This window comes from Salmonella sp. SAL-020, from assembly GCF_017372215.1.
In the GTDB taxonomy this organism is placed as follows: domain Bacteria; phylum Pseudomonadota; class Gammaproteobacteria; order Enterobacterales; family Enterobacteriaceae; genus Salmonella; species Salmonella enterica.
This window is the reverse complement of the sequence record NZ_CP071690.1, coordinates 2,526,939-2,755,331: the sequence shown is the minus strand read 5'-3', so window position 1 is coordinate 2,755,331 and position 228,393 is coordinate 2,526,939. Positions and strand designations below refer to the sequence as shown.

The following is a 228,393-nucleotide window of genomic DNA, read 5'->3' as shown; positions in this document are numbered from 1 at the left end:
ACCTCCAGTAATAGTAGCGCGGTATAACACATCAGCGCCCACAGGCCAATCAACAATCCCAGCGTGACGCTGAAACCAACGCCAGCCGCTGCCAGCGGCATTGCCAGCATCCCGGCGCCGATAGTGGTGCCTGCCACGATAAAAATACTGCCCAGAGTTCTGTTTTTCACGCTTTCTACTACCCCGGTAACAAAGAACGGTGATATCCGCGGCGCAGGGTAAGGCATTACGCTATTTTCGTCAAATGGTCGTTACAATGGGTGTACTGTAAAATTTACAGTTCCGGGCATAAAAGCGAATATGGGAGGAGACGCGGGCAACCGCCGCAAACCTGCGCTAGCGCAAAGTCGCTCGCACACGGACACATTAGGCTACGAGTTTTATTCAGGAGGGGTTATGGATTCCATTCACGGTCACGAAGTACTCAACATGATGATTGAGTCTGGCGAGCAGTACACGCATACCTCGCTGGAGGCGGCAATAAAAGCGCGCTTTGGCGAGCGGGCACGATTTCACACCTGTTCAGCGTCAGATATGACGGCGGCGGAACTGGTCGCGTTTCTGGCGGCGAAAGGAAAGTTTATTGCGGTGGAGGACGGTTTTTCAACGCATGAGAGTAAAATCTGCCGCCATTAATACGCCACGGTGAGAGCGCGTCTCACCGTGTAAGGACGTGCTGGATTAATTTTGCGTATCCAGGGTGGAGAGTTCTTTATCAATGAAATAAAGCCCTTCGCCGCTTTTTCCCGCCAGCGTTAATTTATCAATAATAGATTTGAACAGTTTTTCTTCTTCATGCTGTTCTGCCACATACCACTGCAAGAAATTAAATGTCGGATAATCCTGGCTGGTCATTGCGGCATGAGCCAGTTCATTAATTTTTTGCGTAATAAGCTGCTCATGCTCATAGGTCGCGCGGAACAGCTCATCCAGCGAGGCGTACTCAGCGAAGGGCGAAGAAACGGTATGAATGCGCGGCAGGCTTCCGGTATCGGTAAGGTAGTCAAACAGGCGCTGCATATGCGTCATCTCTTCTTGCGCATGGCGACGAAGAAATGCGGCCGCGCCTTCAAAACTGTGATAGCTACACCACGCGCTCATTTGTTGATAGAGCAGGGAGGAGTACAACTCCAGATTCATTTGCTCATTCAGTTTGTCGATCATTTCTGTTTTCAGCATGGTTCCGCTCCACAAATAGCAAAAGATATACGGTAATGTGGCGCCACTATAATTTGTTATTTTATTATTTGCAAAAGGTAAAATATTAAATTTAATTATTAAAAATACGAATGGGAATAAAACGCATTAACGCCAGTGTATAGCGTATAAAAATAAAGAAAAGCCAGCACCTTCATGCTGGCAATAGCGACCCTGCACTCTCCTCCATTGTACATGGTGTCGGCGTTAAGCCAGCCGCCTTAATAATAAAGCGGCATGATTTGCGGGACGGCAACGCCCCGGCACTGCCAGGAGAGGGTAAATCGGGTGTTCAGACACAACGAGCCCGCATAAATGCTACAGGTTCCTACCGGCTGACCAAACGAAACGGCATCGGCATAGCCCATCTGCTGGCATTCGCGTGTTGCGGTCCCGTGAGATACATAGTCATCTGTCCGTGAAGTAAAAAATAGCGGCTGGTTATACGTCAGGCGCACGATGCCGCTTATCGGGCTGGCTTCGCTGACCTGCGCTTGTCGAGTAATGGTGCATCCCGTCAGGGCTAGCAGTGAAAGAGTAAAAATAAGAGGCTTCATAAAATCGCTCCGACAGTTCGGTATCAGACCATGCTACCTCGTGTCTTGCACCGTCAATGGCTGGAATAACTTACGGATTCGCCTTGATTAAAGGTAACGGCAGGGGATTTACAGCGGGAACAGAAAATGTGTGAGCGTCTTTTCATTTAATGAAACTTCGTTTCATTAAATTTGAATGTGTGTTCGCAAATGTGTAATGTGGGCAAAACGTCATGATTTACGCAGGCGCGACCGTCTGCATTCAGGAGGAACACGATGAAAATTGCACTGATGATGGAAAATAGCCAGGCCAGCAAAAATGCCATCATTTATAACGAACTTAGCGCCGTCGCCAATGAAAAGGGATTTCCCGTTTTTAACGTCGGCATGTGCGACGAAAATGACCATCACCTGACGTACATTCATTTAGGCATCATGGCGAGTATTCTGCTTAATGCAAACGCGGTTGATTTTGTGGTTACTGGCTGTGGCACTGGTCAGGGCGCGCTGATGTCGTTAAATATTCATCCAGGTGTCATTTGTGGCTATTGCATCGATCCGGCAGATGCTTTTCTGTTTGCGCAGATCAACAACGGCAATGCGTTGTCCCTGCCATTTGCGAAAGGCTTTGGCTGGGGCGCTGAGCTGAACGTGCGTTTCATCTTTGAAAAAGCGTTTACCGGGCGTAAAGGTGAGGGGTATCCGCCTGAGCGCAAAGCGCCGCAGGTACGCAATGCGGGCATTTTGAATCAGGTTAAGGCCGCGGTCGTCAAAGAGAATTATCTGGATACACTGCGGGCTATCGATCCTGAACTGGTTAAAACGGCGGTTTCAGGGCCGCGTTTCCAGCAATGTTTGTTTGAAAACGGCCAGAATAAAGAAATAGAAGCGTTTGTACGTGAGATGCTGGGGTAATGCCCGGACAAGACAGAGACGTTTCGCGCCTGTCGGCTGGCATGATGTGCCGATAATACGCCAGTAGCGACAGGCGCCACCTCTGGCAAACAGACCAGAAACGGTGTAGGCCGGATAAGCTGCTTCGCGTTGCTATCCGGCTAATAACGTCTCAATATTGTCGCTCGGGGAGCCGCTATCAGTGATGCTGATAGGTCACGACGTTAAGGAGATGCTGATCGGTTTGCGCCAGACATAACCCTGCTCGTTTAGCGCTGCGAACTTCTTCGAGAATAGTTTGTAAAAGTACGCCATCCTGCTGCTGCTCTTTTTCCAGGGTATGGAGAAAATCGAGCGTTGAGGCATCATTCAGCGCTTTCGCTTCATCTGCCAGACGCGACAGCGTGCTGGCGCGTTGCTGATAATCCTCCAGGGTTTTCTGGAACAATTCTTCCAGAGAGCAGAGCTCTTCACCCGGAACGTCAATGGCTTTAACGATAGGGGTGGCGCCGGCGTTTTTCATAAAATTAAACATGCGCATCATTTGCGTCACGTTGCCTTGCGCCTGGGTACGAAGAAAGGTGGCGGTGCCTGTTAAACTGTGTTCAGAACACCATTCGCTTAGATGGAGGTAAAGATTTGATGCGTAAAACTCAAGGTTCATTGGCGTGTTGAGCTTTTGAACCATTCCTACAGCTGCCATAACAATATCCTTATTTCCAGAAAGTGTTGATGTGCATGACAGACGAGAATGCAACGGGCCGTTGTCACATTCTTACCTCTATGCACAATAAATACTCTTAGCAGAAGAACTCCGTTCCGCCAGTCCCTTATGCGATCTCATTTCCTGTTTATCGATCGGTAATGAGAATAGCGCGTCAATAAAAATAAGAAAATCCTTAAATGCAATTGTTTATCTTTTTTTACATTTTCAGCGGTGTGATTTTTTCAGGTGTAATGATTTTTGGTATGTCATTCTTGTAACTATTTGAAAGATAAAAGATATTCTATTTTTTCTGTTTTATGAAACATTGTTTCAGATCATGGGTTAAGCCTTTTAAGTATGTTAATTTCAATAAAATAAACATTAGTCAGTCTGGATATCACACGCATAAACGGTTGAGAGCAAATATGCCTGTTTTTATAAACTAGCCGATTTTGCGGTAGATCATTTTTAATGTCATTAATCATACGAGCACGTTATTCGGTTAAGCGCAGTTTTGCTGGGTGACTCGTTAACAAGGAGCAGTCAATGAAAAAGGTCGCGGTGCTGTTGGCGCCAGGATTTGAAGAAGCAGAGGCCATTGTTACTCTTGATATTCTGCGACGTTTGCATATCGACGTCGAAACGCTGGCGTGTGCTGAATCACGGGCGGTGGTGAGTTACCATGATATTCCTATGGTTGCGGACAGCACGCTGAGTGAACGCCAGCAGGCGCTTTTTGATGCGGTAGTGCTGCCGGGCGGTCCGCAGGGGAGCGCTAATCTGGCGGCTAATCCGGCGGTGATCGCTTTCGTTGCGCGTCATGATGCGGCAGGCAAATTTATTTGTCCTATCTGTTCCGCGGCGGCAAGGGTGCTGGGTGCTCACGGATTGCTGAAGGGGCGTCGTTATGTCTGTTCCGGCGACCTGTGGAAAGCGGTTCCGGAAGGTGTCTATGTGGATGCGCCCGTTGTTGAAGATGGTAATTTAATTAGCGGCAAAGGCTTGGGTCATGTCTTTGATTTCGCGCTAACCCTTTCCGCCAGACTGCTGGGAGACGATGCGCCGGTTCGCGAACAGGCTGAACATATCTATTATCCCTGGTAATCGTTATTCACCCAGGGCCATAAGGATTAGCTGGCTGATGTTATGGATTAATGGGCTGGCTTTCCTGCCTTTTGGCTGATGAATTCGCTCTGGGTTATGTCATTTTCCGCTAAAACTATTCCCGCCATCAGCATTTATCTAATGAATGAAAGACAGTGCACCGTTTTACGTCTTCTCTAACAAAAATCGTTTGATTTTACCCTACATAAAAAACGCTAAAGCAGGTCAATGACTTCCCTGGGTTATGAGTTAATCGTTATTTCTGCGTGCGTATTAGGGGGCGTTTTCCTGAGAGGCGGCCTCGGAAAAATCTCATATGTGGTGGCGAGCGTACTGATATCAGGAACGGTGGAGAACGCGATGAACCTGCTCAACATTTCACCTTTTGCACAGTACGTGGTTCGCGGCTGAATCCTTCTGGCAGCAGTTATCTTCGACCATTATAAGCAAAAAGCGAAGCGTACGATTTGATGAATTAACACTCAACTAAACAGTATAGCTTCACGTCATCGCCAGCCGCTACCCCGGCTGGCGATGGTCTTTCTAAATGGCGAGCAGCGTCACACTGTCTATACTTACATGACTAATGAGACCGTTTGTGAGTCTCAATATGATGATAAGGAGGAGACCAGGGTGGCAGAACCGTTAACCGTATCCCCCGAACTCACTGCGAACTATGCGTATTTTTTTGACCTTGATGGCACATTGGCAGAGATAAAGCCTCATCCCGATCAGGTAGTGGTACCGCATAAAATCCTTCAGTTGTTAGACCGTCTCGCGGCGCACAACGCAGGGGCACTGGCATTGATTTCAGGGCGTTCAATGACTGAGCTGGATGCTTTGGCGAAGCCTTTTCGCTTTCCGCTCGCTGGCGTTCACGGGGCAGAGCGTCGTGACATCAATGGTAAAACCCATATCGTGCGCCTTCCTGAAGCGGTAGTCCGTGAGGTGGAGGCGTTATTACGTTCGACGCTTGTAGCGCTGCCCGGAACGGAGCTGGAGACGAAGGGGATGGCGTTTGCGCTGCACTACCGTCAGGCTCCGGAACATGAAGCGGCGCTGTTGGCACTTGCGCAACACGTTACGCAGCACTGGCCGCAACTGGCGTTGCAGCCTGGTAAATGTGTTGTGGAAATCAAACCTAAGGGAACCAATAAAGGCGAAGCCATTGCTGCCTTTATGCAGGAGGCGCCCTTTGCGGGACGGATTCCCGTTTTTGTGGGCGACGATTTGACCGATGAGGCTGGCTTTGGCGTGGTGAATCACGCTGGCGGAATTTCCGTAAAAGTGGGCGTCGGGGCAACCCAGGCGGCATGGCGGCTGGAAAGCGTACCCGATGTCTGGCGCTGGCTGGAACAAATCAATTATCCACAACAAGAACAACAAGTAATGAATAACAGGAGAGATGGCTATGAGTCGTTTAGTCGTAGTATCTAATCGAATTGCCCCCCCGGATAATAAAGGCGGCGCCGGCGGCCTCGCCGTTGGCGTGCTTGGCGCGCTAAAAGCGGCTGGCGGGTTGTGGTTCGGCTGGAGTGGCGAGACAGGTAACGAGGATGAGCCATTAAAAAAGGTGACAAAAGGTAATATTACCTGGGCATCGTTTAACCTGAGCGAACAAGATTACGAAGATTATTACTGTCAATTTTCCAATGCGGTTCTCTGGCCTGCGTTCCACTATCGTCTGGACCTGGTACAGTTTCAGCGTCCTGCATGGGAAGGCTATATGCGGGTGAATGCGCTATTAGCGGATAAGTTATTGCCCCTCATTAAAGAGAACGACATCATTTGGGTGCATGACTACCACCTGTTACCGTTTGCCAGCGAGCTGCGTAAACGCGGCGTGAACAACCGAATTGGTTTTTTCCTGCATATTCCATTCCCGACCCCGGAGATTTTTAACGCTTTACCGCCGCATGATGAACTGCTGGAGCAGTTGTGTGACTTTGATCTGCTAGGGTTCCAGACCGAAAATGATCGCCTGGCTTTTCTGGATAGCCTTTCGAGTCAAACGCGAGTCACGACTCGCAGCGGCAAGCAGCATATCGCGTGGGGTAAAGACTTCCAGACAGAAGTGTATCCTATCGGTATTGAGCCCGATGAGATTGCTCTGCAGGCTGCCGGGCCGTTGCCGCCTAAACTGGCGCAGCTCAAGGCGGAACTGAAAAATGTGAAGAATATTTTTTCCGTCGAGCGGCTGGATTATTCGAAAGGGCTGCCGGAACGTTTTCTGGCGTATGAAGCGCTACTGGAAAACTACCCGCAGCATCGGGGAAAAATTCGTTATACCCAAATTGCGCCTACGTCACGCGGCGAAGTACAGGCATATCAGGATATTCGCCACCAGCTTGAGACGGAAGCAGGCCGGATTAATGGGAAATATGGACAATTGGGCTGGACGCCGCTCTATTATCTGAATCAGCATTTCGACCGTAAACTGTTAATGAAGATATTCCGTTATTCAGACGTCGGGCTCGTCACCCCGTTGCGTGACGGGATGAACCTGGTGGCGAAAGAGTTTGTCGCCGCGCAGGACCCCGCTAATCCTGGCGTACTGGTACTGTCACAGTTTGCCGGCGCGGCGAATGAACTGACGTCGGCGTTAATCGTCAATCCTTACGATCGGGATGACGTGGCGGCGGCGCTCAATCGTGCGTTAACGATGCCCCTTGCCGAGCGTATTTCGCGCCATGCGGAAATGCTGGACGTGATCGTTAAAAATGACATTAACCGCTGGCAGGAGCGTTTTATTCATGACCTAAAGGAGGTCACGCCGCGTAGCCCTGAGCGCCAGCAGCAGAACAACGTGGCGACGTTCCCTAAGCTGGCCTGAAATATCGCGAGCGGCGACTAGTCGCCCGCTAACGGTACCAGCAACACATCTACCTGGCTGGCGCTGACGACACTTTTTGCCGAGCAGGATGCGCGCGAAAAGAAACTATGGTTATGGTTGCCGCAAATGACCAGATCAACATGGTGTTTGCGGCACACAGCCAAAATATGCTGGCTTAACTCACCTGATGCGATGAAAGTTTGTTCAATCGGATAATCCGCCTTTTCCCCCAGCATCTTAAGAAAATTCTCGGTCTCCTCATGCATAACCGCGCGTAAATCCTCCATCATGGGCGCGGCGAACTGGTTATACAGTTCAGGATCGGAAGCGAGAGTAATCAGGCTTACTTTCGCCTGGACAGGGCGGGCGATAGAGACAGCTTTAGCCAGTAGCTGGTGACTTTCCGGGGTGACGGCAACGGCGACAAGAATATGGGTGTAGCTCATAACTCGCTCCTTGATTGCAAGAATATGAGATCGTGCTTTAGCTTTACTCTGTTTATCGCATTTCTGCAATGCGCTAATGCCACATTAATGTGAAGGACATCATAATTAATCATTAATTATTCTTATGTAAAGAATCGTGGCATAAGACACTTTTTACACACCACCAGGATGCTTCATTTAAATGGGTGAACAATGAAAGCTAAAAGTTAAATCAAATGAGCTTATTTTTAACAGCGGAGGGCGTATGCTGTGACGAGATTAATTAATAACGTTTAATATTTAAGCTACTGTTTACTAAAGGTAAAATAAAAGCGTTTCTAAAATAGAAATAATAGCCTGTTATCTATTATCCTGGCGTTATTTTAACAGAGAGAAACAAAAAAGAATTTGGTGTTGACGTACCCCTATTCAGCAGTGTGGAATAGAAAAAGTGAACATTAGGTTATTAATTAAACAAAGTAAAAGCCATGCTGATGGTTTTATCGTAAGTATTCCGGTAGATTATGTGATCTACATCACATATTTTCTAAAATCGCCGTCCCGCTCCGTTGTATGTCACGAAGCTGACGAGTAGAGTTGCGTCGAATTAGGAAAAATCTTAGGCGTTTGTAAAAATTGATGTAAACGTGTAAGGCGAATCTCAGTGGGAGGCTGCGTTATACGTCACAATGTCCATAATGTCTGAGCGCTGCTATGCATTTGACCTTTTTGCTTCTTTTACCGGGCCTTCCCGGCGACATCACGGGGTGCGGCTACGTCGCACAAAAATAAAGTTGGTTATTCTGGATGGGAACAATGCATACATCCGAGTTGCTAAAACACATTTATGACATCAATTTGTCATATTTACTCCTTGCACAGCGTTTGATCGTCCAGGACAAAGCATCTGCGATGTTCCGCCTCGGTATCAACGAAGAGATGGCAAACACACTGGGCGCGTTGACCCTGCCGCAGATGGTCAAACTGGCGGAGACGAACCAGTTAGTTTGTCATTTCCGGTTTGACGATCATCAGACGATCACCCGTTTGACTCAGGATTCGCGCGTCGATGATTTACAGCAGATTCACACAGGTATCATGCTTTCAACGCGTTTGCTCAATGAAGTGGACGATACGGCGCGTAAGAAAAGGGCATGATAATGAGTGAAAAAAGCATTGTTCAGGAAGCTCGCGATATCCAGTTGGCGATGGAGTTGATTAATCTTGGCGCTCGTCTACAAATGCTGGAAAGCGAAACACAGCTCAGCCGTGGTCGCCTCATCAGGCTGTACAAAGAATTACGCGGTAGCCCGCCGCCTAAAGGGATGCTGCCATTTTCGACAGACTGGTTTATGACCTGGGAGCAAAATATTCATGCCTCCATGTTCTGCAACGCCTGGCAATTTTTACTGAAAACCGGCTTATGCAGCGGTGTGGATGCGGTGATTAAAGCTTATCGGCTTTATCTTGAGCAGTGTCCGCAACCGCCTGAAGGGCCGTTGTTGGCGCTGACTCGCGCATGGACGTTGGTGCGTTTTGTTGAAAGTGGGTTGCTTGAATTGTCGAGCTGTAACTGCTGCGGTGGGAACTTTATTACCCATGCGCATCAGCCCGTAGGCAGCTTTGCGTGTAGTTTATGCCAGCCGCCATCCCGCGCAGTAAAAAGACGTAAACTTTCCCGAGATGCTGCCGATATTATTCCACAACTGCTGGATGAACAGATCGAACAGGCTGTTTAACCGAAACGGTGTGGACAAACACTCCAGCAGCGGTAAGTCATTACCGCTGCTTTTTTTTGCCTTGCCTTCGCGTTAATCGCCCGACTGCGCATCCTGTCATAGTCAACAGCGGAAGGATGATGTCGTGCTTATCTTATTAGGTTACCTGGTGGTTATCGGTACAGTTTTCGGCGGTTATGTCATGACCGGCGGACACCTTGGGGCACTCTATCAACCTGCTGAACTGGTCATCATTGGCGGCGCGGGGATAGGGGCGTTCATTGTCGGCAACAACGGGAAGGCCATCAAAGGCACGATGAAAGCGATCCCGTTGTTATTTCGTCGTTCGAAATACACAAAATCTATGTACATGGATTTGCTGGCGTTGCTCTATCGCCTGATGGCCAAATCACGTCAGCAGGGGATGTTCTCCCTTGAACGCGATATTGAAAATCCGAAAGAGAGTGAAATCTTCGCCAGTTATCCGCGTATTCTGGCCGATGCGGTAATGCTTGATTTTATTGTCGATTATCTGCGCCTGATCATCAGCGGCAACATGAATACGTTCGAAATTGAAGCGTTGATGGATGAAGAGATTGAAACCCATGAAAGCGAGGCGGAAGTCCCGGCCAACAGCCTGGCGATGGTGGGGGATTCGCTGCCTGCCTTTGGTATTGTCGCGGCGGTAATGGGGGTGGTTCACGCTCTGGCTTCAGCCGATCGTCCGGCAGCGGAGTTGGGGGCGCTGATTGCCCATGCCATGGTAGGTACGTTCCTCGGTATTTTACTGGCTTATGGATTCATTTCACCGTTAGCGACCGTTTTGCGCCAGAAGAGCGCCGAAACCACCAAGATGATGCAGTGCGTAAAAATTACACTGCTGTCTAATCTGAACGGCTATGCGCCGCCGATTGCCGTGGAATTTGGTCGTAAAACGCTTTATTCCAGTGAGCGTCCATCGTTTATTGAGTTGGAAGAACACGTTCGTGCAGTAAGAAACCCAAACCAGCAGCAGACGACTGAGGAAGCATGAAAAATCAGGCTCATCCCATTGTCGTCGTAAAACGCCGCAGGCACAAACCGCACGGCGGCGGGGCGCACGGTTCCTGGAAAATTGCCTACGCCGATTTTATGACGGCGATGATGGCTTTTTTTCTGGTGATGTGGCTGATTTCCATCTCCAGCCCTAAAGAATTAATTCAGATTGCCGAATATTTTCGTACGCCGTTGGCCACCGCGGTAACGGGGGGGAATCGGATTGCCAATAGCGAGAGCCCGATACCAGGCGGCGGCGATGATTACACCCAACAGCAGGGTGAAGTGGAAAAGCAGCCGAATATCGACGAGCTGAAAAAACGGATGGAGCAGAGTCGCTTAAACAAACTGCGCGGCGATCTGGATCAACTGATCGAATCCGATCCCAAACTGCGCGCGTTACGTCCGCATCTGAAAATTGATTTAGTTCAGGAGGGGTTGCGCATCCAGATTATCGACAGCCAGAACCGCCCGATGTTTAAAACCGGCAGCGCCGAAGTTGAGCCGTATATGCGCGATATCCTGCGTGCGATTGCGCCAGTGTTAAACGGTATACCTAATCGCATTAGCCTGGCCGGCCATACCGATGACTTTCCCTACGCGAACGGCGAAAAAGGCTATAGCAACTGGGAATTATCCGCCGATCGCGCCAATGCCTCGCGTCGCGAACTGGTCGCTGGGGGGCTGGATAACGGGAAAGTATTACGGGTGGTTGGCATGGCCGCCACGATGCGGCTGAGCGATCGCGGTCCTGATGACGCCATCAACCGCCGTATAAGCCTGCTGGTGTTAAACAAACAGGCGGAACAGGCCATTTTGCATGAAAACGCTGAAAGCCAGAATGAGCCGGTAAGTGTATTACAACAGCCTGCGGCAGCCCCGCCGGCAAGCGTACCCACATCGCCAAAAGCGGAACCGAGGTGATAGCGTGAGCATGGATATTAGCGATTTTTATCAGACATTTTTTGATGAAGCTGACGAGCTGTTGGCTGATATGGAGCAGCATCTGCTGGATTTGGTGCCGGAATCCCCGGACGCTGAACAACTGAACGCCATTTTTCGCGCGGCGCACTCCATTAAAGGCGGCGCGGGCACATTCGGCTTCACTATTCTGCAGGAAACCACGCATTTAATGGAAAACCTGCTGGATGAAGCCCGACGCGGTGAAATGCAGCTCAATACCGACATTATCAACCTGTTTTTGGAAACGAAAGATATTATGCAGGAACAGCTCGACGCCTATAAAAACTCCGAAGAGCCGGATGCCGCAAGCTTCGAATATATCTGCAATGCGCTACGCCAGTTGGCGCTGGAGGCGAAAGGCGAAACCACGCCGGCGGTCGTAGAAACCGCGGCACTAAGCGCGGCGATCCAGGAAGAGAGCGTAGCCGAAACCGAATCGCCTCGTGACGAGAGTAAACTGCGCATTGTACTTTCACGGTTGAAAGCCAGTGAGGTCGATCTGCTTGAAGAAGAGTTGAGTAATCTGGCTACTCTGACGGATGTCGTTAAGGGGGCAGATTCACTGTCGGCAACTCTGGATGGCAGCGTCGCGGAAGATGACATTGTCGCGGTGCTCTGTTTTGTCATCGAGGCCGATCAGATCGCTTTTGAAAAAGTGGTCGCCGCGCCCGTGGAAAAAGCGCAAGAGAAAACCGAGGTAGCGCCGGTAGCGCCTCCGGCAGTCGTTGCGCCAGCCGCCAAAAGCGCGGCCCATGAACATCATGCGGGGCGTGAAAAACCTGCGCGTGAACGCGAGTCCACCAGCATTCGCGTGGCGGTAGAGAAAGTGGATCAGCTCATAAACCTGGTCGGCGAGTTAGTGATTACCCAGTCAATGTTGGCCCAGCGTTCTAACGAGCTGGACCCGGTAAACCACGGCGATCTCATTACCAGTATGGGGCAGTTACAACGTAACGCCCGCGACTTACAAGAGTCGGTGATGTCGATTCGTATGATGCCTATGGAGTACGTCTTCAGCCGTTTCCCGCGTCTGGTACGCGATTTAGCGGGCAAACTGGGCAAGCAGGTAGAGCTGACGCTGGTGGGGAGCTCCACTGAACTTGATAAAAGCCTGATCGAACGCATTATCGACCCGCTGACGCACCTGGTGCGCAACAGTCTCGACCACGGGATTGAAATGCCGGAAAAACGCCTTGAGGCGGGGAAAAATGTTGTCGGCAATCTGATTCTTTCCGCAGAACATCAGGGCGGGAATATTTGTATTGAAGTGACCGATGACGGCGCGGGGCTTAACCGTGAGCGTATCCTGGCGAAGGCCATGTCGCAGGGGATGGCGGTGAATGAAAACATGACCGACGATGAAGTAGGCATGTTGATCTTCGCGCCGGGATTCTCAACTGCGGAACAGGTCACGGATGTCTCCGGTCGCGGCGTTGGCATGGATGTGGTGAAACGTAACATTCAGGAGATGGGCGGTCACGTTGAGATCCAGTCAAAACAAGGCTCCGGCACCACGATTCGTATTCTGCTGCCGCTGACGCTGGCCATCCTCGATGGGATGTCGGTTCGCGTGGCGGGGGAAGTTTTTATCCTGCCGTTAAATGCGGTGATGGAGTCGCTGCAACCGCGTGAAGAGGATCTTCATCCGCTGGCGGGCGGCGAACGGGTTCTGGAAGTTCGCGGCGAGTATTTGCCGCTGGTCGAATTGTGGAAAGTGTTTGACGTGGACGGGGCGAAAACCGAAGCCACGCAGGGCATTGTTGTGATCCTGCAAAGCGCGGGACGCCGTTACGCGCTGCTGGTCGATCAGCTCATCGGTCAGCACCAGGTGGTGGTCAAAAATCTGGAAAGCAATTATCGCAAGGTACCGGGGATTTCCGCCGCGACGATCCTGGGCGACGGCAGCGTCGCGCTGATTGTTGATGTTACCGCATTGCAGGGTTTAAACCGCGAACAACGTATGGCGATCACAGCCGCCTGATTGAGTGAGAAGGGAATAATATGACCGGTATGAGTAATGTAAGCAAACTGGCCGGCGAGCCGTCAGGTCAGGAATTCCTGGTGTTTACACTGGGAAATGAAGAGTACGGCATCGATATCCTGAAAGTGCAGGAGATCCGTGGCTATGACCAGGTGACGCGCATCGCCAATACACCGGCCTTTATAAAAGGGGTGACTAACCTGCGCGGCGTGATTGTCCCCATTGTCGATCTGCGCGTGAAATTCTGCGAAGGCGACGTTGAGTATGATGACAATACGGTAGTGATCGTACTGAATCTGGGGCAACGTGTCGTCGGGATAGTGGTAGACGGCGTGTCTGACGTACTGTCGTTAACGGCGGAACAGATCCGTCCGGCGCCAGAATTTGCCGTGACCTTGTCAACAGAATATTTGACGGGATTGGGCGCGCTCGGCGAGCGTATGCTGATTCTGGTGAATATCGAAAAACTGCTTAACAGCGAAGAGATGGCGCTGCTGGATATCGCAGCATCACACGTCGCGTAATAACGTTGCCGGATGGCGTCGCGCCATCCGGCAATATTCACCGTTATGCTTCCGCCAGCGGTGAGAGTTCCTCTTCATCGCCCGCGCCCAGCCCCTGCATTTTGTGCCGACATCGCCGCTGCGACGCTGTTATTGTCAATATCGTCTTCCGGAACAACGTATTTCCTTTTTGCAAAAGTAAAGTTATCACCGCAGGTGCCGATAACGTTGATAACTCGTTATCAGGAAGGTGCCTTATGTTTAACCGTATCCGCGTTGTCACAATGCTGATGATGGTGCTGGGGGTTTTCGCACTGCTACAGCTTGTTTCCGGTGGTTTGCTGTTTTCTTCATTGCAGCATAACCAGCAAGGTTTTGTTATTTCTAACGAATTACGCCAGCAACAAAGCGAACTCACGTCGACATGGGACTTAATGCTGCAAACGCGCATTAACCTGAGCCGCTCCGCCGCACGCATGATGATGGACGCTTCTAACCAGCAGAGCAGCGCCAAAACGGATTTACTCCAGAATGCAAAAACGACCCTCGCACAGGCGGCGGCGCACTACGCCAATTTCAAAAACATGACGCCATTGCCAGCGATGGCGGAGGCCAGCGCGAACGTCGATGAAAAATATCAGCGCTATCAGGCCGCATTAGCCGAACTTATTCAGTTTCTGGACAATGGCAATATGGATGCCTACTTCGCCCAGCCAACCCAGGGAATGCAAAACGCGTTGGGCGAGGCGCTGGGCAATTACGCCCGGGTGAGCGAAAACCTGTACCGCCAGACATTTGATCAAAGCGCTCATGACTACCGTTTTGCGCAATGGCAACTGGGGGGGCTTGCGGTCGTGCTGGTGCTGATTTTGATGGTGGTTTGGTTCGGCATTCGTCATGCCCTGCTTAACCCATTAGCGCGAGTGATTACTCATATCCGTGAAATTGCCAGCGGCGATCTGACGAAAACGCTCACCGTCTCAGGACGTAATGAAATTGGCGAACTGGCGGGAACGGTTGAACATATGCAACGCTCGCTGATTGACACCGTGACGCAGGTTCGTGAAGGTTCGGATGCGATTTATTCCGGCACCAGTGAAATTGCCGCCGGTAATACCGACCTCTCTTCCCGTACCGAACAACAAGCCTCCGCTCTGGAGGAGACGGCGGCCAGCATGGAACAACTGACGGCCACCGTGAAGCAAAACGCCGATAACGCCCGTCAGGCTTCGCAACTGGCGCAAAGCGCCTCCGAGACCGCGCGTCATGGCGGCAAAGTGGTCGACGGCGTGGTAAACACCATGCACGAAATTGCCGACAGTTCGAAAAAAATCGCTGACATTATCAGCGTTATCGACGGTATTGCCTTCCAGACTAACATTCTGGCGCTGAACGCGGCGGTAGAAGCGGCGCGCGCGGGAGAGCAGGGGCGCGGTTTTGCGGTCGTGGCAGGCGAGGTGCGTAATCTGGCCAGCCGCAGCGCCCAGGCGGCGAAAGAAATAAAAGCGTTGATTGAAGATTCCGTCTCGCGTGTCGATACCGGTTCTGTGCTGGTGGAAAGCGCCGGGGAAACCATGACTGACATCGTCAATGCCGTTACGCGCGTCACGGATATCATGGGCGAAATCGCCTCCGCCTCGGATGAGCAAAGCCGGGGTATCGATCAGGTCGCTTTGGCCGTTTCCGAAATGGATCGCGTAACGCAACAGAACGCCTCGCTGGTTCAGGAATCCGCAGCGGCCGCCGCCGCGCTGGAAGAGCAGGCCAGCCGTCTGACCCAGGCGGTATCTGCTTTCCGCCTGGCATCGCGACCGCTGGTGGCAAATAAACCTGAGATGCGTTTGTCAGTGGACGCTCAGTCCGGCAATACGCCGCGGTCAGTAGCCGCCGGGGATGATGCGAACTGGGAAACCTTCTGATCGACGTGCGCTGTCGGTTCTCGATTAATTTGCGAACCCGCCGATACATTTCGTCTGGTTCGCATAGATAAAAGCAAAAAATGTGTAATACGGGAAGCATGGCGCTGCCGCAGGGCGCGCCCGTTGTACTTTGAATGTGATTAAGAAGGCGCTATGACATCATCTCTGCCCTCCGGGCAAACGTCAGTATTGTTACAGATGACACAGCGCCTCGCGCTGTCCGACGCGCATTTTCGTCGGATATGTCAATTAATCTACCAGCGCGCAGGGATCGTGCTGGCCGACCATAAGCGGGATATGGTTTATAACCGCCTGGTCCGTCGGCTGCGTGCCCTGGGACTGGATGATTTTGGCCGTTATCTCAGTATGCTGGAGGCTAATCAAAACAGCGCTGAGTGGCAGGCTTTTATCAACGCTCTGACTACCAACCTGACCGCTTTTTTTCGCGAGGCGCACCATTTTCCCATCCTTGCGGAACATGCGCGTCGCCGCCACGGCGAGTACCGCGTCTGGAGTGCGGCGGCATCGACAGGAGAAGAACCTTACAGTATCGCCATTACGCTGGCGGATGCGTTAGGGATGGCCCCCGGTCGCTGGAAAGTATTCGCCAGCGATATTGATACTGAAGTGCTGGAAAAAGCGAGAAGCGGTATTTATCGCCTCAGCGAACTGAAAACGTTATCGCCGCAGCAGCTACAACGTTACTTCATGCGCGGTACGGGGCCGCATGAAGGACTGGTGCGCGTGCGTCAGGAACTGGCCAATTATGTTGAATTTTCCTCCGTTAATTTATTGGAAAAGCAGTACAACGTACCCGGTCCCTTTGACGCGATTTTTTGCCGTAACGTCATGATCTATTTTGATAAAACGACTCAGGAGGACATTCTGCGCCGTTTTGTTCCACTCCTTAAACCTGACGGACTGTTGTTTGCCGGTCACTCAGAAAACTTTAGCAACCTCGTGCGCGAGTTTAGCCTGCGCGGACAGACGGTGTATGCGCTAAGTAAGGATAAAGCATGAGTAAAATCAGGGTATTGTCAGTTGATGATTCCGCGCTAATGCGCCAAATCATGACTGAAATTATTAATAGCCATAGCGATATGGAGATGGTGGCGACTGCGCCGGACCCGTTGGTCGCCAGGGATCTCATCAAAAAATTTAATCCGGACGTATTGACCCTGGACGTTGAGATGCCGCGTATGGACGGCCTCGATTTTCTGGAAAAACTGATGCGCCTGCGACCGATGCCGGTGGTGATGGTCTCTTCGCTGACCGGGAAAGGTTCTGAAGTGACGCTACGGGCGCTGGAGTTGGGGGCCATCGATTTTGTCACCAAACCGCAGCTTGGCATTCGTGAAGGTATGCTGGCGTATAGCGAGATGATCGCCGAAAAAGTGCGTACCGCCGCGCGGGCCCGCATCGCCGCACATAAACCGATGGCGGCCCCGGCAACCTTAAAAGCCGGTCCGCTGCTCAGTTCCGAAAAACTGATTGCTATCGGCGCTTCAACGGGCGGTACTGAAGCTATCCGACATGTGCTGCAACCGCTGCCGCTTTCCAGTCCGGCAGTGATTATTACGCAGCATATGCCGCCTGGCTTTACCCGCTCGTTTGCCGAGCGTCTGAATAAACTCTGTCAAATCAGCGTGAAGGAGGCGGAGGACGGCGAACGCGTATTGCCAGGTCATGCCTACATTGCGCCCGGCGACAAGCATATGGAGCTGGCGCGTAGCGGGGCGAATTATCAAATCAAAATTCATGATGGCCCGCCGGTAAACCGGCATCGGCCTTCCGTGGATGTGCTGTTTCATTCGGTGGCGAAACACGCGGGGCGCAACGCCGTAGGCGTCATTCTTACGGGGATGGGCAACGATGGCGCCGCTGGAATGTTAGCGATGTACCAGGCTGGCGCCTGGACCATTGCGCAAAACGAAGCAAGTTGTGTGGTGTTCGGCATGCCGCGCGAGGCCATCAATATGGGTGGCGTAAGCGAAGTGGTCGATCTTAGCCAGGTAAGCCAGCAGATGCTGGCGAAAATCAGTGCCGGACAGGCGATACGTATTTGAACCAGGAGTAGTATTTTATGGCGGATAAAGAGCTTAAATTTTTGGTTGTGGATGACTTTTCGACCATGCGTCGTATCGTGCGCAACCTCTTAAAAGAGCTTGGATTTAACAATGTGGAAGAGGCCGAAGACGGCGTCGATGCGCTGAACAAGCTCCAGGCGGGCGGCTTTGGTTTTATTATCTCCGACTGGAACATGCCGAACATGGATGGCCTGGAGCTGCTGAAAACCATTCGCGCCGATAGCGCCATGTCGGCGTTACCCGTGTTGATGGTCACGGCGGAAGCCAAAAAAGAGAATATTATCGCCGCCGCACAGGCTGGCGCCAGCGGTTATGTCGTAAAACCGTTCACCGCAGCGACTCTGGAAGAGAAGCTCAACAAAATCTTTGAGAAACTGGGCATGTGAGGATGCGATGATGATGCAACCATCTATCAAGCCTGCTGATGAAGGTTCAGCAGGAGACATCATTGCGCGCATCGGTAGTCTGACCCGAATGCTGCGCGACAGCCTGCGTGAGCTGGGGCTGGACCAGGCGATTGCCGAAGCGGCGGAGGCGATCCCTGATGCGCGCGACCGTCTGGATTACGTCGTCCAGATGACGGCGCAGGCGGCGGAACGCGCGCTAAACAGTGTCGAAGCCTCGCAGCCGCATCAGGATGCGATGGAGAAAGAGGCGAAAGCGCTAACCCAACGTTGGGACGAGTGGTTTGACAATCCGATCGAGCTTGCCGACGCCCGTGAACTGGTGACGGATACGCGCCAGTTTCTCAGGGATGTCCCGGGCCATACCAGCTTTACTAACGCGCAACTGCTGGACATCATGATGGCGCAGGATTTCCAGGATCTGACGGGTCAGGTGATCAAACGCATGATGGACGTGATTCAGGAGATTGAGCGCCAGTTATTAATGGTACTGCTGGAAAACATCCCGGAACAGAGCGCACGACCAAAACGCGAGAACGAAAGCTTACTCAACGGCCCGCAGGTGGATACCTCGAAAGCTGGCGTCGTCGCCAGTCAGGATCAGGTGGACGACCTGCTGGACAGTCTTGGGTTTTAAGCTTTTTTGACCTGATGGCGCTGCGCTTATCGGGTTCGAATCCGTCAACCCGGCCGGATACGAGACTTTCTTATCGTATCCGGCTATCTCTATTAACGCCATAAACCCCGCCTTTTTTACCGCTTACTCTGCCCATTGGCGTAAAGCGGTTCTGGCATCATTCTCGCTTATCAATCTATCCAGGGTTTGCTGCGTGGCAGAAGAGAGCGACGACGACAAAACAGAAGCCCCCACACCCCACCGACTTGAAAAAGCGCGGGAAGAAGGGCAGATCCCCCGTTCCAGAGAACTGACCTCACTGCTGATATTGCTGGTGGGCGTTTGTATTATTTGGTTCGGCGGCGAGTCGTTAGCGCGGCAACTGGCGGGAATGCTCTCAGCAGGCCTGCACTTCGATCACCGTATGGTGAACGATCCTAACCTGATCCTGGGGCAGATAATTTTGCTGATTAAAGCGGCGATGATGGCACTGCTACCGCTCATCGCGGGCGTGGTACTGGTGGCGCTTATCTCGCCGGTTATGCTTGGCGGCCTGATTTTTAGCGGTAAGTCGCTACAGCCAAAATTTTCTAAATTAAACCCGCTGCCGGGAATTAAGCGCATGTTTTCGGCGCAGACCGGCGCGGAACTGCTAAAAGCGGTGTTGAAATCCACGCTGGTCGGCTGCGTTACCGGCTTTTATCTCTGGTATCACTGGCCACAAATGATGCGCCTGATGGCGGAGTCGCCGATCGTCGCAATGGGGAATGCGCTGGATCTGGTTGGACTCTGCGCGTTACTGGTGGTACTGGGCGTGATTCCGATGGTGGGATTTGACGTGTTTTTCCAGATCTTTAGCCACCTGAAAAAATTACGCATGTCGCGGCAGGACATTCGCGACGAATTTAAAGAGAGCGAAGGCGATCCGCATGTTAAGGGCAAAATTCGCCAGATGCAACGCGCCGCCGCGCAGCGCCGCATGATGGAAGATGTGCCGAAAGCGGACGTCATTGTCACTAACCCGACGCACTATTCCGTGGCGCTGCAGTATGACGAAAACAAAATGAGCGCGCCGAAAGTGGTCGCGAAGGGGGCTGGATTAATAGCGCTGCGCATTCGCGAGATCGGCGCTGAACATCGGGTTCCCACTTTAGAAGCGCCGCCGCTGGCGCGGGCATTATATCGCCACGCCGAAATCGGTCAGCAAATTCCCGGGCAGTTATATGCTGCCGTTGCGGAAGTGTTGGCCTGGGTCTGGCAGCTTAAACGCTGGCGGCTTGCGGGCGGGCAACGTCCTCCACAACCTGAGAACCTTCCGGTGCCAGAAGCGCTGGATTTTATGAACGAGAAGAATACTGATGGCTAATCTGGTCGCGATGCTGCGCCTACCCAGCAACCTGAAATCGACGCAATGGCAAATTCTTGCCGGGCCGATCCTCATTCTGCTGATTTTGTCGATGATGGTGCTGCCGCTGCCTGCTTTTATCCTCGACTTATTGTTTACCTTTAATATTGCGCTATCGATCATGGTGCTGCTGGTGGCGATGTTTACCCAGCGTACTCTGGATTTTGCCGCGTTTCCGACCATCCTGCTGTTTACCACGCTACTGCGTCTGGCGCTTAACGTAGCCTCAACGCGCATTATTTTGATGGAAGGGCATACCGGCGCGGCGGCGGCGGGAAAGGTAGTGGAGGCGTTCGGTCATTTCCTGGTCGGCGGTAACTTCGCGATCGGGATTGTGGTTTTTATCATCCTCGTCATTATCAACTTCATGGTCATCACCAAAGGCGCCGGACGTATTGCCGAAGTCGGCGCGCGCTTTGTGCTGGATGGTATGCCCGGTAAGCAAATGGCGATTGACGCCGATCTTAATGCCGGTCTGATTGGTGAAGACGAGGCCAAAAAACGGCGTTCGGAAGTCACTCAGGAAGCCGACTTCTACGGCTCGATGGACGGGGCAAGTAAATTTGTACGCGGCGACGCCATCGCCGGTATTCTCATCATGGTCATTAACGTGGTCGGCGGGCTGCTGGTCGGCGTATTGCAGCACGGAATGAGCATAGGCAGCGCGGCGGAAAGCTACACCCTGCTGACCATTGGCGACGGCCTGGTCGCCCAGATCCCGGCGCTGGTTATCTCCACGGCGGCGGGCGTCATTGTGACCCGCGTTAGTACCGATCAGGATGTTGGCGAGCAGATGGTTGGCCAACTGTTCAGTAATCCAAGGGTGATGCTGCTGGCGGCGGCGGTGCTGGGGCTGCTTGGCATGGTGCCTGGAATGCCTAACATGGTATTTTTACTCTTTACCGCCGCTTTGCTCGGCCTGGCATGGTGGCTGCGCGGGCGCGAAGAAAAAGCGCCGGAGGAGCCGCAGCCGGTAAAAATGCCGGAAAATAACTCGGTGGTCGAAGCTACCTGGAATGACGTACAGCTTGAGGATTCACTGGGAATGGAAGTGGGCTACCGCCTGATCCCGATGGTGGATTTTCAACAGGATGGCGAATTGCTCGGACGTATTCGCAGCATTCGTAAAAAATTCGCGCAGGATATGGGGTTCCTGCCGCCGGTTGTCCACATTCGCGACAATATGGATTTACAGCCTGCGCGCTACCGTATTTTGATGAAAGGGGTAGAGATCGGCAGCGGGGACGCCTATCCGGGACGCTGGCTGGCTATTAACCCCGGCACGGCGGCGGGAACGCTACCGGGCGAGAAAACCGTCGATCCAGCTTTTGGCCTTGATGCCATCTGGATTGAAAGCGCCCTGAAAGAGCAGGCGCAAATTCAGGGCTTTACCGTCGTGGAAGCCAGTACCGTTGTGGCGACGCACCTTAACCACTTGATTGGCCAATTCTCCGCCGAACTGTTTGGCCGCCAGGAAGCGCAGCAACTGTTGGATCGTGTCTCTCAGGAGATGCCTAAACTCACGGAAGATCTGGTCCCCGGCGTCGTGACCCTCACAACTTTACACAAAGTCCTGCAAAACTTACTGGCGGAAAAAGTCCCGATTCGCGATATGCGCACCATTCTGGAAACGCTGGCGGAACATGCGCCGTTACAAAGCGATCCGCATGAATTAACCGCCGTGGTACGCGTGGCATTAGGACGAGCGATTACGCAACAGTGGTTCCCCGGTAATGAAGAAGTGCAGGTGATTGGCCTGGATACCGCGCTGGAGCGTTTGCTGCTTCAGGCATTGCAGGGCGGCGGCGGTCTTGAGCCTGGGTTGGCGGATCGCCTGCTGGCGCAGACGCAAGAGGCGCTTTCTCGCCAGGAAATGCTTGGTGCGCCGCCGGTATTACTGGTTAACCATGCGCTACGTCCATTATTGTCCCGCTTTTTGCGGCGCAGTTTACCGCAGCTGGTGGTGTTGTCGAACCTTGAGCTTTCCGATAACCGTCATATCCGCATGACGGCGACCATTGGAGGAAAATAATGCGTAAATGGCTGGCGTTGTTGCTCTTTCCCCTGACGGTTCAGGCCGCAGGCGAAGGCGCGTGGCAGGATAGCGGTATGGGTGTAACCTTAAATTACCGGGGTGTTTCCGCATCGTCTTCGCCATTGTCGGCGCGCCAGCCGGTTTCCGGTGTGATGACGCTGGTCGCCTGGCGTTATGAACTGAATGGCCCGACTCCCGCGGGCTTACGGGTACGTTTATGTTCCCAGTCCCGTTGCGTAGAACTTGATGGTCAGAGTGGCACGACCCACGGTTTTGCTCATGTTCCCGCAGTCGAGCCGCTCCGCTTTGTCTGGGAAGTCCCCGGCGGCGGCCGACTTATCCCGGCGTTAAAAGTGCGGAGCAATCAGGTGATTGTGAACTACCGCTAACCGCCCCTTTCTTTGCCAGGTAGCAGACCTGACTCTCTTTTTGAATAAATAGAAACGCTGTTTTATAAAATGGTGAGGTAGGTTGCCGGACTCTTTGCGTTTTTGCCATTTACGCTCTGGCAATGGCAGAAACAAAAAGGTTTCCGCCCAGCTTAGCTTTTACTGTAGCGAATCGACTGCGTCGGCGGTAAAACTGCACGCAGCACTGAATTCGACATTACACAGAGGTTAAGCAAATGATGGTTTATCCAGTCAAACACAGTCCGCTATTGCGTCAGCCTGAGCATTTTATCGCCAGAGATGAACTAAAAGCCCTGGTGCAAAAGGTGACGCATAACCTGGTCAATATTAAAGATGAGACAGGCGAATTTTTATTGCGACTGGACGATGGACGCGTGATCGATACTAAAGGCTGGGCCGGATGGGAGTGGACGCACGGCGTGGGCCTGTACGGAATGTATCACTATTACCAACAGACCGGCGACCAGACGATGCGTAAGATCATTGATGACTGGTTTGCCGATCGTTTTGCGGAAGGCGCGACGACGAAAAACGTTAATACGATGGCGCCATTTTTAACGCTGGCGTATCGCTATGAAGAGACGCGTAATCCAGCGTATTTACCGTGGCTGGAAACGTGGGCCGAATGGGCGATGAATGAAATGCCCCGTACCGATCACGGCGGAATGCAGCACATCACGCTGGCGGAGGAAAATCATCAGCAGATGTGGGACGACACGCTAATGATGACGGTGCTGCCGCTGGCGAAAATCGGTAAACTGTTGAACCGGCCGGAATATGTGGAAGAGGCAACCTATCAGTTCCTGCTGCACGTGCAGAATTTGATGGATAAAGAGACGGGGCTGTGGTTCCACGGCTGGAGCTATGACGGTCATCATAACTTCGCTAACGCTCGCTGGGCGCGCGGCAACAGTTGGCTGACCATTGTGATCCCGGATTTTCTTGAACTGCTGGACTTGCCGGAAAATAATGCCGTGCGCCGTTACCTGGTCCAGGTACTGAATGCGCAGATCGCCGCGCTGGCGAAATGTCAGGATGAAAGTGGTTTGTGGCATACGCTGCTTGACGATCCGCACTCTTATCTTGAGGCGTCGGCGACGGCGGGTTTTGCCTACGGTATTCTTAAAGCGGTGCGCAAACGCTATGTCGGGCGGCACTATGCGCAGGTGGCGGAAAAAGCCATTCGGGGGATAGTGAAACATATCTCGCCGGAAGGCGAACTGCTGCAAACGTCATTTGGCACTGGCATGGGCCACGATCTCGATTTTTACCGTCATATTCCGTTGACCTCTATGCCTTACGGGCAGGCGATGGCAATGCTGTGTTTGACGGAATATCTGCGTAACTATTTCTGATGTATGCAGATATTCCGGCCGTATCCTTGTCTGATGGCGCTTTGCTTATTTGACTATGGCGCCTGACCCGACTGTGTGGTATCAGCCTGTGGATCAAACAGGTGGTCAAGGATTTTTCGCATGATGGGCGCGGCGGTAACGCCGTCGCTTCCGCCGTTTTCCAGAATCAAGGCAATAGCGACCTTAGGGTTTTTATACGGTGCAAAAGCGGTATAAAACACATGATCGCGCAGGCGAATGGGGATCATTTTCGCGTTGTAGGTCTGATTTTCTTTCAGGCTAAACACCTGCGACGTGCCGCTTTTGGCCGCAATGCCGTAGGGCGCTGTGTGAAAGAACTTATAGCCCGTTCCGTTGGGTGCATTCGCCATGCCATACATCGCCTGACGCACCAGTCCCCAGTATGGCGACGCCGGATCGGCTATCTGTGCCGGTGTTCCTGAAGGGCGATACGGAACCACCGTTTTGCCGCTCTCTTCATTGAGTAACAGGTGAGGGGCAATCACCTTACCGTTGTTGATGAGCGCCACCATCGCTTTTACCATCTGGATGGGGGTGGCAATCCAGTAACCCTGGCCGATGCCGACAGAAATGGTATCGCCCTGATACCAGGCTTTTTTATGGACCCGCTGTTTCCATGCGCGGCTGGGAAGCAGCCCGTCATACTCTTCATTAAGGTCGATGCCCGTCGGTTTGCCATAGCCGAACTGAGACAACATCGTGTCGATACGGTCAATACCCATCATATAAGCGACCTGATAGAAAAAGGTATCCGCAGATTCCTCAATCGCTTTAGTGACATCCAGCATACCGTGTCCGGTTTTTTTCCAGTCCCGGTAATGCCGCTGCGTGCCGGGAAGCGTCCAGGTTGGCGCGCCAAAGAAGGTGGTTTGCGGCGTAATAATCCCGCATAACAGCGCGGACATTGCCATATAGGGTTTAACCGTTGACGCCGGAGGATAAAGCCCTTGCGTCACGCGGTTGATCAGCGGCAGATTTTTATCGTGCAGCAGTTTGCCGTAATCCTGATAGCTAATGCCTTTTACAAAGGGGTTCGGGTCGTAGCTGGGCATAGATACCATCGCCAGCACTGAACCATCGTGCGGATCTTCAACCAGTACGGCAGCACGCTGCCCGGCCAGCAAACTTTCAATGTACTCTTGTAAATGGAGATCCAGCGTCAGGTGAATGTTCTTACCCGCGATGGGAGGAACGTCTTTCAGCAGGCGGACAATACGCCCGTGATTATCCACCTCGACCTCCTGATAACCGGTTTTGCCATGAAGATCGTTTTCGTAGTAACGCTCAATCCCCTGTTTACCGATGTTATGGTCCGCCGCGTAATTCTCTGCCAGCCCTTTTTTATCCAGCGCTTTAAGGTCGTTATCGTTTATCTTTGACACGTAACCGAGAACATGCGCCAGCTCCGCGCCGTAAGGATACTGCCGATCCTGATAGCTATTGATCGTGACGCCGTTGAAATGAAACTGATTGACCGCAAAGCGTGCGATTTCAACATCCGTTAGCGCGTTTTTGAGCACCACCGGACGATAGCGGCTACTGGATTTTAGCGCGCGGCGAAAGTCGGCGATATCATCGGGGGAGAGATCAACAATAGGGGTGAGCTGTTTTAGCAGCGCATCCATATCGGCAATTTTATAGGGCGTAACCGCGATATCATACCAGGTTACGTTACGCACCAGCGGAATGCCGTTGCGATCGTAAATGATGCCGCGCGTGGGCGCGACGGGTAGCATCTTGATATCGTTCTCATTCGAACGGGTGGTGTAGTAGTGGTGCTGACGGATTTGCAAGTTATAGAGGTTGAAGATCAGGATACCAAAGCAGACAACCACTACACCAAACGCCACAATCACACGTCTCAGGAAGAGTTTCTCTTCCGCATCAAAGTCTTTAAAAGTCATTACCTGTACCTGAACAATCCGCCGCCTAATGATACGGGGCGGTCAGCGCCAGCACAGGTAAAAGATGTTCCATCTCTCTATAGAAATGTGTCATTCCTTGTGATTTGTTACAGATATACCGCTGTGGCAATAAAAAGGCCTGAGTCCGTTATCCGGAGTCAGGCCTGATGATGTTAACGACGGCGCGTTTACATGCGTTCTACGGTTTCGATACCCAACGTATCCAGACCCAGTTTCAGCGTCTTCGCCGTCAGTTGCGCCAGTTTTAGGCGGCTATTGCGAACCGCGTCATTCTCGGCGCTGAGAATAGGGCAGTGCTCGTAGAAGCCGGAGAACAGCCCGGCGACGTCATACAGATACGCGCACATGACGTGCGGCGTACCTTCACGCGCGACCACCGTCAGGGTTTCTTCAAACTGCAGCAGACGGGCAGCGAGTTGCGCTTCGCGATCTTCGCTAATGATAACCGGCGCGCTCGCCAGCGCCTGCTCGTCGATGTCCGCTTTACGGAAAACAGACAGCACACGCGTATAGGCATACTGCATATAAGGAGCGGTATTGCCTTCGAAAGCCAACATATTATCCCAGTCGAAGATATAGTCAGTGGTGCGGTTTTTTGACAGATCGGCGTATTTCACCGCGCCAATACCGACGGCGTTAGCCAGTTTTTCCAGCTCGTCAGCCGACATATCCGGGTTCTTCTCCGCCACCAGACGACGCGCGCGCTCCAGCGCCTCATCCAGCAGGTCCGCCAGTTTCACCGTACCGCCCGCGCGAGTTTTAAACGGTTTACCGTCTTTACCCAACATCATGCCGAACATGTGGTGTTCCAGCGGAACGGAATCCGGCACATAACCGGCTTTACGCACAATGGTCCAGGCCTGCATCAGGTGCTGGTGCTGACGGGAGTCAATGTAGTAGAGCACGCGGTCGGCGTGCAGCGTTTCGTAACGGTATTTGGCGCAGGCGATATCGGTAGTGGTATACAGATAACCGCCATCTTTCTTCTGAATAATGACGCCCATCGGGTCGCCTTCCTTGTTTTTAAACTCATCAAGGAAAACCACCGTTGCGCCTTCGCTTTCAACCGCCAGGCCTTTGGCTTTCAGATCGGCGACGATGCCCGGCAGCATCGGATTATACAGACTTTCGCCCATCACATCGTCACGCGTCAGAGTGACGTTCAGACGATCATAGGTGATCTGGTTTTGCGTCATCGTGATATCAACCAGCTTACGCCACATCTCACGGAAATAGGTATCACCGCTCTGCAATTTGACGACGTAGTTACGCGCGCGCTCGGCAAACGCTTCATCTTCGTCATAATGCTTTTTCGCATCGCGGTAGAATCCTTCGAGATCCGCCAGCGCCATGTCGCCCGCGTTTTCCTGCTGCTGTTTTTCCAGCCAGGCGATAAGCATACCGAACTGGGTGCCCCAGTCGCCGACGTGGTTAGCGCGAATAACATGATGGCCCAGAAACTCCAGCGTGCGCACTGCCGCATCGCCGATAATCGTGGAGCGTAGATGACCGACGTGCATCTCTTTCGCGACGTTGGGCGCGGAGTAGTCGACGACAATCGTCTGACGAGTCGGCTGAGAAACGCCCAGACGATCGGAGGTCAGCGCCTGTTGCACCTGTTCAGCGAGAAAAGCCGGTTCGAGGAAAATATTGATAAAGCCAGGGCCGGCGATTTCAACCTTGCTGGCGATGCCGCTGAGATCCAGATGAGTCAGCACCTGCTCTGCAAGTTGTCGGGGGGCCATACCCAGTTTTTTCGCAACTGCCATCATGCCGTTGGCCTGATAGTCGCCGAACTGAACTTTGGCTGACTGACGAACCTGGGGCTCGCAATCTGCAGGCGCGCCTGCAGCAATCATGGCCTGACTAACTTTTTCTGAGAGAAGAGCCTGAATATTCACCGGAATACCTTACGTTTATGAAGCGGACTGTATTGCCCGCGCCAGTTTAAGAATTAGGGCGGGAGTATACTGCAAATGCCCGTTGGCGTCAGCATTGCGCGCGCGGCGCGTCGCCTGAAATATACGCAACAATAATCTGCATAAGCATTCAATAAACGCCCAATCAAATCAAAGGTTGGTTGCCGGGGCGCAACAGCGTAAATTAGCGGTTTTCACAGCAAGAAGAGCGTCCTGATATGGCGAACTGGCAACACATTGATGAACTGCATGATATTTCCGCAGATTTACCGCGATTCACTCTGGCGTTCAGAGAACTTTCCACTCGCCTTGGTCTGCAGATTAGCGCCCTTGAGGCCGATCACATTTCATTGCGCTGTCACCAGAATACGACGGCGGAGCGTTGGCGTCGCGGTTTTGAACAATGCGGTGAGCTACTGTCGGAAAATATCATCAACGGCAGGCCGATTTGTCTGTTTAAACTGCATGAACCGGTATGTGTGGAACACTGGCGGTTTTCTGTTATCGAATTACCGTGGCCGGGAGAAAAACGCTATCCACACGAGGGGTGGGAGCATATTGAAATCGTGCTGCCCGGCGAGCCGGAGACCTTGAACGCGAGGGCGCTGGCGTTGTTGTCGGATGAGGGGCTTAGTCAGCCGGGGATAGTGGTTAAAACCAGTTCGCCACAGGGCGAGCATGAACGTTTGCCAAACCCTACGCTGGCCGTGACCGATGGCCGCATCACGGTAAAATTTCATCCATGGTCGATTGAAGCGATTGTCGCCAGCGAACAGGCGGCCCATTAACCTGCCGAGCGGAGTGAATATGGCGTTACTTGAGATCTGTTGTTACAGCATGGAATGCGCGCTCACCGCGCAGCGAAACGGCGCGGATCGTATCGAACTGTGCGCCGCGCCGAAAGAAGGCGGGCTTACGCCTTCGCTGGGCGTCTTACGCAGCGTGCGCGAGCATATTACGATTCCCGTACATCCGATTATTCGTCCTCGCGGCGGGGATTTTTACTACACTGACGGCGAATTTGCCGCCATGCTGGAAGATATTCGCCTCGTCAGAGAGTTGGGTTTTCCCGGGCTGGTGACTGGCGTGTTGACCGTTGATGGGGATGTCGATATGTCGCGAATGGAAAAAATAATGGCGGCGGCCGGACCGCTGGCGGTGACATTCCACCGCGCCTTCGATATGTGTGCTAATCCCTTCAATGCGCTAAAGAATCTGGCTGACGCAGGCGTAGCAAGAGTACTGACTTCCGGACAAAAAGCCGATGCGGCGCAAGGTTTATCAATAATTATGGAACTTATTGCCCAGGGGGATGCTCCAACCATTATGGCTGGTGCGGGGGTTCGTGCAAATAACCTGCAGAATTTCCTCGATGCCGGAGTACGGGAAGTACACAGTTCCGCCGGAGTCTTACTGCCTTCGCCGATGCGCTATCGCAATCAGGGGTTATCGATGTCTGCCGATATACAGGCGGACGAGTATTCTCGCTATAGGGTAGAGGGTGCGGCGGTCGCTGAAATGAAAGGAATCATTGTTCGCCATCAGGCCAAATGATTTTTACCGTTGCATCATGTCGCCCAATATGATGCTTGCTCGTACCAGGCCCCTGCCAATTCAACAGGGGCCTTTTTTTCTCCTTCATATTTCAAGCCGCAGCAGCGTTGGCCGCCTCGCGCACCCCGGTCACGTAGCTACCTACGTTCCCGGGGATTTGCTGCGTTGCCGCCTTGCTGCAACTTGAACTATTTTGGAGAAACGGTGCTATACGTAACGGTCATTCGGCAATCCATCACGGTTTACGCGCAATCAGCACCGCGCGCTGCGGGGCGGGGTAGCCTTCCACCGTCTTGCTGCGATCGTTCGGGTCAAGAAAATCGGCCAGCGACTCGGTAACCATCCATTCGGTACGGCGCTGCTCTTCGGTGGTGGTGACGCAAACGTCAGCGATACGCACATCAATAAAGCCGCATTTTTCCAGCCATTTTTTTAATGCCGGCGCGGAAGGAATAAAATAGACGTTACGCATCTGCGCGTAGCGGTCACCCGGCACCAGTACGGTATTTTCGTCGCCGTCGACGACCAGCGTTTCCAGTACCAGTTCACCCTCGTTGACCAACTGATCTTTTAACTGCCACAGATGCTCCAGCGGCGAGCGACGGTGATAAAGCACCCCCATCGAGAAGACGGTATCAAATGCTTTCAGCGCCGGGAGTTGTTCAATGCCCAACGGCAGCAGATGCGCGCGCTGATCGTTACCCAACAGTTTACGCACCGCCTCAAACTGGCAGAGGAAAAGCTGTGTAGGATCGATGCCGACCGCCAGATGTGCGCCCGCGCCAATCATCCGCCACAGGTGATAGCCGCTGCCGCAGCCGACATCAAGGATCGTCCGGCCGGTTAAATCTGACAGATGCGGCAGTACGCGATCCCACTTCCAGTCGGAGCGCCATTCGGTATCAATATCTACGCCATAAAGCGAGAACGGGCCTTTACGCCACGGCATCAGATTACGCAGCAATGTATCAATACGCTTTAGCTGACCTTCGCTGAGCGGCGTTTCGCTTTCAGCCGTGACGCTGTGCAGTAAATCCAGCCGCCAGGGCGTCATTTCCGGTAAAAATTCTACCGCGTTCGACCACTGTTTAAACAAGCCATGCTGCTGCTCGCGTTGCCAGGCGGCAATCTGCGCGGGCAATGTTTCCAGCCAGTGGGAGAGATGATTTTTAGCAATGAGCTGATAAAAGTTACCAAACTCGATCATGCGGCAACTCCGGCTTTTAACGCGACAAGCGACCCGAAGTTAAAGCACTGGAACCACAGTTCACTATGTTCGAAACCCGCCTTACGCAGGCGCGCTTTATGTGTTTCCACCGAGTCGGTGAGCATCACGTTTTCCAGCATACTGCGCTTCTGGCTGATCTCCAGTTCGCTGTACCCATTCGCGCGTTTAAAATCGTGGTGCATGTTGAATAACAGCTCACCCACTTTCGCGTCTTCAAAGCTAAATTTTTCCGACAGTACCAGCGCGCCGCCGGGATTCAACCCCAGGTAAATCTTATCCAGCAATGCCTGGCGTTCGGCAGGTTCAAGGAATTGCAGGGTAAAATTCAGCACCACCATCGAGGCGTTTTCAATAGTGATATCGCGGATATCGCCTTCAACGACTTCAACCGGCGTAGGCGCTTTATACGCATCAATATGGCGGCGGCAGCGTTCAATCATGGCCGGGGAGTTATCGACGGCGATAATGCGACAATGCTCATGGCGGATATTACGCCGAACAGACAGCGTCGCGGCGCCCAGCGAGCAGCCCAGATCGTAGACCTGCGTGTTCGGCTGCACAAAGCGTTCAGCTAACATGCCGATCATGGAGATGATGTTGGAGTAGCCTGGTACCGAACGCTGAATCATGTCGGGGAAAACTTCGGCTACTCGTTCATCAAAAGTCCAGTCGCCGAGACGGGCGATAGGCGCAGAAAAAAGCGTGTCGCGGTGAGACATAACGTATACATCCGGGAAAAATAAAGGCGCATATTGTGCGCTAATACAGGGAGAAAACCAACTCCCAGGGCATATACCACAGGTTTGCCAGCACCATCAGCAACAATGCGCACCAGGTAGCGCTCATCCCCGCCCGCCGCCAGCGGAACAGGCGGTGGTGAAAACCGTAATAATGCATCAGCCGACCGGCGATTAAAATGATGCCGCAGATATGCACCATCCACGTTTCGGCGCCGTTCATTTCCATAAACAGCAGCAGCACCAGCGCGACAGGAATATATTCCACCGCGTTGCCATGAATACGGATGGCGCTTTGTAATTCGCTAAAACCGCCGTCGCCATAGGCGACACGGTACTGCATTCGCAAGCGAACGACATTAAAAGAGAACTTCATTAATAATAACGCACCCAAAACGGCATACAGCGCGCTTACCATACAAACTCCCTTTTAAAATGGCTGATGGCACTGTCTATGATAGGGGGCATTTTCAGAAAAGAGAAGATTGCTGTGGAATGGACGGAGCAGTGCCGATTTCCGGTAAGACGCTGCGTAAATCATGCCAAAGTGTATTCACCAGTTCCGGCGCCTGCGCGATATCCGGAGTATGTAAAAACAGAAAAGGCGTGGTGGTCTGCCGCCACTGCGGGAGTTTCTGCAACCAGGCGGCGAAAAACTCACGGTTTTGCGCCATATTATCGCTACCGATAAAACGCACCATCGGATGGCTAGCCGTCACGACAGCATGTACCGGAACTTTGGGTTTTTTTCGCTGCGCGTCGCGGACGGCCTCGCTGTGGGGATGGGCGGCATGTACCGGACGACTATCCAGGATCACGCGGTTTACGCCGCGCGCGTGTAACCCGCGATTGAGCCGCTGTTCATCCTCACCTTTGTCAAAAAAACACGGATGACGAACTTCTACGCCATAGGTAAACGTGGCGGGGAGCGCATCAAGAAACTGCCATAAGGCGGGGAGATCGCGCGGTCCAAAGGCGGCGGGCAACTGCAGCCAGTATTGGCCAATACGCGTTTCCAGCGGCGCCAGGCGGGTAAAAAACGCCTGTACCAGATCGTCGCAATGGCGCAGCGCGGCCTGGTGAGAAATGGTCGCGGGAAATTTAAAGCAAAAACGGAAATCGTCCGTAGTTTGCGCATACCAGCGATCGACAATTTCCGCTTTCGGCAGCGCGTAAAGCGTGGTGTTGCCCTCCACGCAGTTAAAGTGGCGGGCATACTCTTCCAGACTGGTGATGCCGAGCCGCGCCCATTTCGGGTGCGACCATTGCGGCAAGCCAATGTAGATCATAAGGCGTTTAAAATATCCTCTACGCTGCGTACCCGGCCAATGCGCGGGAAAATATGCGTCATACTGCTCTGATGCTGCTCACTGCTGGCGGCGCTACAGGCATCTTCGGCAATAATAAGGTTAAATCCCAACTCCCAGGCGTTACGCGCTGTGGATTCGACGCCGATATTGGTTGAGATCCCGCACAATATGATGGTGTCGATACCCCGGCGGCGAAGCTGTAATTCCAGATCGGTGCCGTAAAACGCGCCCCACTGGCGTTTAGTCACTTCCAGATCGCTGTCCTTTTTACCCAATGCCGTAGGCCAGGTCCACCAGTTTTCCGGCAACGCGTGCGCAGGCGTTGCGGCATCCACGGGTTGTTTTAACGCTTCGGCATAATCATCAGACCATCCGACGCGTACCATAACCACGGGCGAGCCGTTGGCACGACACTTTTCCGCCAGCCGCGCGGCGCGGGCGACCACCTCATTTGCCGTATACGGGCCGCCGGCAAACGGAAGAATTCCTTCCTGTAAATCAATAACCACCAGGGCGGTTGTGGTCGCGTTGAGTTTCAGCATGATAATCACTCTCCTAAAAATAGCGTATTTCACTACACCTTAAGCGCGATTAAAGAGGAAAGCGGTGACAAATATTGTTAATTTTTGTGAGCATACGCAATACCCGCGTGAAAAACCCGGGTACAGTCAGTATGAACCAAGTGTCGATACCGCATGAAACGGGCAAGTTATCGCTCCCATGCTGGATTGACTCTTATCGTGCGGCAGAATTTCCAGTATAATAGCCGCCTTTTTTCATCCAGTTGTGACATACAGCTAAAGCTGCGACTTCGTCGCCTGCATGGCAGGCAACAATCCGCCTGCGGCTAAGTTAAGGGATATCTCATGCGTACAGAATATTGCGGACAGCTACGTCTGTCCCACGTGGGGCAGCAGGTGACTCTGTGTGGTTGGGTCAACCGTCGTCGTGATCTTGGCAGCCTGATCTTTATCGATATGCGCGACCGCGAAGGTATTGTGCAGGTGTTCTTCGATCCGGATCGTGCGGACGCGTTAAAGCTGGCCTCTGAACTGCGTAATGAGTTCTGCATTCAAGTTACGGGCACCGTGCGTGCGCGTGACGCGAAAAACGTCAATGCGGATATGGCGACCGGCGAAATTGAAGTGCTGGCGTCCTCTCTCACTATCATCAACCGCGCAGACTCACTGCCGCTTGACGCTAACCACGTTAATACCGAAGAGGCGCGTCTCAAGTACCGCTATCTGGATTTGCGTCGTCCGGAAATGGCGCAGCGCCTGAAAACTCGCGCCAAAATTACCAGCCTGGTGCGTCGTTTTATGGACGATCACGGTTTCCTTGATATTGAAACGCCGATGCTGACCAAAGCCACGCCGGAAGGCGCGCGCGACTATCTGGTGCCTTCGCGCGTGCACAAAGGTAAATTCTACGCGCTGCCGCAGTCGCCGCAGCTGTTCAAACAGCTCCTGATGATGTCCGGTTTCGACCGTTACTATCAGATAGTCAAATGCTTCCGTGATGAAGACTTACGTGCTGACCGTCAGCCGGAGTTTACTCAGATCGACGTCGAGACCTCCTTCATGACCGCGCCACAGGTGCGCGAAGTGATGGAAGCGCTGGTGCGCCATTTATGGCTGGAAGTGAAAGGCGTGGATCTGGGGGATTTCCCGGTCATGACGTTTGCCGAAGCGGAACGTCGTTACGGTTCCGACAAACCAGACCTGCGTAACCCGATGGAACTGGTAGATGTCGCTGACCTGCTGAAATCGGTAGAGTTCGCGGTCTTCGCGGGCCCGGCTAACGATCCGAAAGGCCGCGTGGCAGCGCTGCGTGTGCCTGGCGGGGCGCAGCTTAGCCGTAAGCAGATCGACGATTACGGTAACTTTGTTAAGATCTACGGCGCGAAAGGCCTGGCGTATATCAAAGTTAACGAGCGCGCGAAAGGTCTGGACGGGATTAACAGTCCGGTGGCCAAGTTCCTGACCGCCGACATCGTCGACGCTATCCTTGAACGTACCGGCGCGCAGGACGGCGACATGATCTTCTTCGGCGCAGATAACAAAAAAGTGGTTGCCGATGCGCTGGGCGCGCTGCGTCTGAAACTGGGCAAAGACCTGAGCCTGACCGACGAAGACAAATGGGCGCCGCTGTGGGTGATTGACTTCCCGATGTTTGAAGACGACGGCGAAGGCGGTCTGACCGCGATGCACCATCCGTTCACCGCCCCGCGTGACATGACGGCGTCTGAACTGAAAACTGCGCCGGAAGAAGCCGTCGCTAACGCTTACGATATGGTGATTAACGGCTATGAAGTGGGCGGCGGTTCGGTGCGTATTCACAACGGTGAAATGCAGCAAACCGTATTTGGTATTCTCGGTATCAATGAGCAGGAGCAGCGCGAGAAGTTCGGCTTCCTGTTGGATGCGTTGAAATACGGTACGCCGCCGCATGCGGGCCTGGCGTTTGGTCTGGACCGTCTGACCATGCTGTTGACCGGCACCGACAATATTCGTGATGTTATCGCCTTCCCGAAAACGACCGCCGCCGCGTGTCTGATGACCGAAGCGCCGAGTTTCGCCAACCAGGCAGCGTTGACGGAGTTGGGGATTCAGGTTGTGAAGAAAGCCGAGAATAACTGATATGAACAATGTACACGACATCATTCGCGTGATATCGCGGCGGCCCGCAAGGGCGAGTCTCATCAATGCACGGCGTCACTCAACAGCCAACAACGAGGTCGCGTGAAGGATAAAGTGTACAAGCGCCCCGTTTCGGTCCTGGTGGTTATTTTCGCGCAGGATACGAAACGGGTGCTAATGTTGCAGCGACGCGACGACCCGGATTTTTGGCAGTCAGTGACTGGCAGCATAGAAGAAGGGGAGACCGCGTTGCAGGCCGCCGTGCGTGAAGTCAAAGAGGAGGTCACGATTGATGTTGCGGCAGAGCAACTGACCTTAATCGACTGCCAACGTACGGTGGAGTTTGAAATTTTTTCACATTTACGTCATCGCTATGCGCCGGGCGTTATGCACAATACAGAATTCTGGTTCTGCCTTGCGTTACCGCATGAGCGGCAGGTGATATTCACTGAACATCTGACGTACCAGTGGCTTGATGCGCCTGACGCGGCGGCGCTTACCAAGTCCTGGAGTAACCGGCAAGCGATTGAAGAGTTTGTCATTAACGTCGCCTGAAAAGGCGCGCTTTTTTTGAGGAAATATTTATGGCAGGTCATAGTAAATGGGCCAACACCAGACATCGTAAAGCTGCGCAGGATGCCAAGCGCGGTAAAATCTTCACTAAAATTATTCGTGAACTGGTAACGGCAGCTAAATTGGGCGGCGGCGATCCGGATGCCAACCCGCGTCTGCGCGCGGCCGTAGATAAAGCGCTGGCCAACAACATGACCCGCGACACTCTGAACCGTGCCATCGCTCGCGGTGTGGGTGGTGATGAAGACTCGAACATGGAAACCATCATCTATGAAGGTTATGGTCCTGGCGGCACGGCCATTATGATTGAGTGTCTGAGTGACAACCGTAACCGTACCGTAGCGGAAGTGCGTCATGCTTTCAGCAAGTGCGGCGGTAATCTGGGTACCGATGGCTCAGTGGCGTACCTGTTCAGTAAGAAAGGGGTCATCTCCTTTGAGAAAGGCGATGAAGACACCATCATGGAAGCCGCTCTGGAAGCTGGCGCGGAAGATGTTGTGACCTATGATGATGGCGCGATTGATGTTTACACTGCCTGGGAAGAGATGGGCAAAGTGCGTGACGCGCTGGAAGCGGCGGGTCTGAAAGCGGACAGCGCCGAAGTGTCCATGATCCCGTCAACCAAAGCGGATATGGATGCGGAAACCGCGCCGAAACTGCTACGTCTGATCGATATGCTGGAAGACTGTGACGATGTCCAGGAAGTCTACCATAACGGTGAGATCTCTGATGAGGTGGCGGCGACCCTGTAATGGTGCTGTTAAACGCCGGCGGGCAGGGGGGATAGCGTGTCGATTATTCTCGGTATTGACCCCGGCTCGCGCATTACCGGTTATGGCGTTATCCGCCAGGTAGGCAGACAACTGACCTATCTGGGCAGCGGATGTATTCGCACCAAAGTCGATGATTTGCCGTCTCGTTTGAAGCTCATATACGCAGGCGTGACGGAAATCATCACGCAGTTCCAGCCGGACTATTTTGCTATCGAACAGGTGTTTATGGCGAAGAACGCCGATTCAGCCCTCAAGCTGGGACAGGCGCGCGGCGTCGCGATTGTCGCCGCGGTCAATCAGGAACTGCCCGTGTTTGAATACGCGGCGCGTCAGGTGAAGCAAACCGTCGTCGGTATTGGTAGCGCGGAAAAAAGCCAGGTACAGCATATGGTGCGCACGTTGCTCAAACTGCCCGCTAACCCGCAGGCAGACGCCGCAGATGCGCTGGCTATCGCCATTACGCATTGCCATGTTAGCCAGAACGCGATGCAAATGAGCGAGAGCCGACTCAATCTGGCGCGGGGAAGGTTGCGCTAAATCATTCTCCCTCAGCCTCGCGTTGAGGGGTTTCAATTCCACAGGCGCTAATTAATTCTAAATTGGGATGATGCCACAGGCTGGCGGGCGTCACCGTCTTACGATCCCACGGGATTGAACCTAAAAACCAGAATTTCCAGAAGGTGAGTTTCGCATCAGGATTGCTGTGAAGTAATTCTTCGAATGTCTCAATATCGCCTACCGGAATACACAATGCTTCTTTATAGATATCAAACACAAATTTCGAGCAGAACTGGCGCGATGACTCGTATTTAAACCCCGTGTGATAAAACTTATTCAGCCGGGCGGGAACCTGCTCCATGATGGCGAGTTTCTGCTCGACCGTCAGGCCGCCGCGCAGACGGCGAACGGCGTAACGTTGTCCGGCTGAACGTTGTATAAACAGTGACAGCGTGGTGACGGTTGAGAGGGGGACGCGACTTTCCGCCACCAGATAGTCATCACCATTATGACCAATAATAATCCCAACATGGTTGCTCCAGCACTGTGAAGCGGTGGATATCTGGCCGAAAAGCGCGGCACCTATACAGGTAAAGACGGTATCCCCGGTTTCATATTGGACAGAATAATGTTTTTTCATCTCTGCATTCCATTATTTGAAATAAATTCCTTTTATTTATTCTACAGGGTAGTTAGCATTATACCAGATAAATGACAAGCCTTAGTGTCATCGAAATATGTATGGTGAATATTTCATTTATTGGAATTAATGTCGCAAATATATTTGGGGGGGATTAAGGTGGTAAATTTCTCATCATCTGATCTCTCATATTGACAGGGAGTATGACGTGGTTGATGATAAACCAATGAGAATAGGTTGGGTATTTTATTTTTCTTATATTTTTGTTGCTATTATCTTTCATCTGTTTATTAGTTTTTGTTATTGTTTGAGTATTGATATGGCAGAGGCTAATACTGTTGTTTTTTTATTAAAGCCAGGGACGATTTCATTATTATTTTTGCTTCTCCCTGCCAGGCGGTTCAGGACCAGACTGTTGGCAACATTGAGTTCAGTTTTCATTACCTTAGTATTTAACCAGTGGCATTTGGTTGCCGGGAATAAAGAACTGGTTTTGTGCCTGCAGGCAGCGTGCTTTATGGCTTTCCTGGCTATGACATCGGTAAAAAAATCCGGGTGGATGATTAGCGCATCATTATTTTTGGTTTGTGCGGCCGGAACGATTCGCCAGTGCTGGCTGGAACAGCTGTTTAACGCTGCCGATATATATATTGTTGATGATGGGCGGAGCAGTGGCGCCAGCGGCCACTGCTTCCAGTATATTGCAGCAAAAGGCCGTGGGTTAGCAGCAAAACGACAGGCACTTTTTAGTAGCGAAGAGTATGTGAATATTTATTATAGTTATTCAGAAGGGATGCCAGCCGTGAATTTCGATGGCATGAAAAATGAGTTTGTACAATATTTATTGTGTCATGGCGAATTAAAATCTGTTGCGCGCGACGATAAAACAACATGCGATTAAATTCAGCGCTAGTGGTTAATATTATTAAATCTATTCTCGGGTCTGTTTTTTTGGAGGCCCGATGTTCCGCTGTTGGCATTCGTACTGGATACATTATTAGTGTTATCAGGATACTCATTATTGAAGACTACCGAACGTGCGCCACGGCATGTTGGCAAAAAGTTGTTCGCGTAGGACGCAAAAAGTTGTCAATGAGTGTACGACTTATTTTGTACGCAGCGGGGAGCGTACCCGTCGTTAACCATCGCGGGTTGTCGGAGTAGAGAAATATCGGGATACGTGTTTTTCATCTGGATAAACATCCAGTCTTTTTTTATGATAGTGCATTATCTTTTCAGCCCTTTACGCAGGAGCGTCATGTGATAGGCAGACTCAGAGGCATTATTCTCGAAAAACAACCCCCGATCGTGCTGCTGGAGACAGGGGGAGTAGGCTATGAAGTACATATGCCTATGACCTGCTTTTACGAGCTGCCGGAGGCCGGGCAGGAGGCAATCGTCTTCACCCACTTCGTGGTGCGTGAAGATGCGCAGTTGCTGTACGGATTTAACAATAAGCAAGAGCGCACGCTATTTAAAGAGCTAATTAAAACGAATGGCGTCGGGCCTAAGCTGGCGCTGGCGATCCTCTCCGGCATGTCGGCGCAACAGTTCGTCAATGCGGTTGAGCGCGAAGAGCTGGGTGCGCTGGTGAAGCTGCCGGGTATCGGCAAGAAAACCGCCGAAAGGCTGATTGTCGAAATGAAAGACCGCTTTAAAGGGCTACATGGCGATCTCTTTACGCCAGCGGTCGATCTGGTATTGACGTCGCCGGCCAGCCCAACCTCGGAAGATGCAGAACAAGAAGCAGTTGCTGCGCTGGTGGCGCTGGGTTATAAACCGCAAGAAGCCAGTCGGATGGTAAGCAAGATCGCCCGTCCGGATGCAAGCAGTGAAACACTGATTCGCGACGCGTTACGCGCCGCGTTATGAGGTAAAGGATGATAGAAGCAGATCGCCTGATTTCAGCAGGCGCCACGATCGCAGAAGACGTCGCCGATCGCGCCATTCGCCCGAAGTTATTGGCGGAATATGTCGGCCAACCGCAGGTGCGCTCCCAGATGGAGATCTTTATTCAGGCGGCAAAACGGCGTGGCGACGCATTAGATCACTTGCTGATTTTCGGCCCGCCAGGGTTAGGTAAGACGACTCTGGCGAATATCGTTGCCAATGAAATGGGCGTCAATCTCCGAACCACGTCCGGCCCGGTGCTGGAAAAAGCAGGCGATCTGGCGGCTATGCTCACCAATCTTGAACCGCATGATGTGCTGTTTATTGATGAGATTCACCGGCTTTCACCGGTGGTGGAAGAGGTACTCTATCCGGCGATGGAAGATTACCAGTTGGATATTATGATTGGCGAAGGGCCTGCCGCACGTTCAATTAAGATCGATCTGCCGCCGTTTACGCTCATTGGCGCGACGACGCGCGCCGGGTCGTTAACGTCCCCGCTACGTGACCGTTTTGGTATTGTGCAGCGCCTGGAGTTTTACCAGGTGCCTGATCTGCAGCACATCGTCGGGCGCAGCGCAAGGCACATGGGGCTTGAGATGAGCGATGACGGCGCGCTGGAAGTGGCGCGTCGGGCGCGCGGTACGCCGCGTATAGCCAACCGTCTGCTCAGACGTGTGCGTGATTTCGCCGAGGTGAAGCATGACGGGGCTATTTCAGCGGAAATTGCCGCGCAGGCGCTGGATATGCTGAACGTCGATGCGGAAGGGTTTGATTATATGGATCGCAAGCTACTGCTGGCGGTTATTGATAAATTCTTCGGTGGTCCGGTGGGACTGGATAACCTGGCGGCGGCGATTGGCGAAGAGCGTGAAACCATTGAGGATGTGCTGGAGCCGTATCTGATTCAGCAAGGCTTTTTGCAGCGCACGCCGCGTGGGCGTATGGCAACGGTGCGCGCCTGGAACCATTTCGGGATCACGCCGCCAGAGATGCCTTAGCGCCTGAAGTCGCTGCGCTCATCAGACCTGGGCGATTTTGTAGGCCCGGTAAGCGCAGCGCCACCGGGCAACACACGCTTAGCTTGCCTGCTTTTTCATCATACTGAAGATAAACAGCAGCGCGGCACACAGCACTACGGATGGCCCTGCCGGGGTATCATAAAAGGCTGAGAAGGTCAGTCCACCTGTAACCGCTATCATACCTACACCAACGGCGACGCCCGCCATCTGCTCCGGCGTACGGGCAAAGCGACGCGCGGTTGCGGCGGGGATAATCAGCAGCGACGTAATGATCAGCGCTCCGACAAACTTCATCGCCACGCCAATAGTTAACGCCGTTACCAGCATCAATAGCAGCTTCACGCGCTGTAACTTCACGCCATCGACAAAGGCAAGATCCGGACTGATAGTCATTGACAGCAAGTTGCGCCACTGCCAGAAGAGAATGGCCAGCACAATAACGACCCCAATAGCGATCGAGATAAGATCTTCCGGCGTGACGGCCAGCAAATCGCCAAACAGATAAGCCATTAAATCAACGCGGACGTTGGACATCAGGCTGACCACGACCAGTCCTAAAGATAAGGCGCTGTGCGCCATAATGCCCAGTAAGGTATCAATCGCGAGGTGAGGGCGTTTCTCCAGCCATACCAGACCGGCGGCCAGCAGCAGCGTAACGGCGATTACCGCATAAAAGGGGTTAACGTCCAGCAACAGGCCAAACGCCACGCCCAGAAGCGACGCGTGAGCCAGCGTATCGCCAAAATAGGACATCCGACGCCAGACCACAAATGAGCCCAATGGACCAGCGGCGCAGGCCAGCATCATCCCGGCCAGCCAGCCGGGCAGTAATAATTCAATCATGAGTGACCATTTCCCCGGCGCAGTACAATACGGCCCTGTAAATCGTGGCGATGATTATGATGATGGCGATAAATCCCTAATTGCTCCGCGCCTCGCGGGCCAAACATAGAGATAAATTCCGGATGCATAGACACCACTTCCGGCGCGCCGGAACAGCAAATATGATGGTTCAGGCATAACACTTCATCCGTCTTTGCCATGACCAGATGTAGATCATGCGACACCATCAGCACGGCGCAATCGAGTTCACGGCGCAGCTGATCGATAAGGTCGTATAACGCGACCTGGCCGTTGACATCCACGCCTTGCGTCGGCTCATCAAGTACCAGCAACTGAGGCCTGTTAAGCAGAGCACGCGCCAGCAGTACACGCTGTGTCTCACCGCCAGAGAGTTTTTGCATGGGCGCGTCAATCAAATGTCCGGCCTGAACGCGTTTAAGCGCCGGGAGAATATCCGTTTTTTGTGTGCCGGGACGTAAACGTAAAAATCGGTTTACCGTCAGCGGAAGCGTGGTATCGAGATAGAGCTTTTGCGGGACATAGCCGATACGGAGTTGCCCGTTGCGCTTGATCACCCCTTCATCAGGGGCTACCAGTCCTAAAACCACGCGTACAAGCGTTGACTTCCCCGCGCCGTTAGGGCCGAGAAGCGTTAAAATTTTTCCGGGGCTCAATTCAAGCGACACGTCAGAGAGGACGCGGCGTTGACCAAATGAGACCGAGACGTTTTCCAGTGAAACTAAACTTGTCATGTTAATTTTAGGCTTGCAGAAGTGATAGAATGTTATAATATCACATTTCACACATTCATTACGATGATTAGTCGCATTATGTTACAGAAAAATACGCTTCTTTTCGCAGCATTATCCGCCGCGCTTTGGGGGAGTGCAACCCAGGCTGCCGACGCCGCCGTTGTCGCTTCGCTTAAACCGCTTGGGTTTATCGCTTCCGCCATTGCTGATGGCGTTACGGATACACAAGTATTACTTCCGGATGGGGCTTCCGAGCATGATTATTCATTGCGTCCATCAGACGTAAAACGCTTACAGGGCGCGGACTTAGTCGTCTGGGTTGGCCCGGAAATGGAAGCCTTTATGGAGAAGTCGGTCAGGAATATTCCTGATAATAAGCAGGTTACCATTGCGCAACTTGCCGATGTAAAACCGTTACTCATGAAGGGCGCGGATGATGATGAGGATGAACATGCGCATACGGGCGCCGATGAGGAAAAAGGTGACGTACATCACCATCACGGCGAATATAACATGCATCTTTGGCTCTCCCCAGAGATAGCGCGGGCTACAGCGGTTGCAATCCATGAAAAATTAGTGGAACTTATGCCGCAAAGTCGAGCCAAACTCGACGCCAACCTGAAGGATTTTGAGGCACAATTAGCCGCAACCGATAAACAGGTCGGTAACGAGCTCGCGCCGCTCAAGGGGAAAGGGTATTTCGTTTTTCATGACGCCTACGGTTACTACGAAAAACACTACGGACTCACCCCGCTCGGTCACTTTACCGTGAACCCTGAGATACAACCTGGCGCGCAGCGTTTACATGAAATAAGAACACAGTTGGTTGAGCAAAAAGCAACCTGCGTTTTTGCTGAGCCACAATTCAGGCCAGCGGTCGTGGAAGCCGTGGCGAGAGGGACATCCGTTCGAATGGGAACACTGGACCCCCTCGGGACGAACATTAAACTGGGTAAAACAAGCTATTCAGCGTTTTTAAGCCAATTAGCCAACCAGTATGCGAGCTGCCTGAAAGGAGATTAACGAGGAAGTGAATACGTGCAACAGATAGCCCGCTCTGTCGCCCTGGCATTTAATAATCTGCCCCGACCCCACCGCGTTATGCTGGGGTCACTTACCGTTCTGACACTGGCCGTCGCCGTATGGCGGCCCTATGTTTACCACCCAGAATCCGCACCAATCGTTAAAACTATTGAACTGGAGAAAAGCGAGATTCGTTCCCTCTTACCGGAGGCCAGCGAACCCATCGATCAGGCCGCGCAGGAAGATGAAGCTATTCCTCAGGATGAGCTGGACGATAAAACCGCAGGCGAAGTCGGCGTCCATGAATACGTCGTCTCCACAGGCGATACGTTAAGCAGCATTCTGAATCAGTACGGCATCGATATGAGCGATATTAGCCGACTTGCCGCTTCTGATAAGGAGCTGCGCAATCTGAAAATTGGCCAACAGCTTTCCTGGACACTGACTGCCGATGGCGATTTACAGCGTCTGACATGGGAAGTCTCCCGCCGTGAAACGCGTACCTACGATCGCACTGCCAACGGTTTTAAAATGAGCAGTGAAATGCAGCAGGGGGACTGGGTTAACAGTCTGCTGAAAGGCACGGTAGGGGGGAGCTTTGTCGCCAGCGCGAAAGAGGCAGGTTTAACCAGCAGCGAAATCAGCGCAGTGATAAAAGCCATGCAGTGGCAGATGGATTTTCGCAAGCTGAAAAAGGGCGATGAATTTTCGGTTCTGATGTCGCGCGAGATGCTGGATGGCAAGCGTGAACAGAGTCAGTTGTTGGGCGTGCGGATGCGTTCCGATGGTAAAGATTACTACGCCATTCGCGCCGCTGACGGTAAATTCTATGACCGTAACGGTGTTGGCCTGGCGAAAGGCTTTTTACGCTTCCCGACCGCCAAACAGTTCCGCATCTCCTCCAATTTCAATCCGCGCCGTCTGAACCCGGTTACTGGACGCGTTGCGCCGCATCGTGGCGTTGACTTTGCGATGCCGCAGGGTACGCCGGTGCTGTCGGTGGGGGATGGCGAGGTCGTGGTCGCTAAACGTAGCGGCGCTGCCGGTTACTACATTGCGATTCGTCATGGACGCACCTACACCACACGTTATATGCACTTGCGTAAGCTGCTGGTGAAACCGGGGCAAAAAGTGAAACGTGGCGATCGTATTGCGCTTTCTGGTAACACCGGGCGCTCCACAGGGCCGCATCTGCATTATGAGGTATGGATCAACCAGCAAGCCGTTAACCCTCTAACAGCAAAATTGCCGCGCACGGAAGGTCTGACGGGGTCAGATCGTCGTGAATACCTGGCACAGGTGAAAGAGGTTCTGCCACAACTGCGCTTCGATTAACAAATGCGCTGACAGAGCCGGTACGCGATGTGTGCCGGCTTTTTTGTTTTGTGTGCGGCGCAGACGTCGCTACACTATTCACAATTCCTTTTCGCGTCAGCAGACCCTGGAAAAGCATGGAAACCAAAAAAAATAATAGTGAGTATATCCCTGAATTCGAAAAATCCTTTCGCTATCCGCAGTATTGGGGCGCCTGGTTGGGCGCGGCGGCAATGGCGGGGATTGCATTAACACCGGCATCATTCCGTGACCCTTTGCTGGCGACGCTGGGGCGCTTTGCCGGACGGCTGGGGAAGAGTTCTCGTCGCCGGGCGCTAATTAATCTGTCTTTGTGCTTTCCGCAGCGTAGCGAAGCTGAGCGCGAAGCGATTGTCGATGAGATGTTCGCCACCGCGCCACAGGCAATGGCGATGATGGCTGAGTTGGCGATGCGCGGTCCGAAAAAAATTCAACAGCGTGTTGACTGGGAAGGTCTGGAAATCATTGAGGAGATGCGTCGTAACGACGAAAAAGTCATTTTTCTCGTACCGCATGGCTGGGGCGTCGACATTCCAGCTATGCTGATGGCCTCTCAGGGGCAAAAAATGGCGGCGATGTTTCATAATCAGGGTAATCCGGTTTTTGACTATATCTGGAACACCGTGCGTCGGCGTTTTGGCGGACGTTTGCATGCGCGCAATGACGGGATTAAACCCTTTATTCAGTCTGTTCGTCAGGGCTACTGGGGTTACTACCTGCCGGACCAGGATCATGGCCCGGAGCATAGTGAATTCGTTGATTTCTTTGCGACATACAAAGCGACGCTGCCCGCGATTGGTCGGCTGATGAAAGTGTGCCGCGCACGCGTGATACCGCTTTTCCCGGTGTATAATGGTAAAACGCATCGCCTGACTATCCAGATTCGCCCGCCAATGGACGATCTGCTCACGGCTGACGACCACACTATCGCCAGACGGATGAACGAAGAGGTCGAAATTTTTGTCGGCCCGCATCCGGAACAGTACACCTGGATCCTGAAGCTGCTCAAAACCCGCAAGCCAGGCGAGATTCAGCCGTATAAGCGTAAAGATCTTTATCCCATCAAATAAATAAAGCCTCTCGTAAGAGAGGCTTTATGCTGACAAACCCTGTACTACCTGATGAACAGGCGTGGGGGAGTTTTACTCCACGGTCAAGATACGCGTGGTATTGGTTGAACCGACGGTGCTCATGACATCGCCCTGGGTCACGATAACCAGGTCGCCGGAAACCAGATACCCTTTATCGCGCAGCAGATTAACAGCTTCATGTGCCGCGACAACGCCATCAGCCGCGCTGTCAAAATGCACCGGCGTTACTCCGCGGTAGAGCGCGGTCAGGTTCAGCGTGCGTTCATGGCGCGACATGGCGAAAATCGGCAGGCCGGAGCTGATACGGGAAGTCATTAGCGCGGTACGACCGGATTCCGTCATGGTGATGATCGCGGTAACGCCTTTCAGATGGTTTGCCGCATACATCGCAGACATGGCAATAGCTTCTTCAACGTTGTCGAACTGCACGTCGAGACGGTGTTTAGACACATTGATGCTGGGGATTTTTTCTGCGCCCAGGCAGACGCGCGCCATTGCGGCAACGGTTTCAGAAGGATACTGACCGGCTGCGGTTTCGGCAGACAGCATAACTGCATCCGTGCCATCCAGGACGGCGTTCGCCACGTCCATCACTTCCGCGCGGGTCGGCATCGGGTTGGTGATCATCGACTCCATCATCTGCGTTGCGGTGATGACTGCACGGTTTAGCTGACGCGCACGGCGAATCAGCGCCTTCTGGATACCAACCAGCTCCGGATCGCCGATTTCAACGCCCAGGTCGCCACGTGCGACCATCACAACGTCAGAGGCCAGAATGATATCGTCCATGGCGTTTTGGTCGCATACCGCTTCGGCGCGTTCGACTTTAGCCACAATTTTCGCGTCGCAGCCGGCGTCGCGTGCCAGGCGGCGTGCGTAGTTCAGATCTTCGCCGCAGCGCGGGAAGGAGACGGCCAGATAGTCAACGCCTATCAGCGCAGCGGTTTGAATATCGGCTTTGTCTTTTTCGGTCAGCGCTTCAGCAGAAAGCCCGCCGCCGAGCTTGTTAATGCCTTTATTGTTAGACAGCGGGCCGCCGACGGTGACCTCGGTAAAGACTTTCATGCCCTGGACTTCAAGCACTTTCAACTGCACTCGACCATCGTCAAGCAGCAGGATATCGCCAGGAACGACGTCTGCCGGCAACCCTTTGTAATCAATGCCGACTTTTTCTTTGTCGCCTTCGCCTTTACCCAGGTTAGCGTCTAACAGAAATTTGTCCCCGATGTTGAGGAACACTTTGCCTTCTTTAAAAGTGGAAACGCGAATTTTTGGCCCTTGCAGGTCGCCTAAAATAGCCACATGACGCCCCAGTTTGGCGGCAATCTCACGGACTTTATCAGCACGCATTTTATGATCTTCCGGCGAGCCGTGAGAGAAGTTCATACGTACTACGTTTGCGCCCGCGGCGATAACCTTCTCAAGGTTGTTATCGCGGTCAGTTGCCGGGCCTAACGTGGTAACGATTTTGGTTCTGCGAAGCCTTCTGGACATGTAATACTCCGTTGACTAAAACAACTTGGTGTTGCGTGAACATTGATCCGGTCGTTCTGAAACCTTAACGGTATAAAATGAACGTCCCCGGATGACGAAAAGGGTAGAACATTGTTATTGCTTTTAGCGGTCATCACTCTTGATGAGTAATTCTTTATCAAAACGCGATTCCTTGAGCGCTTCCTTGACACGCTTCAAGTTATCTCTGAATTTTGCCCCGCGACGCAAAGTAAATCCCGTTGCCAGCACATCTATCACGGTCAGCTGAGCAAGTCGAGAGACCATGGGCATATAAATGTCTGTATCTTCCGGTACGTCGAGGGTAATGGCCAGCGTGGCTTCGCGCGCCAGCGGCGTTCCAGCGGAGGTCAGGGCGATCACCATCGCATCGTTTTCCCGCGCCAACTGCGCCAGTTCCACCAGGCTCTTGGTTCTGCCAGTATGCGAAATGAGCACGACGACGTCATCATCGCTACAATTCATACAGCTCATCCGTTGCAGCACGATATCGTCGGAGTAAATCACCGGCACATTGAAGCGAAAAAACTTATTCATGGCGTCATGCGCGACCGCGGCGGAGGAACCAAGACCAAAAAAGGCGATTTTTTTTGCCTGGGTCAGTAAATCGACCGCGCGGTTGACGGCCGATTTATCCAGCGACTGGCGAACATGGTCGAGACTGGCCATAGCGGACTCGAAGATTTTTCCTGTATAGGCCTCGACGCTGTCATCTTCATCCACATTGCGATTAACATAGGGGGTGCCATTTGCCAGACTTTGCGCCAGATGCAGTTTAAAATCAGGAAAGCCGCGGGTATTCATGCTGCGACAGAAACGGTTCACCGTTGGCTCGCTAACGTTAGCTTCCTGGGCCAGCATGGCAATGCTTAAGTGAATCGATCTGCCTGGGGCGGCCAGAATAACATCGGCGACTTTTCGTTCAGATTTGCTTAAATGTTCCAGTTGAGACTGGACTTTTTCCAGCATATTCATGATTAGCAAGGCTCATGGGTATTAGCGATTTCAATGATGCGCGAAACCGAGCGCGTTTTGTTAGATATTACTCCTGGCGGCTGTCAAAGGGGGCAAAATGGCTAAAAAAGGTGTCGTTTTTTTTCATTACATGACCGACGTCGGATTTTAAGTTCCAGCTTGTGTGGAAAAGCGACAATTTTATTAGGCGTTTTGCCGATTATATTGCCAATCAAACGCCGGTTCACCCATGAAAAGGCGTTTACGGTTTCCGTAATCTCGTAAAAGCAGTACAGTGCTGTGTAATAAAATTACAACGATATCCTGGCTAAAGTACCAGGAGATTAACTGAGGAGAATGACATGGCGGTAACGCAAACAGCCCAGGCATGTGACCTGGTCATTTTCGGCGCGAAAGGCGACCTGGCGCGCCGGAAACTGCTGCCTTCCCTGTATCAGCTTGAGAAAGCCGGCCAGATCCATCCGGATACCCGTATCATTGGGGTGGGGCGCGCGGACTGGGATAAAGAAGCTTATACCCACGTCGTGCGTGAGGCGCTGGAAACCTTCATGAAGGAAAAAATTGATGAAGGCTTGTGGGATACGCTGAGCGGCCGTCTGGATTTTTGTAATCTTGACGTTAACGATACGCCTGCGTTTAGTCGCCTGGGCGATATGCTGGATCAAAAAAACCGCACCACCATTAACTATTTTGCGATGCCGCCCAGCACCTTTGGCGCTATTTGCAAAGGGTTAGGAGAGGCTAAACTCAACGCCAAACCGGCGCGCGTCGTGATGGAAAAACCGTTGGGTACTTCGCTGGCGACCTCGCGTGAGATTAACGATCGGGTCGGCGAATACTTTGAAGAGTGCCAGGTGTATCGTATCGACCACTATCTGGGCAAAGAAACGGTTCTCAACCTGCTGGCGCTGCGTTTTGCCAACTCGTTATTCGTTAATAACTGGGATAACCGCACTATCGATCACGTTGAGATTACCGTAGCGGAAGAGGTGGGGATTGAAGGGCGCTGGGGATATTTTGACCAGGCCGGTCAGATGCGCGATATGATCCAGAACCACTTGCTGCAAATTCTCTGCATGATTGCCATGTCACCGCCGTCTGACCTGAGCGCCGACAGTATTCGCGATGAAAAAGTCAAAGTGTTGAAATCGTTGCGCCGTATTGATCGCTCCAACGTGCGTGAAAAAACGGTTCGTGGTCAATACACCGCGGGCTTTGCGCAGGGTCAAAAGGTGCCGGGCTATCTGGAAGAAGAGGGCGCGAATAAAAGCAGCAACACCGAAACTTTCGTCGCGATCCGCGTCGACATCGATAACTGGCGTTGGGCGGGCGTGCCATTCTATCTGCGCACCGGCAAGCGTCTGCCAACCAAGTGCTCTGAAGTCGTGGTTTATTTCAAGACGCCTGAACTGAATCTCTTTAAAGAGTCCTGGCAAGACCTGCCGCAGAACAAATTGACGATTCGCCTGCAGCCGGATGAAGGCGTAGATATTCAGGTGCTTAACAAAGTACCGGGGCTGGATCATAAGCATAATCTGCAGATCACGAAGCTTGATCTGAGCTACTCCGAGACCTTTAATCAGACGCACCTGGCGGATGCATATGAGCGCCTGCTGCTGGAAACGATGCGTGGCATTCAGGCGCTGTTTGTCCGCCGTGACGAAGTGGAAGAAGCCTGGAAGTGGGTGGACTCCATTACCGAAGCATGGGCGATGGACAACGACGCGCCGAAGCCGTATCAGGCGGGCACCTGGGGACCGGTAGCGTCCGTGGCGATGATTACCCGTGACGGTCGTTCGTGGAATGAGTTTGAGTAAATTTGCCACTCACTCTTAGGTGGTATTTTACCGGTAACATGATCTAACACAGATTGTAGAATCATTTTTGCACTTTTAAGCCTCGTGTGGATTCACCTGCGAGGCTTTTTTTATTACACTGCCTGAAACGATTTTGCCCCATTATCCCCGGACATCATGTATTTCACTGTCTTTCCACATTGATGAAACGCATGGTAAACCCGGTAGCCGGACAGATAAATTTCAGGAGCCTCTATGAATCCTAATTTGTTACGCGTAACACAGCGTATTGTCGAACGCTCGCAGCAGACCCGAGAAGCCTATCTTGCCCGCATTGAGCAGGCGAAAACCGCCACGGTCCACCGATCTCAACTGGCCTGCGGCAACCTGGCGCATGGCTTCGCCGCCTGTCAGCCAGAGGACAAAGCCTCGCTGAAAAGTATGTTGCGCAATAATATCGCCATTATTACCTCCTACAATGACATGCTCTCTGCGCATCAACCGTATGAACATTATCCGCAGATTATTCGTCAGGCCCTGCATTCCGTGAATGCGGTAGGTCAGGTCGCAGGCGGCGTACCGGCAATGTGCGATGGCGTTACGCAAGGGCAGGATGGCATGGAGTTGTCATTACTCAGCCGCGAAGTGATAGCGATGTCGGCAGCAGTAGGCCTCTCTCACAATATGTTTGACGGCGCGTTATTCCTCGGCGTATGCGACAAAATCGTTCCGGGGCTGGCGATGGCCGCGCTCTCTTTTGGTCATTTACCCGCGATTTTTGTTCCGTCAGGCCCGATGGCGAGCGGCCTGCCGAATAAAGAAAAAGTCCGTATTCGTCAGCTATATGCGGAAGGAAAAGTAGACAGAATGGCGCTGCTGGAGTCGGAAGCCGCCTCTTACCATGCGCCGGGCACCTGTACATTTTACGGCACCGCCAACACCAACCAGATGGTGGTGGAGTTTATGGGAATGCAGTTGCCGGGTTCTTCGTTTGTGCATCCGGATGCGCCGCTGCGCGAGGCATTGACTGCCGCTGCCGCACGTCAGGTAACACGTCTTACCGGCAACGGCAATACGTGGATGCCGCTCGGTAAAATGATCGACGAAAAAGTCGTGGTGAACGGCATTGTCGCGCTGCTGGCTACCGGCGGCTCCACCAACCACACCATGCATCTGGTTGCAATGGCGCGCGCGGCGGGCATTCTGATCAACTGGGATGACTTCTCGGATTTGTCGGAAGTGGTTCCGTTGATGGCGCGTCTGTACCCGAACGGTCCGGCGGACATTAACCACTTCCAGGCGGCGGGCGGCGTACCGGTATTGATGCGTGAGCTGCTCAATGCCGGATTGCTGCACGAAGACGTTAACACTGTCGCAGGCTTCGGCCTGAAACGCTATACGCTGGAGCCCTGGCTCAACAACGGCGAGCTGGACTGGCGTGAAGGCGCGGAAAGGTCACTGGATAACGATGTCATTGCCTCTTTTGATAAGCCGTTCTCTCCTCACGGCGGCACTAAGGTGCTAAGCGGTAATCTGGGGCGCGCAGTAATGAAGACGTCTGCGGTACCGGTTGAAAACCAGATCATTGAAGCGCCTGCCATGGTATTTGAAAGTCAGCATGATGTGCTGCCTGCGTTTGACGCGGGTCTGCTTGATCGGGATTGTGTCGTTGTCGTGCGTCATCAGGGACCAAAAGCGAATGGAATGCCAGAATTACATAAACTCATGCCGCCACTTGGTGTATTATTGGACCGCCGTTTCAAAATCGCGTTAGTTACTGATGGACGACTTTCAGGCGCTTCGGGTAAAGTGCCTTCAGCTATCCACGTAACGCCGGAAGCCTACGATGGCGGCTTACTGGCAAAAGTGCGCGATGGCGACATCATTCGCGTGAATGGGCAGACAGGTGAGTTAACTCTGCTGGTCGACGAGGCGGAACTTGCCGCTCGTCAGCCTCATATTCCGGACCTGAGCGCGTCGCGCGTCGGAACGGGGCGTGAGTTGTTTGGCGCGCTGCGCGAAAAGCTGTCGGGTGCGGAGCAGGGCGCAACCTGTATCACTTTTTAAGATGACACACTAGTAATCAGGCGAGAGAAGAATTCCGATGAAAAACTGGAAAACAAGTGCAGAAGCAATCCTGACCACCGGCCCGGTTGTCCCGGTCATTGTAGTCAATAAACTGGAGCACGCGGTGCCGATGGCTAAAGCGCTGGTGGCCGGGGGCGTTCGCGTTCTGGAAGTGACTTTACGTACGGCCTGCGCGATGGATGCTATTCGCGCTATCGCTAAAGACGTGCCGGAAGCGATTGTCGGCGCCGGAACCGTTCTCAATCCGCAGCAGTTGGCGGAGGTGACGGAAGCGGGCGCGCAGTTTGCGATTAGCCCGGGACTGACTGAGCCACTGCTGAAAGCCGCGACGGCAGGCACTATCCCATTGATTCCCGGTATTAGCACCGTTTCTGAACTGATGTTGGGCATGGACTATGGTCTGAAAGAGTTCAAATTCTTCCCGGCGGAAGCGAATGGCGGCACTAAAGCGTTGCAGGCGATTGCCGGTCCGTTCTCTCAGGTACGTTTCTGCCCAACCGGCGGCATCTCTCCGGCAAACTATCGTGACTATCTGGCGCTGAAAAGCGTGTTGTGCATCGGCGGTTCCTGGCTGGTGCCGGCCGACGCGCTGGAAGCGGGTGATTACGATCGCATCACCAAACTGGCGCGCGAAGCGGTAGAAGGCGCGAAACAGTAAGCCGTTAAATGCCCGATGGCGCTTGCTTATCGGGCTTACGAGTGGCGATCAGGCAGGTCTGATAAAAATGCGCTAACGTCGCCATCAGGCGATGGCGCATTAGCCTTTTACCGTCACGCGGCTGGCGGCCTTTTTCGCTCTTATCACCGCTTCTTCAACGTTTTCACCTGTCGCTAACGCTACACCAAGACGACGGCTGCCGTCGATCTCAGGCTTACCAAACAGCCGTACCTGCACTCCGGCCCCTACCGCCGTGTGTACATTATCAAACGTCACATTTTGACTGGTAAGCTGCGGCAGAATCACGGCCGAGGCAGCGGGACCATACTGGCGAATAGCGCCTATGGGCATTCCCAGAAAGGCGCGCACATGCAGCGCAAACTCAGAAAGATCCTGAGAAATCAACGTCACCATTCCGGTATCGTGCGGGCGAGGGGAGACTTCGCTGAAAATGACTTCATCGCCACAGACGAAGAGTTCAACGCCGAACAGGCCATGCCCGCCTAACGCCAGTACCACATGACGCGCAATCTCTTGCGCCCGCTTCAGCGCCAGTTCGCTCATCTGCTGTGGCTGCCAGGATTCGCGATAGTCGCCATCTTGCTGACGATGACCGACTGGCGCGCAGAAATGCACGCCATCGACGGCGCTAACGGTGAGCAGCGTAATTTCAAAATCAAATTTAACCACGCCTTCCACAATCACGCGACCCGCGCCAGCGCGTCCGCCCTGTTGAGCATACTCCCATGCCTGCGCGAGCTGTTCGGCCGAGCGGATAAAGCTCTGGCCTTTGCCGGAAGAGCTCATGACCGGTTTGACGATGCAAGGAAAACCCACTGCGGCTACCGCATCATGAAAACTGGCCTCACTGTCGGCAAAGCGATACGTCGATGTCGGCAGACCTAATTCTTCTGCGGCCAGGCGACGGATCCCTTCGCGGTTCATCGTGAGCTGCGTTGCACGGGCGCAAGGCACGACATTCAGCCCTTCGTCCTCCAGCTCACGCAGCGTATCGGTGGCGATCGCTTCTATTTCCGGCACGATATAATGCGGTTTTTCCTCTGTAATCACATGACGTAGCGCCTCGCCGTCCAGCATATTAATGACGTGTGAACGGTGAGCCACATGCATGGCGGGAGCATCAGGATAGCGATCGACGGCGATAACCTCGATCCCCAGGCGTTGGCATTCAATCGCCACTTCTTTTCCCAATTCACCTGCCCCTAATAACATCACCCGCGTTGCTGCCGGACGCAGCGCAGTGCCTAATAGCGTCATATTTCTGTCCCCTTATTTACCTGCGCGCAGTATATACGAAAACGTTTGCGTATGTCTTTTCGAATAGATTGCTTTTCTTGCTGTCTTGCAATATACTGTATATAAACACAGGTAAATAAGGGGCTGCAAAATGGCGGTTGAAGTTAAATACGTAGTCATTCGCGAGGGTGAGGAGAAGATGTCATTTACCAGTAAAAAGGAAGCCGACGCCTGGGACAAAATGCTCGATACTGCCGATCTTCTTGATACCTGGCTTGAGCAGTCGCCAGTCGTGCTGGAAGATGGGCAGCGCGAAGCGTTGTCGCTGTGGCTGGCGGAACATAAAGAGGTGTTAAGCACTATCCTCAAAACCGGTAAGTTGCCTTCTCCGCAGGCGGTTGAAAAGGACGCCGCGAGTAAAACGAAAAAGCAAGCCGCCTGAACCCGTACTTGCGCTCCCGGCGTTTTGTACCATGCTTTTCCTGAATCATTGTGCTAAGGAGAAAAGTATGAATAAAAGAGGAGCGTTGTTGAGCCTGCTGCTGTTATCCGCCAGCGTATCGGCATTTGCGGCATCCACCGAGAGTAAATCGGTTAAGTTTCCGCAGTGTGAAGGGCTGGATGCCGCCGGGATTGCGGCAAGCGTGAAGCGCGACTACCAGCAAAATCGTATCGTGCGGTGGGCCGACGACCAAAAAAAGGTCGGGCAGGCTGACCCGGTCGCGTGGGTTAATGTGCAGGACGTTGTAGGTCAAAATGATAAATGGACAGTTCCGCTAACTGTTCGCGGTAAAAGTGCCGATATTCATTATCAGGTCATCGTTGATTGCAAAGCCGGCAAGGCGGAATATAAGCCCCGCTAGCAGCGTAATTTGCGCTTCTTTTGCCGGAACAGACAATTCCTGACATCCCCTCAGGTACGCTTGACCATTATTGGTCTGTATTTGAGGGGTACTATGGCTAACTGGTTGAACCAATTACAATCACTTCTTGGGCAAAAAGGCGCTTCCGCATCGTCTTCCGGTGAACAGGGGTTAAATAAACTGCTGGTTCCCGGCGCGCTGGGCGGTCTGGCTGGACTGTTGGTCGCCAATAAGTCTTCGCGCAAATTATTAACTAAATACGGTACTGGCGCTTTGCTGGTGGGCGGCGGCGCGGTGGCGGGTTCCGTATTGTGGAATAAGTACAAAGATAAAGTACGCGCTGCGCATCAGGGGGAGCCGCAATTCGGCAGCCAAAGTACGCCGCTGGATGTTCGCACTGAGCGACTGATCCTGGCGCTGGTTTTTGCTGCAAAAAGCGATGGGCATATTGATGCCAAAGAACGCGCGGCGATTGAGCACCAACTGCGAGAATCAGGTGTGGAAGAGCAAGGGCGTGTGTTTATCGAGAAAGCTATTGAGCAGCCGCTTGATCCACAACGTCTGGCACAGGGCGTTCGTAATGAAGAAGAAGCCCTGGAAATCTACTTCCTGAGCTGCGCCGCCATTGATATTGACCACTTTATGGAACGTAGCTATCTGAATGCGTTAGGAGACGCACTAAAAATTCCTCAGGAGGTTCGGGACGGTATCGAGCAGGACTTGCAGCAGCAAAAACAGGCGCTACCAGGCTGATAACCTGCCATTAAGTAACATGTTTCGCTTGCATCATGCGTGTCTTTTGCCACCCTTATAGGATGGATAGTTTACGTCATTCATGTTGCAAGATAGCGGCGAAGCAGTGACATCTCAGGCGCTTACCGAGGTGAGCGACCGGGACTACCATGCTACGCCGCTGTGTTTGCCGCGTGATATATAACAAATATTAACGCAAAAGAAAAAACGACATGTTGCCAAAAGCCAATCGAATTCCCTATGCCATGACCGTACATGGCGATACGCGCATTGATAATTATTACTGGCTGCGAGATGACACTCGCTCGCAGCCGGAAGTCCTTGATTACCTGCATCAGGAAAATGAGTATGGCCGGAAGGTCATGTCCTCTCAGCAGGCGTTACAGGACCGCATTCTAAAAGAAATTATCGATCGCATCCCGCCCAGAGAAGTTTCCGCTCCGTATGTGAAAAATGGCTATCGCTACCGTTATATCTATGAACCCGGCTGCGAATATGCCATCTATCAACGACAATCGGCGTTAAGCGAAGAGTGGGATGTGTGGGAAACCTTGCTCGATGCGAACCAGCGGGCCGCGCACAGCGAATTTTATACGCTCGGCGGGCTTGCCATTACGCCGGATAATACCATCATGGCGCTGGCAGAAGATTATTTATCCCGTCGTCAGTATGGGTTGCGTTTTCGTAACCTCGAAAGCGGTAACTGGTATCCGGAACTGCTGGATAACGTTGCGCCTGAGTTTGTCTGGGCCAATGATTCCCTGACCCTTTACTATGTGCGTAAGCATAAGAAGACGCTGCTGCCCTATCAGGTTTGGCGGCACACGATTGGCACTCCGTCATCGCAAGATGAACTGGTATATGAAGAAAAAGACGATACCTTTTATGTCAGCCTGCATAAAACCACTTCGCAGCATTATGTGGTGATTCATCTTGCCAGCGCCACCACTAGCGAAGTGCTATTACTTGACGCGGAACTGGCCGATGCCGAGCCGTTTTCATTCTTACCGCGTCGCAAAGACCATGAATATAGTCTCGATCACTATCAACATAAGTTTTACCTGCGTTCTAACCGGAACGGTAAAAACTTTGGGTTGTACCGTACCCGCGTGCGCAATGAAAACGCCTGGGAAGAGCTGATCCCTCCGCGCGAGCATATTATGCTGGAAGGGTTTACCCTGTTTACCGACTGGTTAGTGGTCGAAGAGCGTCAACGGGGGCTTACCAGCCTGCGGCAAATTAACCGTAAAACCCGTGAAGTGATAGGCATCGCCTTTGACGATCCGGCTTACGTGACGTGGCTTGCCTATAATCCCGAACCTGAGACCTCCCGGCTGCGTTACGGCTATTCTTCAATGACGACGCCAGATACCTTGTTTGAACTGGATATGGATACCGGAGAACGACGGGTACTTAAACAGACGGAAGTGCCTGGGTTTGATTCTGGCTGTTATCAGAGCGAACACCTGTGGATCACCGCGCGCGACGGCGTCGAAGTGCCGGTATCGCTGGTTTATCATCAGAAGTATTTTCGTAAAGGGCAAAATCCGCTTCTGGTTTACGGCTACGGATCTTACGGTTCCAGTATTGACGCCGACTTCAGCAGCAGCCGACTGAGCTTGCTGGATCGTGGCTTTGTTTACGCAATCGTACACGTTCGCGGCGGCGGTGAGCTGGGGCAGCAGTGGTATGAAGATGGCAAATTCCTCAAAAAGCGGAATACTTTTAATGACTATCTTGATGCCTGCGATGCCTTATTAAAACTGGGTTACGGTTCGCCGTCGCTGTGTTACGGGATGGGCGGGAGCGCGGGCGGAATGCTAATGGGCGTCGCTATCAACGAACGCCCCGAGCTTTTCCACGGCGTTATTGCCCAGGTACCCTTTGTTGATGTATTAACCACGATGCTGGATGAGTCGATCCCACTAACGACAGGAGAGTTTGAAGAGTGGGGGAACCCGCAGGATATTGAGTATTATGACTATATGAAAAGCTATAGTCCTTATGACAATGTCAAAGCGCAGGACTATCCGCACCTGCTGGTGACGACAGGATTGCACGATTCCCAGGTGCAATACTGGGAACCGGCGAAGTGGGTGGCAAAATTACGCGAGCTAAAAACGGACCAACGTCTGCTGCTGCTATGTACGGATATGGACTCCGGGCACGGTGGTAAGTCGGGGCGGTTTAAATCCTACGAAGGCGTCGCGCTGGAGTTCGCCTTTTTAATCGGCCTGGCGCAGGGAACCTTACATAGCGCATAGACGCGCGCGCCCGCAACGGCTTGTGAGCGTCGCGGGTTATTGTGGTGTTCCATTGCTGCGTTGCTCGCCAGCCTGAACATCTTCCAGGTAGTGTTTAAGCGTCAGGCGAAGTTCCGGGCTCATATTATCAAGGTTATTAAAAAGCCAGCGTAAATAGCCCGGATCGCGTTTTGCGACTTCAGATACCGCCTTACCGCGGTATTTACCGAACGGGAAAGTGGTTAACAGCGCAGGACGGCCCGTGATATTGACCATTTCTTCCGCGGTCCAGCCGGTGGTTCGCATAATATCAATCAGCAAGGCGGCGGTGATATAGCAATCATAAAGCGCCCGGTGATGATGCAGCCCCGGTGGCGTTTGTACGCTTAGTTTGCGCGATTTATAGAGCGACATATTGCTGTATTTTATTCCCGGCCACAGGCGTCGCGACAACTTCATGGTACAGATCCACTCACCCGGCAATTCAGGTAATACGCGTCTGTCGAAACTGGCATTGTGAGCGACATACCACTCACTACCGTAATAAAGCGGTATGACATCTTCAATCCACGGCTTATCGGCGACCATGGCTTCGGTAATACGGTGTATCGCCATCGCCTGCGGCGTAATAGGGCGATCGGGGCGTATCAGGTGACTCATGGGATTGACAATGTTGCCATCAATGACATCAACAGAGGCTATCTCTACGATCCCGCCCTGCAGCCCGCAGGTTTCCGTGTCTATAATCCGCAACATGATTCATTCCTCACCGAAAGACCTTAGCGTAATGGAATGATATCGCCTTGCCAACCCTCCGTTGTGCGCAGGCCCGTCAGTAATAGCGAACCGCAATCGGCACGAACAATAAGTTGCCCGCTTTCATCCCACAGCGCGCTACTTCCACAGGCATTGGCCATCAGTACGGCCAGCGCATATTTATGCGAAAAACGTTGTAAGCGTGAGGTAGAAGCATGGAGTTCAGGTTCGTTAAGACATTGACTGGTTGTGAATAACGTAAATGAGGGATCTATATCACCACCTTCTGGCTGCTCATCCACCACGTTGATAGCGCTTCGCTGCCTGGCAATACAGGCGCCATGACTTTTGTGAAACATGAGCGGCGACGTTAGCCATGGGGCAAAAATAGCGATGCCTTTTACGAAGCGGCAGTTATGCTCAACAGGCATACCCACAATGATAGTCATATGGTGGGTATCGGCCGCATGAGTGAGCGGCTGTAAAAGCGCCTCGTCAGGCGGGGCGGGCAACGATTTATTCCTTTCGTCGCAGCCTAATAGCGACAGTGACGGAAAGACCAGCAGTTCGCACTGTTGACGAGCCGCAAGCTCAATATATTCCAGATGATGGGCGACATGCTCCGCCGGCGAGGCGTTCAGGGGCGCATACTGCGCAGCAGCAATTTTCCAGGAGGACATAATGACTTCCTTTTCATAGTCTCTACAGCCATTCTAAAAAGCATAGGTTAAGAATCACCTTATAATGTAGTCGTCTGCATGTAAGGAAGTGTAACGTTATATAATTTTTATTTAACTTTGGGTTCGTAAGGGAGTCGGGATAGTGATACGGAAGCCAGACGATGGGCAATCAGCCGCTCGCGAAACCAGGCGCGTAGGTGCTCTGGCTGCTCACGTTCGACCGCCTCCGCGACAACTGGCATATTGTAGCGCTCTTTAAATGCCACCCCGGCTGCCGCCAGGTCCACATTGACTTTATCCATTTCCGCTTGTTCAAGCTGAGCCAGATTCGTTTTCATACGCGTCTCCTTTTTTGTTGCCGCCAGAAGGTACTAAGAGTCCGCGGTAATGGCAAGATGGAAATGATGATCCTCGACTCATTGATTGTTGAAGGTTATTCTTTGTAACGTAGGTATAACAAAAAGGAATAGTGAATATGGCTTCTTCTGCACCATCGCGACGTTTAGCTTTACTGCTGCTGGCATCGACATTTGCGACGCCAGCGGCCTGGGCACATGCGCACCTGACGCATCAGTATCCAGCGGCGAATGCTGCCGTTACGGCCTCGCCACAGGCGCTGACCCTGAACTTTTCTGAAGGGATTGAGCCAGGGTTCAGCGGCGCAACCATTACTGGCCCTCAGCAAGAGCTCATCAAAACGCGCCCGGCAAAGCGAAATGAACAGGATAAAACGCAGTTGATTATCCCGCTTGAGCAGCCGTTAAAATCTGGCGCTTACACGGTAGACTGGCACGTTGTGTCGGTGGATGGACATAAAACAAAAGGGAAATACACCTTCAGCGTGAAATAAATGATGCTGACATTCGTCTGGATAACTCTCCGATTTATTCATTTTGCTAGTTTGATGCTGGTCTACGGCTGCGCGCTTTACGGCGCCTGGCTGGCACCCGCATCAATTCGTCGTTTAATGACGCGTCGATTTTTACATCTGCAACGACATGCCGCCGCCTGGAGCGTTATCAGCGCGGCTTTTATGCTGGCGATTCAGGGCGGACTGATGGGCGGCGGCTGGCCCGATGTTTTTTCCGTCTCGGTGTGGGGCGCGGTACTGCAAACCCGCTTTGGCGCGGTCTGGATATGGCAAATTATCCTCGCGCTGGTCACGCTGGCGGTGGTAGTCATTGCGCCGGTAAAAATGCAACGACGGCTTCTTATTCTCACCGTTGCTCAGTTTATCCTGCTGGCAGGCGTTGGACATGCGACGATGCGCGACGGTGTAGTGGGAACATTACAGCAGATTAACCATGCTCTGCATTTACTCTGTGCCGCAGCCTGGTTTGGTGGGCTGTTGCCAGTGGTTTATTGTATGCGCATGGCTCAGGGACGCTGGCGTCAACATGCTATTAGCGCCATGATGCGTTTTTCTCGTTATGGTCACTTTTTTGTGGCGGGCGTATTGCTCACAGGCATTGGCAACACGCTATTTATCACGGGATTTACCGCTATCTGGCAGACCACCTATGGACAGTTGCTTTTGTTAAAATGTGCGCTGGTCGTGCTTATGGTAGCAATTGCGCTGACGAATCGGTATGTTCTCGTACCACGTATGCGACAGGAAAATCCCCGGACTGACCTATGGTTTGTCAGGATGACGCAAATTGAATGGGGAGTTGGAGGCATAGTTCTGGCGATCGTCAGCCTGTTTGCAACCCTCGAACCTTTTTGATGGACTGGCATAACGAATGAAAAAAATACTCCTTCCGGCGCTTCTGCTGGCCACTTCGGGCGTAGCGTTGGCGGCGCCGCAGGTGATTACCGTAAGTCGTTTTGAAGTAGGAAAAGACAAGTGGGCGTTTAATCGGGAAGAGGTCATGTTGACCTGTCGGCCTGGCCAGGCGCTCTATGTGATCAACCCCAGTACGCTGGTGCAGTATCCCTTGAATGCCATTGCCGAACAGCAAGTAGCGGAGGGTAAAACGCGTGCTCAGCCTATTGCCGTCATTCGAATCGATAACCCGGCGAAGCCCGGTGAGAAAATGAGTCTGGCGCCGTTTATCGAACGTGCGCAAAAGCTTTGTGATCCATCCAATAGCTGACTGATTTTTAATAAAAAACCGTAAACCTTCACGAAAAGGCTTACGGTTTTTTTATCTCTGATAACAGACAAAACGCCAGGTTTTTTCAATCACCTTCGTCGCAAACTGGAAAACCTGGCGTCGTCATCTATTCTTAAAGGGCAAGGCGATTTAGCCTGCATTAATGCCAACTTTTAGCGCACGGCTCTCTCCCAAGAGCCATTTCCCTGGACCGAATACAGGAATCGTATTCGGTCTCTTTTTATTTTTCTTATAAAACAGTTACTTATGATCAATGATCCGAAATTTTCCGAAATTTTTCCGAATTTCTGTATTCCGGTCTTTTTGGTTATATCACAATCAAATTAAATTTAACATTTATTTCACAACGAAAATTGGAGTATTAGAGCATCATATAAGCTTTATCATCACGCTCATCGAGATAGAGTTTCGTGGTGTTCGCTGATGTGTGGCCCAGGAGTTTTTGGGCGAACACCTCGCCGTGCTCGTTTTTGTACAGCCGCCCGGCCAGACTTCGGATCTCGTGAAATGTCGGTGGATTATTGCTGAAGTTAACACCGGAGGCTTTTCTTGCTTTTACAAATGTCTTTGTCAATCCATCCGGATGAATATTCCCGGTTGGGCTATTTTTCCTGATTCCGGCACTGATCATGAAATCAGTGCGGCTTACCAGTCGGCAGCGATCGATTACCGTTCCCAGACGTAACCCCGTCGCCCGAAGTGTCAGGGAGAGGGGAATGGCTATTTTCATTCCGGTTTTAATCTGAGTTACGTATAAGCGGTTGTCAAAAACATCACTAAATTTCATATTTACGATATCCTCCCTACGTTGACCAGTAACGAGCGCTAAATCCATCGCGAGAGGGAACCATGCAGGCATATGCTCTGCTGCCGCTCGTGTGGCGTTATACGTTTCCAGTTGCAGGCGTTCCCTGGCCACCTTAATCTCTGGTATCCGGGTTGCTTCCACCGGGTTTTTCACAATATGCCCTTCGACAATAGCCTCTCTGAACATGTCAGATAGAACTGATCTCATTGCTCCCGCCATAGTGTTTTTTCCCTCGGTTATCCACGACTCAAGAAACTTGGCAATGTGCCTGGTTGTTACTTCTGCCAGTATTATTTCCCCCATTTTTTCGCGTACGGTCGCTAATTGATTACCGCGAATCTTGTAGGTATTAACCGACAGACTCCGGCGCTGTAATAAAACCTCATAGCGATCAATCCATGCGGACACAGTGAATGAGTCAGTTCCTTTTAGCTTTTCAATAAGCGCCACTGGTGTGTGGTTTTGCGCTATGAAGTTGTTTGCCTCTATGGCCTGTGTGATAGCGTCCCTGCGGGCGATCTGACCGAGCGGAAATTCCTTGTCAGTTAGCGGGTTACGCCAGAAAAAAGATTTACTGGCCTTACGGTAGGTGAGGTTCCTCGGAAGGTTAGCATCGTACTTTTTTCGACTCACTGATCAACTTCTCCAGCAATGCACTCGGTTTTCCGGTGCGCCCGTTTGGGTGGTGCTGTTCAAGCACAAGTCCCACTTTATTCGGCTTGATATAAAACGCGTCCGGATCAACCCGATACGTCCTGCCATGTAATACTGGAGTCGGGTAAATATTTCCGTTTCGCGCCCATCGTCTTAGTGTTGTGAGAGGTGGTGGATCATCGGGATAATTTAATTCACCCCAGGTTTCAAGTCTCACAAAGCTCATAGTCATGTCTCTTTACTTCATGACCGCCGCCAACTATACGGTGTGGCGGTCGGTCAGGGTTGAACATCAATGATCAGGGTAAAATTTAAAGGACTGCTGACCGCCGCCCGGTAAAACTTTTACATCTCCGGCGCGCCGTCCTGTAAATCCTGCCCAATGCGCGGCGCGTATCCTGTCAGCCTGCTCTTCAGTCAGGCAGGGTCCCGGAAACGGGAAGCGAGCTTACCCCACTTACTAAAAGAGGATGGAACTGGCTGACGTAAAACACGATTTATTTGTATCCATAAATAGCGAAATGTAACGTTTTGGTTATATTTAAAAGAGAGAAAATGGTCAGCAATAACTTTAATTGTTTGAATTAACAGATAATTAATCTACCAGACTGAGTGATACAGAATATTTTTACATGAGGGGTACAAATGAGACTTAAGTTGATCGTTAAAAGTTTTGCGCTGGCGGGGCTACTCTCTTCCACTGCGCTGACACCTTTATTTGCACAGGAAGCCCCAAAAGGTGCCACTGCTTCAACCAAGCAAGCTAACGATGCGCTTTATAACCAACTTCCTTTCTCTGATAACACCGATTTCACGAATGCCCATAAAGGCTTTATCGCTGGTTTACCTGAAGAGGTGATTAAGGGAGAGCAAGGGAATGTCATCTGGAATCCACAGCAGTACGCTTTCATAAAAGAAGGGGAAAAATCTCCTGACACTGTTAACCCTAGTCTGTGGCGTCAGTCCCAGCTAATCAATATCAGTGGCTTGTTTGAAGTCACAGACGGCGTCTACCAGATTCGTAACCTTGATTTATCCAACATGACGATTATCGAAGGTAAAGAGGGGATTACGGTTGTCGATCCGCTGGTTTCTGCGGAAACAGCCAAAGCCGGTATGGATTTGTATTTCAAAAACCGTGGCAATAAGCCTGTTGTCGCCATCATTTATACTCATAGCCATGTTGACCACTATGGCGGTGTGCGTGGCGTTGTCGATGAAGCGGACGTGAAATCCGGCAAGGTGAAAGTGTATGCGCCTGCTGGCTTTATGGAGGCAGCAGTAGCCGAGAATATTATGGCCGGCAACGTGATGAGCCGCCGTGCCAGCTATATGTATGGCAACCTCCTGAAACCAGATGCCTCCGGCCAGGTTGGCGCCGGACTGGGGACGACCACCTCTGCGGGGACGGTGACACTGATTGCGCCCACTAATATCATCGATAAAGACGGCCAGAAAGAAGTGATTGATGGCCTGACTTACGACTTTATGCTGGCCCCTGGTTCGGAAGCCCCTTCGGAAATGCTGTGGTTCATCGAAGAGAAGAAACTCATCGAAGCCGCAGAGGACGTCACTCACACCCTGCATAACACTTACTCGCTACGTGGCGCAAAAATTCGTGAGCCGTTGCCGTGGTCGAAATATATCAACGAAGCTATAGTGCGTTGGGGTGACAAAGCTGAAATTATTATGGCCCAGCACCACTGGCCGACCTGGGGTAACGAGAATGTTGTTGGTCTGCTGAAAAGCCAGCGAGACCTGTATCGTTATATCAATGACCAGACTCTGCGCATGGCCAATGAAGGTCTGACTCGCGACGAAATAGCGGCCAACTTTAAACTACCGGATAGCCTGGCAAAAACCTGGGCCAACCGCGGCTATTACGGCTCCATCAGCCATGACGTAAAAGCAACGTATGTGCTGTATCTCGGTTGGTTCGATGGCAATCCGGCAACCCTTGATGAGCTGCCACCCGAAGAAGCGGCCAAGAAATTTGTTGAATACATGGGCGGTGCCGATGCGATTCTTCAGAAAGCTAAAGCAGACTTTGACCAGGGGAACTACCGTTGGGTTGCTCAGGTGGTGAGTAAGGTCGTGTTTGCCGATCCAAATAACCAGAATGCACGTAACCTTGAAGCCGATGCGCTGGAGCAATTGGGGTATCAGGCTGAATCTGGTCCATGGCGTAACTTCTACCTGACCGGTGCGCAGGAGCTGCGTAACGGTGTGGTTAAAGGTCCGACGCCAAATACAGCAAGTCCGGATACCGTTCGGGCGATGACCCCTGAAATGTTCTTCGACTTTCTGGCTGTACATATCAACGGTGAAAAAGCGGGTAATGCCCGGGCGGTATTTAATATTGACCTTGGCAGCGACGGCGGAAAGTACAAGCTTGAGCTGGAAAATGGCGTGCTGAACCACACGGCTAATGCTGAAGCGAAAGATGCTGATGCCACGATTACTCTGAACCGTGACACGCTGAATAAAATTATCCTGAAGGAAGAAACTCTGAAGCAGGCTCAAGATAAAGGAGAAGTCAACGTTACCGGTAATGCTGCGAAACTGGATGAGATGCTGGGCTATATGGACAAGTTTGAGTTCTGGTTCAATATAGTTACACCATAAATAGATTCCCTGCGGCGTCAATGCTGCAGGGAAGTTACTTCAGACAATTCTGTACGTTTTTTATACTCTATTTTCCCTTCATTCTTTATATCTTGCTTCATCTTATGTATTTGCTGCTGAAGAACATGGCCCTGATACCAGTCAGTTCTGATTCTGTTATGCACAGCCTTTTTCATCAGATGACAGTAACTGGTTGTTGCGTGATTCAATGGCCTGCGAGTCTGGCCAACATGCTTTTCGATGCCGGTTGGCCATGATGCCAGTATGGTTAACTGGCATCATGGCAGCATAATTTTGCCGGATAAGTCAACCGCAGCGATGTTAATCGTCCTGATTATCATCTGCATCACTGTCACAGTGACTGCACCAGTAACGAGGAGAGACTGCGATCGAACCGGCCAGACAGAGAGGAGGTAGTTGTCTTCATTGCTAAGTAAGAGACCTTGGGGGATGAATCTCCATCACCTGTGATGTGTCAGACAACCTCAATGTACCCGCACTTAATACCTGCGCCGGCGGTTTTTTTAATGTCCGGGAAATGAGCATGTCAAAAAATAACCAGTTATAAGATTATAAATAGAACACAGAGAAAATGTCATTGCATATGGTCAAAAAATAGATATATTTATTGATGATGATAATTAATAGTCTCCTATATATTCATGTTGAGAATGAAGATGCTTTAAAAATGCTCAAGTTCGTTATCTATGGAGACACCGTGAAAAATTTAAATAAAACATTCACTTGTAAATATGCTGTTATTCGCCGTGATGACATGACAGTAATTGCTGAAATGGATTTTTTTCCTGACTGCAACAGGTCATTGATGTATCGGGATGGCCGCTATGTCCGGTTTCTGCCGTTGTTGCAAAATGACATCATGGGGAGCGATACCCTGATTAATGAGCTGACTATCAGGGCCGGTTATCATGAATAATCATCCTTTGTTATACTCGTCTGCGGGCTGAACTCCCAATCTACTGCGCCAACGGAGAGAACGATGGCGCATTTACAACTGGTCAAGCAAACCTCATCAGGGCTTCTGCTCCCGGCGACGCCGGAGAGTGGGGATTTCCTGCGCTCAGTAAAAATCGGTGAGTGGATACACGCCGATTTTAAACGTGTCCGCAACTACGCCTTTCATAAACGATTTTTTAAACTCCTTCAGCTTGGTTTCGACTACTGGATGCCAACGGGCGGCACGGTCACATCGCGGGAACAGAAACTTATCTCCGGGTTCGTTAATTTTCTTTGCGACTCCGCAGGCCAGGAATATACCCCGGCCCTTAACGAGGCGGCGGAACAGTACCTCCATAACGTAGCTACCCTGCGAACCGGGGACGTCGCCCTTCTTAAGTCTTTCGATGCCTTCCGGGAATGGGTAACCGTTCAGGCCGGGTTTTATACCGAGCATTTTTATCCGGATGGCAGTCGCGGGCGCCGGGCGAAATCCATAGCATTCGCCAGTATGGACGAAACCGAGTTTCAACAGGTCTATAAAGCTGTGCTGAACGTCCTGTGGAACTGGATTCTGTTTCGTAAATTTTCCTCTCTGGAAGAAGTTGAAAATGTGGCCGCGCATCTGCTGGAGTTCGCATGAAAATGACATGGTTTCAGCATCCGGTGTGTACCACCGAAGAGGCGGATGAGCTGGTGGCGGGATACCGGCGCCGTGGCGTGAAGGTTGAGCGTTACGGTGAGGCGGAGGTGCTGGAACTTGAGAGCAATAATACTCCGCAACGTTGGACGGTTGAGGAGCTGAAAGAAATCAGGATCGCTGCACTGGCGGATCTGCGTGCGCTAAAAAAGCTGGAGGCGGCATGACATTCGAATCCTACTTTGCCGATCATCTCCGTGCTCGCTGGTAGCAGTTGTGCTTATACCATTTCCGGGTTCCATCCTGATCGATTACCGGATTTTGAAAAACTACGTGAAGATAACGGGCGGTACCGTATGAATACACAATATCTGGAATATGTGCGACAGCAGCTCATCGTGGCGACTGCAGATCTGAGTGGCGCCACGAAAGGTCAGTTGCAGGCATGGCTGGAGAACGCCCAGCTCTATACGAAAAACTATCCCCGAAAAAAACAGCGTATCAGGGATGAAGTGACCGGAAAAATGATAACGCTGAATAATCCACCGATTGCTGGTAAGCAATCACTGGCGAAAGGAAGCGCAATTCCGCTTGTGCAGCCCGTAGAATACTCCACTTCCTCATGGCGCCGTGCGCTTTTGTCACTCGAAGAACATAATAAGGCCTGGCTATTGTGGAATTACAGTGAAAACACCTGCTGGGAATATCAGGTCACTGTAACTCGATGGGCTTGGGAAAAATTCAGCCAGCAGTTGGAAGGGAAGCGAGTTGCGAAGAAGACTTTAGCACGGTTGCGCCAGCTCATCTGGCTTGCTGCGCAGGATGTGAAGGCGGAACTGGCCAGACGTGAGACGTATGAGTACCAAACGTTGGCGGAACTGATGGGCGTGGCAAAATCTACCTGGACAGAGACGTACATGTCTCATTGGTTAGTAATGCGTAACAGCTTTAAACGGCTTGATAGTGATGCGCTTATCTCCGTAACACGATCGCGTTCACAACAAAAGGCGACAAATTTGGATATAAGTCTTGCAAAACCGAACTGAAATACATATATTTCATGTAAATTTGATATCATGCCTAAAATATGCAAGCCTGCTGAGGAACGGGATTTTTGTATTAATCAGCAATAGGAATTGATGATGTTTTATCGTGATTTATTTCAAGTTTTTGGTCCCGACCCGTTGTATAAGGAAGAAGAAGGAATTGCCATCCTTCGTGAGCAATATGGGATCGAAGCTCCAGAACAAATTTTTAAGCAAATTTATTGTGGGTTATCTAATAATTCTGAATTTCAAACCTTGTATGGGCATCTAAATCTTAAATCACTGAAGTGGGATTTGGTCAGATTGAAAACAGCAGAGTTTACAAAGTTTGGCAGAAATGCCACATATCCTGATTACATGCTCGAGATTTCAGAAGACTTTAATGCCTGCGGCAGCAAGTTTTGCATTGATGCCCGTGAAGAGGTTGCAAACCATTGGCTTAAATTCGGTACATGGGCTGAACCACCGATGTTTATTGAGCGTTCGCTTATTATTCCTGGAGAGAGCGGCTTACACCTTATGGAGGGTCATACAAGATTAGGTACTTTATTGGGGGCTATTAAGTACAAATTTGTGCAGTTAGCTGATACTCATGAACTTTATATAGCCTCGCAGAAATAGTTTAGAGAGGATTGCTCAACACCCTCGGTAAGAATTGCCACACATCAAACTAATGTTAGGGTATCTTCGTCCACAGAGTCGAAATGGCCTTATTTACATCTTCCTGGCTTTTCGCCGGTTTTTTTATTCAGCCCTCGGAAATCATCATCTACACGCTTCGTTGTTAAAACCCCGCCCGAGGGCCTCTCACCCTTACAAATACAGCGCCATCCAAGCTATCGGGGGCGAGGCTTATGAAAATGCACAACGATCCCCATTCAATGGACTCACAATCTATTTTTGCGCTGATTGCGAGTCTGACTTTTTTCGATTGTGAGTCGTTACAGATAGCCGCCGGGCCAGACACCACAACGGTACCAGGTGGCGTTATGTGCTAGAAACCGAAATTCTTGAACATCTCATTACTACTCATATCGTTGGCTGGCGCACGGTTCATCGACTCCATCTGCTTGATCAACCCTATGCTAGCACCAACAGGCCCCCCGACGCTGAAACCGACGCTGCTGGAGCGGGTTTTGCTGGTGCTACTGCTGTGGGTTTGACTACGGGTGTTACAGTTGCTTTGGTGTGTCCGTGTGAGACTATTTTCGCTGAGCTGGCTATCTTCACTTTGGGTGCAGTTTCCCTGTGACTGGCTGTGACTGTCTCCTGTGGTGTGGTTGCGGCTATCCGTGTGCCACTCGCTATAGCCTCCCGCTGGCGCAATGATTCCGACCGATGTACCGTGGGTGGCATAGGGAGGCATGACCATGCCACTACAGCCACCGAGCAGTAACGCGGTGCCGACGATAAAAATGAACTTACCCAGAGCGGTGTTTTTCATTAGTTCCTACCTATTTCTTCTCGTTGGTTATTTCTATGCCCTGCCTTGGCAGGGCTCGCTATTATTCATTCTTCAACTGTGAGATCAAGTTATTTTAATTAAATCGGTATTATTCTTAATTGTGTTCTTTATGAATAAATATCCTCCGGCTATGCCGGAGGATATTTATTATTTCCCCTCATAACTGAGAGGCCCCACACAACCAGAGGGGGATGAATGTCCGAATCGATTTCTGGTACTGGGTTAGCAGGTGGCATCCTGACAGGAGCCAGTGTCTATGGACTGCTGACCTGTATTAGCTCAGACCTGAACTGGTTACTGTGTTGTAGCATCGTGGGATTTTGCATTTTTTGATGAGTGTCAATTACTAAATTCGTAGGCGATTCTTGGTGGTGATGTGTGACCCATCTCTTTTAAAATGATATTGGTATACTCGACTACCGGGCCTCTTGGATTACTGTCTTCTTTGTCCTGAAGGTGAGTCAACGCGTGTACAACTTCGTGAATAAATGAGCGTGTTGTATCAAATTGTTGTGGGCCATCATTACTTTCATAGTACTCTGGTATTGAATCATCGTCTGTATCATCCAGGTTGAGGGCAATCACTTTTCTGCCTTCTGAACTCTCCAGGTCCTCATCAGTTACGGTAGTACCAAAGTTTTCTCCGGCTCCCAGCAACCAGCGTTGTTCTACATCACGCAATTCCTGATCGTAGGCATAATTCATCAGTCTGCGGAATGTCCCGCTTTGAGTGTATGCATCTTCAAGTATGCGTGATAGCACCTCACGGCATTCATCATAGGTATCATCATCAATTTCGATATCAGGATCCATTCCTCCTGGTCCAGAGATAAGGTATTCAGCAAGACACATTGGTTCCAGCCTGGCTTTATCATCGGTAGCAAGACCATCATGTTGGAGGCGTAATTGCGAAGGATTATCTTGGTGTTCTGGAAGGTCTGGAAATACCTTGCTGTCATGAGGATGGGATAATCCATATGTTGACATCATATTATTGATAAATATTGGTTTAATTCCCGTTGGCATGATGAGTTACACATCCTTTTTATTACATGGAATTAACATTCTATAAATAGCATGTTTTTGTCAAACAGAATTCACTCAGCACGCAATCAATTAAACTAAAAGCTAAATTTGCAGTATTTGTGCCTCACCTCCATTAAAATTGTACTCTGCGTGATTTTACTTTCAGATTCTGCAACCACAGGCAATCCTGTTTTACAAGATATTAAACCCTGCAACCCAACCATTTCACTCACTCTAGTTACCATCCGAAATCATCGGAGGTGAGGCTTATGAAAATGAATGACAAGACTCCTGAATTCTGGGCTGCGGTTTTGACCGGACTCAAAAATGCGTGGCCCCAGATACTTGGGGCGTTAATGGCCGGACTCATTGCCTACGGCCGACTGATATACGACGGCGCCACCCGTAAAAATAAATGGCTTGAGGGCGTCCTGTGTGGCGCTCTTTCCTTATGTGTCACCAGTGCGCTTGATGTGGTAGGCCTGCCGGTTTCCATTTCGCCTTTCGTTGGCGGAATTATTGGCTTTGTCGGTGTGGACAAGCTGCGCGAAATCGCAATTAGCGCACTCAAAAAACGTGCAGGGGTTAATGATGAGAATCAGTGAAAAAGGCATTACCCTAATCAAAGAGTTTGAAGGTTGTAGCCTGACAGCTTATCCGGACCCGGGAACGGGGGGAGATCCCTGGACGATTGGTTATGGCTGGACCCACTCTGTTGACGGTAAGCCAGTTAAGCCCGGAATGATGATTGACGAGGCTACTGCCGAGCGCTTGCTTAACACTGGTTTAGTCGGTTATGAAAATGATGTGTCCAGACTGGTTAAGGTCAAGTTGACGCAAGGCCAGTTTGATGCGCTGGTGTCGTTCGCGTACAACCTCGGCGCCCGGACATTATCCTCATCAACTCTGCTGCGGAAGCTAAACGCTGGTGATTACGCTGGCGCCGCTGATGAGTTCCTGCGCTGGAATAAGGCTGGTGGCAAAGTACTGAACGGGCTTACCCGTCGGCGTGAGGCGGAGCGTGCTCTGTTCCTGTCATGATGTTCAACTGGAAAACGATGTTTGTTGGCCTGTTGCTTGTCTCGCTAATTGTTGCCGGTCGGCTGGCAAATCACTACCGAAATAACGCCATCACCTACAAAGAGCAGCGCGATACCGTTACTCATAGGCTGACGCTGGCGAACGCGACAATTACCGACATGACTAAGCGCCAGCGTGACGTTGCCGCCCTCGATGAAAAATACACGAAGGAATTAGCCGATGCGAAAGCTGAGAATGATGCTTTGCGCGATGATGTTGCCGCTGGCCGCCGTCGCCTGTACGTCAACGCAACATGCCCCGCAGTGCCGACAGGTAAATCCACCTCCACCGCCCGCATGGATAATGCAGCCAGCCCCAGACTGGCAGACTCCGCTCAACGGGATTATTTCGCCCTCAAAGAGCGAGTGAAGACGATGCAAAAGCAACTGGAAGGGGCGCAGGCGTACATTCGCACCCAATGCCACGGTAATGCAGGAAAAACTAGTAACCAATGGTGACTGTATTAAAAAGGTACTCCCGGGCAGGGGGCGCCACGGGTGGCTTCGGGCTCGCGGGAATCGGCTGATTTTTGATTTTTTAGTCTCTGTCAGCACTGAAAAATAACCTTAAAAATCAATACATTTACTGTTTTCAGTGTCGAGGTGGTACGTTTTTTGTTCGACACTGAACGCCATTTTCACCGTATACAGGAAAAGAGCACGACTGTGGATCAGGAAATTAAAAGCCTCGAATTAAACATCACACAGCTTTCGGCCATCACTGGTGCACACCGACAGACCATCGCCAGCAGGCTGAAGGGCGTAAAAACCTCAGGTGGGAACGGTAGTAACCTGAAAATCTACCGGCTGGTGGATATTCTGACCGCCATGATGACGATGCCGGCTGTTACCGGGGAGAATGACCCCAATAAGATGAAACCCTCAGATCGACGGGCATGGTTTCAGTCGGAAATGACGCGTATTGAGCTGGAAAAGGAGATGAGAACTCTGATCCCGGCCAGCGAGGTGCTGAGCGTTTAAGGTAGGTGATGCTGATTATACCTCCCTTCTTGTTGGTCCTTCATACCGTTTTAACGACTATCTGAATGCTTACGTGATGATTGGTGCAGCAAACGGACATATTAAGGATAACTGGGGAAATTCTGACAATAAAACCGCCTTTGCTTATGGGGCAGGTATTCAGCTTAACCCGGTTGAAAATATTGCCGTTAATGCGTCTTATGAGCATACAAGTTTTTCCACTGATGCTGACAGTGACGTCAAAGCTGGAACCTAGGTGCTTGGCGTAGGTTACAGCTTCTGACCTTTAACATCGATACAGATTTAATGCCCTCCAGTGAGAGGGCTTTTTTATGGGTAAAACGAAATTATGACGATATGGCTATGTTGCTGTTATTTCTCAATGACACCACAGGCAAAACGTGCACCGCCACCACCCAGTGGAGCAGGTTTATCGGAGTAATTGTCACCGCCTTTATGGATCATCAATGAGTGACCTTTCAGTTCTGACAGTGATTTAAGGCGTGGTGCCAGTAACGGATACGTGGCTGTACCATCTGCATTGACAACCAGTCCAGGCAGATCCCCCAAATGCCCTTTGTCATTATATGGGCCAAGATGTTTCCCGGTTTTTTCGGGGTCAAGATGTCCTCCGGCCATGAGCGCCGGAACCTCTTTACCGTCTTTCATTCCCGGCATACAACTTGGGTTTGTGTGGACATGGAAGCCGTGAATTCCTGGCGTAAGACCATTTAGGTGAGGAGTGAAAAGCAGACCGTAAGGTGTCTCTGAAACTGTGATTTCACCTATGTTTTCTCCTGTTCCGCTGGACAGGGCATCGTTCATCTTTACAGTCAGGGTATTCTCTGCCATTGCTGAACAACTGATGAGCGCACCAGCTACCAGCGACAATATTGTGTATTTCATTAGTTACCTCGTTTTTTGGTTGTATCGTAAATACCATTAATAAAAGCAGGTATATTTTTGCAAGATAAATAATAAAGGATCTCTCATATATGCAGGATATACCACAGGAAACCTTGAGCGAGACCACCAAAGCGGAGCAGTCCGCGAAGGTGGATTTGTGGGAATTTGATTTAACCGCGATTGGCGGTGAGCGCTTTTTCTTCTGTAACGAACCGAACGAAAAAGGCGAGCCGTTAACCTGGCAGGGGAGGCAGTACGAACCGTACCCGATACAGGTACAGGATTTTGAGATGAACGGGAAAGGCGCATCTCCCCGCCCGAACCTCGTTGTTGCCAATCTCTTTGGTCTGGTCACGGGGATGGCGGAGGATTTGCAAAGTCTCGTCGGCGCGTCAGTGGTAAGGCATCAGGTTTACAGCAAGTTTCTTGATGCGGTGAATTTCAGTAACGGCAATCCGGGCGCTGACCCGGAGCAGGAGGCGGTAGCGCGCTATAACGTGGAGCAGTTGTCAGAACTGGATTCATCAACTGCTACCATTATTCTGGCATCACCGGCAGAAACCGACGGTTCTGTGGTGCCGGGGCGTACCATGCTGGCGGACTCCTGTCCGTGGGATTACCGGGATGAAAACTGCGGATACGACGGCCCGCCCGTGGCCGATGAGTTCGATAAGCCCACCTCAGACCCGAAAAAGGATAAATGCAGCCACTGCATGAAAGGCTGTGAAATGCGTAACAATCTGGTGAATGCCGGATTTTTCGCTTCCATCAACAAACTGTCTTAACAGGTTCCCATGATTAACGATGACATTCTGGCACATGCCCGACAGTGTGCGCCTGCGGAATCGTGCGGTTATGTGGTCAGAACAGCACAGGGAGAGCGGTATTTTCCGTGTGAAAATCTGTCTGCTGAACCCACGATGTATTTTCGTATATCCCCGGAGGATTACCTGAATGCCCGGAACCGCGGCGACATCGTGGCGCTGGTACACAGCCATCCTGACGGTAAGCCCTGTCTCAGCAGTGCGGATCGTACCCTCCAGATACAAAGCGGAACGGTCTGCAGAGCGTGCTGATTAATAACACGCCGGTGGTGGACGCGGACGGTAACAGTAATATTCACGGCGTGACCGTGGTATATCAGGTGGGGGAGACACCACAGGCACCGCTGGAAGGTTTTGAGGCTTCCGGCGCGGAAACGGTGCTGGGTGTGGAAGTGAAACACGATAATCCCGTTACCCGTACTGTTGTCTCAGAGAATGTCGACCGGCTACGCTTCACCTTTGGTGTACAGATGCTGCAGGAGACCATGGACAAGGGGGACCGTAACCCGTCCTCCGTGAATCTGCTGATACAGTTTCAGCGTAGCGGGATCTGGAACACAGAATTTGATATCACTATTAACGGCAAGATCACAACACAATATCTGGCATCGGTAGTGGCTGATAATTTACCGCCGCGCCCGTTCAGTGTCCGCATGGTCAGGGTGACACCGGACAGCACCACCGACAGGCTTCAGAACAAAACGCTGTGGTCGTCGTATACGGAAATCATCGATATCCGGCAGGGTTATCCTGGCACAGCGGTTGCCGGTCTGCTGGTGGATGCGGAACAGTTCGGCAGCCAGCAGGTCACGCGTAACTACCACCTGCGCGGACGTATTTTTCAGGTCCCCTCAAACTATGACCCGGATACCCGCACATATACCGGCCTGTGGGACGGGGCGTTTAAACCGGCGTACACGAATAACCCGGCGTGGTGCACGATGGATAAACTGACCCACCCCCGTTACGGGCTGGGCAGGCGTATCGGGGGGGCGGATGTGGATAAATGGGCGCTGTACGCCATCGCGCAGTACTGCGATCAACCGGTGCCGGACGGATTTGGCGGCACGGAACCCCGCATGACGCTTAATGCGTATATTACCACCCAGCGTAAGGCGTATGACGTTCTGGCGGATTTCTGCTCGGTGATGCGTTGTATGCCGGTATGGAATGGCCGCAAAATGACCTTCATCCAGGACCGCCCCTCCGATAAAGCATGGACCTACACCAACGGTAACGTGGTGGGCGGGCGCTTTAAATACAGCTTCAGTGCCCTGAAAGACCGCCATAACGCGATAGAAGTGAGATACACCGATCCGCTGAATGGCTGGCAAACCTCCACGGAGCTGGTGGAAGACCATGCCTCACAGGCCCGTTATGGACGCAATCTGCTGAAAATGGACGCGTTCGGCTGTACCTCACGTGGACAGGCGCACCGGACGGGGTTGTGGGTGATGATGACGGAGCTGCTGGAAACGCAGACCGTGGATTTTTCTGTCGGTGCGGAAGGTCTGCGTCATACACCGGGCGATATTATTGAGGTCTGCGACAACGATTACGCCGGGGCGTCGGTCGGTGGGCGTATCACTGACCTGGATATTTCCACCCGCACGCTGACGCTTGACCGGGAAATAACACTACCGGAAAGCGGCGCCACCACGCTGAATATTGTCGGGCCTGACGGTAAGCCGTTCAGTACGGAGATTCAGTCGCAGCCCGCACCGGATCGGGTGGTAACGAAAGTCCTGCCGGAAACCGTGCAGCCATACAGTATCTGGGGGCTGAAACTGCCCTCCCTGAAGCGCCGCCTTTTCCGTTGCGTGCGTATTAAGGAGAATGACGACGGCACATACGCCATCACTGCCTTGCAGCACGTTCCGGAAAAAGAGTCCATCGTGGACAACGGGGCGCACTTTGACCCGTTACCGGGGACCACCAACAGCATTATTCCGCCCGCTGTGCAGCATCTGACAGTCAGCACGGATAACGACAGTACCCTGTATCAGGCCAAAGCGAAGTGGGGCACGCCGCGGGTGGTAAAAGATGTGCGTTTTGTGGTGAGGCTGACCACAGGCAGTGGGAACGAGGGCGATCCGGTTCGTCTGGTGACAACGGCGACGACCAGCGAAACGGAGTACGCCTTCCACGAACTGCCACTGGGTGACTACACGCTGACAGTCAGGGCAATAAACGGTTACGGGCAGCAGGGTGAACCGGCGTCCGTGGCATTCAGTATTCAGGCACCGGAAGCGCCATCCACGATTGAGATGACGCCGGGTTATTTTCAGATAACGGTGACGCCGCACCAGACTGTCTACGATGCCAGTGTGCAGTATGAGTTCTGGTACTCCGCCACGCAACTGGCGACTGCCGCCGATATTCAGTCAAAAGCACAGTATCTGGGCGTCGGGTCATTCTGGATAAAGGATGGACTGAAACCACTGCATGATGCCTGGTTTTACGTGCGCAGTGTAAATCTGGCTGGAAAATCAGTATTTGCGGAAGCATCCGGACGTCCGGGGGATGACGCGAAAGGGTATCTGGATTTTTTTAAGGGACTGATTACGGAGACGTATCTTGGTACGGAGTTGCTGAAAAAAAATTGACCTGACGGAGGATAACGCCAGCAAACTGCAACAATTTTCGAAGGAGTGGCAGGACGCTAACGATAAATGGAGCGCCACGTGGGGCGTCAAAATAGAGCAGACCAAAGACGGCAAATATTATGTGGCCGGACTTGGACTGAGCATGGAAGACACGCCTGACGGGAAGATAAGCCAGTTCCTGGTGGCGGCGGATCGCATTGCTTATATTAACCCGGCAAACGGAAACGAGACGCCCGGATTCGTCATGCAGGGCGACCAGATAATCATGAATGAGGCGTTCCTGAAATACCTGAGCGCGCCGACCATTACCAGTGGCGGGAATCCTCCGGCATTTTCCCTGACGCCGGATGGAAAGCTGACTGCGAAAAATGCGGATATCAGCGGCCATATCAACGCTGTATCTGGCTCGTTTACGGGAGAAATCAATGCCACCTCCGGTAAGTTTTCTGGCGTGATAGAAGCAAGAGAGTTTGTCGGTGATATCTGCGGCTCAAAAGTCATGCAGGGCGTGAGCATCAGGGCGACGAACGACGAACGCAGCACCTCAACACGGTATACCGACAGCGCCACCTATCAGATAGGGAAAACCATCACGGTGATGGCTAACTGTGAGCGTAACGGTGGCACCGGTGCCATCACCGTCACGATAAATATTAACGGCCAGGTGAAAACGGCGGAGGTTATGCCGTATACCGCAGGGATTCCGGCCATGTATCAGACCGTCGTCTTTTCGGTCTACACCACTTCACCTGTCGTGGATATCAGCGTCTCTCTGAGGGTCCGTGGGCAGTACACCACGTCTGCTTCCGTCTGGCCGCTGGTGATGGTTTCCCGGTCGGGGAGCAACTTCACAAACTGACCGGATTTACGACACAACAACCGGCAATCAGGTTTATATCTCCGAACTCGGCCCGTTGCCCGAAAACGTCACATCAGTTTCACCAGACGGTGAATACCAGAAATGGGATGGTAAGGCGTGGGTGAAGGATGAAGCGGCTGAAAAAGCAGCGCAGCTTCGTCAGGCGGAAGAAACCAAAAGCAGGCTCCTGCAAATGGCATCTGAAAAAATCGCGCCGCTTCAGGATGCGGTTGATCTTGGACTCGCAACAGATGATGAGAAAGCGCAGCTCGACGAATGGAAAAAATACAGGGTGCTGGTAAACCGGGTGGATACCTTAAATCCTGACTGGCCGGAGAAACCATCTTAGTTATAAAAATATAGCTATGTAGTAGAGATTGCTGCTATATGTTATATAGCAGCAATGGCTATTATTTTGATGGTTGAGTGTATAATTTTAGCACTGGTAAATGACGGTTTAGCTCCAGAGTTAGTTCCTGGGAAAAATTATGGATACTATTGGTTCATATTAATCAGGAAGAGGCTCGCATATTTTTTGGTGTTTCTGTGTTCAGGGAGTGTTTTGGATATATTTATTAGCAATGTTTTCTAGTATTTGTTGGAATTGCTGTGGAGTCGGCATAGCACACTCATTAAACAGCGGTACAACTTCTGTCATAATGATCTTCTCCGCATAGATGTTAAAGGATGCCTTCTGATGTTGACTGGTAAACATATGTGGATACTTACTGTATGCTGATGTAATCAACGGAGTTATAAAAGGATTGGCTCCTGCGCCGCTTGGCGTAAAAACGTCATTCTTGGTTGCTCCGGGCAGACCTGCATTTTGCGCAGCCTCGCCAATTTCCTTAAGAAAAGGCGCTATGTCGATTCCTTTGCTGATGAGCAAGTTACAATACTGATCTTTATACTTGCTGTAAACTGCCGATAGTATAGCTTCACGGGTCTGGCTGGCGTATGCGGGGTCTTTACTCGCGCTACCTCTAATATCTATATCATGGAGCGTTTGAAGCATAAAGTTTTTAACGACTTTATTTGTCAACACTGCCCGGCCCTCAGATGCGCTTCCTCGGTGAAAGTGTGTTGCAGAAGATTCAGTGTTCTTATGCGAAATAAAACGTTCCGATAATTTTGAATTTAATTTGATGAAGTGATTTTTTACTGCGAGAATACTTTTTGCTAAAGAATTTTTCTCGGTTGATTTTTCTTTTAGTGGTGTGGTTTCCTGTTTTTGGATTCTAAAGTTATGGGGAAATAAAGTTATTTTTGTCACGGTAATGCTCCTTTTATATGTACATAACTCATTTATATATAGATAGCAGGAATACTTTTATTTTTTATAGCAAATGCTATGTCCATCTGATTGATGAATTAGAAAAAATCGGCTGATTAGATTAATGCTCAAATAGTACTATTTTTATTTTCCAGAAACTTTCAAAAAATGTCCTTTTCGCTCAGGAGGAGCCTTGCTGTTCTGGCATTGAAATGGAGCGTGAGCTGATCGTTGAGCGTACCAGCGCCGGGCTGGCAGCGGCAAGGGAGCAGGGGCAAATTGGTGGCCGACGACCGAAACTAACAACGGAACAATGGGCGCAGCCGGGCGCCTCATTAGGGCCGGAGTACCGTGACAGCAGGTAGCGATTATTTATGATGTTGGCGTTTCGACGTTGTACAGAAAATTTCCGGCGAGTAACATGCCTTTGATGCCATTCATGGGAAAATAACACTCCTTTAATCAGCCATAAGAGTTAATTATATAAACTTAAATGGATTTGTTAATTGAATTTCATCAAGATTAACTCTATATAAAAGATTTATTGTCTTTGTTATGGCGTCTATATATTCTGCGCTATTCATTATAGCAGTGTATTTATCGTATGCTTCGAAGCAATGATTTTCATTGATATATTCACTGCTATTGTTTTTATAAATTTCATATGACTCTTCCTTTTTGAAAATGCGCGCATCCAGCCAAGGGTCAAGTATATATTCCGATATTCCTTTTGAATCAGTAAAAGTCAAAAAAACGACCACATGATTCCCTCCTGACGCGCTATTATACATAAGGGATGTGCTTATTCTGGCATCAAATACATTATTTTTCGAAAATCCTATTCCGGTTAGTCTTTGTGGTATATATTTTGCAATAATCGCACCTAAAATTAGCGACATATCAGCACAGTTCCCTGTGTTATATTTTATTGAATCAATGGAAGAATATATTAGACTCAGAGATATTGGGTTTTCTGGTCTTTCAGCCATAGCTCTGTCAAAAGAGTTTGCTTTTATAGTTTGCAGAAATTTCTTGTGATGTTCTCTTTGTAAATTAAGAGCGTCGTATTTTTCCTGCGTATCAATTTTAAGCCTGTCAATTTGCATAGCATCATAACTGTCCGATTTCTTTATTATTGTTCTGACAAAAACGGTACATTCTGAAGCAGCATTAATAATACAGGAGGATAAATCAACTGAAGTACTCTGTTGGTTGTTACAGGCGCTCACTCCAGTTGTGTCGAATTTTTCTGTAGCTACATGTCCAACATTTATAATCAATTACATTTCCCTGTATTCAAAATTAAGCGATATTCTTATGTCACGACAACCTAACAGGGACTGACTACAAAGATCTTTAAAGAAACGTTCATTATTGTATCTATTGATGAACTCCCTTCAGATTTAGAGGTTGTGCCCATGGTCGAAAAGCTCCTCTACGCTCATATACTTAACTTATCGGGGACATGGTAGGTTAGGATGTGAAAACACAGGGACAGTTACTGTCACTGCGAAGGCAGCAATAAGGAGGCCTATCCTGTACGAACTGTGGAAAACTATATCTTGTTCACGATCACCTGCATCGTTGACGATGCGCGATCCTGGAGGTTTGACGACTGCCCGGTATGATCGGTGCCGCAGCCACGTCGTATGCAGGAACGGCCTGCGGCAAACTGGCGATCGTTCGATAGTGCGAATATTGAATGGTTGCCAGTCGCGGCGGATTCTACTGGTTAAGAATGGCTAATCAATGTGTTTAATCTGAAACCAGGCATCTGTTCAACTTTTCGTGATCGCTTTTGTTGGCATCACTATTAAGCCTTCGTCTACATGGGCATTTGGCATCGGGAGGCCACCAGTGGAAGAGGTCGAGTGATATATTGGGCAGTGAGTTTGATTGGTCGGGGGATTTATACGCAAAATGGTTCGAAATATGTCAGAATTAAAACGTAAAAAGTGATAACTAATTGAATCTATTAGAATCAAAAATAACGTATTCTAATCGTTAAAATCACTTAATTAATATGTAACATTGTGAATTTAAAGAGAAAGATCAATTGTTGCCGTAAACAGGAATCGTATTCGGTCTCTTTTTATTTGGATTATAAATCAATGGGTTATGTGTTTCCCCTCGAAATTCCTCGAAATTTCCTCGAATTTCTGTATTCCGGTCTTTTTGGTTATATCACATCCAAATCCAGTTTAACATTTCTTTTACAACAAAATCAGAGCATCACGTAAGCTTTATTATCGCGTTCATCGAGATAGAGTTTCGTGGTGTTCTCTGAGGTGTGGCCCAGGAGTTTTTGAGCGAATTCCTCGCCGCGTTCGTCTTTGTACAACCGCCCGAGCAGGCTACGGATCTCGTGAAATGTCGGTGGGTTATCACTACATTTAACGTCTGAAATTTTTCTGGCTTTTACAAATTTCTTTGTCAGCCCATCCGGGTGAATATTCCCGGTCGGGCTATTTTTCCTGATTCCGGCACTGATCATGAAATCGGTTCTGCTTACCAGTCGGCAGCGATCGATAACCGTCCCGGACGTAACCCTGGCGCCTGAAGGGTCAGGGATAGGGGGAATGCTATCTTCATTCCTGTCTTTATCTGGGTTACGTGTAGGCGACCATCAACGATATCACTAAACTTCATGTTAACTATATCCTCACGGCGTTGGCCAGTAACCAGCGCGAGATCCATCGCAAGAGGAAACCACACAGGCAGATATTCTGCCGCCGTCCGCGTGGCGTTATATGTTTCCAGTTGCAGGCGTTCCCTGGCAACCTTAATTTCAGGTGCTCGGGTTGGCTCAACCGGATTCGTTGTTATTCTTCCTTCCACAATTGCCTCACGAAACATGTCAGATAGTACAGACCTCATCGCCCCCGCCATCGTGTTTTTACCTTCCGCGATCCATGACTCCAGAAACTCAGCAATATGCCGCGTGGTCACCTCTGCCAGTATCATTTCCCCCATTTTTTCGCGTACGGTCGCTAATTGATTACTGCGAATCTTGTAGGTATTAACCGACAGACTCCGGCGCTGTAATAAAACCTCATAGCGATCAATCCATGCGGACACAGTGAATGAGTCCGTTCCTTTTAGTTTTTCAATAAGCGCCACTGGCGTGTGGTTTTGCGCTATGAAGTTGTACCTGATCCACCGTCCGTTGTAATTTCCTGTCCTGTATCGCCAGCCGTTTCCTGCTGGTTGCTCTCTTTCGGCGTTTCTCCATCTCTTTCTGTTCTGGCTTCCGTTTTTTCGGTCTGGTTTGAGGGGGGCGGGAATAGCGCTGATACATCGAAAGTCCCGTCCGCGTTTCTGGTGACAGCCTCCGGCTCTGCTGCTGGTTGTTTTTCCTCCTGCACCACTTCTTCTTTTTCACCCTGATTTGAGGCGCTGTAATTGTTATGAACCCACTTCGGATCGTTCGGGTCGCTGATGCCTTCGACATATTCACCGCGCGCGGCTGCCAGTTGTTTACCAACATCAACCGGGTTTTTGGGTGGAATGTTTTTACGTGCTTCGTGCAGTTCTGCCCGTATTTTCTGGTAGCCTGCTTCTGTCTGGCTTACAGGTGGTTCATTCTCCAGCGGCTGTGGGGCCGGATGATGTTCAGTTGTGTCCTGTTCCACTGCTTCAGGCGTTGCTGGTTCATCTGCCAGTTCGCCTGTCGGTTGCGGTTTTTCTTCATCACACTGAAATCTCCCTGCCTCAATATCCCGCAGACATTTGCCCGCCTGACTAAGCCTTGCTGCATTTTCTTCATGGGTTGTTGGGGTGTTATCAGGCACATATTCGTACCAGTCCGGATCGCGAACGCCATGAACGGCAAGAAAGCTTTCGCACCACGTTCGGCGAAGATCAGGATTACCGGGCTGGAGAATTACACCAGATGTGGCGTTGCACTGAAACTGGATCTAGTGGCGAATCCAGGACAGCTTGAGCTAGAACGTCATGCCGCCCGATCCGCAGCGTGGCTTTTTGTGACTAAAGGGTGTCTGAAATATTCCGGCGACCTGGTACGTGTTACGCAGATCATCAACGGAGGGTAGAACGGCATCGGTGATCGGCGGGAGCGCTTTGAGAAAGCAAAATCGGTGCTGGTATGAATCTGTTATCTGCTCTTCTGAAAAGATACTGGTTGCAGCTGGTGTTTATTTTGCTGATGGCTGGTGCGTTTATCGCCGGTAATGTCTGGAGTGACAGGGGCTGGCAAAAAAAATGGGCAGATCGCGACAGCGCTGAATCCTCTCAGGAAGTCAACGCCCAGACCGCCGCCCGTATTATTGAACAGGGCCGCGTTATTGCCCGTGATGAGGCTGTGAAAGATGCACAAGCGCAAGCCGCTAAATCTGCTGCCACTGCTGCTGGCCTGTCTGCCACTGTTAGCCAGCTGCGTACCGAAGCAAAAAAACTTGCCACCCGCCTGGACGCCGCAAAGCACACCGCAAATCTTGCCGCTGCCGTCAGAAGCAAAACAACCAACGCCGACGCCAGAATGCTTGCCAACATGCTCGGAGATATTGCAGAAGAAGCTAAACATTATGCTGGAATCGCTGACGAGCGCTACCGGGCAGGAATGACGTGTGAACGAGTATATGATTCGGTGAGAGAGTCAAATAATTACAGGAGGCATTGAAACTCCCCCTGTAATATTGCTGTAAAAAAGTGACTACATATCATCAGATGGAACCAGATGAATAAGAACAGGTTTTTCACCAGATGAAACTGATAAGTACTCACTCAGTTTTGATATAGCTGAAATCTGTCTGAATAACCTGTCGGGGTGCTGGAATAACAACTTTCCGGAAATTCTTCTGCAATGGATTTTACTTTTAGTGACCATTCGCCTCCTTATCTGTAGAGGTGGGTAACGAATTTAAAAAGCATTCTGCTTACTTAGGGGGAACATCCTGATGACTGCCTGCAATATTGCAAATTCCATTTTCATTGTATGAACCACCTGAATCAAGGCACTCATCTTCCATCAGGAATTTCTGCGACCACATACCTGCATAAAAAACGATAATAATGGCTACGATAATAGTGATGATGTTTTTCATTTATGTTCTCTGTGTGTTGTTATTGAAAATGATAATCAATATCGCAAAATGAAATAAATAATCATTAAGTGGTAGTTGTTGATAATTGTTCGTATTTTAAAAAGGTACTCCCGGCGGGGCGGTCTGCCACGGGGCGGCAGCGGCGCGGGATTTGGCGCATTTTTGATTTTTCATGCATCATCATCATGTTGTAACTCTCTGTTTTAATGTCATTTATTTTTAAAAGATGATGGTTTGTATGTTTTTTGTTCATTATATTTTGTTTTTCCGGGGGAAGGCGCGCTAAGAAACAGCCCCAGAGGTAAAAATGGACGGCGAACTGAAGAACCTCAAATGCAATATCTGTCAGCTTGCCGCTATTACAGGGTTACATCGACAGACGGTTGTCAGTCGCCTCTCGGGCGTTCCCCTGGCACCGGGAAGCAATGAAAAAAACAAGCTGTATCTCCTGACGGATGTGATCCGCGTACTGATGGAAACGCCCGTTTCCCAGGCTGCTGAACATCAGGACCCGAATAAAATGACTCCAAAAGAGCGTAAGAACTGGTTTGACTCCGAAAAGGGGCGTTTCTGGCTGGAAAAAGAGATGAAGCAGGTCGTCCCGTTGCCGGAAGTCCGTCAACAAATGGCGGCGATAGTCAAGGCCATTACGCAGGTACTTGAAGTCTGGTCGGATAAACTGGAAAGGGATAAGGGATGGTCTGCGGATCAGCTAAACGAGGCCCAGGATGTGGTGGATGAGGCCAGAATACTGTTAGTTAAGGCAATACAGGAGACCGCAGACGATGACGGGGAATAAATATGGCTCCGCAGCGGCAGTACGCCGGGAGGTTGCTGAATATCTCAGGCCTCCACGCAGAATGCCGGTAGCGGAAGGAATAAAACAATTTATGTTTGTTCCCCGCGGTGCCAATACGGCGGTTCCTTGGGATGACACGTTAGCGTCTCAGTCCTTCCCGAAATGACAACAACGTCCACGATAAAATGTTTCGTGATGGTTCATTCCTGCAAATTGGCTGGCCGTCCATAACCGTTTTTTCTTCGTCGGATTACAAGCGGGTGGCGCTGACCGACTATGACCGTTTCCCTGAAGATATCGATGGCGAGGGAGATGGTTTTTCCCTGGCATCCAAACGTACCACCACCTTTATGTCTGCGGGGATGACACCGGCAGAGAGTTCGCCTGGTCGGGAAATCACCGATGTGAAATGGCGGCGTTCTTCGCCGCACGAGGCCCCACCCACGACAGGCATTCTTTCTCTTTATAACCGGGGCGATCGCCGTCGGTGGTACTGGCCCTGTCCACACTGCGGCGACTGGTTCCAGTCCGCGATGGAAAACATGGTGGGGTATGGGTGAGGTACAGACCAAAGCCCCGCTGGACAGTCTGGCACTGACCGGTACGCCAACGGCACCAATGCCGGAAACCACAGCTGCAGGTATTGAAATTGCCACGGCAGCGTTTGTGGCTGCGAAAGTGGCGCAGTTGGTTGGTTCTGCGCCGGAAGCGCTGGACACCCTGCAGGAACTGGCTGACGCGTTGGGAAACGATCCGAACTTTGCCATCACGGTACTGAATAAACTGGCGGGCAAGCAGCCGCTGGACGAAACCCTGACGGCGCTGTCAGGAAAAAGCGCTGATGGTTTTATCGAATACGTTGGTTTACGGGAAACGATAAATCATGCCGCCGATGCGTTACATAAATCACAGAACGGTGGCGATATTCCGGAAAAGCCGCTGTTTGTACAAAATATCGGAGCGCTCCCTGCATCAGGTACGGCTGTTGCAGCGAACAGACTGGCATCACGCGGCGGGCTTCCGGCACTGACTGGTACGACAAGAGGCAGTGATAGCGGCCTGATAATGGGCGAGGTTTACAATAACGGTTACCCAACGCAATACGGAAATATTTTGCGTCTGACCGGAACCGGTGATGGAGAGTATTAATCGGATGGAGTGGGGTTAATGGTGCTCCTGCACCTGCATATATTCGCAGCCATCGAGATACCGCCGACGCTGAGTGGTCAGAATGGGCGATGTTCTACACCTCACTAAATCCGCCACCGGATTCGTATCCAGTAGGTGCGGCGATAGCATGGCCGTCTGATGCTACTCCGGCAGGTTACGCTCTGATGCAGGGGCAATCGTTTGATAAATCTGCTTACCCGTTACTGGCTATAGCGTATCCGTCCGGCATTATCCCTGACATGTGAGGCTGGACAATCAAAGGTAAACCCGCCAGTGGGCGAGCTGTACTTTCTCAGGAGATGGACGGCAACAAATCGCACTCGTACACCGCGCGGGCGCAGGATATCGACTTAGGGACAAAAACTACCTCATCCTTTGATTACGGCACGAAATCGACCAATACCACGGGCAATCATACTAACCAGTTCGGCGGTTATATCAACTCATACTGGGGAGATTCCAATCACACTTCATTTCAGCTAGGAGGTGGTGCGTGGACACAGGCCGCTGGCGACCATGCGCATACAGTTTATATCGGAGGACACGAGCACACCATGTATATCGGTCCACACGGACACGTCGTTATTGTGGTCGCAGACGGTAATGCGGAAACCTTTGGTCTTATGGACGGCGGTGTGGATGCTGCTATTACGGCATATTTCGGGTCGCAATTACAGGAACGGGTACAGCAAAATATCATCCGTGAATACCTGGGGGAACAGCCCGTCGGCACCGCCTTTGTTATTGAAACGGGTAACAGTAAACATCCGTGGCTGGTTCACGCCCCGACGATGCGCGTTCCGCTGATTATTGACGGCACCGACGCGGTTTATAATGCAACACGGGCTGCGTTACTGGCAATTTTTCAGCACAATAAAAGCGCCGGAGAAGACCGGAAAATTACATCTGTTGCATTACCTGCAATGGGGGCCGGATGTGGTCAGGTCCCCCCGGACAGCGTCGCCCGGCAAATTGTACTGATATAGCCCCTCCTGATATTCCCTCCAGTCATATTGCTGTTTTTGACGCTGAAACCCAAACGTGGAGTCTGCAGGAGGATCACCGCGGCGAGACGGTTTACGACACAACAACCGGCAATCAGGTTTATATCTCCGATCTTGGTCCGCTACCTGAAAACGTCACATCAGTTTCACCAGGTGGTGGATACAAAAAATGGGATAGTAAGGCTCAGGTCTGGATGAATGATGAAGCTGCGGAGGCCGCAGCCAGACTTCGTGAAGCTGAAGGAACGAAAAACAGACTCCTGCAAATAACGTCTGAAAAAATCGCGCCGTTACAGGATGCAGTGGATCTGGACGAAGCAACCAATAAAGAAAAAGCTTCTCTTCTGGCATGGAGAAAGTACCGGGTACAGGTAAACCGTGTTGATACTTTAAAGCCTGTCTGGCCGGAGAAACCAGCCAGTAGTTTATAATTTGTCAGGAAAGCTCAGGCCTTATTTATAGCAAATATGAAGAAGGCCTGTCTGTCATAACTGATATGGTTACTGGTTAGTATATTAAATTTATACTCAATAACCTCTACACATTTTAAACCAATCTTCAGGGAAGGGTATGCCAGCAGGCCAAAGAGTACACCACTTTTGAGGAATTGGCTTAATTGTTTCTTCTTTTTTATGATCTTGAGAGTCTGCCGCTATTGTAAGAGCAGAATATAGTGAAGATGGTAATATTAAAACCATTGCTAAAAATACGCTCTTAACGTGTTTCATAATATGTTACCTGTTAAATTGTGGCACACTATCCTTACGGTTACAGCATCCTTTACTATAGATATTAAACGTTATTCATTACCATCAGGTGAGTAAATAAAAACCATTTATAAAATATTTAACTTAAATAAAAATGATAAGCACTATTATATTTTATTTCCAATGTAAATTAATTCATGTGAAAGTGATTTCATGTGCTTTTCAAATCATGGCTGGCTCGCCCCCCCGGAGGAACAGGCCAGTTAACATTATCAGGAGTGTTTGTTATATCAATCAACTTCACTTCATTCTTGTAAGCCAGCCACACTAACAGTTTTGATCCTGTCCGCGTATTGTGGATACAGCCTTAAGCGAGGTTCTGGTTTTCAAATTGTTCCGGACTGAGATCGCCGCAGACCCTGACGGCGCAGGCTGGACGCTATCGTTTTTACATTGTACCTCAGGCCCCAGGTTCACTTCCTCAGCAAGCCGGGGAGCACCGTAGCGCTGTTTTGCCTGGCTGAAGGCCTCTCTTACGACATTGTCGCAGTCCTGCCGGAACTGCTGGTGGGTATTAACGACTGTGCGCCTTGTTTGCCAATGCCGATTCCGAACTCATTCTGACGCCGATCATCATTGCCGTGTTGCTCGCGCCTGGTTTCAGCAAAAGCACCACGCTGGCTATACTGCATTTCTTTTTCCGCAGGGAGAAGTGAGTAAATGAGTATGGAAATGGAGCTTTCCCTATAATGGCGGCTGAAGCTAATCATGTGTCATGTATTGCAAATGTCAAAGTGATAAATAAAGTTTCAACAGTCTGTGTTTTTTGTGAAAACGACTCGCTATGGTGCTAACCCTATATGAGGGACTGATTGAACATCAGATATATCCCGGCTTATTTAATACTGCTTACTATGAGGGTAATAATATGTTTTCTCTTATTAAATCACGTAAAGTTTTATTCATAACAACTCTTCTGCTGCCCAGCCAGCGTTCGCTCTGGGGTGCTTAGGGGACGGTGGTAGCACTAAAGAATGTGCAGAGGTTTGTTCCCTGGCGGCAGGTTTAGGCCCCCTTGGTTTTCTCATTTGCTTTTAATGTCTGAGAAGTGGTTATCCTGAGCCTTTCCTGTTCATGTAGTGAAGGCCCATCCAGAACATCATATTTAAACTATCGTAATGGAACAAAGAGTTACTTTAAAGAGCTCTTTGTTCCTTTAACCTTGATGAAGATGGTCAACGTCTGGTTTTACAAATCCGATACAGACAGGATAGCTGCTATGTTTGTTATCCATCTGGAAGGTTATCTGGCTGATAGCATCAAGCGCCAGTTGTGGCCATTGCTTCAGTACCCAGTGTGCCACTACAGTGCCACTACATTGGTGGCCGTAGGCCAAAACTGACGCCGGAGCAATGGGCGCAGGCAGGGTGCCTTATTAGGGCAGGAGTACCGCGACAGCAGGTAGCGATTATTTATGATGCGGGGCTGTCGACGCTGTACAGAAAATTCCCTGTGTTAGGGTAATGCAGTATTTCCACGGTGCGTGCCACCCAAATATGTGCTGTGGATGCTTTATAGGGTGTGCCATTTTTGTGTCAAACATGGTGAAGCATCATTCTATTTCTAACATCATGTGCCATTGAGTTGAGCAATGTGAATGCGGAAATGTGTATTTGAAACAGTTAGTTAAATGTGATTCTACTAATTCGTAATGCGAAGGTTGTAAGTTTGATTCCTGTTATTGCAACATTTCAATGTTACTGTAACTTCCGTGTTAGCCCATAACCATTCCAATTTCTACAAGACAGGTGCTTGCTATATATTTACCAATCAGTCATTTTAAAAGTGCGTCATAACCGGAGAACTGCCCTCGTCAGGAGGCCTGTTTTCAGAAAGGCAATATCCTGTTTCGACAGTAGCTTATATGTGACCGGGTTAGCAGCACATTCCCCTCCGCCACATTCCAGTACAGTTGAAATAAGGTTGGCAGTAATCAGTAACAGAAATACCCAACCGACAATACTGAACAGGTCCGGATTAATATTCAATGAACGAAATGCAACATTCATGCTACTGATTGCCAGAACCACCGCAACAGCAATAATAATCAGAATTGACGTAATCAGAGTCCAGGTATAAAAGTGTAATCCAAAAAATGCAGAACCATATCCTGTGTCACCGGGCATGATATGCAAACATATTTGCCGGGATGCCATAACTCCGGTCAGGATACTGCCAATAATTACCATCCCGTAATGTATACCTCGTAGACCAAAGCAGAGGTTAAATAAAAAGCCAAAACCGGCGATGATGAGGCCAGCCCGCTGTAATAAGCAAATTGGACAAGGCAGCTCATGCCTGACGAGTTGATAATAAAAGGCTACAACCAGAGCAACGCATATCCCAAGGAGTCCCACCTGATTAATCAGATGAACAAGTGTTGTTGGATGATGATGCGTTTTCATACACACTCCTTAAAATGACAAAGTCAGCGAATTGGTCATATGATGAATGAATGATAAAATAGTGACGATGAGTAAAACGGCCCACAGAATGTAGCTGACTTTATCCTTTCTGTTTATGGCCCCCATTGCCACGCTCAGTGCAAGCAAGAATGGCAGAAACATGAACATAAAAAACTCCTTTATTACATTGCTTGTTAATATAATCGCTGTGTATTACCGGGTCTGTATTCCAGCTTATCCACCCCGCATTAGCCGGAGCTCAGTAAGGCATCAGGAATTATTTGCGTTACTATAAATCGATTATTTCTGTGATGAGTTATCCCGGCATCTGCTGGTTACAGGGATATTTCTGGCGACAAGAGTAAGAAATATCCCGATAACTAATGGTATAATAAGCAGCATTGAGTGTGTTGAAATAGCATATCCATAAATATAGTCTTCCAGACTTACCGCAATCAGCGGAAAGATAAGAAATACAAGCGAAGCCTGGAAGGCATTAGCCTTTTGCTGAAGCGCAAAGTAGCACAGGATACCAAAAACTCCGGCAAAAGCCCCGAGATACAGGGTAGCTAATATTGAGTGTACTGAGAAGGTTGATACTTGTGGTCTTTCAAAAAACCATCCTGTCGCAGAAAGTATCAACCCAGCTAAAAGGCACGGGAGCGCATTAAATGTGATAACAGAGACAGTACAACTTCTTTTCTTACATTGTGTATATATTATGGCATGGATTAACACAGCAGAAATAAGCGCAGTGATACCCTGCCAGTGACTCTCTGTACTTGTATTCGTTTCTTCAAGAAGTATCCCCGTCAATGCAGTGATTGCGATAGTTAAGCCCGCGATCTGCATTAGTTTCGCTTTTTCATTTAGAAACAAAACCGATGCTATCAAAACGGCCACAGGCATATTCGCAAAGATAATGGCGGCAAGCCCAGAGTTGACATAGGTTTCACCATAAATCATTAGTGAGAAAGGAATGCAAAAATAAAAGATGCATATCACAAACTGGAATAATCGTTGTCCGGGAGGAAACAACAGTGTTTTTTTTCTTAACCATGCAATGATGATTAAAAAAGGTGCTGCAAACATAAACCTCATTCCGGTTGCAAACACTGGAGGGATAGTTTCAACGGCAATTCGCATGGCCAACCATGTAGTCCCCCAAGTCAGTGAAACTAGCATGAATAATATAGATATCGACACCTTGCGCATAAGATCCTCTCCGTAAAAAAATTAATTTAGCTTTTTAGCTAGAAAAAAGTAGCGTTTTCTTCACTGTGTTTTTTATATGTTTAGATAAAAATTTCTCTATCAGAAGACGCAGTTATGCTGAATGAGAAAAATAATAAATGACTCAGGCTGTTACCACACGATTGTCCACTGCGCCTGTAAGACCTGGCAGCAGTTGTCGATTTAATGTCTATTCTTGCTGGAAGGCATAAAACGCCTTGAAGATGAAGAGCTCATCATTAGTCGGGTCCCTTGTTGAGCCAGGACAAGTTTAACTTATCGCTTTCAACCCTTACGATGATAAATGATCTTATCCACCCATAATGGACATACGGCTAAATGAGTAAATTCTCAAGTAAGAGGCAGGATCTGTATCAACCAGTAAGAAGCCCCGGAAACAGCACCGGCGGAATTCCGTCAGGAAGCTCTGAAACTCGCTGAATGTACGTTGCCCGCCAACGATTGTTAATCAGCGCCATAGCAAGAATAATTGTTTGTTTCACAAGGAGATAGAAAAAACTATAGCTTTGCGCCGGGGCGGAGGCAGGAGGAGATAACTCGTTGTAATAGAATGTTTTTATATGGCGACCTTAAGAGAAATGCTTTCGCCTCGGTATACCACCCGCTATGAAGACCTGCTTCAGGTTAAGTGGCAGGTTTATCCCGATTTTCACATTCCTGATGTGATGGAACCGCAGCCACATCGTATGCAAGAACGGGCTGCGGCAAGCTGGCGATCGTTCGATAGTGCGAGTATTGAATGGTTGCCAGTTGCGGCGGATTTTACTTGTTCAGGATGACTAACCAATGTGTTTAATCTGAAACTAGCCACCTGTTCAACTTTTCGCGATCGCTTTTGTTGGCATCACTATTAAGCCTTCGTCTACATGGGTATTTGGCATCGGGAGTCCCCCAATGGAAGAGGGGAGTGATGTATTGGGCAGTTAATTTGTTTGGTCGGGGGATTTATACGCAAAATGGCCCGAAATATGTCCGAATTAAAACGTAAAAAGTGATAACTAATTGAATCTATTAGAATCAAAAATAACGTGTTCTAATCGTTAAAATCACTTAATTAATATGTAACATTATGAATTTAAAGAGAAAGATCAATTGTTGCCGTAAACAGGAATCGTATTCTGTCCCTTTTTTTCTTATAAATCAGTTGCTTATGATCAATAATCCAAAGTTTCCGAAATTTTCCAGAATTTCTGTATTCCGGGCTTTTTCGTTATATCAGATCCAAATCCAGTTTAACATTTCTTTTACAGCAAAAGCAGAGCATCACGTAAGCTTTATTATCGCGTTCATCGAGATAGAGTTTCGTGGTGTTCTCGGAAGTATGTCCCAGGAGTTTCTGAGCAAACCCTTCCCCGTAAGCATCTTTATATAGTCGTCCGGATAAGCTGCGGATCTCGTGAAATGTCGGTGGGTTATCACTAAATTTATTCCGGTAAATTTTCGTGCCGCAACAAATTTTTTAGTCAGGCTGTCAGGATGAATACTCCCATTCGGGCGGTTTTTGCGTATGCCAGCGCTGATAAGGTATTCGCTACGGCTTACCAGGCGGCAACGATCAATCACCGTACTGAGGCGTAAACCCATGGAAGGAGGGGTGAGCGAAAGTGGCAGAGCGATTTTCATCTCGGTCTTGATTTGCTTAACGTACAGTCGCTCATCAATAATGTGGCTGAACTGAGACTGTAATTAAAATTGTGTAATTGCCTGTTTTTGATATGTTCACTCCAGTAACGGAGACAGGCAATTATGGACGAAAAGAAACTCAAAGCCCTTGCGGTTGAACTGGCTAAAGGCCTTAATACCGAAGCCGACCTCAATCCGTTTTCCCGTATGCTGACGAAATTAACCGTCGAAACGGCGCTCAATGCGGAGCTGGCTGACCACCCCGGGTATGAGAAAAATGCGCCCAAAACAGGCTCAAACACCCGCAATGGCTACTCGTCCAAAACGGTGTTGTGCGATGACGGCGAGATAGAACTGAACACGCCGCGTGACCGTGAAAATACCTTCGAACCGCAGCTGATTAAGAAGCACCAGACGCGCATTACGCAGATGGACAGCCAAATTTTATCCCTCTACGCCAAAGGCATGACTACCCGCGAAATCGTCGCCACCTTCAAAGAGATGTACGACGCCAATGTGTCACCCTCGCTGATATCTAAAGTCACCGACGCCGTAAAAGAGCAGGTCACTGAGAGGCAAAACCGGCAACCGGATGCGCTGTACCCCATTGTTTATATGGACTGCATTGTCGTCAAAGTCCGTCAGAATGGCAGCGTAATCAACAAAGCCGTCTTCCTGGCACTGGGTATCAACACCGAAGGCCAGAAAGAGTTACTGGGTATATGGCTGGCCGAAAATGAAGGCGAAAAGTTCTGGCTAAGCGTGCTGACGGAGCTGAAAACCCGGGGCGTTCAGGACATCCTGATTGCCTGTGTGGATGGTCTGAAGGGCTTCCCGGATGCGATAAACAGCGTCTTCCCGCAAACCCATATCCAGCTGTGCATTATCCATATGGTGCGTAACAGCCTGAAATACGTAGCCTGGAAAGACTACAAAGCCGTCACCAGCGGCCGGAAGATGGTCTATCAGGCCCCGACCGAAGAGGCGGCACTGATGGCGATGGATGCGTTCGCGAAAGCCCGGGACGATAAATATCCGCAAATCAGCAAAAGCTGGCGTGCGCACTGGGAAAACCTCAATACGCTCTTCAGTTATCCGCCGGATATCCGCAAGGCCATCTACACGACAAACACAATCGAATCCTTGAACAGCGTGATCCGTGCCGCGATTAAGAAACGCAAGGTGTTCCCGACGGATGACTCAGTACGAAAAGTTATTTATCTGGCAATCAAGGATGCGTCAAAAAATGGAGTATGCCGATCCAGAACTGGTGGCTGGCGATGAGCCGTTTTATTATCGAGTTCGGTGACCGCCTGAGCGATCACCTTTAATAACTGGGCAGTTACACAGAATTACTGACAGGCTCATTCTTTTGTGTTGCGCATCTCTGTTTCTATTGTTTTAGATAGCCATGAGAGCTCTGTTGCTGAGAGTTTTAGTCGTGGGGTTCTTTCTTCTGTACCGGGTGGTCGCATTTCAAAACTGCAGGAACATCTGCTGAATACTGTATACTCCTGTATTTTGCATGTTGTTGAGATCAGTGTGCAATTCCTCGGTACTGGCTTGTTCTGTATAGGTCTGGAGATTTCTGGGTAGTGTCCTTGTGGACCTGAACATATGTTTTTGATTGAAAATGGCATCGTGTTTTATCCTTTACGCTGTGAAATGTTGTTTTGTGCTCTTCTGTTGTGATTGGTGATGTGACGGGATCGTCCATGCACCCTTCCTTTTATTGACGGCGTATCAGTCCATTGATGCCATGCTCGCTTAATTTGTCCAGCATCAGCAAGCCGTCGTTTTCTTTCTGCTGCAATTCAAGCAACTTAAACCGTATTTCGTTAAGTAAAGGTTTAATAACTCCGCGCTTGCGAACCACCTTTCTGATAACGTCTTTTTCGAAGTATAAACGGCAGAAGTGATTTTCATAATTCGCCTACACTCTTCACCCTGCGCTGGCAAATCTTCAACGCTGAAAGGCTGGGGAGAAGGGCGTCCAGTTGCTGAACGGAGAGCGAACCATACGCCCTGATTCCACGTGTTATCAAACTTCATACCGTGGTTATCATCCAGACAAGGCGCTTGAGGTTGCTCATGTCTTTTGGGGAAAGAGGTTCGGTGGTGGGTACTGGATATCCTGGATCGGGAAGTGGGTTCCACTGGTGCCAAATACAGGGGGCTGGTAAACCGGGTGGATACCTCAAATCCTGACAGGCCAGAGCACCAGCCTGATAAAATCGTATTACTGATTTCTAACCAGTGGCACATTAATTGTACCGGCTCAGACTCCAGCTGACAGTCTGCTTTAAGCTGTGAGTAGCGGACGTGGCCTGCCCCCAGGAGTAAAAACAAACTTTCTATTGATACATTTAATTAACTTATTTATAACGTTATATTCCAAATGCAAACTTGTTCAATTGGATATGTATGAACATTCAAATCACACATCAAGTTACTGAATTTGATAAAGAAGAACTATTAGCCGGATTAAGAAGCTACAATGCTCAGTTCGTCGATTTTAGTAAAAATGGGCAGCTTGGGGTCTACTGCAGAAACGAAAGCGGCGAAATGGTAGGCGGATTAATTGCTGACAGAAAAGGTCCGTGGCTCTGCATCGACTATCTTTGGGTAAGTGAATCTGCAAGGAACTGCGGTCTGGGGAGCAAACTTATGGCGATGGCCGAAAAAGAAGGTTTGCGGAAAGGCTGTGTTCATGGACTTGTAGATACCTTTAGCTTCCAGGCTCTCCCTTTTTATGAAAAACAGGGTTATATACTTCAAATGTCGCTACCGGACTTTCCTAAAGTAGGTTCGCAAAGGCATTATTTAATTAAGCTCGGTTTATAGCTTTGCTGCATTTGAATACCCATAGCTTTATGAAAGCTGTAATCAGGTAGCTTTAAAATATATCGTACCGTTGGCCTGTACACACCATGATCAGCGTCCGCTTCTGGCACAGGGCGGACAGTCAGATTAGGTTTGGCTGTCAGCTCACATTTGAGCTAATACCCCCTGGCACGGCTAGAGATACTCAGACAGCCGCTTGTAGGCGGCATGGTACGGATACAAAAACATATTGCGCTGTTATATAAACTGTAAACTGGGCTGTGCGTATAATACGAATCTTTCACTCAGAGAAACCTGCTGACAGCGTTAGTACTCCATTAATTAATTTTGTACTAAATCTCTGTGGTATGGCACAGGCGTTTAGAAGACAGGTCAATTGCGATCTGCTAGCTGGGATTTCGTCGCGCCGCTCAAAAATGCACAGAGTTTTTCACCCGCCGTCAATGGCTCAATGGGCGTTTTTCCGAGGGCGGTCTCAGTCATGACGATGGCAGGACCAATAAGCATGGACCATACTTCACTCGCGTCTTGCTCAAGCGATGTGAAGGCAAGGAACAGTGTTTTATCTGAAGGAAAGCGGTGCTGAGTATTAAAAAGTTTCAGCCAGGCGCGGGACTGCCGGTCGGCCTGTGCTGATCGCGTGCCGAAGCGGAGTACTCTTTTTAGTATGGCGATACCCACAATGCCTGGCCCCAGAATAAAGGGACTCCCGACGTTTATGGTGACGCCGACCCCGAGAAAAACGAGGGCGAATGACAGCACGTTATCTACTCTTCTGGCAAGAGTACTGTATAGCTTTTCCAGAGAGTACCGGTAAAGAATTTGATAACTGATTTCATCCTTGCTCATACATCTCCAGATGTTTTTTCGATTACGCTCCGGTATGCTCCCGGAATCCTGACAGATTCTGCAATTATGCCACACTTCCTGGAGGGTATTAATTAGATAGAATATAAATAGAAGGCAAATATTTTGAGCTTTTAGTCGATATCGCTTTGAATATCATTTCTCCTGCACCAGGAGATGCTGTTGTCGAGAATCGTGTCAAACGTTGCTGCGTCGGTCGGACTGCACAGGGTAACTCTCGCAGTCAGACTCTCATTATGGTCTCTAAATTGGATAACCCGCAGTCGTAACACGCCGGATGTCACGACTGACGCTATTATTACCCTGGCTTGTTAAAGCGGCATGACCACATTTTCTATATATAATAATTGGTTGTCTTTCGACCAGTATTGTCGAGTTTTTTGGTTTAATTCAACAATCCATTTAAAAACGCCTGCCGTTGCCAGATCAGTACAGTATTTTTCATAGGAATGCTCCCCCGAAAAGTGTTTAGCTGAAATCAATTTTATTAATTGCGTATTCGGTGTTGAATTGACTTTAATCAGCTTTCTATTGCTTTTAATAGAAATGAAGTGGCCTGCATGAGTGATAATTTTCACATTGCCGGTAGCAACAAAATAGATGTAATAAGCGATATTATTATATTCCAGATCGATTAGAAATGCGTTGAAATTTGCATCCTTTCTGACGCGCTCGAAAAAGTGGTTAAGCATAAGCTGTAATTCCATTTGTTAACCTATTGTAAGTTATAATGTTATATGTTGTGTTAGAGTATTGTTGCTTAAAAGCAGCCATACAGATATGTTACCTAAAAGCAATAATAATCACCTGGTATCATATAGTTTACGTTATGATTGGAATAGTGTTGCAATTGTTACTGATTATTTCTCGTAGCGCGTTTTTTTGACCACTAATAGATGCGTCAATCCATTTCATTTGTAGTTTTTCTGAACGTCATGAAAAGTCATAATATATAAAAATCAGTTAATTAATTGATGTTTAGATAAGGATTACAGTGACGGAGAGATTTGGCGTGGCGACTTTATAGGTTTTGAAAAAGCGGCTAACTCGCTGGCAGGATAATTGGTAGCCAGCCTGCGAATGGGGGCAAAATCGTAACAACATCAGCATAAATAATAATATTCATGAATGTTTTATGTGACGCAGTAGTTGAATTGAAGTGATGTTTTACCTGTTCAGGATTGTCCCGATAAAAATGTTCCTCGATAAAAGTCGATCACCTTGCGCCGAAAAAAAACAGGCTAAGTGACAGAAGAACAAAATCCATCAGGAAAATAAAATTTATAAATATCAATGAGTAAAAATGGTTGTGGAGAAGGTGGCTATTTTTTGAAAGCAAGAAATATAAACAAAGTGTAGCTATGCATAGTTATCTAAAAGGAGAACTACCGTGACTAACATAACACTATCCACCCAGCACTACAGAATCCATAGAAGTGACGTTGAACCAGTAAAAGAAAAAACAACGGAGAAGGACATTTTTGCAAAAAGTATTACTGCCGTTAGAAATAGCTTTATCAGCCTGTCGACGAGTCTGTCAGATCGTTTTAGCCTGCATCAACAAACAGACATACCGACTACCCATTTTCATCGTGGGAACGCTTCTGAGGGTAGGGCGGTATTAACCAGTAAAACTGTTAAAGATTTTATGCTGCAAAAGCTCAATAGTCTGGATATCAAAGGTAATGCGAGTAAAGATCCGGCCTATGCTCGTCAGACATGCGAAGCCATATTATCAGCCGTGTACAGTAATAATAAAGATCAATGTTGTAAATTACTCATCAGTAAAGGGGTCAGTATTACCCCCTTTTTGAAAGAGATAGGAGAGGCTGCGCAGAATGCGGAGCTACCTGGGGAGATAAAAAATGGCGTATTTACTCCAGGTGGGGCAGGGGCGAATCCTTTTGTCGTCCCCCTCATTGCTTCCGCGAGTATTAAATATCCGCATATGTTTATAAATCATAATCAGCAGGTATCTTTTAAAGCGTATGCTGAGAAAATCGTTATGAAAGAGGTTACGCCGCTGTTTAATAAGGGGACGATGCCAACGCCACAACAATTTCAGTTAACTATAGAAAATATTGCGAATAAGTATCTTCAGAATGCCTCCTGATGGTAGTAAATACAATACTGCTATTAACCATATGAATTAATAGCAGATTTTCTGAAACTATATATTCGTTTTTATGGCGACGCTTTTAACAAAACGTCGTCATCTTTATTTTAATATAAAAATCAAATGGATAACCTTAAAACTTAAAATAATTGTTATTACTCTAAATACCTGCACAACCAGACAGCTTTTTTTGTAACGCTGCGTGTTGTTAAGTCTATGATACCCGCGCACGGATGATGTCTCGATAAGGATTAATGGTCTGTTAACTGTCAGGAGAGGTTATGCCGCCTTTAAAAAAAATTGTGCTGCGCCTGTTTGTGGGGGCGATGGTCGCCACGGTAACGACACCTGCATTGGCGCTGGTTTGCCTTGAGGATCACTCCGCTAAAGAGTGTGCTATATCGTGTGCTGAGGCGATGTGGTTTATGTTTCCGATATGTTTTTAAGGAGGAAGAGTATTGAAGGTGAACAGGCGATAGTGAGTAGCTCGCTGCGCCAGGGGATAACCCTCCCCTGGCGCAGCCAGTTATATTTTATTGCGATGATAACAAAGCATTTACTCGCTAATGGTGAAATTCGCTATTTACAACAGCGCACGCTTACTAAGCAAAAAAATCTGCACACGCTATCTTTTTATATCTGTCCTGGATAATGAACGACAGGAAAAACATGATGCGGCCTGAAGAGATTTATCAGCGAATAGAGGCAAAGAATTGGCGGCATGTCTGGGTGGTTGGCGATATTCACGGCTGTTTTTCAATGTTAATGAAAAGGTTACGTGAGTGTCGATTTGATCCGCAACAAGACTTGTTAGTTTCTGTGGGCGATCTCATTGATAGAGGCCCGGACAGCTTGGGTTGCCTGGCTTTACTGCGTGAGTCCTGGATGATGGCGGTTCGCGGCAATCATGAACAAATGGCGCTGGATGCGCGGGCCTCATTGCAGTCGACGCTGTGGTTGATGAATGGTGGCGACTGGTTTACCCGCCTGACCGCTGAACACGCTGCGCAAGCTGAAGCGCTTTTTATCCTTTGTCAGCGGCTGCCCTGGATACTGGAAGTTCGCTGCCGCCATAGCACGCATGTGATCGCTCATGCTGATTACCCCGCGTCAACCTATCAATGGCAAAGAAAAGTCGATTTACATCAGGTTCTCTGGAGTCGCGAACGGCTCATAAATAAGCGCGGCGGGATTAGCGGAGCCGATCATTTTTGGTTTGGCCATACGCCGTTGCGCCGGCGCATGGATTTTGCCAACGTACACTATATTGATACGGGCGCGGTATTTGGCGGGCAATTGACGTTAGCGCGGATACAATAGCGGTATCAGCGCCCAGGGTTAAAAATCGCTATATTGCTGCGCAGGCCGCCAGAAGCCATCGATAAAATCCTCTACCGGAAAACAGCCGCCATGGCGAATCCGTTGATCGTCCATCGAATAAAGACATTGCTGCTCGGTATCGTAGATGTCCACGACAATATCCTCGCATCCTCCATCCAGGTAACATACAAAAAGTACCAGCGCGAACATTACATCCTCAATGTTAACTACTTTACACGATAGTGTAGGAGAGGTTAGCGCAGGGGGGAAATGAGAAAAGGAAGAATAAATAACCCGCCTGGCGACGGGTTCTTTTTGAGTCAGGCAAGACGCATGACCCAGGCATCAGATTTAGGATCGTAATGAGTACGGAACAAAACGGAATGTTCCCCGTTGAGAATGGCGGGAACGCTGGTTTCGGCATCCCAGGCGTCCAGTTGCATACATAAATCCGGATCGGATTTACAGGGGATTGTTAACGTTCGCTCCCCCGGCGATTCGCCATGTAATTCGGCATCGTCGATTTCAAAAGCGCCAATGCGCACACTGGTTTTCATCATCGTGCTCTCCGTTAATACGCTAATTGTGGTACGACCAGTTTAGCCGTCCATTTTTCAGCGTAGTCAACGTACGCAAAAGCGCCAGTCAAAAAGTGCGGTTTTTTTGTGCGCCTTTTAACTATTACCAGTAAAGAGTTTGCCATCACGTACCAGTTCACGCGGGTAACTGTTCTTTATTCTGGCGCCGATACGTTTTGCCAGACCAAGTGGCTGATGCTGGAACGTCACCAGGACATCATCAGCGGCAGGGGGTGTTTGCGGATAAATATCCCGACCGCGATACCACTCCTCCGCCTCTTGCACAGAAAGTTCGAACGCGTGAGCATGAGTCGGGCAGGCAAGGGCTATCGTCGCCTCATGTTGCCAGCGATAGCCTTTATTATGACTTTCGGCCAGCTTAATGCCGAGCCGGGAAAAACGGACTTTTCCGATCAGTGATTCAATTTCTGCCGGGAACAGCCAGACCTCTTTTTCACGCTGCCAAAGATGGAGATTTTCATCCCATAACAGTCCGACGGCGTTGGCCGCCTGGGTAACGTGTAATGCTTCGCGGCCTTTGAGGGGGGTAAAAGGAAACGCCCCCACTTTATACCCCGGCGCGGGCATGGCTGGAAGGGATGACATTTTACGCAGACGTGCGACGAAGAATCCTTCGCAGTCGTAAATTTGCGGGAAGACGTGCAGGAAGCCTTCCGGGGTGAGGGCACGGTCAGCGTCAGGAAACAGATCACCCAGCGGCAAAAATTCAACGGCGTCGGCGTAGGTCTCTTTCAGCCAGAGGCAGACCTCTTCGTTTTCCTGGCGATTTAACGTGCAGGTGGAGTAGACCAGCGTGCCGCCGGGTCGTAAAGCATGAAAAGCGCTGTTGAGCAGTTCCCGCTGTGTCGCCGCGATATCCAGATTGCTTTCTGGCGACCAGTTTTTTAGCGCATCAGGATCTTTACGTACTACGCCTTCGCCAGAGCAGGGCGCATCCAGCAGGATAGCGTCAAACATCTCCGGTAACGCAGCGCCAAATACGCGGCCATCGAAATGCGTCAGTGCGGTATTGGCGATTCCACATCGGCTGATATTAGCGTGCAGAACTTTGACGCGGCTGGCCGAAAATTCGTTGGCCAGAATGGCGCCGCGGTTCCCCATGCGGGCAGCGATCTGCGTGGTTTTGGAGCCAGGCGCCGCTGCCATATCCATGACCCGCTGCGGATGATTATCATCGGCGAACAGGGCCGCGACCGGCAGCATCGAACTGGCCTCCTGAATGTAAAACAGGCCGCTTAAATGCTCAGCGGTACTGCCAAGCGGCAATGCCTCTTCATCATCGCGCTCGATCCAGAATCCTTCATGACACCACGGAATTGGCGTGAGCGACCAGCCGTAGGGCGCGATTAGGGCAAGGAAATCAGCCACGGATATTTTAAGCGTATTGATGCGTATACTGCGGCGCAACGGGCGTTGGCAGGCCGAAATAAATTCATCAAAAGAGAGCGTGGAAGGCATTGCTTCACGCATTTGCGTCAGAAAAGCGTCAGGAAAATAGACAGCGTGTTGAGCCACAGGTGTATCGCCGGCAAAAAAACAGGCGCGCAGTGTAGCATAAAACGCTCCGGCGCGAGTACGCCGGAGCCGGGTGTTTAACGTGGCAGAGCGGTACCCCATTCACGCCACTCTTTCGGTTCGCTCTCTTGTAACAGGAAATGCTTACCGGCTTGCGCTTTTGGCGCCAGCGGCGTACCTGGTGGAGTAGCGAAGGCGATACCGCCACGGATGAACTGATTAAATGTCCCCGTTTTCACCACGCCGCCTGTCAGACCAAAGTCGAGACTATAGCCGGAGGCAAGCCAGAATACGGAGTTATTACGCACCAGATATTGGTAACGCTTACTGATGCGCAAGGTGATCATCACGCGATCGGAGAGCGACCCCAGGGACATTCCGGTGACGGTTCCCACTTCGATACCGCGAAACAGGACGGGGGTACCAATATTAAGCGAGCCTGCTTCTGGCGCCTCCACGACGATGCTTAACCCATCCAGATAGCGTGAGTCGGTAATCGTGGCTTCCTGCAGTTCAAAGTCGCGCCGTGCCGCGCCGCGTCCTGGCTCAACGTTAATATAGGGCTGGAGAATCGTATCCAGATGCTCGACGCCCGCCGCGGAAATTTGTGGCGTGATAACGGAAAAACGTGTCCCGGCGCGGGCAAATGTCTGTACATACTCCGGATAAAGTACGGCTTTTGCCTGCACTTCATTACGTGCGGTGATCAATTCCAGCGTCTGGATCTGGCCGATATCAATACCGAGGTAACGAATGGGCATCCCTTCCGCCAATTTTCCAGCGTCGAACGCGTGCAGCGTAATTTGTCCGCCTACCGCGCGGGCGGAAGTTTCTGAAGCATAAAGAATGCGTTTATCGCCTTTGCGCCGACTGGCGCTGGCGCCGCTCAGGTTATCAAAACTAATGGCCCCTTTCAGCGCGCGGGAGAGTGGCGAGGCCTGTACCGTTAGGCCGCTGCCGTTAAGTTGCACCTTCGCGCCGCCTTCCGCCCAGAACACGCTATTGCTGGTTAACAGGTGGCGATATTCCGGCTTAATATGCAGGTCGATGTCAAAGGTATTGGCGCGTGGGCGAACGGTGATGACTTCGCCTACTTCAAATTTTCGATACAGCACGACGGAACCTGCCTGGACATCCGGCAACGTTTCGGCTGTCAGCGTCAGGGTGGTAGTCGGTAAGTCACTGAGACTATTTTCCAGCGCTTTTTCCAGGTTAGCATAGAGCGGGTAGGTGGATTTCATCTTCCCGCTCGTACCGGGTAAAATACGAATTCCGCCGTCAATCCACTCGCTGGCGCTGGCGCCGAGGAACTCTACGCCGTCAAGGCCGACTTTGACATCCACCCGGCTGTTGACCACGAATTTACTGTCGCCCTGTACCAAATCCCGGTGCTGCGGTTCAATCGCGACGGTGAATGACACGCCTTTACTGGATAAGTTGCGCTCAATGACCTGGCCAATTTTTACGCCATGTAAAATTAACGGCTGGCCCGGTTCGATGCCGTAACTTTCCGGGGCCGTCAGCGTCAGGGTTAAGGCATTCGCCTCATGCAGCAGGGCCTTTTCACCCGGCACCACCACAAATTCACTGCGCGGTTCGCCGTCGCCCGGCACCAGCTCGAAGGTTTTTCCGGTTAACAACGAACTGATATTCGCGTCGCTCAGCGACAGTTTGGGATTGCGTAACTCAATACGCGTATTTTCCCGCATCAGCGGAACAACGCTGGGATCGACGGTCATCTCTCCGGTGACTTTACCGCCAGGGTTGAGCGTCAGTTTAGAAAGCTCACCCACCTCCAGTCCCTGGTACATGAGCGGCGTAGATTCCGCTTTCAGACCGTCTCCGCTGGGCAGCTCAAGTTTAACGATTACCCCTCGTTGGCTGTGGGCTAAATCTTTATATAAGCCGAACGTGTCATCCTGGGCGGCGGGTTTGGAATTGTCCGGTGAGTCAAACGCAATCGCGCCATTGACCAGGGCCGCGAGGCTCTCCAGTTTCACCTTCGCGCCGCTCAGGCTTAGATCGGCGTCAATGCCGGAGACATTCCAAAAACGGCTGCCTTTTTTCACCAGATCGGTAAACCGTCGCTCAATCAGAACGTCAATCGTCACGCCCTGTTTGTTAGGGTTAATCGAATAGTCATACACCCGTCCGACAGGGATTTTACGGAAATAGACCAGTGAACCGCTATTAAGCGAACCGAGATCCGGCGCATTGAGATGAATCATCAGATCGCCGTTGCTAAGCCGGTATTTAGGCTGTGTATCCAGGGCGACGAAATGATCTCTGGGCTTGCCTTTACCTGGCATCATACCGATGTAATTCCCGCCGACCAACGCATCCAGGCCGGAAACGCCCGCCAGCGAGGCTTTGGGCGTCACCAGCCAGAATTGCGTCTCTTCGCGCAACGCATCTTCCATATCTGATTTGATACTGACGCGAACTTCAATTTTGCGCAGATCTTTGCTCAGACTGACATCTTCCACGGTGCCGACTTCTACTCCCTGATAACGCACGGGAGTACGGCCCGGTACGATACCGTCCGCCGACATAAAATCGATAGTCACGCTATTGCCGCGATCCTGGTAGCTATCCCATACCAGCCACCCCGCGATCATTAGCGCGATAAGCGGTAGCAGCCAGAAAGGTGAAATACGGCGTTTGGTTTTAATTTGCGCTTCAGTCTTCGAAGCGGGCGTTTCCTGACTCATGTGCATCCCAAAGTAAGCGGCTATCCAGCCATTCCACTGCAAGAATAGTCAAAATTACCGCTGCGCCGAAATAAAACGCAGCCGGTCCCATAGTAAAAGCCAGAATCTGATCGCGATTAATCAGAGACATGGTTAACGAGATAACGAAAAGATCCAGCATCGACCAACGGCCTATCCATGTCACCAGACGCAGCAACAGAATTCGCGTCCGCAGTCCCTGTTGGCATTTAAAATGGATACTCAACAGTAGCGTAAACATCACGATGACTTTGGTAAACGGCACCAAAATACTGGCGATAAAAACGACGGCGGCGACGGCGATATTGCTGCTGGCAAGCGACATAATGCCCGACAGGATAGTATCTTCCTGACGCCCGCCATTAATGTAGATTACCGAGATAGGCAGCAGGTTTGCCGGCAGCAAAAAGACAATAGACGCCAGCAAGGCCGCCCAACACTTCTGTATGCTCTGTTTTCTGCGTAACCGTAGCGGAATATGACAACGCGGGCAGCGTCCTTTCGCATCCGGATAGCCGCTAAAGTGGCAGCCAAGACAGACGCGCAATCTTTCGTCCGCACGTTGAGCAGGGCGCTGCGGATAAAATCGTTCCCATAGTTGCTCCACATTCAGATGAATCATAGTCAGAATGCTAAGAACCACCAACGAGACGAACGCTAAAAGCCCGATGCCCGGCTGCAGAAAGGCATAGTCCTGCACTTTGATAGAGGCAACGCCAATACCGACCAGATAGATGTCCAGCATCACCCACTCTTTCAGTTTTTCCAGCATCAGCAGGACTGGACGCAGATTCATGCCGAGGAGGCTGCCAAACCACAGGTAAGCAATTGAAAAAACCAGAATAAGCGGCGCGCCCACCACGCAAAAGAGCACCATTGCGGCGGTTAACGGATCGCCCTGCTGCGTCATTTGCCAGATGCCGTGCATCACATTGGCATCAATGCGTACGCCCAACAGGTAGATATGGAGTAACGGTTCGCTCCAGGCAAACGGCATCAATAGCAGCATGGTTACCGCCATCGCGGTCAGCCGCGTCAGCGACCAGTCGCGCCCATCGCGAATTTTGGCCTGGCAACGAGGACAATAAGCGCTTTGATGAGCGCTCATCTCCGGCAAGCTGAACAGCATGTCGCATTCAGGGCAGCGCTGGTAGTGGCTGCGCGGCAGCGCTTCGCTAATTGACCTGATCGTTAGCTTTTTTGTTGGCGTGACGTGTGAGGTGTTCAGAGCCATGTATCGTGAATCAAAGTGTTAGAATAATGTAATCTTAACTCATGACAGGAATAATCTTGAGCAAGAACGCATTTAATGCTTATTTTAATAGCCTGTGTTTAGGAGTAAGACCACGAAGTGATTATATAATGAGCAAAACAGAACTATACGCGGCGTTAAACCGCGATTTTCAGTCGTTAATGGCAGGTGAAACCAGCTTTCTGGCCACGCTGGCGAATACCAGCGCGCTACTGTTCGAACGCCTTACCGAGGTGAACTGGGCGGGATTTTATCTCCTCGAAGGCGATACGCTGGTGTTGGGGCCGTTTCAGGGGCGAATCGCCTGTGTGCGGATTCCGGTTGGTCGCGGCGTGTGTGGCGCAGCGGTAGCGCAGAATAAGGTTCAACGTATTGATGATGTTCATGCGTTTGACGGCCATATTGCCTGTGATGCCGCCAGCAACGCCGAAATTGTGCTGCCTGTCACGGTTGGCGAACGGATTATCGGCGTGCTGGATATAGATAGCACAGCGTTTGGCCGTTTTACCGAAGAAGATGAACACGGCCTGCGTACGCTGGTCGCACAGCTTGAAACCGTGCTTGCAACGACGGATTACAAAAAATTCTTTGCGAGCGTTGCAGGATAATCAACGGATAACGTAGCAATTACTGATGGCGTCATTATAATGACGCCTGTTCATGCCTGCTGCTTGTTGGCTACGTCCGTTGTAATCAGGAAATTTCATGGAAAATCAACCTAAGTTGAATAGCAGTAAAGAAGTTATCGCGTTTCTGGCCGAGCGTTTTCCTCACTGTTTTAGTGCGGAAGGCGAAGCTCGCCCGCTGAAAATTGGTATTTTTCAGGATCTGGTAGAGCGAGTTGGGGGCGAAATGAACCTCAGCAAAACGCAACTTCGTTCCGCTTTACGTCTTTATACTTCAAGCTGGCGTTACCTGTACGGCGTTAAGCCGGGCGCAACGCGCGTCGACCTTGATGGCAATCCGTGCGGCGAGCTGGAAGAACAGCATGTCGAACATGCGCGTAAGCAGCTTGAAGAAGCCAAAGCCCGTGTTCAGGCGCAGCGCGCAGAGCAGCAAGCGAAAAAACGCGAAGCTGCCGCGGCGGCTGGCGAAAAAGAAGACGCGCCGCGACGCGAGCGTAAACCTCGCCCGGTAGCGCGTCGTAAAGAAGGCGCTGAACGTAAACCTCGCGCTGATAAACCGACGACGAAAGCGCCGCGTGCGCCTCGCGAAGAGAAGCACACGCCGGTTTCTGATATTTCAGTATTGACCGTAGGGCAGTCCCTCAAGGTGAAAGCGGGTAATAATGCGATGGATGCCACCGTATTAGAAATCACCAAAGATGGTGTCCGTGTACAGCTGAATTCGGGTATGTCTTTGATTGTACGCGCAGAACACCTGGTGTTCTGAAACGGAGGCCAGGCCTGGCATGAACACTTTTTTTAGGCTTACCGCGTTAGCTGGCCTGCTTGCATTAGCAGGCCAGTCCTTCGCCGTGGAAGATATTACGCGTGCCGATCAAATTCCCGTACTAAAGGAAGAGACGCAACATGCGACGGTGAGCGAGCGCGTAACGTCGCGTTTTACCCGCTCCCACTATCGCCAGTTCGATCTGGATGAGGCATTTTCGGCAAAGATCTTTGATCGCTATCTGAATCTTCTCGACTATAGCCACAACGTTTTGTTGGCGAGCGATGTCGAGCAGTTTGCGAAAAAGAAAACCGTGTTGGGCGATGAGCTGCGCACGGGTAAGCTGGATGTTTTTTACGATCTTTATAACCTGGCGCAAAAGCGCCGGTTTGAACGTTACCAGTACGCGCTAAAAGTGCTGGAACGGCCAATGGATTTCACCGGAAACGATACGTTTAACCTGGACCGCAGTAAAGCGCCCTGGCCGAAAGATGAGGCTGAGCTAAATGCGCTGTGGGATGGTAAAGTGAAATTCGATGAGCTCAGTCTGAAACTCACCGGCAAGAGCGACAAAGAAATTCGCGAAACGCTGACGCGTCGCTACAAATTCGCTATTCGCCGCCTGGCGCAGACCAACAGTGAAGATGTGTTCTCGCTGGCGATGACCGCTTTTGCGCGTGAAATCGACCCGCATACGAATTATCTTTCTCCCCGCAATACCGAGCAGTTTAATACCGAAATGAGCCTGTCTCTGGAAGGTATCGGCGCGGTGCTGCAAATGGATGACGATTACACTGTCATTAACTCATTGGTCGCCGGCGGCCCAGCAGCGAAGAGCAAGTCGATTAGCGTCGGCGATCGTATCGTCGGCGTAGGGCAGGCCGGAAAACCGATGGTCGACGTCATTGGCTGGCGTCTTGACGATGTGGTGGCGCTGATCAAAGGGCCAAAAGGCAGCAAGGTCCGACTGGAAATACTGCCGGCTGGTAAAGGGACGAAAACGCGTATCATCACGCTGACGCGTGAACGGATTCGTCTTGAAGATCGCGCGGTTAAAATGTCGGTGAAAACCGTCGGCAAGGAAAAAGTTGGCGTACTGGATATTCCAGGCTTCTATGTTGGCTTGACCGATGATGTCAAAGTTCAGCTTCAGAAGCTGGAAAAACAGAATGTTAACAGCATCGTTATCGATCTGCGTTCAAACGGCGGTGGGGCGCTGACGGAAGCCGTTTCGCTTTCCGGTCTGTTTATCCCTTCTGGTCCGATAGTTCAGGTGCGCGACAATAACGGCAAAGTGCGTGAGGATAGCGACACCGACGGCGTGGTCTACTACAAAGGCCCGCTGGTGGTGCTGGTCGATCGTTTCAGTGCCTCGGCATCGGAAATCTTCGCTGCCGCGATGCAGGATTATGGTCGCGCGCTGATTGTCGGTGAGCCGACCTTCGGTAAAGGGACGGTACAGCAATATCGTTCGCTAAACCGAATTTACGATCAGATGCTTCGCCCGGAATGGCCTGCGCTGGGTTCGGTGCAGTACACCATTCAGAAGTTTTACCGTGTCAACGGCGGTAGTACGCAGCGTAAAGGGGTCACGCCGGATATCATCATGCCGACTGGCAATGAAGAGACGGAAACCGGAGAAAAATTTGAAGATAACGCCTTGCCGTGGGATAGCATTGATGCGGCGAAATACGTGAAATCGGACGATTTGGCCCCGTTTGGCCCGGAATTATTGAAAGAACACAACGCGCGTATCGCCAAAGATCCTGAGTTTCAGTACATCATGAAGGATATTGCACGTTTCAATGCCATGAAGGATAAGCGCAACATCGTCTCTCTGAATTATGCGCAGCGTGAGAAAGAGAACAATGAAGAAGACGCTCTGCGTCTGGCGCGTATTAACGATCGGTTTAAACGTGAGGGTAAACCGTTGCTGAAGAAACTGGACGATCTGCCAAAGGATTACCAGGAGCCGGACCCGTACCTTGATGAAACGGTGAAGATTGCTCTGGACCTGGCGCATCTTGAAAAAGAAAAACCAGCGGAGCAGGCGGCAGCCAATAAGTAACGCTAAACAGGCACAAAAAATTGTGCCTGTTTTTTTTTAACAAGCGCAGAAGTCGTCAGGATAATGCTACAAAATGTAAAGTTGTGTTTTTCTCGTGACTTACCGCCTGGTGATGCTTGAAAATAGCCATAAGACCCATACGATGTGGGTAATCGCATAGTGCGCTTTGTTAAATTGAGGTTAAAAGAAAATTATGATGCGAATCGCGCTCTTCCTGCTGACGAACCTGGCCGTGATGGTCGTTTTCGGGCTGGTTCTGAGCCTGACAGGGATACAGTCGAGCAGCGTGCAAGGCTTGCTGATCATGGCGCTGCTGTTTGGTTTTGGCGGTTCTTTTATTTCATTGCTGATGTCCAAATGGATGGCGTTAAAATCCGTAGGAGGGGAAGTTATTGAACAGCCTCGCAATGAAAGAGAACGCTGGTTGATGAACACCGTAGCAACGCAAGCGCGCCAGGCCGGTATCGCCATGCCGCAGGTTGCTATCTACCATGCGCCGGACATTAACGCGTTTGCGACGGGCGCACGCCGTGACGCCTCATTGGTCGCTGTGAGCACCGGTTTGTTGCAAAACATGAGCCCTGACGAAGCGGAAGCCGTCATTGCGCATGAAATCAGCCATATTGCCAATGGCGATATGGTGACGATGACGTTGATTCAGGGGGTGGTTAACACCTTCGTTATCTTTATTTCGCGCATTATCGCGCAAATTGCTGCTGGTTTTCTGGGCGGCAACCGCGATGAAGGCGAAGGAAGTAACGGTAATCCGCTAATCTATTTCGCCGTTGCGACGGTGCTGGAACTGGTCTTCGGTATTCTGGCGAGCATCATCACCATGTGGTTCTCCCGTTACCGTGAGTTTCATGCCGATGCGGGATCGGCGAAGCTGGTTGGCCGTGAAAAAATGATTGCCGCGTTGCAGCGCCTGAAAACCAGCTACGAGCCGCAAGAAGCGACCAGCATGATGGCGTTTTGTATTAACGGTAAATCGAAATCGTTAAGCGAGCTGTTTATGACGCACCCACCGCTGGATAAACGCATTGAAGCGCTGCGTAGCGGTGAGTACCTGAAATAATAAGCCCACTGGCAAGTATGAAAAGCGCGTCGAATGACGCGCTTTTTTTACGCCTGAACGCGTGGTTGCGTAATACGTAAACCGCTCACCACCGCCGCGAGAGTCGCCAGGATCGCCGCTGCGAGCAGAGAAAGATGCGTACCGCTATCGCCAAACTGGTTCAACATCAGCGCTACCAGCGCGGCGCCAGTACTTTGGCCTAACAGTCGCGCCGTGCCCAGCATCCCGCTGGCGCCACCGCTGCGCTCACGCGGCGCGGAAGTGATAATGGTGTGATTATTCGGCGACTGGAACAGGCCAAACCCTGCGCCACAAAGGATCATCGGCCAGATAATATTCAGATCGGAGGGGGAGGCTGGCAACATGACCAGCGCAAACAACCCGGCTGCCATTATCACCATTCCCAGCGCCCCCAGCAAACCGGCATGAAGACGTTCTATCAGGTATCCCGCCAGCGGCGCCATTACCATCGTTGCCAGCGGCCAGGGCGTCAATAACAGGCCGGTTTCTACTTCGCTACGGCCCAGCACGGTTTGCAGATAAAAAGGTAGCGAGACCATGGCTAACATTTGCGCGCAGAACGAGCAAATTGACGTGCCGATCGAGAGTGAAAAAAGCGGAATGCGTAACAAGTCGATGGGTAACAAAGGGACGGGCAAAGAAAGCTGGCGGCGCACGAAGAAAAACCCGACCACGACCAGAACGAGCAGCTCTGCGCCAATCAACGTTAGCGACTGTCCCTGGGCAAATCCGCTCAATGCGGTAATCAGCAGGCCAAATGTGAGCGCATTCATTACCGCGCTCGGTAAGTCAAAGCGCGGCTTAGTGTCATGGGCGATGTTTGCTGGTAAAAAGCGTATGGCCAGAATTAACGCGATGATACCTAACGGGACATTAATCAGAAACAGCCATTTCCATGATGAGATGGACAAAATCGCTGCGGCGATCGTCGGACCCGCGGCGGAAGAGACTGCGACGATAAAAGAGTTAATTCCCATGCCTCGTCCCAGATGACGCTGGGGGTAGATAAGACGAATCAGCGCCGTGTTTACGCTCATTAGCGCCGCGCCGCCAAATCCCTGCGCGATGCGCGCCAGCGTCAGCATCTGCAGCGAGTCTGAAAGCGCGCAAAACAATGATGAAAGCAGAAATACCACTAAACCACATTTGTAGATCCGGCGATAACCAAACATGTCGCCTAAAAAAGACAGGGAAAGCAGTGAGACGACAATGGCGATTTGGTATGCATTGACAATCCAGATAGAGCTGGCAGGGGAGGCATGTAAATCAGTCGCAATGGTTGGCAGCGCGACATTAGCGATTGCGCCATCCAGAACCGCCATCGAAATACCGATAATAATCGTCAGGATAGCGCCGTATCTCTGCGGGAGGGGCAGGCCATCGGCCCGTGTTTTTTCCATAAGTATTTTGTAATAAGGGGAGTTATGAGCTGAATAATAATGTTAGCATTAATACTGAGTTGTTATGTCGCAGATTTGTAACGAAGTAAGCAAAGATGGATTGCGGGCGACCTGGCGTGAAATTATAATAAAAACTCGTTCTGAATTTTATAAAACGCTCGTAATGAGGTGATAAATGGCAAACGCAGATCTGGATAAGCAGCCTGATTCTGTATCTTCTGTGCTGAAAGTTTTCGGCATTCTGCAGGCGCTGGGTGAAGAGCGTGAAATAGGGATTACCGAGCTATCGCAGCGCGTCATGATGTCGAAAAGCACCGTTTATCGCTTTTTGCAAACCATGAAAACTCTGGGCTACGTGGCTCAGGAGGGGGAGTCTGAAAAATACTCTCTGACGCTAAAGCTGTTTGAGCTGGGCGCGCGAGCTTTGCAAAATGTTGATCTCATCCGCAGTGCGGACATTCAGATGCGCGAACTGTCTCGTCTGACAAAAGAAACTATCCATCTTGGCGCGCTGGATGAAGACAGCATTGTCTATATCCATAAAATTGACTCTATGTACAATCTGCGGATGTACTCACGTATTGGGCGTCGTAATCCGCTGTACAGTACGGCCATCGGTAAAGTGCTTCTGGCCTGGCGCGACCGTGATGAGGTTAAGCAGATTCTCGACGGCGTAGAGTATAAGCAAAGCACGGGACGCACGATTACCAGCACTGAAGCGTTGCTGCCGCTGTTGGATGAAGTGCGTGCGCAAGGATACGGTGAAGATAACGAAGAACAGGAAGAAGGATTACGTTGTATCGGCGTACCGGTATTTGACCGTTTTGGCGTAGTCATCGCAGGGTTAAGCATTTCGTTCCCGACGCTGCGTTTTTCAGAAGAACGCCTACAGGAATATGTGGCTATGTTACACGCCGCCGCGCGTAAAATTTCTGAACAAATGGGTTACAACGATTATCCCTTCTAAGCAACGTTATTAGCATGACGTTAAAAAAAAGCAGCTACGAAAAATGTAGCTGCTTTTTTTATAACATCGGGTGGGATGAAATCGTAAAAGTAGATAATATCTGTCGGCTTATTTAACGGTTATTAAAATATTATTTAACAGTACTTATGAACAACAGCCAATATAGGGGAATTATTGGTGATAGTTTCACTGTGAAATTATTTATTGCCGCTTAGCCATTATCCACCACGGTGGCGATTTTTCTGAAAATGGGACAGTCGGAAAAGCCAATAATGCCGCTGTTGGTATGGAGATATTGCGCCGTGCTGGTGCCGCGTGCGGTCAGGTAATGGCACTGTAAACCCAGCCCCGCAGCGTTCACTTTACTTCCCACCAGGATGCCATAGCCGCTCATCAGCAGGCCTATCCACACCAGGGCAAACAATACAATTGCGCGAATGATCAAACGCATTACTACCTCTTTTCTTTTTTAGTTAGAATAAGAGTAGCGTGTACATTGATTGAAACAAGTGAATCATTCCTAAAAACATATAATGCCGCTACAGTTACTCCTGGTTTTAGTAACTCATGATAATTTAGCGACATAAGATGTAAGATCGGAGAGTGGAGTGAAAAAATTTCGATGGGTCGTTCTCGGCATCGTGGTGGTAGTATGCCTGTTGCTGTGGGCGCAGGTGTTTAATATCATGTGCGATCAGGATGTACAATTTTTCAGCGGTATTTGCGCCATCAATAAATTTATTCCCTGGTAAACGTTTTACACCAGAGATTTCCTTCCCGTGTAGCAGTGGTAGAATGACGTCTCTACATTGAGGTGGTGAAATGAACGACGTTTTAAACTCTGGTGCGTTTTCTCTTGCATCTTTAATAGTATCAATGGTGGTTCTGGTGGTGGGGCTGGCGCTCTGGTTCTTTGTCAACCGGGCAAGTTCCCGTGCCAACGAGCAGATAGAACTGCTCGAAGCGTTGTTGGATCAACAGAAGCGGCAAAACGCGTTGTTACGCCGCCTTTGCGAAGCAAACGAACCAGAAAAAGAAGCGGAACCCGCAACAGCGGCAAGCGAACCGAAAGAGGATGAGGACATCATTCGTCTGGTTGCTGAACGATAATGCTTACCGGGGCGCAAATGGCGCCAGTGCCATACGCCCCATTTCCCCGTCGGATCTCTCCGCGTTGCCGTTTGCAACTGATACTACAGCATCAACACCTTACCTAATATATGGCTTTATATGCAACATAGTTTTATATGTATAACAAATGGGCATATGGCATTTTTGTGATACCGCTCATTCTCTATTAAAAGCGAAACGTTTCTCTCTCTTTATGGATTGTCATTGTTTGTTCATTATTTTAAGGCATTCTGTAAAGACGCAGAACATCACAAAAAGCGGTGTCGAAAATCGCTTTTCTTTTCTATTATTTTGATTAAAAGGTGTTTTTTATCATTGTGACAATTTATGCATAACTCAGCATAAAAAGTGATATGAAAAATACAGCTTTTAAATGTGATTTGATGCACTGGAAGAAGCGAAGTTATTGAGCTATGGTAGAAAAATGGCTTTTCAGCAGTGACGTTGTCAGGAGTCCGTCAGCGCGTGAGGATATATCTTTCGCAATTTTGTTGCATAAACGTGCTGTCAATTTGTGAAGGTTCTCGTAATTTGTGCGACGGATCGAGACACGTTTAAAAATGGCTTGCCATAATTAACGTTGTATGTGATAACAGGCTTTGGGTTAAACGAGGTACAGTTCTGTTTATGTGTGGCATTTTCAGTAAAGAAGTCCTGAGTAAACACGTTGACGTTGAATACCGCTTCTCTGCCGAACCTTATATTAGTGCCTCAAGCAGTAATGTCTCAGTTTTATCTATGTTATGCCTACGGGCAAAGAAAACACTCTAAGGAATTTTGCAAATGGCAAAGATTAAAGGTCAAGTTAAGTGGTTCAACGAATCCAAAGGTTTTGGCTTCATTACTCCGGCTGACGGCAGCAAAGATGTGTTCGTACACTTCTCCGCTATCCAGGGCAATGGTTTCAAAACTCTGGCTGAAGGCCAGAACGTTGAGTTCGAAATTCAGGACGGCCAGAAAGGTCCGGCTGCTGTTAACGTAACAGCTATCTGATCGACACCACTGATTTGATGCGTTTGTCGCGTCAGCCTCAGATATAAAGCCTCGCTAAAAGCGGGGCTTTTTAATTCAATATCCTTCAAAATGTGTCTGGATGCGCTCTCGTTAGCGATTTGTTGCAAAGGCGCGATGTTATTAGCATTGTTTTTTCTGGTTTTTCCGGCCGTTTCCCGTTAAATCAATCACCTGAAAAATGATTCGGCTGGAGATCAGGTGAAAAAGAAAAGCGACGGCGATACCCGTAATTTTACGCCCATACGTTTTGCACTACTTTGCACTGCCATTCTGCTCAGTATGGCATTGTTGTTAGGGCGGGTGGCATGGCTGCAAATTGTTACGCCGTCGAAACTGGTGAAACAAGAAGATATGCGCTCGCTTCGTGAAGTGACCACGGCCTCTCCACGCGGCATGATCACCGACAGAGAAGGGCGGCCCTTAGCGGTGAGCGTTCCGGTTAATGCTGTCTGGGCCGATCCGAAGACTATCATAAGCAAAGGCGGCGTTGGCTACAATGAGCGCTGGCAGGCGCTGGCCAGCGCCCTGCATCTGTCGCTCAGTACGCTTGCGGAACGGGTAAACAGTAACCCGGCAGGTCGTTTTATCTACCTCGCGCGCCAGGTTTCACCCCAGCAAGCCGAATGGATAGATAAACTGAATCTACCGGGTATTAACCTGCGGGAAGAGTCGCGCCGTTTTTACCCTGCCGGACACGTAGCGGCCAATTTGATCGGCTTTACCAATATCGACGGGCAGGGAATAGAAGGTATTGAAAAGAGCTTTAACGCGCAACTGACGGGAAAACCGGGCTCCCGACTGGTGCGTAAAGATAAATTTGGTCACGTTATTGAGAACATTACGGAAGTGAATCCGGTTCCTGCTCATGAACTTCAGCTTAGCATTGATGAACGTCTGCAAACGGTTACCGAAGATGCGCTGGATAACGCCGTCATCTGGAACAAAGCGGAATCCGGCGCTGCCGTATTGATTAACATCCCAACGGGTGAAATTCTCTCGATGGCGAGCTACCCGGATTTCAACCCGAACAACCGTGAAGGCGCGCAGTTGGACGATTTTCGTAACCGCGCGATTAGCGATACTTTCGAACCCGGTTCTACTGTGAAGCCATTGGTCATTATGACTGCGTTACAGCAGGGCATCGTGCAGCCGGACAGCGTTATCGATACCCATCCTTTTACTCTCGATGGACACCGTATCCGCGACGTCGGTTACTATCCGGAACTGACATTAACCGGCATTTTGCAAAAATCCAGCGATACCGGCGTTTCTCACCTTTCTCTGGCGATGCCGGTGCAGAAATTAATGGATACTTATAAAAGCTTTGGTTTCGGCGTGCCTACCGGACTGGGTCTCACCGGAGAGAGCAGCGGGTTATTACCGAAACGCCGTTACTGGAGTGATTTAGATCGCGCTACCTTCGCTTTTGGCTATGGATTAATGGTGACGCCGCTGCAACTGGCGCATGTTTATGCCACGATTGGCAGCTTTGGTATCTACCGTCCGTTATCGATCACCAAAGTTGATCCGCCCGTGATCGGCACGCGGGTAATGCCGGAAGAACTGGTGCACGAGGTGGAACATATGATGGAGAGCGTCGCGTTGCCTGGCGGCGGCGGAACAAAAGCCGCAGTAAGAGACTACCGTATTGCGGTCAAAACCGGGACGGCGAAAAAAATTGGCGATGATGGTAAATACGTCGATAAATATGTGGCATATACCGCAGGCGTCGCGCCGGCAAGTAACCCCAGATTTGCGCTGGTGGTGGTGATTAATAATCCGCAAAACGGGGCTTATTATGGCGGCGCGGTATCTGCGCCCGTATTCAGCCAGATCATGGGCGATGTGCTGCGGCTGGAAAATGTTGAGCCAGACGGTATGCCAGCCGATTCAGATCACCTTCTGGTGATGCATGGCAGCCACGTTGCGGTTCCGGGCTCGTAAAGGATTTTCCCGGGGCGCAATTCGCGTTACACTTGCGCCCTTTAGCGCCCCAGTCCGGAGTTGTCATGTCGTTTACCTGTCCGCTTTGCCATCAGCCGCTTACGCAGATTAATAACAGCGTTATATGTCCACAGCGCCATCAGTTTGATGTGGCGAAAGAGGGCTACATCAATCTGCTGCCGGTACAGCATAAACGTTCGCGCGATCCGGGCGACAGCGCCGAAATGATGCAGGCGAGGAGAGCGTTTCTTGATGCGGGCCATTATCAGCCGCTGCGCGATGCGGTGATTAACCTGTTGCGCGAGCGGCTGGATCAGTCGGCCACGGCGATTCTGGATATCGGCTGCGGCGAGGGGTATTACACTCATGCTTTTGCCGAGGCGTTGCCGGGAGTCACCACGTTTGGACTGGACGTTGCTAAAACGGCGATCAAAGCGGCGGCGAAGCGCTATTCGCAGGTGAAGTTTTGTGTGGCGTCAAGCCATCGACTGCCCTTTGCCGATGCGTCAATGGATGCGGTGATCAGAATCTACGCCCCGTGTAAGGCGCAGGAATTGGCGCGTGTGGTGAAACCTGGTGGTTGGGTCGTTACCGCCACGCCAGGGCCGCATCATCTGATGGAACTAAAAGGGCTCATTTATGATGAGGTGCGTTTACATGCGCCGTATACCGAGCAGCTCGACGGATTCACATTGCAGCAGAGTACCCGCCTTGCTTATCACATGCAGCTCACCGCCGAAGCGGCTGTAGCACTGTTGCAAATGACGCCATTTGCCTGGCGCGCCAGGCCAGACGTGTGGGAACAACTGGCCGCCAGCGCCGGACTTAGCTGCCAGACGGATTTCAACCTTCATCTCTGGCAGCGTAACCGTTAACCGTGAAAATGCGTCCAGAGGATCTGGACGCCAATTCCTATCAGTACGACCCCGCCGAGAATTTCAGCACGCTTACCCAGCATTGGGCCGATAAAGCGACCGATCATCATTCCGAGGGTGGACATGATAAGCGTGGCGCAACCGATAGCTAATGCGGTAGCGATGATGTTTACCTGCAAAAACGCCAGACCGACGCCAACCGCCATCGCATCGAGGCTGGTCGCGATAGCCGTCGTGACTAATAGCCAAAAGCTGTGGCGGCGTAACGGTGTTTCATCTTCATCACTACCGCCGCGGATACCTTCGATGATCATGCGTCCGCCCAGAAAGATCAGCAGAACAAAGGCTATCCAGTGGTTCCATTCCAGAACGAATTTACTCGCCAATATCCCCAGCCCCCAGCCGATTAACGGGGTCAGCGTTTCAACCGCGCCAAAGATAAGGCCGGTACGCAACGCTTCTGAGAATTTGGGTTTATGTAGGGTGGCGCCTTTGCCAATTGATGCCGCGAAAGCATCCATCGACATACCGAAAGCGAGAAGAACAGTAGCAGTAAAGTGCATGACAACGTCCTGACCGGGGTATCCATTAAACACATCACTGCCCCCAGCAAACATGCATGTCGCCATTCTGTGACGAAATACACAGCAGTTGATGCGCCTATGGTCTCGCCTGACCAGCGGCGGCTGGTCCGTACGCGCCACGTTTTGCAACGAGTATGTTGACGCGTACATTTCCGGAGTCTGGAAATCGGCTACTCCCCAATTGACGGCGCAACATTAACATATTTTTAGAATATAAAACAACAGCGATAAAATATTATTTGCCTTCTAATTGAAAACGATTTTCATTTAGATTTATTCATCAATAAAACGTTAAATTAAATAACAATTGGTCAATAGAAAATATAGCCTTAGCTATATTATGATTCGAAATAAAATTCGAAAAACATAGTTGAGGCTATATCTTAAGCTATTGATTTTCAATAAGAAGTTTATATATTTTTTCCAGATTGTCGATATTGCGTACACGGATAAGCAAGCGTCGTTGTTCTAATTGCATCACCAGTACGCCGTCTTCCGATAAATTCATCTCTTTAATACGGTTATATTCTATCCAGACATTGGCGAAGAAAAAGCCACGTTGTTTAAAGATGATCCGTGGCGTGCGGATCCAGAATATATAAAACCCCATTAACGCCAGCGCGCTTAATAACCATGTGGTCATCTGCGCTCCGTGGCTGGTTACGTTGTTATAAATAAGGATGGCGACCAGCCCAACGAAGATAACGCTGTCTACGCGACCGCGGCGGAGCAGGGCTATAGAAAGCAGAGTGGGGCCATTGCGACGGGGCATGATGAACTGATCGTAGAGAGCGTAAGCCAATAATGCGGCAATAAAGAGAATCAGCACCAGGTCCGTGATAGTCATTTATCCTCCAGAGAAATAAAAAAACGGGGCCGTTTGGCCCCGGTAGTGTACAACAGCCTTACTGACCCAGCAGTCCTACGGAGTAGCCGGCGATACCGATGACGAAGAAGCCCACGATAATCCACAGCGGGTTAACTTTCTTACGCAGCAGCCACATACAGGCAAAGGTCAACAGTAGCGGAACCAGACCCGGCATCAGCTGGTCGAGAATGGTTTGCACGGTGGTAACGCGTGTCTGACCATCCTGACCGGTGATGGTGGAGACCACCAGCGGGATATTCACATGCGTCCACTTGTTAACCAATGCCCCCATGACAAACAGGCCGAGGATTGACGCCCCCTCAGTCAGTTTTTGCAGGAAGCCGCCGCCCATATCTTTAACGATATCGACGCCTTTGCGGTAGCCATAAGCCACGCCATAATAACGGGTCGCCAGACGCACCAGGTTAAACAGGATGAAAAACAGCAGCGGACCAAGCAGGCTGCCGCTCATTGCAATACCTGCGCCCAGCGCCGCGAATACTGGACGGACGGTACCCCAGAAGATAGGGTCGCCGACGCCTGCCAGCGGTCCCATCAGACCGACTTTGATACCGTTGATAGCGCCATCGTCAATCTCTGCGCCATTCGCACGCTTTTCTTCCATTGCCAGCGTTACGCCCAGTACCGGCGCCGCAACGTAAGGATGGGTGTTAAAGAACTCCAGGTGACGTTTAATCGCCTGTTTACGCGCGTCATTATTCTCCGGATACAGGCGACGAATCGCTGGCACCATAGAGAAGCAGAAGCCCAGCGCTTGCATACGTTCGAAGTTCCATGACCCCTGGAACAGGTTAGAACGAAGAAATACGCCGCGAATATCGCTCGGAGTGAGTTTTTTCTCGGTGGTAGTTTTAGTCATATCAACCATTTCGCTCACCTGTTAGTCCAGTTCGTTGTCGAGATCGTTATTGCCAGCAGCCGTTGCAGGCGCGCCCGCTACACGGTTGTATTTCGGGCTCAGCTGGATGTAAAGAATAGCCATCACTGCGCCGATGACACCCAGTGCGACCAGGTTGAAGTTTGTGAAAGCCGCGGTGACGAAACCGAGGTAGAAGAACGGCATCAGGTAGCCTGCGCGCATCATGTTGATAACCATCGCATAACCAACCACGACGATCATGCCGCCGGCGATGTTCAGACCGCCCGTGACGACTTCAGGAATCGCATTCAGCATTCCCTGTACTTCGCTGGTGCCTACGGAGATGGCAACGATAACCGCCGGGATAGCGATACGCATTGCCTGCAGGAACAGAGAAGAAACGTGCAGCCAGGAGAGCGCCGTCAGGTTGCCGTTTTCAGCCGCCTTGTCCGCCGCGTGCTGGAATGCCACGGTGATGGTACGAACGATAATGGTCAGTACCTGGCCTGCCGCCGCCAGCGGAATCGCCAGCGCGATACCGGCGCCAATGCTTTGATGCCCGGCGATGACCAGAACGGTAGAGATGATGGACGCCAGTGCGGCATCAGGCGCAACGGCAGCACCGATGTTCATCCAGCCCAGAGCGATCATTTCCAGAGTACCGCCGATGATAATACCGGTTTTCATGTCCCCCAGAACGGCGCCGATTAAGGTACAGGCGATCAGCGGACGGTGGAACTGAAATTCATCAAGTACCGACTCCATACCCGCGATACATGCGACGATGAACACCAGCACAATCTGAAGAGTGGTAATCTCCATTGTACTTCTCCTATTGCTATCTTAAGTGTGAAAGCTAATTAAATGCCGGCGGTTATTTCGCCACTTTGGCAATTAAATCCATCATTTTCAGTTTCGGATCGGTGGAAACTTTACGCACCTCAAGCTCGATGCCGCGCTCGTTGAGCTTTTTAAAGGCTTCGATATCCTTTTCATCGACGGAAACGGCGTTGTTCACCTGCGTTTTACCTTGACGATAGGCCATACCGCCAATGTTCACGGAGGTGACTTTCACGCCGCCCTCAACGATGCGCTCGACGTCGGTAGGATTGGTAAACAGAAGCATCACGCGTTCGCCGGCGTATTTCGGGTTATTGTAGACGCGAATCATCTTCGCGACGTCAACCACATGCGCCGTAACGCCCGGCGGCGCAACTTGCGTCAGCAGCGTTTTACGTACGGTATCCGCCGCGACTTCATCGCTCACAACAATAATACGGCTGACATTGGTCTCTTTGGTCCAGCGGGTAGCGACCTGACCGTGAATGAGACGGTCATCAATACGGGCAAGCCCGATAACCATATAATCATTCGGGCCCATCGGTTTTGCCGGCGTGGCCGCTTTTGGCGCGGCGGCGACTGGCGCTGGCGCGGCTTTTTCTACCGGTTTCGCTTTCAGCGCTTTTACGCCTTCACGACCGGTTTCTACCGCCAGTGCGACCAGCTCGTCAAAGCTTGGATCGTCGTCACGAGCCATAAACGTTTCGACCAGCATCGGGATGTTGACGCCGGCAATAACTTCATAGCGCTCTTTATCGACGACAATGCGGCTGGCAGCATTAAACGGACTGCCTCCCCATGTATCAACGAGAAATAGCACGCCTTTACTGGTATCGAGTTTAGCCAACTGAGCGTTGTACTTTTCGATCAGCGTTTCGGCATTTTCGCCTGGAACGAAATCGATCCAGCCGACGTTTTCCTGCTCGCCTAACAGCATTTCGGCTGTTTTAAGTAACTGCTCTGCAGCCCAACCATGTGTGCCTATAACAATAGCAATGGTCACTTGCTACCTCCTTTATTATTGTCAACACATCAACTTGACAGATGTATTTTTTGAATCGCCGTCCGCAAGCGAATCGATTCAGATGAGGGTTACAACGAAAAACGCATGATTTTCGTGAATTATTTTAGATATCGAAAAAAATATTTTGTGTGATGGAGATCCGTAATTTTGTTTTCGATAATGAGAAATTTCGAAGTGTAAAATATCCCGGTTACATCTCTTTGCAAAGGAAGGTAAATCTTTGCCAAAAACCAGTTGTCTCTGTTATGTTTAGCTTCCGTTTAATTAGAATGGGGTATAGGGCAGCAGCCCGTTGTATGGATCGTCACCGACGTCATTTCACTCTTTGGCCGTTTTGCGCCTGTCAATCTGGCATATCTTGCCATAGCCTTACTTTGTTTATTGCGTTACCGCCTGCATCCTTTGAGATGTTGTGGGCGCCGTTTAGTCATTCCTTAAGCAGGAGCTTGTCATGGAATTATTAATGGATCCCTCAATTTGGGTGGGTTTACTCACGCTCGTCGTCCTGGAAATTGTTCTGGGTATCGATAACCTGGTCTTTATCGCGATCCTCGCCGATAAATTGCCGCCAAAGCAGCGTGACAAAGCGCGTCTTATCGGGCTCTCGCTGGCGCTGATTATGCGTCTGGCGCTGCTGTCCATTATTTCGTGGCTGGTGACCTTAACAAAGCCGCTCTTTACCGTCTGGGATTTTACCTTCTCCGGCCGCGATTTAATTATGCTGCTGGGCGGTATATTCCTGCTGTTTAAAGCGACCACCGAGCTGCATGAACGTCTGGAAAACCGCGAGCATGACACCGGACACGGTAAAGGCTATGCGAGCTTCTGGGTGGTAGTCACGCAGATTGTCATCCTGGATGCGGTCTTCTCGCTGGACGCCGTGATTACGGCGGTAGGTATGGTAAACCATCTGCCGGTTATGATGGCGGCGGTGGTGATTGCGATGGCGGTGATGCTACTGGCGTCAAAACCGCTGACCCGTTTTGTCAACCAGCATCCGACGGTGGTGGTGCTCTGTCTGAGTTTCCTGCTGATGATCGGCTTGAGCCTGGTGGCGGAAGGGTTCGGTTTCCATATTCCGAAAGGCTACCTGTACGCGGCAATTGGTTTCTCGATCGTTATCGAGGTGTTTAACCAGATTGCGCGCCGCAACTTTATTCGTCATCAGTCCACGTTGCCGCTGCGCGCGCGTACTGCGGACGCTATCCTGCGTCTGATGGGCGGTAAACGCCAGGCGAGTACGCAACATGAAACGGATAGCCCGGCCGCGATATCGGTGTCGGAAGGCGCCTTCGCCGAAGAAGAACGCTACATGATTAACGGCGTACTGACTCTGGCGTCGCGCTCCCTGCGCGGCATTATGACGCCGCGAGGCGAAATTAGTTGGGTGGATGCGAATCTCAGCGTAGCTGAAATCCGTCAGCAGTTACTCTCTTCTCCGCATAGCCTGTTCCCGGTATGTCGGGGCGAGCTGGATGAAATTATCGGTATCGTTCGGGCGAAAGAGTTGCTGGTGGCGCTGGAAGAGGGCGCGGACGTTGCGGCTATCGCCGCGTCTTCCCCGGCGATAGTGGTGCCGGAAACGCTTGATCCTATCAATCTGTTAGGCGTTTTGCGCCGCGCGCGCGGCAGTTTCGTTATCGTCACTAACGAGTTCGGCGTGGTGCAGGGGCTGGTTACGCCGCTGGATGTGCTGGAAGCGATTGCCGGTGAGTTCCCGGATGCCGATGAAACGCTGGAAATCGTTGCCGATGCCGAGGGCTGGATAGTGAAGGGCGGCACCGATCTCCATGCGCTACAGCAGGCGCTGGAAGTTGATCATCTGGTGAACGAAGAGGGCGATATTGCGACGGTCGCGGGGTTAGTGATCGCCGCTAATGGCCATATTCCTCGTGTAGGCGATGTCATTGATGTTCCGCCCCTGCGGATCACCATTGTCGAGGCCAACGACTATCGTGTCGATCTGGTTCGAATTGTTAAAGAACAGCCTGCCCACGACGAAGAGGAATGACGTCACACGCAGGAATCAAGTCTATAGATGCGGCATCGCGGACATAATCTGTCCGTTATGCCGGGCGGGCGGCGGCGCGCTGCCCGCCAGCCACTGTGGAAATTCGCTAATGGGCATCGGCTTCGCATAGAGATAGCCCTGTAACATTTGCACGCCATGCTGGCGCAAATGCTGTGCCTGCGTCTGGTTTTCGACCCCTTCCGCCACCAGTTCAATATTCAGTCTTTGCCCCAGAGCGATAATAATATCGGTCACCGTTGAATTGACCGCATCGGTACCGATGGCGGCGGTGAAGGATTTATCGATTTTCAAAATATCCGGCCGCAGTTTTTCCAGCCAGGAGAGCGAGCTGTTTCCTGTGCCAAAATCATCGATGGCTAACTTCACGCCTTTACGATGCAGCTCGCGCATCAGGCGGTAATCAACGTCAAGCAACGCGTCGCGTTCCGTGAGCTCCAGCACCAGTTGCTGAACAGGTTCCGCACTAAACCAGTACTGATTAAGATCCTTGAGAAGCACGCCGTGTCGGAAATGGCTTGCCGCCACATTGATGCCGATATGAAACTGATGGTTGATGGGGAAGTAGTGCCGCTGCCGAATGGTTTCCGCAATCACATAGCGGGTCAGCGGCGCTATCAGGTTATGTTCCTCGGCGATAGGAATAAAAACATCCGGTGAGATCCAGCCCTGGCGCGGGTTGTTCCAGCGTAACAGGATCTCAACGCCGGTACACTGCTGCGTGCGGGCATTAAGCAACGGCTGACAAAATAGCTCAAACTCCCGTTCGGCAAGGGCCAGATTAATTTCCCAGGAAAAGCTCATTCTGCTGGCCGTTGCCAGCCAGGCGATATAACCGATCAACAGGCTAAGCAATACGGCCAGCGGTAACTGCGTCGGGAGATGTTTGAACGCCAGTACGCCTGCCGACGGCCCGCTGACGCTGATAGTAAAAGGGAAATGTCGCGATGAAAGCTGGTAACGCTCTTCATCTTTTTTTAATTCCGGAAGAGTATCGACCACGCCCCGACCATATAACAGGTGCCGTTTGCCGACCGTCAGGCTGGCGCTGGTAATTTGCGGCTGCTGCGGCTCAAGTAGCATAGTCGTCAGCAAGTCAATATTCACAATTTCCATCACGCCATCCTGGCCATCGGCAGAGGCGGGATACCACTGAATGAGGATCGGGCTTCCCTTGAGTAACGATTGGTCTGTGGAAAGTAGCAGCAGATCGCCGACTGCGGGAAGATCGGGCTGAAGCTGGCGTATGGGAGTATTACGGGCGCCAAAAATGCTTGAGCAATAGAGAATTCCCTCTTTCACCAGCCCGATAGAACGAACGGTTTGCAGACGGGCGGCTTGCTTACGCAACGGCAGATGCGCGGTCGCGCACGGAAGCTCAAGCAAGGGGAGCAGTACGTTTCGTCCGACCTGGAGAGGATGCAAAACATTATCCAGCGCATCAACGGCATGATTCGCGAATGCAACCGTGCGATGGTGATTTAAGTTCCGCTCCGAAATAAATCGGATGCTCAGCGTAAGAATGAGCGTGACCAGTGCACAAATCGTGCAAACAATGAAACGATTACGGCGATAATGATTGATGATCCGTTGTGCTGTTTGCATGCGGGCCGCCCAATAAGCGTTGGCGACAAAAGCCAACCGCGACACAGCAAGTGTAGTGGGGAAACGTGGAGTCGACGAGGAAGAGATAAAAATTTCGCCCATCCGTAGCAGATGGGCGAAGGGAGGGGAAACGGCGTTTAATCACACTGGACTTTAATAGCCAGCCCGCCGCGCGACGTTTCGCGGTATTTTGCGTTCATGTCTTTTCCGGTCTCGTACATCGTTTCGATGACTTTATCCAACGAGACGCGCGGCGCGCTGGTTCGACGCATGGCCATACGCGCAGCGTTGATCGCTTTAACCGAAGCAATGGCGTTACGCTCGATACACGGCACCTGCACCTGACCGGCAACCGGGTCGCAGGTCAGCCCCAGGTTATGCTCCATGCCGATTTCAGCGGCAACGCAAACCTGCTCCGGGCTGGCGCCCAACAGTTCAGCAAGGCCTGCCGCCGCCATCGAACAGGCGACCCCGACTTCGCCCTGACAGCCGACTTCCGCGCCGGAAATAGACGCGTTCATCTTATACAGCGCGCCAATAGCGCCTGCCGCCAGGAAGTAGCGGGTGTAAATATCCGGGCTGACTGATTCAATAAAATGGTCGTAGTAAGCCAGTACCGCAGGAACGATACCGCACGCGCCGTTGGTTGGCGCCGTCACGACGCGGCCGCCTGCGGCGTTCTCTTCGTTCACCGCCAGAGCAAACATGTTCACCCAGTCAATGACGTTCATCGGATCGTTGGAAAGCTTATCGCTGGAAACCAGCATACGACGCAGCGCAGAGGCGCGACGCGGTACGCGCAGCGGCCCCGGCAGCACGCCTTCGGTATTCATACCACGATCAATACAGGCCTGCATGGTCTGCCAGACGTGACCGAAATACTCTTCAATCTCTTTCTTGCTATGCAGCGCCAGTTCGTTTTGCATCACCATGCCGGAGAGTGAAAGGCCGGTACTGTTGCAATACTCCAGCATTTCTTTCGCCGATTTAAACGGATAAGGTACAGTAACCTCATTCGTCGCTTCCTGGCCGAAATGCGCTTCATCAACGATAAAGCCGCCGCCGATGGAATAGTACGTCTTGCTATAAATGACCGTGTCGTCATGCCAGGCGTGGATCTGCATCCCGTTTTCATGCAGCGGCAAATTGCCGTTGTGAAAACGCATTCCGTCATCTTTCGGGAAGTCGACTTCGTGACGTCCCTGGGCCAGTAACAGACGCTCGCGCGTTTCGACGTCGCGAATAAAACCGGGGATACTATCAATATCCACGGTAGCGGGTTCATTACCCGCCAGACCCATAATAATGGCGATATCGGTATGGTGACCTTTCCCCGTCAGCGACAGCGAGCCGTAGACATCGACAGCGACGCGGGTAACGTTATCCAGTAATCCTTTTTCGACCAGGTCATCGACGAACTGTTTACCGGCCTTCATCGGGCCAACAGTGTGGGAAGAGGAGGGACCAATCCCTACCTTAAACATGTCGAATAGGCTAATCACGATAATACTCCTGACAGGGCAACCGGGGCTTCCGGTTACGATGTTATAACTGCGCATAGTGTAAGAGGGAACGCTGGCATCAGCTTAACTATTCACATGAATTAAACTAATGAATAACCGCGTTTTTACTAATATTGCGACAGTAATCTCAAGTCGTGTCTTGCGCGCGTAAAGTTAAGTATATACACGTTGCCCTTCAGGCTGCCTCTTTGGGGGAGGCGATTGTTACCACCTTGAGGCAACGTGAATGGCGTTGTGTACAGTCAGGGCTTTACGCCGATTTGCAGCGCCAGCTCACGAAGAATGTTTGCGGTCATGCCCCAGACGAAATAATGCTCATACCAGGAGAGCCATACGCGGTGCGAATTGCCGCGACGGTAAACATCAAGCGGGTGATATCGACCCAGTTGCAACGCTTGCGCCAGCGGCATTTCAAACACCGCAGACACTTCATCTTCACTGGCGCGCCAGGGGAGATTTGGCGGAATAATGCCGACCACCGGGGTGACCTGAAAACCGGTCACGCTGTCTACCGGCGGTAAAACGCCAATCACTTCCACGGCTTGCGGCGGGATGGCGACTTCCTCCTGCGCTTCGCGAAGCGCTGCGGCGATAAGCGAAGCATCGGTACTGTCCACGGCCCCGCCGGGAAAGGCGACCTGTCCGGCGTGTTTGCGCAAATGAATAGCCCGCTGGGTCAACAGCAGCCCCGGCTGGGGGCGGCGAACCACAGGGATCAGTACGGCGGCCTGACGTTGATTTAACGTTTCATGAGTCATCTGCGGGCGCAAAAGCTGAAAGCGCGATAAGAAATGATCGAGCGTCAGACGGCTGGTATCCACGTATTAGTTCTCCAGTGGGTGCAGGATACGATTAACTTTATCAAAAGTTTCCTGATATTCCGCTTCTTCCTTGCTATCGGCCACGATACCGCCGCCGGCTGAGCAATAGAGTTGGCCCTGCGTTGCCGTGACGGTGCGGATAGTAATACTGGTATCCATCTTGCCGCAGAAACTCAGATAACCGATGCTACCGCACCAGGCGTTGCGTCGCTGCGGCTCCAGTTCGTCGATAATTTCCATCGCCCGCACTTTAGGCGCGCCGGTAATGGAGCCGCCGGGGAAAGCCGCGCGCAGCAGGTCGGTAGCATGAAGCGAGTCCGGTAAACGGGCGGTAATGGTGCTAACCAGATGGTGAACGGCAGGAAATGGTTCGACGACGAACAGTTCCGGCACTTTCACCGAACCCGGCACGGCGACCCGGCCAATGTCGTTACGCATCAAATCGACGATCATCAAATTTTCAGCGCGATCTTTCATTGAGTTGGCCAGTTTCTGCGCCTGCTGACGATCCGCCTGCGGATCGTTAAGCCGTGGGAGCGTACCTTTGATCGGGCGCGTCTGAATATGACCATTCTCCAGTTGGATAAAACGCTCGGGAGAAAGGCTCAATATGGCGCCGTCATGTAAACGAAGAAAGGCGCTGAACGGGGCGCGATTGGCGCGGTTAAGGTGTTCGAAAGCCTGCCACTCATCACCCTCGTAGCTCGCCTGAAAACGCTGGGAAAGATTGACCTGATAGCAGTCCCCGCTGTGCAGCCAGGCCTGCACCTGACGAAACTTTTCGCCATACTCGCAACGCGTCATATTGGATTGCCAGGCCGAGGTAAGCCTGAAGGGCGTGCGGGTCGGCGCGTGCTGGCTGGTGAGCCAGCGATATCGGGCGTCTGCATCGTGATAGCTTATCAGCGACACCACCTGTTTTTGGTGATCGACAATCAGCGCCCAGTCGTAAAGGCCAATCGCCATATCGGGTAAAGCGATATCGCGCGCAGCAGTATCGGGCAGAATTTCGAAACGCCGCCCTAAATCATAACCAAACAGACCCAGCGCGCCGCCCTGAAAGGGTAAGTCAGGGTCAGGCTGAGGATGAAAAGGCAGCGCCTCCAGTTGAGTCTGCAAAACGTGTAACGGATCGTCGAAAGTGACGGTAGTCGTGCGCGCAGTACATACCGTGGTTTCCTGCGCGCGCGTGGTCAGTGTGGTGACAGGATCGGCGACCAGAATATCAAAACGGTTATAGGGATGAATAGCATCACCTGAATGCAGCAGCATCGCCCAGGGCAAATGATTTACGGGCGCAAAATAGTGTTCAGCGGCGTCCGGACGCCAGGGTAAGGTGATAACAGTGGGAGATAACGTCTTCATCATTCCTGACTCGTTACAACACTACTGGCTTACCGCCGGGTAGCGTGAAATAATTAGCGCTAACAATTTAGCAGGAGTTAATCATGTTTGCAGGTTTACCTTCACTCAGTCATGAACAACAGCAAAAAGCCGTAGAACGTATCCAGGAATTGATGTCGCAAGGTATGAGCAGCGGAGAAGCGATTGCCCAGGTGGCGGGCGAACTTCGCGCCAACCATACCGGCGAACGGATAGTGGCGCGTTTTGAGGATGAAGACGAATAACCGGCTTATACCGCCGCGACAATCTTAATCTCAACTTTATATTTCGGGTTCATCAACCCGGCCTGTACGGTACAGCGTACCGGCGCATGGCCTGCGACGACCCACGCATCCCACGCCTTATTCATGGCGGCAAAATCCGCTTTATCGCTCAGGAAAATAGTGGCATCCAGAATACGTGACTTACTGGAGCCCTGTTTTTCCAGCACCGCATCAATTTGCGCCAGAGTATTCGCCGTTTGCTCAAAAGCATCGGCGTCCAGGTTTTCCGGCACGCCGGTATACCACAGCGTATTATTGTAGATCACCACGTCTGACCAACGATCTTCGGCATCAATACGCACGATAGACATTACTTATTCCTCATTTGCTTTTCATTTGAATGGTTCAAGACTGCCACAATGTGGCGTCGCCGTCACCTCTGTAACTGGCGTAAGCCTTTCTACCCTGACATAATCCCTGTGCAAATTAACAGGGGGCAGTGTGACGGACGATTTTGCAGCAGATGGCCAACTGGCCAAAGCGATAACCGGCTTTAAACCGCGCGAACCACAGCGACAAATGGCGGTTGCCGTAACACAAGCGATTGAAAATGCGCAGCCTTTGGTTGTTGAAGCCGGCACCGGAACCGGGAAGACCTATGCTTACCTCGCTCCGGCGTTGCGCGCCGGGAAAAAAGTCATTATTTCGACCGGGTCGAAAGCGTTGCAGGATCAACTCTACAGCCGCGATCTGCCGACGGTAGCAAAAGCGTTGGCGTTTACCGGTAAGACGGCCCTGTTGAAAGGACGTTCAAACTACCTCTGCCTGGAGCGTCTGGAACAACAAGCGCTGGCGGGCGGCGATTTACCGGTACAAACGTTAAGCGACGTGATATTGCTGCGCTCCTGGTCAAATCAGACGCGGGATGGCGATATCAGCACCTGCGTCAGCGTGGCGGAGGATTCCCAGGCCTGGCCGCTGGTCACCAGTACCAACGACAACTGCCTTGGCAGCGATTGCCCGCTCTACAAAGAGTGCTTTGTGGTGAAAGCGCGTAAAAAGGCGATGGACGCGGATGTGGTGATTGTAAACCACCACCTTTTTCTTGCGGATATGGTGGTTAAAGAGAGCGGGTTTGGCGAACTTATCCCTCAGGCTGAAGTAATGATCTTCGATGAAGCCCACCAACTGCCTGACATCGCCAGCCAGTATTTCGGACAATCGCTCTCCAGCCGTCAGTTACTGGATTTAGCAAAAGACATCACCATCGCCTACCGGACGGAACTGAAAGACACTCAACAGTTGCAAAAATGCGCCGATCGCCTTGCCCAGAGCGCCCAGGATTTTCGTCTGCAACTGGGGGAGCCCGGCTACCGGGGAAATTTGCGTGAACTGTTAGCCGACTCGCGTATCCAACGGGCATTTTTACTGCTGGATGATACGCTGGAGCTTTGTTACGACGTGGCGAAGCTGTCGCTGGGCCGTTCGGCGCTGCTGGATGCGGCTTTTGAACGCGCCACGCTATACCGTTCACGGCTGAAACGCTTAAAAGAGATCAATCAGCCGGGATACAGCTACTGGTATGAGTGCACCTCGCGCCATTTCACCCTGGCGCTGACGCCGCTCACAGTGGCGGACAAATTCAAAGAGGTGATGGAACAGAAACCCGGTAGCTGGATTTTTACCTCAGCCACGTTATCGGTAAATGATGATCTTCACCACTTTACCGCCCGTCTGGGAATTGAACAGGCAGAATCCATGCTGCTGCCCAGCCCATTCGACTATACGCGCCAGGCGTTACTCTGCGTACCGCGTAACCTACCGCAAACCAACCAGCCCGGCGCGGCGCGACAGTTGGCGGCTATGCTCAGGCCGATTATTGAAGCCAATAACGGGCGATGTTTTATGCTGTGCACCTCACACGCCATGATGCGCGATCTGGCGGAGCAGTTTCGCGCCACCATGACGCTGCCGGTATTGTTGCAAGGGGAAACCAGTAAAGGCCAACTGTTACAGCAATTTGTTAGCGCCGGCAACGCGCTGCTCGTCGCCACCAGCAGCTTCTGGGAAGGGGTGGACGTGCGCGGCGATACGTTATCTTTGGTGATTATCGACAAATTGCCGTTTACTTCCCCGGACGACCCGTTGTTAAAAGCGCGAATGGAAGACTGTCGTTTGCGCGGTGGCGATCCGTTTGATGAGGTTCAACTGCCCGATGCGGTGATTACGCTGAAGCAGGGGGTGGGGCGGCTAATTCGCGATGCGGACGATCGCGGGGTGTTAGTGATTTGTGATAACCGGCTGGTGATGCGGCCCTATGGCGCCACGTTTCTCGCCAGCCTGCCTCCTGCGCCGCGCACGCGTGATATCGCCCGTGCCGTTCGCTTTCTTGCGATTCCATCCGCCGAGTAATTTGTTACGGAGTATGGTAAGATGCGCGCTATTTTATTGATCTAAGCACGAAACCTCATGCGAATTCTGGCTATCGATACCGCCACAGAGGCCTGTTCTGTCGCCCTGTGGAACAACGGTACTATCAATGCTCACTTTGAGCTTTGTCCACGAGAACACACTCAACGTATCCTGCCCATGGTGCAGGAGATTCTGGCCGCCAGCGGCGTCTCGCTCAATGAGATAGATGCGCTGGCGTTTGGGCGCGGTCCGGGCAGCTTTACCGGCGTGCGTATCGGCATTGGGATTGCGCAAGGGCTGGCGTTAGGGGCAAATCTGCCGATGATCGGTGTTTCGACGCTTGCCACGATGGCGCAGGGCGCGTGGCGTAAAACCGGCGCGACCCGCGTACTCGCCGCGATTGACGCGCGGATGGGCGAAGTGTACTGGGCGGAATACCAGCGTGATGCGCAGGGCGTCTGGCAGGGCGAAGAGACGGAAGCGGTGCTGAAACCGGAACGGGTCGGTGAGCGGTTGAAACAGCTTTCCGGCGAGTGGGCGACGGTAGGAACGGGTTGGTCCGCATGGCCCGATCTGGCGAAGGAGTGCGGCCTGACGCTTCATGATGGGGAGGTGTCGCTCCCGGCAGCGGAAGATATGTTGCCCATCGCCAGTCAAAAGCTGGCGGCAGGAGAGACCGTTGCCGTGGAACATGCCGAGCCGGTTTATTTGCGTAACGAAGTGGCGTGGAAGAAACTTCCCGGCAAAGAATGACTCTCACTACTATTACCCCCCATACTTTATGCTGTGGGGTGGAATAGAGGTCGAGAAAAAGGAGTCGCATCATGGCGGTTCAAAAACGGTTAATAAAAGGGGCGCTGGCGTGCGCTTTTGCGCTTATGCTGAGCGGTTGCGTGACTATCCCGGATGCCATTAAAGGTTCGAGTCCGACGCCGCAGCAGGATTTGGTGCGGGTGATGAATGCGCCGCAGCTCTATATCGGGCAAGAGGCGCGTTTTGGCGGCAAAGTTGTGGCGGTACAAAATCAGCAGGGAAAAACCCGGCTTGAAATCGCGACCGTACCGCTCGACAGCGGCGCGCGTCCTGTTCTGGGCGAAGCCTCGCGCGGCAGAATTTTTGCCGATGTGAACGGTTTTCTGGACCCGGTGGACTTCCGTGGCCAGTTAGTTACCGTTGTCGGCCCGATAACCGGCACGGTTGACGGTAAAATCGGCAATACGCCGTATAAATTTATGCTGATGCAGGCTACCGGCTATAAACGCTGGCATCTTGTTCAGCAGGTCGTCATGCCTCCACAGCCGATCGATCCGTGGTTTTACGGCGGACGCGCCTGGCCTTATGGCTATGGCGGTTGGGGATGGTATAACCCTGGACCCGCAGAGGTTCAGACGATAGTAACAGAGTAACCCTTTGTTTTATCAATAAAAGAAACAGCGGCTGGTCCGCTGTTTCTGCATTCATAGAGACATAATAAAAATAAATAGTGACGCGCTTCGCAACCTTTCAGTTGCGTAATTAATAAACTGGTACGCTGAGTTAATATAATGTTAACGACTTGTTTATTAACTGGGGTTGTGATGACGACGAACACTCATTTTAGAGGTGATGCATTGAAGAAGGTTTGGCTTAACCGTTATCCTGCTGATGTTCCGGCGGAGATCAACCCTGACCGTTATCAATCCCTGGTTGAACTGTTTGAACATGCGGCGACGCGCTATGCCGATCAGCCTGCGTTCGTCAATATGGGGGAGGTAATGACCTTCCGTAAATTAGAAGAACGTAGTCGGGCATTTGCGGCTTATTTACAACAAGGGCTGGGACTCAAAAAAGGCGACCGTGTGGCGCTGATGATGCCAAACCTGTTGCAGTATCCTGTCGCGCTATTTGGTATTTTACGCGCTGGCATGATTGTGGTGAACGTTAACCCGCTGTACACGCCGCGCGAACTTGAGCATCAGCTTAACGATAGCGGCGCGGCGGCAATCATTATTGTTTCTAACTTTGCCCATACGCTGGAAAAAGTAGTCGAGAAAACGTCGGTACAGCACGTTATTCTGACGCGGATGGGCGACCAGCTTTCTACCGCCAAAGGTACGGTTGTTAACTTTGTCGTGAAATACATCAAGCGTCTGGTGCCAAAATACCACTTGCCAGATGCGATCTCGTTTCGCAGCGCGCTACAGCATGGCTACCGTATGCAGTATGTCAAACCCGAGGTTGTCGCTGAAGATCTGGCTTTCCTGCAATATACCGGCGGTACGACGGGCGTGGCGAAAGGCGCGATGTTGACCCACCGCAATATGCTGGCGAATCTGGAGCAGGTGAAAGCGACCTATGGGCCGCTGCTGCACCCGGGGAAAGAGCTGGTAGTGACCGCGCTGCCGCTGTATCACATTTTTGCCTTAACCATGAACTGTCTGCTTTTTATCGAGCTGGGTGGGCAAAACCTGCTGATTACCAATCCGCGTGATATCCCCGGCCTGGTCAAGGAGCTGGCGAAATATCCATTTACGGCGATGACTGGCGTTAATACGCTATTCAACGCCCTGCTCAATAATAAAGAGTTTCAACAGCTGGATTTTTCTTCGCTGCATCTGTCAGCCGGCGGCGGGATGCCGGTGCAAAACGTCGTTGCGGAACGTTGGGTAAAGCTGACCGGGCAATACCTGCTGGAAGGCTACGGGCTGACCGAGTGCGCCCCGCTGGTGAGCGTCAACCCGCATGATATTGATTATCACAGCGGCAGTATCGGCCTGCCTGTACCGTCAACAGAAGCCAAACTGGTGGATGACGATGATAACGAAGTCGCGCCGGGTGAGGCCGGAGAGCTTTGCGTGAAAGGCCCTCAGGTTATGCTGGGATACTGGCAGCGTCCTGACGCGACGGATGAAATCATTAAAGATGGTTGGCTGCATACGGGCGATATTGCGGTTATGGATGAAGATGGCTTTCTGCGGATTGTCGATCGTAAGAAAGATATGATTCTGGTTTCTGGTTTCAACGTTTATCCAAACGAAATTGAAGATGTGGTGATGCAGCATTCTGGCGTGCAGGAAGTCGCGGCGGTTGGCGTGCCTTCCGGTAGTAGCGGCGAAGCGGTGAAGCTTTTTGTGGTTAAGAAAGATCCGGCATTGACTGACGATGCGTTGATCACCTTCTGCCGTCGCCATCTGACCGGATATAAGGTGCCCAAACAGGTAGAGTTTCGCGAGGAATTACCAAAATCTAACGTTGGGAAAATTTTACGACGAGAACTGCGTGACGAAGCCCGTGGCAAAGTAGACAATAAAGCCTGAGCGTTAAGTCAGCTAACGAGAGACGCCGGTTAAGCCGGCGTTTTTTTTGGCGCGAACCAAAGAGAACACGATTTGAATTACCAAATGATTGAAACGGACGATGCGCTGGCGAGCCTGTGTGAGGCTGTCCGCGCATGTCCGGCTATTGCTTTAGATACGGAATTTGTCCGTACCCGCACCTATTACCCGCAGTTAGGATTGATCCAGTTATTTGACGGGGCAAATGTCGCCCTGATCGATCCGCTCGGCATCAGCGACTGGTCGCCGTTAAAAGCGGTGTTGCGCGATACGGGAATCACCAAATTTCTGCACGCGGGTAGCGAAGATCTGGAAGTATTTCTGAATGCGTTTGGCGAACTGCCGGAGCCCCTGATTGATACGCAAATTCTGGCGGCGTTTTGCGGGCGTCCGCTGTCGTGGGGGTTTGCGGCGATGGTAGAAGAGTATACGGGCGTGGCGCTGGATAAAAGCGAGTCTCGTACCGACTGGTTAGCCCGGCCTTTAAGCGAACGTCAGTGTGAATACGCGGCGGCGGATGTCTGGTATCTGTTACCGATCGCCAAAAAGCTGATGATTGAAACTGAAGCCGCAGGATGGCTGCCTGCCGCGCTTGATGAATGCCGATTGATGCAGCAGCGTCGTCAGGAGATTCAGGCGCCGGAAGAAGCATGGCGGGATATCACCAATGCCTGGCAACTGCGTACTCGCCAGTTAGCCTGTCTGCAACTTTTAGCTGACTGGCGGATACGTAAGGCGCGTGAGCGCGATATGGCGGTGAACTTTGTTGTGCGTGAAGAAAACCTGTGGGCGGTCGCGCGTTATATGCCGGGCAGTCTCGGTGAGCTGGATAGCCTGGGGCTTTCCGGCAGCGAGATTCGTTTTCACGGCAAGACGTTGATATCGCTGGTGGCGAAAGCACAGGCGTTACCGGAAGAGGCATTGCCGGAACCCCTGTTGAATCTGATGGACATGCCGGGCTATCGCAAAGCGTTTAAGGCCATCAAAGCGCTGGTGGCGGAGGTGAGCGCGTCGCATCACGTCAGCGGCGAGCTACTGGCATCGCGTCGGCAGATTAATCAGTTGCTTAACTGGCACTGGAAATTAAAACCGCAAAATGGGCAACCGGAATTGATTTCCGGCTGGCGCGCCGAACTGATGGCGGAGAAGTTAACTCTTCTGTTGCAGGAGTATCCGCGTTAACGGCGGTAATTGCCGGGAAAACGGCCAGTGAAATAAATGTCCGTATTCGGAATAATGTAAAAAAATAAAAAAGGCAGATTCTTCTGCCTTTTTTAATCCAGGAATTTTCCCATAAAAGAGCTTATTTTGACTCTTCGGCTTCCGGCAGCGTTACGTTAAGTTCAAGGATGGAGATATCACCATCTTTTTGCTCAAGCTGGACGGTAACCATTTCCGGATCGATTTGTACGTATTTACAAATGACCTCAAGAATATCTTTACGTAACTGCGGTAAATAATGCGGTTCGGCATCGCTACGGCGACGTTCCGCGACAATGATTTGCAACCGCTCTTTTGCAATATTAGCGGTACTCTTTTTCCGCGAGAGAAAAAAATCCAGTAATGCCATAATTTATCCTCCGAACAGGCGTTTGAGGAAACCTTTCTTCTCTTCTTCAATGAAGCGGAAAGGACGTTCTTCTCCCAACAGACGATCTACGGTATCTGCATAGGCTTTACCCGCATCCGCAGTGGCGTCAAGAATCACCGGTTCACCCTGGTTAGATGCGCGCAGTACGGATTGATCTTCCGGGATCACCCCGACGAGTTTAATACGCAGAATCTCCAGTACATCTTCCATGCTGAGCATGTCGCCTTTATTGACGCGGCCTGGATTGTAGCGCGTCAACAGGAGATGTTCTTTAATCGGTTCTTCGCCATTTTCTGCGCGACGAGATTTCGATGCCAGAATACCCAGAATACGGTCCGAGTCACGGACAGAAGAGACTTCCGGGTTAGTCGTGATGATCGCTTCATCGGCAAAATAGAGCGCCATCAGCGCCCCGGTTTCGATACCCGCCGGCGAGTCGCAAACGATGAACTCAAAGTCCATCGCTTTCAGTGAGTCCAGTACCTTAGCGACGCCTTCGCGCGTTAGCGCGTCTTTATCCCGGGTCTGCGACGCCGGAAGAATGAAGAGATTTTCAGTACGCTTATCTTTGATCAGCGCCTGATTCAGTGTCGCATCGCCCTGAATGACGTTTACAAAATCGTAAACGACACGACGTTCGCACCCCATAATCAGATCGAGGTTACGCAGTCCGATATCAAAATCAATGACGACAGTTTTCTTTCCCTTCTGGGCCAAACCTGTAGCGATGGCCGCGCTGGAGGTGGTCTTGCCAACGCCCCCTTTACCCGAAGTAACAACAATAATGCGTGCCATAAAAATTCCTTGTTAAAAAGGGATCAATTCAACGGTTGAACTGTCAAAGCGTTGTCTGCTAAACGCAGGCGCGCCGCTTTGCCATAAAATTCTGCCGGGATTTTATCACTCAGCCAGTAAACACCTGCGATAGAGACCAGTTCTGCCGTCAGATGGGTACAAAAAATTTGCGCTTCCCGATCGCCGCTCGCTCCTGCCAGCGCGCGACCTCTCATCATGCCATAGACATGGATATTGCCGTCAGCGATAAGCTCTGCGCCAGCGCTGACGTGACTTGTAACAATCAGATCACATTGTGGAGCATAAATGCGCTGACCGGAACGAACCGGAACATCAATTAATCGCGTTTTTGTGATGGGATTGGCGTTTTGCGGCGGTTCGCTGGGCGTTGCCGGCTCAACGGGCGCAGGCCGAACCGCTTTCTCTTTACCTTCAGTCAGTAAAGGAAGACCCATCCGATCGATTTCTACTTTCAGGCTGGTGTCTTTACAGCCGCTCACGCCGATAATGCGTAAGCCGGTTGAGGTCACGATCTTATGCAGTTCCGGCCAGTTTACCGGGCTTTCAAGACCGCTAACGTTAATAACGACAGGGGCGTGTTTTAAAAACGCAGGAGCCTGCGCTATTTTGTCTTCTAACGCCTGACGAATAACCTCTGGTTCCGCTTCATGCAAATGAACCACTGATAAGGTGAAGCTACTGCCTTTAAGCTCGATTGGCGTGTTTGACATCCTGGCCTTACTCAATTTGCTATTTATCATCTCCGATACGGAGTGATATTCCGAAGTCCAGAAGGCATGTTATAGTCAGTATTATATTGAGGCAAGTCACCATCCCGTTAATTCAGAGTAAAAGTATGTTTTGTGTGATCTATAGAAGTAGCAAGCGCGATCAAACCTATTTGTATGTCGAAAAAAAAGACGATTTTTCGCGGGTGCCTGAAGCATTGATGAAAGGATTCGGTCAGCCGCAGTTAGCGATGATGCTGCCGCTTGATGGACGTAAAAAATTAGTCAATGCCGAGCTCGAAAAAGTAAAACAGGCGTTAAGCGAGCAGGGCTATTATTTACAATTGCCGCCGCTGCCGGAAGATTTGCTGAAACAACATCTTTCTTCGGTAGGACAAAATACGTCGCCCGCTGACCGTTAAACGGTATTCGGCGCCGCGCCTGAATTCCATCATGATCTTAGGGGAAAATATGTATCAACATCGTAACTGGCAAGGCGCCTTGCTTGATTACCCGGTAAGTAAAGTGGTCTGCGTGGGCAGTAATTACGCAAATCACATCAAGGAGATGGGCAGCGCGACGCCGGAAGAACCCGTGCTTTTTATCAAGCCGGAAACCGCATTGTGTGATATTCGCCAGCCGCTGGCGATTCCGGCGGATATGGGGGCTGTTCATCATGAAGTTGAGCTTGCTGTGCTGATTGGCGCAACGCTCCGCCAGGCGACCGAAGATCATGTACGTAAAGCGATAGCCGGTTATGGCGTGGCGCTTGATTTAACCCTGCGCGATATTCAAGGGAAAATGAAAAAGGCCGGACAGCCCTGGGAAAAAGCCAAAGGTTTTGATAACGCATGTCCGATTTCAGGCTTCATCCCTGTCGCGGCCTTCTGCGGCGATCCGCAAAATACGGTTATCGGACTTAACGTTAATGGCGAGGTTCGCCAGCAAGGGTCGACCGCGGATATGATTCATCCTATTGTGCCCCTTATCGCCTATATGAGCCGCTATTTTACGCTCAAAGCCGGGGACGTGGTGCTAACCGGCACGCCGGCAGGCGTGGGGCCATTATTAAGCGGCGATGAGCTGGACATTCGTTTTAATGGCGAAACGTTGTCTACCCGCGTTCTGTAAAATCTGCTTGCCGCCTTCAGCGGCGGTAAAACTTGCATCTGCAGGCCAGACTGGTTATAAGGTGCAGCTTTAGTGCAATGGCGGATACTTTAATGAGCGATACACCTTTCTGGCAACGTAAAACCCTGGATGAAATGACCGATGCCGAGTGGGAGTCGCTGTGCGATGGCTGCGGTCAATGCTGCCTGCATAAGCTGATGGATGAAGATACAGATGAAATCTACTTCACCAACGTGGCGTGCAGGCAATTAAATATCAAAACGTGCCAGTGCCGTCATTATGAGCGCCGTTTTGAATTTGAACCCGACTGTATCAAACTCACTCGCGAAAACTTGCCAGACTTTGAATGGTTGCCGATGACCTGCGCCTACCGTTTGTTGGCGGAAGGTAAGCCCTTGCCGACGTGGCATCCGCTGCTGACTGGATCGAAAGCTGCTATGCATGGCGAGCGAATTTCTGTCCGTCATATCGCGGTTAAAGAATCTGAAGTACGGGACTGGCAGGATCATATTTTAAATAAACCGTCGTGGGCAGAATAAGTCTTCGGCAAAACGGCTGATTGTTTACAATTCTTTAATTTACGCTGGGCGGCCCCTGAAGCCAGGAATTGCGTGCAAATTCCGTCACCTGGCGTTATCACTGCCTTCTCTTCTTCCCTGACGCGCCTTGTCGCTGCGCTCGCGCACGTATGGCGGCGACTCTATACTTTCAAAGCAGTATATCGCTGCCTATCCTGAGGAGTTACCCCATGAATAACCAACCGTTGCGCGTTTCAAAGGATCAGCCCAGGAAGCCTGATAAGACACCCGAAGACGAAGGAAAAAATCCAAAGAAAAACCAAAAGTAGTGCTGTAGGGTATCTTTAATAACTATGGTTCGTTGGAGGCTTTATGTCTGAACGTCCTGATTTAGTCGATCCATTACCAGAGGATGAGCCGCTTCCTGGTGAAAATATTCCGGATACACCAGAGGGAGACGATCCTCTCGACCCGGATACCCAGAATGAGGTTGAAGATCCTCGTAGATAGCGTCTTGTGCTATTAACCAACCGCCTGATGCACCGTCTGTGCCAGGCGGTTTTTTACATCTTCTAAAGCGAAACATCCTGATAATCCTCAGAAAGATAGCCTATAATTTTTTGTACGTTAAAATAGTAGCGCGTCCATGACGACACTGTCTTATTGCGCTTAGCCGTTTGCGAGTTCAAAGGAGGAAATCAATGAACAGCGAAGAGTTGACACATAAAGCAGAAGAGGAAATCGCGGCACTCATTAGCAAAAAGGTCGCCGAACTACGGAAGAAAACCGGGCAAGAGGTTTCCGAAATAGAGTTCGCGCCGCGAGAAACGATGAAAGGGCTTGAGGGATACCACGTTAAAATTAAACTACTCTAGCGTTTAATTAGCGCCATTAATCACCTGGCTACTGGGCGGGACGCCGCCCAGTGGTGACTGGTTTACCGATGTCAGGCTTTTTTCTGTTGATACATTTCCTCGCCCTGATGGTCTTCCTCTACCCAAAAATGAATGTTGAACCGCGCATCATCGCTCAGCTCTACCCGATGCCAGTATTGCGGCGGACTGGTGGCGAATTGCCCGGCATTAATCACCACTTTCACTTCGGGTTCTGTCGCGGTTTCATTCGCAAAGCCATAGTAGGTCACGGTGCCTTCCATCACGCAGAGTTGTCCGAAAACGCCTGCCGCTGTGTTGTGATGAGAGAGCAGTGCCGCCGGAACATTCTCTTTGGTGAAAAAGGGGGTAGAGCGTTTAACTTTCCAGTTTGCCGGGATGCGTAAGTGGGACATAAGACATCTCCCTGATGTGGTAATTAAAAGATGTATTTAATATACACCTTTTAATTACTGGCAAACAACGCTTCGGGCAAAAAAAACGCTCCCGAAGGAGCGTGTGTATCAACGACCGAACAGGTCGCGTTTTTTAGGCTTAAATGCCTGGGCTATGACGACGGCTATCGCCACCACAAGGTAAGCGGCAAAGATCCCCAACAGCCATTGCGGCATCTCCAGCGTTAAAAACGACCACTGGCGTTCGGCGCAATCACCGGATGCCACAAACACCTGCGGCAGCCATTTACCCAACGGCAACCAGTCTGGAAAGCGCGCCATAAAGTCACAGGTCATGAACGGCGAGGGATGCAACTGAATCATCGTATGTTCATACGCCAGTTGTAGACCCCGCCATGCGCTGTAAATCCAGATAACCATGGCCACGTATCGCAGCGGTGTTTTCGGCGCTATAGCGCCGACCAGACCCGCGCCCATCACGCCAAACAGGGCGCAACGTTCGTAAATACATAGCACGCAAGGTTTAAGTAACATGACGTGCTGGAACCACAGCGCCACCATTTCCAGCGCCAGGGCGGTAAACGCCATCAGTAACCATGCGCCCCGACCCCGTGAGCACTGGTTTAAAAATCGCAACATAATAATTTCCCTGCAACATGCGTAGAGACCGCAGTGTAAACCAATTCAATTCGTGCGCCACTAGCGGGAAATGAAATAATGTGTAATTGGATAATTATCAGGCAAAAATCGGAGCCGGGCGGTGTATTGCCCGGCCAAACGTTACGAAAGCGTTGCTAACCATCCTGCCTGAGTCATCCATTCGGTGGCCGGCGCAAGAGTGAATTCGACGCACAGTAGCCCTATCAGGGTCAGTACGATAGTGTACGGTAACGCCATCCAGACCATACGGCCATAGGAGAGACGGATTAACGGCGCCAGCGCGGAGGTCAGCAGGAATAAGAATGCCGCCTGACCATTTGGCGTCGCTACCGATGGCAGGTTAGTACCGGTATTGATGGCCACGGCTAGCAGCTCAAACTGTTTTAAGCTGATTGCGCCGTTTTCCATTGCCGCCTTCGCTTCGTTGATATAAATGGTGCCGACAAAGACGTTATCTGAGATGGAAGACAACAGGCCGTTAAAGAGATAGAACAGCGTTAGCTGCGCGTGTTCAGAGGCTTGCAAGACGAACTGAATAATCGGCGCGAAAAGATGTTGATCGATAATAACCGCCACAATGGAGAAGAAAACGGTTAACAGCGCAGTAAACGGCAGCGACTCGGTAAACGCTTTGCCGATGGCGTGTTCATCGGTTACACCCGTTAACGCGGTGGCCAGAATAATGACCGACAGACCAATCAGTCCCACCTCCGCGAGATGGAGGGCGAGGGCGGTAACCAGCCAGACGCCAATAACCGCCTGGACTATTAGTTTAATTTTATCCTGGCGGGTGCGCTTCTTACGGCTTTGATCGTCGAATTGCTGTAAAACATCGCGGACTTTTTCGGGCAACGTTTCGCCATAGCCAAACCAGCGCATTTTCTCGACCAGCATACAGGTTAACAGTCCACATACCAGTACCGGGACGGTGACAGGCGACATCCGCAAAAAGAAGTCGCCGAAATGCCAGCCAGCCGCTTTAGCGATGATCAGGTTTTGCGGCTCCCCGACCATGGTCATGACGCCGCCCAGCGCCGTCCCCACGCCTGCATGCATCATCAGACTACGCAAGAATCCGCGGAATTGCTCCAGCACCGTTTTGTAATGCGGATCGATATGGCTGTCGTCCAGCATATCGTTCTCTTCGCCGCGCGATGAGGCCACACGATGGTAAATCCCGTAAAAACCGACGGCGACGCTGATCACCACCGCAACGACGGTAAGCGCGTCAAGGAAAGCCGACAAGAACGCGGCGGCGACGCAAAAGGCCAGCGACAGAACCATCTTCGAGCGGATACTGAGTAACAGACGGGTAAAAATAAACAGCAATAACTGCTTCATAAAGTAGATGCCTGCCACCATAAACATCAGCAGCAGCAAGACTTCCAGGTTGGCGGCAACCTCTTCACGTACATGGGCGGCGCTGGTCATACCGATGATAACGGCTTCAATGGCCAGTAACCCGCCGGGCAGCAGGGGGTAACACTTTAACGCCATCGCCAGAGTGAAGATAAACTCTGCCACCAGCAGCCAACCGGCAATAAAGGGATTAGCTAAGAAAATGAATGGGTTAACAATTAAAAAGACAAGTAGTGCCAGTTTGTACCAGTCGGGCGACTGGCCTAAAAAGTTGCGCCACATGGCGCGACCCCATGAGATCTCCATGAAATTTTTCCTTACCTAGAAAAATGAAATAGCGTTTTTATGTTTAAACACAGAGAGTAGCGAGCGCGACGAATGCAAGCAAGTCCTTAACGATATTGGCAGGCGATATCAGAAATGGTGCCTTGATCCCCTTTTTCTTCATTGCGTCCGCTATCAGGTGTTACGCCCGTCTGGTATGATGAGTGCAACTATGTTTTGCTGTGTAATGGAAATCTCACTATGGTCATTAAGGCGCAGAGCCCGGCGGGTTTCGCGGAAGAGTATATTATTGAAAGTATCTGGAATAACCGCTTTCCTCCTGGCACGATCTTACCGGCAGAACGAGAACTCTCCGAACTGATCGGCGTGACGCGCACGACATTACGCGAGGTGTTACAGCGGCTGGCGCGAGATGGCTGGCTGACCATTCAGCATGGCAAACCGACAAAGGTTAATAATTTTTGGGAAACGTCAGGGCTGAATATCCTTGAAACGCTGGCCCGCCTTGATCATGAAAGCGTTCCGCAACTGATCGACAATTTGTTGTCGGTGCGTACCAATATTTCTACTATCTTTATTCGTACCGCGTTGCGTCAACACCCGGATAAGGCGCAGGAAGTGCTGGCCACTGCCCACGAAGTGGCCGACCATGCCGATGCATTCGCCGATCTGGACTATAACATCTTTCGTGGTCTGGCATTCGCCTCCGGCAATCCTATTTACGGCTTGATCCTGAACGGCATGAAAGGGTTATACACCCGCATTGGTCGCCACTATTTCGCCAATCCGGAAGCGCGCAGTCTGGCACTGGGTTTCTATCATAAATTATCGTCGTTATGCGAGCAGGGCGCGCACGACCAGGTGTATGAAACGGTGCGACGTTACGGGCATGACAGCGGCGAGATTTGGCATCGGATGCAGAAAAATCTGCCCGGCGATTTAGCGATTCAGGGACGATAATCCCGCGATGCCCGGTAGGCGCAAACACTACCGGGCAGCATCTCGATTACAGCGTGTTCATGCGCGGCGGACAACGCTCCAGCAGTTCTACGCTGCCATCCTCATTTTGTTGCTCCAGCATCACATCAAAGCCCCATAACCGATGCACATGTTTCAGCACCTCTTTGCGGCCTTTATCCAGCGGTGCGCGGTTATGCGGGATATAACGCAACGTCAGCGATCTGTCGCCGCGTAAATCCACATTCCAGACCTGAATATTCGGCTCCAGGTTGCTCAGGTTATACTGTGACGACAGTTTTGATCGAATCTCCCGATAACCTTCTTCGTTATGAATGGCGGAGATCTCCAGATAATTATGCCTGTCATCATCAAGTACCGTGAAGAAACGGAAATCACGCATCACTTTTGGCGACAGGAACTGGCTGATAAAGCTTTCATCTTTAAAATCGCGCATGGCGAAGTGCAGCGTTTCCAGCCAGTCGGAACCGGCAATATCCGGAAACCAGTATTTATCTTCATCCGTGGGCGACTGACAAATACGTTTGATATCCTGGAACATGGCAAAGCCGAGCGCATAGGGGTTAATTCCGCTATACCAGGGGCTATTATAGGGCGGCTGAAATACGACATTGGTATGGCTGTGTAAAAACTCCAGCATAAAGCGTTCCGTCACTTTGCCTTCATCATACAGATGGTTCAGGATGGTGTAGTGCCAGAAGGTCGCCCAGCCCTCGTTCATGACCTGCGTCTGTTTCTGCGGATAAAAATACTGGCTGACTTTACGCACGATGCGCAGAATTTCGCGCTGCCACGGCTCGAGCAACGGGGCGTTTTTCTCCATAAAATAGAGCAGGTTTTCCTGCGGTTCAGCGGGAAAGCGGCGTGCTTCGGCGACAGTTTTTTCTTCCTCGCGTTTTGGCAGCGTGCGCCACAGCATATTCACCTGGCTTTGTAGATACTCTTCCCGGCTTTTTTGTCGCGCTTTCTCTTCCTGCAACGAGATTTTCTGCGGGCGCTTATAGCGATCGACGCCGTAATTCATCAGCGCGTGGCAGGAGTCGAGCAGTTTTTCTACTTCATCCACTCCGTAGCGTTCTTCACAGCGGGTAATGTAATTCCGGGCGAAAATCAGGTAGTCGACGATAGAGCTGGCATCCGTCCAGCTCCGGAAGAGATAATTATTTTTAAAAAAGGAGTTGTGGCCGTAACAGGCGTGCGCCATGACCAGCGCTTGCATGGTGATGGTGTTCTCTTCCATCAGGTAGGCAATGCAGGGATTAGAGTTGATCACAATTTCATAAGCCAGTCCTTGTTGACCATGCTTATACAGACGTTCCGTCTCAATGAACTTTTTGCCAAACGACCAGTGCGGATAGTTGATCGGCATCCCGACGCTGGAGTAGGCGTCCATCATCTGTTCGGAAGTGATGACTTCAATTTGGTGCGGGTAAGTATCCAGTTGGTAGAGCTTCGCCACGCGGTCTATCTCTGCCAGATAGACATCCAGCAGATCAAATGTCCAGTCGGGTCCATCGCTCAAACGTGTGGTGTCCTTGTTCATGGAATCAATCATTGCCATTCGCGCACCCTCATTGTTGGCGACGCTCTCTGTATGGAGCGCCTCCTTTCAAGCATAGAACACCATGTTAAAAAACGACTTGATCGTGAAAACTTTTCTTTGCGATTTCCTCCACATTGAACGGCAAAAAATCGGGTATTGGCATCATTTTATGCTGTATAGCCATGCCGCGTAGCAGGAGATCCCAAACCAGTGGGATCGCTTGTCTTTAGGGTATATGTGAAGCACGTCACCATAAAAAAGTCATATGTTGAATAATATTTTCATCTGGGTTATCAAGATGTAATCAGAAGATTGTTCTTTTACTATTAACGGAGTGGCTATGCGAGTTGTCATCCTGGGGAGTGGCGTAGTTGGCGTGACCAGCGCCTGGTACTTGAGTCAGGCGGGGCATGATGTCACCGTCATCGATCGCGAATCCGGCCCGGCGCAAGAAACCAGCGCGGCGAATGCCGGACAAATTTCACCGGGATATGCGGCGCCCTGGGCGGCCCCTGGCGTACCGCTGAAGGCGATAAAATGGATGTTCCAGCGCCATGCGCCGCTGGCGGTGCGTCTGGATGGCACCCCATTTCAACTGAAGTGGATGTGGCAAATGCTGCGTAACTGCGATACCCGGCATTATATGGAAAATAAAGGCCGCATGGTGCGCCTGGCGGAATATAGTCGCGACTGTCTGAAAACGCTACGCGCCGCGACCGGTATCGAATATGAAGGCCGCCAGGGGGGAACGCTACAACTCTTCCGCACCGCGCAACAGTATGAGAACGCCACCCGTGATATCGCCGTGCTGGAAGATGCCGGGGTGCCGTATCAGCTCCTGGAATCCAGCCGACTGGCGGAAGTTGAACCCGCTCTGGCTGAGGTTGCGCATAAATTAACCGGCGGACTGCGCTTACCGAATGATGAAACCGGGGACTGTCAGCTCTTTACCCAGCGTCTGGCGCGCATGGCGGAGCAGGCGGGCGTAACCTTTCGCTTTAATACTCCCGTGGAAAAATTACTGTACGAAAATGATCAGATTTACGGCGTGAAATGCGCCGATGAGATCATTAAAGCAGATGCGTATGTTATGGCGTTTGGATCGTATTCGACGGCGATGCTTAAAGGCATTGTTGATATCCCGGTGTATCCGCTGAAAGGCTATTCATTAACCATCCCAATCGTCGAGCCAGACGGCGCGCCGGTATCGACGATTCTTGATGAAACCTACAAAATCGCTATTACGCGTTTTGATAAGCGTATTCGCGTGGGGGGAATGGCGGAAATCGTGGGCTTTAATACCGACTTACTGCAACCGCGCCGCGAGACGCTGGAGATGGTTGTGCGCGATCTCTTTCCGCGCGGCGGTCATATTGAGCAGGCCACATTCTGGACCGGCCTGCGCCCCATGACGCCGGACGGCACGCCGGTAGTAGGACGCACCCGTTATAAAAATCTGTGGCTTAATACTGGACACGGCACCTTAGGCTGGACGATGGCCTGCGGTTCAGGCCAGTTGTTAAGCGATATCTTGTCGGGTCGCACGCCAGCGATACCCTACGACGATCTGAGCGTGGCGCGATACCGTTCCGATTTTACGCCCACCCCCCCGCAACGTTTGCATAGCGCGCATAACTGATAAAGGAAGTGAAATGACCCGCCCTATACAGGCCAGCCTTGATTTACAGGTAATGAAACAAAATTTGGCTATTGTGCGCCGGGCGGCCCCAGAGGCGCGCGTCTGGTCGGTAGTGAAAGCCAACGCCTACGGCCACGGTATTGAACGCGTCTGGAGCGCGCTGGGCGCCACAGATGGTTTCGCTATGCTCAACCTTGAAGAGGCGATTACCCTGCGTGAGCGCGGGTGGAAAGGGCCGATATTGATGCTGGAGGGGTTTTTCCATGCGCAAGACCTGGAGGCGTATGACACTTATCGGCTGACCACCTGCATCCACAGTAACTGGCAGTTGAAAGCGCTGCAAAATGCGCGGCTTAACGCGCCGCTGGATATCTATGTCAAAGTCAACAGCGGCATGAACCGACTCGGTTTTCAGCCTGAGCGGGCGCAGACCGTCTGGCAGCAATTGCGGGCAATGCGCAATGTCGGTGAAATGACCCTGATGTCACATTTTGCTCAGGCCGATCATCCGGAAGGTATCGGGGAGGCGATGAGGCGTATTGCGCTGGCGACAGAAGGCCTTCAATGTTCATACTCGTTATCAAATTCGGCAGCGACGCTGTGGCATCCCCAGGCGCATTATGACTGGGTCAGGCCGGGCATTATTTTGTACGGCGCGTCGCCGTCAGGACAGTGGCGGGATATTGCCGATACCGGACTAAAACCCGTGATGACGCTGAGTAGCGAAATTATTGGCGTGCAGACGCTGAACGCGGGTGAAAGGGTAGGCTATGGCGGAGGGTATTCTGTGACTCAGGAACAACGCATTGGCATCGTCGCGGCGGGTTATGCCGATGGCTATCCACGCCATGCACCGACCGGGACGCCTGTGCTGGTGGACGGTATCCGTACCAGAACAGTAGGCACCGTTTCAATGGATATGCTGGCGGTGGATTTGACGCCGTGTCCGCAGGCGGGAATCGGCACGCCGGTTGAATTATGGGGCAAAGAAATTAAGGTCGATGATGTCGCCTCTGCGGCAGGCACGCTGGGCTATGAGCTACTGTGCGCCGTAGCGCCGCGCGTGCCATTTGTGACAACGTAACCTAACTCAGACTAAGGCGTCGACCGGTCCACCTGGGGGCGGGTCGACGTTGCCAGGCGACCTTATTCTGCTTCGTCTTCGGCGACGCGTACCCCAATCTTGCGTACCACGTTATCTTCTTTTTCAGCTACCGTCCAAATCATGCCGCCAAACTCCACCTGATCGCCGACGACCGGCGCAGCGCCCAGCAGCTGCTGTATGATTTCACCCAGAGTTTGTTGTTTATCCCGGTATTCCGTTCCTTCTTCCAGCCCGTAGATAAGCGCCACGTCGGCGAATTTCGCATTCGCTTCGAGGATAAAATCGCCAAAGAAACGCTGATCTAACGAAACCGGCGGCGACTGGCTAAACAATTTGCCCAGCGCTGGCAGATCGCGCTCCCGGCCAATCACGCAGAGTACGTCGCCTTCCTGCAGGCGAGTGCTACCCGTGGGGTGAAACAGTTCATTATTGCGAAATAGCGCGGCAATGCGGGTTTCGTTCGGCATATGCAGGTCGCGCAACGCCGCGCCGACGCACCATTTGTCGGCGCTCAACTGATAAATGAATTGCTCCCACGGATTATCAGGATGGATGTCAAGCCCCACGCGCGATACTGGCCAGCCAACCGGAGGCACGACCACTTTAGCTCTCTTCGCCGCCCATGACAGCGATGTTCCCTGCAGGAGCAGCGACACCAGTACCACAAAGAAAGCGACATTAAAGAACAGGCGAGCGTTTTCAAGCCCGGCCATCATCGGGAAAACGGCGAGAATAATCGGCACCGCGCCGCGCAGTCCAACCCAACTGATGAAAATGCGCTCCCGAAGATTGAAGCCGCGAAATGGCAGCAGGCCGGTAAACACCGACAGTGGGCGGGCGAAGAAAATCATCCAGATGGAGAGAATAAGCGCAGGGACGGCAATCGGCCACAGATCGGAAGGCGTCACCAACAGCCCCAGGACCAGGAACATCGCGATCTGCGCCAGCCAGGCCAGTCCGTCAAAGTTTTGCAGGATGCCGTAACGGTTGCGAATCGGGCGGTTTCCTAACAGGAATCCGCACAAATAGACCGCGAGAATGCCGCTGCCTTCAAGCGCGGTCGTCAAAGCAAAAATCAGAATACCGCCGCTGAGCGCCAGCATCGGATACAAGCCGCTGGGCAGAGAAATACGGTTGATCATCTGCTGTAGCAGGTAACCGCCGCCCAGGCCAAAAACAATACCGAGACCGAACTGTTGGATAATATGGACGGCAAACATCCAGTCCAGGCCGGTTTCATGCTTCTGGATCATCTCAATTAATGTAATGGTCAGAAAAACGGCCATCGGGTCGTTACTTCCCGATTCGATCTCCAGCGTGGAGCCTACACGTTCGTTTAGCCCTTTGCCGCCAAGCAGAGAAAAGACCGCTGCGGCGTCAGTGGAACCGACTATCGCGCCGATAAGCAGACCTTCGATAAGATCCAGATGAAACAGCCAGGCGGCCATCATACCTGTTAACCCCGACGTGATTAGTACGCCGAGCGTCGCCAGCGACAGCGCGGGGCCCAGCGCTACCCGGAAAGAGCTGGCCTGGGTGCGCATGCCGCCATCGAGTAAAATAATCGCCAGCGCCAGGTTACTGACCATATAAGCGAAAGGATAATTATCGAAAGGAATACCGCCAATGCCATCCACACCCGCTAACATCCCAATGGCGAGAAAAATGACCAGAATCGGGATACCCAGTCGCGATGAGAATGAACTTAACAGGATACTGCTGGTTACAAGGATGGAACCTAAAATAAATAGACTAATAATTGTTGCAGCATCCAACGTTTTATATCTCCTGACTCACACGACTTCGTATTATTTAACATTAACATAATAACGGCCAGGGCAGCGTTTTACTTAGCCTGTCGGGGACTTTTTTTACAATTGCAGCGTAGGATGACCAGATAAAGTGAGTTGAGTCCCCTGGCGCGTATTTTTAAGCGTCGCGTTTGCCCCGATAGGGAGCGTTACCGTACGCTGTTCATGCCCGAAGTCGAGACCGGTAATCAGCGGAACGGACAGACGGGAACGTAAAAACGCGTAGACGCTCTCCAGAGAATAGCCGGCGTCATACTCGTTGGGCGCCGCGCCGCTAAAGCTGCCGAGAACGATGGCGCTCTGGCGGTTTAAAATTCCGGCGTACTCCAGTTGCAAAAGCATACGCTCCACCCGGAAAGGATGCTCATTGACATCTTCCAGCACTAAAATTCCTTTATCGATAGTCGGCATCCAGGGCGTACCGATAAGGGAAATCAACATCGCCAGATTTCCGCCCCATAAGGTGCCCTGTACGTCGCACTGAGGGCCGTCGCCTTGCCACTCTACGGTAAATTGCGCCTTGCGTAGCGCCAGCCAGAAATGTTGCTCGGTGAACGTATTCAGCGTTTCGGCGCCAAAATTTGCCGCCAGCATAGGACCGCTAAAGGTGATGACATTGGCCTGCGCCAGGAGTCCAGCCTGAATCGCCGTAAAATCGCTATGACCGCAAATCAGTAAGGGATCGCGCTGTTGCCGGGAGGCGAGCGCCTGCCAGTCGATACGATCCAACAAGCGGCTGGCGCCATAGCCGCCGCGAACCGGCATGACGATTGTATCCGGCGACGTTAGCGAGGCCAGCGAATTAACATCGGCCAGCCGTTCCGCGTCCGTACCGGCAAAACGCTGAAAGCGGCGACGAATCACCTCGTCATTCTCCACCTGATGACCCGCGTCAGTCAGGCGCTGAACGCCGCGTAACGCGGCCTGTTGGTTAATACAGTAGCCCGACGGGGCGATTAAATGAAACAGAGACATGGTAATTCCTTGCTGACAATAGAATGCAAATGTATATCATGCCGCATATATTAGGCGATGTCCCTCGTTGTGCGACGTTTCTGGATGCGCACCAGGGAGGCAACCTAAGTGCCTGGCCGGGGCGGTATGACCTCTTCGGCAGATAAGTTACGGCTATAAGGATAGATGACGTGAAATTAAGATGGTTTGCTTTTTTGGTAGTAATACTCGCTGGCTGTAGCTCAAAACAGGATTACAGGAATCCGCCGTGGAATGCCGAAGTGCCTGTAAAGCGTGCGATGCAGTGGATGCCCATCAGTGAAAAAGCCGGGGCGGCATGGGGGGTTGATCCGCATTTAATCACCGCGATTATCGCCATTGAATCCGGCGGCAACCCTAACGCGGTTAGTAAGTCCAATGCGATTGGCCTGATGCAGTTAAAGGCGTCGACCTCCGGGCGCGACGTTTACCGTCGTATGGGCTGGCGTGGCGAACCGACCACCAGCGAGCTGAAAAACCCTGAGCGTAACATCTCAATGGGCGCGGCGTATTTGAGCATTCTGGAAAATGGGCCGCTGGCCGGCATCAAAGATCCGCAGGTGATGCAATATGCGCTGGTCGTCTCTTATGCTAACGGCGCAGGCGCGTTATTGCGTACTTTTTCATCCGACAGGAAGAAGGCGATAGAAAAAATTAACGATCTGGATGCGGACGAGTTTTTTGAACATGTTGTTGATAATCATCCCGCGCCGCAGGCGCCGCGCTATATCTGGAAGCTTCAGCAGGCGCTGGACGCCATGTAGTTTAGCGTGAAGATTATTCTCGCACTTTATTCGCTCTTTCTCGGGCCTCGCGCTCAAGCGAAAAAATAATCCGCTGCAACTCCCGCTCTACCGCCGGGCTGACGTTAAGGAAACGAAAGCTCAGGCGGGGAGTGGTGATCGTTTCATTTTTCCCATCAATCACCTTACGCTCGCTGATGGCGATAAGCTGGGCGTCAACGTGAAAAATACCCCATGGCCCCATGTTCAGTTCAACCTGCGAAAAGCGCGCGCCTTCGATTAGTCCGTCGGGGATGGCGGATTCCAGTAGCGCGCCCATGCCGCCCAGGGAAAGATCAAACAGGCGAAAACGTAACGTACGGGTGTCCGGTAGCGTGGTGACGCCGTAATAAGGCGGATACAGCGGCGCGCCAATACGAAAATACTCCCGGCGCTGGACAAACCACAGTGACGACGGCAGGGGCGTGATAAAGGCCGGCAGCCGCTGATATTCGCCTGTAACGAGTTGCGGCAACGTGAACTCGACTTTTGCGCCCTGTGTTTCTGCGATAATGGCTACCTGCCCGGCACGTAATACGGCGCTATTTTCATATTCCTGGCTGCCGTAATCCACGATGAGTTTTTCCGGGTCTACCGCCAAAATTTTACTAATGAATTGACCATGCGCCCATGAAATACGCAGTGGAACCTGATTTTTATTTAAATCCCGTAGCACGCCTAATATCGCTAATGGATTTTTTTTCAGGAACTGCTCATTGTAACCACTCACACGAAATAACCCCTGATACGCAGACTATCGTTGGGTTATCGGCATCGGTAGAAAGAACTTAATAGCGATAAATAAATTTTTATGTCCGCGAGATAAATCAGTGTTCAGAAATGCGACGCTCGACTTTGCCTATACTTAAAACGTTTTTACTGGAAAGAGGGTTCGCAAATGGGAATTATCGCCTGGATTGTTTTTGGTTTGATTGCCGGCGTTATCGCCAAATTGCTTATGCCGGGGCGCGATGGCGGGGGATTTATCCTGACCTGTATTCTCGGTATTGTCGGGGCGGTCGTTGGCGGATGGCTGGCGACGATGTTTGGTATTGGCGGCAGTATCAGCGGCTTTAATCTGCACAGTTTCCTGGTCGCCGTGGTGGGCGCGATTATGGTGCTGGTGATTTTCCGCCTTCTGCGACGCGGCTAACCGCTGCAGAACGTGTAAGCGTTGACCCGGTCAGCGCCGGGTCAACCTACTATAAACACGCGTTACTGCGTCGCTGCAGACGGCGTTTTTGTCGGCGTTGCGCTTAACGATGCCGGACGAGTAGACGGTACGCTATCGCACGGTTTTTCCTGCGGACAAATCAGATCGAGCATTTTCAGCGTCACGCCGTTGGTCCAGCCAAAGCCGTCCTGAAGTGGATATTCGCCGCCGCCACCGCCGGTTCCGGTGCTGCTGACGTCATATTTTTCGACCAGTTTTTTCTCGCGATCGTAGGTGTGCTGCACATTGGTTAAAAAGCGCCAGGTGACTTCCATTGCCACGTCATCCTGCCCATAATTTTGCAATCCTTCGGCAGCGACCCATTGTAACGGCGCCCAGCCGTTTGGCGCATCCCATTGCTGTCCGCTTTTAACCGAGGTGGTAGCCAGCCCGCCAGGCTGTAGCAGATGCGCCTGGGCCGCCGCCGCCACTTTCGCGGCGCGATCTTTCGCGGCGGCGTTTACATAGAGCGGGAACAGCGCGGCAGCGGTGAGTTGGTCACGGATTTTATTGTTCTTCAGATCGTAGTCGGCATACCAACCCTCTTTGTTATTCCACAGATGCATTTCAATGGCTTTTTGCCGCGCGTTGGCCAGCGCGTCATAGTGCGAGGCTTTGGCCCGATCGCCCGCCGCAGCGCTGGCGCGGGCGAGGGTTTTCTCCAGCTGATACAGCAGAGCGTTAAGATCGACAGGGACAATAGTGGTGGTACGAATGGTACTGAGCTGCTGCGGATTATCCATCCAGCGGGAGCTGAAATCCCAGCCGGAGGCGGCAGCAGAACGGAGGTCCCGATAGATCTCCGTTGCCGGGCGGTTGGGGTTGCTTTTGACGGTAGCGATATCTTCAACCCAGGATTCAGGGCGGGGCGTATCCCGATCGTCCCAGTAGCGGTTGAGAACGCTACCGTCTTCCAGTTTGACGACGCGTTGGTTTTGTTGCCCTGGCTGCAATGTCTCAACGCCCTCCATCCAGTAGGCGTACTCTTTTTGCAGTTGCGGCAGGTATTCTTTCAGCGCATCGTCACCTTCATGTTGCGCCAGTAACTCAACCATAAACGCAAAGAAAGGCGGCTGCGAACGACTCAGGTAGTAGGTACGGTTGCCGTTAGGAATATGCCCCCAGGCGTCAATTTCGTAACCAAAGTTCGCTACCATATCCGCCACCTTATCCCAGTGCCCGCTTTCCGCCAGCCCCAGCATCGTAAAATAGCTGTCCCAGTAGTAAATCTCTCTGAATCGCCCACCCGGTACGACATAGGATTCAGGCAACGGCAAGAGCGAGTCCCACTTTTCGACGTTTTTAGTTGAACGGGTCAGCACCGGCCACAGGCCATCAATATGTTCACGCAATGACTGCCCGGCAGGCGGGACATATTTTTCACCCGCTTTCGGCAGGGTGAAGTTAACATCAACAAAATGACGCAAATCGAAGCCGGACTGGTTCCGCTGCATACGATAATCCGCAAGAATCATGAGCGGATCGCTATTAGGTATGGCGTCAGCAAAGGTTTTCTGATCGGGGAAGAGTTTTGCATTCTGGACATCATTAAAGAGCGGGCCAAGCAAAATATCCGGCGGCTGCGGAGTTTCAGTGTCGGAAGACGGGTCTGCGGCAGTCGCCGAAAACGATGCAAACGTCAGCAGCGTCCCTGCCAGCGCCAGTTTTATGGCTTTCTGTAGTAGAACAGAACGGCGAATCTCTGGGGGTATCATCAAGTTATCTCCTTAGCGGTGAGCCAAAGCCAACGGCATTTACCATGACAAAACCTTAGTCTACGATGACCAGATACGCGTGATTGAACCGCTATTTTGCGAACAAACAGACATTTTATTGAGACAGAATTTATCGGCGCGCGCGTGGAAAACGGGGGATACAGACAAAAAATCCACGCCGGGACGTGGATTTTAGCGCAATAACTTGTAGCCTTAACCCGGATAGATACCGCGATCTTTACGGGCCAACAGAATGCGCTCACAGGCGACAATATAGGCTGCGGTGCGCAGAGAACAGGATTTCTCAGCCGCTTTCTCCCAGACATGGACGATCGCGTCGGTCATGATTTTGTCCATGCGCGCGTTGATCTCTTCTTCGCTCCAGAAGAAGCTGGCCATATCTTGTACCCATTCGAAGTAGCTGACGGTTACGCCGCCTGCGTTACAGACCACGTCAGGCACCACAAGGATACCACGGCTGGCCAGAACATCATCAGCATCCGGATAGGTCGGGCCGTTAGCCCCTTCCAGCACCAGCTTACACGTCAGGGCTTCCGCGCGCTGACGAGTTATCTGACCTTCAAGCGCCGCCGGGATCAGAATATCCATCTCCAGACGCCAGAACGCATCGCTGGCGATAGTTTCCGCGCCCGGGAAACCGGCTATCTGTTTGTGTTCTGTCTGCCATGCCGTGAGCGCCTTCATGTCAATACCGGTGGCGTTAAACAGGGTCGCGGTATGATCCTGAATCGCCACGACACGGGCGCCAGCGCCTGCAAACAGACGCGCGGCTTCGCTGCCGACGTTACCAAAACCCTGAACCGCAACGCGAGCGCCTTCAACAGCAATATTCGCCCGACGTGCGGCTTCCAGCCCGCTGACAAAAACGCCGCGCCCCGTCGCTTTTTCACGGCCCAGCGAACCGCCAAGATGGATAGGCTTACCGGTGACGACGCCAGTGACCGTCGTGCCATGATTCATGGAATACGTATCCATCATCCAGGCCATCACTTTACCGTTGGTGCCGACATCCGGCGCAGGAATATCTTTCTGCGGCCCGATGATAATGCCGATCTCGCTGGTATAGCGGCGGGTCAAACGCTCCAGTTCACCTTCCGACAGCGAGAACGGATCGACGCGGATACCGCCTTTAGCGCCGCCGTATGGCAGGTTCAGCGCGGCACATTTGATGGTCATCCATGCTGACAGGGCCATCACTTCATTGAGATCAACGTCAGGATGGTAGCGAACACCGCCTTTACCCGGACCTCGGGAGAGGTTGTGCTGCACGCGATATCCTTCGAAATGACGAATAGTGCCATCATCCATTTGTACCGGAATATCGACGATCAGAGCGCGTTTTGGGTGGCGCAGAGTATCCACCCAGGGGGATAACTCGCCCAGATAAGGGGCCACACGCTCGATTTGTTGCAGGTAGGTATTCCAGGCAGATGTGCTGCTATCTGAAGCGTAAGATAACTTATCCATGATAAACCTTAGTGATAAAAGTAATATGTTCTTTAATTGACCGTGGTACATAGTAGATCACACCATGTAGCGATAAATTTAACACTTTTTTAAACAATTAACTCAGATCAAAAATGGCAGGCAGTTGGATTTTCGTTATGATTTTGGATGGGAAGTGGTTAACTATCCGCTATAAGAGGTGATATATTGCTAATTATGCAATTAATTGCTTAAATATGCGAAATATGTGCAAGGTGGCTATTTGTCATAATTATGACGCACCTCTAAAAGTAAACATTATGATAACGACATGTATCAATGTTATGTCGTCCTGTCGGCGGGGAAACGTCTTCGCCAGGCGCGTATAAAGATAAAAATAACCGGAGTCAGACGGCGCTGGCCCCGGTTTACCTCTTTATTGTTGACGCGACTCAAGCCATACCAGCGCCAGTGTCGACAGTGAGCACATCAGCAGAATGCCGACAAACCACAGTAAATACCACATCGCTCCCGCTCCCTAATAAAGTTCATGATCGTTGCGGCGGAGGGTCTCCAGGTTGATACGCCCCAACATTTTGTAATAGCTCCACAGCGTATAGAGCAGTACGATTGGCAGAAAAATCAGCACAATCACCAGCATGATTTCGAGCGTCATCTGGCTGGAGGTGCTGTCCCACACCGTCAGGCTGGAGAGAGGACTAACACTCGACGGCATCACAAAAGGAAATAGCGTTATGCCGGCGGTAAAGATGACGCAGGCCTGGGTCAGGGAAGCGAACAGAAATCCACGAATAGTCTGACCGCGAAGGCAGGCATAGAAAGCCAGAATCGGCAGGATCATACCGAGCAACGGGATGATGAGCAGTAGCGGCGAGCGTATAAAGTGGTTCATCCATGCGCCAGGGAGTATCGCCACGCCTTTTAAGAGCGGATTGGAAGGGCCGTTGGCATCCTGCGTGAGCAAGACAAAGCCATCAACGCCGGCCCACAGCCAGTAACCGGCCAGCAGGAAGCAGATCACGATCAGCAGCGCGCTGTGGCGGGTGGCCGACAGAGCCCGTTGACGAATAACGCCCTCCGTTTTCAACTGTAACCAGACGCCTCCTTGCATAATCACCAACGACAGGCTCAATAATCCACACAGTAGGGCAAAGGGCGAGAGTAACTGCCAGAAGGTGCCAAAATAGTCAACATGAAGCTGCGGCGTGAAGGCAAACGGCACGCCTAAAAACAGGTTGCCGAACGCGATGCCGAATACGACTGGGGGAACCAGGCTGCCGATAACCAGACCGGTATCCCACAGCGCGCGCCAGCGGGCATTGGCGATTTTACCCCGATAATCAAAGGCCAGCGGGCGAAAGAAGAGGGCACACAGCACCAGGATCATCGCCACATAAAAACCGGAAAACGCGGCGGCATAGACCCGTGGCCAGGCGGCGAATAATGCCCCGCCCGCGAGAATCAACCATACCTGGTTTCCTTCCCAGTGGGCGCCCACGCTATTGATCAATACCCGGCGTTCGTCATCGTTGCGCGCTATCAGCGGGAGCAGGCAACCGACACCCATATCAAACCCGTCAGTTACCATAAATGCCACCAGGATGACGCCGATCAGCAGCCACCAAATGAACCGCAACGTTTCATAATCCAACATGATTGTCTCCTTTATCCCTGTTGTTGCGCTTGTTGTTGATGTTGCATGGCGCTCGGCCCAAGACGCGCGTACTTCTGCATCAGATAGACTTCCGCGATTAAAAACAGGGTGTAAAGTCCGAGGATAAGCCCCATTGAGAAGGCCAACTGGCCCGGCGTCAGCGCGGAGTGAGCGTACCAGGTCGGCAGAATGTCCTGAATCGCCCAGGGCTGACGGCCAAACTCCGTCATAAACCAACCGGCTTCAATGGCAATCCACGGTAACGGCAGGCTCCACAGCGTCATACGCAATACCCAGCGATGCTGGTCGATACGCATTCGCAGCGTCTGTATCAACGCAATCAACATCACCACTAACAGCAGCGAACCGCAGCCGACCATAATACGGAAACTCCAGAACACCGGCGCCACCTGAGGAATAGCGCCACGCTGGGCCGCACGATACTGCTCCGGCGTCACATGGTTCATATCCGGGGCATATTTCGCCAGCAGAATGCCGTACCCCAGATCGCCCTCAACGGCGTGAAACGCATTCAGTACCTGTGGCGAGCGATTGCCTTGCGCTATCTCCTGCATGAGCAGCCAGGCCTCCCGGCCACGCTTCAGGCGCGGCAGAGCGTCGTCCATCAGGTTTTTTAACCCCGGAACTGGCGTATCCAGCGAATGGGTGGCCAGAATACCCAGCAGAGCAGGGATCTTCACGGCAAATGCATTACGCTCCTGTTCCTGCTGCGGCCAGGCAATCAGATGAAACGGCGCGGGCGCGGGTTCGGTTTGCCATTCGCCTTCCATCGCCGCCAGTTTCACCGGCTGAATTTGGGCGACCTCGTAGGCCGAACTGTCGCCCAGTTGCAGGGTTCCCAGAATGGCCAGGGTGCCGAATACTGAGCCGATAGCAAACGAGCGCAAGGCCACCTCACGCTCGCGGCCACGTAGCAGATACCAGGCGCTGATAGACATAATAAACATGGCGCCGGTGACATAACCGGACATGACGGTATGGACGAATTTCACCTGGCTCACCGGGTTAAAGACCAGATCGCTGAAGCTGCTCATTTCCATCCGTAACGTATCGATGTTGAAATGAGCGCCGGTAGGATACTGCATCCAGCCATTGGCATTCAGAATCCATAATGCTGAAATATTGGAGCCGAAGGCCACCAGCCAGGTGACCAGCAGGTGTTGGTATTTATTCAGCCGCTGCCAGCCGAAAAAGAACAGGCCGACAAAAGTGGATTCGAGAAAGAAGGCCAGTAACGCTTCCATCGCCAGCGGCGCGCCGAAAATATCGCCCACATAGTTCGAATAGAGCGACCAGTTAGTCCCGAACTGAAACTCCATGGTCAGGCCGGTAGCCACACCGAGAGCAAAATTGATCCCGAAGAGCTTGCCCCAGAAACGCGTCATATCGCGGTAGACGGTTTTCCCCGTCACCACATAGATCGTCTCCATGACGGCCAGCAAAAAAATCAGCCCAAGCGTAAGAGGAACAAATAAAAAGTGATACAGCGCGGTCAGCGCAAACTGCCAGCGCGATAAGTCAATGACATCCCACATGCTAACTCCTGTAGGCAGAAAGAGAGTAAAAAGCTAATCAGTACCGGACACCGGTGACGTTCCTGTTGAGAGCGTTAGCGCGTCTCCAGCCATCGGCAGACTTCATCCAGGCGCTGGCGCGAATCGGCCAGATCTTCCGGGGCCGCCAGTACCAGCTCCGGCAAAAGACAAATCTCATAGCTATCGAGCAATGGCCCTTTAAGGGCGTCCAGACAGCGCACATGCCAGAGATGGCGCAATGCTGTGGCGTTGATTTGGCTTTCGCCATACCCGGAGATGCGAATCTGGATGTTCCCGTGTCCGCATAAACGCGCCAGAAAAAGGCGATCGGCCTCGCTGAGCGGCAGTTGGGTCAAATTGATGCTGTGAGGTTGCAACGCCGGATCGCGTACGTGCGCCAATAATTCATGGGCCAGCGGCAGTCCATTCATCAGGCCAGCGACAGGCGGAGGCAGTAGAGAGTCGTCAGGCAGCGTATCGGCGGTAGCCGCTTGCCATAATGTCAGGGGCGCGCTACCCGCTTCCAGACGATCCGTCAGCAGACGTCGGTTATGCAGATGGCGTACCCGCCACAGGCCGCAGAAGATGGTCTCCTGGATCTCGCTTTCACTCCCGTCCGGATGCTGAATGCGTACCGAGACTTCGCCTTCGCCCAATAGCGTATTGAGGAATGAGAGATCATCGGCATTCAGGGGAGATAACTCCCATCCCAGCACGTCGCCGACTTCCGGGATGCGCCGGGCAAGCTGACCTCGCAGATCGGTCAACAATGCCATCACCGCCGGGCTGTGAGCGCAGCGCTCCAGCGCCGCCATACTTGGGTCGCCATTGACCTGACAGGTGAGCGGTAAGGGATTCATCGAGAAACTAGCGTCATCAGGCTGCGTACCTGGCCCCAGCAGATGAAAAAAGGCGTTGCTCATTGTACTGTCTCCTGCGCTGCGGGAGTGTCAACCATCGAACGCATCAGCGTGAGCAGTTCAGCCCAGGGATGAATGCCGCTGAGCGCGCCGCGTAGCTCGCCGTCTGTAAAAACCAACGTCGCCGGAAACCGACGTACATTAAAGCGATCGCCGATAGCTTCGCTTTGTTCAAGGTCGGCCACCGCCACCTGCCAGTCAAACTGCGGGAACTCACGCAGGAGTTCGGCAATCATCACCGGGTTATCGCTGACTTCCGGCGTACGCCGCGGATCGCTACTTAACAGGATGACGCCATCTCCAACCCGTTTGATCCAGTCGTCTACCGTAGAAGCCTCTACCGGTTGCCATCCACGGGTTAACAGGCGTTGCCATAGCGCAGAGAACGGGGTGTCATTCGCCACTTCTTTTGCCCTCCAGACGTGTCTGATACTGACGTATGCGCACTCCCTCATAATTTTCCATCGACAGGCATTTATAGTTCAGGCAGCGTGCGACCTCGTTTGCCTGCGGTACGATCCCCCAGGCGGCCAGTTGCGCCAGGGCGGCCTGTTCCGCCGCCGGTAGCTGGCCGCGAGCTATTTCGCTCAGGCTACCGCCGTAGTCGTCCAGGTGCGCCGGTTGCAGACCGACCAGCGCAATGTGACAGGGCAGATGCCCGCGGATGTCGGCCAGCGCCAGAACTTCGGAAAAACTGTTTTGATGCAGGCTCATTTTTTTGGCGCTGAGATACGCGGGGATTTTCTCGCCGGCATAGGTTCGCAGGCTGCCCGGCGCCAGGCCGTAATCGATCGCGTCAAGGAGCAGGAGATGGCTGGCTTGCTCAACATAACCTAACAGGTTTAGCCCTTGCGTACCGCCGTCCACAATTTCTACCTCTTCAGGCCAGTGATATCGGGCATACAAACGCTCCGCGACCCGGATACCGAATCCTTCATCGGCCCACAGCAGGTTTCCTAACCCCATCACCACTACGCGTTGCGCATTCATGAGGGCTCCTTGTCGTGCGGTTTGGGGAATTTGTGGCTGCGATAGCCATTGATCATGGTGGAGATCACCGTATCGTCGGACATAATGTCTTCCCGGATAGCGAGGTAAACGTGCCCGACGATGAAGGCGGCGATCAGCCACATACCCAGTCGGTGCCAGCTGTGAATATCGATGGAGTTGCCGCCGGTCCAGTAGAAAAATTCAACCACATAGCGGAACGGCGCAAAGATGGCGTACTGGCTATGCTCGCCAAACAGAGCGAAACCGGTGAGGATCATAAATACCGACAACAGGAAATAGCCGAACATCGCGGCCTGCGCGACAGGGTTATGTCCGATGTCGCTTCCCGGTTTTTTCTCCAGAAACAGATACCAGCGGACCACGGAGAAAGCGCCTTGCCACCAACTGCGACGCCAGACCGGGACGATAAACAGCTCTCGCGAATAGCGGTTGCCGACACAGGCCCAATAAATTCGCCCCAGCAGTAACACGGTAAAGATCATCGCGGCGGCAAAGTGGATCAGCCGGATATAGCCCATGTAAAACAGATAGGTCGCCTCGCCACTCACCGACGGCAAGGGCCGGCCAATGAAGTAGCCTGTTACCATCAGTACCAACATGCAGGCCACCGTTAGCCAGTGCCACAGGCGTACCGGCGCTTCAAACACATAGTGGTTGACGGCAGTATCACGCGCCTCCCCGACGCGTGGAGATAGCTTTCCAGTCATCGTTCTTTTCCTTAACGCTTAGCGTACCTGGACGGCAATCAGTTCGCTGCCGTCGTCGCCGAGCACGTGGGTTGAACAGGCGAGGCAGGGGTCGAAGCTGTGCAGCGTCCTCAGGATTTCTAACGGTTGGTCGGGAATCGCCATTTGCGTTCCCATCAATGCCGCTTCATAGGCGCCGATCTGTTTTTTAGGATCGCGCGGGCTGGCGTTCCAGGTGGTGGGGACCACGCACTGATAGAGTTCAATCTTCTGATCGCGTATTGACGCCCAGTGTCCCAACGCTCCACGAGGCGCTTCGGTAAAACCGATGCCGCGGCAGTGCTGCGGCCAACTGGCCGGTTCCCATTTCTCGGTATTGGCGGTGGCCAGGTCGCCGTTTTTCAGGTTGGTCATAAGCCTGTCGAAAAAATACTGCAGCTTACCGACGGCCCATTGCGCTTCGTGCGCGCGGCATAAAATACGGCCAAGCGTAGACTGGATACCGGAGAGCGGCAGTTTAAGGGCAGACATCATGCGATCTACCGACTCTATGGTGGCGGCATCCCCTTTGTGGTACGCGATAAGCGTTCGGGCAAGCGGGCCGACTTCCATGGCATGACCCCGCCAGCGCGGCGCTTTAATCCAGGAGTAACGTTCCTGCTCGTTGAGCTGCTGGATATGCGTATCGCTGCCTTTGACATCACCCGGGTTGTACCAGGGATCGGTAATGCCGTCAAAAGGATGACGCCCCAGCCGATCGTCCGGATAGCGGTACCAGGCGTGATCCACAAACTCCTGTATCTGCTGCGGATCGGCCAAATCTACCGGCATGACATTTTTAAAATCGCCATTGACCACCGCGCCGCCCGGCATTAACAGGCTTTGCTGGCTGAAGTCGTTGGCAATGTCCGGAAATGCGCCGTAGCTCAGCACGCATTTATCCGACAGACCGGTGCCAATTTGACTCCATGCTTTATTGAACTGGCCGATAGCCAGCGCGTCCGGAACCATCACGTTGTTAATGAAGTCGGCGGTGCGGGTGATGATCGACTGCACCAGGTTGAGGCGCTCCATATTGATAGCCCCGACCGCGCCGCTTTGATCGAGATTGATCGCGCACGGCATTCCGCCGACGATCCAGTTAGGATGGGGGTTCTTACCGCCAAATATGGTATGGATTTTGACGATCTCGCGCTGGAAGTCGAGGGCTTCAAGATAGTGGGCAAAGCCCATCAGATTAGCCTCTGGCGACAGTTTGTACTGTGGATGTCCCCAATAGCCGTTACGGAATATCCCAAGCTGGCCGCCATCGACAAATTTCTTTAATCGATTTTGTACGTCAAAGAAGTAGCCCGGCGATGACATCGGCCAGGCGGAAAGGCTTTGCGCCAACTGCGAGGTGGCGCGCGGATCGGCTTTCAGCGCATTCAGAACATCAATCCAGTCCATACCGGCTAACTGATAAAAATGGACCAGATGATCGTGACACCACAACGTAGCCAGCATGATGTTACGTATAATATTGGCGTTATCCGGCACCTGGATACCAATCGCATCTTCGATAGCGTACACCGATGCCAGAGCATGTACCCCGGTACATACACCACAAATACGTTCAACAAACGCCCAGGCGTCACGCGGGTCACGGCCTTGCAGAATGATCTCCAGCCCGCGGAACATTGTGCCGCAGGAAACGGCATTGGTAATGACGTTTTGCTCATCAATGTTCACTTCGCAGCGCATATGCCCTTCGATGCGGGTAATCGGGTCCACGATCAGACGACGGCCGGCGTCGTTAACGGTATAACCCTGGGTTTGATACTGGTTACTCATGCCTGTTTATCCTCATTGTCCGGCTGTTGTTCGGCTTGCGCTAACTGTTGTTTGTGGCGTTTACGTTGGTTGAGCGCGCTGGCGACAGCGTGACCGCCAACGCCCGCCGCGACCACGCCCAGCGCGGTCAGCCCCACCGTATCGGCGGTTGAATGGGTACCCATCTGGGGAATATCCACCACGCGGCTATAAAACGAGCCGCGATCCCAGAAACCATTTTCTGAACATCCCAGACATCCGTGACCGGACTGGATAGGAAAGGAGACGCCGTCATTCCAGCGTGTGGAGGAGCAGGCGTTATAGGTGGTTGGCCCTTTACAGCCCATCTTGTACAGACAGTATCCCTTGCGGGCGGCGGCGTCATCCCAGCTCTCGACAAATTCACCGGCGTCAAAATGGGCGCGGCGGTAGCATTTATCGTGGATACGCTGACCGTAGAACATCAGTGGACGGCCCATGCGATCGAGTTCCGGCAGACGATCAAACGTCACCATATAGGTGATAATGGCGCTCATGACATCCGGGATTGGCGGACATCCAGGGACTTTCACGATCGGCTTGTCGGTGATCACTTTATCGATAGGCGTTGCCTGGGTCGGATTGGGGCGGGCGGCCTGGACGCAACCCCAGGAGGCGCAGTTTCCCCAGGCGATAATAGCGCTGGCGCCCGCGGCGGCTTTCTTCAGTTTTTCAATAAACGGGCGGCCGCCGCTGATACAGAACATTCCTTGCTCTCCTAACGGCGGATTGCCTTCCACCGCCAGAATGTATTTCCCGGCGTAGCGAGTGGTAATATCGTCAAAGACTTCTTCGGCCTGTGCGCCGGCGGCGGCCATCAGGGTGTCGTCATAATCGAGGGAAATCAGCGAGAGGATCACATCTTTGGCTAGCGGGTGCGAGGAACGGATAAAGGATTCGGTACAGCAGGTGCATTCCAGTCCATGAATCCAGACCACCGGAATCCGCGGTTTATTCTCCAGCGCCCAGGCGATCTTTGGCGTCATTCCGGCGCCCAGCCCCAGCGATGTGGCAGCAAGGCTACAGAATTTGAGAAAGCTGCGTCGGGTCACTCCCTTACGACGCATGGCTTGATAAAAGGTCTCCTCGTTATTCATAACGCGTATTTTTTCTCCTTTTTGCACCACGCTCCGCCAGGGGCATAAGGCGCTTTTGCGGGTCCGTTGACGTTCCGCCAGCAAGGTAAATCATTGGGTTACGCGCGAGCGCGGAAACGAGCCCGATTCACTTTGCACCGGCGTATATCGCCAGAAATAATGTAAAAAAAGCGTATCGGATTAACGATAAGAAACAATGTGAAGTGTGTGGGTATAGCTTATAGCGGTATATTTATACCCATTATCGGTTTTTCGGCGAAAGGGCCGCGGCGGGGAAGGACGGTTGAGCTTGTTCCGGGATGAGGTTTTTAGCGAGTGACCCTGGCCTAATATCAGAGCCAGGCTTAAGAGTTTGCGGGTATGTTGCGTGATCACGATGCAGTCACGCATCCCCCGGATCTTGACGGGCGTAAAGTGAATAAACCTGGCCTGTTGTCAGTTTTACGTTCTTCGTGGTGTGCTCTGACGATAATGTAGTCCACCGACCATATAAATTCTCCTCGCTCACCGCCTGGCCCGATCTCTGACGAAAACTCTGAATCTTCGATGTTTCCAATTATGAATTTCTACACCAGTCTTTAAGCATCAATGCATTGTACCTGGTGCGCTGCTATAACTGTGTAAGAGGGATTGACGCTTAGAGCCTATCCCATTAGGGCTATTTTACTTGCCATTTTGGTCCTGGGCAGTGCTCGCCAAAACGCGTTAGCGTTTTGAACGCCGCTTGCGGCGGCCCGAAGGGCGAGCGTAGCGAGTCAAACCTCACGTACAACGTGTACGCTCCGGTTTTTGCGCGCTGTCCGTGTCCAAACAGGCTGCGCCAATAACGCCTGGTGGGATAGGCTCTTAGTGTTAATGTACACCAAAGGTCGATGTGTTTACCGCACTTGTGGCTTGGTATGCAGTATGTATAATTATTGCGTGAATGTTTTCATAAATTGATTTGTCTCTTCTTTGGCCTTTTCTATTGATTTATGTTTATATATTTTTGATTGGTATGTGTATTTTTCTAACGCAGGTAAGTACTTAGAGACGTCGTTACCTTTTTTGAAATCTATAGGCATATGAATACTCGCATATAATATATTTATCCTCTGCGATGGCGTTAGCTCAGAATAATTTATACCTTGTTCATAATAAGAAAGCATCACATCATTGCAGATCCTGTCTTTATACGACTGCCCTATGTATGCGATGATAAGTCCATATATAAGTAGCAATCCAAAAGCGACACCTGCTTTGTGGCTATGAAGAAAATTATATTGTAGCCCAACAAAAAACACTTTTCTAATTAAAACAAGAATAAATGGTAAGGAAAATAAAAAACAACCGAAGTACATAATCACTTCGCCTGAATTCTGAAACATTTTATACCTTCCTGATAAATACTGGGTTAATTATCTGGTTAATATTCGTTGTCTATTATTTCTTTTATAAAAATAGACGATTCATTGAAATTTTTTTTGAAACTGGAGTAATTGCTAAGTGTTTTCGGTATGCAAAAGATGACTCGCCCATTTTTTACTATGGCATAATATCTTGGATACATTAGTGCTTCTTCTTTTGTGTTTGGAACACCGTCATAGTCTATTTTTTCATCAATAGAGTCAAGTTGGCTAAATAAAAAGACTCTTTTCCTTAGCAAAGTATTATGAACAATAGCATTTTCATATATATCAAGTGACATTGTAAGACTCAATGCAGCAAATGAAAGTAATGCTATGATGGAAATTGTTAATATTGCTAATGACAAGCCTTCCTGGCAATATAAAACAAGAAAAAAGAGTGGGATTGCAGGGAGGTAAGTGACCAACGGGTAAAAACGATCGATTTTTAAATGTGATATGATATTCTGAGGAGATGTGACATGGTCCTGAACGCCCTTGTTAAAGATAATGCTGTAAAGCGTCAAACTATTGTCAATTTTATCTATTGCTTTAGCTTTTATCCTTTGTGTGAATATAAAAAACGTTATCAAAAAGGCAATAAATAAGAAAATGATTAAATTATAAATAAAACTATCCACGGCATCATCCTGTATATTTACCGAAATTTCTATGGTCACTATTCTACTATTATTAATGAATGTCAATCTAAAATTGATGATGGTGCGTCCAGCCGGTTGGATTTGATCTAAAATAAAACTTTCGGTATTTCTCTATAGTCACAGAGCAAACAGGGTTGATTCTTTGTTAAAAAAACATCTCAATATTTTAATATGAATTCCTTCACGCGATTCTGGAGTATTACAGTCTACGATTTTAATGATTTTTTATTCATTCATTATGCGTATTAAATTAATGGCAGTGCAATCGCAAATTATAATTAGTTTCAGAATTGCAAAATGATTATAATTTTGTAGTTCATGCCGTTGCCCTAAGAGCCCCGGTGGTGAGTGTAGGGGGGAACACCTGAACAAGATCTGAGGCTATGTACGATACTGTGATATGAGTTAACCCAAACAGGCTATACGGTATCTATACCTTTCTAAAAAGCTTTTCGCTGGTATAGAGTCAAAACCTTAGACGAAACAACATTCACACTATAGCCCTGGCAGTGCGGCATTGCGTATCGGTGAGCATAACGGGGCCTTGTTTATTTATTATACCGTTCTTGTACTTACTTAAAATGAAGATGGAAGAATGTTGTACTCATTTTTGACAGCATTGTTACGAGATGAGTTGAGACATTATGAAATGAAAAATCCACGCCATTGCGTGGATTTTATAGAGTTTTACCGCTGTCATGAGGTTCAATGAAACCTCATAAGACAACAAATGTTATTTAGACGTTGAACAGGAAGTTCATTATATCGCCATCTTTAACGATGTAATCTTTGCCTTCCGCTCGCATCTTACCGGCTTCTTTCGCGCCTTGTTCACCTTTATAGGTAATAAAGTCGTCAAAGGCGATAGTTTGGGCGCGGATAAAGCCTTTTTCGAAGTCGGTATGGATTTTACCTGCTGCCTGCGGCGCGGTTGCGCCAACCGGAATGGTCCATGCGCGAACTTCTTTCACTCCGGCGGTAAAGTAGGTCTGGAGGTTCAGCAGGCGATAACCTGCGCGAATAACGCGGTTCAGCCCCGGCTCTTCCAGACCCAGTTCAGCCATAAATTCGTCGCGCTCGTCATCATCCAGCTCAGCAATATCAGCTTCGACGGCGGCACACACCGGAACCACGACCGAACCTTCTTTCGCGGCGATTTCGCGAACCTGGTCCAGATACGGGTTATTTTCAAAACCGTCTTCATTGACGTTAGCGATATACATTGTCGGCTTCAGCGTCAGGAAGCTTAAATAACGGATAGCCGCTTTATCTTCGTCCGTCAGGTCCAGCGAACGCAGCATCCCCGCTTCGGCCAGGTGCGGCAGGCATTTTTCCAGCGCGGCCAGTTCCGCTTTGGCGTCTTTATCGCCGCCTTTGGCTTTCTTCTGTACGCGATGGATAGCGCGCTCGCAGGTATCGAGGTCAGCCAGCGCCAGTTCGGTATTGATAACATCAATATCTTCTGCCGGGTTTACTTTACCCGCCACATGGATGATATTGTCGTTCTCAAAGCAGCGAACCACGTGACCGATAGCTTCAGTTTCACGGATATTGGTCAGGAACTGGTTACCCAACCCTTCGCCTTTGGACGCGCCTTTTACCAGACCGGCGATATCCACGAACTCCATCGTGGTTGGTAGAATGCGTTGCGGTTTAACAATCTCAGCCAACTGGTCCAGACGCGGATCGGGCATCGGCACGACACCGGTATTCGGTTCGATAGTGCAGAACGGAAAGTTTGCCGCTTCAATACCGGCTTTTGTCAGCGCGTTGAACAGGGTGGATTTCCCGACGTTGGGCAGACCGACGATACCGCATTTGAATCCCATGATTTAACTCACCTTAATATCTTAATAATCAACCTGTTATAGAAAACAGATTGCAGAAATGGAAATAACTTCGCCTATTATACACGGCGTGCGGCAAAAATGCCGCACATCACTGGTTATTGCGCCTTAAAGGTATGCAAACGGCTTGTTGCTTTGGCCAGACCCTCTTTGAACCACAATTCCGTACAGCGTGCCGCTTCGTCAATGGCCTCATCAATTAATTTTTGTTCAGAAACAGGGGGTTTACCCAGCACGAAACCAACAACTTTATTTTTATCGCCTGGATGACCAATTCCAACGCGTAAGCGGTGAAAGTTGGGATTATTGCCCAGCTTGCTGATGATGTCTTTCAGACCATTGTGGCCGCCGTGGCCGCCGCCAAGTTTAAATTTCGCGACGCCCGGCGGGAGATCCAGCTCGTCGTGAGCGACCAGAATTTCGTCCGGCTGAATACGGTAAAAACTGGCCATTGCGCCAACTGCTTTACCACTGAGGTTCATGAACGTGGTGGGTACCAGCAGGCGAACATCTTCCCCTTCCAGCGTGATGCGTGAGGTATAGCCAAAGAATTTAGGCTCTTCACGCAACGGCGCGCGCAGGCGCTCCGCCAGTAAATCGACGTACCATGCGCCTGCATTGTGTCGCGTCGCGGCATATTCCGCGCCGGGATTCGCCAGACCAACAATCAATTTAATTGCCACGTTTTTTGTCCTGAGTAGATCCATAACTGGCGCGTAGTTTACTGTCTGTCTGCCCGCTTGACAAAACACAGCGGCACTCTGAAGTAAATTAAATAATTGCCAGCATTGATTATTAAAAATGTAAACTGTTCAGAGTGTTATTTGTAAAGTTTTGTTAAATGAAACTTTACATTTGTGATCGCACCCGCACTTACAAACGAAAGTGTTGTCTATACTTTACACATAAAGTTTAGGGGGATTTCCTAAAAACAACCCAAAAGTTCCGGAGGTGACATATGAAACGCAAAAACGCTTCGTTATTCGGTAACGTGCTGATGGGGTTGGGGCTGGTCGTGATGGTTGTCGGCGTGGGTTACTCTATTTTAAACCAACTGCCGCAGTTTAATTTGCCGCAATTTTTTGCGCATGGCGCAATACTGAGTATTTTTGTCGGGGCGGTTCTTTGGCTGGCAGGGGCTCGTGTAGGGGGGCATGAGCAGGTGAGCGACAAATATTGGTGGGTACGTCACTATGACAAACGTTGCCGCCGTAACGACAATCGTCGTCATAGCTAACCGGTTCAGGCCCGGTAAGCGTTATCGCCACCGGGCATTGTCCATTAACTTAGTAAATCCGCTAACGCCTCCGTCCTGTTTGGGAAGAAGGTCAGACGCCCAGGAATAGGTTTGATACCGGCACGCGCCATTGTGCGCAGCGGTTGGAACTCCAGATTACTGATACGCAATTCGCAACCCTCCGGCAGACGCTTCACAAAACGCTGAAAAGCATCAAGCCCGCCTGCATCCAGCACTGGTACTGCGTCCCATTTCAGAACGACGATACGTTTGCCCTTAATACGTGACTCAAGGTCGGTAAACAGCCCTTCCGCCGCGGCGAAAAAGAGCGGACCGATAACACGCAGCACCAGCACATCTTCAGGTACATCAACATTGACCGGCGCAAGTCGAGTCATTCGCGCAATACGGCGCATAAACAGCAGGGAAGCAAGGACAATCCCCACGCTGATGGCGATGACCATATCAAACAGAACCGTTAATGACATGCACAGCAGCATAACGATAATGTCGTCTTTCGGCGCATGGCGTAACAGATCCACCACTTTATGGGCTTCACTCATATTCCATGCCACCATCAGCAGTAGCGCCGCCATCGCGGAAAGCGGCAGCCAGGAGAGTAGCGGGGCCAAGACCAGTAGAGCCAGAATGACCAGGATAGCGTGAATTACCGCCGAGATGGGAGAGGTCGCGCCAGCGCGGACGTTGGCGGCAGAGCGGGCAATCGCGGCGGTGGCGGTGATGCCGCCAAAGAACGGCGCGACCATATTCCCCAGCCCCTGGCCGATAAGTTCGCTGTTAGCTTTATGTTTGGTGCCGGTCATGCCGTCCAGCACGACGGCGCAGAGCAATGATTCGATTGCCCCCAGCATTGCCATCGAGAAGGCCGCTGGCAGCAGCGCGCGCAGTGAATCCCAGCTTAGCGTGAAATCGGAGCCAGGAAGACTCCACGGCAGCATCAGTTGCGGCAGGAGCTGCGGGATGCCGTTGCCCTGAGTGCCGTCAGCCAGAACGTAATGGAACTGTGAGCCGATAGTCGCCACATTGCCGCCCAGCAGATTAACAATCCCCATTACGGCGCAACCGGCCAGCAGCGCGGGAAGATGTCCTGGCAGACGAATACCGAGACGCGGCCAGAAAATCAACGTTCCCAGCGTTACCACGCCAATGGCGGCATCGCCAATATTGACGGTGGGCAACGCCATAAACAGCGCGCCGACTTTCTGCAAATAGTGCTCTGGCACATGGGCCATCTGCAGACCAAGAAAATCTTTAATCTGCATGGTACCGATGGTAATACCAATCCCTGAGGTAAAACCCAACGTGACCGACACCGGGATATATTCAATCAATCGCCCCAGTCTCGCCAGGCCGAAAAGGATCAGGAAGAAGCCCGACATCAGCGTGGCGACCAGTAGGCCCGCCAGACCAAACTGTTGCGATACCGGATACAAAATCACCACAAACGCGGCGGTAGGGCCGGAAACGCTAAAGCGCGAGCCGCCGGTTAGCGCGATCACGATCCCGGCGACAGCGGAGGTATAGAGGCCATACTGCGGCGCAACGCCACTGCCAATTGCCAGCGCCATCGCCAGCGGGATAGCAATAATCCCGACGGTGATCCCGGCTATCACATCGCGGGTGAACCGGGAGGCGGTATATTTTTCTTTCCAGCAAGCATCGATGAGAGCGCGGAAAGGCATCACATGTGAGGAAAATAATTTGTTCACAATAATGTTTCATCCATGAGCGCATCATCTGTCAACTAAATGGCAGGTGAAGGAGGCATAAGTCATACAAAAGGGTGTTACAGACAAAAAAACCCGCCGCAGCGGGTTTCAGATCCGGGTTCGATCAATGCTCGAACATGGCGGAAATCGATTCTTCGTTGCTGATACGGCGAATCGCTTCGGCCAGCATACCTGACAGGGTCAAGGTACGCACGTTCGGCAGCGCTTTGATTTCGTCGGTCAGCGGAATGGTGTCGCAGACAACGACTTCATCAATGACGGAGTTGCGCAGGTTGTTTGCCGCATTGCCTGAGAAGATCGGGTGCGTCGCGTAGGCAAACACGCGTTTAGCGCCACGTTCTTTCAATGCTTCTGCTGCTTTGCACAGAGTACCGCCGGTATCGATCATATCATCAACCAGCACGCAGTCACGGCCAGCGACGTCGCCGATGATGTGCATCACCTGAGAAACGTTCGCGCGCGGACGACGTTTATCAATGATAGCCATATCGGTATCGTTCAGCAGCTTAGCGATAGCGCGGGCACGAACCACGCCGCCAATATCCGGGGAAACCACGATCGGGTTATCCAGATTCAGTTGCAGCATATCTTCGAGCAGGATTGGGCTACCGAACACGTTATCAACCGGAACGTCAAAGAAGCCCTGGATCTGTTCAGCATGCAGATCTACGGTGAGAACGCGGTCAACGCCGACGCTGGACAGGAAGTCAGCGACAACTTTTGCGGTAATCGGCACACGGGCGGAACGTACGCGACGGTCCTGACGTGCATAGCCAAAGTAGGGGATAACGGCGGTGATACGACCTGCGGAAGCACGACGCAGGGCATCAACCATAACGACCAATTCCATCAGGTTGTCGTTGGTTGGGGCACAAGTGGACTGGATGATGAAAATATCACCACCGCGTACATTTTCGTTGATTTGTACGCTGACTTCGCCGTCGCTAAAGCGACCTACGGCGGCGTCGCCGAGAGAAGTGTACAGGCGGTTGGCAATACGTTGTGCTAGTTCCGGGGTGGCGTTACCAGCAAAAAGCTTCATATCAGGCACGAGAAGAACCTCAGGCATGCGTCCATTGGTGGAAAGAATCTGCCGAAAACTGTGCGGGCCAGGCAAAATCCTATCCAGGCGGTGTATTAAAGAGCGCGATGCAACGTCTGGAACAAGGTGACGTTGTCACCGAAGCTCAGCTTGCCCGGCTTACTCGTCTTCATTCACGTTTCATGTGCGCTGGTATCAATGCCTCACACCGGTCAAATACGGCATATATGACCGGCGACTCGTCATTTCGCCATCTTCCTGAAACCCGAATGCGTTAGAGTAACTCTCGATGCAATGGGGAAAGGTTGACACCCTTCGCCACAAAAGCATTGAGCCATTCCGGGGCTTGCTCAAGCACCTGGCGAGCACAAGACTCTGTATCGAATTCAGCAAAGACACAGGCCCCTGTCCCAGTCAGGCGCGACGGCGCGTATTCTAACAGCCAGGAAAGCGCCGCATCAACCTCGCGAAAACGTTTTCTTGCGATAACCTCGCAATCATTGCTGAATTCACATTTTAGTAACGTATCTATTGACCTTTTTGGCGTATTACGCGGCAATTGAGGATCTTTAAAGATAACCGGCGTCGGAATGCTTACGCCAGGGTGCGCGACCAGATACCATTTTTCCGGCGGATTCACCGGCGTTAATATTTCGCCTACGCCTTCGGCAAACGCGGCGTGGCCACGAACAAAGACCGGGACGTCGGCGCCGAGCGTCAGGCCGAGCGTCGCCAGTTCATCAATGGAAAGCCCGCATTGCCAAAGATGATTGAGCGCCACCAGAACGGTCGCGGCGTTAGACGAGCCGCCGCCCAGACCGCCGCCCATGGGAAGGCGCTTCTCAATGCTGATATCCGCGCCGCTTCCGGCGGGCAGGCGTCCACTCTCCGAGGCGACTTTCATCAACAGCCGCGCGGCGCGGACGATCAGGTTGTCTTCATTTTCAACGCCGGTTACCGGCGTTAATAAATGGATTTCGCCATCGCGACGCGGTTCGATGTGGAGTGTGTCGCCATAATCCAGAAACTGAAACAGCGTCTGCAGCGTGTGGTAGCCGTCTGCACGCTGTCCGGTGATATATAAAAACAGATTTAATTTTGCCGGAGAAGGCCAATGGGTCATCATTTCACAATCCAGTTATCCATTTTCAGCTTAATGCGCTGACTGCCGTCGGAAAGCTCCATATTGGCAGGCATGGCAGGCTGCGTTTTGCTGTCATAGCCACCGTAAACCACTTTCCAGTTTTTACCATCCTGGCGATAGTTCACTTCGCTCAGGCGGTACTGGTCGTCCAGTTTGTAGTCAGTGGCATCGCCAGGCAGACCGAGGATCCACTGCCGCAGGCTGTTTAACGGAATCGGCATCCCGGTGAGTTTGCCGATCATCTCTTCGGCGTCATCGGCGGTATAACGCTGGCCTTTGTTATCCACCAACTGGACGTTGCCCGGCTGGGCGTTAAGCTCCAGCTCGGTGCTGCCCAGCGGGTTGGTAAGCAGCAGGCGGTAGCGATCCTGTCCGGTCTGTTGCCAGAAGAAGCGCGCATAGACTTTCTGATCATCTGAGATGTAAGCAAAGGCGCCGCGCGTCTGGTATTGATTCAGATGACGCACCTCTTGCTGATGCTGGCGCCACTGAGGGGAATCCGGGCTCTTGCCCGGGCCTTTATGCCCAGGAAGCGTACAGGCGGTGAGAACCAGGCTTGCTAACGGCAGTAGACGAATCAGGCGAAAATCGGGCAGGGTCATAGTGATGACGAATCCTTGTGATACGGTGCAATAATTGCCTGATGGCGTTACGCTTATCAGGCCTGAAAACTGAACCTGCAGGCTGTAAAAACGTTCGCGCCGCGATTCGGCAAATTTTTGCTATCGGTTACAGTTATAGCCTTTAATGCTAGCGCCGCCTGGTGACATCGTCTACTTTCAAGTTGTCTTAAATCATCAAATTAGCGAGCGCTGCCAATTACTCCAAAAGGGGGCTCTCTCTTTTATTGACCACGCGCATCCTGTATGATGCAAGCAGACTAACCATATCAACGCTGGTACTACTCCCGCAGACATGACCCTTTTAGCGCTCGGTATTAACCATAAAACGGCACCTGTATCGCTGCGAGAACGCGTAACGTTTTCGCCGGACACGCTTGATCAGGCGCTGGACAGCCTGCTTGCGCAGCCAATGGTGCAGGGCGGGGTCGTGCTGTCAACCTGTAACCGTACAGAGCTGTATCTGAGCGTGGAAGAGCAGGATAACCTGCAAGAAGCGCTGATCCGCTGGTTATGCGATTACCATAACCTGAACGAGGACGATCTGCGCAACAGTCTGTACTGGCATCAGGACAATGACGCCGTCAGCCACCTGATGCGCGTCGCCAGCGGTCTGGATTCACTGGTGCTGGGCGAACCGCAAATCCTCGGTCAGGTGAAAAAAGCGTTTGCGGATTCGCAAAAAGGCCACCTTAACGCCAGCGCGCTGGAGCGAATGTTTCAGAAGTCTTTTTCCGTCGCCAAGCGAGTGCGGACTGAAACCGATATCGGCGCCAGCGCCGTCTCCGTCGCGTTTGCCGCCTGTACGCTCGCCCGCCAAATCTTTGAATCGCTGTCGACGGTCACCGTACTGTTAGTTGGCGCGGGCGAAACCATTGAACTGGTGGCGCGTCACCTGCGCGAGCATAAAGTACAAAAGATGATTATCGCCAACCGAACCCGCGAGCGCGCGCAAGCCCTGGCGGATGAGGTAGGCGCTGAGGTTATCTCGCTCAGCGATATCGACGCCCGCTTGCAGGATGCCGATATTATCATCAGTTCGACCGCCAGCCCGCTGCCGATTATCGGTAAAGGCATGGTGGAGCGCGCATTAAAAAGCCGTCGCAACCAGCCGATGCTGCTGGTGGATATCGCCGTACCGCGCGACGTTGAGCCGGAAGTCGGCAAACTGGCGAACGCTTATCTTTATAGCGTCGATGATTTACAGAGCATCATTTCGCATAATCTGGCGCAGCGTCAGGCTGCGGCGGTGGAAGCGGAAACGATTGTTGAGCAGGAAGCCAGCGAGTTTATGGCCTGGCTACGCGCCCAAGGGGCCAGCGAGACCATTCGGGAATACCGTAGTCAGTCGGAGCAGATTCGTGACGAACTGACTACCAAAGCGCTGTCGGCCCTTCAACAGGGCGGTGATGCGCAAGCCATCTTGCAGGATCTGGCATGGAAACTGACCAACCGCCTGATTCATGCGCCAACGAAATCACTTCAACAGGCTGCCCGTGACGGGGATGACGAACGCCTGAATATTCTGCGCGACAGCCTCGGGCTGGAGTAGCAGCACACACCACACTTTTTTACAGGGTGAATTTACGCCTATGAAGCCTTCTATCGTTGCCAAACTGGAAGCCCTGCACGAACGCCATGAGGAAGTTCAGGCGTTGCTGGGCGATGCGGGAATTATTGCCGACCAGGACCGCTTTCGCGCATTGTCGCGCGAATATGCGCAATTAAGCGACGTTTCTCGCTGTTTTACGGACTGGCAACAGGTTCAGGACGATATCGAGACGGCTCAGATGATGCTCGACGATCCTGAAATGCGAGAAATGGCGCAGGAAGAACTGCGCGAAGCGAAAGAAAAAAGCGAACAACTGGAGCAACAGTTACAGGTACTGCTGCTGCCGAAAGATCCGGACGATGAACGAAACGCGTTCCTTGAGGTTCGCGCCGGTACCGGCGGCGACGAAGCCGCGCTGTTTGCCGGCGATCTGTTCCGCATGTACAGCCGTTATGCCGAAGCGCGCCGCTGGCGCGTGGAGATCATGAGCATGAGCGAAGGCGAGCATGGCGGTTATAAAGAGATCATCGCCAAAATCAGCGGCGACGGGGTGTATGGCCGACTGAAGTTTGAGTCCGGCGGACACCGCGTACAGCGTGTTCCGGCGACCGAGTCGCAGGGGCGTATCCATACCTCCGCCTGTACCGTCGCCGTGATGCCGGAGCTGCCGGAAGCCGAGCTGCCGGATATTAACCCGGCGGATCTGCGCATTGATACGTTTCGTTCTTCCGGCGCGGGCGGTCAGCACGTTAACACCACCGACTCCGCTATCCGTATTACCCACTTGCCGACCGGCATCGTGGTGGAATGCCAGGACGAGCGTTCGCAGCATAAAAACAAAGCGAAAGCGCTCTCGGTGCTCGGGGCGCGCATTCACGCCGCCGAAACGGCAAAACGCCAGCAGGCCGAGGCGTCAACGCGCCGCAACCTGCTTGGCAGCGGCGATCGCAGCGATCGTAACCGGACCTATAATTTCCCGCAGGGGCGCGTGACCGATCATCGTATTAATCTGACGTTATATCGCCTTGATGAAACGATGGAAGGTAAGCTGGATATGCTGATTGAGCCGATTGTTCAGGAACACCAGGCTGACCTGTTAGCCGCCTTATCCGAGCAGGAATAATGGATTTTCAGCACTGGCTGCATGAGGCGGTAAACCAGCTCCGGGACAGCGACAGCCCCCGGCGCGACGCCGAGATCCTGCTAGAGTACGTTACGGGCAAGGGGCGGACGTATATCATGGCCTTTGGCGAAACGCCGCTTACCGACGTCCAGCAACAACAGCTCGCGGACCTGCTGCAGCGGCGTAAACAGGGCGAACCTATTGCGTACCTGACGGGCTTACGCGAATTCTGGTCGCTGCCGCTCTTCGTTTCTCCCGCCACGCTAATCCCGCGCCCGGATACCGAATGTCTGGTTGAACAGGCGTTGGCGCGATTGCCGGTAAAAACCTGTCGTATTCTGGATTTAGGCACCGGAACCGGCGCGATTGCGCTGGCGCTGGCCTGCGAGCGACCGGATTGCGAGGTGACTGCGGTCGATCGTATGCCTGATGCGGTTGCGCTGGCGATACGCAACGCGGAACATTTGGCTATCCGGAATGTGCGTATACTGCAAAGTTGTTGGTTCAGCGCGCTATCGGGGCAGCAGTTCGACATGATTGTCAGCAATCCGCCCTACATTGACGCGCAGGACCCGCACCTTAGCGAAGGCGATGTACGCTTTGAACCGCGCTCGGCGTTGGTGGCGGACGAAAACGGTATGGCGGATCTTACGCATATTATCGATAACGCCCGCCAGATGTTAACGCCCGGCGGCTTCCTGCTGCTGGAACACGGTTGGCAGCAGGGCGAAGCGGTAAGAGCGGTTTTCAGGCGGTCTGGTTACTCGGATGTAGAAACGTGTCGTGATTATGGCGGTAATGAACGCGTGACCTGCGGACGTTTTACGCCATGACAATTGCAATGTTGCTCACGCTTCATCTTATCTGTGTTGCGCTCTCCGTCAGTTTGTTTGTCGCTCGTTACTGGTGGCGCTATTGCGGCCATGCGTTGGCCGCCGCGCGCTGGACACGAATCGTGCCTCCCGTCATAGATACCCTGTTACTGCTTAGCGGTATTGGGTTAATCGTTAAAACGCACATCCTGCCATTCACGGAGTCGGGCTCATGGCTGACTGGAAAACTGTTTGGCGTTATCATCTACATCGTTTTGGGTTTTATTGCGCTTGATTATCGTCAGGCGCGCAGCCAGCAGGCGCGTTTTATCGCTTTCCCGCTGGCGCTGGTGGTGCTGTACATCATCATTAAACTCGCCACCACAAAAATACCGTTACTGGGGTAAGTCATGAGGTCGTTAGCTGATTTCGAATTTAACAATGCGCCGCTGTGTGATGGCATGATCCTGGCATCAGAGATGATTCGCCTGGATTTTCCCACGCAGTTTGTCTACGACGAACTGGAACGTCTGGTCAGTCTGGCGCAGGAAGAAATTAGCCAGCTCCTGTCTCAGGATGAGCAACTGGAAAAATTGCTGGCACTTTTTTACGGCGAGTGGGGGTTCACGGACTCCCGCGGCGTCTACCGTCTTTCTGATGCTTTATGGCTCGATAAAGTCCTGAAAAAACGCCAGGGTAGCGCGGTATCGTTGGGCGCTATTTTATTATGGATAGCAAACCGTCTTGATTTGCCGTTGGTGCCCGTTATCTTCCCAACGCAGTTGATTTTGCGTATTGAATCGCTGGAAGGGGAAATGTGGCTGATTAACCCGTTCAACGGTGAAACGCTTGATGAACATACCCTCGAAGTCTGGTTAAAAGGCAATATTAGTCCGGTCGCCGAGTTGTTTAACGAAGATTTGGACGAGGCGGATAACGCCGAAGTGATTCGTAAGCTACTGGATACGCTGAAATCCTCGCTGATGGAGGAACGGCAAATGGAGCTGGCGCTACGCGTTAGCGAAGCATTGTTGCAATTTAACCCGGAAGATCCTTACGAAATCCGTGACCGCGGGTTGATCTACGCGCAGCTTGAGTGTGAACACGTTGCGCTGACTGATTTAAGCTACTTCGTTGAACAGTGTCCGGAAGACCCGATCAGCGAAATGATTCGTGCGCAGATCAACACCATTGCGCACAAGCAAATTGTTCTACATTAATTAACCGACATTTTACCTATAAGTGTAAGGCGATCCTATGAAACAAAAAGTGGTTAACATTGGTGACATTAAGGTGGCAAATGACCTGCCGTTTGTGCTGTTTGGCGGTATGAACGTGCTGGAGTCACGCGATCTGGCAATGCGCATTTGTGAGCACTACGTAACCGTTACCCAGAAGCTGGGTATTCCTTACGTGTTCAAGGCCTCTTTTGATAAAGCCAACCGTTCCTCTATTCACTCTTACCGTGGGCCGGGCCTGGAAGAAGGGATGAAAATCTTCCAGGAACTCAAACAGACATTTGGCGTAAAAGTGATCACTGACGTCCATGAAGCCAGCCAGGCGCAGCCTGTGGCTGATGTGGTTGACGTGATTCAGCTCCCGGCGTTTCTGGCGCGCCAGACCGACCTGGTGGAAGCGATGGCGAAAACCGGCGCTGTGATTAACGTGAAAAAGCCGCAGTTCGTAAGCCCGGGTCAGATGGGCAATATCGTGGATAAGTTCCATGAGGGCGGTAACGATAAGGTGATTCTGTGCGACCGCGGCGCGAACTTCGGTTATGACAACCTGGTGGTGGATATGCTGGGCTTTAGCGTGATGAAAAAGGTCTCCGGCAACTCGCCGGTGATTTTCGACGTTACCCATGCGCTGCAATGCCGCGACCCATTTGGCGCTGCCTCGGGCGGTCGTCGTGGTCAGGTGACCGAGCTGGCGCGCGCCGGTATGGCTGTCGGTCTGGCGGGCCTGTTCCTGGAGTCGCATCCGGACCCGGCTAACGCGAAGTGCGACGGTCCTTCCGCGCTGCCGCTGGCGAAACTGGAGCAGTTCCTGACCCAGATAAAAGCGATTGATGATTTGGTGAAAAGCTTCGACGAGCTGGATACCGAGAACTGATTGCGGTTTTTAGCTTGTGTAGGCCGGATAAGATACTATCCGGCTTTTTTATATCAGGCAAAAATCGTCATCAGATAGGCGGCAAATAAAGCCAGATGCGCCGCGCCGTTTAGCACGTTGGTGCGTCCGGTAGAGAACGAAATATGGCACAGCACTAACGAGGCCACCATCACTACCATTTCCGGCGCGCCTAAACCAAACACCAGATCATTACCTGTCGCCCAGGCGATGAGCGTGACGACCGGCACGGTTAATGAAATCGTCGCCAACACCGATCCGAAGAACAGATTCATTGCCCGCTGAACCTGATTATTCAGTACCGCCTTCAGCGCGCCCAGTCCTTCCGGCGAGAGAATTAACAGCGCGACCAGGAAACCGGTAAAGGCGACCGGGGCGTTCATGCTGGTCAGCAACGCCTCCAGCGGGCTGGCATTCATTTTGGTAACGGCAATGACCGCAATTAAATGAATGAGTAACCAGACCGTATGCCAGCCGCTACTGTGCGCGGAGGGTTTACCGTGGTGTGGATTGTCATCATCGCCTTCATCTTCATGTTCATAGATAAATAAGCTCTGGTGCGTTTTGGTTTGAATCAACAAAAATACGCCGTACATCGCGGCGGAAATTAACGCGACCAATAATGCCTGACTGGTAGAGAAATTGGCTTGCGGCAATGCCATGGGAAAAACCAGCACAATAATCGCCAGCGGAAATAGCGCAATAAGATACTGCTTAATCCCAAATAAATTCATATATTGCGTTGCGAATTTACGCCCGCCCAACAACAACGAGAAACCGACCAGTCCCCCGGTGACAATCATAATAATAGAGTAGAGCGTATCGCGCATAAGCGTTGGCGCAGCATCGCCGGTAGCCATCAGCGCGGAAATTAAACTCACCTCAAGAATAACGACGGACAAGCTTAAAATAAGCGATCCATAGGGTTCGCCGAGTCGGTGCGCTAATACATCGGCATGACGGACCACGCTAAATGCGCTGCTTAAAATACCAATAAGTGCAAGGATATTGATGCCAATAACCACTGGTAGTGACTGGCTGCTTCCCCAAAGGAACAGCACTACCAGCGCAAGAACCGGGAAAATAAGCGAAGTCTCCTTATGGCGGGTTTTCACCGCCTCACAGGCATGTGTCATGAGGGTCTCCCTTGTGCAGGTGTTAATATTTTGGAAAGAGTAAAGAAGGTAAAAATAGCAGAAATTTGTATTTTTTTAGTGGTTTTTTACGTAGTTTTACGGCGTAGACGATTTTTTTCTTTCAAGGTCAGTAAAACAACGATCTTGTTTTAACAGTGTTTAAATAACAAAAAGTTAATTTCCGTAAAAAGCAAAAATCCTCCTCGACTGGCGTAATAACGCATTGTTTACCACACTTAATGTTTTCCCTGAAGACGGAGGCGCTGATGCCGTATAAAGCCAAAAGTGATTTACCCGATAATGTGCGGAATGTTCTTCCAACCCATGCCCAGGACATTTACAAAGAAGCCTTTAATAGCGCCTGGGAGCAATATAAAGATAAAGCCGATCGTCGTGATGACGCCAGCCGCGAGGAAACCGCACACAAAGTCGCCTGGGCGGCGGTTAAAAACGATTATGAAAAAGGCGAGAATGATAAATGGCATAAGAAAAAATAAACGCGGTATTACTCACGTGTTAGCCTGATTTTCTTGCCGGAAGTCTATCCTGACGCGGGAGCTTTTCCCGCGTACAGATTCAAAATGTCAGCACTTTGTCCGCCGCCAGCGTCCATTGCGCCAGCTCGACCAGCGTTCCGATTTCCACACCGTCAATCAGCGGCAGGGGAGTGATACCACGTCCGTCCGCACAGGTTTTGCATAATTTTACCGGTACGTTTTGCGCGGTCAGAATTTCCAGCATTTGCTGAATATTGTAGCCTTCGGCTGGTTTTTGACCGCGTAACCCTGCGGTTACGGCATCTGACATCAAAAACAGGCGTAAATCGAGATGGCTTTCCTGCTCGCGCAGCGCAATGGCCAGACGCAGGCTATTAAATAATGATTCGCTGCCGTAGGCGGCGCCGTTAGCGATAATGACGATATTTTGCATGGATAACCCTTCTCCTTGAGAAATTTTGTCGGCAATGGCGTTATGTTACCTCGGGAACCGGGTACCGCCAAATGCGTGGATAAAATCCCGGGACGCTCTGCGGAAAAAATAAGGATATTCCTGGAAGCACGAGAAAAGGCTGCAAAACCTGTCCGGACACGTTATGGTTTACTCTGATGCCATTCCTCTTATCTTTTGTTGTAGAAGTTGCCGACACGTTGAGCCGTATTGTTTTTCGTTCATTCTCACTCTCGCTTCTCTTGCTGGCTGCCAGCGGTACGATCCGTGCGCAGGCGCAAGACCCTTTCACGCAAAACCGTCTGCCGGATTTAGGCATGATGCCGGAATCCCACGAAGGGGAAAAGCATTTTGCCGAGATGGCCAAAGCGTTTGGCGAAGCCAGCATGAAAAATAACGATCTGGATACTGGTGAACAGGCGCGGCAATTCGCTTTCGGACAGGTACGCGATGTGGTCAGCGAGCAGGTTAACCAGCAGCTTGAAAGCTGGCTATCAGCCTGGGGCAGCGCCAGCGTGGATATTAACGTCGATAACGAAGGTCATTTTAACGGCAGTCACGGAAGCTGGTTTATCCCTTTACAGGATAAACAGCGCTATCTGACCTGGAGCCAGCTTGGTCTTACGCAACAGACTGATGGACTGGTAAGCAACGTTGGCATAGGACAGCGCTGGGCGCAGGATGGCTGGCTTCTTGGCTATAATACCTTTTACGATAATCTGCTGGATGAAAATCTGCAGCGCGCCGGCTTTGGCGCGGAGGCGTGGGGAGAATATTTGCGTTTATCCGCCAACTATTATCAGCCTTTTGCCGACTGGCAGACGCATACGGCGACCTTAGAACAGCGAATGGCGCGCGGGTATGATATCAACGCGCAAATGCGGCTGCCGTTTTACCAGCATATCAATACCAGCGTTAGTCTGGAGCAGTACTTTGGCGATAGCGTGGATCTGTTTGACTCCGGAACGGGGTATCACAATCCTGTCGCGTTAAAACTGGGTCTCAACTATACGCCAGTACCTTTGCTTACCATGACCGCCCAGCACAAACAGGGCGAGAGCGGGGTCAGTCAAAATAACCTGGGGCTGACGCTTAACTACCGCTTCGGCGTGCCGCTCAAAAAGCAGCTTGCCGCCAGTGAAGTGGCGCAAAGCCAGTCATTACGCGGTAGCCGCTATGATACGCCGCAACGTAACTCGCTGCCGACAATGGAGTATCGGCAGCGTAAAACGTTAACGGTTTTTCTGGCGACGCCGCCCTGGGATCTTACGCCTGGTGAGACGGTTGCGTTAAAATTGCAGGTGCGCAGCGTGCACGGTATTCGTCATTTGAGCTGGCAGGGCGATACACAGGCATTAAGTTTGACGGCAGGAACGGACACCCGCAGTACCGAGGGCTGGACAATCATTATGCCGGCCTGGGATCACCGCGAAGGCGCGGCAAATCGCTGGCGTTTATCGGTGGTGGTTGAGGATGAAAAAGATCAGCGTGTCTCTTCCAATGAGATCACGCTCGCGCTGACTGAACCGTTTATCACGATGCCGGACGATAATCCGCATTGGCAACCGTTCCAGGAGCAATAATTAAAAGATGCGTTCCTGATGTACCCAGACGGCGGCCTCCACGCGCGATTTCAGCTTCATTTTCTTGAGCATATGTTTCACGTGCACTTTGACCGTACTTTCGGTGATATCCAGACGCCGGGCAATCATCTTATTCGGCAATCCCTGCGCGATGAGCTTCAGAATATCGCGCTCACGCGGGGTGAGTTGCGTTACATCGCGATCGGTGGTGGCGCGGTTGGCCCGCAGGCTGGCCGCCAGTACCGGCGTTAACGCTTCACTTAATACCATTTCGCCGGCGGCGGCCTGTTGTAACGCTTTGAGCAAGTCCTCCGGCTCCATGTCTTTCAACAGGTAACCGTCCGCGCCGCGCTTTAGCGCCGTGACGACATCTTCTTCATGGTTGGATACGCTGAAAACGACAATACGTCCTGACAGCGCTTTTTCGCGTAATTTATCCAGCGTTTCGAGGCCATTCATTCCCGGCATATTCAAATCAAGGAGGATCAGATCGGGATCGAGCGATTCCGCCAGGTCAATACCCTGCTCACCGTTGCTGGCTTCTCCGACCACGCTGATATCGGGCGCCATACTCACAAGCTGCTTTACACCCGTGCGTAGCATCGGATGGTCGTCGATTAACAGGATGGTTGCCGGTTCCTGATTATTCATGGGTATCTCCCTGGGTTTCTGTGAAGTTTGTTTCTGGAATAAAAGTAACAGTGACCTCTGTTCCGCCAGTCTCGCGTCGGCGTACCTGGCAATCGCCGCGCAAACTTTGCGCCCGATCGCGCATGATAATCATGCCGTAGTGATTACTGCGTTCGGCGTTTTCCGGGACGCCGCAGCCATTATCCTGTACTTTTAGTTTGACCTGTTTGCCACATTGCGTCACTGTCACCACCACATCGTCGGCATGAGAGTGTTTAAGGGCGTTGCTGAGGGCTTCCCTGGCAATTTGCAACAGGTGTATCGCCTGGTGTGAAGGCACCAGGCGGGGGGGAAGCTGATAATCCAGTTTTACCGTAAAGCCAAACCGGGCGCTGAACTCCTGGCAGCTTGCTTCCAGCGCCGGACGTAGCCCGGGTTCCGTCAACTGTAAGCGGAAAGTGGTTAACAGTTCGCGCAGTTGCGCCCAGGAGCAGTTCAGCTCATTGCGAATTTGGCTGAGTAACTCACGGCTGCTTTCCGGTAACACGTCGCCCTGCATTTGCAGGCAGCTCACCTGCATCTTCATACAAGAGAGCGACTGGGCAATAGAATCATGCAGTTCGCGGGCAATGGTGGCACGCTCTTCCATGACAATCAACTGCTGCTGGCGCTCCTGATGCCTGTCGAGCGCCAGAGTCGCGGTAAGCTGTTCAACCAGCGTGTCCACCAACTGTTGCTGATCGTGGCTGAGATGGCGTCCATAGGGCAGCGTCGCCAGCAAAATACCGTATTGGGTGTGAGAGTCGGTGAGCCGCCATTTTAAGGTGGTGCCGCCGTTAATCATCGGCAGGGCGCTACGTGGGCAAAGGTGGCAGCCTTTATCATCGCAACTGATGTCCGACTGACAGGTAAATTCCTGGTGATTATCTTCATCTTCCAGGTCATAGACTCGCAGCTCAATATCATGCAACTGGGTTAAATTTTGCAGGCCATTCAGTACCGGAGAAAGACGCTCACATAGCGGAGCCTGTGAATGCAGTCGGCGGTTGGCTTGCCACAAAAACGAGAGAATCTGGTTTTTATGTTCCAGACCGGCTGTTTTTTCCTGTACGCGCTGTTCCAGTACCGCATAACTTTCGGCCAGTTCTTCAGACATATTATTGAGCGCAGAACCCAACGCGGCCATCTCATTGCGTCCACTGATATTGGCACGTTGGGTAAAGTCGCGCTGACTGACGGCGCGCGCCATTGATAACAACTGTTTCCAGGGCTGCAAAAGGCGAACACGTAGCCAGATAATCGTAAATACCAGCAATAGCGCCATAAAGATCGCCATTACCCGGTGAACTAATACCACGCGTTCGATACGCAATTCAGTAGTATGGTCGAACGACGTCACCAGGCGATCCAGGCCCGCCACAAAGCGCGTGACATCTTCTGCGACCGCGTGCGCGTTTTGCGCGTGCTGTAGCCCTGGCGAGAGTTCGTTATGCCAGTAATCCTGCAACGCTTTAAGCTGCTTTTGCTGCCCGTCTCGCTCAGCGGCGCGGGTCAGTTCCGGGCTGAATGCCGTTTGCTCCATCTCATCCAGCAGCTTTTGATCTTTAGCATCCAGCGGGACAGCGGCCAGTAGTCGATAGCTTTGCATACGCAATGAGCCCGCTTTATTAATCGCATGAGCGCTACCCTGCACGCCCTGAACCAGCCAGCCGGAAACCGCCATCCCCGCCACGCCGATAGCGGTAGAGAGCATGACAATCAGCGCCAGTTGGTTAACCAGCGTAAGAGGAGAGAAACACCGTTTAAACATGTTACCTTCTTTCTTCGGGGTAATGTCGCCGAAAAAACGTAGCAAAAAAGAGGGGCGTCAATCGGCTGTGCCGCTATTCTCAACGATACAGCGGAGTATACCCATACCTATAACGAGTTACTCCTTAATTGCCGCCGTAGAGAGGTATCTGCGACGGGAAGGAGTAGACAGACACAGCATGGTGAAAAACCACAGCTTTTTTACCAAAATAGCCTACTCATTAAGGGTAATAACGCTTTTTAGTCGCCGGTGATGACGACTTTTCCTTTGATTTATATCAACTTACCTTCGGCAGTAAACCCTAATGTGGCAGACATCAAATCAAGAATCAGAGGTGTCTATGAGTCACTCATCCGCCCCGGAAAGGGCAACTGGCGCTGTTATCACGGAATGGCGTCCGGAAGATCCGGCATTCTGGCAGCAGCACGGCCATCGTGTCGCCAGCCGTAATTTGTGGATTTCTGTCCCGTGTTTACTGCTGGCGTTTTGCGTCTGGATGCTATTCAGCGCAGTGGCGGTGAACCTGCCGAAAGTGGGATTTAATTTTACGACCGATCAGCTCTTTATGTTGACTGCGCTGCCATCTGTTTCCGGCGCGCTGCTACGGGTGCCTTACTCCTTTATGGTGCCGCTATTTGGCGGACGTCGCTGGACAGCGTTCAGTACCGGTATCCTCATCGTGCCCTGCGTATGGTTAGGCTTTGCCGTTCAGGATACCAGTACGCCATTTAGCACTTTCATTATTATTTCCTTGCTGTGTGGTTTTGCCGGCGCGAACTTTGCCTCCAGTATGGCGAACATCAGCTTTTTCTTTCCTAAACAAAAGCAGGGCGGCGCGCTGGGTCTGAACGGTGGTCTGGGCAATATGGGCGTGAGTGTGATGCAGCTGGTTGCGCCGCTGGTGGTTTCGCTCTCTATCTTTGCCGCCTTTGGCAGCCACGGTGTAGAGCAGCCGGACGGTTCTCAGCTCTATCTGGCGAACGCAGCCTGGATTTGGGTGCCTTTCCTGGCCATTTTTACGCTGGCGGCGTGGTTCGGCATGAACGAACTGGCGACGTCTAAGGCCTCGCTAAAAGAGCAACTGCCGGTGCTCAAACGTGGTCATCTGTGGATCATGAGTCTGCTGTATCTGGCGACCTTCGGATCGTTTATCGGTTTCTCCGCGGGGTTCGCTATGCTGTCTAAAACACAATTCCCGGATGTGCAGATCCTGCATTATGCGTTTTTCGGTCCGTTTATCGGCGCGCTGGCGCGTTCGGCAGGCGGCGCAATTTCTGACCGTCTGGGGGGGACTCGCGTCACGCTTATCAACTTTGTCCTGATGGCGATTTTCAGCGGTCTGCTGTTCCTGACATTACCTACTGGCGGCGTTGGAGGTAGCTTTATCGCGTTCTACGGGGTATTTCTGGCGCTATTTCTGACGGCGGGGTTGGGGAGTGGTTCTACCTTCCAGATGATCTCCGTTATCTTCCGTAAACTGACGATGGACCGGGTTAAAGCGGAAGGCGGGTCGGACGAAAGAGCCATGCGTGAAGCGGCGACCGATACGGCGGCGGCGCTGGGCTTTATTTCCGCGATTGGCGCGATTGGCGGCTTTTTTATTCCGAAAGCGTTTGGTTCATCTTTAGCATTAACTGGTTCTCCAGTCGGCGCGATGAAAGTCTTTCTTATTTTCTATATCGCCTGCGTCGTTATTACCTGGGCGGTATATGGACGTCATTCTAAAAATAAAAAGTAATTTTTGATTATCCTTTGCGCGGCGTTAGACCGCGCTTTTTTTTACCTGTATTTAGTTACAACATACTTATAGTCAAGAAGAGAGGCGCGACAGGGCTGACCACGCACATTTTTATCGGTCATCCAGGGGGATACCCCTTAATACCCACTTGTTGAAAATTTAACATTCAATTTGTGCGTAAATTTAATTTTATGTAATTAAATCAGTAATATATATAAATAAAACTCCTCCTCCAAAAGGAGTATGCAGGAGGTTTGCGCGCCATTTGCATCCCTGTCCGCCTTGATCGTTATCAATTCTCACGCCCATTCAGCGCGTTACCTTCGCCCTTAGTTAAGCAATGTCGATTTATCAGAGAGCCGTAAGGTTCCACACAGGAGAAACCCGATGAGTAAATTCCTGGACCGGTTTCGCTACTTCAAGCAGAAGGGCGAAACCTTTGCCGATGGGCACGGCCAGCTTCTCGAAACAAACCGGGACTGGGAGGACGGATACCGCCAACGTTGGCAGCATGACAAAATTGTGCGCTCAACCCATGGGGTGAACTGCACCGGTTCTTGTAGCTGGAAAATTTATGTCAAAAATGGTCTGGTGACCTGGGAAACACAGCAAACCGATTACCCACGCACCCGTCCCGATATGCCAAACCATGAACCTCGCGGCTGCCCGCGCGGCGCAAGCTACTCCTGGTATCTCTACAGCGCTAACCGACTGAAATATCCGCTGATGCGCAAACGTCTGATGAAGATGTGGCGCGAGGCGAAAAAACTGCATCGCGATCCGGTAGAGGCATGGGCCTCCATCATTGAAGATGCCGATAAAGCCAAAAGCTTCAAACAGGCGCGTGGTCGTGGCGGCTTTGTTCGCTCCTCATGGCAGGAAGTGAACGAACTGATCGCCGCTTCCAACGTGTACACCGTGAAAACCTATGGCCCTGACCGCGTCGCGGGCTTCTCACCCATCCCGGCGATGTCGATGGTTTCCTACGCTTCCGGCGCACGTTATCTTTCACTGATTGGCGGTACCTGCCTGAGCTTCTACGACTGGTACTGCGATCTGCCGCCAGCCTCCCCGCAAACCTGGGGCGAGCAGACCGACGTGCCGGAATCCGCTGACTGGTACAACTCCAGCTATATTATCGCCTGGGGCTCTAACGTGCCGCAAACCCGTACGCCGGATGCCCACTTCTTTACCGAAGTACGTTACAAAGGCACTAAAACCGTCGCGGTGACGCCGGACTATGCTGAAATCGCCAAACTGTGCGATCTGTGGCTGGCGCCGAAGCAGGGGACCGATGCGGCGATGGCGCTGGCGATGGGCCACGTCATGCTGCGCGAGTTCCACCTCGACAACCCGCGCCAGTACTTCACCGATTATGTCCGTCGCTATACCGACATGCCAATGCTGGTGATGCTTGAAGAGCGTGATGGTTATTATGCCGCAGGTCGTATGCTGCGCGCTGCCGATCTCGTTGATTCGCTGGGGCAGGAAAATAACCCGGAATGGAAAACCGTCGCTATCAACAGCAACGGTGAAATGGTGGCGCCAAACGGTTCAATTGGTTTCCGCTGGGGCGAAAAAGGCAAATGGAACCTCGAACAGCGCGACGGGACTACCGGTGCAGAAACTGAATTGCAGCTCAGCTTGCTGGGCAGCCAGGATGAGATTGCTGACGTGGGCTTCCCGTATTTCGGCGGCGAGGGTTCAGAGTACTTTAATCATGTGGCGCTGGATAACGTCCTGCTGCATAAACTGCCGGCAAAACGTCTGCAACTGGCCGATGGTTCTTCAGCGTTAGTCACCACCGTGTATGACCTGACCATGGCGAACTATGGTCTGGAACGCGGCCTGAACGATGAAAATTGTGCCGCCAGTTATGATGATACCAAAGCGTATACGCCAGCATGGGCCGAGCAGATCACCGGCGTGCCGCGGGCGCAGATCATCCGTATCGCACGGGAGTTCGCCGATAACGCGGACAAAACGCACGGGCGTTCAATGATTATCGTTGGCGCCGGTCTGAACCACTGGTATCACCTCGATATGAACTATCGCGGGCTGATCAATATGTTGGTGTTCTGTGGTTGCGTTGGTCAGAGCGGCGGCGGTTGGGCGCACTACGTCGGCCAGGAAAAACTGCGTCCGCAGACCGGCTGGCAGCCGCTGGCGTTTGCCCTTGACTGGCAGCGTCCGGCGCGTCACATGAATAGCACCTCTTACTTCTATAACCACTCCAGCCAGTGGCGCTACGAGACGGTGACCGCCGAGGAATTACTGTCGCCGATGGCGGACAAATCCCGCTATAGCGGCCATCTGATTGACTTCAATGTGCGCGCCGAGCGTATGGGCTGGTTGCCGTCGGCACCGCAGTTAGGTACCAACCCGCTGTATATTGCGCGTGAAGCGGAAAAAGCCGGTATGACGCCGGTAGATTATACCGTCAAATCCCTGAAAGAGGGTTCGATTCGCTTTGCCGCCGAGCAGCCGGAAAACGGTAAAAACCACCCGCGTAACCTGTTCATCTGGCGTTCAAACCTGCTTGGGTCTTCCGGTAAAGGTCACGAGTATATGCTGAAATATCTGCTGGGTACTGAGCATGGTATTCAGGGGCTGGATCTGGGTAAACAGGGCGGTGTGAAGCCGGAAGAAGTGGAGTGGCGTGACAATGGCCTGGACGGCAAACTGGATCTGGTGGTGACGCTGGACTTCCGCCTGTCGAGCACCTGCCTGTACTCCGATATCGTACTGCCGACCGCCACCTGGTATGAAAAAGACGATATGAATACCTCGGATATGCATCCGTTTATTCATCCGCTGTCTGCCGCCGTAGATCCGGCCTGGGAATCGAAAAGCGACTGGGAAATCTACAAAGGCATTGCGAAGAAATTCTCCGAAGTCTGTGTAGGTCACCTGGGTAAAGAGACTGACGTCGTGACGCTGCCGATCCAGCACGATTCTGCCGCTGAACTGGCGCAGCCGCTGGACGTGAAAGACTGGAAAAAAGGCGAATGCGATCTGATTCCAGGGAAAACCGCGCCGCACATCATGACCGTTGAGCGCGATTACCCGGCGACTTACGAACGCTTTACCTCTATCGGCCCGCTGATGGAGAAAATCGGCAACGGCGGGAAAGGGATTGCCTGGAACACGCAGAGCGAAATGGACTTGCTGCGTAAGCTCAATTACACCAAAGCGGACGGTCCGGCGAAAGGCCAGCCGATGCTCAACACGGCGATTGACGCGGCAGAGATGATCCTGACGTTAGCGCCGGAAACCAACGGTCAGGTGGCGGTGAAAGCCTGGGCGGCGCTGAGCGAGTTTACCGGTCGCGACCATACGCATCTGGCAACCAATAAAGAAGAAGAGAAAATCCGCTTCCGCGATATTCAGGCCCAGCCGCGCAAAATTATCTCCAGCCCGACCTGGTCTGGTCTGGAAGATGAGCATGTTTCTTATAACGCCGGTTATACCAACGTTCACGAGCTGATCCCGTGGCGTACGCTGTCTGGTCGTCAACAGTTGTATCAGGATCACCAGTGGATGCGCGACTTCGGCGAAAGTCTGCTGGTGTATCGCCCACCGATCGACACCCGCTCGGTGAAAGCGGTGATGGGGCGTAAATCCAACGGTAATCCGGAGAAGGCGCTCAACTTCCTGACGCCGCACCAGAAATGGGGTATCCACTCGACCTACAGCGATAACCTGTTGATGCTGACCTTGTCGCGTGGCGGCCCGATTGTATGGATGAGCGAAACCGACGCCAAAGATCTGGGCATTGAAGATAACGACTGGATCGAAGTCTTCAACAGCAACGGCGCATTGACCGCACGCGCAGTGGTCAGCCAGCGTGTACCGACGGGCATGACCATGATGTACCACGCGCAGGAACGTATCGTAAACCTGCCGGGGTCGGAAATTACCCAGCAGCGCGGCGGTATTCATAACTCGGTGACGCGCATTACGCCGAAACCGACCCATATGATCGGCGGCTATGCGCAGTTAGCCTACGGCTTTAACTACTACGGTACCGTCGGCTCCAACCGCGATGAGTTTGTGGTGGTACGTAAGATGAAGAACATTAACTGGTTGGATGGCGAAGGCAATGACCAGGTACAGGAGAGCGTAAAATGAAAATTCGTTCACAAGTCGGCATGGTGCTGAATCTCGATAAGTGCATCGGCTGTCATACCTGTTCAGTCACCTGTAAAAACGTCTGGACCAGTCGCGAAGGTATGGAATACGCGTGGTTCAACAACGTAGAAAGTAAGCCTGGCGTTGGTTTTCCGAATGACTGGGAAAATCAGGAAAAATGGAAAGGCGGCTGGATCCGCAAAATCAACGGCAAACTACAGCCGCGCATGGGCAACCGGGCGCTGCTGCTGGGTAAAATCTTCGCTAACCCGCATCTGCCGGGCATCGACGACTACTACGAGCCGTTTGATTACGACTACCAGAACCTGCATACCGCGCCGGAAGGCAGCAAACATCAGCCGATCGCGCGTCCGCGCTCGCTGATTACCGGCCAGCGGATGGACAAAATTACTAGCGGGCCAAACTGGGAAGAGATTCTGGGCGGCGAGTTCGAAAAACGCGCCAAAGACCAGAACTTCGAAAACATGCAGAAGGCGATGTACGGCCAGTTCGAAAACACCTTCATGATGTACTTGCCGCGCCTGTGCGAGCACTGCCTCAATCCGGCGTGCGTGGCGACCTGCCCAAGCGGTGCCATCTACAAGCGTGAAGAAGACGGCATTGTGCTGATCGACCAGGACAAGTGCCGCGGCTGGCGGATGTGTATTACCGGCTGCCCGTACAAGAAGATCTACTTCAACTGGAAGAGCGGCAAATCTGAAAAATGCATCTTCTGCTATCCGCGTATTGAAGCGGGTCAGCCGACTGTTTGCTCGGAAACCTGCGTGGGCCGTATCCGTTATCTTGGCGTACTGCTGTATGACGCCGATGCCATTGAAAGCGCCGCCAGTACGGAAAACGAAAAAGATCTGTACCAGCGTCAACTGGACGTGTTCCTCGATCCGAACGATCCGGCTGTCATTGAGCAGGCGTTGAAGGACGGCGTGCCGCAGAGCGTGATCGATGCGGCGCAGCAATCGCCAGTATACAAAATGGCGATGGACTGGAAGCTGGCGCTGCCGCTGCATCCGGAATACCGCACGCTGCCGATGGTCTGGTACGTGCCGCCTTTGTCACCGATTCAGTCTGCCGCCGACGCGGGTGAACTGGGCAGCAACGGTATTCTGCCGGATGTAGACAGTCTGCGTATCCCGGTGCAGTACCTGGCGAATTTGTTGACCGCTGGCGACACTCAGCCGGTACTGTTGGCGCTGAAACGGATGCTGGCGATGCGTCACTACAAACGTGCGGAAACCGTAGACGGTAAAGTGGATACCCGCGCGCTGGAAGAGGTGGGTTTAAGCGAAGCCCAGGCGCAGGAAATGTATCGTTACCTGGCAATTGCTAATTATGAAGATCGCTTTGTGGTGCCGAGCAGCCATCGTGAACTGGCGCGTGACGCATTCCCGGAGAAAAGCGGTTGTGGCTTTACCTTCGGCGATGGTTGCCACGGGTCTGATACCAAATTCAATCTGTTCAACAGCCGCCGCATCGACGCTGTTGATGTGACCAGCAAAACGGAGCCGCACGCATGATTGAACTCGTCATTGTTTCGCGTCTGCTCGAGTACCCGGATGCTGCCCTGTGGCAGCATCAGCAGGAGTTGTTCGATGCGCTCGCGTCATCTGAGAACCTGGAGAAAGAGGATGCCCAGACTCTGGGCGTTTTCCTGCGCGATTTAACCGCGCAGGACCTGCTGGATGTACAGGCCGCTTATAGCGAACTGTTTGACCGTGGTCGCGCCACATCGCTGCTGCTGTTTGAACATGTACACGGGGAATCCCGCGATCGCGGTCAGGCGATGGTTGACCTGATGGCACAGTATGAGCAGCACGGTTTGCAGCTCGACAGTCGCGAACTTCCCGATCATCTGCCGCTGTATCTGGAATACCTTGCGCAATTGCCGAAAAGCGAAGCGTTAGGGGGTTTACAGGATATCGCGCCGATTCTGGCGCTGCTCAGCGCACGTTTGCAACAGCGTGACAGCCGTTATGCGGTGCTGTTCGATCTGCTGTTAAAACTGGCGAATACCGTTATCGACAGCGATAAAGTGGCTGAAAAAATTGCGAATGAAGCACGTGATGATACCCCGCAGGCGTTGGATGCGGTCTGGGAAGAAGAGCAGGTGAAATTCTTCGCCGATCAAGGGTGTGGTGAGTCGGAAATCTCCGCTCACCAGCGTCGTTTTGCCGGGGCCGTGGCACCGCAATATCTGAATATCACCACCGGAGGACAGCACTAATGCACTTCCTGAATATGTTCTTCTTTGATATCTACCCGTACATTGCCGGATCGGTATTTCTGATCGGTAGCTGGTTACGTTACGACTACGGCCAGTACACCTGGCGGGCGGCTTCCAGTCAGATGCTGGATCGCAAAGGAATGAACCTGGCGTCAAACCTGTTCCACATTGGGATTCTGGGTATTTTCGCCGGTCACTTCCTGGGCATGTTAACGCCGCACTGGATGTATGAAGCTTTTCTGCCGGTCGACGTGAAGCAGAAGATGGCGATGATTGCCGGCGGCGCCTGCGGCGTGCTGACACTGGTTGGCGGTATTTTACTGCTCAAGCGTCGTCTGTTTAGCCCACGTGTCCGCGCCACCACTACCGGCGCAGATATTTTGATTCTCTCGCTGCTGGTGATTCAGTGCGCGCTGGGCCTGCTGACCATTCCGTTTTCCGCCCAGCATATGGACGGGAGTGAAATGATGAAGCTGGTCGGGTGGGCGCAGTCAGTTGTGACCTTCCACGGTGGCGCATCCGCACATCTGGACGGTGTGGCCTTTATCTTCCGTATGCACCTGGTACTGGGGATGACGCTGTTCCTGTTATTCCCATTCTCGCGCCTGGTGCATATCTGGAGCGTGCCGGTCGAGTACCTGACCCGCAAATACCAGATTGTTCGTGCACGTCACTGATTTTCTCTCGATGCCCTAAACTCCGCTTCGGCGGAGTTTTTTTATGGCTGTTTGCCGGAGTGCGGCATAAATGCCTTATCGACCGCCGCCTTGTTTCGTTTACAGCGGATCTGCCATGTCTGGCATCTGAATCCGGACTCTTTGTTTCTGAGTTTATTCAGCATCTGTGCGAGTTTTTTGTAAGCAGAAAAAGGATGATGCAGCATATAATCACGCCATAAACGACAATAAGGATAGTTGTATGCGTTTTTCATCAATTTTCAAAATAATAATATTAAATATATTTATTTCAAAAATGGCTCACTCTGCTGTCTGCGAGGAGCGCTATCCCCCCGACTCAGAAGAATGCCAGTACGTTCAGGAATTAGAGCAAAAAGCGGAACAAGGAGATGAAAGCGCGCAGTTCGCGCTTGGAAGCTGGTATGCGGAGGGGCGATATGTTAAGCCTGATTATAAACTAGCCATAAAATGGCTGGAGAAAGCGGGTAAACAAGGTTCTGATTTTTCCTATTTCATCCTTGGCTATCATTACAACTATGGTGAAAATTTTCCACTTAGTCGACAAAAAGCGCTGGAGTGGTATCGCAAGGCGGCAGAGCTAGGGGATAGTAGTACGCAAGAAATCCTCGGTGACGCCTATATGTATGGCGATGGGTTTCCCCAAAATACCCAGCTAGCGCTGGAGTGGTATCGAAAAGCCGCCTCTCCAACCAATGATGCGGGCGTTGTCCGCGGCCAGGGTTCAGCTTCGTCAGCACAATTTAAGCTTGGAGTAATGTACGCCCACGGTCAGGGCGTCCCTCAGGATTATCAGCAAACGGCGATCTTGATGCGTAAAGCGGCGGAAAATATGTACTACCCCGCGCAACTTTATCTCGGTGTTGCCTATTTTTATGGTGAAGGCGTGCCTCAGGATTATCGTCAGGCAGTTTACTGGCTTAATGAAGGTATACCAAGCAGCTATACGCCAGGCCACATTCCGCTGAATGCGCTCTATGATAAAGCGCATCCCGCTGACCAGGTTCACTCTCAGACGTGGTATCGAAAAACAGCGCAACGCGTGATGGCAAAGGTACAGTACAATTTTGGCGTATGGTATTACAACGGTTATCACTTATTGAAAGATCACAACCTGGCGCTGGAGTGGTATCGCAGAGCCGCAGCGCAAGGATTGGCCGAGGCGCAGGATGCGATCGGCGTGATGTTTATGCAGGGTGAGGGCGTATCTCAGGACTACCAACAGGCGCTGGCGTGGTATCGCAAAGCCGCACGCCAGGGACTGCCTGCTGCGCAAACGCATCTGGGCATCATGTCTGCTTTTGGTCGCGGCGTCGCGCAAAGCGACAGACAGGCTATCGCATGGTATCGAAAAGCAGCAAAACAGGATTTTGCGAAAGCGCAATATCAGCTTGGCGTAGCATATAGCACGGGAAGAGGCGTGCCTGAAAATAGCCGGAATGCGCTGAAGTGGTACCTTAAAGCGGCAGAGCAGGGGTTTACTCCGGCACAATTAGCGCTTGGGGAAATTTATGCTCATGGGCGCCAGGGGGTGCCTAAAGATAATAAGCAGGCCTATATTTGGTATTACATGGCAAGTATATATACGGAAAAATCTAAGGATGATTGTTCAGCGCTCATTGCCGAAAGAAACCGACTCAAGGGAACGCTTACCCCAGATCAACTTAGCGAGACATATGCCGCCTTTGATCTCATCAGGCGAAAAATCAACCAGTCAAAGGAGGCGAAAAAGATTGCCAGGAAGAAGTATTGATAAGATAGCCAATAAGCTATGGCGCCATGGTGTGAAGTCTGCCTGTGGGGTAAGGATACGGGGCAGTGCTGATTGATTTGAAATTGGTGCCTTATGAAGTCATGGTGGTGGGGGAAGGATGACTCAGCGCTGCGCGTTTCGCCCTTCGGGTCGTTGCCTGCGGCAACGCTTTCTCGCTTTCGCTCGAATCGAACCTTAGTCGAAGCTTCTCATCCTTCCCGTACAGAGAGATATGAGACACTATGCTTAACGGGGATAAGATACGCGACGGGAGTGATGGTGGTGGGGGAAGGATGACTCAGCGCTGCGCGCTTCGCCCTTCGGGTCGTTGCCTGCGGCAACGCTTTCTCGCTGCGCTCGAATCGAACCTTAATCGAAGCTTCTCATCCTTCCCGTACGGAGAGATATGAGACACTGTGCTTAACGGGGATAAGATACGCGACGGAAGTGATGGTGGTGGGGGAAGGATGACTCAGCGCTGCGCGCTTCGCCCTTCGGGTCGTTGCCTGCGGCAACGCTTTCTCGCTGACGCTCGAATCGAACCTTAGTCGAAGCTTCTCATCCTTCCCGTACAGAGAGATATAAGGCACTGTGCTTAGCGGGGATAAGATACGCGACGGGAGTGATGGTGGTGGGGGAAGGATTCGAACCTTCGAAGTCGATGACGGCAGATTTACAGTCTGCTCCCTTTGGCCGCTCGGGAACCCCACCAGGGGTAATTCAAATTGTAGGTAAAGCTTGAAGATGGTGGTGGGGGAAGGATTATTCGTCGCTTCGCTCCTCACCCTACGGGCCGTTGCCGTTGGCAACGTTCTCTCGCTTTCGCTCGAGTCGAACCTTAATCGAGGGTTCTCACCCTTCCCCGACAAGTGCAGACTTCTGCATTGCTCATCGAGTTAACTACATCGCTGTAGTGAATAATGGTGGTGGGGGAAGGATTCGAACCTTCGAAGTCGATGACGGCAGATTTACAGTCTGCTCCCTTTGGCCGCTCGGGAACCCCACCACGGGATAAATTCATTATGCTGCTTGCATTCTATAGCGGGAAGGATTATTCGGAGCTAAAGCTCCTCACCCTTCGGGCCGTTGCCTGCGGCAACGTTCTCTCACTATTGCTCGAGTCGAACCTTGAAGTCGATGACGGCAGATTTGCAGTCAGCTCCCTTATGATCGCTCGGGAACCCCACCACGGGGTAATGCTTAATACTGGCCCGCTTCCTTTTGGGAAGCGGGGCGCATCATATCAAATGACACGCCGCTGTAAAGCATTCCTTTGCCTGAAATGAACTGTTTGCGTACTTTTCATCCGTAACGGATTAAAGCTAATCAATTCATATTACTGACGATTAAAGAATAATCGTCCGATTGCCGTAAACAAAGACTCGCTGTGCCAGAACCTGATACAGCGCGCGGCTTAATACGTTTTTCTCAACGTCGCGCCCGGCACGCATCATATCTTCTGCGGTGTAGGTGTGATCGACGTGAATCACGTCCTGCATAATGATTGGGCCTTCATCCAGATTATCATTCACATAGTGCGCGGTAGCGCCGATGATTTTCACGCCGCGCTCATAGGCCTGATGATAAGGACGCGCGCCGATAAACGCCGGCAGGAATGAGTGGTGGATATTGATAATTTTGTTCGGGAAGCGCGCCACAAAACCTGGCGTCAAAACACGCATATACTTGGCCAGCACTACATAGTCCGGTTGATGGGCATCAATGGCGTCCGCCATCTTCGTGTCATGCTCTTCACGCGTTAATCCCTCATGGCTGACCAGTTCGAAAGGGATCTCAAAACGTTCAACCAGCGAGCGTAACGTTTCATGGTTGCCAATGACCGCGGCGATTTCAACATCCAGCCCGCCATAGTTGGCTTTCATCAGCAGGTCGCCCAGACAATGCGCCTCTTTGGTAACCAGAATCACTACCCGACGGCGTCCGGCGGGATTGAGTTCACGAACAGAGCCTTCCGGTAAGGCGCTATCCAGATCGGCCAGGAGAGTGGAATCATTGAAGATGCCTTCCAGCTCGGTCCGCATAAAAAAGCGTCCGGTGCGATGGTCCACAAATTCATTGTTTTGCACAATATTAAGCTCGTGCTTATAGCAAATGTTGGTAATCCGCGCGATAAGGCCTTTTTGATCGGGACAAATAGTACGCAGAACTTTACGTTGTAGTGATTGCATTGCCGGAAAAATCCTGTTGAGAGTGTTTGCTGTATCGATACTGTCAGGCGTCACTGGCCGCAGCACTTTTTAAATTTTTTGCCTGAACCGCACGGGCAGGGATCATTTCGACCCAACTGCGGGCGGGTACCGTCAATATAATACCACTGACCGTTTTCTTTGATAAAACGAGAACGTTCGATAATCGCCCCGGTTTTCCCTTGTTCGGAAAAACGCGCGATAAAACTAACATACCCTGTATTTTCTGCTTCTGACCAGGTATGTTCAAAAATAGTCAGGCCGAGCCACCTGGTATTGGCAAATCCGGCGATGATATCATCACGAAACGCGGCCGCATTGCAGGTTGGATGCCAGCTCTTAATTAAGTAATCTGCGTCTTTCATCACAAAAGCGCAGTAACGAGAGCGCATGAGATGTGACGGATCGGGTGCTACTCGTTCTCCGGACACAATACGACCACAACATAGGCTATACTCGTCAGCGCTACCACAGGGACAAGGCTGAGACACAATAATCTCCCTGAATATAAAAAACGGCGTTGAACGCCAGGGTGGCATTATGTTAACTGAGCAGTGGCGATGTTGCTACGTCTTGAAGCCAGGGGAAGTCGTTAAGTACGATGAGAAAAATGAAAATAGGGCTGGCGCTGGGATCTGGCGCAGCGAGAGGATGGTCTCATATTGGGGTCATCAAAGCCCTCAAGCAAACAGGCATTGATATTGATATCGTTGCAGGATGCTCAATAGGTTCGCTGGTCGGCGCCGCGTATGCCTGTAATAAATTATCGGCGCTTGAACAGTGGGTATGTTCATTCCGCTACTGGGATGTTTTACGCCTGATGGATGTATCCTGGGGCAGAGGAGGGTTGCTTCGCGGCGAACGCGTATTTAATCACTATCGGGATATTATGCCCGTCACGGATTTTGACCACTGTTCAAGACGTTTTGGCGCGGTCGCGACGAATCTTAGCACGGGACGAGAGCTATGGTTTACTGAAGGCGATCTACACCTTGCTGTACGCGCGTCGTGCAGTATGCCAGGGCTGATGTCTCCGGTTGAGCATAACGGTTACTGGCTGGTAGATGGCGCAGTCGTTAATCCGGTACCTGTTTCGTTAACCAGGGCGCTGGGGGCTGATATCGTTATTGCGGTAGACCTGCAACATGATGCCCACCTCATGCAGCAAGATTTGCTCTCTGTAAATGTCGGGAATATCAATGAAGAGAGCGATGATGCGCTGCCCTGGCATAAGCGTTTAAAAGAACGTTTCAGTAGCCTGACTTCACGCCGTGGCGTGAGTTCGCCTGGGGCAATGGAAATCATGACAACCTCCATCCAGGTGTTGGAAAATCGTCTTAAACGTAACCGTATGGCTGGCGATCCGCCTGATATTCTCATTCAACCATTCTGTCCGCAAATCTCAACGCTGGATTTTCATCGCGCCCATGCCGCTATTGCGGCGGGTCAGTTAGCCGTAGAGAAAAAGATGGACGAACTTATACCCTTGGTGCGTACCGACGTTTAATGTACCTTTTACGATCACTTAAGCAAATTCTGACAGGCGCAAGCGGCAATACCATGCCACTATTGATTAAAGCCAGTCAGGGGAGAGAACATGACGCAGCCATTGGTCGGAAAACAGATTCTTATTGTTGAAGACGAGCCTGTATTTCGCTCGCTTCTGGATTCGTGGTTTTCCTCTTTGGGAGCGACAACGGCATTGGCAGGCGACGGGGTAGATGCCCTGGAGTTGATGGGGCGTTTTACCCCTGATCTCATGATATGTGATATCGCTATGCCGAGAATGAACGGTCTCAAACTGGTAGAAAACTTACGTAATCGCGGAGACCAGACGCCTATTCTGGTTATTTCCGCAACAGAAAATATGGCGGATATCGCCAAAGCGTTACGCCTTGGGGTTGAAGATGTCTTGCTGAAGCCGGTAAAAGATCTCAACCGCTTGCGGGAAACCGTATTCGCTTGCTTGTACCCTAATATGTTTAACTCGCGGGTTGAAGAAGAAGAACGCCTGTTTCGTGACTGGGATGCAATGGTGAGTAATCCGACCGCCGCAGCGCAATTGTTGCAGGAATTGCAGCCCCCGGTACAGCAGGTGATTTCTCATTGCCGCATTAATTACCGGCAGCTCGTCTCCGCCGATCAGCCTGGACTGGTGCTGGATATTGCGCCGCTATCTGATAACGAACTGGCATTTTATTGCCTGGATGTCACCCGGGCGGGCGATAACGGCGTGTTAGCCGCATTGTTGCTGCGGGCGCTATTTAACGGCTTATTGCAGGATCAGCTCGGCCAACAAAAGCACCGTTTACCGGAGTTAGGCGCGCTATTAAAACAGGTAAATCATCTGCTCAGACAAGCCAATTTACCTGGGCAATTCCCGCTATTTGTCGGCTACTATCACAGTGAGCTCAAAAATTTGATTCTCGTCTCCGCCGGATTGAACGCCACCTTAAATACGGGCGCTCATCAGGTTCAAATTAGCAGCGGCGTGCCGCTAGGAACATTGGGTAACGCCTACCTTAACCAATTAAGCCAGCGTTGCGACTCGTGGCAGTGTCAAATATGGGGCGCAGGAGGGCGTCTGCGATTGATGTTGTCTGCGGAATGACCAAACGGAAGAGTGAGCGGAAATTGCTTTACCGGCCTTTCCCGACGAGTGTTACTATCTGCGGCAGATTTATAAGTATTTGTCTTAATTATACCAATATAAGTCCTTTTTGGACCTGAGGCTTGTTCTGGTACTGATATACTGGAACACGATACAGATTAATGAACACGTTCAATACATGAACAGTCCAGGAGAATTTTAAATGGCTGCCCTTAATTCGAAAGTCAAAAAAGCCGTTATCCCGGTCGCGGGATTGGGAACCAGGATGCTGCCAGCGACCAAAGCTATCCCGAAAGAGATGCTGCCGCTGGTTGATAAGCCATTAATTCAGTACGTCGTGAACGAATGTATCGCTGCTGGCATTACTGAAATCGTGCTTGTTACGCACTCGTCTAAAAACTCTATTGAAAACCACTTTGATACCAGTTTTGAGCTGGAAGCGATGCTGGAAAAACGCGTTAAGCGTCAGCTTCTGGAGGAGGTTCAGTCTATTTGCCCTCCGCATGTCACTATTATGCAGGTACGTCAAGGGCTGGCAAAAGGCCTGGGCCATGCCGTATTGTGCGCGCATCCCGTTGTCGGAAACGAACCTGTCGCTGTTATTCTGCCAGACGTTATTCTTGACGAATATGAGTCCGACCTGTCTCAGGATAACCTGGCTGAAATGATCCGCCGTTTCGATGAAACCGGCAATAGCCAGATTATGGTTGAGCCAGTAGAAGATGTGACTGCATACGGCGTGGTCGATTGTAAAGGCGTTGAGCTGGCACCGGGCGAAAGTGTGCCGATGGTTGGCGTGGTTGAAAAACCAAAAGCGGATGTCGCGCCGTCTAACCTTGCGATTGTCGGGCGTTATGTGTTGAGCGCGGATATCTGGGCGTTGCTGGCGAAAACCCCTCCGGGCGCCGGGGATGAAATTCAGTTGACCGATGCTATCGATATGCTGATCGAAAAAGAAACGGTTGAAGCCTACCACATGAAGGGTAAAAGCCATGACTGTGGTAATAAGTTAGGATATATGCAGGCATTCGTTGAATATGGCATCCGTCATAATTCGCTGGGTGCTGAATTTAAAGCCTGGCTTGAAGAAGAAATGGGTATTAAGAAGTAACGATACGTTATAAATTTTTTAACAGAAGCGCTGGTAAATCCGGCGCTTTTTTTATGCCTGGGGTCGTCAGCGGAGAACTCAGGCAAAAAAAATCCCGCCAGCGGCGGGATTTTAAGCATCCAGGAAGTAAATTATTCCTTGATCAGGAAATCTTCCAGTTGCTTACCTTGTTCTTCCATTGCTTTTTTGATTACAGCCGGTGTACGACCCTGGCCAGTCCAGGTTTTAGTTTCACCGTTTTCGTCAACATAGCTATATTTAGCCGGACGAGCTGCGCGTTTAGCTTTGGTACCGGATTTAGCGGCAGCCATGCTATTCAGCAGTTCATTCGGGTCAATGCCGTCGGCAATTAACATTTCACGATACTGTTGCAGTTTACGAGTGCGTTCTTCCACTTCAGCAGCAGCAGCGCTTTCTTCTTCACGACGCTCATTAACGACAACTTCTAATTTTTCCAGCATTTCTTCAAGCGTTTCCAGAGTACATTCTCTTGCCTGCGCACGAAGAGTACGGATGTTGTTCAGAATTTTAAGTGCTTCGCTCATTGTAGTAATCTCAAACTTATATTGGGGTGGTTTGTTGAGCTAATAATAGAGCGATAAATTCAGTTGTGCAATAGCCAGGAATGTAAGGAATTCAAAATTACGCTTTATTAAGCACACGTTTTAATTATCTCAACTTAAATTTTCCTTGAGGCGCCGCACAAAAAAGAGCTTATTGGCAGGGGGGATACTCACCGTCTGTCGCTAAAAATTTAGGAGTCAGGTCACATTTTATCATGATGAAATACGATCTCATTGCTGAGATATCAATCTCTTGTATTAGATTTCCTTACAAGAAAACCCTATTACTTTGCACCGGGTATGAGTAACGGTAACAATAAGTACAAGGTTTTCATATTGGCGGGTGATGATAAGCATTGTTGATGAATTTTAACGGCATAATTTGTGAAGGAATGTGTATATACCCTTCATACTTCAAGTTGCTTATGCGTTGGCTACGCTCGCTCACTCCAGTCACATAGTTATCTATGCTCCTAGGGACTCACTCCCTTGCCGCCTTTAAGCAACGCGAATTATTTTGGGTATAGTGAGCGATGTTTGTACAATTCTTAATACTCACCGGAGCGCGAGCCGCGCCGTCGCGTCGGTAAATTATGGTACAATCCCGCCAATCTTTATTTCACTCAGGTGAGGTCCTGCGACCAATGGCACAGCTATATTTCTACTATTCGGCAATGAATGCGGGTAAGTCGACTGCACTGCTGCAATCTTCATACAATTATCAGGAACGCGGGATGCGTACCGTCGTATATACGGCGGAAATCGACGATCGTTTCGGCGCAGGCAAAGTCAGCTCTCGTATCGGTTTGTCGTCGCCGGCAAAATTGTTTAACCAAAATACATCCTTGTTTGAAGAGATTCGTGCCGAGAGCGCGCGGCAGACAATACATTGCGTGTTAGTCGACGAAAGCCAGTTTTTGACTCGCCAGCAGGTTTATCAATTATCCGAGGTTGTCGACAAATTAGATATTCCAGTACTTTGCTATGGGCTACGAACAGACTTTCGTGGGGAGCTCTTTGTCGGCAGCCAATACTTGCTGGCATGGTCAGATAAGCTGGTGGAATTAAAAACTATCTGTTTCTGCGGTCGTAAAGCCAGTATGGTTCTGCGCCTTGATCAGGACGGCAGGCCTTATAACGAAGGCGAACAGGTGGTTATTGGCGGGAATGAACGCTACGTTTCAGTTTGCCGTAAGCATTATAAGGACGCGCTGGAGGAGGACTCACTGACGGCGATTCAGGAGCGTCATCGGCACATATGATACCTGAGGTAAAGATCGGCTTATAAAACGCCCTGTAGCGCTTTGGAGGTCATTATTCAGGCCTCCTGACGAAGGGCGTGCCGTGAGCACGTAGGCCAGATGATCAGCATAGCGCCTTCAGGCATCAGATAAACAGGTAAAACAAAAAAACGGCCTCAATTGAGGCCGTTATTGTCATGCTAAAACAGATAACGAATTAAGCGGATTTTTTCGCTTTTTTCTCTGCTTTCGGTGCGGCAACGACGTCTTTCTTCGCTGCAACTTCACCTTCGGTGAAATCACGACCGTAGTAGGTATCCAGCAGAATCTGTTTCAGTTCGGAGATCAGTGGATAACGCGGGTTAGCGCCGGTGCACTGGTCATCGAAGGCATCTTCAGACAGTTTGTCAACGTGTGCCAGGAAGTCAGCTTCCTGCACGCCTGCTTCACGGATAGACTTAGGAATACCCAGCTCAGCTTTAATGCTTTCCAGCCATGCCAGCAGTTTTTCAATCTTAGCGGCGGTACGGTCGCCCGGCGCGCTCAGGCCCAGGTGGTCAGCAATTTCAGCGTAACGACGGCGTGCCTGCGGACGATCGTACTGGCTGAAAGCGGTCTGCTTGGTCGGGTTGTCATTCGCGTTGTAGCGGATAACGTTACAAATCAGCAGGGCGTTCGCCAGACCGTGCGGAATGTGGAACTGAGAGCCCAGTTTGTGCGCCATGGAGTGACATACACCGAGGAAGGCGTTGGCAAACGCGATACCGGCGATAGTCGCTGCACTGTGAACACGTTCACGCGCAACCGGGTTTTTAGACCCTTCGTGGTAAGACGCCGGCAGGTTTTCTTTCAGCAGTTTCAGAGCCTGAAGAGCCTGACCGTCAGAGAACTCAGAAGCCAGTACGGAAACGTAAGCTTCCAGGGCGTGAGTTACCGCATCCAGACCACCGAACGCACACAGGGACTTCGGCATATCCATCACCAGGTTGGCGTCGACAATCGCCATATCCGGGGTCAGGGCGTAGTCAGCCAGCGGATATTTCTGACCGGTTGCATCGTCGGTCACAACCGCAAACGGTGTGACTTCAGAACCGGTACCGGAAGTGGTGGTGACGGCGATCATTTTCGCTTTCACGCCCATTTTCGGGAACTTGTAGATACGTTTACGGATGTCCATAAAGCGCAGCGCCAGCTCTTCGAAGTGAGTTTCCGGATGTTCGTACATGACCCACATGATTTTCGCGGCGTCCATCGGGGAACCGCCGCCCAGCGCGATGATCACGTCTGGTTTGAAGGAGTTCGCCAGCTCAGCGCCTTTGCGCACAACGCTCAGAGTCGGGTCGGCTTCAACTTCGAAGAAGACTTCGGTTTCAACGCCAGCCGCTTTCAGCACAGAGGTGATCTGGTCTGCATAGCCGTTGTTGAACAGGAAGCGGTCAGTCACGATGAGCGCACGTTTGTGGCCATCAGTAATCACTTCATCCAGCGCGATGGGCAGAGAGCCACGGCGGAAGTAGATAGATTTCGGAAGTTTGTGCCACAACATGTTTTCAGCTCGCTTAGCAACGGTTTTCTTGTTGATCAGGTGTTTCGGACCAACGTTTTCAGAGATGGAGTTACCACCCCAGGAACCACAACCCAACGTCAGGGAAGGTGCGAGTTTGAAGTTGTACAGGTCACCGATACCACCCTGAGAGGCCGGGGTGTTGATCAGGATACGCGCGGTTTTCATCATCTGACCGAAGTAAGCAACGCGTTCTGGCTGGTTATCCTGGTCAGTGTACAGGCAGGAGGTGTGACCGATACCGCCCATAGCGACCAGTTTTTCTGCTTTTTCTACCGCTTCTTCGAAATCTTTCGCACGGTACATCGCCAGAGTCGGAGACAGTTTTTCGTGTGCGAACGGTTCGCTTTCATCAACGACCGTAACTTCACCGATCAGAATCTTGGTGGTTTCTGGTACGGAGAAGCCTGCCAGTTCAGCAATTTTGTAGGCTGGCTGACCGACGATAGCGGCGTTCAGAGCGCCATTTTTCAGGATAACGTTTTGAACCGCTTTCAGCTCCTGGCCCTGCAGCATGTAGCCGCCGTGGCTGGCGAAACGTTCGCGAACGGCATCATAGACGGAATCAACAACGACAACAGACTGTTCAGAAGCACAGATTACGCCGTTATCAAAGGTTTTAGACATCAGAACAGACGCCACAGCGCGTTTGATATCCGCAGTTTCATCAATGACAACCGGAGTGTTGCCTGCGCCTACGCCGATAGCCGGTTTACCGGAGCTGTATGCAGCTTTAACCATGCCTGGACCGCCAGTGGCGAGGATCAGGTTAATATCCGGGTGGTGCATCAACGCGTTAGACAGTTCTACGGAAGGTTGATCGATCCAGCCAATCAGATCTTTCGGCGCGCCGGCAGCGATAGCCGCTTGCAGAACGATGTCTGCCGCTTTGTTGGTTGCTTCTTTAGCACGCGGATGCGGAGAAAAGATGATGGCGTTACGGGTCTTCAGGCTAATCAGCGATTTGAAGATCGCGGTAGAGGTCGGGTTAGTGGTTGGAACGATACCGCAAATAATGCCGATAGGTTCGGCAATGGTGATGGTCCCGAAGGTGTCGTCTTCAGACAGCACACCGCAGGTTTTTTCATCTTTATAAGCATTGTAAATATATTCAGAAGCGAAGTGGTTTTTAATCACTTTGTCTTCCACGATGCCCATACCGGATTCGGCGACGGCCATTTTGGCCAGCGGAATGCGGGCATCAGCGGCTGCCAGAGCGGCGGCGCGGAAGATTTTGTCGACCTGTTCTTGAGTGAAACTGGCATATTCACGCTGGGCTTTTTTTACACGCTCTACGAGTGCGTTAAGTTCAGCGACATTAGTAACAGCCATAATGCTCTCCTGATAATGTTAAACTTTTTTAGTAAATCATCTGCGCGATACGTGAGTATAGACAGATCGACGATACTTTGTATAAATGCCTGAAATTCAGGTGGTTACTTAACGTCCGTTTCGCTCTGATTTACTAAAAGAGCTTCTGCGTTAGTATCATTTAACTCTAACGCGTTACGTCCAGGTGGCGTAAGCAAGATTACTCACTTCTGAGTAGCGATTGTGTGATCTAAATCAAGATTACGCAAAGCTGACACCTTTCAGCAGGCCATTTTAGCCTTTTATGTAAATTGTTAAGAAATCGTTGTCATGAAGAGTAAGTGGATTAGCATAACGAGTACATATAAATAACAGCGATGAATGGATGAAATTAGGTGTAGATAAGAGGTGAACTATGCGAATAAAAGGCGTATCTTCTGCGCGTTTTGATCATTAACGAACATTGACTTCATCCGGCTAACGCTTCGGAGCTAACCGTGATTCAACCGCTTTTTGATTTTCCTGTTTACTTTAAGTTCTTTATCGGGCTCTTTGCGCTGGTTAACCCGGTGGGGATTATCCCCGTTTTCATCAGCATGACCAGCTACCAGACGGCCACGGCGCGTAATAAAACTAACCTCACCGCGAATCTGTCGGTTGCGATTATCTTGTGGAGTTCCTTATTCCTCGGCGATGGCATCCTGCAGCTGTTTGGTATTTCTATTGACTCGTTCAGAATTGCGGGCGGTATCCTGGTTGTCACCATTGCAATGTCGATGATCAGCGGGAAGCTGGGGGAAGATAAACAAAACAAGCAAGAAAAGTCAGAGACGGCCATACGCGAGAGCATTGGCGTTGTGCCGTTAGCGCTGCCGTTAATGGCGGGGCCAGGGGCGATCAGCTCCACTATCGTCTGGGGGACGCGTTATCACAGCATCGCGCATTTGCTTGGTTTTTCAGTTGCCATTGCGCTTTTTGCGCTTTGCTGCTGGGGCGTGTTCCGTATGGCGCCGTGGCTGGTTCGTTTGCTGGGGCAAACCGGTATCAACGTTATTACCCGAATCATGGGGTTGTTGTTAATGGCGCTCGGCATCGAATTTATTGTCACAGGAATAAAAGGCATTTTCCCCGGCTTGCTCAACTAAACTCCCACCTGCTGATTTACAGGCGGCGCCCTAAGGGGCCGCCTTGTGACATTCCCACGTAACACTTCTTACTTTGATAAGCATTCAGCGTTTAAATGATAAAAATACTAATATAATCTAACGCTATTTATTTTTATTAATCAAACTATTATCAACATTACTGAGACCGTGAGAAGCGGTAGGTCTGTTATTTTATTCACACCATACTCTGGGGCTTGATGAAGGATTATTGAAATGTTATTAGTTGTTTCAGCTCCATCGTAGATGAATGTGCTAAATAATGAGCATTTGTTAAATTTGTGTGTGTTTTCTGGCGCAGGCATAACCTACGATGCGACAGAGAGATATTTTTCTTTCAACTTATTGATTATAAAGAATAAATCAAAGATTTTTAACATTGTTTAACTGTTTTTTTGGGCAGGGATTTTTCCATAAAAGAGAATTGGTTAACAAAATTGTAAAATGAATTGGCGGTTCAGAAACGCATTTGATACTTTTCGGCCAAACATTTTTGTAGAAGATTTCACATTGTTGATAACTATTTTCATTTAGATGGTTGTCAGAAATAACGTGCGACGTGGGCAGGTACGTCGTATACCGAATCGACGAAAGGCGATCGAACGAATCGTCAGAATAAATAAAGTCGGTGATAGCAAAAGCAGTGACAGACCTGGCAGTACACCACCAGTGCTGTACAGGAACCCTGACGGGATTAAACAGGCTGGTAAAAACCAGTAATTATAATGAGTGGAGTACAAACACAATGTCTAACATCACGAAAAAAAGTTTAATTGCAGTGGGAATACTCACTGCGCTCATCGCCGCCAGCGCCGCGACTGCGGCAGACGTGCCCGCCGGTGTTCAGTTAGCCGACAAGCAAACGTTGGTACGTAATAATGGATCAGAAGTGCAGTCTCTCGACCCGCATAAAATTGAAGGCGTGCCGGAATCGAACGTTAGCCGTGATCTCTTTGAAGGCTTATTAATTAGTGATGTCGAGGGGCATCCTTCACCGGGCGTCGCGGAAAAATGGGAGAATAAAGATTTTAAAGTCTGGACATTCCATCTACGTGAAAATGCGAAATGGTCAGATGGTACGCCCGTCACTGCCCATGATTTCGTTTATAGCTGGCAACGCCTGGCCGATCCTAATACGGCATCGCCGTACGCCAGCTATCTGCAATACGGTCATATCGCTAATATCGATGACATTATCGCCGGTAAAAAACCCGCCACCGATCTGGGGGTAAAAGCGCTTGATGATCACACCTTTGAAGTGACCTTAAGTGAGCCGGTGCCTTATTTCTACAAATTGTTGGTCCACCCTTCAGTGTCTCCTGTACCGAAATCAGCGGTCGAAAAATTTGGCGATAAGTGGACACAACCGGCCAATATTGTCACTAACGGCGCTTATAAGTTAAAAAACTGGGTGGTGAACGAACGTATCGTGCTGGAGCGTAACCCGCAATACTGGGATAACGACAAAACCGTCATCAATCAGGTAACTTATTTGCCTATCTCTTCGGAGGTGACGGATGTCAACCGCTACCGCAGCGGCGAGATCGATATGACTTATAACAATATGCCGATCGAATTATTCCAGAAACTGAAAAAAGAGATCCCGAATGAAGTCCGCGTAGACCCTTATTTGTGTACCTATTATTACGAAATTAATAATCAAAAAGCGCCGTTTAACGATGTCCGCGTGCGTACCGCGCTGAAACTGGCGTTAGATCGCGACATTATTGTTAATAAGGTTAAAAATCAGGGCGATTTACCCGCTTATAGCTACACGCCGCCGTATACCGATGGCGCAAAACTGGTAGAGCCTGAGTGGTTCAAATGGTCCCAGCAAAAGCGTAATGAAGAAGCGAAGAAATTGTTGGCTGAAGCCGGCTTTACGGCGGATAAGCCCTTAACATTCGACCTGCTGTATAACACCTCCGATCTGCATAAAAAACTGGCCATTGCCGTGGCGTCTATCTGGAAGAAAAATCTGGGCGTCAATGTGAATCTGGAGAATCAGGAATGGAAAACCTTCCTGGATACCCGTCATCAGGGCACCTTTGATGTTGCCAGAGCCGGGTGGTGCGCAGATTATAATGAACCGACCTCATTCCTGAATACTATGTTGTCCGACAGTTCAAATAACACCGCGCATTATAATAGCCCGGCGTTTGATAAGCTGATTGCTGACACGCTGAAAGTGGCGGACGATACGCAGCGCAGCGAACTCTACGCTAAAGCGGAGCAGCAGTTAGATAAAGACTCGGCTATTGTGCCGGTGTATTACTACGTTAACGCGCGCCTGGTGAAACCTTGGGTGGGCGGGTATACCGGTAAAGACCCGCTGGATAATATTTATGTGAAAAACTTATATATTATCAAACATTAATGGCAAGACATGGGACAACTGCGGTTGTCCCATGGTGTCTTTTTTCATCGCACTATAACTTTCCCTGGCGGATCTTTTGTCACGTCCGGGAAGTAAAGGCACAGGCCAGAAGGTACGGGCAATGTTGAAATTTATTTTACGCCGCTGTCTGGAAGCGATTCCGACGCTGTTTATTCTTATTACCATCTCTTTCTTTATGATGCGCCTCGCGCCGGGTAGCCCTTTTACTGGCGAGCGCGCATTGCCGCCGGAAGTGCTGGCCAATATTGAAGCAAAATATCATCTGAACGATCCCATCATGACGCAGTACTTCAGCTACCTGAAGCAGCTGGCGCATGGCGATTTTGGACCATCGTTTAAATACAAAGATTACACGGTCAACGATCTGGTTGCCGCCAGCTTCCCCGTTTCGGCGAAACTTGGCGCTGCCGCTTTTTTGCTGGCGGTCATTATTGGTGTCAGTGCTGGCGTGATTGCCGCGCTAAAGCAAAATACGCGATGGGATTATACGGTGATGGGATTTGCCATGACCGGCGTCGTTATCCCCAGTTTTGTGGTAGCGCCGCTACTGGTGATGGTCTTTGCAATAACCTTGCAATGGCTGCCTGGCGGCGGCTGGAACGGCGGGGCGTTAAAATTTATGATCCTGCCGATGGTCGCGCTTTCACTGGCCTATATTGCCAGCATCGCTCGTATTACGCGCGGCTCAATGATTGAAGTTCTGCATTCGAACTTTATTCGTACCGCGCGGGCAAAAGGATTACCGATGCGCAGAATCATCTTCCGCCATGCGTTAAAACCTGCGCTGCTGCCGGTTTTATCCTATATGGGGCCAGCCTTTGTCGGCATTATTACCGGCTCAATGGTGATTGAAACTATTTATGGCTTACCGGGCATTGGGCAGCTTTTCGTTAATGGCGCGCTCAACCGCGATTACTCGCTGGTGTTAAGTTTGACCATTCTGGTCGGGGCGCTGACCATATTATTTAACGCCATTGTCGATGTGCTCTATGCCGTTATCGACCCGAAAATTCGCTATTGATACTGGAGCTCGCGATGATGTTAAGTAAGAAAAACAGCGAGACGCTGGAAAATTTCAGTGAAAAGCTGGAGGTGGAAGGTCGCAGCCTTTGGCAAGATGCCCGTCGGCGCTTTATGCATAACCGTGCGGCGGTGGCCAGTCTTATTGTCCTGTTTCTGATAGCCCTGTTCGTGACAGTGGCGCCTATGCTGTCGCAATTTACCTATTTCGATACCGACTGGGGCATGATGTCCAGTGCGCCGGATATGGCGTCCGGTCACTATTTCGGCACTGACTCTTCCGGGCGCGATCTGTTGGTGCGCGTTGCCATCGGCGGGCGTATCTCATTAATGGTCGGGATTGCCGCCGCGCTGGTGGCGGTCATTGTCGGAACGCTGTATGGCTCGCTGTCCGGCTATCTGGGCGGCAAAATTGATTCTGTGATGATGCGTTTGTTGGAGATCCTCAACTCGTTCCCGTTTATGTTCTTTGTGATTTTGCTGGTGACGTTTTTTGGGCAGAACATTCTGTTGATTTTCGTCGCCATCGGCATGGTCTCCTGGCTTGATATGGCGCGTATCGTGCGTGGCCAAACCCTAAGTCTTAAACGTAAAGAATTCATCGAAGCCGCGCAGGTGGGTGGTGTGTCGACTGCCAGCATTGTGATCCGCCATATTGTGCCTAACGTCCTGGGCGTAGTGGTAGTGTATGCATCGTTGCTGGTGCCCAGCATGATTCTGTTTGAGTCTTTCCTCAGTTTCCTGGGGCTTGGGACGCAGGAACCGTTAAGCAGTTGGGGAGCGTTATTGAGCGATGGCGCAAATTCAATGGAAGTCTCACCGTGGCTGCTGCTGTTTCCGGCTGGCTTTCTCGTGGTGACGTTATTCTGTTTTAACTTTATTGGCGATGGCCTGCGTGATGCCCTCGACCCGAAAGATCGTTAAGGAGTACAGCCATGAGCTTATCAGAAACCGCAACTCAGGCGCCGCAACCGGCGAATGTACTGCTGGAGGTAAACGATCTTCGTGTTACGTTCGCTACGCCTGATGGCGATGTGACGGCGGTCAACGATCTGAACTTTACGCTTCGCGCTGGAGAAACGTTAGGTATTGTTGGCGAGTCTGGATCGGGGAAATCGCAAACGGCGTTCGCATTAATGGGACTGCTGGCGACGAATGGTCGAATCGGCGGTTCTGCGACCTTCAACGGACGTGAAATTCTTAATCTACCTGAGCGCGAACTGAATACGCTGCGCGCAGAACAGATTTCGATGATTTTTCAGGACCCGATGACCTCGCTAAATCCTTATATGCGCGTTGGGGAGCAGTTAATGGAAGTCCTGATGCTGCATAAAGGGATGAGCAAAGCGGAAGCTTTTGAAGAGTCCGTCAGAATGCTGGATGCCGTAAAAATGCCGGAAGCGCGCAAACGGATGAAAATGTACCCGCACGAATTTTCCGGCGGAATGCGTCAACGTGTGATGATTGCGATGGCGCTGTTGTGCAGGCCGAAACTGCTTATTGCCGATGAGCCTACCACCGCGCTTGATGTTACCGTGCAGGCGCAGATTATGACCTTGCTTAATGAGCTAAAGCGCGAATTTAATACCGCCATTATCATGATTACCCACGATCTGGGCGTGGTCGCGGGTATTTGCGATAAGGTCCTGGTAATGTATGCCGGGCGTACCATGGAATACGGTAAGGCGCGCGATGTCTTTTATCAGCCCGTTCATCCGTATTCGATAGGCTTGCTTAATGCGGTGCCGCGTCTGGATAGCGAGGGGGCGGAAATGTTGACGATTCCGGGCAATCCTCCCAATTTATTGCGTTTGCCTAAAGGTTGTCCGTTCCAGCCGCGTTGTCCTCATGCGATGGAGATCTGCAATAATGCGCCGCCACTTGAAGCGTTTAGTCCTGGTCGCTTGCGCGCCTGTTTTAAACCGGTGGAGGAACTGCTATGAATGCTGTGATTGAACAACGTAAAGTTCTCCTCGAAATCGCCGATCTGAAAGTACATTTTGATATCAAAGAAGGGAAGCAGTGGTTCTGGCAACCGCCGAAAACTCTGAAAGCGGTGGACGGCGTTACGCTACGCCTGTATGAAGGCGAAACGCTTGGCGTGGTGGGTGAATCCGGCTGCGGCAAGTCGACGTTTGCGCGCGCCATTATTGGTCTGGTGAAGGCGACAGACGGTAAAGTCGCCTGGCTGGGAAAAGATCTGTTGGGCATGAAAGCGGATGAGTGGCGCGAAGTGCGCAGCGATATCCAGATGATTTTCCAGGACCCGCTGGCGTCACTCAACCCGCGAATGACGATTGGCGAAATTATCGCGGAACCGCTGCGCACTTATCATCCTAAACTTTCGCGCCAGGACGTGCGTGACCGCGTGAAAGCCATGATGCTGAAAGTGGGGCTGCTGCCGAATCTCATCAACCGTTATCCTCATGAATTTTCCGGGGGGCAGTGCCAGCGCATCGGTATCGCCCGGGCGTTGATCCTGGAACCTAAGCTCATTATTTGCGATGAGCCGGTGTCGGCGCTGGACGTTTCTATTCAGGCGCAGGTGGTGAATTTGCTCCAGCAGTTACAGCGAGAGATGGGGCTGTCGTTGATTTTTATTGCGCACGACCTGGCGGTCGTAAAGCACATATCCGATCGTGTCCTGGTGATGTATCTCGGTCATGCAGTAGAATTGGGCACCTATGATGAGGTGTACCATAATCCACTGCATCCTTATACCAAAGCGCTGATGTCGGCGGTACCGATTCCCGATCCCGATCTGGAGCGAAATAAGAAGATACAATTGCTGGAGGGCGAATTACCTTCGCCCATTAACCCGCCTTCCGGCTGCGTGTTCCGTACACGCTGTCCGCTAGCCGGGCCAGAATGCGCGCAAACGCGACCGGTGCTGGAAGGAAGTTTTCGCCATGCCGTTTCCTGCCTTAAAGTAGACCCGTTATAATCGCAAGGGCTGACAATTTGTCAGCCCTTCTTTTAGGTGAGGTTACCGTGTCACTTTCTTTGTCGTCGGTTCGCCGTCGTCTTTATCATAATCTGTTCGATTTGACTACGCGCTCAGGTCGCCGTTTTGAAGGGTTATGCGCGCTGTTTGCGCTGCTTAGCGTACTGGTCATTTTTGTTGAATCAGGCGTGGGAACGGAATATCACCTGACATTTGATGAATGGCATATTTTTGTCTGGCTGGAGCTCTGCGTTACCCTGATATTTACCGGTGAATACTTGCTCAGACTGTTTAGCTGGCCCGAACCGGCAAAATACGTTTTTAGTTTCTGGGGATTTATTGATCTGGTGACGATTTTGCCGCTGTACGTCATGTGGCTGTGGCCGGAAATTAGCCTGAACTATATGTTTGCCTGGCGTGCTATGCGAGCGATTCGCGTGCTGCGTATTCTTAAACTGCTACGCTTTATGCCATCCCTGCGCGTATTCTGGAGCGCCATTATTAGCGCGCGTCATCAGCTTATTCTGTTCTATTCATTTATTGCGATCGTGATGATTATTTTCGGTGCCCTGATGTATCTTATTGAAGGACCGAAATATGGCTTCACGACGCTTAATGCCTCGGTGTATTGGGCGATAGTGACAGTCACAACCGTGGGGTATGGTGATATTACGCCGCATACGCCGCTGGGACGTATTGTCGCGTCGGTGCTTATTTTGATTGGTTATTCGGTGATTGCGATTCCTACAGGACTGATTACCACGCACATGAGCAGCGCGTTTCAAAAACGTCACTGGCAGCGAAAATGTCCGCAGTGCCAGCAAAGCCAGCATGAACATAGCGCGCAATATTGTAACCGATGCGGCAGTAAGCTACCGGATTAAACAGGCTTGCCGGAGGGCGCAATCAGACGCCATCCGGCCTGAACCGCTTATTCGCGCCAGAGAATATGGCACAGCTTGTGGTCCTTTTCCCGGCACAGCAGAACGCGGGCGAAAATGTCGTTAATTTCGCCGTCTTCGGTATCCGCTAGGCCAATCACTACCTCGGCAAAAAAGTCTGGATTCAGGTCAAAATCGACGTGCTCTTGCCAGTCTTCAGCGGGATCAAACAACTCCGCGCCGCCGCGCTCCTCGAATTGCAAATTGAACAGAATGATATCAGCCGGATCAAGATTATCCGCCGCCAGCTCAAGAAAAATATCGTAAGCCTGCTCAAGCGTTTCGTCTTCAGTCAGGCGATTGTTCAGATCCATTTCCATAGTGACTACCTGTTTACTCATGTTGGTCACGTTTTACAGCAATGGACTAAAGAAGTAAAACAATCGCTCGGTAATACGCTGCCATAACGGACGTTTTACCCACAAACGCGCATCTAAGAGACGGGAGCGCGAAATATAATCGTCCTGTACCGCAGCCAGATCGGCGCCGAAACCCGTATCATCAATGACCAGCGTAATCTCGAAATTAAGCCACAGGCTACGCATGTCGAGATTCACGGTACCGACCAGGCTCAGTTCGCCATCGACCAGCACGCTTTTAGTATGCAACAGCCCGCCTTCGAACTGATAGATTTTCACGCCCGCCGCCAGTAACTCGCTGAAAAAGGCGCGACTGGCCCAGCCGACGAGCAGTGAATCATTTTTACGGGGCAGGATAATACTGACATCCACGCCGCGCTGCGCAGCGGTACAAATGGCGTGCAGCAGATCGTCGCTGGGGACGAAATATGGCGTGGTCATAATTAAATATTCGCGCGCAGCATAGGTGGCGGTTAATAGTGCCTGGTGAATGAGATCTTCCGGAAAACCAGGACCGGAAGCAATGGTATGAATGGTATGCCCGCTGGCCTGCTCAAACGGCATAATATTCACATCCGGCGGGGGAGGCAGAATGCGTTTACCCGTCTCGATTTCCCAATCGCAGGAGTAAACAATCCCCATTGCTGTCGCCACGGGGCCTTCCATCCGCGCCATCAAATCGACCCATTGTCCAACGCCGGCATCCTGTTTGAAAAAACGCGGGTCCACCATATTCATACTGCCGGTATAGGCGATGTAATTGTCAATCATCACCATTTTACGGTGCTGGCGAAGATCCATACGGCGTAAAAAGACGCGCATCAGATTCACCTTCAGCGCCTCTACGACTTCAATGCCAGCGTTACGCATCATGGCCGCCCAGGGGCTGCGGAAGAAAGCGACGCTACCCGCGGAATCCAGCATAAGCCGGCAATGGATGCCGCGGCGGGCGGCGGCCATTAGCGATTCAGCGACCTGATCCGCCATGCCGCCTGGCTGCCAGATGTAAAACACCATTTCGATATTATGCCGCGCCAGTTGGATATCGCGAATAAGCGCCTGCATGACATCATCGGAGTCGGTAAGTAATTGCAACTGGTTGCCTTTGACGCCCGCAATCCCCTGACGTCGTTCGCACAGCTTAAACAAGGACGATGCGACGCTACTGTTTTCTTGCGCGAAAATGTGTTTGCAGGCTTTGAGGTCATTCAACCATTTGGCAGTAGATGGCCACATGGCGCGGGCACGCTCGGCGCGACGTTTGCCTAAATGCAATTCGCCCACGGACAAATAGGCGATGATCCCGACCAGCGGAAGGATATAGATGATTAACAACCAGGCCATTGCGGAGGGAACTGCGCGCCGTTTCATTAGAATACGTAATGTGACGCCGGCAATGAGAACCCAGTATCCCAAAATGACCAGCCAACTCACCACGGTGTAGAAGGTTGTCATAACTTTAAAAATCCTTTAGAAAGCGTGTTGTTAAGAGTTTACGCGTCAGGATTCACATGGCAAATAAAAACACGGGAAAAGCGCTGGTCTGCATCCGGCGAGGGGGTATAATGGCGCTTCTGTTACAGTGAGAGTCGTAAACATGAAGCGTAGTAGAACGGAAGTGGGGCGCTGGCGAATGCTACGTCAGGCGAGCCGCCGTAAAGCGCGTTGGCTTGAAGGGCAATCACGCCGTAATATGCGTATCCATACTATCAGGAAATGCATCTTTAATCGTCAGCGTAATTCATTACTCTTTGCGATTCACGGTGTGTGAGCCAGAAAGGGCACCGTATGCGGTGCCCAACAGGCCATCCTTTTCAAAAGATCTTCTTATACGGTTTGACCGAAACCTGCGCATAGACGCCCGCTGCGACGTAGGGATCCGCATCAGCCCAGGATTGCGCTGCTTCTAAAGATTCAAATTCAGCAATCACCGTTGACCCGGTAAATCCGGCTACCCCAGGATCGTTACTGTCCACTGCGGGCATCGGCCCGGCAGTTAATAATCGCCCTTCATCATGCAGAAGTTGCAGGCGCGCCAGATGCGCGGGCCGTACCGAGAGGCGTTTTTCAAGCGAGTTGGCATTATCCTGAGCGTAAATAACATACAGCACGGGTAGAGCTCCTTAATCGGTAAAAGTTGCTGATTACGTTATTGGAAAGGGCATTTAACTGCAATGTAAAGATACCGACTTTGTTAAACATGCACATTTTGTGTGGTGTTTTTGCGCGATATCATCTTTTAAATGCCGCTATCGGCAATGCCTTATTGAATATGATTGCTATTTGCATTTAAAATTCAGCTCTGGTTTTTCAACTGAAACGATTATGACTTCAATGACCCTTGATTTACCTCGTCGCTTTCCCTGGCCGACACTCCTTTCCGTAGGCATTCATGGTGCTGTAGTGGCAGGTTTGCTCTATACCTCGGTACATCAGGTTATTGAATTGCCTGCGCCAGCGCAGCCTATCACGGTGACAATGGTTTCACCCGCTGACCTGGAGCCGCCCCAGGCGGTTCAGCCGCCGCCGGAGCCAGTGGTTGAACCCGAACCGGAGCCAGAGCCGATCCCTGAACCGCCTAAAGAAGCGCCCGTGGTGATTGAGAAACCCAAACCTAAGCCAAAACCCAAGCCAAAACCGAAACCGGAACCGGTGAAAAAGGTTGAAGAGCAGCCGAAGCGCGAAGTCAAACCAGCCGCGCCTCGTCCTGCCTCACCGTTTGAAAATAGCGCCCCGGCGCGGCCAACAAGCAGCACCGCCTCGGCGACCAGCAAGCCGGCGGTGAGCGTACCCACTGGACCTCGCGCTCTGAGCCGTAACCAGCCGCAGTATCCGGCGCGAGCACAGGCGTTACGTATTGAAGGCCGCGTAAAGGTTAAGTTTGATGTGACCTCTGCTGGGCGAGTGGAAAATGTACAGATTCTGTCCGCGCAGCCAGCCAATATGTTTGAGCGTGAAGTTAAGAATGCGATGCGTAAATGGCGCTATGAAGCAGGCAAGCCGGGTTCCGGGCTGGTGGTCAATATTATCTTCCGTCTGAACGGTACGGCGCAGATTGAGTAATCTCTGGCGCCGCCAGTAGGAATATACCATCACCTGCTGGCGGCGTAAGCGGGCATACTTAACCCTGAACCGGGAGCGGGCGAGGTTTACCGTCCGGATCGACGGCAACATAAATAAACAGCGCCTCGGTGGCCTTGTAGCGCTGTCCAATCGGTTCTGACGCGACTTTTTTCACCCAGACTTCAATATTGATGCTAATAGACGTCGTACCGCGTTTAACGCAGCGCGCGTAGCAGCATACGACATCGCCAACCGCGACGGGGCGCAGAAATGTCATTCCTTCCACGCGTACGGTTACAACCCGACCGTGCGCGATCTCTTTGGCCAGTATCGCGCCGCCAATATCCATTTGCGACATCAGCCAGCCGCCAAAAATATCGCCGTTCGCATTGGTATCGGCAGGCATGGCCAATGTACGTAAAACCAGCTCGCCCTGAGGAGTATTATCCATTGTTGTCATTGTAAAACCGACTATCAGAAAAAATTACAGCCGCGATGCTACTATGAATTTTGTGTGGAGAATAGTGGGAATAAAGGTACTGACGGGAAAGCGCAGGGCGTAAAGGCGAAGAAAATATCGCCAGGCGTTCGCAGTCTGGCGATGATAAGTCACGGGAGGGTTATGATTTATCTTCCTGTGGCAGATGCCGGTAGATATAGACGCCGCTCAGCAGGGTAAAAATGAGCGTCAGCGCCGTGAGTCCAAAGACCTTAAAGTTGACCCAGATATTTTGCGGCAACCAGAAGGCGATATAAATGTTAGCCAGACCGCACGCAATAAAAAACAGCGCCCACGCCAGGTTCAGCTTTGACCAGACCTGCTGCGGCAACGCCAGTTCTTTACCTAACATACGTTGGATTAACGGTTTTTTCATCACCCACTGGCTTATTAACAGCGCGCCGGCGAACAGCGCATAAATAACCGTCACCTTCCATTTAATAAATTCATCGTTATGGAAGAAGAGCGTCAGACCGCCGAAGACGGCAACCAGAACAAAGGTAATCAGCGCCATCTTCTCTATTTTCCGATAGCGCACCCAGCTATAAATCAGCACGATTGCCGTCGCGACAATCAGTGCGGAGGTCGCCGCATAGATGTCATAAAGTTTATAAAACGCAAAAAAGACAACCAGCGGTAAAAAATCCAGAAACTGCTTCATTCTTCGATTCCATCATCAACGAGCGTCGAATGCGCCGCGTAACGGCGCATTGCGGATTATTGGCGAATCAACATATACAGGCGGAATAAGTAGATAAGCAATACTGCGGAAATCAGATTGCTCAACGTATTCGCCAGTACAGCGCCTACATTTGGGGTCAGTACAGCGAAGCTGGGCGCGAACAGCAATAGCAATGTTTTAGCCAGTAACCAGCCTATCACCGCAGGCGCGACCAGTCTCATGTTAGCCCAGGCTAAACGCATACTGCTGCGCATTGCGGCAAACACGCCCATTTTCTCTTCAACCAACATCACTGGCGCAAGCGCCAGCACAATGGCCATAATAATCCCCGGAACGACAATCAGCATTATACCGATTTGCACTAACAGGGTAGTCAGAAAAATGAGAATAAACAGTTTAGGCAATGCAGGGGCGCTGGCGCCGATAGCGCGCAGCGCGCTAACCCGATGTCCCGCTGAAACTAACTGAATCATCAGGATGATACCGCCGGCCAGAATAGCGTTGCCGATAAGCCCGGAAAACGTCGAGGCGGCAGAGGCGCGCAACAGGATCTGCTGCTGCTCCGGCGTCATATTTTGTACCAGCTCAAACAGGCCAGCGCTGCCTGCCAGATGTTCTCCTTCACTGAGTTGCGCGATTTGCGCATCGCTGGGTGAAAAGGCATGACCTAAGACCACCGTGATAAATGCGCACAGCAACGAAACCAGCAAGATAGTAATAAATTGATTTCGGAAAAAATTTCCGGCGTCACGGTAAACGGACTTCGCCGTGATAGACATGCACTCTCCTTGAGTTTTGCAGGTGTTAATTTGCGGGCAATTGTACCCTGGATAACTCTACAGTGGCAGCATCAGCAGTTGTATGGAAAAGCATATCTTTGTAAAGCGGCGGTAATCCGTATCGCGCGCGGGCGCGATTACACGCCTCATTCACTTCGCCTCCTTCGCCCGATATCGAAAATTCGCGACAGGTTGAAGGGCGGTTTTCATAAATAGCGCAACTGACGTTTTCACCCGGCGTGCCAATTAGCGCTTTACAGTGCGGCTGTTTTTGGTTGGTACCGGCCATACAACGTAAAAAAGGGGTAACAGGCTCGGTTAATGACGCCGGAACGCGTCCGCTGGCATCGTCGCCTTCAGCCCAATAAAAGGAGACACGAAAATAGGCACAACAGGCACCGCATGTCATGCATGGGTTAAGAACGCTCATGATTCACCTGCAAAAAACTCACGTATCAATAGATTACAACGGAAATTAATCTGTCCCGCAGTGTTCGCGAATCTTACCGCCACGCGCCATTGCGGGACATTGATTACCTTAGCCAGCCTTTATCGCCAGGGCAACAGGAGCAGACAAATATTTGCATAGCGTGAATATGTCAAAATTGATCTGAACTCCTATAACCAGGATTTTCAATACAAGTTCTAAATTAATCTGGATCAATAAATGTTAAATTATAAGAACAAATGTGATCTGTGTTAGATCACTTATTACTTCATTGTGGGTATATTCATCACGCTTTTATAACCATAACGATGGAGCGGGTATGAAAAAATTTACAGTGGCGGCACTGGCGTTAACAACTCTTCTCTCAGGCAGCGCTTTCGCGCACGAAGCCGGAGAATTCTTTATGCGTGCAGGTCCGGCAACCGTCAGACCTACAGAAGGGGCGGGTGGTACGCTGGGGCATTTAAACGGGTTTGATGTGAGTAATAACACGCAACTCGGCCTGACATTCACTTACATGGCGACGGACAATATCGGGGTTGAATTGCTGGCGGCCACGCCGTTCCGCCATAAGGTGGGTACGGGCGCGACGGGAGATATCGCCACGGTTCACCTGTTACCGCCAACGTTAATGGCGCAGTGGTACTTCGGCGATTCCAGCAGCAAAGTGCGTCCTTATGTCGGCGTGGGGGTGAACTACACCACCTTCTTCGATAACGACTTTAACGATAATGGTAAAAATGCCGGGCTGTCCGATCTGAGCTTTAAGGATTCCTGGGGCGCGGCAGGGCAAGTTGGGGTAGATTACCTGATTAACCGCGACTGGTTAATTGGCGCCTCTGTCTGGTACATGGATATTGATACTACCGCCAATTATAAAATGGGCGGCGTTCAGCATCATGACAGCGTGCGTCTGGACCCATGGGTATTTATGTTCTCGGCAGGCTATCGTTTCTAATCGCGTGATGTTGTGACGAAAAAAGACCCCGCCAGGCGGGGTCAAAAAAGGACATGACACACGGATTTTACTTGTCGGAACTCACTTGTCTTCTTTCGGTTCGCCGCAGCCTAGTTCTGCGCCAGTGAGAGGATCAACGGTGGGGTCCGATTTCGTTCTTTCTGCCATCGCTTTGAGCAGCGCCATCTGCTCGCGCGGCAATTTCACTGTCGCCAGGCCATCGCCGCCATCAACAGCAGGCATCGGTTCTGCGACATAGTTGAAGTTCTCATCGCTATTCCAGCTACCTCGCGGATCGTCGCCTTGCGACATGTTGTAGTACACGTCGGTATACTGTTCTACCGGCGGTAATTTACCCGGCGGGAAGTTGTTACGAATCGAATACAGCGCCTTTTCAAAAGAGAGCTGGTGCGCGACTTCACGGGTCATTAAGAAACTGAGCGTGTCTTTTACGCCGGGATCGTCGGTCAGATTAATCAGGCGTTCATAAATGATCTTCGCTCGCGCCTCTGCCGCGATGTTTGAGCGTAGATCGGCTGTGACTTCGCCGATAGTATCAATATAAGCCGCGGTCCACGGTACGCCGCCGGAGTTCGTCAACGCCGGGCCGCCGCCATACAGCAGAGAGGTGATATGGCTGTCATTACCATTCTGCGTCAGCGAGCGATAAAGTTCCGCTTCGTTTTCGGTACCTTCCGCCAGCTCGCCTTTAGCGCCTTTATTAAGCATTCCTACCAGTGAGCCGATAATTTCCAGATGACTCAGCTCCTCGGTGGCGATGTCCATTAACATTTCTCTACGACCGGCATCATCATCGCTTAAACCTTGCGTGAAGTAGCGGCAGGCGGCCGCCAGTTCGCCCTGCGGGCCGCCAAACTGTTCCAGCAGCAGGTTCGCTAATCCAGGATTAGGTTCGCTCACTCGCACAGTATATTGAAGTTGTTTTACGTGTCGAAACATATTGCCTCCTGCTTATTATTTATTTTTTGGCTTCAACGCCATCTGCTTCAGATCGCAGTAAAAATTGTTCCGTTGTCTGCGGAATATGTTTGATCAGCCAGTCAGCCATTTGCATTTCTTCTTTCAGAATGGCTTCAATCGTCGGAATTGAGGCAGTGTCGCCAGCTTTTTTTGCCGCCGCCAGCAGGGAGGTATAACAAGCAATTTCGAACTGCTCGAAAACATAACCGCTAATTGAGCCTTTGACAATTTCATCGGAAGGGAACATGCCACCGATAGATTGCCCCATTGCTGCCATTTTACTCATGGAGTCTTTCAACACCGAACGAGAAATGCCATTACGGTCCAATACTTCTTCGAGCATGGTAATTTGATGTTTGGTTTCACTAATATGTTGTTCAATTCTGGCTTTTATATCAGGATAATTTTCAATACGGCTGGCCATAGATTCAAGCATCGATTCTGCCTGTTTTTCCATGGCATGGGCGTCACGAAGCCAGTCATGATAATGTTCAGTATAATTCATTTTACATTCCTCAATGCGTGATAATCTGCTCCGATAATAAAATCGGAATCATGCAAGCTGATAATTAAAAATATTATTTCGATTTGCGTTCAGCACTTTTATTAACATTGCTGACTGCTAAATCGGTAAGTTTTAAATCAGTTTGTTTTTCCTCGTCGAGGGTTTCTTTGAGCAGTTTTAATGCCTTGCTATAGCCGAGCTGCTCGGCCAGGGTGGCTAGCGTGCCGTAGCTGGCGATTTCGTAATGCTCGACTTTTTGCGCCGCGGCGATAAGCGCTGCATCGCGTACTTCGTTTTTCTCCGTACTTTCGATGACTTCATTGGCTTCTTCGATCAGCCCTTCCATAGCGACGCATTTCATTCTTTTCAGTTTAATGCCAGATTCAGATTCGACGATCTGATCAATACGTTCAATCTGACCCTGGGTTTCTTCAAGATGAGATTGAAAGGCCTGGCTTAATTTTTCATTGGACGTGGCTCTGGCTAGTTTAGAAAGAGCCTTGGTTAATTGTTTTTCTGCACTATAGGTATCTGAAAGTAGATGGATAAAAAGGTCTTCAACGGTTTTGATATTCATAAATCTAATTCTCCTGGGCAAAATACTGCGAGCCAGAAGACTCGCAGATTGCTTGATAAAAGCATGTGTTGTATTTACATTACAGTAAATCAGGAATTATCGGATTTACGTCCGCCGTGACTATTCTGACCACCTTTTTTACCGGCTTCAGAAGCTCGTTGCGGATCGTTTTTGAAATTCCCGCCGCTATGCTGACCGCCTTTGCGGCCCGCTTCAGATGCTTTTTCACGATTCTCGGCGAAATTTCCTGAACCACCACGATGTTCGGCCATATTATTTCTCCTGTCTCGTTGCTTGCTGAAAAAATCGGTTTTAACCGTGTCGACACCCTATTAAAATTAGTTGGTTAAACCGATTAGTCAAATTGACGGAAATAGTTGTGATTTACCGCGTAAATAACGCACAAAAAATGGTTTAGAGATAATATATTCTATATTTTCTTTTAGAATAAGCGATTTAACAGAAAATGCTTTGCATTGTTATTAATAACAAGCGTCACTATCTGCAGCCATAGAAACGTTAATGCATTGTTTGTTGACATTTCTTTACATAAAGGCGGGGGAAATTGACGTGAAAACGCTAAATTTTTCGGCGTGATTAGGAGTTTTCTTAGCAAAAATTGACTTCAGACTTTTTGAAAGCTGGACGGGGAATAACACCAAAAAGATTGATGATGTACATCTGAATCGTGATTCTGGTTCGGCGCCAGCCACTCATTAAGCCGCCAGCGTTATGCTGACGGCTTAACTCGTTATGCGCGGCTGGCGGCTTTCATGGCTGAGACAAAGGACCTGAGCTCCGCCAACATCTGTTCGGGAGACGCGAGGTTTTTCTCGATAATCTTGACAATGGCTGAGCCGGAGATAGCGCCAGCCGCCCCGGCACGCACGGCCGCAGACACCTGTTCCGGCGAGGAGATACCGAAGCCCTGTAACGCAGGCGCGGCATGGTACTCTTTAAGCTTCTCAATGAGATGATGCAACGGCAATGCGCCACGGTTTTCCGCGCCGGTGACGCCCGAACGCGAAAGCAGGTAGGTGTAACCGCGGCCGTAAGATGCGACCTGGCGCAGAAGATCGTCATCCGCATTTGGCGGGCAGATGAAGATCGGCGCGATATTATGCCGTAACGCCGCCTGGCGGAAGGGGGCCGACTCTTCAACCGGGACATCTGCGACCAGCACGGAATCTACGCCAACCTGTTCACAACGGGCATAGAACGCATCTATGCCGTTATTGAACACCAGATTCGCGTACATTAGCAGGCCAATCGGAATGGTCGGGTGTTTTTCACGAATCAGCGCCAGCATTTCAAAACACTGAGCCGGCGTGACGCCAGCGGCGAAGGCGCGTAAGTTCGCATTCTGGATGGTAGGGCCATCGGCCAGCGGATCGGAGAAGGGAACCCCCAGTTCCAGAGCGTCGGCGCCAGCGTCAATCAGTGTGTCGATAATTTTCAGTGACTGTTCAATGCCAGGGTCGCCCAGGGTCACGAAGGGGACAAAAGCGCCTTCCCGGCGATCGTTGAGCTGTGCAAATAAATTTTCGTAGCGTTCCATCAGATTTCCCCTCGCGCTTTCAGGATATCGTGTACGGTAAAGATGTCTTTATCTCCGCGGCCAGAGAGATTGACCACCAGCAGTTGCTCTTTTTCCGGCTGCTCGCGCATCATTTTCAGAGCGTGCGCCAACGCGTGGGAGGATTCCAGCGCCGGGATAATTCCCTCATGGCGGCACAACGTTTTGAAGGCTTCCAGCGCCTCATCATCGGTAATGGAGACATAATCCGCGCGTCCGATGCTGTTCAGGTACGCATGTTGCGGCCCAACGGATGGGAAATCGAGCCCGGCGGAAATGGAATAGGACTCTTCAATTTGCCCGTCCGCTGTTTGCATCATCGGCGCTTTCATCCCGAAATAGATGCCAACGCGACCATGTTTAAGCGGCGCGCCATGCTCGCCGGTTTCAATACCGTGACCGCCAGGTTCAACGCCTATTAGCCCGACGCTGGTATCATTAATAAAATCCGCAAACATCC

At 51.3% G+C, this 228,393-nt stretch carries 225 protein-coding genes, 2 tRNA genes, 5 other RNA genes, 19 pseudogenes and 1 riboswitch (2 of these 252 running past the window's edge); of the genes and pseudogenes, 134 read left to right on the top strand and 117 right to left on the bottom strand.

Annotated elements, in window-relative coordinates:
* Positions 1-170 carry the 5' end (the start) of a tyrosine transporter TyrP gene (gene tyrP, locus J1G48_RS13490; RefSeq protein WP_001680383.1) on the bottom strand. It extends 1,042 nt beyond the left edge of the window, so 170 of the gene's 1,212 nt are visible here — the first part of the coding sequence; the start codon lies at positions 168-170; its stop codon lies beyond the left edge, outside the window.
* A gap of 226 nt (positions 171-396) precedes the next feature.
* On the opposite strand from tyrP, the gene J1G48_RS13485 reads away from it, so the two are divergent.
* The gene (locus tag J1G48_RS13485) at positions 397-636 is read left to right on the top strand and encodes a YecH family metal-binding protein (RefSeq protein WP_000377238.1); all 240 of its coding nucleotides are present in this window, start codon (positions 397-399) and stop codon (positions 634-636) included.
* Positions 637-681: 45 nt separating this feature from the next.
* Here J1G48_RS13485 and ftnA read toward each other — a convergent pair whose 3' ends face one another.
* Both ftnA and J1G48_RS13475 read right to left on the bottom strand, forming a co-directional pair.
* Entirely contained in the window at positions 682-1,179 is a 498-nt protein-coding gene (gene ftnA / locus J1G48_RS13480) for a non-heme ferritin (RefSeq protein WP_000920611.1), read from the bottom strand.
* Positions 1,180-1,418: 239 nt separating this feature from the next.
* Positions 1,419-1,754 (bottom strand): YecR-like lipofamily protein, encoded by a 336-nt coding sequence (locus J1G48_RS13475; protein WP_000803229.1) that lies wholly within the window; start codon positions 1,752-1,754, stop codon positions 1,419-1,421.
* A gap of 255 nt (positions 1,755-2,009) precedes the next feature.
* Between J1G48_RS13475 and J1G48_RS13470 the strand changes: the two genes are divergently transcribed.
* Positions 2,010-2,648 (top strand): RpiB/LacA/LacB family sugar-phosphate isomerase, encoded by a 639-nt coding sequence (locus tag J1G48_RS13470; protein ID WP_000684804.1) that lies wholly within the window; start codon positions 2,010-2,012, stop codon positions 2,646-2,648.
* Positions 2,649-2,826: 178 nt separating this feature from the next.
* Here the strand turns inward: J1G48_RS13470 and J1G48_RS13465 are convergent, their stop codons facing one another.
* The gene (locus J1G48_RS13465) at positions 2,827-3,330 is read right to left on the bottom strand and encodes a non-heme ferritin-like protein (protein WP_000741707.1); all 504 of its coding nucleotides are present in this window, start codon (positions 3,328-3,330) and stop codon (positions 2,827-2,829) included.
* A 549-nt stretch (positions 3,331-3,879) separates the two neighbouring features.
* On the opposite strand from J1G48_RS13465, the gene J1G48_RS13460 reads away from it, so the two are divergent.
* The 4 genes and pseudogenes from J1G48_RS13460 to otsA all read left to right on the top strand — a co-directional run bounded on the left by J1G48_RS13460 (position 3,880) and on the right by otsA (position 7,270).
* Positions 3,880-4,437 carry a DJ-1/PfpI family protein gene (locus J1G48_RS13460; protein ID WP_000754796.1) on the top strand — a complete coding sequence of 186 codons (558 nt, stop codon included), beginning with the start codon at positions 3,880-3,882 and terminating at the stop codon, positions 4,435-4,437.
* Positions 4,438-4,665: 228 nt separating this feature from the next.
* Positions 4,666-4,848, top strand: a pseudogene (gene araH / locus J1G48_RS13455) (L-arabinose ABC transporter permease AraH); the annotation flags it as partial.
* 222 nt (positions 4,849-5,070) lie between these two features.
* On the top strand, positions 5,071-5,874 hold the full coding sequence (otsB, locus tag J1G48_RS13450; RefSeq protein WP_000840114.1) for a trehalose-phosphatase: 804 nt from the start codon (positions 5,071-5,073) through the stop codon (positions 5,872-5,874).
* Positions 5,849-7,270: an alpha,alpha-trehalose-phosphate synthase gene (gene otsA, locus J1G48_RS13445; protein WP_000089042.1), complete on the top strand. Its 1,422-nt coding sequence runs from the start codon at positions 5,849-5,851 to the stop codon at positions 7,268-7,270. Before otsB ends, otsA begins: the two co-directional genes overlap by 26 nt.
* A gap of 17 nt (positions 7,271-7,287) precedes the next feature.
* Here the strand turns inward: otsA and uspC are convergent, their stop codons facing one another.
* Both uspC and J1G48_RS13435 read right to left on the bottom strand, forming a co-directional pair.
* Positions 7,288-7,716, bottom strand: coding sequence for a universal stress protein UspC (gene uspC / locus J1G48_RS13440; protein WP_000122606.1), 429 nt, complete (start codon positions 7,714-7,716; stop codon positions 7,288-7,290).
* A complete protein-coding gene (locus J1G48_RS13435) occupies positions 7,713-7,829 on the bottom strand; it encodes a hypothetical protein (RefSeq protein WP_001597434.1) in 117 nt (38 codons plus the stop codon). The genes uspC and J1G48_RS13435 overlap by 4 nt, the downstream gene beginning before the upstream one ends.
* Before the next feature lie 682 nt (positions 7,830-8,511).
* On the opposite strand from J1G48_RS13435, the gene flhD reads away from it, so the two are divergent.
* The 15 genes from flhD (at position 8,512) to J1G48_RS13360 (ending at position 24,126) form a co-directional block, all read left to right on the top strand.
* Positions 8,512-8,853, top strand: a complete 342-nt coding sequence (gene flhD, locus J1G48_RS13430) for a flagellar transcriptional regulator FlhD (RefSeq protein WP_001518146.1) — start codon at positions 8,512-8,514, stop codon at positions 8,851-8,853.
* Complete coding sequence (gene flhC, locus J1G48_RS13425; RefSeq protein WP_000605987.1) at positions 8,850-9,434, top strand: flagellar transcriptional regulator FlhC; 585 nt, start codon at positions 8,850-8,852, stop codon at positions 9,432-9,434. The genes flhD and flhC overlap by 4 nt, the downstream gene beginning before the upstream one ends.
* A gap of 124 nt (positions 9,435-9,558) precedes the next feature.
* A complete protein-coding gene (gene motA / locus J1G48_RS13420; RefSeq protein WP_000906312.1) occupies positions 9,559-10,446 on the top strand; it encodes a flagellar motor stator protein MotA in 888 nt (295 codons plus the stop codon).
* A complete protein-coding gene (motB, locus tag J1G48_RS13415) occupies positions 10,443-11,372 on the top strand; it encodes a flagellar motor protein MotB (RefSeq protein ID WP_000795653.1) in 930 nt (309 codons plus the stop codon). Before motA ends, motB begins: the two co-directional genes overlap by 4 nt.
* A gap of 4 nt (positions 11,373-11,376) precedes the next feature.
* On the top strand, positions 11,377-13,392 hold the full coding sequence (gene cheA, locus J1G48_RS13410) for a chemotaxis protein CheA (protein WP_000061323.1): 2,016 nt from the start codon (positions 11,377-11,379) through the stop codon (positions 13,390-13,392).
* 20 nt (positions 13,393-13,412) lie between these two features.
* Positions 13,413-13,916, top strand: a complete 504-nt coding sequence (gene cheW / locus J1G48_RS13405; RefSeq protein WP_000147295.1) for a chemotaxis protein CheW — start codon at positions 13,413-13,415, stop codon at positions 13,914-13,916.
* A gap of 236 nt (positions 13,917-14,152) precedes the next feature.
* Entirely contained in the window at positions 14,153-15,814 is a 1,662-nt protein-coding gene (tar, locus tag J1G48_RS13400; protein ID WP_000483267.1) for a methyl-accepting chemotaxis protein II, read from the top strand.
* Positions 15,815-15,967: 153 nt separating this feature from the next.
* On the top strand, positions 15,968-16,834 hold the full coding sequence (cheR, locus tag J1G48_RS13395; RefSeq protein ID WP_000204362.1) for a protein-glutamate O-methyltransferase CheR: 867 nt from the start codon (positions 15,968-15,970) through the stop codon (positions 16,832-16,834).
* Entirely contained in the window at positions 16,831-17,880 is a 1,050-nt protein-coding gene (gene cheB, locus J1G48_RS13390) for a protein-glutamate methylesterase/protein glutamine deamidase (protein WP_000036389.1), read from the top strand. The genes cheR and cheB overlap by 4 nt, the downstream gene beginning before the upstream one ends.
* Before the next feature lie 17 nt (positions 17,881-17,897).
* Complete coding sequence (gene cheY / locus J1G48_RS13385) at positions 17,898-18,287, top strand: chemotaxis response regulator CheY (RefSeq protein ID WP_000763861.1); 390 nt, start codon at positions 17,898-17,900, stop codon at positions 18,285-18,287.
* Positions 18,288-18,297: 10 nt separating this feature from the next.
* Positions 18,298-18,942: a protein phosphatase CheZ gene (gene cheZ / locus J1G48_RS13380; RefSeq protein WP_000983585.1), complete on the top strand. Its 645-nt coding sequence runs from the start codon at positions 18,298-18,300 to the stop codon at positions 18,940-18,942.
* Positions 18,943-19,135: 193 nt separating this feature from the next.
* The gene (flhB, locus tag J1G48_RS13375) at positions 19,136-20,287 is read left to right on the top strand and encodes a flagellar biosynthesis protein FlhB (RefSeq protein WP_000797089.1); all 1,152 of its coding nucleotides are present in this window, start codon (positions 19,136-19,138) and stop codon (positions 20,285-20,287) included.
* Entirely contained in the window at positions 20,280-22,358 is a 2,079-nt protein-coding gene (gene flhA / locus J1G48_RS13370; protein ID WP_000002388.1) for a flagellar biosynthesis protein FlhA, read from the top strand. Before flhB ends, flhA begins: the two co-directional genes overlap by 8 nt.
* The gene (flhe, locus tag J1G48_RS13365; protein WP_001233619.1) at positions 22,358-22,750 is read left to right on the top strand and encodes a flagellar protein FlhE; all 393 of its coding nucleotides are present in this window, start codon (positions 22,358-22,360) and stop codon (positions 22,748-22,750) included. The genes flhA and flhe overlap by 1 nt, the downstream gene beginning before the upstream one ends.
* A gap of 236 nt (positions 22,751-22,986) precedes the next feature.
* On the top strand, positions 22,987-24,126 hold the full coding sequence (locus tag J1G48_RS13360; RefSeq protein WP_000989909.1) for a glycoside hydrolase family 105 protein: 1,140 nt from the start codon (positions 22,987-22,989) through the stop codon (positions 24,124-24,126).
* Between the two features lie 53 nt (positions 24,127-24,179).
* Here the strand turns inward: J1G48_RS13360 and mrdA are convergent, their stop codons facing one another.
* Both mrdA and argS read right to left on the bottom strand, forming a co-directional pair.
* Positions 24,180-26,051 carry a penicillin-binding protein 2 gene (gene mrdA, locus J1G48_RS13355; RefSeq protein ID WP_000142868.1) on the bottom strand — a complete coding sequence of 624 codons (1,872 nt, stop codon included), beginning with the start codon at positions 26,049-26,051 and terminating at the stop codon, positions 24,180-24,182.
* 188 nt (positions 26,052-26,239) lie between these two features.
* Positions 26,240-27,973 carry an arginine--tRNA ligase gene (gene argS, locus J1G48_RS13350; protein WP_001025369.1) on the bottom strand — a complete coding sequence of 578 codons (1,734 nt, stop codon included), beginning with the start codon at positions 27,971-27,973 and terminating at the stop codon, positions 26,240-26,242.
* A gap of 236 nt (positions 27,974-28,209) precedes the next feature.
* On the opposite strand from argS, the gene J1G48_RS13345 reads away from it, so the two are divergent.
* Positions 28,210-28,779: a VOC family protein gene (locus J1G48_RS13345; RefSeq protein WP_000024794.1), complete on the top strand. Its 570-nt coding sequence runs from the start codon at positions 28,210-28,212 to the stop codon at positions 28,777-28,779.
* A gap of 19 nt (positions 28,780-28,798) precedes the next feature.
* The gene (gene cutC / locus J1G48_RS13340) at positions 28,799-29,545 is read left to right on the top strand and encodes a copper homeostasis protein CutC (RefSeq protein WP_001185780.1); all 747 of its coding nucleotides are present in this window, start codon (positions 28,799-28,801) and stop codon (positions 29,543-29,545) included.
* Positions 29,546-29,780: 235 nt separating this feature from the next.
* On the opposite strand, the gene cmoB is transcribed toward cutC, so the two are convergent.
* The 5 genes from cmoB to J1G48_RS13315 are packed head-to-tail and all read right to left on the bottom strand — an operon-like array spanning position 29,781 to position 33,362.
* Positions 29,781-30,752, bottom strand: a complete 972-nt coding sequence (gene cmoB / locus J1G48_RS13335; protein WP_000569035.1) for a tRNA 5-methoxyuridine(34)/uridine 5-oxyacetic acid(34) synthase CmoB — start codon at positions 30,750-30,752, stop codon at positions 29,781-29,783.
* A complete protein-coding gene (cmoA, locus tag J1G48_RS13330; protein ID WP_000019607.1) occupies positions 30,749-31,492 on the bottom strand; it encodes a carboxy-S-adenosyl-L-methionine synthase CmoA in 744 nt (247 codons plus the stop codon). Before cmoA ends, cmoB begins: the two co-directional genes overlap by 4 nt.
* Positions 31,493-31,532: 40 nt before the next feature.
* On the bottom strand, positions 31,533-31,928 hold the full coding sequence (locus J1G48_RS13325) for an MAPEG family protein (RefSeq protein ID WP_000252975.1): 396 nt from the start codon (positions 31,926-31,928) through the stop codon (positions 31,533-31,535).
* 52 nt (positions 31,929-31,980) lie between these two features.
* Entirely contained in the window at positions 31,981-32,799 is an 819-nt protein-coding gene (locus J1G48_RS13320) for a DUF72 domain-containing protein (RefSeq protein ID WP_000639226.1), read from the bottom strand.
* Positions 32,796-33,362, bottom strand: a complete 567-nt coding sequence (locus J1G48_RS13315) for a hydrolase (RefSeq protein WP_000916144.1) — start codon at positions 33,360-33,362, stop codon at positions 32,796-32,798. The genes J1G48_RS13320 and J1G48_RS13315 overlap by 4 nt, the downstream gene beginning before the upstream one ends.
* 324 nt (positions 33,363-33,686) lie before the next feature.
* On the opposite strand from J1G48_RS13315, the gene aspS reads away from it, so the two are divergent.
* From aspS to ruvC, 4 genes are all read left to right on the top strand, one after another.
* Entirely contained in the window at positions 33,687-35,459 is a 1,773-nt protein-coding gene (aspS, locus tag J1G48_RS13310; protein ID WP_001258629.1) for an aspartate--tRNA ligase, read from the top strand.
* Between the two features lie 102 nt (positions 35,460-35,561).
* Positions 35,562-36,014, top strand: a complete 453-nt coding sequence (gene nudB, locus J1G48_RS13305) for a dihydroneopterin triphosphate diphosphatase (protein WP_000653693.1) — start codon at positions 35,562-35,564, stop codon at positions 36,012-36,014.
* 29 nt (positions 36,015-36,043) lie between these two features.
* Positions 36,044-36,784: a YebC/PmpR family DNA-binding transcriptional regulator gene (locus J1G48_RS13300; protein WP_000907242.1), complete on the top strand. Its 741-nt coding sequence runs from the start codon at positions 36,044-36,046 to the stop codon at positions 36,782-36,784.
* 36 nt (positions 36,785-36,820) lie between these two features.
* Positions 36,821-37,342, top strand: a complete 522-nt coding sequence (ruvC, locus tag J1G48_RS13295) for a crossover junction endodeoxyribonuclease RuvC (RefSeq protein WP_000022509.1) — start codon at positions 36,821-36,823, stop codon at positions 37,340-37,342.
* Between the two features lies 1 nt (position 37,343).
* Here ruvC and J1G48_RS13290 read toward each other — a convergent pair whose 3' ends face one another.
* Complete coding sequence (locus tag J1G48_RS13290; RefSeq protein WP_000716756.1) at positions 37,344-37,943, bottom strand: YebB family permuted papain-like enzyme; 600 nt, start codon at positions 37,941-37,943, stop codon at positions 37,344-37,346.
* Between the two features lie 208 nt (positions 37,944-38,151).
* On the opposite strand from J1G48_RS13290, the gene J1G48_RS13285 reads away from it, so the two are divergent.
* From J1G48_RS13285 to ruvB, 3 genes are all read left to right on the top strand, one after another.
* Positions 38,152-38,844 (top strand): hypothetical protein, encoded by a 693-nt coding sequence (locus tag J1G48_RS13285; protein WP_001680382.1) that lies wholly within the window; start codon positions 38,152-38,154, stop codon positions 38,842-38,844.
* Positions 38,845-39,203: 359 nt separating this feature from the next.
* The gene (ruvA, locus tag J1G48_RS13280) at positions 39,204-39,815 is read left to right on the top strand and encodes a Holliday junction branch migration protein RuvA (RefSeq protein WP_000580335.1); all 612 of its coding nucleotides are present in this window, start codon (positions 39,204-39,206) and stop codon (positions 39,813-39,815) included.
* A gap of 8 nt (positions 39,816-39,823) precedes the next feature.
* Positions 39,824-40,834: a Holliday junction branch migration DNA helicase RuvB gene (gene ruvB, locus J1G48_RS13275; protein ID WP_000568508.1), complete on the top strand. Its 1,011-nt coding sequence runs from the start codon at positions 39,824-39,826 to the stop codon at positions 40,832-40,834.
* Between the two features lie 78 nt (positions 40,835-40,912).
* Here ruvB and znuB read toward each other — a convergent pair whose 3' ends face one another.
* Positions 40,913-41,698 carry a zinc ABC transporter permease subunit ZnuB gene (znuB, locus tag J1G48_RS13270; protein WP_000571508.1) on the bottom strand — a complete coding sequence of 262 codons (786 nt, stop codon included), beginning with the start codon at positions 41,696-41,698 and terminating at the stop codon, positions 40,913-40,915.
* Positions 41,695-42,450, bottom strand: coding sequence for a zinc ABC transporter ATP-binding protein ZnuC (znuC, locus tag J1G48_RS13265; protein WP_000203023.1), 756 nt, complete (start codon positions 42,448-42,450; stop codon positions 41,695-41,697). Before znuC ends, znuB begins: the two co-directional genes overlap by 4 nt.
* Positions 42,451-42,528: 78 nt before the next feature.
* On the opposite strand from znuC, the gene znuA reads away from it, so the two are divergent.
* The 3 genes from znuA (at position 42,529) to lpxM (ending at position 45,896) form a co-directional block, all read left to right on the top strand.
* Complete coding sequence (znuA, locus tag J1G48_RS13260) at positions 42,529-43,473, top strand: zinc ABC transporter substrate-binding protein ZnuA (RefSeq protein ID WP_000939597.1); 945 nt, start codon at positions 42,529-42,531, stop codon at positions 43,471-43,473.
* A 15-nt stretch (positions 43,474-43,488) separates the two neighbouring features.
* Positions 43,489-44,808 (top strand): murein DD-endopeptidase MepM, encoded by a 1,320-nt coding sequence (mepM, locus tag J1G48_RS13255; RefSeq protein WP_001184028.1) that lies wholly within the window; start codon positions 43,489-43,491, stop codon positions 44,806-44,808.
* Positions 44,809-44,924: 116 nt separating this feature from the next.
* Complete coding sequence (gene lpxM / locus J1G48_RS13250; protein ID WP_000448401.1) at positions 44,925-45,896, top strand: lauroyl-Kdo(2)-lipid IV(A) myristoyltransferase; 972 nt, start codon at positions 44,925-44,927, stop codon at positions 45,894-45,896.
* Between the two features lie 72 nt (positions 45,897-45,968).
* Here the strand turns inward: lpxM and pyk are convergent, their stop codons facing one another.
* Complete coding sequence (pyk, locus tag J1G48_RS13245) at positions 45,969-47,411, bottom strand: pyruvate kinase (protein ID WP_000091156.1); 1,443 nt, start codon at positions 47,409-47,411, stop codon at positions 45,969-45,971.
* Between the two features lie 123 nt (positions 47,412-47,534).
* Positions 47,535-48,404, bottom strand: a complete 870-nt coding sequence (locus tag J1G48_RS13240) for a MurR/RpiR family transcriptional regulator (protein ID WP_001056720.1) — start codon at positions 48,402-48,404, stop codon at positions 47,535-47,537.
* A gap of 341 nt (positions 48,405-48,745) precedes the next feature.
* Between J1G48_RS13240 and zwf the strand changes: the two genes are divergently transcribed.
* The 3 genes from zwf to kdgA all read left to right on the top strand — a co-directional run bounded on the left by zwf (position 48,746) and on the right by kdgA (position 52,946).
* Positions 48,746-50,221, top strand: a complete 1,476-nt coding sequence (gene zwf, locus J1G48_RS13235; protein ID WP_000301711.1) for a glucose-6-phosphate dehydrogenase — start codon at positions 48,746-48,748, stop codon at positions 50,219-50,221.
* 234 nt (positions 50,222-50,455) lie between these two features.
* A complete protein-coding gene (gene edd, locus J1G48_RS13230) occupies positions 50,456-52,267 on the top strand; it encodes a phosphogluconate dehydratase (RefSeq protein ID WP_001069113.1) in 1,812 nt (603 codons plus the stop codon).
* A 37-nt stretch (positions 52,268-52,304) separates the two neighbouring features.
* Positions 52,305-52,946, top strand: a complete 642-nt coding sequence (gene kdgA / locus J1G48_RS13225) for a bifunctional 4-hydroxy-2-oxoglutarate aldolase/2-dehydro-3-deoxy-phosphogluconate aldolase (protein ID WP_000800494.1) — start codon at positions 52,305-52,307, stop codon at positions 52,944-52,946.
* Between the two features lie 99 nt (positions 52,947-53,045).
* On the opposite strand, the gene purT is transcribed toward kdgA, so the two are convergent.
* Entirely contained in the window at positions 53,046-54,224 is a 1,179-nt protein-coding gene (purT, locus tag J1G48_RS13220; protein ID WP_000173418.1) for a formate-dependent phosphoribosylglycinamide formyltransferase, read from the bottom strand.
* A 130-nt stretch (positions 54,225-54,354) separates the two neighbouring features.
* On the opposite strand from purT, the gene yebG reads away from it, so the two are divergent.
* From yebG to ptrB, 4 genes are all read left to right on the top strand, one after another.
* Entirely contained in the window at positions 54,355-54,645 is a 291-nt protein-coding gene (gene yebG / locus J1G48_RS13215) for a DNA damage-inducible protein YebG (protein ID WP_000257723.1), read from the top strand.
* 67 nt (positions 54,646-54,712) lie between these two features.
* Positions 54,713-55,066, top strand: coding sequence for a protein YebF (gene yebF, locus J1G48_RS13210; RefSeq protein ID WP_001042123.1), 354 nt, complete (start codon positions 54,713-54,715; stop codon positions 55,064-55,066).
* Positions 55,067-55,159: 93 nt separating this feature from the next.
* The gene (locus J1G48_RS13205) at positions 55,160-55,819 is read left to right on the top strand and encodes a tellurite resistance TerB family protein (protein ID WP_000024715.1); all 660 of its coding nucleotides are present in this window, start codon (positions 55,160-55,162) and stop codon (positions 55,817-55,819) included.
* Positions 55,820-56,031: 212 nt separating this feature from the next.
* Positions 56,032-58,083 carry an oligopeptidase B gene (gene ptrB, locus J1G48_RS13200; RefSeq protein WP_000936990.1) on the top strand — a complete coding sequence of 684 codons (2,052 nt, stop codon included), beginning with the start codon at positions 56,032-56,034 and terminating at the stop codon, positions 58,081-58,083.
* Positions 58,084-58,119: 36 nt separating this feature from the next.
* On the opposite strand, the gene exoX is transcribed toward ptrB, so the two are convergent.
* The 3 genes from exoX to J1G48_RS13185 all read right to left on the bottom strand — a co-directional run bounded on the left by exoX (position 58,120) and on the right by J1G48_RS13185 (position 59,836).
* Positions 58,120-58,818: an exodeoxyribonuclease X gene (gene exoX / locus J1G48_RS13195; protein WP_000944288.1), complete on the bottom strand. Its 699-nt coding sequence runs from the start codon at positions 58,816-58,818 to the stop codon at positions 58,120-58,122.
* 23 nt (positions 58,819-58,841) lie between these two features.
* Positions 58,842-59,498: a carbon-nitrogen hydrolase family protein gene (locus tag J1G48_RS13190; RefSeq protein WP_000100257.1), complete on the bottom strand. Its 657-nt coding sequence runs from the start codon at positions 59,496-59,498 to the stop codon at positions 58,842-58,844.
* A gap of 107 nt (positions 59,499-59,605) precedes the next feature.
* The gene (locus J1G48_RS13185) at positions 59,606-59,836 is read right to left on the bottom strand and encodes a DNA polymerase III subunit theta (RefSeq protein ID WP_000856224.1); all 231 of its coding nucleotides are present in this window, start codon (positions 59,834-59,836) and stop codon (positions 59,606-59,608) included.
* 137 nt (positions 59,837-59,973) lie between these two features.
* On the opposite strand from J1G48_RS13185, the gene yobA reads away from it, so the two are divergent.
* The 3 genes from yobA to J1G48_RS13170 are packed head-to-tail and all read left to right on the top strand — an operon-like array spanning position 59,974 to position 61,594.
* Entirely contained in the window at positions 59,974-60,348 is a 375-nt protein-coding gene (yobA, locus tag J1G48_RS13180; protein WP_000168393.1) for a CopC domain-containing protein YobA, read from the top strand.
* Positions 60,349-61,224: a copper homeostasis membrane protein CopD gene (gene copD / locus J1G48_RS13175; RefSeq protein WP_000979694.1), complete on the top strand. Its 876-nt coding sequence runs from the start codon at positions 60,349-60,351 to the stop codon at positions 61,222-61,224. It abuts the gene before it with no gap.
* A 16-nt stretch (positions 61,225-61,240) separates the two neighbouring features.
* Positions 61,241-61,594 (top strand): YebY family protein, encoded by a 354-nt coding sequence (locus tag J1G48_RS13170; protein ID WP_000722370.1) that lies wholly within the window; start codon positions 61,241-61,243, stop codon positions 61,592-61,594.
* A 382-nt stretch (positions 61,595-61,976) separates the two neighbouring features.
* Here J1G48_RS13170 and J1G48_RS13165 read toward each other — a convergent pair whose 3' ends face one another.
* Both J1G48_RS13165 and J1G48_RS13160 read right to left on the bottom strand, forming a co-directional pair.
* Complete coding sequence (locus J1G48_RS13165) at positions 61,977-63,056, bottom strand: tyrosine-type recombinase/integrase (RefSeq protein ID WP_000087636.1); 1,080 nt, start codon at positions 63,054-63,056, stop codon at positions 61,977-61,979.
* Positions 63,031-63,309 (bottom strand): excisionase, encoded by a 279-nt coding sequence (locus tag J1G48_RS13160; protein ID WP_001575998.1) that lies wholly within the window; start codon positions 63,307-63,309, stop codon positions 63,031-63,033. The genes J1G48_RS13165 and J1G48_RS13160 overlap by 26 nt, the downstream gene beginning before the upstream one ends.
* Before the next feature lie 413 nt (positions 63,310-63,722).
* Between J1G48_RS13160 and J1G48_RS13155 the strand changes: the two genes are divergently transcribed.
* The 8 genes and pseudogenes from J1G48_RS13155 to J1G48_RS13120 all read left to right on the top strand — a co-directional run bounded on the left by J1G48_RS13155 (position 63,723) and on the right by J1G48_RS13120 (position 68,966).
* Positions 63,723-65,702, top strand: a complete 1,980-nt coding sequence (locus tag J1G48_RS13155; protein WP_001237395.1) for an alkyl sulfatase dimerization domain-containing protein — start codon at positions 63,723-63,725, stop codon at positions 65,700-65,702.
* Between the two features lie 318 nt (positions 65,703-66,020).
* On the top strand, positions 66,021-66,119 hold the full coding sequence (locus J1G48_RS23370) for a hypothetical protein (RefSeq protein ID WP_223151200.1): 99 nt from the start codon (positions 66,021-66,023) through the stop codon (positions 66,117-66,119).
* Positions 66,120-66,390: 271 nt separating this feature from the next.
* Positions 66,391-66,639, top strand: a complete 249-nt coding sequence (locus J1G48_RS13145; protein ID WP_000911593.1) for a hypothetical protein — start codon at positions 66,391-66,393, stop codon at positions 66,637-66,639.
* 63 nt (positions 66,640-66,702) lie between these two features.
* Positions 66,703-67,302, top strand: a complete 600-nt coding sequence (locus tag J1G48_RS13140; RefSeq protein ID WP_000940753.1) for a DUF1367 family protein — start codon at positions 66,703-66,705, stop codon at positions 67,300-67,302.
* A gap of 83 nt (positions 67,303-67,385) precedes the next feature.
* Positions 67,386-67,526: pseudogene (locus J1G48_RS23365) on the top strand (recombination protein NinG); the annotation flags it as partial.
* Positions 67,523-67,659, top strand: a pseudogene (locus tag J1G48_RS13130) (YlcG family protein). The pseudogenes J1G48_RS23365 and J1G48_RS13130, both read left to right, overlap by 4 nt.
* Positions 67,656-68,345: a bacteriophage antitermination protein Q gene (locus J1G48_RS13125; RefSeq protein WP_001097218.1), complete on the top strand. Its 690-nt coding sequence runs from the start codon at positions 67,656-67,658 to the stop codon at positions 68,343-68,345. Before J1G48_RS13130 ends, J1G48_RS13125 begins: the two are co-directional and overlap by 4 nt.
* A gap of 96 nt (positions 68,346-68,441) precedes the next feature.
* Positions 68,442-68,966 carry a hypothetical protein gene (locus J1G48_RS13120; protein ID WP_001574213.1) on the top strand — a complete coding sequence of 175 codons (525 nt, stop codon included), beginning with the start codon at positions 68,442-68,444 and terminating at the stop codon, positions 68,964-68,966.
* Between the two features lie 373 nt (positions 68,967-69,339).
* Here J1G48_RS13120 and J1G48_RS13115 read toward each other — a convergent pair whose 3' ends face one another.
* Together J1G48_RS13115 and gtgA are read right to left on the bottom strand one after the other, a co-directional pair.
* Entirely contained in the window at positions 69,340-69,789 is a 450-nt protein-coding gene (locus tag J1G48_RS13115) for a hypothetical protein (RefSeq protein ID WP_000798708.1), read from the bottom strand.
* 360 nt (positions 69,790-70,149) lie between these two features.
* Positions 70,150-70,836 carry a type III secretion system effector protease GtgA gene (gtgA, locus tag J1G48_RS13110; protein WP_001574215.1) on the bottom strand — a complete coding sequence of 229 codons (687 nt, stop codon included), beginning with the start codon at positions 70,834-70,836 and terminating at the stop codon, positions 70,150-70,152.
* A gap of 275 nt (positions 70,837-71,111) precedes the next feature.
* On the opposite strand from gtgA, the gene J1G48_RS13105 reads away from it, so the two are divergent.
* The 5 genes and pseudogenes from J1G48_RS13105 to J1G48_RS13085 all read left to right on the top strand — a co-directional run bounded on the left by J1G48_RS13105 (position 71,112) and on the right by J1G48_RS13085 (position 73,152).
* Positions 71,112-71,441 (top strand): phage holin, lambda family, encoded by a 330-nt coding sequence (locus J1G48_RS13105; protein ID WP_001574216.1) that lies wholly within the window; start codon positions 71,112-71,114, stop codon positions 71,439-71,441.
* Positions 71,425-71,877 carry a glycoside hydrolase family protein gene (locus J1G48_RS13100; protein WP_000984586.1) on the top strand — a complete coding sequence of 151 codons (453 nt, stop codon included), beginning with the start codon at positions 71,425-71,427 and terminating at the stop codon, positions 71,875-71,877. Before J1G48_RS13105 ends, J1G48_RS13100 begins: the two co-directional genes overlap by 17 nt.
* A gap of 17 nt (positions 71,878-71,894) precedes the next feature.
* Positions 71,895-72,374: a lysis protein gene (locus J1G48_RS13095; protein WP_001541990.1), complete on the top strand. Its 480-nt coding sequence runs from the start codon at positions 71,895-71,897 to the stop codon at positions 72,372-72,374.
* A 207-nt stretch (positions 72,375-72,581) separates the two neighbouring features.
* Positions 72,582-72,893 (top strand): annotated as a pseudogene (locus tag J1G48_RS13090) (DUF1441 family protein); the annotation flags it as partial.
* Between the two features lie 76 nt (positions 72,894-72,969).
* Positions 72,970-73,152, top strand: a complete 183-nt coding sequence (locus J1G48_RS13085; RefSeq protein ID WP_223155435.1) for an Ail/Lom family outer membrane beta-barrel protein — start codon at positions 72,970-72,972, stop codon at positions 73,150-73,152.
* A gap of 116 nt (positions 73,153-73,268) precedes the next feature.
* Here the strand turns inward: J1G48_RS13085 and sodC1 are convergent, their stop codons facing one another.
* Positions 73,269-73,802 carry a superoxide dismutase [Cu-Zn] SodC1 gene (gene sodC1, locus J1G48_RS13080; RefSeq protein ID WP_000877926.1) on the bottom strand — a complete coding sequence of 178 codons (534 nt, stop codon included), beginning with the start codon at positions 73,800-73,802 and terminating at the stop codon, positions 73,269-73,271.
* 89 nt (positions 73,803-73,891) lie between these two features.
* Here sodC1 and J1G48_RS13075 point away from each other — a divergent pair, with 89 nt between their 5' ends.
* The 5 genes and pseudogenes from J1G48_RS13075 to J1G48_RS13055 form a co-directional block, all read left to right on the top strand.
* Positions 73,892-74,587, top strand: coding sequence for a phage minor tail protein L (locus J1G48_RS13075; protein WP_001152416.1), 696 nt, complete (start codon positions 73,892-73,894; stop codon positions 74,585-74,587).
* A 9-nt stretch (positions 74,588-74,596) separates the two neighbouring features.
* A pseudogene (locus J1G48_RS13070) lies at positions 74,597-74,857 on the top strand (C40 family peptidase); the annotation flags it as partial.
* Positions 74,857-77,188 (top strand): annotated as a pseudogene (locus tag J1G48_RS13065) (host specificity protein J); the annotation flags it as partial. The pseudogenes J1G48_RS13070 and J1G48_RS13065, both read left to right, overlap by 1 nt.
* A 39-nt stretch (positions 77,189-77,227) precedes the next feature.
* Positions 77,228-78,091, top strand: coding sequence for a DUF1983 domain-containing protein (locus J1G48_RS13060; RefSeq protein ID WP_072100756.1), 864 nt, complete (start codon positions 77,228-77,230; stop codon positions 78,089-78,091).
* Between the two features lie 4 nt (positions 78,092-78,095).
* Positions 78,096-78,440 (top strand): annotated as a pseudogene (locus J1G48_RS13055) (tail fiber assembly protein); the annotation flags it as partial.
* Positions 78,441-78,641: 201 nt separating this feature from the next.
* Here J1G48_RS13055 and sopE read toward each other — a convergent pair.
* Positions 78,642-79,364 (bottom strand): SPI-1 type III secretion system guanine nucleotide exchange factor SopE, encoded by a 723-nt coding sequence (gene sopE / locus J1G48_RS13050; protein WP_000161704.1) that lies wholly within the window; start codon positions 79,362-79,364, stop codon positions 78,642-78,644.
* A gap of 209 nt (positions 79,365-79,573) precedes the next feature.
* Here sopE and J1G48_RS13045 point away from each other — a divergent pair.
* Positions 79,574-79,815: pseudogene (locus tag J1G48_RS13045) on the top strand (recombinase family protein); the annotation flags it as partial.
* A gap of 28 nt (positions 79,816-79,843) precedes the next feature.
* Here J1G48_RS13045 and J1G48_RS13040 read toward each other — a convergent pair.
* The 3 genes and pseudogenes from J1G48_RS13040 to J1G48_RS23360 form a co-directional block, all read right to left on the bottom strand.
* On the bottom strand, positions 79,844-80,644 hold the full coding sequence (locus J1G48_RS13040) for a hypothetical protein (protein WP_001536069.1): 801 nt from the start codon (positions 80,642-80,644) through the stop codon (positions 79,844-79,846).
* Between the two features lie 944 nt (positions 80,645-81,588).
* Positions 81,589-82,511 (bottom strand): annotated as a pseudogene (locus J1G48_RS13035) (tyrosine-type recombinase/integrase); the annotation flags it as partial.
* A 263-nt stretch (positions 82,512-82,774) separates the two neighbouring features.
* Positions 82,775-83,236, bottom strand: a pseudogene (locus J1G48_RS23360) (DNA breaking-rejoining protein); the annotation flags it as partial.
* Between J1G48_RS23360 and J1G48_RS13025 the strand changes: the two are divergent.
* Positions 83,225-83,416: pseudogene (locus J1G48_RS13025) on the top strand (glycoside hydrolase family 19 protein); the annotation flags it as partial. The pseudogenes J1G48_RS23360 and J1G48_RS13025 overlap by 12 nt on opposite strands.
* A gap of 53 nt (positions 83,417-83,469) precedes the next feature.
* Positions 83,470-84,003 carry a DUF2514 domain-containing protein gene (locus J1G48_RS13020; RefSeq protein ID WP_001050883.1) on the top strand — a complete coding sequence of 178 codons (534 nt, stop codon included), beginning with the start codon at positions 83,470-83,472 and terminating at the stop codon, positions 84,001-84,003.
* Positions 84,004-84,259: 256 nt separating this feature from the next.
* Here the strand turns inward: J1G48_RS13020 and J1G48_RS13015 are convergent, their stop codons facing one another.
* Together J1G48_RS13015 and J1G48_RS13010 are read right to left on the bottom strand one after the other, a co-directional pair.
* Positions 84,260-84,427 carry a lytic enzyme gene (locus tag J1G48_RS13015; protein WP_000789530.1) on the bottom strand — a complete coding sequence of 56 codons (168 nt, stop codon included), beginning with the start codon at positions 84,425-84,427 and terminating at the stop codon, positions 84,260-84,262.
* A 64-nt stretch (positions 84,428-84,491) separates the two neighbouring features.
* The gene (locus tag J1G48_RS13010) at positions 84,492-84,680 is read right to left on the bottom strand and encodes a hypothetical protein (protein ID WP_001576014.1); all 189 of its coding nucleotides are present in this window, start codon (positions 84,678-84,680) and stop codon (positions 84,492-84,494) included.
* A 54-nt stretch (positions 84,681-84,734) separates the two neighbouring features.
* Here J1G48_RS13010 and J1G48_RS13005 point away from each other — a divergent pair, with 54 nt between their 5' ends.
* The 5 genes and pseudogenes from J1G48_RS13005 to J1G48_RS23350 form a co-directional block, all read left to right on the top strand.
* Entirely contained in the window at positions 84,735-85,226 is a 492-nt protein-coding gene (locus tag J1G48_RS13005; protein ID WP_000348541.1) for a DUF1441 family protein, read from the top strand.
* Positions 85,213-85,780, top strand: a pseudogene (locus J1G48_RS13000) (phage terminase large subunit family protein); the annotation flags it as partial. The gene J1G48_RS13005 and the pseudogene J1G48_RS13000, both read left to right, overlap by 14 nt.
* Positions 85,779-87,010, top strand: a pseudogene (locus J1G48_RS12995) (tail fiber protein); the annotation flags it as partial. The pseudogenes J1G48_RS13000 and J1G48_RS12995, both read left to right, overlap by 2 nt.
* A gap of 9 nt (positions 87,011-87,019) precedes the next feature.
* Positions 87,020-87,307, top strand: a pseudogene (locus J1G48_RS23355) (macro domain-containing protein); the annotation flags it as partial.
* Between the two features lie 12 nt (positions 87,308-87,319).
* A pseudogene (locus tag J1G48_RS23350) lies at positions 87,320-87,831 on the top strand (tail fiber assembly protein); the annotation flags it as partial.
* 96 nt (positions 87,832-87,927) lie between these two features.
* Here J1G48_RS23350 and J1G48_RS12985 read toward each other — a convergent pair.
* Positions 87,928-88,128 (bottom strand): PagK family vesicle-borne virulence factor, encoded by a 201-nt coding sequence (locus J1G48_RS12985; protein ID WP_012543349.1) that lies wholly within the window; start codon positions 88,126-88,128, stop codon positions 87,928-87,930.
* Between the two features lie 389 nt (positions 88,129-88,517).
* Positions 88,518-88,698: pseudogene (locus J1G48_RS23345) on the bottom strand (IS3 family transposase); the annotation flags it as partial.
* Here J1G48_RS23345 and J1G48_RS12980 point away from each other — a divergent pair.
* A complete protein-coding gene (locus J1G48_RS12980; protein WP_000457876.1) occupies positions 88,698-88,823 on the top strand; it encodes a hypothetical protein in 126 nt (41 codons plus the stop codon). The pseudogene J1G48_RS23345 and the gene J1G48_RS12980 sit on opposite strands and share 1 nt — an antisense overlap.
* Before the next feature lie 575 nt (positions 88,824-89,398).
* Positions 89,399-89,631 (top strand): annotated as a pseudogene (locus J1G48_RS23340) (helix-turn-helix domain-containing protein); the annotation flags it as partial.
* Positions 89,632-89,957: 326 nt separating this feature from the next.
* Here J1G48_RS23340 and J1G48_RS12965 read toward each other — a convergent pair.
* From J1G48_RS12965 to J1G48_RS12950, 4 genes and pseudogenes are all read right to left on the bottom strand, one after another.
* A complete protein-coding gene (locus J1G48_RS12965; protein WP_000848072.1) occupies positions 89,958-90,572 on the bottom strand; it encodes a disulfide bond formation protein B in 615 nt (204 codons plus the stop codon).
* Positions 90,573-90,581: 9 nt separating this feature from the next.
* Positions 90,582-90,740 carry a DUF5993 family protein gene (locus tag J1G48_RS12960; RefSeq protein WP_000480735.1) on the bottom strand — a complete coding sequence of 53 codons (159 nt, stop codon included), beginning with the start codon at positions 90,738-90,740 and terminating at the stop codon, positions 90,582-90,584.
* Between the two features lie 132 nt (positions 90,741-90,872).
* Complete coding sequence (locus J1G48_RS12955; RefSeq protein WP_001233445.1) at positions 90,873-91,787, bottom strand: DMT family transporter; 915 nt, start codon at positions 91,785-91,787, stop codon at positions 90,873-90,875.
* A gap of 1,249 nt (positions 91,788-93,036) precedes the next feature.
* Positions 93,037-93,503: pseudogene (locus J1G48_RS12950) on the bottom strand (tyrosine-type recombinase/integrase); the annotation flags it as partial.
* A 69-nt stretch (positions 93,504-93,572) separates the two neighbouring features.
* Here J1G48_RS12950 and J1G48_RS12945 point away from each other — a divergent pair.
* A pseudogene (locus J1G48_RS12945) lies at positions 93,573-94,780 on the top strand (IS256 family transposase).
* Positions 94,781-94,925: 145 nt separating this feature from the next.
* Here J1G48_RS12945 and J1G48_RS12940 read toward each other — a convergent pair.
* Both J1G48_RS12940 and J1G48_RS12935 read right to left on the bottom strand, forming a co-directional pair.
* Positions 94,926-95,066, bottom strand: a complete 141-nt coding sequence (locus tag J1G48_RS12940; protein ID WP_001576018.1) for a hypothetical protein — start codon at positions 95,064-95,066, stop codon at positions 94,926-94,928.
* A 165-nt stretch (positions 95,067-95,231) separates the two neighbouring features.
* Positions 95,232-95,501 carry a hypothetical protein gene (locus J1G48_RS12935; RefSeq protein ID WP_001576019.1) on the bottom strand — a complete coding sequence of 90 codons (270 nt, stop codon included), beginning with the start codon at positions 95,499-95,501 and terminating at the stop codon, positions 95,232-95,234.
* Between the two features lie 372 nt (positions 95,502-95,873).
* Between J1G48_RS12935 and J1G48_RS12930 the strand changes: the two genes are divergently transcribed.
* Positions 95,874-96,293: a GNAT family N-acetyltransferase gene (locus J1G48_RS12930; protein ID WP_001025515.1), complete on the top strand. Its 420-nt coding sequence runs from the start codon at positions 95,874-95,876 to the stop codon at positions 96,291-96,293.
* 372 nt (positions 96,294-96,665) lie between these two features.
* Here J1G48_RS12930 and J1G48_RS12925 read toward each other — a convergent pair whose 3' ends face one another.
* The gene (locus J1G48_RS12925; RefSeq protein ID WP_000030934.1) at positions 96,666-97,142 is read right to left on the bottom strand and encodes a hypothetical protein; all 477 of its coding nucleotides are present in this window, start codon (positions 97,140-97,142) and stop codon (positions 96,666-96,668) included.
* Between the two features lie 329 nt (positions 97,143-97,471).
* Positions 97,472-97,867: a DUF1398 domain-containing protein gene (locus tag J1G48_RS12920; RefSeq protein WP_000422882.1), complete on the bottom strand. Its 396-nt coding sequence runs from the start codon at positions 97,865-97,867 to the stop codon at positions 97,472-97,474.
* A 683-nt stretch (positions 97,868-98,550) separates the two neighbouring features.
* On the opposite strand from J1G48_RS12920, the gene sopE2 reads away from it, so the two are divergent.
* From sopE2 to pphA, 4 genes are all read left to right on the top strand, one after another.
* Complete coding sequence (sopE2, locus tag J1G48_RS12915) at positions 98,551-99,273, top strand: SPI-1 type III secretion system guanine nucleotide exchange factor SopE2 (RefSeq protein WP_000182071.1); 723 nt, start codon at positions 98,551-98,553, stop codon at positions 99,271-99,273.
* Between the two features lie 284 nt (positions 99,274-99,557).
* Positions 99,558-99,722 (top strand): membrane protein, encoded by a 165-nt coding sequence (locus tag J1G48_RS12910; RefSeq protein WP_001134856.1) that lies wholly within the window; start codon positions 99,558-99,560, stop codon positions 99,720-99,722.
* Positions 99,713-99,928 carry a hypothetical protein gene (locus tag J1G48_RS23580; protein ID WP_001574231.1) on the top strand — a complete coding sequence of 72 codons (216 nt, stop codon included), beginning with the start codon at positions 99,713-99,715 and terminating at the stop codon, positions 99,926-99,928. Before J1G48_RS12910 ends, J1G48_RS23580 begins: the two co-directional genes overlap by 10 nt.
* Before the next feature lie 17 nt (positions 99,929-99,945).
* On the top strand, positions 99,946-100,596 hold the full coding sequence (gene pphA / locus J1G48_RS12905; protein ID WP_000986173.1) for a protein-serine/threonine phosphatase: 651 nt from the start codon (positions 99,946-99,948) through the stop codon (positions 100,594-100,596).
* Positions 100,597-100,614: 18 nt separating this feature from the next.
* Here pphA and J1G48_RS12900 read toward each other — a convergent pair whose 3' ends face one another.
* The 5 genes from J1G48_RS12900 to yebS form a co-directional block, all read right to left on the bottom strand.
* Positions 100,615-100,806: a DUF1482 family protein gene (locus J1G48_RS12900; RefSeq protein ID WP_000457838.1), complete on the bottom strand. Its 192-nt coding sequence runs from the start codon at positions 100,804-100,806 to the stop codon at positions 100,615-100,617.
* A 110-nt stretch (positions 100,807-100,916) separates the two neighbouring features.
* On the bottom strand, positions 100,917-101,153 hold the full coding sequence (locus J1G48_RS12895) for a YebV family protein (protein ID WP_024131108.1): 237 nt from the start codon (positions 101,151-101,153) through the stop codon (positions 100,917-100,919).
* A 117-nt stretch (positions 101,154-101,270) separates the two neighbouring features.
* Complete coding sequence (rsmF, locus tag J1G48_RS12890; protein ID WP_001531515.1) at positions 101,271-102,710, bottom strand: 16S rRNA (cytosine(1407)-C(5))-methyltransferase RsmF; 1,440 nt, start codon at positions 102,708-102,710, stop codon at positions 101,271-101,273.
* Positions 102,711-102,787: 77 nt separating this feature from the next.
* On the bottom strand, positions 102,788-105,421 hold the full coding sequence (locus tag J1G48_RS12885; RefSeq protein ID WP_001529852.1) for a PqiB family protein: 2,634 nt from the start codon (positions 105,419-105,421) through the stop codon (positions 102,788-102,790).
* Positions 105,390-106,673, bottom strand: coding sequence for a membrane integrity lipid transport subunit YebS (yebS, locus tag J1G48_RS12880; RefSeq protein WP_001207294.1), 1,284 nt, complete (start codon positions 106,671-106,673; stop codon positions 105,390-105,392). Before yebS ends, J1G48_RS12885 begins: the two co-directional genes overlap by 32 nt.
* 128 nt (positions 106,674-106,801) lie before the next feature.
* Between yebS and J1G48_RS12875 the strand changes: the two genes are divergently transcribed.
* From J1G48_RS12875 to htpX, 4 genes are all read left to right on the top strand, one after another.
* Complete coding sequence (locus J1G48_RS12875) at positions 106,802-107,299, top strand: GAF domain-containing protein (RefSeq protein WP_001518229.1); 498 nt, start codon at positions 106,802-106,804, stop codon at positions 107,297-107,299.
* Between the two features lie 97 nt (positions 107,300-107,396).
* The gene (gene proQ / locus J1G48_RS12870; RefSeq protein WP_000431401.1) at positions 107,397-108,083 is read left to right on the top strand and encodes an RNA chaperone ProQ; all 687 of its coding nucleotides are present in this window, start codon (positions 107,397-107,399) and stop codon (positions 108,081-108,083) included.
* A gap of 19 nt (positions 108,084-108,102) precedes the next feature.
* Positions 108,103-110,151, top strand: a complete 2,049-nt coding sequence (prc, locus tag J1G48_RS12865; protein ID WP_001091237.1) for a carboxy terminal-processing peptidase — start codon at positions 108,103-108,105, stop codon at positions 110,149-110,151.
* A 193-nt stretch (positions 110,152-110,344) separates the two neighbouring features.
* A complete protein-coding gene (gene htpX / locus J1G48_RS12860; RefSeq protein ID WP_000984498.1) occupies positions 110,345-111,226 on the top strand; it encodes a protease HtpX in 882 nt (293 codons plus the stop codon).
* Positions 111,227-111,273: 47 nt separating this feature from the next.
* On the opposite strand, the gene J1G48_RS12855 is transcribed toward htpX, so the two are convergent.
* Positions 111,274-112,647, bottom strand: coding sequence for an MFS transporter (locus tag J1G48_RS12855; protein WP_000416139.1), 1,374 nt, complete (start codon positions 112,645-112,647; stop codon positions 111,274-111,276).
* Positions 112,648-112,822: 175 nt separating this feature from the next.
* Here J1G48_RS12855 and kdgR point away from each other — a divergent pair, with 175 nt between their 5' ends.
* Positions 112,823-113,614 (top strand): DNA-binding transcriptional regulator KdgR, encoded by a 792-nt coding sequence (gene kdgR, locus J1G48_RS12850; protein ID WP_001262195.1) that lies wholly within the window; start codon positions 112,823-112,825, stop codon positions 113,612-113,614.
* A gap of 211 nt (positions 113,615-113,825) precedes the next feature.
* Here the strand turns inward: kdgR and yobH are convergent, their stop codons facing one another.
* On the bottom strand, positions 113,826-114,065 hold the full coding sequence (gene yobH / locus J1G48_RS12845) for an invasion protein YobH (RefSeq protein ID WP_001236777.1): 240 nt from the start codon (positions 114,063-114,065) through the stop codon (positions 113,826-113,828).
* Positions 114,066-114,222: 157 nt separating this feature from the next.
* Between yobH and mgrB the strand changes: the two genes are divergently transcribed.
* From mgrB to rlmA, 6 genes are all read left to right on the top strand, one after another.
* Positions 114,223-114,366 carry a PhoP/PhoQ regulator MgrB gene (gene mgrB, locus J1G48_RS12840; RefSeq protein ID WP_000714547.1) on the top strand — a complete coding sequence of 48 codons (144 nt, stop codon included), beginning with the start codon at positions 114,223-114,225 and terminating at the stop codon, positions 114,364-114,366.
* Between the two features lie 70 nt (positions 114,367-114,436).
* Positions 114,437-114,724, top strand: coding sequence for a YebO family protein (locus J1G48_RS12835; protein WP_001000660.1), 288 nt, complete (start codon positions 114,437-114,439; stop codon positions 114,722-114,724).
* A 648-nt stretch (positions 114,725-115,372) separates the two neighbouring features.
* Complete coding sequence (locus tag J1G48_RS12830) at positions 115,373-115,516, top strand: DUF2627 domain-containing protein (RefSeq protein ID WP_001537930.1); 144 nt, start codon at positions 115,373-115,375, stop codon at positions 115,514-115,516.
* A 12-nt stretch (positions 115,517-115,528) separates the two neighbouring features.
* Positions 115,529-115,738 carry a transcription antiterminator/RNA stability regulator CspE gene (gene cspE / locus J1G48_RS12825; RefSeq protein ID WP_001062678.1) on the top strand — a complete coding sequence of 70 codons (210 nt, stop codon included), beginning with the start codon at positions 115,529-115,531 and terminating at the stop codon, positions 115,736-115,738.
* Positions 115,739-115,957: 219 nt separating this feature from the next.
* Positions 115,958-117,703: a peptidoglycan glycosyltransferase FtsI gene (gene ftsI / locus J1G48_RS12820; protein WP_000730322.1), complete on the top strand. Its 1,746-nt coding sequence runs from the start codon at positions 115,958-115,960 to the stop codon at positions 117,701-117,703.
* A 65-nt stretch (positions 117,704-117,768) separates the two neighbouring features.
* A complete protein-coding gene (gene rlmA / locus J1G48_RS12815) occupies positions 117,769-118,578 on the top strand; it encodes a 23S rRNA (guanine(745)-N(1))-methyltransferase (RefSeq protein ID WP_000010923.1) in 810 nt (269 codons plus the stop codon).
* On the opposite strand, the gene mntP is transcribed toward rlmA, so the two are convergent.
* The 5 genes from mntP to manX all read right to left on the bottom strand — a co-directional run bounded on the left by mntP (position 118,575) and on the right by manX (position 122,753).
* Positions 118,575-119,141: a manganese efflux pump MntP gene (mntP, locus tag J1G48_RS12810; RefSeq protein WP_001518359.1), complete on the bottom strand. Its 567-nt coding sequence runs from the start codon at positions 119,139-119,141 to the stop codon at positions 118,575-118,577. The two genes, rlmA and mntP, sit on opposite strands and share 4 nt — an antisense overlap.
* 111 nt (positions 119,142-119,252) lie before the next feature.
* A riboswitch (yybP-ykoY riboswitch) is annotated at positions 119,253-119,354 on the bottom strand.
* Positions 119,355-119,550: 196 nt separating this feature from the next.
* The gene (locus tag J1G48_RS12805) at positions 119,551-120,009 is read right to left on the bottom strand and encodes a DUF986 family protein (protein ID WP_000156284.1); all 459 of its coding nucleotides are present in this window, start codon (positions 120,007-120,009) and stop codon (positions 119,551-119,553) included.
* A 58-nt stretch (positions 120,010-120,067) separates the two neighbouring features.
* Positions 120,068-120,919: a PTS mannose transporter subunit IID gene (locus J1G48_RS12800; RefSeq protein ID WP_001518647.1), complete on the bottom strand. Its 852-nt coding sequence runs from the start codon at positions 120,917-120,919 to the stop codon at positions 120,068-120,070.
* Between the two features lie 12 nt (positions 120,920-120,931).
* Complete coding sequence (gene manY, locus J1G48_RS12795; protein WP_000406920.1) at positions 120,932-121,732, bottom strand: PTS mannose transporter subunit IIC; 801 nt, start codon at positions 121,730-121,732, stop codon at positions 120,932-120,934.
* A gap of 52 nt (positions 121,733-121,784) precedes the next feature.
* The gene (gene manX / locus J1G48_RS12790; RefSeq protein ID WP_000150523.1) at positions 121,785-122,753 is read right to left on the bottom strand and encodes a PTS mannose transporter subunit IIAB; all 969 of its coding nucleotides are present in this window, start codon (positions 122,751-122,753) and stop codon (positions 121,785-121,787) included.
* Positions 122,754-123,225: 472 nt separating this feature from the next.
* Between manX and yoaE the strand changes: the two genes are divergently transcribed.
* A complete protein-coding gene (yoaE, locus tag J1G48_RS12785; protein ID WP_000421814.1) occupies positions 123,226-124,785 on the top strand; it encodes a CNNM family cation transport protein YoaE in 1,560 nt (519 codons plus the stop codon).
* Positions 124,786-124,806: 21 nt separating this feature from the next.
* On the opposite strand, the gene J1G48_RS12780 is transcribed toward yoaE, so the two are convergent.
* The 4 genes from J1G48_RS12780 to pabB form a co-directional block, all read right to left on the bottom strand.
* A complete protein-coding gene (locus tag J1G48_RS12780) occupies positions 124,807-126,408 on the bottom strand; it encodes a cyclic diguanylate phosphodiesterase (protein ID WP_001192535.1) in 1,602 nt (533 codons plus the stop codon).
* Positions 126,409-126,545: 137 nt separating this feature from the next.
* Positions 126,546-127,910, bottom strand: a complete 1,365-nt coding sequence (gene sdaA, locus J1G48_RS12775) for an L-serine ammonia-lyase (RefSeq protein WP_000624273.1) — start codon at positions 127,908-127,910, stop codon at positions 126,546-126,548.
* Between the two features lie 263 nt (positions 127,911-128,173).
* A complete protein-coding gene (locus tag J1G48_RS12770) occupies positions 128,174-128,752 on the bottom strand; it encodes a CoA pyrophosphatase (protein WP_000381544.1) in 579 nt (192 codons plus the stop codon).
* Positions 128,753-128,755: 3 nt separating this feature from the next.
* Positions 128,756-130,120 (bottom strand): aminodeoxychorismate synthase component 1, encoded by a 1,365-nt coding sequence (gene pabB / locus J1G48_RS12765; protein ID WP_000978451.1) that lies wholly within the window; start codon positions 130,118-130,120, stop codon positions 128,756-128,758.
* Positions 130,121-130,200: 80 nt separating this feature from the next.
* Here pabB and J1G48_RS12760 point away from each other — a divergent pair, with 80 nt between their 5' ends.
* Positions 130,201-130,380 (top strand): YoaH family protein, encoded by a 180-nt coding sequence (locus J1G48_RS12760; protein ID WP_000457328.1) that lies wholly within the window; start codon positions 130,201-130,203, stop codon positions 130,378-130,380.
* 5 nt (positions 130,381-130,385) lie between these two features.
* Here the strand turns inward: J1G48_RS12760 and J1G48_RS12755 are convergent, their stop codons facing one another.
* Positions 130,386-130,730, bottom strand: coding sequence for a RidA family protein (locus J1G48_RS12755; RefSeq protein ID WP_000029550.1), 345 nt, complete (start codon positions 130,728-130,730; stop codon positions 130,386-130,388).
* A 130-nt stretch (positions 130,731-130,860) separates the two neighbouring features.
* On the opposite strand from J1G48_RS12755, the gene J1G48_RS12750 reads away from it, so the two are divergent.
* The 5 genes from J1G48_RS12750 to rnd all read left to right on the top strand — a co-directional run bounded on the left by J1G48_RS12750 (position 130,861) and on the right by rnd (position 137,267).
* The gene (locus J1G48_RS12750; RefSeq protein ID WP_000128807.1) at positions 130,861-132,771 is read left to right on the top strand and encodes an ATP-dependent DNA helicase; all 1,911 of its coding nucleotides are present in this window, start codon (positions 130,861-130,863) and stop codon (positions 132,769-132,771) included.
* Positions 132,772-132,828: 57 nt separating this feature from the next.
* Entirely contained in the window at positions 132,829-133,524 is a 696-nt protein-coding gene (tsaB, locus tag J1G48_RS12745) for a tRNA (adenosine(37)-N6)-threonylcarbamoyltransferase complex dimerization subunit type 1 TsaB (RefSeq protein WP_001221017.1), read from the top strand.
* A gap of 71 nt (positions 133,525-133,595) precedes the next feature.
* Entirely contained in the window at positions 133,596-134,177 is a 582-nt protein-coding gene (locus J1G48_RS12740; protein ID WP_000290594.1) for a Slp family lipoprotein, read from the top strand.
* 204 nt (positions 134,178-134,381) lie between these two features.
* Complete coding sequence (fadD, locus tag J1G48_RS12735) at positions 134,382-136,067, top strand: long-chain-fatty-acid--CoA ligase FadD (protein WP_000758418.1); 1,686 nt, start codon at positions 134,382-134,384, stop codon at positions 136,065-136,067.
* 72 nt (positions 136,068-136,139) lie between these two features.
* A complete protein-coding gene (gene rnd, locus J1G48_RS12730) occupies positions 136,140-137,267 on the top strand; it encodes a ribonuclease D (protein WP_001109121.1) in 1,128 nt (375 codons plus the stop codon).
* A 121-nt stretch (positions 137,268-137,388) separates the two neighbouring features.
* On the opposite strand, the gene minE is transcribed toward rnd, so the two are convergent.
* Genes minE through minC form a run of 3 tightly spaced genes read right to left on the bottom strand, consistent with a single transcriptional unit; the run spans position 137,389 to position 139,202 of the window.
* Positions 137,389-137,655, bottom strand: coding sequence for a cell division topological specificity factor MinE (minE, locus tag J1G48_RS12725; protein ID WP_001185666.1), 267 nt, complete (start codon positions 137,653-137,655; stop codon positions 137,389-137,391).
* A gap of 3 nt (positions 137,656-137,658) precedes the next feature.
* Entirely contained in the window at positions 137,659-138,471 is an 813-nt protein-coding gene (gene minD, locus J1G48_RS12720) for a septum site-determining protein MinD (RefSeq protein WP_000101047.1), read from the bottom strand.
* Between the two features lie 23 nt (positions 138,472-138,494).
* Positions 138,495-139,202 (bottom strand): septum site-determining protein MinC, encoded by a 708-nt coding sequence (gene minC, locus J1G48_RS12715; RefSeq protein WP_000072528.1) that lies wholly within the window; start codon positions 139,200-139,202, stop codon positions 138,495-138,497.
* Positions 139,203-139,327: 125 nt separating this feature from the next.
* Here minC and J1G48_RS12710 point away from each other — a divergent pair, with 125 nt between their 5' ends.
* The 5 genes from J1G48_RS12710 to J1G48_RS12690 all read left to right on the top strand — a co-directional run bounded on the left by J1G48_RS12710 (position 139,328) and on the right by J1G48_RS12690 (position 141,723).
* The gene (locus J1G48_RS12710) at positions 139,328-139,621 is read left to right on the top strand and encodes a YcgL domain-containing protein (RefSeq protein WP_187787666.1); all 294 of its coding nucleotides are present in this window, start codon (positions 139,328-139,330) and stop codon (positions 139,619-139,621) included.
* Between the two features lie 49 nt (positions 139,622-139,670).
* Entirely contained in the window at positions 139,671-140,330 is a 660-nt protein-coding gene (locus tag J1G48_RS12705; RefSeq protein WP_001519895.1) for a fumarylacetoacetate hydrolase family protein, read from the top strand.
* A 92-nt stretch (positions 140,331-140,422) separates the two neighbouring features.
* Positions 140,423-140,869 (top strand): YcgN family cysteine cluster protein, encoded by a 447-nt coding sequence (locus tag J1G48_RS12700; RefSeq protein ID WP_001285703.1) that lies wholly within the window; start codon positions 140,423-140,425, stop codon positions 140,867-140,869.
* Positions 140,870-141,220: 351 nt separating this feature from the next.
* Entirely contained in the window at positions 141,221-141,358 is a 138-nt protein-coding gene (locus J1G48_RS12695; RefSeq protein ID WP_001519337.1) for a hypothetical protein, read from the top strand.
* A 191-nt stretch (positions 141,359-141,549) separates the two neighbouring features.
* Positions 141,550-141,723 (top strand): addiction module toxin, GnsA/GnsB family, encoded by a 174-nt coding sequence (locus J1G48_RS12690; protein WP_001083582.1) that lies wholly within the window; start codon positions 141,550-141,552, stop codon positions 141,721-141,723.
* 71 nt (positions 141,724-141,794) lie between these two features.
* Here J1G48_RS12690 and J1G48_RS12685 read toward each other — a convergent pair whose 3' ends face one another.
* The 3 genes from J1G48_RS12685 to nhaB all read right to left on the bottom strand — a co-directional run bounded on the left by J1G48_RS12685 (position 141,795) and on the right by nhaB (position 144,461).
* Positions 141,795-142,136 carry a DUF1971 domain-containing protein gene (locus tag J1G48_RS12685; protein WP_000018967.1) on the bottom strand — a complete coding sequence of 114 codons (342 nt, stop codon included), beginning with the start codon at positions 142,134-142,136 and terminating at the stop codon, positions 141,795-141,797.
* Positions 142,137-142,244: 108 nt separating this feature from the next.
* Positions 142,245-142,775 carry a disulfide bond formation protein DsbB gene (gene dsbB, locus J1G48_RS12680; RefSeq protein WP_000943475.1) on the bottom strand — a complete coding sequence of 177 codons (531 nt, stop codon included), beginning with the start codon at positions 142,773-142,775 and terminating at the stop codon, positions 142,245-142,247.
* A gap of 141 nt (positions 142,776-142,916) precedes the next feature.
* Positions 142,917-144,461 carry a Na(+)/H(+) antiporter NhaB gene (nhaB, locus tag J1G48_RS12675; protein ID WP_000406438.1) on the bottom strand — a complete coding sequence of 515 codons (1,545 nt, stop codon included), beginning with the start codon at positions 144,459-144,461 and terminating at the stop codon, positions 142,917-142,919.
* Positions 144,462-144,680: 219 nt separating this feature from the next.
* Between nhaB and fadR the strand changes: the two genes are divergently transcribed.
* Positions 144,681-145,400, top strand: a complete 720-nt coding sequence (fadR, locus tag J1G48_RS12670) for a fatty acid metabolism transcriptional regulator FadR (protein ID WP_000234826.1) — start codon at positions 144,681-144,683, stop codon at positions 145,398-145,400.
* A gap of 46 nt (positions 145,401-145,446) precedes the next feature.
* On the opposite strand, the gene J1G48_RS12665 is transcribed toward fadR, so the two are convergent.
* The gene (locus tag J1G48_RS12665; protein WP_001240763.1) at positions 145,447-146,979 is read right to left on the bottom strand and encodes a SpoVR family protein; all 1,533 of its coding nucleotides are present in this window, start codon (positions 146,977-146,979) and stop codon (positions 145,447-145,449) included.
* 322 nt (positions 146,980-147,301) lie between these two features.
* Here J1G48_RS12665 and J1G48_RS12660 point away from each other — a divergent pair, with 322 nt between their 5' ends.
* Both J1G48_RS12660 and dadX read left to right on the top strand, forming a co-directional pair.
* Positions 147,302-148,600 (top strand): D-amino acid dehydrogenase, encoded by a 1,299-nt coding sequence (locus J1G48_RS12660; RefSeq protein ID WP_001266937.1) that lies wholly within the window; start codon positions 147,302-147,304, stop codon positions 148,598-148,600.
* A gap of 13 nt (positions 148,601-148,613) precedes the next feature.
* Positions 148,614-149,684, top strand: a complete 1,071-nt coding sequence (dadX, locus tag J1G48_RS12655) for a catabolic alanine racemase DadX (protein WP_000197907.1) — start codon at positions 148,614-148,616, stop codon at positions 149,682-149,684.
* Between the two features lie 62 nt (positions 149,685-149,746).
* On the opposite strand, the gene J1G48_RS12650 is transcribed toward dadX, so the two are convergent.
* Positions 149,747-151,480 carry a potassium/proton antiporter gene (locus J1G48_RS12650; RefSeq protein WP_000338376.1) on the bottom strand — a complete coding sequence of 578 codons (1,734 nt, stop codon included), beginning with the start codon at positions 151,478-151,480 and terminating at the stop codon, positions 149,747-149,749.
* A gap of 96 nt (positions 151,481-151,576) precedes the next feature.
* Positions 151,577-152,491 (bottom strand): muramoyltetrapeptide carboxypeptidase, encoded by a 915-nt coding sequence (gene ldcA / locus J1G48_RS12645; protein WP_000051603.1) that lies wholly within the window; start codon positions 152,489-152,491, stop codon positions 151,577-151,579.
* A gap of 170 nt (positions 152,492-152,661) precedes the next feature.
* Between ldcA and emtA the strand changes: the two genes are divergently transcribed.
* The gene (gene emtA / locus J1G48_RS12640; protein ID WP_000776974.1) at positions 152,662-153,273 is read left to right on the top strand and encodes a membrane-bound lytic murein transglycosylase EmtA; all 612 of its coding nucleotides are present in this window, start codon (positions 152,662-152,664) and stop codon (positions 153,271-153,273) included.
* A gap of 13 nt (positions 153,274-153,286) precedes the next feature.
* On the opposite strand, the gene ycgR is transcribed toward emtA, so the two are convergent.
* The gene (ycgR, locus tag J1G48_RS12635) at positions 153,287-154,021 is read right to left on the bottom strand and encodes a flagellar brake protein YcgR (protein WP_000017414.1); all 735 of its coding nucleotides are present in this window, start codon (positions 154,019-154,021) and stop codon (positions 153,287-153,289) included.
* A 168-nt stretch (positions 154,022-154,189) separates the two neighbouring features.
* On the opposite strand from ycgR, the gene J1G48_RS12630 reads away from it, so the two are divergent.
* Entirely contained in the window at positions 154,190-154,444 is a 255-nt protein-coding gene (locus tag J1G48_RS12630) for a GlsB/YeaQ/YmgE family stress response membrane protein (RefSeq protein ID WP_000511321.1), read from the top strand.
* Positions 154,445-154,506: 62 nt separating this feature from the next.
* Here J1G48_RS12630 and J1G48_RS12625 read toward each other — a convergent pair whose 3' ends face one another.
* The 15 genes from J1G48_RS12625 to pth all read right to left on the bottom strand — a co-directional run bounded on the left by J1G48_RS12625 (position 154,507) and on the right by pth (position 171,038).
* Positions 154,507-156,219 (bottom strand): alpha,alpha-trehalase, encoded by a 1,713-nt coding sequence (locus J1G48_RS12625; protein WP_000612838.1) that lies wholly within the window; start codon positions 156,217-156,219, stop codon positions 154,507-154,509.
* Between the two features lie 213 nt (positions 156,220-156,432).
* The gene (locus tag J1G48_RS12620) at positions 156,433-157,707 is read right to left on the bottom strand and encodes a Glu/Leu/Phe/Val dehydrogenase (protein ID WP_001526439.1); all 1,275 of its coding nucleotides are present in this window, start codon (positions 157,705-157,707) and stop codon (positions 156,433-156,435) included.
* Positions 157,708-158,101: 394 nt separating this feature from the next.
* Positions 158,102-158,191: a cytochrome bd-II oxidase subunit CbdX gene (gene cbdX, locus J1G48_RS12615; RefSeq protein ID WP_000270301.1), complete on the bottom strand. Its 90-nt coding sequence runs from the start codon at positions 158,189-158,191 to the stop codon at positions 158,102-158,104.
* 12 nt (positions 158,192-158,203) lie between these two features.
* Positions 158,204-159,340 carry a cytochrome d ubiquinol oxidase subunit II gene (gene appB, locus J1G48_RS12610; RefSeq protein ID WP_000888110.1) on the bottom strand — a complete coding sequence of 379 codons (1,137 nt, stop codon included), beginning with the start codon at positions 159,338-159,340 and terminating at the stop codon, positions 158,204-158,206.
* Between the two features lie 11 nt (positions 159,341-159,351).
* Positions 159,352-160,896 (bottom strand): cytochrome bd-II oxidase subunit 1, encoded by a 1,545-nt coding sequence (gene appC, locus J1G48_RS12605; RefSeq protein WP_000263613.1) that lies wholly within the window; start codon positions 160,894-160,896, stop codon positions 159,352-159,354.
* A 74-nt stretch (positions 160,897-160,970) separates the two neighbouring features.
* Positions 160,971-161,819 (bottom strand): hydrogenase expression/formation protein, encoded by an 849-nt coding sequence (locus tag J1G48_RS12600; protein ID WP_000063376.1) that lies wholly within the window; start codon positions 161,817-161,819, stop codon positions 160,971-160,973.
* Entirely contained in the window at positions 161,816-162,220 is a 405-nt protein-coding gene (gene hyaE, locus J1G48_RS12595; RefSeq protein ID WP_001262580.1) for a hydrogenase-1 operon protein HyaE, read from the bottom strand. Before hyaE ends, J1G48_RS12600 begins: the two co-directional genes overlap by 4 nt.
* Positions 162,210-162,806 (bottom strand): hydrogenase 1 maturation protease, encoded by a 597-nt coding sequence (gene hyaD, locus J1G48_RS12590; RefSeq protein ID WP_000993799.1) that lies wholly within the window; start codon positions 162,804-162,806, stop codon positions 162,210-162,212. Before hyaD ends, hyaE begins: the two co-directional genes overlap by 11 nt.
* Positions 162,803-163,534 (bottom strand): Ni/Fe-hydrogenase b-type cytochrome subunit, encoded by a 732-nt coding sequence (gene hyaC / locus J1G48_RS12585; RefSeq protein WP_000147027.1) that lies wholly within the window; start codon positions 163,532-163,534, stop codon positions 162,803-162,805. Before hyaC ends, hyaD begins: the two co-directional genes overlap by 4 nt.
* 18 nt (positions 163,535-163,552) lie before the next feature.
* Positions 163,553-165,346: a Ni/Fe-hydrogenase large subunit gene (gene hyaB / locus J1G48_RS12580; RefSeq protein ID WP_000070982.1), complete on the bottom strand. Its 1,794-nt coding sequence runs from the start codon at positions 165,344-165,346 to the stop codon at positions 163,553-163,555.
* Complete coding sequence (gene hyaA, locus J1G48_RS12575) at positions 165,343-166,461, bottom strand: hydrogenase 1 small subunit (protein WP_001058307.1); 1,119 nt, start codon at positions 166,459-166,461, stop codon at positions 165,343-165,345. Before hyaA ends, hyaB begins: the two co-directional genes overlap by 4 nt.
* A 914-nt stretch (positions 166,462-167,375) precedes the next feature.
* A complete protein-coding gene (locus tag J1G48_RS12570; protein WP_000487333.1) occupies positions 167,376-167,828 on the bottom strand; it encodes a hypothetical protein in 453 nt (150 codons plus the stop codon).
* A gap of 38 nt (positions 167,829-167,866) precedes the next feature.
* Positions 167,867-168,487: a hypothetical protein gene (locus J1G48_RS12565; protein WP_000376824.1), complete on the bottom strand. Its 621-nt coding sequence runs from the start codon at positions 168,485-168,487 to the stop codon at positions 167,867-167,869.
* Positions 168,488-169,245: 758 nt separating this feature from the next.
* A complete protein-coding gene (ychF, locus tag J1G48_RS12560; protein WP_000505850.1) occupies positions 169,246-170,337 on the bottom strand; it encodes a redox-regulated ATPase YchF in 1,092 nt (363 codons plus the stop codon).
* Between the two features lie 116 nt (positions 170,338-170,453).
* Positions 170,454-171,038, bottom strand: coding sequence for an aminoacyl-tRNA hydrolase (gene pth / locus J1G48_RS12555; protein WP_000985595.1), 585 nt, complete (start codon positions 171,036-171,038; stop codon positions 170,454-170,456).
* Between the two features lie 275 nt (positions 171,039-171,313).
* Here pth and ychH point away from each other — a divergent pair, with 275 nt between their 5' ends.
* Positions 171,314-171,592: a stress-induced protein YchH gene (gene ychH / locus J1G48_RS12550; RefSeq protein WP_000823878.1), complete on the top strand. Its 279-nt coding sequence runs from the start codon at positions 171,314-171,316 to the stop codon at positions 171,590-171,592.
* A 44-nt stretch (positions 171,593-171,636) separates the two neighbouring features.
* Here the strand turns inward: ychH and dauA are convergent, their stop codons facing one another.
* From dauA to lolB, 4 genes are all read right to left on the bottom strand, one after another.
* Positions 171,637-173,322, bottom strand: coding sequence for a C4-dicarboxylic acid transporter DauA (gene dauA, locus J1G48_RS12545; RefSeq protein WP_001037182.1), 1,686 nt, complete (start codon positions 173,320-173,322; stop codon positions 171,637-171,639).
* A 124-nt stretch (positions 173,323-173,446) separates the two neighbouring features.
* A complete protein-coding gene (prs, locus tag J1G48_RS12540; protein WP_001518537.1) occupies positions 173,447-174,394 on the bottom strand; it encodes a ribose-phosphate diphosphokinase in 948 nt (315 codons plus the stop codon).
* Between the two features lie 265 nt (positions 174,395-174,659).
* Positions 174,660-175,511, bottom strand: a complete 852-nt coding sequence (gene ispE, locus J1G48_RS12535; protein WP_000988260.1) for a 4-(cytidine 5'-diphospho)-2-C-methyl-D-erythritol kinase — start codon at positions 175,509-175,511, stop codon at positions 174,660-174,662.
* Positions 175,508-176,131, bottom strand: a complete 624-nt coding sequence (gene lolB / locus J1G48_RS12530) for a lipoprotein insertase outer membrane protein LolB (protein WP_000174484.1) — start codon at positions 176,129-176,131, stop codon at positions 175,508-175,510. The genes ispE and lolB overlap by 4 nt, the downstream gene beginning before the upstream one ends.
* Positions 176,132-176,444: 313 nt before the next feature.
* Here lolB and hemA point away from each other — a divergent pair, with 313 nt between their 5' ends.
* From hemA to kdsA, 6 genes are read left to right on the top strand one after another with little or no spacing between them, the layout of a single operon-like run.
* Positions 176,445-177,701, top strand: a complete 1,257-nt coding sequence (hemA, locus tag J1G48_RS12525; protein ID WP_000173208.1) for a glutamyl-tRNA reductase — start codon at positions 176,445-176,447, stop codon at positions 177,699-177,701.
* Positions 177,702-177,741: 40 nt separating this feature from the next.
* Complete coding sequence (gene prfA, locus J1G48_RS12520) at positions 177,742-178,824, top strand: peptide chain release factor 1 (RefSeq protein WP_000804703.1); 1,083 nt, start codon at positions 177,742-177,744, stop codon at positions 178,822-178,824.
* Complete coding sequence (gene prmC, locus J1G48_RS12515) at positions 178,824-179,657, top strand: peptide chain release factor N(5)-glutamine methyltransferase (protein WP_000347310.1); 834 nt, start codon at positions 178,824-178,826, stop codon at positions 179,655-179,657. Before prfA ends, prmC begins: the two co-directional genes overlap by 1 nt.
* Entirely contained in the window at positions 179,654-180,043 is a 390-nt protein-coding gene (gene sirB2 / locus J1G48_RS12510; RefSeq protein ID WP_000150669.1) for an invasion regulator SirB2, read from the top strand. The genes prmC and sirB2 overlap by 4 nt, the downstream gene beginning before the upstream one ends.
* Positions 180,044-180,046: 3 nt before the next feature.
* Positions 180,047-180,856 carry an invasion regulator SirB1 gene (gene sirB1, locus J1G48_RS12505; RefSeq protein WP_001257065.1) on the top strand — a complete coding sequence of 270 codons (810 nt, stop codon included), beginning with the start codon at positions 180,047-180,049 and terminating at the stop codon, positions 180,854-180,856.
* 37 nt (positions 180,857-180,893) lie between these two features.
* On the top strand, positions 180,894-181,748 hold the full coding sequence (kdsA, locus tag J1G48_RS12500) for a 3-deoxy-8-phosphooctulonate synthase (RefSeq protein ID WP_000811046.1): 855 nt from the start codon (positions 180,894-180,896) through the stop codon (positions 181,746-181,748).
* 53 nt (positions 181,749-181,801) lie between these two features.
* On the opposite strand, the gene chaA is transcribed toward kdsA, so the two are convergent.
* Positions 181,802-182,902: a sodium-potassium/proton antiporter ChaA gene (gene chaA / locus J1G48_RS12495; protein WP_000148422.1), complete on the bottom strand. Its 1,101-nt coding sequence runs from the start codon at positions 182,900-182,902 to the stop codon at positions 181,802-181,804.
* 266 nt (positions 182,903-183,168) lie between these two features.
* On the opposite strand from chaA, the gene chaB reads away from it, so the two are divergent.
* Entirely contained in the window at positions 183,169-183,399 is a 231-nt protein-coding gene (gene chaB, locus J1G48_RS12490; protein ID WP_001674919.1) for a putative cation transport regulator ChaB, read from the top strand.
* Positions 183,400-183,478: 79 nt separating this feature from the next.
* On the opposite strand, the gene J1G48_RS12485 is transcribed toward chaB, so the two are convergent.
* Positions 183,479-183,832 (bottom strand): DsrE/DsrF/TusD sulfur relay family protein, encoded by a 354-nt coding sequence (locus tag J1G48_RS12485; protein WP_001179794.1) that lies wholly within the window; start codon positions 183,830-183,832, stop codon positions 183,479-183,481.
* A 176-nt stretch (positions 183,833-184,008) separates the two neighbouring features.
* On the opposite strand from J1G48_RS12485, the gene J1G48_RS12480 reads away from it, so the two are divergent.
* The gene (locus J1G48_RS12480; protein WP_001116349.1) at positions 184,009-185,433 is read left to right on the top strand and encodes a YchO/YchP family invasin; all 1,425 of its coding nucleotides are present in this window, start codon (positions 184,009-184,011) and stop codon (positions 185,431-185,433) included.
* On the opposite strand, the gene narL is transcribed toward J1G48_RS12480, so the two are convergent.
* Positions 185,434-186,084 (bottom strand): two-component system response regulator NarL, encoded by a 651-nt coding sequence (narL, locus tag J1G48_RS12475; protein ID WP_001064598.1) that lies wholly within the window; start codon positions 186,082-186,084, stop codon positions 185,434-185,436.
* Positions 186,077-187,873 carry a nitrate/nitrite two-component system sensor histidine kinase NarX gene (narX, locus tag J1G48_RS12470; RefSeq protein ID WP_000476244.1) on the bottom strand — a complete coding sequence of 599 codons (1,797 nt, stop codon included), beginning with the start codon at positions 187,871-187,873 and terminating at the stop codon, positions 186,077-186,079. The genes narL and narX overlap by 8 nt, the downstream gene beginning before the upstream one ends.
* Before the next feature lie 340 nt (positions 187,874-188,213).
* Here narX and narK point away from each other — a divergent pair, with 340 nt between their 5' ends.
* The 6 genes from narK (at position 188,214) to J1G48_RS12440 (ending at position 198,432) form a co-directional block, all read left to right on the top strand.
* On the top strand, positions 188,214-189,611 hold the full coding sequence (gene narK / locus J1G48_RS12465) for a nitrate transporter NarK (RefSeq protein ID WP_000019841.1): 1,398 nt from the start codon (positions 188,214-188,216) through the stop codon (positions 189,609-189,611).
* A gap of 387 nt (positions 189,612-189,998) precedes the next feature.
* On the top strand, positions 189,999-193,742 hold the full coding sequence (locus tag J1G48_RS12460) for a nitrate reductase subunit alpha (RefSeq protein WP_000032882.1): 3,744 nt from the start codon (positions 189,999-190,001) through the stop codon (positions 193,740-193,742).
* Complete coding sequence (narH, locus tag J1G48_RS12455) at positions 193,739-195,277, top strand: nitrate reductase subunit beta (protein ID WP_000702615.1); 1,539 nt, start codon at positions 193,739-193,741, stop codon at positions 195,275-195,277. Before J1G48_RS12460 ends, narH begins: the two co-directional genes overlap by 4 nt.
* Entirely contained in the window at positions 195,274-195,984 is a 711-nt protein-coding gene (gene narJ, locus J1G48_RS12450; protein ID WP_000571673.1) for a nitrate reductase molybdenum cofactor assembly chaperone, read from the top strand. Before narH ends, narJ begins: the two co-directional genes overlap by 4 nt.
* Entirely contained in the window at positions 195,984-196,661 is a 678-nt protein-coding gene (gene narI / locus J1G48_RS12445; RefSeq protein ID WP_000545594.1) for a respiratory nitrate reductase subunit gamma, read from the top strand. The genes narJ and narI overlap by 1 nt, the downstream gene beginning before the upstream one ends.
* Positions 196,662-196,902: 241 nt before the next feature.
* A complete protein-coding gene (locus J1G48_RS12440; RefSeq protein WP_001212720.1) occupies positions 196,903-198,432 on the top strand; it encodes a tetratricopeptide repeat protein in 1,530 nt (509 codons plus the stop codon).
* A 102-nt stretch (positions 198,433-198,534) separates the two neighbouring features.
* Here J1G48_RS12440 and J1G48_RS12435 read toward each other — a convergent pair.
* The 9 genes from J1G48_RS12435 to J1G48_RS12395 all read right to left on the bottom strand — a co-directional run bounded on the left by J1G48_RS12435 (position 198,535) and on the right by J1G48_RS12395 (position 201,130).
* A non-coding RNA gene (locus tag J1G48_RS12435) (RtT sRNA) lies at positions 198,535-198,666 on the bottom strand.
* 43 nt (positions 198,667-198,709) lie between these two features.
* Positions 198,710-198,840, bottom strand: a non-coding RNA gene (locus tag J1G48_RS12430) — RtT sRNA.
* 43 nt (positions 198,841-198,883) lie between these two features.
* Positions 198,884-199,015: non-coding RNA, RtT sRNA (locus J1G48_RS12425), on the bottom strand.
* A 43-nt stretch (positions 199,016-199,058) separates the two neighbouring features.
* A tRNA-Tyr gene (locus J1G48_RS12420) sits at positions 199,059-199,143 on the bottom strand.
* A 34-nt stretch (positions 199,144-199,177) separates the two neighbouring features.
* Positions 199,178-199,309, bottom strand: a non-coding RNA gene (locus J1G48_RS12415) — RtT sRNA.
* Between the two features lie 44 nt (positions 199,310-199,353).
* Positions 199,354-199,438: transfer RNA gene (locus J1G48_RS12410), tRNA-Tyr, on the bottom strand.
* Between the two features lie 28 nt (positions 199,439-199,466).
* Positions 199,467-199,608, bottom strand: a non-coding RNA gene (locus J1G48_RS12405) — RtT sRNA.
* Positions 199,609-199,778: 170 nt separating this feature from the next.
* A complete protein-coding gene (purU, locus tag J1G48_RS12400) occupies positions 199,779-200,621 on the bottom strand; it encodes a formyltetrahydrofolate deformylase (protein ID WP_001191156.1) in 843 nt (280 codons plus the stop codon).
* A 50-nt stretch (positions 200,622-200,671) separates the two neighbouring features.
* Complete coding sequence (locus J1G48_RS12395; protein ID WP_001540172.1) at positions 200,672-201,130, bottom strand: YchJ family protein; 459 nt, start codon at positions 201,128-201,130, stop codon at positions 200,672-200,674.
* Between the two features lie 110 nt (positions 201,131-201,240).
* Between J1G48_RS12395 and rssA the strand changes: the two genes are divergently transcribed.
* From rssA to galU, 3 genes are all read left to right on the top strand, one after another.
* Positions 201,241-202,146 carry a patatin-like phospholipase RssA gene (gene rssA / locus J1G48_RS12390; RefSeq protein WP_001230575.1) on the top strand — a complete coding sequence of 302 codons (906 nt, stop codon included), beginning with the start codon at positions 201,241-201,243 and terminating at the stop codon, positions 202,144-202,146.
* A gap of 90 nt (positions 202,147-202,236) precedes the next feature.
* Positions 202,237-203,250 (top strand): two-component system response regulator RssB, encoded by a 1,014-nt coding sequence (rssB, locus tag J1G48_RS12385; RefSeq protein ID WP_000193432.1) that lies wholly within the window; start codon positions 202,237-202,239, stop codon positions 203,248-203,250.
* Between the two features lie 202 nt (positions 203,251-203,452).
* Positions 203,453-204,361, top strand: a complete 909-nt coding sequence (galU, locus tag J1G48_RS12380; protein ID WP_000729450.1) for a UTP--glucose-1-phosphate uridylyltransferase GalU — start codon at positions 203,453-203,455, stop codon at positions 204,359-204,361.
* A 131-nt stretch (positions 204,362-204,492) separates the two neighbouring features.
* Here galU and hns read toward each other — a convergent pair whose 3' ends face one another.
* On the bottom strand, positions 204,493-204,906 hold the full coding sequence (gene hns / locus J1G48_RS12375) for a histone-like nucleoid-structuring protein H-NS (RefSeq protein WP_001287383.1): 414 nt from the start codon (positions 204,904-204,906) through the stop codon (positions 204,493-204,495).
* A gap of 662 nt (positions 204,907-205,568) precedes the next feature.
* Here hns and tdk point away from each other — a divergent pair.
* On the top strand, positions 205,569-206,186 hold the full coding sequence (tdk, locus tag J1G48_RS12370; RefSeq protein WP_000068095.1) for a thymidine kinase: 618 nt from the start codon (positions 205,569-205,571) through the stop codon (positions 206,184-206,186).
* A 196-nt stretch (positions 206,187-206,382) separates the two neighbouring features.
* On the opposite strand, the gene adhE is transcribed toward tdk, so the two are convergent.
* Positions 206,383-209,061, bottom strand: coding sequence for a bifunctional acetaldehyde-CoA/alcohol dehydrogenase (adhE, locus tag J1G48_RS12365; RefSeq protein ID WP_000301678.1), 2,679 nt, complete (start codon positions 209,059-209,061; stop codon positions 206,383-206,385).
* Between the two features lie 476 nt (positions 209,062-209,537).
* On the opposite strand from adhE, the gene J1G48_RS12360 reads away from it, so the two are divergent.
* The 7 genes from J1G48_RS12360 (at position 209,538) to J1G48_RS12330 (ending at position 217,449) form a co-directional block, all read left to right on the top strand.
* Positions 209,538-210,185, top strand: coding sequence for a YchE family NAAT transporter (locus tag J1G48_RS12360; protein WP_000615840.1), 648 nt, complete (start codon positions 209,538-209,540; stop codon positions 210,183-210,185).
* Positions 210,186-210,948: 763 nt separating this feature from the next.
* A complete protein-coding gene (gene oppA, locus J1G48_RS12355) occupies positions 210,949-212,580 on the top strand; it encodes an oligopeptide ABC transporter substrate-binding protein OppA (protein WP_001677023.1) in 1,632 nt (543 codons plus the stop codon).
* 121 nt (positions 212,581-212,701) lie between these two features.
* Entirely contained in the window at positions 212,702-213,622 is a 921-nt protein-coding gene (gene oppB / locus J1G48_RS12350; RefSeq protein ID WP_000911097.1) for an oligopeptide ABC transporter permease OppB, read from the top strand.
* Between the two features lie 14 nt (positions 213,623-213,636).
* Positions 213,637-214,545: an oligopeptide ABC transporter permease OppC gene (oppC, locus tag J1G48_RS12345; RefSeq protein WP_000979653.1), complete on the top strand. Its 909-nt coding sequence runs from the start codon at positions 213,637-213,639 to the stop codon at positions 214,543-214,545.
* A gap of 11 nt (positions 214,546-214,556) precedes the next feature.
* Positions 214,557-215,564, top strand: coding sequence for an ABC transporter ATP-binding protein (locus J1G48_RS12340; RefSeq protein ID WP_000058857.1), 1,008 nt, complete (start codon positions 214,557-214,559; stop codon positions 215,562-215,564).
* Positions 215,561-216,565 carry a murein tripeptide/oligopeptide ABC transporter ATP-binding protein OppF gene (gene oppF / locus J1G48_RS12335; RefSeq protein WP_000994698.1) on the top strand — a complete coding sequence of 335 codons (1,005 nt, stop codon included), beginning with the start codon at positions 215,561-215,563 and terminating at the stop codon, positions 216,563-216,565. The genes J1G48_RS12340 and oppF overlap by 4 nt, the downstream gene beginning before the upstream one ends.
* Positions 216,566-216,612: 47 nt before the next feature.
* Positions 216,613-217,449 (top strand): ion transporter, encoded by an 837-nt coding sequence (locus J1G48_RS12330; RefSeq protein WP_000059074.1) that lies wholly within the window; start codon positions 216,613-216,615, stop codon positions 217,447-217,449.
* 47 nt (positions 217,450-217,496) lie between these two features.
* Here the strand turns inward: J1G48_RS12330 and J1G48_RS12325 are convergent, their stop codons facing one another.
* Together J1G48_RS12325 and cls are read right to left on the bottom strand one after the other, a co-directional pair.
* Positions 217,497-217,826: an HI1450 family dsDNA-mimic protein gene (locus J1G48_RS12325; protein WP_000425070.1), complete on the bottom strand. Its 330-nt coding sequence runs from the start codon at positions 217,824-217,826 to the stop codon at positions 217,497-217,499.
* Positions 217,827-217,859: 33 nt separating this feature from the next.
* Positions 217,860-219,320: a cardiolipin synthase gene (gene cls, locus J1G48_RS12320; RefSeq protein ID WP_000206886.1), complete on the bottom strand. Its 1,461-nt coding sequence runs from the start codon at positions 219,318-219,320 to the stop codon at positions 217,860-217,862.
* A 142-nt stretch (positions 219,321-219,462) separates the two neighbouring features.
* Here cls and J1G48_RS12315 point away from each other — a divergent pair, with 142 nt between their 5' ends.
* Complete coding sequence (locus J1G48_RS12315) at positions 219,463-219,636, top strand: YciY family protein (RefSeq protein ID WP_001531561.1); 174 nt, start codon at positions 219,463-219,465, stop codon at positions 219,634-219,636.
* Positions 219,637-219,679: 43 nt separating this feature from the next.
* Here the strand turns inward: J1G48_RS12315 and J1G48_RS12310 are convergent, their stop codons facing one another.
* On the bottom strand, positions 219,680-219,976 hold the full coding sequence (locus tag J1G48_RS12310; protein ID WP_000967605.1) for a YciI family protein: 297 nt from the start codon (positions 219,974-219,976) through the stop codon (positions 219,680-219,682).
* Positions 219,977-220,199: 223 nt separating this feature from the next.
* Here J1G48_RS12310 and tonB point away from each other — a divergent pair, with 223 nt between their 5' ends.
* Positions 220,200-220,928 (top strand): TonB system transport protein TonB, encoded by a 729-nt coding sequence (gene tonB / locus J1G48_RS12305; protein ID WP_001525247.1) that lies wholly within the window; start codon positions 220,200-220,202, stop codon positions 220,926-220,928.
* A 58-nt stretch (positions 220,929-220,986) separates the two neighbouring features.
* On the opposite strand, the gene yciA is transcribed toward tonB, so the two are convergent.
* The 4 genes from yciA to J1G48_RS12285 form a co-directional block, all read right to left on the bottom strand.
* Entirely contained in the window at positions 220,987-221,388 is a 402-nt protein-coding gene (yciA, locus tag J1G48_RS12300) for an acyl-CoA thioester hydrolase YciA (protein ID WP_000210317.1), read from the bottom strand.
* Between the two features lie 160 nt (positions 221,389-221,548).
* Entirely contained in the window at positions 221,549-222,088 is a 540-nt protein-coding gene (locus J1G48_RS12295) for a septation protein A (protein ID WP_000808682.1), read from the bottom strand.
* Positions 222,089-222,144: 56 nt separating this feature from the next.
* Entirely contained in the window at positions 222,145-222,888 is a 744-nt protein-coding gene (locus J1G48_RS12290) for a YciC family protein (RefSeq protein WP_000028507.1), read from the bottom strand.
* Between the two features lie 25 nt (positions 222,889-222,913).
* Positions 222,914-223,318, bottom strand: a complete 405-nt coding sequence (locus J1G48_RS12285) for a YkgJ family cysteine cluster protein (protein WP_000114955.1) — start codon at positions 223,316-223,318, stop codon at positions 222,914-222,916.
* A 337-nt stretch (positions 223,319-223,655) separates the two neighbouring features.
* Here J1G48_RS12285 and ompW point away from each other — a divergent pair, with 337 nt between their 5' ends.
* Complete coding sequence (gene ompW / locus J1G48_RS12280; protein WP_000714799.1) at positions 223,656-224,294, top strand: outer membrane protein OmpW; 639 nt, start codon at positions 223,656-223,658, stop codon at positions 224,292-224,294.
* An 81-nt stretch (positions 224,295-224,375) separates the two neighbouring features.
* Here ompW and J1G48_RS12275 read toward each other — a convergent pair whose 3' ends face one another.
* The 6 genes from J1G48_RS12275 to trpB form a co-directional block, all read right to left on the bottom strand.
* Positions 224,376-225,254, bottom strand: a complete 879-nt coding sequence (locus tag J1G48_RS12275; RefSeq protein WP_000488349.1) for a manganese catalase family protein — start codon at positions 225,252-225,254, stop codon at positions 224,376-224,378.
* Positions 225,255-225,273: 19 nt separating this feature from the next.
* Positions 225,274-225,780, bottom strand: a complete 507-nt coding sequence (locus tag J1G48_RS12270) for a ferritin-like domain-containing protein (protein WP_001109977.1) — start codon at positions 225,778-225,780, stop codon at positions 225,274-225,276.
* 73 nt (positions 225,781-225,853) lie between these two features.
* A complete protein-coding gene (locus tag J1G48_RS12265; protein WP_001022826.1) occupies positions 225,854-226,357 on the bottom strand; it encodes a ferritin-like domain-containing protein in 504 nt (167 codons plus the stop codon).
* 89 nt (positions 226,358-226,446) lie between these two features.
* Positions 226,447-226,629, bottom strand: coding sequence for a general stress protein (locus tag J1G48_RS12260; protein ID WP_000807657.1), 183 nt, complete (start codon positions 226,627-226,629; stop codon positions 226,447-226,449).
* 479 nt (positions 226,630-227,108) lie between these two features.
* Complete coding sequence (trpA, locus tag J1G48_RS12255) at positions 227,109-227,915, bottom strand: tryptophan synthase subunit alpha (RefSeq protein ID WP_000443029.1); 807 nt, start codon at positions 227,913-227,915, stop codon at positions 227,109-227,111.
* A protein-coding gene (gene trpB, locus J1G48_RS12250) for a tryptophan synthase subunit beta (RefSeq protein ID WP_000209485.1) crosses the window boundary here: on the bottom strand, positions 227,915-228,393 show its 3' portion. Its footprint extends 715 nt past the window's final position; only the last 479 of its 1,194 coding nucleotides appear in the window; the start codon falls outside the window, past its right edge — the gene reads right to left on this strand; the stop codon is at positions 227,915-227,917. Before trpB ends, trpA begins: the two co-directional genes overlap by 1 nt.

Bases quoted from the DNA above. Each gene is read 5' to 3' on its own strand.
- narK (WP_000019841.1), top strand. From the start codon at position 188,214: ATGAGTCACTCATCCGCCCCGGAAAGGGCAACTGGCGCTGTTATCACG.
- J1G48_RS13185 (WP_000856224.1), bottom strand. From the start codon at position 59,836: ATGAAAACGAATCTGGCTCAGCTTGAACAAGCGGAAATGGATAAAGTC.
- J1G48_RS12710 (WP_187787666.1), top strand. From the start codon at position 139,328: ATGTTTTGTGTGATCTATAGAAGTAGCAAGCGCGATCAAACCTATTTG.
- J1G48_RS12600 (WP_000063376.1), bottom strand. From the start codon at position 161,819: ATGAGCAACGCCTTTTTTCATCTGCTGGGGCCAGGTACGCAGCCTGAT.
- yciA (WP_000210317.1), bottom strand. From the start codon at position 221,388: ATGACAACAATGGATAATACTCCTCAGGGCGAGCTGGTTTTACGTACA.
- manY (WP_000406920.1), bottom strand. From the start codon at position 121,732: ATGGAGATTACCACTCTTCAGATTGTGCTGGTGTTCATCGTCGCATGT.
- uspC (WP_000122606.1), bottom strand. From the start codon at position 7,716: ATGAGCTACACCCATATTCTTGTCGCCGTTGCCGTCACCCCGGAAAGT.
- J1G48_RS13100 (WP_000984586.1), top strand. From the start codon at position 71,425: ATGATGAGAATCAGTGAAAAAGGCATTACCCTAATCAAAGAGTTTGAA.
- ychF (WP_000505850.1), bottom strand. From the start codon at position 170,337: ATGGGATTCAAATGCGGTATCGTCGGTCTGCCCAACGTCGGGAAATCC.
- minC (WP_000072528.1), bottom strand. From the start codon at position 139,202: ATGTCAAACACGCCAATCGAGCTTAAAGGCAGTAGCTTCACCTTATCA.
- J1G48_RS13465 (WP_000741707.1), bottom strand. From the start codon at position 3,330: ATGGCAGCTGTAGGAATGGTTCAAAAGCTCAACACGCCAATGAACCTT.
- yobA (WP_000168393.1), top strand. From the start codon at position 59,974: ATGGCTTCTTCTGCACCATCGCGACGTTTAGCTTTACTGCTGCTGGCA.
- cutC (WP_001185780.1), top strand. From the start codon at position 28,799: ATGGCGTTACTTGAGATCTGTTGTTACAGCATGGAATGCGCGCTCACC.
- znuB (WP_000571508.1), bottom strand. From the start codon at position 41,698: ATGATTGAATTATTACTGCCCGGCTGGCTGGCCGGGATGATGCTGGCC.
- prfA (WP_000804703.1), top strand. From the start codon at position 177,742: ATGAAGCCTTCTATCGTTGCCAAACTGGAAGCCCTGCACGAACGCCAT.
- proQ (WP_000431401.1), top strand. From the start codon at position 107,397: ATGGAAAATCAACCTAAGTTGAATAGCAGTAAAGAAGTTATCGCGTTT.
- J1G48_RS12690 (WP_001083582.1), top strand. From the start codon at position 141,550: ATGAACAGCGAAGAGTTGACACATAAAGCAGAAGAGGAAATCGCGGCA.
- gtgA (WP_001574215.1), bottom strand. From the start codon at position 70,836: ATGCCAACGGGAATTAAACCAATATTTATCAATAATATGATGTCAACA.
- oppA (WP_001677023.1), top strand. From the start codon at position 210,949: ATGTCTAACATCACGAAAAAAAGTTTAATTGCAGTGGGAATACTCACT.
- kdgA (WP_000800494.1), top strand. From the start codon at position 52,305: ATGAAAAACTGGAAAACAAGTGCAGAAGCAATCCTGACCACCGGCCCG.
- pyk (WP_000091156.1), bottom strand. From the start codon at position 47,411: ATGTCCAGAAGGCTTCGCAGAACCAAAATCGTTACCACGTTAGGCCCG.
- J1G48_RS12930 (WP_001025515.1), top strand. From the start codon at position 95,874: ATGAACATTCAAATCACACATCAAGTTACTGAATTTGATAAAGAAGAA.
- J1G48_RS12460 (WP_000032882.1), top strand. From the start codon at position 189,999: ATGAGTAAATTCCTGGACCGGTTTCGCTACTTCAAGCAGAAGGGCGAA.
- J1G48_RS23370 (WP_223151200.1), top strand. From the start codon at position 66,021: ATGTTAATCGTCCTGATTATCATCTGCATCACTGTCACAGTGACTGCA.
- J1G48_RS12760 (WP_000457328.1), top strand. From the start codon at position 130,201: ATGTTTGCAGGTTTACCTTCACTCAGTCATGAACAACAGCAAAAAGCC.
- sirB2 (WP_000150669.1), top strand. From the start codon at position 179,654: ATGACAATTGCAATGTTGCTCACGCTTCATCTTATCTGTGTTGCGCTC.
- J1G48_RS13155 (WP_001237395.1), top strand. From the start codon at position 63,723: ATGAGACTTAAGTTGATCGTTAAAAGTTTTGCGCTGGCGGGGCTACTC.
- tsaB (WP_001221017.1), top strand. From the start codon at position 132,829: ATGCGAATTCTGGCTATCGATACCGCCACAGAGGCCTGTTCTGTCGCC.
- minD (WP_000101047.1), bottom strand. From the start codon at position 138,471: ATGGCACGCATTATTGTTGTTACTTCGGGTAAAGGGGGCGTTGGCAAG.
- J1G48_RS12755 (WP_000029550.1), bottom strand. From the start codon at position 130,730: ATGTCTATCGTGCGTATTGATGCCGAAGATCGTTGGTCAGACGTGGTG.
- J1G48_RS12325 (WP_000425070.1), bottom strand. From the start codon at position 217,826: ATGGAAATGGATCTGAACAATCGCCTGACTGAAGACGAAACGCTTGAG.
- J1G48_RS12900 (WP_000457838.1), bottom strand. From the start codon at position 100,806: ATGTTCGCGCTGGTACTTTTTGTATGTTACCTGGATGGAGGATGCGAG.
- cheW (WP_000147295.1), top strand. From the start codon at position 13,413: ATGACCGGTATGAGTAATGTAAGCAAACTGGCCGGCGAGCCGTCAGGT.
- appC (WP_000263613.1), bottom strand. From the start codon at position 160,896: ATGTGGGATGTCATTGACTTATCGCGCTGGCAGTTTGCGCTGACCGCG.
- znuA (WP_000939597.1), top strand. From the start codon at position 42,529: ATGTTACAGAAAAATACGCTTCTTTTCGCAGCATTATCCGCCGCGCTT.
- fadR (WP_000234826.1), top strand. From the start codon at position 144,681: ATGGTCATTAAGGCGCAGAGCCCGGCGGGTTTCGCGGAAGAGTATATT.
- J1G48_RS13020 (WP_001050883.1), top strand. From the start codon at position 83,470: ATGAATCTGTTATCTGCTCTTCTGAAAAGATACTGGTTGCAGCTGGTG.
- J1G48_RS12805 (WP_000156284.1), bottom strand. From the start codon at position 120,009: ATGACTATCACGGACCTGGTGCTGATTCTCTTTATTGCCGCATTATTG.
- J1G48_RS12965 (WP_000848072.1), bottom strand. From the start codon at position 90,572: ATGAAAACGCATCATCATCCAACAACACTTGTTCATCTGATTAATCAG.
- copD (WP_000979694.1), top strand. From the start codon at position 60,349: ATGATGCTGACATTCGTCTGGATAACTCTCCGATTTATTCATTTTGCT.
- flhD (WP_001518146.1), top strand. From the start codon at position 8,512: ATGCATACATCCGAGTTGCTAAAACACATTTATGACATCAATTTGTCA.
- J1G48_RS13005 (WP_000348541.1), top strand. From the start codon at position 84,735: ATGGACGGCGAACTGAAGAACCTCAAATGCAATATCTGTCAGCTTGCC.
- J1G48_RS13435 (WP_001597434.1), bottom strand. From the start codon at position 7,829: ATGATTAATTATGATGTCCTTCACATTAATGTGGCATTAGCGCATTGC.
- yebF (WP_001042123.1), top strand. From the start codon at position 54,713: ATGAATAAAAGAGGAGCGTTGTTGAGCCTGCTGCTGTTATCCGCCAGC.
- hns (WP_001287383.1), bottom strand. From the start codon at position 204,906: ATGAGCGAAGCACTTAAAATTCTGAACAACATCCGTACTCTTCGTGCG.
- J1G48_RS12660 (WP_001266937.1), top strand. From the start codon at position 147,302: ATGCGAGTTGTCATCCTGGGGAGTGGCGTAGTTGGCGTGACCAGCGCC.
- narI (WP_000545594.1), top strand. From the start codon at position 195,984: ATGCACTTCCTGAATATGTTCTTCTTTGATATCTACCCGTACATTGCC.
- cls (WP_000206886.1), bottom strand. From the start codon at position 219,320: ATGACAACCTTCTACACCGTGGTGAGTTGGCTGGTCATTTTGGGATAC.
- J1G48_RS13015 (WP_000789530.1), bottom strand. From the start codon at position 84,427: ATGAAAAACATCATCACTATTATCGTAGCCATTATTATCGTTTTTTAT.
- motB (WP_000795653.1), top strand. From the start codon at position 10,443: ATGAAAAATCAGGCTCATCCCATTGTCGTCGTAAAACGCCGCAGGCAC.
- trpA (WP_000443029.1), bottom strand. From the start codon at position 227,915: ATGGAACGCTACGAAAATTTATTTGCACAGCTCAACGATCGCCGGGAA.
- chaB (WP_001674919.1), top strand. From the start codon at position 183,169: ATGCCGTATAAAGCCAAAAGTGATTTACCCGATAATGTGCGGAATGTT.
- hyaD (WP_000993799.1), bottom strand. From the start codon at position 162,806: ATGAATGCGCAACGCGTAGTGGTGATGGGGTTAGGAAACCTGCTGTGG.
- J1G48_RS13470 (WP_000684804.1), top strand. From the start codon at position 2,010: ATGAAAATTGCACTGATGATGGAAAATAGCCAGGCCAGCAAAAATGCC.
- purU (WP_001191156.1), bottom strand. From the start codon at position 200,621: ATGCAATCACTACAACGTAAAGTTCTGCGTACTATTTGTCCCGATCAA.
- minE (WP_001185666.1), bottom strand. From the start codon at position 137,655: ATGGCATTACTGGATTTTTTTCTCTCGCGGAAAAAGAGTACCGCTAAT.
- dadX (WP_000197907.1), top strand. From the start codon at position 148,614: ATGACCCGCCCTATACAGGCCAGCCTTGATTTACAGGTAATGAAACAA.
- J1G48_RS13115 (WP_000798708.1), bottom strand. From the start codon at position 69,789: ATGAAAAACACCGCTCTGGGTAAGTTCATTTTTATCGTCGGCACCGCG.
- J1G48_RS13170 (WP_000722370.1), top strand. From the start codon at position 61,241: ATGAAAAAAATACTCCTTCCGGCGCTTCTGCTGGCCACTTCGGGCGTA.
- rssA (WP_001230575.1), top strand. From the start codon at position 201,241: ATGAGAAAAATGAAAATAGGGCTGGCGCTGGGATCTGGCGCAGCGAGA.
- J1G48_RS12910 (WP_001134856.1), top strand. From the start codon at position 99,558: ATGCCGCCTTTAAAAAAAATTGTGCTGCGCCTGTTTGTGGGGGCGATG.
- J1G48_RS12270 (WP_001109977.1), bottom strand. From the start codon at position 225,780: ATGAATTATACTGAACATTATCATGACTGGCTTCGTGACGCCCATGCC.
- sodC1 (WP_000877926.1), bottom strand. From the start codon at position 73,802: ATGAAATACACAATATTGTCGCTGGTAGCTGGTGCGCTCATCAGTTGT.
- J1G48_RS12665 (WP_001240763.1), bottom strand. From the start codon at position 146,979: ATGGCAATGATTGATTCCATGAACAAGGACACCACACGTTTGAGCGAT.
- J1G48_RS12440 (WP_001212720.1), top strand. From the start codon at position 196,903: ATGCGTTTTTCATCAATTTTCAAAATAATAATATTAAATATATTTATT.
- J1G48_RS13325 (WP_000252975.1), bottom strand. From the start codon at position 31,928: ATGGTAAGCGCGCTGTATGCCGTTTTGGGTGCGTTATTATTAATGAAG.
- J1G48_RS12875 (WP_001518229.1), top strand. From the start codon at position 106,802: ATGAGCAAAACAGAACTATACGCGGCGTTAAACCGCGATTTTCAGTCG.
- yobH (WP_001236777.1), bottom strand. From the start codon at position 114,065: ATGCGTTTGATCATTCGCGCAATTGTATTGTTTGCCCTGGTGTGGATA.
- J1G48_RS12315 (WP_001531561.1), top strand. From the start codon at position 219,463: ATGAAGCGTAGTAGAACGGAAGTGGGGCGCTGGCGAATGCTACGTCAG.
- cheB (WP_000036389.1), top strand. From the start codon at position 16,831: ATGAGTAAAATCAGGGTATTGTCAGTTGATGATTCCGCGCTAATGCGC.
- prmC (WP_000347310.1), top strand. From the start codon at position 178,824: ATGGATTTTCAGCACTGGCTGCATGAGGCGGTAAACCAGCTCCGGGAC.
- flhA (WP_000002388.1), top strand. From the start codon at position 20,280: ATGGCTAATCTGGTCGCGATGCTGCGCCTACCCAGCAACCTGAAATCG.
- tar (WP_000483267.1), top strand. From the start codon at position 14,153: ATGTTTAACCGTATCCGCGTTGTCACAATGCTGATGATGGTGCTGGGG.
- J1G48_RS23580 (WP_001574231.1), top strand. From the start codon at position 99,713: ATGTTTTTAAGGAGGAAGAGTATTGAAGGTGAACAGGCGATAGTGAGT.
- J1G48_RS12295 (WP_000808682.1), bottom strand. From the start codon at position 222,088: ATGAAGCAGTTTCTGGATTTTTTACCGCTGGTTGTCTTTTTTGCGTTT.
- J1G48_RS13240 (WP_001056720.1), bottom strand. From the start codon at position 48,404: ATGAATATGCTGGAAAAAGTCCAGTCTCAACTGGAACATTTAAGCAAA.
- ompW (WP_000714799.1), top strand. From the start codon at position 223,656: ATGAAAAAATTTACAGTGGCGGCACTGGCGTTAACAACTCTTCTCTCA.
- ispE (WP_000988260.1), bottom strand. From the start codon at position 175,511: ATGATGACCCATTGGCCTTCTCCGGCAAAATTAAATCTGTTTTTATAT.
- J1G48_RS12800 (WP_001518647.1), bottom strand. From the start codon at position 120,919: ATGGTTGATATGACTAAAACTACCACCGAGAAAAAACTCACTCCGAGC.
- J1G48_RS12705 (WP_001519895.1), top strand. From the start codon at position 139,671: ATGTATCAACATCGTAACTGGCAAGGCGCCTTGCTTGATTACCCGGTA.
- oppB (WP_000911097.1), top strand. From the start codon at position 212,702: ATGTTGAAATTTATTTTACGCCGCTGTCTGGAAGCGATTCCGACGCTG.
- rssB (WP_000193432.1), top strand. From the start codon at position 202,237: ATGACGCAGCCATTGGTCGGAAAACAGATTCTTATTGTTGAAGACGAG.
- ftnA (WP_000920611.1), bottom strand. From the start codon at position 1,179: ATGCTGAAAACAGAAATGATCGACAAACTGAATGAGCAAATGAATCTG.
- exoX (WP_000944288.1), bottom strand. From the start codon at position 58,818: ATGTTGCGGATTATAGACACGGAAACCTGCGGGCTGCAGGGCGGGATC.
- J1G48_RS12740 (WP_000290594.1), top strand. From the start codon at position 133,596: ATGGCGGTTCAAAAACGGTTAATAAAAGGGGCGCTGGCGTGCGCTTTT.
- J1G48_RS12265 (WP_001022826.1), bottom strand. From the start codon at position 226,357: ATGAATATCAAAACCGTTGAAGACCTTTTTATCCATCTACTTTCAGAT.
- narL (WP_001064598.1), bottom strand. From the start codon at position 186,084: ATGAATAATCAGGAACCGGCAACCATCCTGTTAATCGACGACCATCCG.
- ruvB (WP_000568508.1), top strand. From the start codon at position 39,824: ATGATAGAAGCAGATCGCCTGATTTCAGCAGGCGCCACGATCGCAGAA.
- J1G48_RS13475 (WP_000803229.1), bottom strand. From the start codon at position 1,754: ATGAAGCCTCTTATTTTTACTCTTTCACTGCTAGCCCTGACGGGATGC.
- narH (WP_000702615.1), top strand. From the start codon at position 193,739: ATGAAAATTCGTTCACAAGTCGGCATGGTGCTGAATCTCGATAAGTGC.
- hyaA (WP_001058307.1), bottom strand. From the start codon at position 166,461: ATGAATAACGAGGAGACCTTTTATCAAGCCATGCGTCGTAAGGGAGTG.
- J1G48_RS12685 (WP_000018967.1), bottom strand. From the start codon at position 142,136: ATGTCCCACTTACGCATCCCGGCAAACTGGAAAGTTAAACGCTCTACC.
- J1G48_RS13315 (WP_000916144.1), bottom strand. From the start codon at position 33,362: ATGCTGAAACTCAACGCGACCACAACCGCCCTGGTGGTTATTGATTTA.
- J1G48_RS13345 (WP_000024794.1), top strand. From the start codon at position 28,210: ATGGCGAACTGGCAACACATTGATGAACTGCATGATATTTCCGCAGAT.
- J1G48_RS13075 (WP_001152416.1), top strand. From the start codon at position 73,892: ATGCAGGATATACCACAGGAAACCTTGAGCGAGACCACCAAAGCGGAG.
- cheZ (WP_000983585.1), top strand. From the start codon at position 18,298: ATGATGCAACCATCTATCAAGCCTGCTGATGAAGGTTCAGCAGGAGAC.
- tdk (WP_000068095.1), top strand. From the start codon at position 205,569: ATGGCACAGCTATATTTCTACTATTCGGCAATGAATGCGGGTAAGTCG.
- rlmA (WP_000010923.1), top strand. From the start codon at position 117,769: ATGTCGTTTACCTGTCCGCTTTGCCATCAGCCGCTTACGCAGATTAAT.
- J1G48_RS12925 (WP_000030934.1), bottom strand. From the start codon at position 97,142: ATGAGCAAGGATGAAATCAGTTATCAAATTCTTTACCGGTACTCTCTG.
- flhe (WP_001233619.1), top strand. From the start codon at position 22,358: ATGCGTAAATGGCTGGCGTTGTTGCTCTTTCCCCTGACGGTTCAGGCC.
- J1G48_RS13140 (WP_000940753.1), top strand. From the start codon at position 66,703: ATGGCGCATTTACAACTGGTCAAGCAAACCTCATCAGGGCTTCTGCTC.
- pabB (WP_000978451.1), bottom strand. From the start codon at position 130,120: ATGATGAAGACGTTATCTCCCACTGTTATCACCTTACCCTGGCGTCCG.
- J1G48_RS12960 (WP_000480735.1), bottom strand. From the start codon at position 90,740: ATGTTCATGTTTCTGCCATTCTTGCTTGCACTGAGCGTGGCAATGGGG.
- yebG (WP_000257723.1), top strand. From the start codon at position 54,355: ATGGCGGTTGAAGTTAAATACGTAGTCATTCGCGAGGGTGAGGAGAAG.
- ptrB (WP_000936990.1), top strand. From the start codon at position 56,032: ATGTTGCCAAAAGCCAATCGAATTCCCTATGCCATGACCGTACATGGC.
- J1G48_RS12290 (WP_000028507.1), bottom strand. From the start codon at position 222,888: ATGTCTATCACGGCGAAGTCCGTTTACCGTGACGCCGGAAATTTTTTC.
- J1G48_RS13320 (WP_000639226.1), bottom strand. From the start codon at position 32,799: ATGATCTACATTGGCTTGCCGCAATGGTCGCACCCGAAATGGGCGCGG.
- J1G48_RS12780 (WP_001192535.1), bottom strand. From the start codon at position 126,408: ATGCAAACAGCACAACGGATCATCAATCATTATCGCCGTAATCGTTTC.
- kdsA (WP_000811046.1), top strand. From the start codon at position 180,894: ATGAAACAAAAAGTGGTTAACATTGGTGACATTAAGGTGGCAAATGAC.
- J1G48_RS12700 (WP_001285703.1), top strand. From the start codon at position 140,423: ATGAGCGATACACCTTTCTGGCAACGTAAAACCCTGGATGAAATGACC.
- mntP (WP_001518359.1), bottom strand. From the start codon at position 119,141: ATGCACTTTACTGCTACTGTTCTTCTCGCTTTCGGTATGTCGATGGAT.
- J1G48_RS12485 (WP_001179794.1), bottom strand. From the start codon at position 183,832: ATGCAAAATATCGTCATTATCGCTAACGGCGCCGCCTACGGCAGCGAA.
- cmoA (WP_000019607.1), bottom strand. From the start codon at position 31,492: ATGTCTCACCGCGACACGCTTTTTTCTGCGCCTATCGCCCGTCTCGGC.
- J1G48_RS13290 (WP_000716756.1), bottom strand. From the start codon at position 37,943: ATGAAAAAACATTATTCTGTCCAATATGAAACCGGGGATACCGTCTTT.
- lpxM (WP_000448401.1), top strand. From the start codon at position 44,925: ATGGAAACCAAAAAAAATAATAGTGAGTATATCCCTGAATTCGAAAAA.
- tonB (WP_001525247.1), top strand. From the start codon at position 220,200: ATGACCCTTGATTTACCTCGTCGCTTTCCCTGGCCGACACTCCTTTCC.
- J1G48_RS13145 (WP_000911593.1), top strand. From the start codon at position 66,391: ATGCTCAAGTTCGTTATCTATGGAGACACCGTGAAAAATTTAAATAAA.
- dsbB (WP_000943475.1), bottom strand. From the start codon at position 142,775: ATGTTGCGATTTTTAAACCAGTGCTCACGGGGTCGGGGCGCATGGTTA.
- J1G48_RS12885 (WP_001529852.1), bottom strand. From the start codon at position 105,421: ATGAGTCAGGAAACGCCCGCTTCGAAGACTGAAGCGCAAATTAAAACC.
- pphA (WP_000986173.1), top strand. From the start codon at position 99,946: ATGATGCGGCCTGAAGAGATTTATCAGCGAATAGAGGCAAAGAATTGG.
- J1G48_RS13160 (WP_001575998.1), bottom strand. From the start codon at position 63,309: ATGACTATGAGCTTTGTGAGACTTGAAACCTGGGGTGAATTAAATTAT.
- oppF (WP_000994698.1), top strand. From the start codon at position 215,561: ATGAATGCTGTGATTGAACAACGTAAAGTTCTCCTCGAAATCGCCGAT.
- narJ (WP_000571673.1), top strand. From the start codon at position 195,274: ATGATTGAACTCGTCATTGTTTCGCGTCTGCTCGAGTACCCGGATGCT.
- chaA (WP_000148422.1), bottom strand. From the start codon at position 182,902: ATGACACATGCCTGTGAGGCGGTGAAAACCCGCCATAAGGAGACTTCG.
- J1G48_RS12275 (WP_000488349.1), bottom strand. From the start codon at position 225,254: ATGTTTCGACACGTAAAACAACTTCAATATACTGTGCGAGTGAGCGAA.
- flhC (WP_000605987.1), top strand. From the start codon at position 8,850: ATGATAATGAGTGAAAAAAGCATTGTTCAGGAAGCTCGCGATATCCAG.
- sirB1 (WP_001257065.1), top strand. From the start codon at position 180,047: ATGAGGTCGTTAGCTGATTTCGAATTTAACAATGCGCCGCTGTGTGAT.
- otsA (WP_000089042.1), top strand. From the start codon at position 5,849: ATGAGTCGTTTAGTCGTAGTATCTAATCGAATTGCCCCCCCGGATAAT.
- J1G48_RS12920 (WP_000422882.1), bottom strand. From the start codon at position 97,867: ATGGAATTACAGCTTATGCTTAACCACTTTTTCGAGCGCGTCAGAAAG.
- J1G48_RS13105 (WP_001574216.1), top strand. From the start codon at position 71,112: ATGAATGACAAGACTCCTGAATTCTGGGCTGCGGTTTTGACCGGACTC.
- mrdA (WP_000142868.1), bottom strand. From the start codon at position 26,051: ATGACTTTTAAAGACTTTGATGCGGAAGAGAAACTCTTCCTGAGACGT.
- J1G48_RS13205 (WP_000024715.1), top strand. From the start codon at position 55,160: ATGGCTAACTGGTTGAACCAATTACAATCACTTCTTGGGCAAAAAGGC.
- nhaB (WP_000406438.1), bottom strand. From the start codon at position 144,461: ATGGAGATCTCATGGGGTCGCGCCATGTGGCGCAACTTTTTAGGCCAG.
- J1G48_RS12985 (WP_012543349.1), bottom strand. From the start codon at position 88,128: ATGAAACACGTTAAGAGCGTATTTTTAGCAATGGTTTTAATATTACCA.
- oppC (WP_000979653.1), top strand. From the start codon at position 213,637: ATGATGTTAAGTAAGAAAAACAGCGAGACGCTGGAAAATTTCAGTGAA.
- J1G48_RS12625 (WP_000612838.1), bottom strand. From the start codon at position 156,219: ATGATACCCCCAGAGATTCGCCGTTCTGTTCTACTACAGAAAGCCATA.
- zwf (WP_000301711.1), top strand. From the start codon at position 48,746: ATGGCGGTAACGCAAACAGCCCAGGCATGTGACCTGGTCATTTTCGGC.
- J1G48_RS13125 (WP_001097218.1), top strand. From the start codon at position 67,656: ATGAATACACAATATCTGGAATATGTGCGACAGCAGCTCATCGTGGCG.
- kdgR (WP_001262195.1), top strand. From the start codon at position 112,823: ATGGCAAACGCAGATCTGGATAAGCAGCCTGATTCTGTATCTTCTGTG.
- J1G48_RS13485 (WP_000377238.1), top strand. From the start codon at position 397: ATGGATTCCATTCACGGTCACGAAGTACTCAACATGATGATTGAGTCT.
- htpX (WP_000984498.1), top strand. From the start codon at position 110,345: ATGATGCGAATCGCGCTCTTCCTGCTGACGAACCTGGCCGTGATGGTC.
- cheR (WP_000204362.1), top strand. From the start codon at position 15,968: ATGACATCATCTCTGCCCTCCGGGCAAACGTCAGTATTGTTACAGATG.
- J1G48_RS12855 (WP_000416139.1), bottom strand. From the start codon at position 112,647: ATGGAAAAAACACGGGCCGATGGCCTGCCCCTCCCGCAGAGATACGGC.
- cbdX (WP_000270301.1), bottom strand. From the start codon at position 158,191: ATGTGGTATTTACTGTGGTTTGTCGGCATTCTGCTGATGTGCTCACTG.
- J1G48_RS12940 (WP_001576018.1), bottom strand. From the start codon at position 95,066: ATGTTCAGGTCCACAAGGACACTACCCAGAAATCTCCAGACCTATACA.
- J1G48_RS12620 (WP_001526439.1), bottom strand. From the start codon at position 157,707: ATGGATAAGTTATCTTACGCTTCAGATAGCAGCACATCTGCCTGGAAT.
- ychH (WP_000823878.1), top strand. From the start codon at position 171,314: ATGAAACGCAAAAACGCTTCGTTATTCGGTAACGTGCTGATGGGGTTG.
- znuC (WP_000203023.1), bottom strand. From the start codon at position 42,450: ATGACAAGTTTAGTTTCACTGGAAAACGTCTCGGTCTCATTTGGTCAA.
- J1G48_RS13095 (WP_001541990.1), top strand. From the start codon at position 71,895: ATGTTTGTTGGCCTGTTGCTTGTCTCGCTAATTGTTGCCGGTCGGCTG.
- galU (WP_000729450.1), top strand. From the start codon at position 203,453: ATGGCTGCCCTTAATTCGAAAGTCAAAAAAGCCGTTATCCCGGTCGCG.
- J1G48_RS13300 (WP_000907242.1), top strand. From the start codon at position 36,044: ATGGCAGGTCATAGTAAATGGGCCAACACCAGACATCGTAAAGCTGCG.
- J1G48_RS12955 (WP_001233445.1), bottom strand. From the start codon at position 91,787: ATGCGCAAGGTGTCGATATCTATATTATTCATGCTAGTTTCACTGACT.
- J1G48_RS13360 (WP_000989909.1), top strand. From the start codon at position 22,987: ATGATGGTTTATCCAGTCAAACACAGTCCGCTATTGCGTCAGCCTGAG.
- ldcA (WP_000051603.1), bottom strand. From the start codon at position 152,491: ATGTCTCTGTTTCATTTAATCGCCCCGTCGGGCTACTGTATTAACCAA.
- cheY (WP_000763861.1), top strand. From the start codon at position 17,898: ATGGCGGATAAAGAGCTTAAATTTTTGGTTGTGGATGACTTTTCGACC.
- J1G48_RS12630 (WP_000511321.1), top strand. From the start codon at position 154,190: ATGGGAATTATCGCCTGGATTGTTTTTGGTTTGATTGCCGGCGTTATC.
- J1G48_RS12895 (WP_024131108.1), bottom strand. From the start codon at position 101,153: ATGAAAACCAGTGTGCGCATTGGCGCTTTTGAAATCGACGATGCCGAA.
- appB (WP_000888110.1), bottom strand. From the start codon at position 159,340: ATGTTGGATTATGAAACGTTGCGGTTCATTTGGTGGCTGCTGATCGGC.
- J1G48_RS12480 (WP_001116349.1), top strand. From the start codon at position 184,009: ATGCCATTCCTCTTATCTTTTGTTGTAGAAGTTGCCGACACGTTGAGC.
- J1G48_RS12260 (WP_000807657.1), bottom strand. From the start codon at position 226,629: ATGGCCGAACATCGTGGTGGTTCAGGAAATTTCGCCGAGAATCGTGAA.
- adhE (WP_000301678.1), bottom strand. From the start codon at position 209,061: ATGGCTGTTACTAATGTCGCTGAACTTAACGCACTCGTAGAGCGTGTA.
- narX (WP_000476244.1), bottom strand. From the start codon at position 187,873: ATGTTTAAACGGTGTTTCTCTCCTCTTACGCTGGTTAACCAACTGGCG.
- prc (WP_001091237.1), top strand. From the start codon at position 108,103: ATGAACACTTTTTTTAGGCTTACCGCGTTAGCTGGCCTGCTTGCATTA.
- hyaC (WP_000147027.1), bottom strand. From the start codon at position 163,534: ATGACTGGAAAGCTATCTCCACGCGTCGGGGAGGCGCGTGATACTGCC.
- J1G48_RS12570 (WP_000487333.1), bottom strand. From the start codon at position 167,828: ATGTTTCAGAATTCAGGCGAAGTGATTATGTACTTCGGTTGTTTTTTA.
- J1G48_RS12285 (WP_000114955.1), bottom strand. From the start codon at position 223,318: ATGAGCGTTCTTAACCCATGCATGACATGCGGTGCCTGTTGTGCCTAT.
- J1G48_RS12695 (WP_001519337.1), top strand. From the start codon at position 141,221: ATGTCTGAACGTCCTGATTTAGTCGATCCATTACCAGAGGATGAGCCG.
- J1G48_RS13190 (WP_000100257.1), bottom strand. From the start codon at position 59,498: ATGTCCTCCTGGAAAATTGCTGCTGCGCAGTATGCGCCCCTGAACGCC.
- edd (WP_001069113.1), top strand. From the start codon at position 50,456: ATGAATCCTAATTTGTTACGCGTAACACAGCGTATTGTCGAACGCTCG.
- J1G48_RS13460 (WP_000754796.1), top strand. From the start codon at position 3,880: ATGAAAAAGGTCGCGGTGCTGTTGGCGCCAGGATTTGAAGAAGCAGAG.
- J1G48_RS12835 (WP_001000660.1), top strand. From the start codon at position 114,437: ATGAACGACGTTTTAAACTCTGGTGCGTTTTCTCTTGCATCTTTAATA.
- hyaB (WP_000070982.1), bottom strand. From the start codon at position 165,346: ATGAGTAACCAGTATCAAACCCAGGGTTATACCGTTAACGACGCCGGC.
- yebS (WP_001207294.1), bottom strand. From the start codon at position 106,673: ATGGCTCTGAACACCTCACACGTCACGCCAACAAAAAAGCTAACGATC.
- aspS (WP_001258629.1), top strand. From the start codon at position 33,687: ATGCGTACAGAATATTGCGGACAGCTACGTCTGTCCCACGTGGGGCAG.
- J1G48_RS12340 (WP_000058857.1), top strand. From the start codon at position 214,557: ATGAGCTTATCAGAAACCGCAACTCAGGCGCCGCAACCGGCGAATGTA.
- hemA (WP_000173208.1), top strand. From the start codon at position 176,445: ATGACCCTTTTAGCGCTCGGTATTAACCATAAAACGGCACCTGTATCG.
- yoaE (WP_000421814.1), top strand. From the start codon at position 123,226: ATGGAATTATTAATGGATCCCTCAATTTGGGTGGGTTTACTCACGCTC.
- cmoB (WP_000569035.1), bottom strand. From the start codon at position 30,752: ATGATCGAGTTTGGTAACTTTTATCAGCTCATTGCTAAAAATCATCTC.
- J1G48_RS13010 (WP_001576014.1), bottom strand. From the start codon at position 84,680: ATGAACAAAAAACATACAAACCATCATCTTTTAAAAATAAATGACATT.
- J1G48_RS13120 (WP_001574213.1), top strand. From the start codon at position 68,442: ATGTTTTATCGTGATTTATTTCAAGTTTTTGGTCCCGACCCGTTGTAT.
- J1G48_RS12830 (WP_001537930.1), top strand. From the start codon at position 115,373: ATGTGTGGCATTTTCAGTAAAGAAGTCCTGAGTAAACACGTTGACGTT.
- J1G48_RS12935 (WP_001576019.1), bottom strand. From the start codon at position 95,501: ATGAAGTTTGATAACACGTGGAATCAGGGCGTATGGTTCGCTCTCCGT.
- lolB (WP_000174484.1), bottom strand. From the start codon at position 176,131: ATGACCCTGCCCGATTTTCGCCTGATTCGTCTACTGCCGTTAGCAAGC.
- purT (WP_000173418.1), bottom strand. From the start codon at position 54,224: ATGACGCTATTAGGCACTGCGCTGCGTCCGGCAGCAACGCGGGTGATG.
- cspE (WP_001062678.1), top strand. From the start codon at position 115,529: ATGGCAAAGATTAAAGGTCAAGTTAAGTGGTTCAACGAATCCAAAGGT.